Here is a 230,686-nt window from a genome sequence, read left to right as displayed (position 1 = left end):
TTAATCTGTGTCATGCTCGTTGTTCCAAAGGAAAGAAGTGCTGTAACAGCAGGTAAAATGGACTGGTGGGGTTCTGGGGTATTATCGATTGGATTAATTCTCTTAACCTACTTCGTTGATTCGGACTAGACGCTGCGATGTCAGGGTTGCTGTTCTTAACGCCCGCTGCTTTAATTGGAATATTCTCTGCTCCGATCTCGGGTTGGTTAGCAGGTAAATTTGGATGGATTCGTATGTTACGCCTTGGAATTTTGATTTCCCTTGTAGCTCTAGCCGCAATCTTGTTATTTACGGAAAGCAAGTGGATCGTGTTCTCTGCAGTTGCCCTATTGGGTATTACCTACAACGGATTGATACTTACCACCATCAATGGGCGAGGAGTTCTTCAATCCCCGGATGAAGCACCATCGGCATTGCCAGGGATTAACGGGGCTGGATTCGGTGTAGGTGCATCCCTAGGGACCGGGTTAGTTGCTCCTTTTGTTGCTCAAGGTACGCTAGGAGGATATACTACCGCCATGTGGGTATCTATTATCATCACAGTACTCGCATTAGTATCGAGCCTGTTAATTGTTCCAAAGAACGGGCAGAAGATCTAATCAGATAGTTATTGTTATCGTAAATGTTAAAATAAAATATGGTTTGGGGAGCTCCCCAAACCATATTTTTTATATTGACGGCTAGAACGCCGACATCTGCAAGCAATTGTTCCGCTCCGCTATAGTCCCCAATCGGATTGTAAAATTTTCTTCAGCTGAGTTGCTTGTTCGACCCCGATCGTCTCGATGATTTTGGCCTCAAGTGTTGCCTTAATGACCTCTCTTTTTTCAAAACATTCTTCGCCCAATTTTGTTAATCGTATGCATTTATCTTTATTGTTATGCTGTACCTTGCTAATTTCAACTAATCCCTTGGATTCCAGATTTTTAATCAATTTATGAGTAGCCTGCCGGGAAATGTCTACAAGTTTGGTGACATAGGCAATGGTTGGCTGCTTCTTGTAGATTCTCGCCATAATAAACCATTCTGAATTAGATATATGGAGGTCATGACTTTCATTCCACCATTGGCTATTCAAGTTGCGAAGCAGGACATGGCGTTCGCTAATCAAATCTATCAAGTTTAAGTTCTGTGATTCTGAACTCATTCTATTTCATTCCTTTCAATATATCCTCATCCAATATACAAAAGCATTTGTTCACTGTCAATTAGGTTGACAATAGGGTATAATAGAATTATATTGTCACCTTAGTTGACGATCTTGAGGGGGAAACTGCATTGTTTGAAGTGGGTGAATTGATTATATATTCAGGACATGGAATATGCCGAATCGATGGTATAAGTGAAAAAGAAATTTCCGGCGTTTCAAGGTATTATTATGATTTACATCCGCTGCATGCTGCTAGTTTAAAAATTAGTATTCCAGTAGATAATAAGTCCATACTTATGTTGGACCTTATTCAAAGAGATGAAGCAGAGAAAATTATTCAATCCTTTAGATTGCCGGGTATTCCTTGGATAGAGAAAATTACGGAACGGAATTATACCTATTCAAATATCGTAAATACAGGCAACAGGCAGGAAATAGCAAAAATTATTAATACTCTAATGCGGCAAAAGCTTAAGCTTGAACGAAACCATAAAAAGTTTAGCCAACAAGATCAGAGATTGTTAATCTCTACTCAGCAGATATTGTTTCATGAGATTGCGATCTCATTGGAAACTAGCTACGAAGCCATATTGGACGAGGTTAATCATATCATTCAAGCAGATTTCGACGGCGAGAATTACGATGAATCGAGGGAAAGCTGATCGATTTTAAACAAAAATACCGTACCATCTCTCAAGCACGAACGATCTTAACTCTGATCGTTCGTGCTTATTCTTTGTCTGTAAAAACAAGCTCCAATGGCAGGAAGGCATACTCTCCGTTGCGAATGATCTCACCTTTGCTCACGGAGATTGGCTTAGTGAATATAGGGCCATCGATGACGGCTGTATGGAACTCCCCGCCTTCTCCGCAGGGGTCGATTCCGCGAGCTTCAAGCTCCTTTACATAATCCAGAGTCAACACGCGTCCTAAATCTTCCTCTTTCATGCCTACCCTCCTAAATCTCCTTCCTCAGACGGAGGCCATTTCCATCTGAGGCCAGTTCAAGAAACTAATATACAAAAATACAATGAAGGTATCAATGGCATCACCTTTTTATTTCGTTCGGAGAGGATGGTTATGAGGTGGACAAAATGATTGAAGTGCGGGGCATCAATAAAGTATATGGACGAAGAAAAACAAAAGAGAAGATCCATGCGGTTCGTAATGTTTCTTTCACGGTGAACCGTGGAGAGGTTGTTGGTTTATTAGGACCCAATGGGGCCGGAAAGACATCAACGATCAAGATGCTCTGTGGTTTGCTGGAAGCGGACGCGGGTTCGATCTCCATTAATGGTCTGGATATTCGTAAGAAGAGACTTAAAGCTTTAGAGCATATTAGTGCCGTATTAGAGGGGAACCGAAATTTATATTGGCGCCTTACCGTCCGGGAAAATCTGGAGTATTTTGCGGGTAACCGCGGTTACTCTCGGAAGCAGATTGCCGATCAGGCGGATAAATTATTAATGCAATTCAACCTGAAGGAGAAGGAGAATGAGCTGGTCAATGGCTTGTCTCGAGGGATGCAACAAAAGCTGGCCATCGCAGTTGCGCTATTAGCGAATACGGATGTCATCTTGCTGGATGAGCCAACTCTCGGACTGGATGTTGAAGTTAGTTATGAATTGCGTGAAATTTTAAAGACGATCGTGGCGGAAGAACAACGTACAATTATCATTAGCTCCCATGATATGCCTGTTGTTCAGGAGCTGTGTGATCGGGCCATTATCATTAATAAAGGTGAAGTTGTCATCGACGACAGGGTGGAGAATTTGCTTAAGCTGTTTGAAACAAGGGCATATTCGATTAAGCTGGGCGAGCAATTAAGCCTGGAACAGGAGAACAAGCTGAGTAGCCGATTCCCTTTAAGTATATATAAAGCAAGCTCCCATGAGAGCATCGTGGAGGTCAATTTAGAGCAAAGTCAGGATATTTATGAGTTATTCGATCTTCTCAAAGGGGAAGGAACCATTGTGGAAAGTATTGATCGTATAACCATCGACTTTGAGCAGGTGTTTATTCAGATTGTTAAGGGGGGGAAGAACCATGAAATGGCTACACTTATTGAGTGCTAATTTTCGCAAGGAATATATCGAACTGAAACGTTATCTGCCGAACACCATTGCGTTAGTATTCACTTTTTATATTATTTTCTTAGCGGCATTCTTTGGAATTATGTTTATCGGTGACCCAGCCAGTTTTGATGCGAATGTGCAATATTCGATTGTAAGTGTAGCCTTCTGGAGCTTAACGATGATGACGATGAATTTCATTGGTTATTCGATCATCACGGAGGCCACGCGCGGAACGTTGGAGCAAATATATATGTCTCCTATGGGGGTATGGAAAATCATGCTTACACGCATCATCGGGCAATTTGGCTTACAGTCGGTTGTGATGGTGATCCTGCTGTTTGCTGCGATGCTTACCTCTGGGCAGTGGTTGAGTCTTAACCCTATGACGACGATCCCGATCATTATCATCACAATGATAAGTATGGTGGGGGTCAGCTTTATGATTGCTGGCCTGGCGGTTATCGTGAAACAAATTCAGGCATTTCTGCAGATTTTCCAATTTGTATTGATGGGGCTGGTCTTTGTTCCGCTAACAGCAGCTCCGTTTCTAGCCTTTGCTCCATTCGTCAAAGGAGTGAATATGGTCAGAACGGTGATGATGGAGGACCTGACGCTGACACAATTGCCACTAGCGGACTATGCAGTCTTAACCTTAAATTCGCTGGTATATCTATTTGCAGGGCTCTTTGTATTTCATCTCTGCGAAAAAGTAGCGATGAAGAAAGGTCTTCTTGGACAGTACTAATAGCACCAACAACTTACGACTTACTGATCCCCTGATGAGGGATAACAAATCATGAGGGCATCGGATCGGAGAGATATTTATTTATGGCCAATACGGATAAGTTTGAAATGATAGCTAACATGTATGATACACCTGAAAGAATTCAAACCGCAAAGGTACCCCGGACTTATATGATCAACGATCAATACATTCAAAATAATCGCAGCTCATGGATCTGGGCGACCGTATTGGCTTATTACCTTCGCAAGTATTTTGAGGCTGATATTTGGGTGGGAAAGGTTTTGATCGGGCCGAGTACGAGTTCTAAATGAAGGAGGACAAGCATCGGTGTCTGATTACCGCATTGGATTTGAAAATGGGGGGCTTACGGTGGAATCATCGAGAACGATATCCATACGAATTTTGCGCCAAAATGATTCTGTTCGAAAATTCATACTGAATCATCCTTGATGTAACTTTAAGTTTATATTATGATCCGGAATATGGAGATGAAAGAAAGGGGACTCGCAGGCTAATGTGGACATCCTTGTAATGGTTTGATTGAATCTGATCGCATGAATTCGGTAATGGCAAGGGCCATTGCTCTCGTTCATCATGCCGATCTTCAACCATTTCAAGGAACGCGAGCAACCGTTCGAACACCTGTTGCGCGGATACTTGAGGTATCCGTTTTTTTGTTTAGCGGCAGGATGAATCATCTCCAAGGGCGCTCTCGTCTCCTCTTAACGGGAGGTATATCGAAAATGACTAAATTGCAAAATAAAATAGCCATCGTTACGGGGGCGAGTCGCCCAGGCGGGATTGGGACTGCGATTTGCCGGGCATTAGCTAACGATGGTGCTAACGTGTTCTTTACACATCTGTATGATTACGATAAAGAATTTTATCCACAGGATGCTGATGAGCATTGGCCTGATTCTTTCGCAGGAGAACTGCGGCAGCTAGGTGTTCAAGCTTCACACATGAAATTGGATCTCGCCATATCGGGTTCGGCGTCCTATTTGTTGGAGGAGGTCCGGAAAAGGATGGGTCTTCCCACGATCCTCGTCAATAATGCGACGTATAGCGTTGATGCTGATTTTCGCCAATTAACCGAGTCTATTATCGACGCTCACTGTGCAGTAAACATGAGGGGGACCTTCATGTTATCCGCCGAATTCGCCCGCTTGCTAGAGGCCGAGAATAACGCTCGTGCCTCGAATCGTACACTTGGCGGCCGAATCATTAATCTCACATCTGGCCAAGGGAAGGGCCCGATGCCTGGTAATCTTGCCTATGCGGCGACCAAAGGGGCCATCTCCGTGTTTACCGAATCCCTCGCCGCAGAGCTAGCACCGCTTCACATTACGGTCAACGCGGTCGATCCGGGTCCTACCGACACCGGCTGGATGTCCGAAGAGGTGAAGAATGCACTGCTGCCGCAATTTCCGATGGGCCGGATTGGTCTTCCGGAGGATGCGGCCCGGCTGATCGCTTTTCTGGCCAGTGAAGATGCCCAATGGATTACGGGACAAATCATTCATTCCAGAGGCGGTTTCTAAGGGAAGCTTCTTAACGGTTAACTAGTATTCATAAAAAGCGAGCTCATAAAGGGTCATCCGCGAAGGGTGGCCCTAAGAGTTATGATATCTATTCATGGGCTAATGCGTTACCCTGCTCCAAGTTTAAGTTACCAGCTCCAATGGCAGAAAAGCATATTCTCCGTTGCGAATGATCCTGCCTTTACTTATGGAGATTGGCTTATTGAATATGGGGCCATCGATGACGGCCGTATGGAACTCTCCGCTTTCTCCGCAGGGGTCGATGATTCATTTCCCAAAGAGGCATGCCAAGCTTTCATCCAGCATTTGTTGTCACCTTGTCATGCCAGCAGCCGTGGGCAGGCATATCTAGATCTCCGGTTACCAGTTAGGGGCAAACCTATAGACTCCGCTTGCGCTTGCAAGAACGCTGGAGGCAAGCCATGGGACCGGGAGCGGTCCCCTTCTTCTAACATTACGATAAGTCCAACGGCCTCTCCAAGCTTCATTGCTTTGTACAAGGCGAGTGTGCTGTCCTTTTCTCCGCTAAAAGAAGCAATAAATTTATGTCCGTAAGCGCCTGTTATCCAATTTGAACCCTCGGCCATTCCTCTCGTTCTCCTTCAAAACTTGTTTAATTTGCGCCGAAAGTCGGGATGAACCATCCCGTTAATATTGGCTTCAGTTCCATCGGAAGTATACCAGCTTAAAAAGCCAATTCATCGATTAACGAAAAAACAAAGATATGCCTCATCTCCGCCTACAGCTTTAAGACTGTCTATCCCCACTCTTAAATTTGACCTGTCATGGTTACCATTGAAACCGCCTCCTCGATCATGGATGACCCTATTCTTCACTAATTAACGATGTAGGTCAATATCTACAGAAATGTGAATTAGAATGTATGTTTTTACTTGTGCAATTGCACAATTTTATTCATGAATCTATCAATAGATAAAAGCTAGCGATTTAAATATACTGAAAGCGTATTCAATAAAAGCGCTTTAAAAGATAATTTAGAAAGGAGCTTCAAATACTTCTGATCGAGCGTATAGAACAACTATTTTTTATCCATACTAAAAACAACCAGATCATGTTAGGAGGATTTGAAGGGAATGGAAATCAGCTGGATTGGCGCATTAATAGGTCTTGCACTAGCGATCATTTTAATATTATTTAGGCTTATACCCACTTACGCATTGATTTTAGGTGCTATTGTCGGTGGATTTATCGGTGGCGCGAGCTTTGCAGATGTCATAAATATTTTGATTACCGGAACTCAAAGTGTTCAAGGTACAGTTATTCGTATTATCGCCGCAGGTGTTTTTGCAGGAGTGATGATGGAATCAGGGGCTGCGGAGACCATTGCTAAATTTATAGTTGATAAACTCGGCGGAACAAAAGCTATGCTATCGCTTGCATTAGCAACTATGATTATTACAGCGGTGGGTGTCTTCATTCCGGTTGCGGTATTGATTGTAGCGCCAATTGCACTGTCTGTTGGCAACAAAATGGGTTATTCCAAGGTTGCTCTGCTTGTGGCATTGTCCGGTGGAGGTAAAGCGGGTAACATTATTTCACCAAACCCGAATACCATTGCGGCTGCAGGTGGGTTCAATCTCGACGTTAACCAGGTGATGATCGGCGGGCTTGTCCCAGCCATTTTCGGGTTAATTGTGGCAGTGGCCATCGCATCATTTATTAAGTTTAAGGGAACAAAAGTAACAGATGCAGAAGCTGCAGAATTAGAAAAGGCCAGCTCTGCGAATCTCCCCCCTTTATCTAAAGCCTTGGTAACACCGATTATCGCGGTTGTTCTCTTGATGATTAGTCCAGTCGGGTCGATGATCGGCGTGGATTTCCTTGCTAAATTGAAAATTGATTCCTTATTTATTTTACCATTTGCCGGTATAGTGGGTTCGATTGCGCTTGGAAAGAGCAAGAAAATAATGGAATACTGTACGTCAGGGCTAAATCGAATGACCCCCACCATTTTAATCATTATTGGAGCGGGGGCCATTGGCGGACTAATTACAGCGTCAACGCTGCCTGCAGAAGTTGTTGCTCTCGTGAATTCCTCGGGTATTTCGGGAATGTATCTTGCGCCAATTGCAGGGGTGTTAATGGCAGCAGCAACGGCGTCCACTTCAACAGGCGTTATTTTGGCTACGGGTTCATTTGCAGGTGCTATTTTAAATACGGGTGTATCGCCTCTATCGGCGGCAGTTATGACCCATACCGGAGCGACCGTTATAGATCACCTGCCACATGGCACCTATTTCCACGTTACGCGGAATGCTATGAGCATGAGTATGAAAGATAGAATGAAGGTCGTCCTCTTCGAAAGTATCGTCGGCTTAACGATGACCATCGTCGCAATCATTCTGTATGGTTATATTTTATAAGAGAGAAAGGAATGGAACCTACAATGGCAAAAAAGTTTGTGCTGGCTCCCGATTCTTTTAAAGAAAGCATGACAGCAAAAGAAGTTTGCGAGGCGATGGAATTGGGGATCAAAAGAGCCATTCCTGACGCGGAATGTATTCATGTGCCGATGGCTGATGGCGGGGAAGGTACCGTGCAGTCTTTGGTAGATGCTACAGGCGGTAAATTGATCCAAAAAGAAGTGACTGGCCCTCTGGGTACAAAGGTTGTTGCCCACTATGGTATTCTGGGTGACGGAAAAACAGGCGTTATTGAAATGGCATCAGCCAGCGGCATTCATCATGTAACTAAGGAAAGCAGAAATCCTCTGATTACAACGACCTATGGGACAGGTGAATTAATAAAGGATTGTATCGAAAGAGGCATAACAGATATCATCCTGGGCATAGGTGGAAGCGCTACGAATGACGCAGGTACGGGAATGGCTGCGGCGTTGGGGTATAAGTTCCTGAATAAGCAGGGGGAAGAGCTATTGCTTGGCGGGGGATATCTTGGCGATCTGGACAAGATTGATGTTACGGATGTGCTCCCGGAGTTGGAGCGTATAAATATTGTTGTGGCATCGGATGTCACCAATCCATTGTGTGGAGAGCGTGGGGCGTCGGTTGTTTTTGGTCCGCAGAAGGGCGCTACACCAGAAATGGTGCAAGTTTTGGATAAAAACTTAAGGCACTTCAGTGAAATCGTGAAACAGCAGCTTGGAATTGATATTGTAGACGTACCAGGGGCAGGGGGAGCAGGCGGCCTTGGCGGGGGATTGCTGGCCTTCACGAAAGCAACCATGAAAAAAGGGATTAATATCGTAGTAGAAAAGACCAATTTAAAAGAAGCACTGCAAAATGCCGATTACTGCTTTACAGGTGAAGGCGGCATCGATTTTCAAACGAAATTCGGTAAAGCGCCATTCGGTGTTGCGCAAGCAGCCAAAAGTGTTAACAGTAACATCAAAGTCATCGCCATGGCTGGACATGTAGGCGAGGATGTGGAGTCTTTGTACAATGAAGGATTTGATGCGATCTTTGGAATTGTGCCTGGCGCCGCGGATCTCGAAACTCTGCTGGCTAGTGGCAGAGAAAATATTGCTCGCACAGCTGAAAGTATCGCTAGATTATTGAAATAAATAGACAGGGTGTCCCAAAACGTAATGGGGCACCCTTCTTATTTCACCCGATGGATCAGCATAAAAATCAGTTCCACGAGTTCCATGATATGATGCGGATTTTTACCGGTCATTTTGTAAATCCGGTTTAATCTGTAGTTCAATGTATTTCTGTGAATAATAAGTTGACGGGCCGTATCATTGGCATTGAGGTTGCAGCTGAGGTAGACTTGGAGCGTTTTGATCAGCTCATCATTGTTTTCGAGCAAATGGGTTAACTGTTCTAATTTCCGGTCGTTTTTGTACAGCATCGACATATCGGCGATAAACGCACATTGCGAATAGCATATCGTTCTCTCGTTTGCAAAAACCCCCTTTAATACCTGTAAAGCGGATTTAGCTTGTATCAACCCTTCATGGATCGTGTCGTTCATTTCACTAAAGGAGATGAGAGCGTCTGGACTTAACTTCCGGATTTGGCTTTCAAGGCTTTTCTGCTGATTTGGTTCTTGAACAATCAGGCAAAGCAAATGAGTAGACAATTTGAAGGAAGGAAAGTCAGCTGCTGCATTCTCAGCAATTTCATGCGGAAACTCTACATAAGTGACAATGGATGGTTTTTTTAGATAAATACCGTAGGTCAATGCCTGTTCAATGAGTTCATTCGTATAAACGGTATCTGCATCTGCAACTAAACTGAAAAATTGTTGCTTTAAGTTATTTTTAGTGTTTTCCCTTTCCATAACCATACTTTGCTCGATTAATAAAATAACGGCCGATTTCACCAGATTTCCAAAAGGTCTTGTCTCTTCAATCTCTCCGCTGATGCCTACCACTCCGACAATGTAGCCATCCAATTCGATCGGCATGTTGATGCCTTTTTTCACCAATTCCTCATCTGTTGTGATTTCTACTATTTTCTTTTGTTTAATGGCCTCCACTGCGCCATGATGCAGGGTACCGATTCGTTCTTTATTTCCACTGCCGATAATCGTGCCAGCTTGATCCATAATATTAATATTGTAGGGGATATCTTTCATCATTTTATTCACAATGGCCTGGGCCTGTTTATGTGTCAAGTGATACATAGCGGTGACTCCTTTATCAACTGTTGTCTTATTCGAGCTAATATAAATCTGTATCGTATATTACAGATGATGCTGATTTTAGTCTGAAATTATGAATTATTTGAGGAAGGCAGCAGTTGTTAAAGTGAATCGGAATGAATGTTACGATTTCCGGGCATGTTAGGGGAAAAGCATAAGAGGTGTTCATCGAAATGGCAAGAAGAAGGAAATATGTCGTGCCAGGAGCGGAAGAAGGCATGCAGGCTTTTAAAGCAGAGGTGATGAGGCGCGAAGGATATACTGTGGACCCCAACCGGCCGGACGATGTCAAATATGAAGTAGCGGAGGAATTAGGGGTTCCTTTACAGCCTGATGGAAATGGTGATTTGACGACGGAATCGGTCGGCCAGGTTGGCGGTAAAATTGGCGGCTCCATGGTCCGGGAAATGGTTCGGCTTGCTGAGCAGCAGCTAGCGAAAAAGAATCAGCAGATTAATGAGTAACCGCGAATTGATGCTAAAGATACTCTAGTTTAGGACATATAAGACTGCCCCTGTAAATAACACAGCGATTATGGATAGGGTGAGGGCAACAAACTTAAAGAATTTCATCTGACACCTCAACATAATGTATATTTATAACAAATAGTCCAATTCACATTAAATCTTATCATTAGGATATCAATTGTTCAATGTAAAGATACATTAGATGGGTTAGGGAACGCAAATAAGGACATCCGCTAAGGATGTCCTTAAAATTTGCCATTCCGTAGGAGGCGTGTTAATCACCTTTTTCAGGAGAATATTCATCATTAACATGATATCGTCCTTTGGGTATTACCAAAGGTGAGCCTGAAACGGGGTCTTTGATCACCGTGCAATCCAGTCCAAAAATGTCTTTAACTAAAGTGCTTGTAATTACCTTGGATGGTTCACCCTCTGCCATAAGCTTTCCTTCTTGAAGCGCAAAAATATAGTCTGCATACCGCGCGGACAAGTTGATATCATGAAGAACCATAACAATCGTTGTTCCGTATTTCCGGTTAAGGTCTGTGAGCAGGTCAAGAATTTCGACTTGATAGGTGATGTCCAGAAAGGTTGTCGGTTCATCGAGAAATAAAATGTCGGTTTGCTGCGCCAGAGCCATGGCAATCCATACGCGCTGCCTTTGACCGCCTGACAGCTCGTCGATATGGTGATTGGCAAGCTCCGTTATGTCCATAATCCTCATCGCTTCGGCAACGGCCTCGGCATCCTTTTTGGTCCATCCGGTGTGCCAGGATTGGTGCGGGAACCTTCCTCGCCCCACCAAATCCGCGACTGAAATTCCCTCTGGAACGATAGGGGATTGCGGCAGCAGCCCGATGACCCTGGCCAATTTCTTTGGCGCAATTTTGCCGATAGGTTTTCCGTCAAGGGTGATGCTGCCGGATACAGGCTTGATCAGTCTCGCCAGTGTTTTCAGAAGCGTGGACTTCCCGCAGCCGTTTGCCCCAATAATAACGCTGATTTGATGGCTGGGAATACCAAGGCTTACTCCGTGGATCACTGTTTTATGATCATAGCCCGCTACGACCTGTTCCGCCTGAAAAATATGTGTCGGTTTCATTATAATTCTCCCTTTCGATTCATCCGGATGAGCAGGAAGATCAAATATGGCGCCCCGAGTAACCCGGTGATAATACCTACAGGGAATCTGTACTCAAAAGCAAATTGTCCAATCAGATCTGCTGCCAAAACCAAATTAACACCAACCAGGCCTGCCGGAATGACGTTGGAGAAGCCAACGCCGACCAGTCTTTTTGCGATCGGCCCTGAAAGGAAGGAGACAAAGGCTATTGGACCCGTGGTTGCGGTAGCCATCGCTATCATGCAGACGGAGCTCACAATGAGGGCGATTCTTGTCTTGTCGGTATCTACACCAAGAGAAGAAGCCGATTGCTCTCCTAGTTCCAATATATCCAGATGTTTTCCCAGCACAGTAATGATAGGTGCAGCAATAATAACGGTAATGACAAGAGGCGGGAGCTCGTGCATTTGAGAGCCATTCAGACTGCCGGTGAGCCACCTTAGTGCTGCGGGAATATCCTGTTGCGCGCTAACGAGCAGAAGATAGGATATCACCGCGTCAAGCATGGCCTGGATGCCTATTCCGACCAGGATCAATCGCCCGACCGAGAAGGATCTTCCTCTGGATAACATATAAATGAATAGGACGGTAGCAAGCCCGGCAATGACGGAGGCAGCGGAAACGACAGCTCTGCTTGAATGAAGCACGATGATGCAAAAAACAGCCGCCGCGCTTGAGCCGGAAGTAATCCCGATGACATTCGGATTCGCGAGGGGATTGCGCAGCATGGTCTGGAATGTATACCCGGCAATGCCGAAGGCAAATCCGGCAAAAAGACCTGCCAGCATTCTCGGCAAACGAATCGTATTCACCGCAAAAGACACGCCTTTGAGGTGTTCTCCCGAAAGTGCCCGAAGGACATCTTGCACCGGATAAATGGTGCTCCCCAGTAAAAGCATAGCGCAGCAAAGCATGCCTGCAAGTACAGCAAGAAGGCTAGTGACAAGAATCCAGCGGCGGCGTCTTTGACGTCTGCCTGCCATAATAAATTCGATCGATTGATTTCTCATAATGAACGCACTTTCGATTTCATCGCTAAAATGATGAGTATTGGAGCTCCTATGAACGCGGTTACGACGCCGACCTCAAGCTCTCCGGGACTGCCGATGAGCCTGCCGCATACATCAGATATCGTTAAAATAATGGCTCCCGACATCGCTGACATCGGGATAACAAACCGCAAGTCAGGGCCGAGAATCAGGCGAATGGCGTGAGTGGCCAACAGCCCGACAAAACCAATAGGGCCTGCCAGCGCGGTCGTTGCACCGCACAAGAGAACCCCTGCAAGAGCTGCAACAAGCCTTAGCATTCCTGTGCGAACGCCCTGGCCGGTTGCAACTTCGTCTCCCAGTGCCAGCGCATTCAATGCTGGGGCCGTAATTACAGCTATCAATATGCCAACAATCAGAAACGGGGCGAAGGTTGCAATCCCGCTCCAGGTTGCGGAACCGACGCTTCCTACTTGCCAAAACCTGAATTGATCCATGACATAAGAGCGTGGAATCATGATAGCTGTGACCAGAGAGGAAAGAGCGGCGCTTGTGGCGGCTCCCGCCAATACAAGCTTAATGGGCGTGGCGCCGCCACGCCCCATCGAGCCTATTCCGAATACGAAAACTGCCGTAATGGCAGCCCCGGCTAGAGCCAGCCAAATATATTGATTAGCGGTGCTGATATTCAGGAATGCAATCCCGCCAACTACAAACAAGGACGCGCCTGTGTTGACTCCGAGTATACTCGGGTCGGCAATCGGGTTGCGTGTGACCGATTGCATCAGCGCCCCGGAAATTCCCAGTGCCGCACCGCCAAGCAAACTGAATACGGTTCGGGAAATTCGCTTGCGAACGACGTTTGCCCCGTAGGAGTCGACGTCTCGGCAGAATAAACCGTCGATCAGTTCGTGGAAGCTGATCAGCCGAGAGCCTAAGACCAGAGAGGCAATCACGCATACCCCCAGCAGAATCAAACAAATCACCAGAACCATCGTGAAGTTCCTCGGGGTATGCGAGTTTGTGCGTTGTTTTTTTGGAATCGCAGAACTATTCATTGATCTTACGGATAGCTCCATCGATTAATCCGAGATATTCATCAATGGTATATGCGATTGAAAGCGGATTGGGGTTTCCGGAAGCTGCCAGAGGCGTACCGTCGCCGATAAACACGACAGAGCCTCTTTCGATCGCTGGAATTTTGCCCAGCAGGGGATCTGCTTTCACGGCATTATACAAGTCTTCGCCGCCATACCCGATCAAAATATCCGCATCGTTAAGCATGTCTGCATTCTCGGCGCTTAAATTCATGGAGTAGCTGGTCGGATCCGCAATCAGCTTCGTAACACTTTCAGGATAGACCAGTCCTAATTCCTCCAGAAAAGAGCCGCGAGGGTCTGCAGGCGTATAAATATGTAGTTTGGACATGTCTTTCGCCGAGAAGTTGACCCAGACTACTTTTTTGCCTTGGATCTGAGGATGCTCGCTGGCCTTTTCCTTGATCAGTTTCTCCGTGTCCTTAATGAGCTGTTCGCCTTCCGCTTTCATACCCATGCCTGTTGCATTTAGCAGGACTTGCTCACGCCAAGTGGTTAACCAAGGAGTGGTCGGATAGGCCACCACCGGAGCGATTTGGCTAAGAATATCATAGTCTTCCTGCGTAATACCGGAGTAAGCTGCAAGAATGACATCCGGGTCTGCGTCTGAAATCGCCTCAAAGTCAAGGCCGTCCGTATCTTGGAACACATTCGGGTCATTTACGCCAAGTTCCTTGAGCTTATCAGCTGTCCAAGGCAGCAGTCCGCTGTCATCCTGAACACCATAATTCGCAGCCGAGAAGCCTACAGGTACAACGCCAAGAGCGAGAACAACATCATGATTGGCCCATTGAATGGTAGCGACTCGTTCAGGCTTGCTGTCGATGGTGGTTTCTCCAAAAGCATGCTTGATTACAATCGGATATTCAGCATTTGTCTCCTGGGCAGCGGGAGCTTCCGTTTTGGGCGTTTCAGTATTTACCGAAGCACCTTCGCCTGGTGTTGAGCTGGATTGTTGTTGGCCTGAGCAACCCGCTAGCGCCAGTACAAGACCCAATGAGACAAGCCATGGTTTAAATGAGAACTTTCGTTTTGAATTCATGCAAGTCCCCTTCCTTTATAAAAAATGTAATTGTGGCCCGACATTATGATAATGATTATCATTGTCACTAAATATATATCCGCATTGGCGGGTTGTCAAGAAAATTTTGGCATCTGGGCATCCTAGCAGGAACAACCCTCCCGGCTGTTGAATATATTCGAAATCGAGTAATGAACAACAGGCGTATGCCAGGACGCCTTAACCGCAGGAGGAGAACATCATGAAAACGGTCACTGTTCAAAAACTGAAGGAAGCCTTCCATCTGGAAGTGCTTGCGGGAGACAGCCATATGGACCGTGTGATTACCCGTCCACGGACGCATAGACCTGGGCTGGAGTTTGTCGGGTATTTTGATTTTTTCCCTATGAACCGGGTTCAGGTGCTCGGCCGCAAGGAAATTAACTATTTATTGACCTTAACCGTTGAGGAACGCAAGCTGCATATCGGAAACGTCGTCAAATATCATCCGCCATGCTTCATTGTGACTTCAGGGCAGCAGGAGATTCCCTATTTAATTTTATTCTGCGAACAGGAAGGTATCCCGCTGCTGCGGACAACGGAGACGACAACGGAATTTATCGCCAAGCTGGACAGCTATCTGATTAAGGCGCTTGCGCCTGAAATATCAATCCATGGCGTGTGTGTAAATGTATCGGGTATAGGCGTTCTTCTTCGGGGCAAGTCGGGAATTGGCAAGAGCGAAACAGCGCATACGCTCATTCGGAGAGGCCACCGATTCGTGGCCGATGATATTGTGGTGCTTAAGAAGCTCGGCCCCGCAACTCTTCTCGGGACGCATAATGAGACCACGCGTGAATTCCTCGCGCTGCGCAGCGTTGGCCTGATTAATGTTGTACGGCAGTACGGACGCAGGGCCTTTCAGGACGAGACGCGAATCGTACTGGACATCGAGCTGGCCCCATGGGAGGAAAATTCTTTGAACAATGAACTGGAAGTAGAACCTCAGTTCACGGAATACCTAGGCGTTAAGATACCGCATATTGAAGTCCAGCTTCAACCAGGGCGTGATGTCGCTGGTCTGATCGAGGCTGCAGCGAACAACTGGTATCTCAAGCAGCTTGGCTACAGCGCCGCTGAGGAGTTCATGAAGCGGATTGAGAACGAGATGCAGGAGTGACTCTGAACTTTGGAACAGGAGTCGAAATAAATAGATTGAAATAAGATAGAATCCCTCTTCTAATAAGAGGGTTTTTATTTTGTCAAATTATGAAGGATTGCGAAGAAGAACATCATGAGTTTAAGGGAGATTGCTGTGGGAAAAAATCGTTGGTTAAAGATAGCTGGTGTCGTAAGCATTGCGGCAGCAGTGTGGATTGGAGTGCCTAAGGGGATTTGGGCTGCCCCGTCGATGTTTGCAGATGTGCCTAGCTCGCATTGGGCCTATGAGAAAATAATGTGGTCGAAGGATCAGGGGATAGCGAGTGGTTATCCGGATGGATCATTTAAGCCCTCCAAATCAGTTACTGAGGCTGAATTTTTAGTCATGCTTTTGCGTACATACCCTGAATTGCAAATAGAAGCTGCAAAGGCCGATGAGATATGGCATGCGCCTTACTATAGGTTGGCCAAAGAGTTGAATTTACAGGTAAAACAACAGCCCCATGAGTCAATTACACGTGGACATGCAGCACAATTGATGACGGGAATGATGGGTACAACTTTAACGGTGACAGAAGCCGTCCAATTCATGTTAGATGAGGGTTTTGCTGAAGGTAAAAATGGATCAGGCGTCGGGGGATTTGCTCCGAATGACACTTTAACTCGTGCAGAAGCGCAGACCTTTTTTTGCCCACACTAATCCTGATGGCAAATCACCTGGTGACCGAATGGCCGCTCAAGGCTTAACCAAATTTAAGGCAACAGGTGAAAATATTGCAGGCGGTCATATAAATGCCATCGATGCTCATTACAGCTGGCTAAATTCGCCCGGGCACCGGAATAATATGTTGACTAGTGGCTATACAACACTTGGAGTTGGAGTTAAATTCATAGATGAGGTTCCATATTATACTCAAAATTTCTACACGCCGCTGTAATTGTGCCAGCTTGTTTACCAATGTATAATTCCGGGACAATTCCCAATACTATGCCTGATAATTATGATCTCAATGGCAGAAGGGATGGTACATCATTGGCTAAGCATTCAGACACAAGCTGGAAACAGGATCATCCAAGCACGTTGCTGAGCAACTCTGTTCAAAAGGCGGATCGTTCAGTGAGGCAAGCGATGTCGCACCCAGGGGAACCTACGGTTGAGCATGCGGTTAATTCAATATCCCACGCAGAAAATGCACTCTTCAATGCAGAGCAGCACAATGAACACATGGACACCGTTCAGCAATATAAAGAAAGATTAGAGCTGGCGAAGCAGCAATTGCAAGAGGTGCAAGAGATTGTAGAGGACCAGACAACTTAAAATTGTCTAAGTTTTTGGCATACAGTTTAAATGACACTAGTTCAAAATGGCGACCAAATTGGTCGCCATTCCCCTTTTCACACGTATAATAATGGAAGTCGCTGATTGTTTATTTAGAGATAGTATTTGTCTAAATTGGAGGTAACTGATGTTCAATGTAACGTATAGGAAGTTAGTGGTCGAAGAGTGTGAATTAATAAATGATATGAATCCATCGCAATTCATAAAAAGAGCATGGAGAGAAGTAAATGGAAAACGCCAGTTAGTCGAAATTAATTATCAAGATTCTGATATTTGTGCGGGCTCTGCCGAGGAGACAATTGCATTTTATTTTGCGATTGGTTGTAAAGAGGCTGTAGAAATAAATAAGGAATTATATGAGAATGACCCAAGAGATTTTCAATTAGAGTTTCAGTTATAATTCATTTAATTGGGGCCTGAGTTTGCCCATTCATCTAATACATCCATAGCCCTTAACCGCAGAAGCCATGTTTGTTCCATAATATCCAGCATGTTGCGGCTTCTTGGGTGATCAGGGAACCGGGCAATATGCCAAGCTTCCCGAGGCAACCGGTACAAGGCAGAAATCAATTTTCGCTCGGCGTGGTTTAGAGGACGGAGTTCCTCGTACCCTTTTAACAACGAATGCATGAAAACAGGATTAAACTGAGTTGTGTTCATAAGGGTGATCGCTAGGTCGACATAGATAGAGCCTAACTTCATGTGATCCCAATCGATGATAAAAAGCTGGCCGTTATTGGAAATAATGACGTTATGTGCAGTAATATCGTTGTGTATCAGTGCGGGACGGACCATTTCCTTCTTCAAGAGGTTTGCAATCTCCGGGGTCTTTAATTCAGTCCAAGTCCGATCCGAAAATTGGATGCAGGATGCTCCGAACCTTTTGAACCATCGATGAGTCCATAGATTCGCTTGGTTTGCTATTGTCATTCGGCTACGAAAGAGACGATCCCGGTTTTTCCATAAGTGGATATGATCAAAAAAGGTGCTATTCATGGAAAGGAAACGGCTGGAATGCAAAGAGGCAAGAGCCCGGCCAAGTTTTTCGAAATCTGCTGGTGTCTCCAATTTCCTTCCATGTATCCATGCAGTTACGTAGAAGGGCCTCCCTTGGTTTAAAATCCATATCCTTCCGTCCTTACTCTTAAGCCATTTTGGCATATTATTGAAGCCGCTGTTCATCAAGAATTGTATATAATCTGCAGTTGTTTTTATTTGGTCAATTGTACCTGAACGAAGTAATAAACTTCGATAAAAGGGCTTCATCGCATAGGATCCACTTTCCGTCTGCACTCGGATGATGGCATTCTTCCGGTAAAAGGACGCAACTGACTCTGATCTTAATGGAATCAGGCCAAAACGGCGGACAATTTTGCGTATTCGTCTTTGGGAATAGGAATTTGCCATAGGCAGCCTCGTTTCATTTATTACGTTATTAGCCAGGTTATTCATTGAGGGGGAAGTGTGCATGGCCTAGCGTCTACGAGCGGATTAAATCTTGCAATTGATTTGATATCAAACTATAATACGATTATGGAAAGCAGAGACGTTATTTCGTTAATTTCTAAAATCAGAGAGAAAGTTAACCGGTTTATTGTATCAGAGATGGTGAAGTACGGGATCGAAGGTATTGCCACGTCGCATGGCGATATCATCTATGCCTTATTCAGGGCGCCCCGACTTACGATGGCGGACATTTCCAGGAGGATTAATAAAGATAAGTCAACAGTTACGGCGCTGGTTGATAAGCTGGTCCGGCTTGGATATGTGACAAAGGAAAGGGACACAGAGGATACAAGGGTTGTTTATGTTGCTTTAACCGAGAAGGGGAGAGAGCTGGAGCCGATCTTTGAATCCATTTCGCAGGAGTTGTTGGATGTGTTTTATTTGGACATTTCCGATAAAGAAAAAGAGGACCTGCTTCACATTTTAAAACGGATTTACGACAACTTCTAAATTTTTTTCAATAATTAGTTTGATATCAAATTAAATGAGACGAGGAGGAGATGACTATGAGAGATTTTACAAAAGAAGTGCCTGATCATGTGGAGAAATACATCGGAGAGAACGATTTATTTCTAGAGATATTCGAGGGGGAAAACCTCTCCAAAGCTGCGAAGAACAGTCCCCCATTGCTTTTTGTACATGGTGCCTTTACAGGCAGCTGGATGTGGAGCAAATACATTCCTCACTTTACCCGCGAAGGATGGACCTGCTATGTCATGAACTTGAGAAGCCACTACAAAAGCAGACTTATGGATATGACCAAGATTACTTTTGAGGATTATTTGGAGGATATCAGGGAGGTTATCCATGAGGTTGTCGCGGAGTGCTGCGCTGCGCCGATTCTTATCGGATTCAGTATGGGGGGAATTCTGGGACAGAAATTGGCTGAAACCGTTGAGCTTACCGGGCTGGTGCTGATCGATTCCGTCATAAGCCAGGAAGTTCACGAAGAAGTGCCCTACGAACACTTAGAGCCTTTGACAGCTGCTATCGTAATGCCAGCCCCAGCCCGTGAAGAACATACCAGCATAGATGAATCGGCAGAGGACATTGCATTCCAAAGGAAATACCTGGCGATGGAATCGTCCAGGGCATATAACGCTTTTGCTTTTTCGGCCGAATCAAAGGGCATATCTATAGACAGCAGCGCCATTTCTTGCCCATGCCTGGTTATCAAGGCTGTAAGCTGCGAAGATGACGACCGCCGGGGCAGGGTGACAGCGGAACATCTCCGCGCAGAATATAAGAGTCTCTGGGATACCACGCATACCGGCGTGCTTATAGGGCAGAGGTATATGGAATCAGTAGCTGCTATCATGGGCTGGTTGAAAGGACTTTAGAACAACATCATAAGTAAAATAGGCGAATAGAATAATATGAACTAAGGCGACCCAGAAGGTCGCCTTAGTTCATATTGAGTTCATAAAACCTCTTTATCATCCCGAATGTATTCAGCAATACACCAGGAAAGGGAGGATTCGCATTGAGTAATCATCAAGTTAAGAAACCCTTGGCAGTTAAGGGCGATGGAGCTCCTGACGATTATGTCCGACAGCTGATCAACTCGTTATTGGGATGGCTGAAGGAAACTTTAATATCGATCTTTCATATTATAGAAACACCAGGGACGAGGCGATCCTAATCCACGGCAAACTATCGATTAAAATTATCATATTTATACTAAATAAATATTTTAATCTATCAGTATTATTGATACACTAGGATCAGGTAAAGAAATTGTAAAAAATCGATCCAGAAAAGGTGTGTGACTAGTTTCCGCACTGGCATGCGGAACGCCTGCGCAGGAGCGCCTACATCCTTTCTGCAAATCTTAGGGTATAAGGACGGTAAAAATGAGTAACAGACAAACAAGTACAGATGTTATCTTAATTGGTGCCGGGATTATGAGTGCAACTTTGGGGACACTGCTAAAGGAATTAGTACCGGACTGGGAAATTACAGTGTTTGAGAAGCTTGCCAATGCAGGAGAGGAAAGCTCTAACGAATGGAATAATGCGGGGACAGGGCATGCGGCGCTGTGCGAGCTTAACTACACCACCGAGAGATCGGACGGATCTGTAGATATTAGCAAAGCTATCAAAATTAATGAACAGTTTCAAGTGTCCATGCAGTTTTGGTCTTACCTTGTAAACAGCAATCTAATCCGCAATCCGCGGGACTTTATCGCCCCGATCCCTCATATGAGTTTTGTGCAAGGGGAGAAGGATGTCTCGTTTTTGAAGAAGCGTTTTAAAGCGCTATCAACCAATCCTCTGTTTCGGGAAATGGAGTTCTCCGATGATCCCGAGAAATTGATGGAATGGATTCCGCTAATGATGAAGGACCGTCCAGTCAGCGAGCCTATAGCGGCGACAAGAATCGAGTCGGGGACGGATGTCAATTTTGGGGCTTTAACGCGCATATTGTTCGGGCACTTAAAGAGTCAGGGCGTTGATATAAAATATAAACATAGCGTAGACAATATTAAGCGTACTAGCGACGGCTTGTGGGAACTGAAGGTACGGAATGCCGATACCGGCAGCGTCGAGTGCCATGCTGCGAAATTTGTCTTTATTGGCGGCGGGGGAGGAAGCCTGCATCTGCTGCAGAAAACCGGCATTCCGGAAAGTAAACATATCGGAGGGTTCCCGGTAAGCGGACTATTTATGGTATGTAACGATCCGGATGTGGTCGAGCAGCATCATGCCAAGGTATACGGCAAGGCTAAGGTGGGCGCCCCTCCTATGTCCGTTCCGCATCTGGATACAAGATTTATCGACAATAAAAAATCGTTGTTGTTTGGACCGTTTGCCGGCTTCTCACCGAAATTCTTAAAATCCGGCTCCATGTTCGATTTGATTACGTCCGTAAAGCCGAATAATCTCTTAACGATGCTGGCAGCAGGGATCAAGAACGTTCCACTGACAAAATACCTGATTCAGCAAGTGATGTTATCCAAAGAAAAACGCATGGAAGAACTGCGGGAATTTATCCCGAACGCTAAAAGCGAGGATTGGGATTTAGTAATAGCGGGGCAGCGTGTACAGGTTATCAAGGATACGGATGCCGGCAAAGGAACGCTGCAATTTGGCACCGAAGTAGTCAGCGCTGCCGACGGCTCGATCGCCGCATTGCTTGGCGCTTCTCCGGGTGCCTCAACCGCGGTTTCCGTCATGCTTGAGGTCATCAGCAAGTGCTTCCCGCAATATATGGAGGCTTGGGAGCCGAAGATCAAAGAGATGATTCCTTCCTACGGAACATCGCTATTAGCAAACACAGAGCTTATTCAGGACATTCATACTTCAACAGCGCGGTCGCTTGGACTTGGCAGTGAAGACCTTCCTGTCGAAATGCATGCATAACAAAATAAGAGAGATCACCTGCGCTAAGGTGGTCTCTCTTTTGGTTTAGAACTTCAATTTAGGCCATGATTTATTTCGTAAAGTTATCGAAATAGCCCTGGATAAAGACGATTGGCGTGCCTTTGTCTCCGCTTCCCGAAGTCAAATCAGACAAAGAGCCGATAAGGTCAGTCAGCTTTCTAGGCGTAGTACCTTGGGCTTCCATCGATCCCACGAGATCGTCATTTTTATTGCTGATGTACTCGGAAATGGCTTGTGTAAGCTCGTCGCCGCTTAAATCTGCAAAGTTATTATCCGCAAGATACTTCAGTTTGATTTCATTGGGCGTTCCTTCAAGTCCAGACGTATAAGCGGGCGACACAACCGGATCCGCCAGCTCCCATATTTTCCCGACAGGGTCTTTGAATGCACCGTCTCCATAAATCATGACTTCCACATTTTTACCTGTCTTTTCTTTGAAAATTTGCTGGATTTTATCGACGGTTTGCTGGCAGTTGCGCGGGAAAAGCTTGATTTCGTCCTCTGTAGACTTATTCGATCCCAGAAGACCATAATGTTCATTATACCCGCTATGATCAATGGATTCCGCCAGGATGTTATCCAGGCTGTAGATTTTCTCTCCGCCACCCGCCTTCAGGATTCTTGCCGTTCTGAAACGGGAATGGATATCGCAAGTCAGAACATGTTTGGTATAGTTGAGGATCGTTTTTGGGTTATTGGAGAAAATAACCTCGCATTCCGTTCCCTGTTCTTCCACTAATGTTTTATAGTAATCAATGTAATCGATGCCTGTAAACGTATGCTTTTTATAGCCAAAGAGCTCGCGGAATTGGGCCTCCGTCAGTACATCCGTCCAAGGATTAACGCCCTTTTCATCGAGCAGGTCGAGATCGACCAAGTGGTTGCCCACCTCATCGGAGGGATAGCTCAGCATTAATACGATCTTTTTAACGCCTTTGGCAATACCGCGAAGGCAGACGGCAAACCGATTGCGGCTTAGAATCGGGAAGATCACGCCAACCGTTTCGTCACCGAACTTAGCATGAACATCTTTGGCGATATGATCCACTGTCGCATAATTGCCCTGGGCACGGGCGACGATGGACTCCGTAATGGACACAATATCTTGATCCCGGATTTGAAAGCCTTCAACTTCGGCAGCCTTTAACACGCTGTCTACCACGATATCCTCTATGTGATCCCCTCGTTTGATAATCGGGCAACGAAGGCCTCTAGCAACAGTTCCAACGACTCTTTCCAAATTACATTCAGCTCCTTAGGATGATAAAGTCTGTTTTACATTATCTAACCATCTACTTGTAATATACATCAGTCTAGTGGTATAAGTTAAATTAATATATCGAATAGAGGGTATAAGAGGTGTTTATGTGATAAGCAAGCTGGATCTCTACAAAATTTTTAGCAAGGTCGCGAAATGCAATAGCTTTTCCAAAGCAGCCAAAGAACTGTATATGACGCAGCCGGCGGTTAGCCAGGCGATCATGCAATTGGAGAAGGATTTGAACACGCGGCTTTTTAATCGAACGCCCAAAGGGGCATCATTGACCAATGAGGGCAGCCTTCTGTTTGAATACGTAAATTCGGCCATGAATCTGCTGCAAACAGGTGAAGAGAAGATATTGGAGTTTCAGAACCTGACGGCTGGGGAATTGAAAATCGGCGTAGGGGATACGATCTCCAGATATTTTTTGCTCCCCTACTTGGAAGCTTTCCACAATAAATATCCCAATATTAAATTTACTATTGTGAATGGTACGACTTTAGAACTTTGTTCGACTCTAAAATCGGGCGAAGTGGATATATCCATTTGCAACCTCCCGATCGAGGATTCCACATTAGAAGTGCGGCATTGCATTGATATCCAGGATACGTTTGTTTATGGGGAGAGATTTGCGGAAGTTTTATCACGGCCAGTCAGCCTTCATGAATTGGTGAAGCTTCCGCTCATATTTCTAGAACCGAAATCGAATTCCCGAAAATATGTGGAAGACTACATGATCTCTAAAGGGATCAAAATTGCGCCGGAGTTTGAATTGGGCTCGCATGATTTATTGCTGGAGTTTGCCAGAATTAATCTTGGAATCGCGTGCGTGACGAAAGAGTTCTCCCAGGAATATTTAGCGAAGGGATGGCTGACCGAGGTTCAATTGCTAGAGAAAATTCCAAGGAGAAGCATAGGCGTTTGCAATATAAAAAGCGTGCCATTATCCCCGGCGGCAACAAAGTTCGTAGAGCTTTTGGAAAATAAATAAGCTGGCCATTCCTTCGGGAACGGACAGCTTTTTATCTATTTTCGAAAAAACTAATGAATAATATTTTATACCATGATAGCATCCAAAATGTAGAAAACAACACATAAGAAAGGAAGATCAAGCTATGGATGTTAGAGTCGAGACTCTCCCTAGTTATCGCCTGGCGTATGTGCGGCAAATTGGCCCTTATGGTCCTGCCAACGTTCAGGCCATGGAAGAGCTAAAGAGTTGGGCAAGGGAGAAAGGATTACTCACTGAATCAGCCGTATTATTCGGAATTCCACAAGACAACCCTCAAATCACGCCTCCTGAGCAATGCAGATATGATGCATGTATTACCATTACAGAAGAGGACCAGATGGATGATTTTGTCTGCGAAAGTAAACTTGACGGCGGAGATTATGCGATATTTAGAATCAAACATACAGCAGAGGATATTCAAAGAGCATGGGCAGAAATTGTTCCAGCCATACACAGCATGGGACTTCAACTAGACAACAAACCGATTTTAGAAAAATACACAGGCGATTTGGTTAACAATCATTTTTGTGAAATATGTGTGCCCATAAAAAAGGAGCTCCAATCCTTGTAGAATGGCTCTCCTTAATTATCCTTATTTACAGTATAGGGATCTGTATTCATCCTCTAGAATGCTCATGAGAATGGAGTCATAATACTGATGGTTGTAAAATAAGGCTTCTCGCTGAACCCCTTCTTTCTTGAAGCCTACACTTTCATAGACCTGCATGGCACGCTCATTGTAAGAGAACACGTTCAACTCGATCCGGTGAAGGTTGAGGATACCGAAGCCGTAATCCAGCATGAGACGGAGGGCTTCGGTACCGTAACCTTTTCCTTGATTACTGCTGTCAGGGATAGCGATGCGGATGTTGGCATTGCGATTGATCGTATCTATATCTTGAATCGCAATATCTCCAATGGGAGTATCGTCACTAACGGCGGCAATGACCAGCAGTACGGACGAGCTGTCCTGGGCTTTTCCTTCGATGTAGCGGGCAATTTGATCCTGGGTATAGTGCTTCTGTGTCCCAGTGAGTTTCCTTGTCTCGTGATGGTACAGCGTAGTGAAGTACCAATTGGCATCGGATACCTCGATCGGCCGTAAATATACTTTTTTTCCTTCTAAAAAGCGTACGGGTTCCATGATTCATATCTCCTTCGTTTTCACTCTACCTCAATTTACCACCAATTTGTATACTTAAAAATATACAGATTGTATTTTTTTGAGAGGACAGGAGAGGCAGATGAGAAACCGTACAGATTCAACGCCTTTTTCTAAATCACCGGTTTATATGACCGTTTATGAAGCCATCAAGCAGGATATTGTAGCAGGAAGGCTTCAGGCCAACGATCGCCTGCCTTCCATCAGGGAACAAGCGAAGCAGCTATGCATTAGCACGACTCCTGTAGAAGCTGCTTACCAGCAGCTGATAGCGGAAGGATTCATGGTGAGCCGCCCCAGACGAGGGTTCTATGTTGCCGCTCTGCCCGATTCGTATGGAAGGTTTACAATGGCTGACCCTCATACCTCACCCGGACTTCCTGCGAAGGATCACACTACCACAGAGACGTATGCCTATGATTTTCATCTGGCTAAAAACGATTTCGCAAGCTTTCCAGTCTCCCATTGGAAGAGGCTCCTGATGCAGACGCTTCGAGAGGAATACGAGGAGCTGCTCTTCTACGGAGATCCGCAAGGCGAGGCTGGATTACGCGAGGAGCTTGCTGCTTACCTGTTCCGGATTCGCGGTGTCGTGTGCCGCAAGGAGCAGATTGTCATTGGCGCGGAGCAGCATCTGCTTCTCCATTATCTGGCCATCCTTCTTAAGGGAATCTCCCCGGCTGTAGCTGTAGAAGACCCGTGCTATCCGCTGATTGCCCGTACGTTCCAGGCTGAGGGCTTTGCTGTCTTGACTGCAACTGAAGCAGACAAGGGGATAGATATTTCCCGTTTGCTGCAGGCATCCGCTCGGATCGTGGCCGTCGCTCCTTCCCATCAGTTTCCCGGGGGCAGGGTAATGCCGATTAACGAAAGAATGGAACTGCTGAAGTGGGCCAAGGAGCAGGAGGGCTATATTATAGAGGACGATTACGGCGGAGAGCTTCGCTATATAGGGCAGCCGGTACCTGCGCTCCAAGGCTTGGCGCCTGATGCGAATGTGATCTATGTAGGGGGGTTCTCCCAAATACTTGCCCCTGACATGTGTATCCATTACATGGTGCTTCCTGAATCGTTGCTGGCTCCTTATCTGCAATTGAGAAGAACACTGCTGTTCGAGCAATCCTCTTCCCGGGTGTATCAGCGCACGCTGGAGAAGCTAATGAAGCAGGGGTATTTCGAGAGGCATGTTCGTAAAATGAGAAGTCTTTACCGCAAAAAGAACCAGGAGCTCGCCGACGCCCTCCAGAGACAGTTTCACGATTGCGGTGAGGTCCTTAATCCGCATGCCGGGTTTCACCTGATTTTGGCGCTCGTCGCCAAAGCTTCTGAGCAGGAAATGATTCAAGCGGCGAAGTATGGCGGCATCCGTGTGGCATCGGCATCCGCTTTCTATTCGGATCGGGCTGCCTGTGAACGTGAGAAGAGGAAATATTTTCTGATCGGCTTTGGAGGCATTGCAGGGCAGCGAATAGAGGAAGGGGTGGCCCAACTGAGGCAGCTGTGGGAGCCTTACCTTCAGATTTGATCCCCTATATAGTATCTTGGGCGATGATGATCCGATATTCCCTTTCACTTAAGAAACGACCATCCCTTAGGAGCAGGGGTGGTCGTTCTCTAGCGCAGAAGAAGATCGGAGTTTATCCTCGGCTCACGAATTTTTCGGGGTCCCGACAGGTAATGATGGAAACGGCGCTTGGTTGGCTGGAGATATCCAGTTTGGCCATTATGGAGCATCCCTTGGCGTGCGCTGCACGAACTTCTTGAAATTTTGGACATTGGGGACTCTTTTATGGTGAGAGAGAAGCTTTTTATCGCTGATGATCCAGGTATGGCCGGCCGAATTTTTTCGGCGTATGGCGACAAAATTATATCTTCCTGCGGAGTAGACCTTGTACCCCTGCTTTTTGCTCCTGAGGCAGAAAAGATCGTCCTCCCCTACGTTCTGATGAGGAAACCGCACCTTGTTCAACACGTTCCGTTTCATGAACAGCGTAGCGCCGGGAAGTTTAGCGACCGGTCTATTCTCATCCTGGTGAAAACGCAGAATCAAAGTTTTAGCACCGTTTAAGTACATATAGTGGGCACGTTTGCCTACAACATCCGCATTTGCCTTTTGCAAGGCCTGCAGGCTGTCTTTTAAATAGTAAGGTGCGTAATAGTCGTCATCATCGAACTTGGCGATGTAGCTGTACTTTGTTTTACTGAATGCATAGTTTAGGCAAGCGCCGAGGGATTCGCGGCCCGCCACACGGTAGACTTGAATGCCCCGGTTTTTCCTGGCTAAACGCTGATAAGGCTCAAGCGATATACTATCGTTGTTTACAATAATGATGAGTTCCTTTTTCGGATGGCGCTGCCGAATGTAATTTTGAAACAGGTTGTTTATAAAATTGTGGCGCTTTGTGCAGGTAATGATGGAAACCCCCCGCTGCTTTGCCTTGTTCTTCTGTTCAGATCCCATTACATCGCTCCTCCTATCCGTGTTGATTAATAGCAACTTACTCTACATTATGTATACGAATTAGAAGAGCAACGGCATATCCACCAAAGAGCGGCTATCCTATTAAAAATAGGGGAGTATCTGAGTTAATCGTCAAACGCCGTAGGAGGGTCGGCTTTACTTCCTAAATGACAATGCGGTATCCTCTTTTAAGATCCATCAGGAAAGGAGTTACTCGCTTTGGGTGACCAGCATTTTAAAGAAACGGTGGAGCTGACCTTGAAGGTGATCGGCGGGAAATGGAAGCCCGTGATTCTATGCCACCTGACGGAAGGCACGCACCGCTTTGGAGAATTGAGACGAGAAATGCCGCAAATTACACAAAAAATGTTGACGCAGCAGCTGCGTGAATTAGAGGAAGACGCCATCATCAACCGGAAAGTGTATGACCAGGTTCCGCCCAAGGTCGAGTATTCTTTGACCGAATACGGGTTAACCGTGAAGGAACTGCTGAATGTGATGTCTCGTTGGGGAGAGAGGCATTTAGAGAAGGAAAAAGAGCTGCGAAAATCGGACTAGACGGGCTTGGCATAGTTACCAAATGGGTACTAGTTACATGAAAGTGCGTACTTTTATTTATGGGTGAAATGCTTAGAATAAGGGGTGCCGTATTAAAACTTACCCTTAAAGGAGCAATCATAAATGAAATTACAACTAGCCTTGGACCTGGTCGGTATTTCAGGGGCCATCGAAGTCGTCAAGCAAGTGGAGCAGTATGTGGATATAGTGGAGATCGGAACCCCGATCATTATCAATGAAGGCCTGCATGCGGTAAAGGCGTTGAAAGAGGCTTTTCCTAACGTTACTGTGCTTGCGGATTTGAAGATCATGGATGCGGCAGGTTATGAAGTGATGAAGGCTGCTGAGGCGGGAGCAGATATCGTAACGATTCTGGGCGTTGCCGAGGATGCGAGTATCCAGGGAGCGGTTGCGGAAGCGAAGAAGCAGGGCAAGCAAATCCTGGTCGACATGATCGCTGTGAAGAATCTGGCGGAGCGGACCGCGCAAATTGATGCCTTCGGCGTAGATTATATTTGCGTCCACACGGGGTACGACCTTCAAGCGGAAGGACAGAACTCCTTCGAGGATCTTCGCACGATCAAGTCCGTAGAACGCCAAGGTCGCCGTTGCTGGCGGCATTAAGCTGGACACATTGCCAGAAGTCATCGCCGTTAAGCCTGACTTGGTCATTGTAGGCGGAGGAATTACTGGACAAGCCGACATAGCTGCCGCAGCCGCCGAGATGCAGAAATTGATTAAGCAGGGTTAGTGGTGAATATGGTCAGCAATGTTAGTAGCCATCGTCATCTGGCCGCGATCATGTCCGAATTGGAACAAGCTGCGAATGAAATCGCTGTAGAGCAGCTGGACCAGTTGGCCGCAGCTATTCTATCGGCGGGACGCATTTTTGTAGCCGGGGCAGGCCGTTCTGGGCTGATGATGCGGGCCTTCGCCATGCGGCTGATGCACCTTGGATTAGAGGTGTATGTCGTGGGAGAGACGGTTACCCGGAGCTTGGGTAAAGACGATCTGCTCTTGATCGGTTCAGGCTCGGGTGAGACGCGATCGCTCGTGCCTATGGCAGAAAAGGCGCGGAGCCTAGAAGCTGCGGTAGGAGCGCTGACGCTCTCTCCAGATTCAACCCTTGGCCGACTGGCAGACTTCATGGTGAAGCTGCCTGGGGCGCCGAAGGATCAAGCCGACAATGCAGAAACCAATGCACCAGCAACAGTAACGGTTCAGCCGATGGGTTCATTATTTGAACAGCTGCTGCTGCTGGCATGCGATGCCGTTATTTTGGCGCTGATGGACAAGCAGGAGCTTAGCGGCCGCACGATGTACGGGAATCATGCTAATTTGGAATAGTTACAAACAGAATAAAGACAGTCCCTTACACGATCAGGTAGAGGACTGTCCTTCTGTTTGGAGGTCAATAATTTTGCTAGCAGCTCATTTCATTATGCGGTTGCGGGGTCTTTTAAATTATGTAAGTTTTGATAGCATTTCACAAAGGTTTCTTGAACGGCATCCTGGGCTTCGTGGCAATCTCCCAATATGCTGTAGGCCACAGATAGAAGGACTTTGGAATAGCGGCCCACGATCGCCCGGAACGCTTCAAAATCACCTTCAACTGCGCTTGCTGCCAGCTGCTTATCGGATGGATAAATTTCTTCGGTCACGGGATCACCTTCCTTGCTTGATCATGGCCCCCCAATCTCCTGCAATATCCGCACTTCGTGGCGGAGGTGCTACAGCCATTCGCCTTTGGCGACAAAGAATACCCGCCCGCCGATATTGATGTCGTAAGCATCACCATTCTTAGAGGCATCTATGTGCAGGAGGGAAGGACGCCCAGCGGCGTACCCTTGCTCGATACGAAGCTGAATTTCGCTCTTTTGCAAACATTTGTGCTTTAACAGGTAACCTGCCAGATTCCCATTGGCACTGCCGGTAGCGGGATCTTCATAATACCCCGTGTCATTGACGAATACCCGCACATGCAAATCATTTTGCTCATGAAGGGTCTCCTCGGAGAACACGAGGAGATTCGCATCCGCTATATTTTCGAGGAAGGCTTTATACTTCCTAGGGTCAACCTCGCATTTTCGCACAGCATCCAGGGTCTCTAAAGGGACAATGACGGATGGAAGCCCTGTTGAGGATACGTGGATGGGGTAGGCGGTCTGGATGTCCTCGACAGAAATTTGGAGTATCTCTGCGATCACGGAAGGAACGATAGCCTCCCCGAATACAGGCTGCTGCTGCTTCATCCATAACTCGTTGTCTGATCCTTCGGCAAAGGAGACGGGAATTTGGCCCACGCCAAGATTCAGGAGAATATGCCTGCTCTTATCCGGATCAAGCCGGTGATGAATGACAAAGGCCGTTCCAAGCGAAGGATGTCCCGCAAAGGGTATTTCCACATCCGGGGTAAAAATGCGCACAGGGTATCCCCCGTCCCTCTGTTTGCCCGACATGATGAAGGTCGTTTCCGAGAAGTTGATCTCTTTGGCGATCTGCTGCATCTCTTCCGTGGTCAGTTCCCGGTCCGGCAGCAGCACGGCGAGCGGGTTGCCTTGATATTTTTGTTCTGCAAATACATCAACGATATAGAATTCCACAGTAAGCAACTCCTTGGCATTCAAAGTAAGATTGTACATTCAACAGGCTACATGAAATCAAAAAAGTAACGAATAACGTGGAAAATAACCGGTGAAGTATAAGCCAGACTATCAACCCGGCTGAGGTAGCTTTCTTTAAGCGCATCGAACTTGTTGTCGTCGCCGATGAGCAAATCCCGCTTCAGCACCGAAACCGTCAAGCTGCCGAAGAACCCGCTCAAGCTGATCAGCATGCCGGAGAACACTCCGAACACAGGACCGAGTGGCGTCAGGTAGGGGTGGATCAAATAGGCCGCTGCGGTCGTCACCAGGAATGCGAAGGCAAACCCTTCCCAGGTCAGGTAGGGATTGGCCGTCGGAACGACTTTGCGTTTGCCGAAATAAAGCGATGCCACATGATGGGCGACGTCATTCAACTGGGTCAGCACGACCAGGAACAATACAAGCCCTGCGCCATACTCCGGCGTGGCAAACTGGAAATAGGCGAGGTGGCTAAGCCCGAATACCATCAGCATGAGTCCCCACTGGGTGGAGCTGACACTGCGCAGGAAGCCGACCGTGCCTTTGTTGATCAGCCGCGGGAGCGGCAGGAATAGGAACACATAGATCGGGATAAAGATAATGAACATCCCATACCACTCGATGTAGATCCAGTAAAACTGTACCGGGATGGACAAGTAAGCCCAAAGATACAATCTGCGGTCGGCTTTTCTGGAGCGGATCATGGAGAAATACTCCTTCAGCGCGAAGAAGGTAAGCACCATGAGGGACAGCAGCGAAACGACCGGATTAAATAGAGTGGCCAGACAAAAAATAAAGAACATGCCCCACCAGGTCTTGATTTTGGTGCCGATAGCGGCGTAATCTTTGTCCGGCTGTATTTTGTTCAGGACATAATAGATAACCTGAATGACTAATAATGCAGTAAAAATCAGGGTTAAAGTTATGAGCGAGCTGTTCATTGCCCTTCACCATCCACCTTGTCATGACGTAAGACCCACCAGGGGGCGATCATATGTTATTATGAAGGAACAACTCATTTTTGATAAGGGGAATTTCGTAAATGGCAGATGATCGTTCGGTTTTTATTTTGCTTACGAATACCGGGACGCTTTTTACGAGGATGATCAAGGGGTATACGAGAGCCCCATACAATCATGCATCTATATCCTTCAACCGGGAGCTGTCTGAGCTGTACAGCTTTGGGCGAAAGAGCCCGAATAATCCGCTCAACGGGGGATTCGTGAAGGAGGATATCAAGACGGGCACGTTCAGCAAGTATCCAAATACGACGTGCGTTCTTTATGAGCTCAAGGTATCCGAGCGTGAAGTCGAGAAGATGAAGCGGGTCCTGCATATTTTCATCCGCAGCCGCAATAAGTATTTATATAACATTCTGGGCGTGGTCGGCATCGCGCTAAAGGAACCTGTCGAATTCAGCAACTCTTATTTCTGCTCGCAATTTGTTGCGGAAATTCTAGACAGATCCGGCATTAAGCTGTGGAACAAGCTGCCGGCGCTCGTAACACCGGACGATTTTCGGCAGAGCGACCGATTGCAGCTGATCTACGAAGGAAAGCTAAGCGATTATGAACCGGAATACCGTGAGGATTAACCACCAAGAAAATTTGCAGGGCTTCTTGAAGTAAATAGGCAATATGGACAAAGACACCCTAAAGGGTGTTTTTTTGTTTTGAGCAAGAGAAGCCTCAAATCAAGCAAAGTAAGTATGTAAAAATATGACAAAGCACATACTAGTCCAATTAATACTGAAATAGAGGGAGCAGCATGCAAAATACCGAGCGAAAGGCCCAGCCAGATGGTCATACCAAGTTATTTGTCCTGGCGGTTATCAGGGGGATATCTCAAGTCTTGTTAATCGAGAATGCGGCTACTGGACTGATCGTTCTGGCAGCTATTGTCATTTCCAGTTATCCGTTGGGATTGATCGCGCTGGCTTGTTCGGTGATAGGGACTTGGATCGGGTACAGCGGAGGGAAGAACAGGGCAACGGGTGCTAGAGGGGCTAAGATAGATGGAGCAATGGACGGGAGTGCTTCGGCTTGCGGTTCAGCGAAAACAGGAACGGACGGTACTGGCTGGAATATATAACCAGGGGTTCGGTCTCGGGACGATCGCTGGAATGTTGATTTTTACGACCAGGGATCCCCTTTGGATTAAGCGCGAACAACCGGAGCCTGAAAATGACTTTAACGCGAATTACCGGGGCGGTCAGCATGTTATTCGGCTTGTATTATATGTACAGCCTTGGGGTTATCGACGGCCTATTCTGGATGTGGTTGGGCTAGAATCGGGCCGAAATCTCTTTGGTTGGGTGGATTGGATAAGCCACTGATGGCAGCGGCTTATTTTGCGTTCTATCGACGGGTATTATTTGGGGTTATTTGGTGATGTATGATTTGAGCGTGCATGTTTTGAGGAATAAGAGTAAACTGTAATTTTAGGTGTAACAAAAGAGCTTGAGCATTGGAAGGAGTCAGAAAATGTCGCAGGAGAGGGTACAAGCTAACGAGCATGAACTGGAACAGGGGACACTGCACAAGAAACTGCGGCCTCGTCATATTACTTTTATGGCCATGGGCGGCGTTATCGGCACGGGAATATTCAAGGGAAGCTACGAGACGATCAGTATAGCGGGTCCGGGCATCGTCATTTCATATATTTTGGCAGGATTGCTGCTGCTCATCGTGATGGGAGCCATTGCTGAAATGGCGATGGTGTATCCAAACCGCAATATGAAGGACTTTATTCGGGAGGCGTTCGGTGAGCGGCTGTCATTTATTATTGGCTGGCTCTACTGCTTCATGTGGCTGACGGTATGTGTGATAGAGGTGCTTGCCGCAGGCAGCTTCTTGCAATACTGGCTTCCGGATGCCCCGTTATGGCTGTTAACCTTGGGGTGCGCGGCACTGGTTCTGGGGATAAATATGCTGAGCGTCAGCGGTTTTGGGGAAGCAGAGTTTTGGCTGGCAGGCATTAAGATTGGCATAATCATAGTATTTATTGTGCTGGGCGTATTATTTTTGTCCGGTGTATGGTCTGTGGAAGGCACGGGGGGATTGCACAATCTGGTGGATTACGGCGGATTTCTGCCAAACGGCTGGACGGCGATTATTGCTGCCCTGCTGGTGGTGATGTTCTCCTATGGCGGCTCGGAGCTGATCGGGCTGACCTTGACCGAAACACAAGACGTGGACAAAGTACTGCCTAAGGTAGTAAAAAGTTTTATTCTGCGGGTCATTCTTTTCTATACACTGCCGATTCTCGTGATTTGCAGCCTGATTCCCTGGAATCAGCTGAACAGTGAGAGCAGCCCCTTCGTCCAGGTGCTGGCCAGCACGGGAATGCAGGGATCAGCGCACGTGATGAATTTTATTCTCGTTACGGCGGTATTGTCTGCAGCCAACTCGGGGATTTACGGTGCCACCCGGATGCTCTATTCGATGGCGGCTAGCGGCGAAGCGTCGCCTTACTTGGCCCGCACAACGAAACGGGGAGTGCCGATGAACAGCCTGAAGCTGTGTGCGGCGGTATTAATCGGGGGCGCTATTCTGGCCTATCTCTTTCAAGACGGGTTATTCCGCTTCCTTATGGCGGTGCCGGGGTTTGTCGTGCTGCTGGTGTGGATCAGCATTTGCTTGTCCCAGCTGAAGCTGCGCCGCAGCTATCCCGTGCAGCCAAGCTTTCGCGTATGGGGGTTTCCTTATATTACGATCCTGGCTGTAGTGAGCCTGACGGTGATCGCCGTACTGTTTCTTTTTGATCGTCAAAATATGCTTAGTATCGGGGTGTGCCTGGTGTTCCTGCTCTTTTTGTATCTTTGGTCGCTGGTCAAGTTCAAGGGGCACGGCGGTAGGTGACGGTGGAGTGGAAAAAGCAGCGTGAAAAATGATGGCTGTTCTTCGATAAATTCGGAGGACGGTCATTTTTTGTTTCCCAGAATGCCATGTTCTAGTATTGACAAGGAAAAGAAGCTGATGTAGATTTGACCCATAAACACGTGTTCACAGCTTAAGCGTCTTCAACATGTGGCAATTGGCGTGGAATATAGCTAATGCCCTATGTTCACTTCATTAAGCATCATTTTTCCTTAAACACGTGTTAACGAAAGAATATATGGAGAAAGACAGATTATCATTAGTATTGAAATTAGAGGTAGAAGGAGGACGACGACGCATGCACATGGAGGAGCAAGGCAGCATAGCTGTGAATCAGCTAGGCTACCGCAGCACAGACGCAAAGATTGCCATGATTACAGGAGAAGCAGGCCGCTTTCGGCTTGTCGATCATGCCAGCGGCGCAGTGGTTTGGCAGGGGGACACGATGCCTGCGGTTGACGATCAGGCTAGCGGAATTAAGGTGAGCCGGGGCGATTTCTCCGTCTGGAGTCAGCCGGGCACGTATCGGATTGAGGCAGGAGAGGGGCACAGCTCGTACCCGTTTGTAATCTCGGACGCCGTTTATGAGGAAGCTCATCAGGCACTTTTGAAAGCGTTCTATTTCTTTCGCTGCGGCATGGAGCTGGAAGAGAAATATGCAGGTCCGTGGAAGCATGCGGCATGTCACCTCACGCCTGCCCTTGTTTATGGGGAGGAGCCACGGAGAATTGACGCCTGGGGAGGGTGGCATGATGCCGGGGATTATGGCAAATACGTGGTGCCTGGCGCTAAAGCGGTAGCGGATCTGCTGCTAGCTTATGAATGCTATCCCCAGGCCTTTGAAGGGGCCCTGCCGCTGCCGGAGAGCGATGGCGTTATGCCGGATGTATTGCACGAATGCCGGTATGAGCTGGAATGGCTGCTTCGCATGCAGGACGGTGAGAGCGGCGGCGCCTATCATAAACTCACGACCTTGCAGTTTCCGGGCCCGGCTGTCATGCCGGAGGCAGATACGGCGGAGCTGTACATATCGCCGATATCCGCCACGGCGACTGGATGCTTTGCCGGCGTTATGGCCATGGCGGCGCGGGTTTACGCTCCCCATGACGCCGCCTTCGCCACATCCTGCCTCAAGGCCGCAGAGCAGGCCTGGGCATGGCTGGAGCGCCATCCCGAATATCCAGGGTTCCGCAATCCGGCCGAGGTCTTCACCGGAGAGTATGGCGACGAGCAGGATCTGGATGAACGCTACTGGGCAGCGGCCGAATTGTACCGCACTACCGGAGAGGCGCGTTATCATGAGGCCTTCCGGGGCTTTGCCGGACAGGATGCGTTTGATAAATACGAGCTGGGCTGGGCAGACATGGGCGGATACGGCACGATTTCCTATCTGTTGTCGGAGCGGGAGAATGAGCCCCAATTAGCGGCTCGTCTATTGGCTGGTTTGCAGCAGCGGGCCGATGAGCTTGCGGCGGTAAGCCGCGAAGACGGGTTCGGTATTTCGCTTAGACCGGAGCAGTATATTTGGGGCAGCAACATGCTGGTAATGAATCATGCCATGCTGCTGCTAATCGCGGACCGCTTGTTAGGCTCTCAAACGTATGAGCGCTGCGCGCTAGAGCACGTTCATTACTTGTTTGGAGCTAATGTGGTGGGCATAAGCTATGTTACCGGACTTGGCAGCCGGCCGATCCTGCATCCGCATCATCGTCCTTCCGAAGGAGACGGCGTCGAAGCGCCTGTTCCCGGGTTAGTGTCGGGCGGCCCAAACTATGGCAAGCAGGATGAGTATGCACGCGAGCATTTGGCGGACAAAGCGCCGGCCGCCTCCTTTGCCGATGTCATGGAGAGCTATGCTACCAATGAGGTTACGATCTATTGGAATTCTCCTGCAGTATTCGTATTGTCCCATTTTGCATAAAAAGTAAAGCGAGCCAAAGAGCCCCGGCGACAGTGGGGCTTTTATATGCCACTATCTCTATAGTACATGCAAATGTTATTGACATGGCATGAAGACTGAGGTAAATTGTGCTTGTAAACACGTGTTCACAATCTATCGCTGGATATCCCTGCGGGCATGTGTTAAGTGGAGGGACATATGAGAAAGAATGAAATCAATAGTATTGAAATCGCCCGGATTGCAGGCGTGTCCCGAAGTACGGTAAGCAGGGTCATCAACAATTACCCGAATGTGCCGCAGGCAACGCGCGATAAGGTGATGCAGGTCATCGAGCAGTACAAGTATTCCCCGAATTTTTCGGCACGGATTATGTCCGGGATGAAGACTCGCACCATTGGTCTGTTTCTGATTTCGCCGGAAGAAGTATTTCATGATTCGCTCACGAACTCATTAATAACCGGCTTTATTGAAAGCGCATCCAACAAGGGTTATTATGTGCTAACCCATATTATAAGAAACACGAGGGACAGCCAGGTGCTGCGCAAAGTCAAGGAAACCTTCTACCAGCAGCGGATCGACGGAGGGGTCTTCATCGGGGCTGCGAATCATGAACCGTTGATTGAAGAGCTTATTGCCGAGGGTTATGTGGTCGGCATCATTGACCAGCATATCGAAGGGCGGAATGAGCCCAATCGGGTGATATGCAATTTCGGCAATGATCAGGGCATGAAGCAAGGCGTCGATTATCTTGCAAGCCTGAACCACCGCAGGATCGGGTTCATTGCCGGAGACCCGCTGCGCTGCTCGGGGCCCGAGAGGCTGGAGGGATTCAAGGCTGCTATGCGTTCTCACGGGCTTGCGGTGAACCCAGAGTGGATCATACCGGCTGATTTTAGTGAGAAAAGCGGATATAACTCCGTGAAGCAATGGTTAGGCCATGTGAAAGAGCTGCCTACAGCGATATTTGCCTGTAACGACAGTGTCGCCTTTGGCGCTTTGGCGGCCTTGCAGGAGGCTGGTCTCAGCGTACCGGAGGATATATCCTTAATGGGCTTTGATGATCACCTGCTCAGCTCGCGGATTCAGCCGGCACTCACGTCGATTCATGTTGATTTTGCCGAAATGGTGGATACGCTGGCCAGCAGGCTCATCAAGACGATCGAAGAGCCGGATAAGGAATTCAAGAAATATGTGGGCACGACGGAATTGGTCATTAGGGAATCCTGTAGGGCGATCTAAAGGCGGCAACACATACTAACCCCAATATAGACCCATCGAAAAGGAGCATGATCCCATGGAAAAAGGATTTTTAGGAACCAACGTCATTACGCAAATCGGAATCATTGTACGCGACATCGACAAAGTATCCCAGAGTTATGCGGATTTCTTCGGAATAGAGAAGCCGAGGTGGTTCTGGACGGACACTGTAGATGTCGCTCGAACCGAATTTAAGGGAGCGTCTTCGGAGGCCCGCGCCAAGCTCGCTTTTCTCGATTGCGGGCAGCTGCAGGTGGAGCTGATTGAACCGGACGAGCATCCTTCAACGTGGCGGGAGTTCCTGGACGAGCAGGGCGAAGGGGTACACCATATCGCCTTTGTCATCAAAGGGATGAAGGAGAAGATCGCGGTCTTGGAGGCGAATCAGATGCCGCTGATTCAGAGAGGCGAGTACACGGGCGGCCGTTACGCGTATATGGATACGTTCAAGGAATTGAAGGTGATGGTGGAACTGCTTGAGAACGATAACTGACAGAGCTGGACAGATTGCTGAAGAAGGTGGCGAGTGGGGATGAATATTCTAATTACGGGCGCGAGCAAAGGGCTGGGTTTCTCTACGGTCAGCGAAGCGCTTAAAGGCGGGCATCATGTCATTGCGGGTGTTCGGAATTTGCAGCAGAGCCATGAGCAGTTCGAGGCCATGCGGCAGGAGCATCCTGGACAGCTGGAGCTGATTCAGCTGGACGTGAATGTAGAAAGCGAAATTATTGCAGCGAAGAACGCCGTTGAACGACAAGGGGGCACGGTGGATGTGCTGATTAACAATGCGGGAATTCTTATCGCCCGCGATAAGAAGCTGGAGCAGCTCGATATGGCAGAGGTGGAGCGCTCGATGATGACTAATCTTTACGGGCCGATGAAAATGGTCAAGCACTTCCTGCCGCTGCTTCGCCGCAGTGAGAGGCCTTGCATTATCAATATCAGCTCGGAGGCGGGATGCTTTACGGCGGCGTATGGCCGGGATTACCCGTATGCGCTGTCCAAGAGCGCGCTGTCGTTCTTCTCGGCGCAGCTGCGCAAGGAGCTTGCGCCTCAAGGCTTCGCCGTGTATAACGTCCACCCGGGGTGGATTCGAACGCCGATGGGGGGAGAGCAAGCGCCAGGAGATCCTGGGGATACGGCCATTGGCCTGCTGAATCTGGCCGAGAGGAAGGTTGTGCCTGCGCAAGAGAGCTGGATGATTACTCATAAAGGAGAGCCTATGCCGTATTAAGCAGGGCGGATCGGAGATGATGACGGATGAAGCGTATACTCGTAGTCGTTGGCGATTATTATCATGATGGAGAACTGGCCAGGCAATCTTGGGAGCGGGCTATCGAGCCTTTTACGAGCAAGGCTCAAGCTCAGGTCACATATGCGGGTGTCGGGCAGTTGGAGCAAGAATTGGTCAAATCGCCCGATTTAGTTGTTTTGTTTGCCGGGAATTACATCGATCCGGAAGCGGAGCAGGTAAGGTACTGGATGACAGAACAGGCGGCCGGGCAGATCGAGAAATATGTGGCCAGCGGGGGAGCATGGCTGGCATGGCATTCGGGACTGGCATCTTATCCGGAAGACGGGGAATATGTGAGAATGCTTCGCGGCCGCTTCCTTATGCATCCAGAGCCCAGCGTTGTGACTTATACGCCGCTGGCCGGAACGGAGCTGGGCGACTTAGGAGAAGCTTTCAGCTTCCTGGACGAGCATTATTTTGTCGACTGTAAGGAGGAAGAGACGAATATATTTATGCGCTCGTCCTCCAAGGACGGGGAAGCCGTGGCCGGCTGGTATCACAGCTACGGGTCTGGCCGTGTCGGCTGCATCACGCCGGCTCATTTATCCGATGGCCTGCTGATGCCGTGGTTTATTAAGGTGATGAGAAGCCTGGTTACCTGGTGCGCCAAGCTCTGATTGGAGAGGGAACACCACCCTATACGGGCGGTGTTCCCCTTTGCTTTATGTACTGCTGAAGTGCGATACTTTAGAGAATGAGCATTTTTTTATTCAGTGAGGAGGGTTCCTATGAAATATGCAACAATACCGCATACCGAGCTGCATGCTTCCCGGATATGCTTCGGAACGGCAACGATCGGCGGTGCGATTGGCGAGGCCGATTCTTTTGCTCTGATGGACGCTTATTGCGGCCTCGGGGGTAATTTCATTGACACGGCGAGCGTGTACTCCGATTGGGAAAGCGAAGTAAAGAGCGTGAGCGAGAAGACGATTGGCAAATGGCTGAAGAGCAGGGGAAACCGGGACAAGATTATCCTTGCGACCAAGGGAGGGCATCCGCCTTTCGACAATCTCTTGGCAAGCAGGCTCTCGCCAGAAGATATTTCGTTGGATTTGGAGAAGAGCTTGACCCATCTGGGAACCGATGTGATCGATTTATATTGGCTGCATCGCGATGATCCCTCCCGCCCGGTTGAGGAAATTATCGATTCCCTGCATGCGCACGTTCAGGCGGGGCGCATTCGTTACTATGCTTGCTCCAATTGGACGACCGAGCGCATCGAGGCGGCTAGGCAGTATGCTGTCTCTACAGGAAAACAGCCCTTTGTAGCCAATCAGATGCAGTGGAGCTTGGCTGAGGTGAACCCGGGGAGCGTGGCGGATCCAACCACTGTCCAGATGGACGGGCAGATGCTGGATTATCATATCAAGACAGGGCTTGCGGCTATCCCGTATACGTCTCAGGCACAGGGATTTTTCAGCGGAAAATTCCGTCCTGAGGATCGTTCCAAGCCCAGTGTTGCCGCCATGTTCTACAATGAGGCCAACTTTGCGCGGCTGAACAGGGTTCAGGAGCTTGCGGGGCAGCTTGGCCGCTCTGGAACCGAAATAGCGCTTGCGTATTTGACGTCGCAGCCGTTTGCCACGTTTCCGATTGTCGGCTGCCGCACCAGGCAGCAGCTGGAGGAGAGCATAAGCGCAGGCGATCTTCAGCTCGATGCGGGTACGGTTCGTTATTTGCACGGCGGGGAGTAAACAGAATAGGCGGGCAATTGGAAGGTAAGGAAAATATTGCGGAGCAGAACACGTCTGCCGAGTACTCTCTAAAGAAAGAAATAAAGACCACCCGAAAGGGTGGTCTTTATAGTTATTGCAAATTGACAAGCTCCAGGTTCTGTTCCTTCAGGAACTGAATGATTCGCGGCAAAGCGTCAACCGTGGCCTGGGACTCATGGAGAAGAATAATCGATCCGTTAACTTTGGCCTTTGCCACGGAATTGTAAATTTTCTCGGCATCCCGGCTTTCCCAGTCCTTGGTATCGACGTTCCATAGCACCATCTTGTTATCGATTCCACGTACGATGTCGGTGATCGAATCATTGTGGGCTCCGTAAGGAGGCCGGAACAGCACGACAGGCTCGTTGGTGATTTTCTGAATCAGCTCATTGGGATGCGTGATTTCATATTTTTGTTTATCGCTAGACAGCTTGGGCAATTCCAAATGATTCATGCTATGGCTGCCAACTGTGTACCCGCTTGATTTTGCGTATTGCACCGATTCAGGGTACTTCTTAACGTTTTTCCCGATAAAAAAGAAGCTGCCCCCAACTTCATGCTCCGTCAGGATATCCGTAATCGCCTTAGTATACTTCGAGGGGCCGTCGTCAAAGGTCAGCGCCACCTTGCCTTTAGGAAGGTTGAAGGTAACGGCTTCCTCCAGGGCTACGGTCGGTAAAGTTGGTTGAACGGACTCCTGTAGAGGTTGTCTCGGTTCGCTGTTGGAGCTGGCTCTAAATTGTGCGCTAACGGTAACAGCTCTATGGCCTGCCACGTATCCGGCGAAATTTCTGTTGACTTCGCTCTCGCCGAAACTTGCGTTCGCCACTTCACCGCTGGCTGCCTTATAGATAAAGGTTGGCATAGAAGATCCCAGCAGAACCGTGAAAACCAGGCTCAATAACGCCACTGCCGCCCAGGTTAGCCTGCGCTGGAGCTTAGGCTGACGGACTTCCTTCGCTGCTTGGGACTCCTGTGGAGGCGACGCCTCGAATCCAGCTGACCGGGTTTGGATTTCGCTGACGGGATCATTGTTCTTGATCGCGTTTAATCCGCTTACATAGGCTTCCGAGCAGGAGAAATAGACTCTCTCGCTTTGATCGCGGTAGGTTTTGGTCAGGAAGCTTTCGTATTGGTTTTTGACGGAATTCCAAGAGCTATGGAAGGATAATCTATATTTGTAGACCCCTTCCGGTTCCAGGACGGCCAGCAGGCTTTCCGCTGTTTCCTCGTCGATATGCCACAGCAGCTCTAATTCCTGATCAGAGGTCAACTTGACTCGCAAATAGGATTGATCTAGCTCTTTATGGACGGAATGAAGCTCTAGCAGCTTCACCTGATAGACTTGCACGGACATAGATATCTCCTTTCTCTAGCAGTGACTAGAGAGCAGGTAGTCATTATTCGGAAGTGGAAGTGGATTTTGATGAGAAGGAGAACGACATCCGCTCTGTAAAATCGTTGATCGTCTGCATTAACTCGGCTTTTTCCGCCAAAATTTTTGCGTATTGTGCCTCGAACTTCGTGTTCTCAGCTTCCAGCTCTCGGATTCTCTCTTCCAGTTCTCTCATCGTTAGCATATTTTGATACTGGATATTCGCCGACTCTTCTTTGAGCAGGTTATACTTGTTGATTTCTTTCTCCAGCTGGCTGGACACCTTCTCGAAATCGTGGTTTGCCGTACTTTGATACTCTTTATAGTCTTCGAGAAGCTGGTCATAAGCCATTTGCTTGTTGGTCAGGCTAGTTTCCAGCGTGCGGATTTCCTTGCTTTTATCTTGAATAATCTGTTCCTTCTTGACCAGATCATACTTTAAACGGCTGATCGCTTCATTTGCCGTCTGCAGCTGCTGCTCGTAATCTTCGTTTTTGTATAGAATCAATTGTCGCTCATTCAGCATGTTCTCAAGAGAAACGACTAAATCCAGAGATACTTTATCAAGATTCTCTTTAGAAAGCATGTATTTCTTGCTAGAGCTTTCCGATGGACTGGGTACTTCCTTGTGGCTAACCGTATCTTCGACTAGCTCTAGAGGTTCTTCTACCCCTTCTTTGGCAGTTGGAACAGGTTCATTTGAATTAGAAAGAACGCCTTTCAACCAACCCATTGACTTATTTTTAGTATCCCTAGCCATAGCTTCGTCTCCTAAAATAAAATAGTTTAGACAGTTCTGACCTAAAAAATGTGAAAAACATTACTAAAGTAGTAGTTATGTATGAAATACGACGTATCAAAAATAAATCTATCTAATGACATTGTATAATTATGTGGAATAATGTCAATATAATGCCAATGGCCTACTACGTTTATCTTATTTTATTTAGTAGTTGATCCATGAAAATGATCAGAGGAATTTCCCCCTTTAGGCTATATTTTTTCTAGTATAGTAGGTAGTAAAGCGCTTTATATTCTGGATAGCGTGGAAAAAGCCTGTATATTAGGAGGGGGAAAATGAAGCTGCGCTTTGAAGGAAATGTGACGTCTCTGCGGCCTGGAATTCAGGCCTTGTCGCAGGAAATTGCCTTTACGGAAGATGAGGCCGGTCTTCCCGTTCAGGTAGAATTGTCTGCCGGCGATCTTGAAATCGGATTGAACGAAGGCGGGGCATACATCCGCTTCGCCAGGAAGCACCAATTCTTTCGGGGGTTGGGGCTGCTTGTGCAGTATGGCCGAAATGGCAGGCCTTTTACAATTCGGGAAACGGAGCAGTTTGACACGATCGGCCCGATGTTCGACTTGTCCCGCAATGGCGTCCTGACGTTGGACAGCTTCAAGTTTTTGCTGCGAAAAATGGCGTTGATGGGCCTAAACACGGTGATGCTGTATCTCGAGGATACCTATGAAATTAGCGGCGAGCCTTACTTCGGTTATATGCGGGGGCGTTATACGCAGGATGAGCTCCGGGAAATCGATGATTATGCGGATCAATTTGGAATAGAGGCATTCCCAAGCATCCAGACCCTTGCGCACCTGGAGGAGTTCCTAAAATGGGAACCGGTGTCCTTCTATAAAGACACGAAGGGAGCACTCCTGGTTGGAGACGAGAGAACTGAGGAGCTGGTCGACCGGATGATCGAAGCGGTCAGCGCCCCGTTCCGCAGCCGGAAGATCCATATTGGCATGGATGAAGCGGAAGAGCTTGGCCGGGGCAAATATTTGGATCGGAACGGATATGTAGATAGATTTGAAATCATGACCGGCCATTTGGAGAAGGTGCTCGAGATGGTGCGCCGCCGGGGACTGAAGCCGATGATGTGGAGCGACATGTTCTTGAAATTTGCCTCGAAGGACGGGGCGGAGCATTATGATACCGAGACACAGATCCCTGAGGAAATGGCGCGTAGAATTCCAAAGGATGTGGATATGGTGTACTGGGATTACGCGCACATCGACAAAGAGGATTATGTAAAGCTGATTGCGAAGCATCGGCCGCTGGGCTGCAATCTGGCATTTGCCGGGGGAATTTGGGTGTTCAACACCTTTGGCGTGAACTATGGGCTGTCCCTGAACGCTACGGATTCGGCGCTTCAGGTATGTAAGCAGGAGGGCATTCGTGAAGTCTACGCCACGATGTGGGGCGACGACGGCATGGAGGGGAATCCGTATGCGGCGCTGCTCGGCTTGCAGTTTTACGCGGAGCATGCCTACACGGAGGGAGAACTGGCCTGGTGCCAGGTGGCGGAACGGGTGAAGTTCTGTACAGGCATCGAGGCTGAGGCATTCCTGAAGTTCAAGGATCTGGATGAGACGCCCGGCTCGGAGCTCAATAACAGCAAGCAGAGCAACCCATCCAAATTTCTGCTGTATCAGGATGTGCTGCTGGGGCTGTTTGATAAGCAGATTGAGGGGCTGGCCATGGCGGATCATTATGCGCAGCTTGAGCAGGAAATTCGCCGGGTGCGCGTAAAGGATGCCGAGCTGGATTATTTGTTTGACGTGCCGGAGAAGCTGTGCGCGGTGTTGAAGCAAAAAAGCGAAATTGGCCTTGAACTGAAGCGGGCCTATGACTCTGGCGATCAAGCCGAGCTGCGGCGTATTGCGGAGGCGGTGCTGCCGTCTATTGCGGCCGCGGTCAAGGAGCTGAGAGCGGCGCATCGCTCTCAATGGCTGCGGATGTTCAAGCCGTTCGGCTGGGAGGTTATCGATATCCGTTATGGCGGAGTCTTGAATCGGCTGGACACGGCTGCAGTAAGGCTGCTTGACTACGTAGACGGCCGAATTCCGGCTATTGAAGAGCTGGAGCAGGATCGGCTGGTATACAGCTCGGTCAACCGTTTCAATCAGAAGGGGGCGGGCTGGTGCAGTTATTATTACCGCATGGCTTCGCCAAACGTCTTTTTCCATGTCATCAATCCATTTTAAATTTATAGGCCCGACGGTCGGCTGTTGGGCCGCGAAGAAGCGGGCCGTAGGTTATTGTAGTGTTGTTATGGCCTGAGGTTGTGCCTTCCAAAGTACCGTTTACATAGATATTGTGCTGGCCGTCCGCGGGCTCGAACCCCAGTTTAGCGTTACCGTATCTGCGGAGACATCGGTCACCTTCAGATAGCTTGGAGGCGCTAAAGGAGCCTCCTCATATAAGGTGTTATCGGCTGTAGTCGTGAATTCGAGAATATTGCTCTTGAATGCTTTATTAGGTTATCGACTCTCATGAAAGCGTTCACTATAATTGTTGCGGTGTTTCGTATCAGCCTCCCTTCAGGTTGCCCATTTGACGGAATCCCTTATAAATTCTCAGTCCTTTCCTTATGGATGCTCATAAATTGTTAACACCTTAATCATGGAATCTGATCCGTAAATTGGGAAGGGGGAAATATTCATAAAAGAGGGATACAACCTTATAATTCAAGCGATGTTTGCCAATATGGGCGGATTATGACACTATATAAGGCATAGGGCGCTCCTGTATGCTTGCTATGCGGGCGCGCAAATACTGAACATAATGAATGGAGGACATGGAAGTTATGCCGCTGCCGAATTGCCCAAAATGTAGTTCTGAATATACATATGAAGATAGAGACTTGCTAGTATGCCCGGAGTGCGGCCATGAATGGCCGGCAAATGGCGAAAGCGCGGAGGGTGAAGGGGCTCGAGTCGTCAAGGATGCCAATGGCAATATTCTAAACGACGGCGATTCTATTACCGTTATCAAGGATTTGAAGGTGAAAGGAAGTTCTTCGGTTATCAAAATTGGTACGAAGGTGAAGAACATCCGTCTCATTGACGGGGATCACGATATCGATTGCAAGATTGACGGTTTCGGAGCGATGAAGCTGAAGTCGGAGTTTGTGAAGAAGATATAGTTGCTAATCGGCAGCTCCTGCACACTTATCGTGTGAGGGGCTGTCTGTTGTTATTCGGAAAAGAGAAATAAATCAGGGCAATTTCGTGAACATCCTTTTAAATTTTAAATTAGAGTAAATAAACTGCCGATAATAGAGTTAGCAGCGTAGATAGTTACCTAAGAGGGGGCATTCCCAGTGAAGAAGTTGTTGAAGCCTTTTGTAGTCCTTGTTTCAAAAATGAAGTACAGCATGAAATTCGCCGTAGTCAGTTTTTTGTTCCTGATCCCCATAGCCATTTTGCTGTATACGTTTATTACAGCGAATATGGCCGAATTAAGGGAGAACGAGGACGATCATTACGGCATTGAACGGGTTACTGAAGTCATGCCGCTGATGTTACAGGTGCAGCAGCATCGAGGGTTAATGAACGGTTATCTGAATGGAAATGAGTCTGCTAAATCAAAAATCGAGGCGCGTCAGGCCGAAATTGCGGATACGATATCCCAGTTGAACCAGCAGCTGGAGGCTTCAAAGACGCCAGACAGCATGAAAAAATGGGAGGAAGTCCAGGAAGCGTGGGAAGCGCTGCGATCGTCCGGCGGGACGATGAAGCCCGATGAGAACTTCCAGCAGCATAGCCTGCTTATAGAGAATATCAGGCAGCTGATGATGAGTATTTCCGATGAGACCGGGCTATCTTTATCCAATGATATCAGCATCTATTATTTTATGAACATGCTGGTCGAGGAGCTTCCTCAGCTTATAGAAAATTCGGCGGTCATCCGTGGTCTAGGGAACGGTACACTCTCCTCAGGCCAACTGGCTGATGATACAAGAATCGAGCTGTTGCTGGCCGAGGCCCAGACGTATTCGGCGCTGGAAAGTTTGGAGAAATCTTTAGATAATATTATCCGTGAGACGGATTCTCTAGACGAGGAGTTAGCAGTCAAGGCGGAGGCAGCTGTGAAGTCCACGAAAAGTTATCTTAGTGTTTTGGATCAAGAAATTTTGGGCGCGGAATCTTTTACGGTGAAGCCAGAGGAATTTTTTGATTTCGGCACAGCGACAATACAGGTGGCTAATGAACTGTACGGCTTATCGTACAATGAGCTGAACCGTCTGTTGGATCAGCAGAGAAGCACGCTGCAAAGCTATATTTCCTTTATGATGATCATGACGGCCGCTGTTCTAATATTAGTGACTTTGTTTTATACCGCATTTTATAGCAATGTGATTGATACGGTAAGAACGTTAAAAATAAGAGCGGAAGAAATGGCCTCTGGCGATTTCTCCAAGGATATTCGGGTGAACACGAAGGACGAACTGAGTGATGTGAGCCAGGCGATGATTTTGATGCAGCAGGATATGAACCGCATCTTTGGACAGAATCAGCAGATTTCGGACCGGACGGCCGCTTCGTCGGAGGAATTGATGGCAATTTCCCAGGAATCTACGCAGGCCATGCAGCAAATTGCCGCATCGGTGCAGGATGTATCCGAGGGTACGGATTTGCAGCAGCGGACCATCGGTGAGGTTTCTACGGCGATGAACGAGATGTCGCTTGGGATCTCCCGTATTGCTGAGGCGGCCTCCGAGGTGTCCGATGTGGCCATCCAGGCTAGCGAAAGCGCCGCGCAAGGCGATGAGCAGCTTGCCGAGACGGTCCAGCAAATGAAGAGCATCAAGCAGACCCAGGAGCAATCCGCTCAGGTCATTGCCAAGCTTGATGATCATTCGGCGGAAATCGGCAAAATCATTCAAGCCGTTATGGCTATCACCCAGCAGACCAAGCTGCTGTCCTTGAATGCGAATATTGAGGCATCCCGGGCGGGGGAGGCTGGAAGGGGCTTTAGTGTCGTCGCGAAGGAGATCGGCAAACTGGCGGAAGAAACGGCGCAATCCGGCCAGGTGATATCGGGTCTGCTGAATGATATCCGGGGCCTGGTGGAAGAGGCGGTTGCAGCTATGCTGAAGATGCAGCAGGAGACAGATCAAGGCATAGATACGATTGATAAATCCAAGCGGATGATCGACCGCATTCTGGAGAATATTCAGGTTGTGAGCGAGCAAATTCAGGAGGTGTCCGCCTCTTCCGAAGAGCTGTCTGCTGAAATGGAAGAGGTAACGGCATCCATTGCTGAGGTGGCCCTGATTTCGGAGAAAACATCCGGCGAAGCGGGAACCATGGCTGCAGCTGCTCAGCAGCAGCTGGCCTCGATGGAGGAAATTCAGGCTTCATCGGAGGAGCTGCGCGACTTGTCGCAGCAGCTTCAAGAGGACTTGAGCAAATTTAAGCTGAAAGCTTGATACGGTAAATATTAGAGAGACAAGAGACCTTCTTCATCTGGAGGGATCTTGTCTTTCTTTGTGTTGAGAAGCTGTGTTTTGAGGAATTTTGATGCCATAAACTCCTTAAATGTAATAGAATAATAACGTTTATAGGAAGGAGAATGAGCATGTCTGATGGCGATCATAGACAAAGAAATTTTACAACATATGGGCATCATAACAATACAGCGGATTCATCTCCCACTGGCTTAGGACGGGAATCGAAGTTGCGGGCCGACTGCGAGAGCTGCTTCGGGCTATGCTGTGTCGCGCTTCCGTATGCGGCTTCGGTTGATTTTGCGATCGATAAAAATGCCGGGCAGCCTTGCCCGAATCTACAGACGGATTTCCGCTGCGGCATGCACCAGAATCTCAGACAGCACGGATTTCGGGGCTGTACAGTATACGACTGCTTCGGTGCGGGCCAACAGGTCTCGCAAGGAACCTTCGGGGGGCGCGACTGGCGGCGGTATCCGGATACGGCTCAGGCAATGTTCGAGGTATTTCCGGTAATGTGGCAGCTTCATGAGCTTTTATGGTATTTGGCCGAAGTGCTGACCATTCCATCTGCACGCTCCATTCATGAGGACGTTCGGATAGCGTTAGAAGAGACGGAACAATTGACATATCTTGACGCTGACATTCTCTTGAAACTGGATGTAGCTGCACACCGGGCTGAAATGAATAAGCTGCTGCTTCGAGCCAGCGAGCTTGTAAGATCGGCAGTATTGCAATCACTGAAGGGCTCGGCTGCTCGTCCAAAGTCCTTTAACCGGGGCGCGGATTTGATCGGGGCTAAGCTTAAAGGCGCTGACCTTCGAGCAGCCAATTTAAGAGGGGCATACCTGATTGCCGCCGACCTTCGGGGCGCAGATTTAAGAGGGGCAGATCTCATCGGCGCGGATTTGCGGGATGCAGATCTTCGGGGGGCTGATCTTACGGACAGTATTTTTCTCACTCAGGCCCAAATCAACTCTGCCAAGGGGGATGGCCACACCAAGCTGCCGCCGGCTCTGGAGTACCCGGCTCACTGGCTGTTGCCTGCCTAGCAGTGGATAATCCTGCCTGAGATCCAGCTATAGCCAGTTTTTGATCAGGATAGCCATTCCGCTAGAAATGGGATACAATGAGAGAAACAATAACTTACCGTTTGAATGGTTCTTACAATTAGAAAGTTAGTTAGGAAGCCGAAAATGAAGTGAAATGGATGGATACAGGAGGGGTTTGACAATGGAAATTGGCATAAGCACTTTTGTAGAGACGTCGCCAGATGTGCATACCGGTGAGGTCATGAGCCATGCCCAGCGGCTGCGCGAGGTCGTGGAGGAGATTGTACTGGCCGATAAGGTAGGCCTCGACGTATATGGGGTTGGCGAGCATCACCGCAAGGATTATGCTGCATCTTCCCCGGCCGTCGTACTGGCTGCGGCGGCAGCTCAGACGAAGCGGATTCGGCTGACGAGCGCGGTAACGGTGCTGTCCTCGGACGATCCGGTGCGGGTGTTCCAGGACTTCGCCACGCTTGACGGAATTTCGAACGGGCGCGCGGAGATCATGGCGGGCCGGGGGTCCTTCATCGAGTCCTTCCCGCTGTTCGGTTATGATCTGCAGGACTATGACGAATTATTCGAGGAGAAGCTGGAGCTGCTGCTCAAACTATGCGAGTCCGAGAAGGTGACCTGGAGCGGCAAACACCGTCCGGCGATCCATAATCTTGGCGTCTATCCGCGCCCGGTTCAGCAGCCGCTGCCTGTATGGATCGGCAGCGGGGGGAACCAGGAATCGGTAATCCGTGCCGGGCTGCTTGGGCTGCCGCTTGTACTCGCGATTATCGGCGGGCGCCCGATCCAATTCGCTCCGCTCGTGCAGCTGTATAAGCGGGCAGCAGCTAAGGCCGGGCATGATGTATCCAAGCTGCCAATTGCGTCGCACTCGCATGGCTTCGTCGGGGAGGATACGGAGGCAGCCGCGGACAAATTCTTCCCTTCCACGCAGGCGGTCATGAACGTGATCGGCCGCGAACGGGGCTGGGGCCATTATGATCGTTCAAGCTTCGACGCCGCGAGGAGCCCGGAAGGGGCGCTGTACGTTGGCGATCCGGAGACGGTGGCCCGGAAGATTATCAACCTGCGCAAGCATGTCGGGATTACCCGCTTCTTCCTGCACGTCCCGCTAGGTACGATGCCGCATGAGGATGTTATGCGCGCCATCGAGCTGCTGGGTACCGAGGTTGCCCCGCGGGTGCGTGAGGAAGTTGCCCGCTGGGAAGCGGAGAACGAGGGGAACATTTAAATAAGCTTGGGCACGAACATGTCCATTGACAAAACCCTAGTGAAGCCGTTATATTTTAAACAAATTGATATTCTTCCAAAAGGGGAGTAGCTAATACAGCAAAGTCGTCATTTCGAAGACTCCGTCTTCCGGCTTTGTTGGCAACGAATTCGTTGTTAGCAAGACCTTTGCCAATGTTTTTTTCGGCAAGGGTCTTTTTTGATGGAAACCTTTGCCGGCCCGGCAAAGGTTTTCGTTGTTTTATGGGCTCTTAAGGGGGGATCAGGCGTCCGAATTCATCCGCATGGATGATTTACAAGGTAAAAAGTCAACAATAGTAACAGTAAAACGAGTCAGGAGAGGGGATAGAAAATGGATTTCTCAATGTTGTTGGAATATGGTTGGGTTTTAGTATTATTGGTCGCTCTGGAGGGTCTTCTGGCCGCGGATAATGCGCTGGTGCTGGCGATTATGGTGAAGCATCTGCCTGAATCGGATAGAAAAAGAGCTTTGTTCTACGGGCTCGCGGGCGCTTTCGTTTTCCGTCTTGCTTCGTTGTTTATCATCTCTTACCTGGTTGATGTATGGCAGATTCAAGCCATCGGCGCGTTGTATCTGTTATTTATCGCAATCAATCACATTGTCAGAAAGGTATTCATTAAGAAGCCAGGGCCCAAGGTGGAAAAAGAGAAAAAGCAATCCGGCTTCTGGGCGACGGTTATCAAGGTCGAATTAGCGGATATTGCATTTGCGGTAGATTCAATTTTGGCAGCCGTCGCGATGGCGATGACGCTTCCGGATACGCCGCTTCCGGCGATTGGCGGCATGGACGGCGGGAAGTTTATCGTCGTGTTCGCGGGGGGGCTGATCGGGCTGATCATTATGCGGTTTGCCGCCAACCTGTTCGTAAAGTTGCTGCACTCCAGACCAGGCTTGGAAATTGCCGCCTTCGCCATCGTCGGTTGGGTCGGCGTCAAGCTTGCCGTTTTAACGCTGGGACATGAGGATGTAGGCATCATCTCGTCCGAGTTTGCGCACTCGACGCTTTGGAAGCTGATCTTTTATTTTGTTCTTATCGTCATCGGTGCGTCGGGCTGGTTCCTCTCCAAGGAGAAGAAGCCGTCCGTGGTCGGGTCATAACGCATAAGGGGCTGAGCCTAAGTTGAAGGACTTGGGCGCAGCCCCTGTTTAGTAAATTTAGGGACTGACCTTAAAGTAACTTTAAGGTCAGTCAAGGATTATGGAAACACAGTGTCGAAGTAAGAAACTACAAGGCATTCATGTGCCCCATCTGTAAAAATTGGAGTGAGTACTGAAGTGGCAACGATAGAGGATTTTTTGAAGTTGGATATTCGCATAGGGACTGTAATCAAAGCAGAACCTTTCCCGGAAGCGCGGAAACCTGCGATAAAGCTAGAGATTGATTTCGGCGAGCTCGGCATTAAGCGTTCTTCTGCTCAAATCACGAGAAGATATGAACCGGATCAGCTGATAGGCCGGCAGGTAGCGGCCGTAGTCAATTTTCCAGTAAGGCGGATTGCCGGTTTTGAATCGGAAGTGCTGGTCATCGGAGGCGTTCCCGAGGAAGGCGACGTTGTACTACTAATACCGGATCAGCCTGTTAAAAATGGTACACCCATTGCTTAAGCACATTGGGGCAGGGGGGTTCCATTCAACAAATGGATAGCTCCGCAACAAGGCCTTAATATGGCCTGAATTTAGAAGAGCCTAGCGGTATTGCCGCTGGGCTCAGTCTTTTTTTCTTCCTCAGTAAAAAACCTTGCTATGCAGTATATCCAGCGCCCGCTCGATTTCTTGCAGCTCCTCCTCGGAAATATGAGCGATTCGTTCCGCAAAACGGGACTCCACGCGACCGAAGGCCTCCGTCATCATCTTCTCCCCTTGCGGGGACAGTCGAATATACTGCTTTCGCCGATCCTCTTTATCCGTCACTTTATCGCATAATTGCTTATCGCTTAGTTTTCGGAGCTCCCGGCTCGTATTCGGCATGGAAATATGCATGCACTCGCTGATTTCGCTCAGCGTTACCGGCTGGGTGATCGCAATGTATTCGAGCATTTTATATTGAAGGGGCGTAATGTCTTCGGATCTGACATCTCTTGTCATATTACTCGTTATTTCATGCATGGCTGCTGTAAAGGCCACAAATTTCTGGAACAGTGCTTTCTTGTCCATAAAATCACCTCTACAAGAACGATAACAAAGTGATTATCATAAAACAATTATCATATAATAATTATCATTTGACAATAAAATGCAGTGTGTGCTACTCTTTGCTTATCAATTGATAAGTAAAGGGGCTTAGCGATGAAATTATTAGTTATATACACGCATCCGAATCATCAAAGCTTGAACTATGCGTTTTTGCAGGAAGTCATCCGCGGCAGCCAGGAGAATGCGGTGATTGGGGAGGTCAAGGTACTTGATTTATACGAAGAAGGCTTCAATCCGGTCTTGATGTTTAATGAGCACAAACGCAGGAGGGATATGCATACCGACCCCGATTTAGCCCTATACAGAGATCAGCTCACATGGGCGGATAAGATCGTGTTTATTTATCCGATCTGGTGGGGGCGGCCTCCAGCCATGCTGCTCGGTTACATCGACCAGATGTTTGCTTCGGGGTTTGCCTATAGAGATCAGGGCGGAATTTTTCCAGAGGGGCTGCTGAAAGGGAAATCTGTCGTTTGCATTTCCACGATGAAGGGACCGACCCATTATCCGCTGTTCTGGCTCAACAACGCCCATAAAACGCTAATGCGTAAAGCGCTGTTTAACTATGTTGGCATTAAGAAGGTGAAGTTTTTTGAGTTCGGTAATATGGAAAACCCGCGGGGGAAGCAAAAGGAGAAGCTGGAGAGGGTGTATCGGTATTTTAGGAATAGTGTAAACTAATAAAATGCCATTAAGTTTTATTCCTGAAAAACAGTAAATAAATTAGATTTTTGATCAATTTCACTTAAAAGGTAGAGTTTAATAAAATAAATTACTGAAAAACTGTACTTTATAATGTGGTTTGAATATAATATGGATAAGGATGGTGATAGTTATGGCATCTAATCCGCAAATGATTCTGGATCGTATTAATTTGTATCTGGACGGGGAAGGATTTAAGAAAGAGCGGTTGGCTAAAAGGCTTGGCAAATCTACTTCCGCTTTTTATGCGAACTTAAGTGGTAAGAATCAGAAGGTTGCTCAGTTTGCAGTTGAGTTGGCTGAAGTATTAGGCTTACCTCCTTCTTACTTTATTGAGGAGGATTTTAAGTATGTAAGAGAAGAAGCTGCGCAAATCGGGCTAGTCGCCAGTATCGCATTTTCGGCGGGAGAGCTATCAGAAGAGGGAAGACAGGGCCTCGAACAAATTGGGAAAATTTGTGACCTAGTCAATATCTATAGTTAAGGGGTTATTGTATGCCGGAATTGACTTTTGACCATTTACCCGATATTTTCGAGAAAAATAAAGAAATTTTTTATGAAGTAGATAATTATGTAAAGATGTACTTAAGGGATTATCATCTGAAAGGATGGCCCATCCTGGATGGAGTCAAGCACTGGATTAAAGAAAACCACGTTTTGATTCAAGCGCCAATTAAGGATCAGACACTTGGTGGCTTTATTTTATTAAAAAAGCCGAAGGTGTTGTGTTATCTGAACAGCTGGCAGCCTCGAATCTACCAAAATTTTATTTTGCTGCATGAGCTTTTTCATATTATATCCCGTGTTCAAAGTGAACCCGAAAAGCTGCACATTATTGAATCCGATTTAGATCGGGACTTGGATGAGCGAAAGGCTGATTACTTTGCTTCCTTGCTGTTGATGGATGCGGCAGAGTTAATTAGCTTCTATCAGAGTCTTCGGGAAGAGGTGTTACTGGATAAGATTATACAAACGATGTCTCGGTTCTCAGCACCGTATAAGGCTGTACTTATTCGACTGTATGAATTGCAGCTAATTAGCGTAGAGGATTTGAGCGTATGGTTTGATCAGAAGCTTCATTTTGAAGACGAGTTTGTACGTTTGGGACTAGACCCTTCACCGGTGCAGCGAAGCATGCTAATCAATTTCCAGGAAGTAGAGAAGCTTATGGAGCATGGGCGAGACCGTTTGCCTGAACTGGCCAATGAAAGCAACTGGGATACACTCAATGCGGTCAAAGCATATTTTAAAAATATAAAAAGGGCTTAGATGATATGTTCATTACGGATTTTGAAGAAATCATGGATATCCTCGATACCTCGCAAAGCGTATTCCTCTATGACACAGCGGCTATTTCAGTTCACGAGCTGGCTTTCTTTCGTTATGGCTATCAACTGCCTAATGAATTTATTCAGGGGCATCCAATTATTATCTCACAGACGATCGTAGACGAATTGAGGCTAAATGAAGATGCCGATTTAAGGTATGTTCACTTTTTCAGTCAGTTTAACAAATTAATTCTCATAGATGAAACGATGTTTGTTCAATACTTCCACGAAATGTACTCTCCGAAGCAGCATGCACTATCGAAATATCAAAGCTGTGCAATACGTTCCTTTCTAACCATCCAGTCATTGGCTGAAGCGATCAAATATACCCCCATCCATCAGGTCGAGACAAGAATTAATGTTTTGTTCAACACCTACTTCTACAGCGGTCGAAACAAAGGGGAGTATTCTTTATTATGGTTATCGAATCTTATACGTGACGTATTTCCAACGCTAGATATTAATTTCATCGGACTTGATCGTGACTTATATCGTATTGTTGATCACTGCTATTATAGATTTGATAATATCTCTTTAGAGATTAGAAATAGGGTTAAGGTTCGTATTATTAGTAACGATTTAATGCTTCAAGCACGTGTAAGAAAAGGATTGCCGATAGCAGAATTAGTTAGCAGTTATAGAGATCCGGCAAGAAAATTATTGTACAGGGAAATAAATAACGGGATTACAGAGCATACCATTATTGAGGGAGCGATGGATAACTCATTATTTATGGAGCTCTTGGAGCTGCGGCAAATTGAAATTGTTTATTAAAAAGGAGATATACAATTATTTACAAACGAAGTTTAAGACAGCAGTACCAATATTATGTAATATATAGTAGAGTTAAGGAAAACGGGATTTTTCCTAACACCCCAGAGGTAACTTAAATATACGGAGGAATGGCCTGTGTTTCAAGATGAGAAGGCTCTAGTACTACAGTTTGTGGATCAACTTAAAACGACGGATTCTCCTTGGGGGGAGGTTAAATACGGAACAGAATTTGATTATCAAAGAGGAAGAACAGATATTATTGTAGTTTCCCCAGAAGGAAAGGTAATTGCAATTGAGGCGAAATTAACCAAATGGAAGACTGCTCTTCAACAGGCTTATCGTAATCAGTGTTTTGCCGATTTATCATACGTGCTTCTTCCTGAAACTGAAATTAATAATGCTTCGAGGTATAGTCTAGAATTTAGAAAAAGAGGTGTAGGTTTATGTTATCTAGCAGATGGCGGTATTAACATTGCTCAAGATGCTTATGAGACAGAACCTTTGCAACCATGGCTTAGGGAGAAGGCGATGGGATTCGTTGAAAACTAGGAGGTGTTAATATGCCGACCATTTTAAACGAAGTAGCAAAATCAATTTGCTCGGACTTAAAATTGAATTTTATTGGGGGGAGTGGAGAAGGGGCATTTAAAGAGACTTACCACGTGGTTACAAAAGAAGGATTTGATATTGCTTTAAAGGTGTTTAAGTCCTCTAAAGTAAGTGAAAGAACCCAAAGAGAAATTGAAGCAATGTTAATTTGTGACCACCCAAATATCGGTAAGCTTAAGCAAGTAACATCTTATGAATATAAAGGTAATACTTTTTTGTATTCACTGGAGGAATTTCTTTCTGGTGGATCATTAAGTGAGAAGCTAAAAAAAGGAACAATATGTATTAAGCAATTTCATAGTATTGGCGATTGCTTAATCAGCGCGCTCTCCCATATCTCTTCCCACGGTCTTGTTCATAGGGATATTAAGCCAGACAATATAATGTTTAGGGATGACGAAAAAACCCCAGTAATAGTTGATTTTGGTTTAGTACGAGATTTGAACAGTGAATCCTTAACTCAAACATGGCTATTACATGGGCCAGGTTCACCTTATTATTCTGCCCCAGAACAATTAAATAATCAAAAGGAGCTAATTGATTGGAGGACTGATCAATTTTCACTAGGCGTGACGTTCTCCTTATGTTTATTTGGTATTCATCCTTATCATCGAAAAGGGGACAATCTGAGTGATGTTGTCACTAGAATAATAAGTCGTGAGGATTGTAGTCCTGACTTTGTTCAAAAATGTAAAGATAATGGATTAGAACTGCTGCAGAAAATGGTTTCTCCCTGGTCAGTTGGGCGCTTTAGAAAAACAGATCAATTAAAACAAGCTTGGAATAAAGTAATTGTATAGGGGGTATGGATAGATGAGTGTCTATCATCAAATGGGGCACGATACTATTAATCTTATACATGAAAAACATTTGTCCTCTTATAAAGGAGCTATACTAAGTCCGGTAAACTACGACGAAGAAAAGATTATTGCTCAAATTACCAAAATGAGAGATAAGGCGAATTTTGAGACGATATTTGATCCTCAGTTGTACTTCCCAAGAAGCGAAAGGGGAAAGTTACGCCAGTGGTCTTATTTTCCTTCTGATGTTGATACTGCAATTATAACTGAAGAGAAATGGTGGCAGAGCGTAGTTAGGAATATAGTGTCTACCTGTAAGAGAATTAATTGTCACTCGGCTTGTTCTCCAGTCTTTGCTCCTCGTAAATATACTAATGAATACTATTCTATGATGATAAATATAGGTAATTTCTTTGCGCAAGAGGCAAGAAATATTAACATTGAACCTTTGCAAACAGTATTGGTAGGTCTTAATGATTTATCTTCTGAGACTAGACCAAATCATATAGCTTCAATTATTAGCCAAGCTGATGCTGATCGTATATATTTGGTCTTCGTTAGTGAGGTTATTCCGCGTAAGGAACTATCTGATACTGAAGAGCTTGTAAATGCAATGAAATTAATTCATATTTTAGAGGAAGCAGGGCTGAATGTTCTTGTAGGATTTTGCTCCTCAGATTTTGTTCTCTGGAAAGCAGCGGGGGCAAGCTCATGTGCAACGGGGAAGTTCTTCAACCTTAGGAGATTCACTAGTTCTAGATTTGAGGAGCCAAAAGCTGGGGGAGGACAATTACCATACTGGTTTGAAGAAAATTTAATGGCATTCTTGCGAGAGTCAGATTTGATTCGTGTTCAAAGAAATAATTTAATTAGTAAAGAATTCTTAAGAAATCCGTATTCAGTCCAGATATTAAAACATATGGAGGATACACCAGATAAACCATGGTTAGCATTAAGCTGGCGCCAGTACATGTTTGCATTTGCAGACTTAGAAGCACGAATAAATAGTAGGGCAGTGGATGTAGGAAAACTTTTAAAAGAGGCTGAAAACAACTGGGTAACAGCAGAAGAAAAAAATATTCTCATGGAGGAAATAAAAAATAACGGTGAATGGATTAGAATTTGGCGAAGAGCCCTTATTGAGTATCTTCAATAGAAGCGATGTATTACCAGTTTAACAAAAATGATCTTTATAAACTTTTTTAAAACTAATTTAAATACATACTGTATAACTTCTTACAAGGGTAACATACGTAAAAAAGCCTTGCGATTAAGTGTCGCAAGGCCCTTTTTAATCACTCTTTTTTGTGATGTTTGTGTACTTCTCCATTTCAATTTCCACCAGCCGTAAGAAATCAGACGGCTTGATCTTCAACCCTGCACAAAGCTCAAATATTTTAGTTACCGAAGGCTCGTTTCGGCCTACCTCAATCATCGAAATATAGGATCGGTCAACTTGGCAAATTCCTGCCAAGTCTTCTTGGCTTAGATTTTGTTTTATTCGTAGCGACTTCAATACTTTTCCTATAGAAGCCTTAATCTTCCCGTTATTCAACCTGGAATATTCTCCTTTTAATACTAATTATCCCTCCGGTATAATGGAATCTACAGATAAAGTATTCAACAAAAAGGGTTTTAATGGTAATATAAAGGTGTTAATCAAATTACTTAATGAAGGGAGGTTTCTATACTAAAAAGCATTATTTCCTCTAAGAGAAATAAAATTCCCATCTTATCGAAAGGAGGTTCTATCCATGCAACCAGCCACCACGATCCGACAGCTTTTGGAGAATTATATTCAAGGGAAAGGCCTGACGCTTCATCAATTTGCGGATTTTTCAGGTGTGAATGCGGGGACGCTTAGCAGTCTGATTAATCACCGCAAGCCGATGTCGATGCTTCAGGTCGATCGGATTAGTGCGGGTATGGGGTTGGCGGAGGGCAGCTTATACGAGTTGTATGTTGAGGAGTGCCTGGTACAGTCGTCGCCGAATTGGCGCAGGCTGGGGGCACTGCTTCGGCGCTGTGCTGAATTGGACAAGCTAAGCTGCATCCAGCGAATCATCCATGCGATCATGGACAATTTAGCCTACGCCCCATATTTGTTTGAGCTGGCGGAGCAGTGGTATCAGGCAGGAAGGAAAGATGCGGCATCGTTGTTATACCAATGTGTCGCCGAGAGTGAGAAATACCAGCATTCCGAACGATTGGCCCTCTGTCAGTATCGTTTATTTACGATTCATCTGGGCGATGACCGGGAGGCCAATATGAATTTGGCGGCTTCTTTTGAGCCTTACGTAGAACGCTTGGAAGAACAGGATCAATTAGATGCCCTTAAAAGCCTGGCGGATATCTATGCTGCCAATCAACGCTGGGCTAAAGTTGGGGAACTCGCGGAGGAGCTGGGGCGTAAAGCGAGGTTTCAGTATGCAATGAGTTCCAGTGCGAATTCGCGAAGCGAGCTTCCTTCTGCACTCGTTCAAGAAGAAACGCGAAGGCCGCTGCTTTTCTACATTCTCTATGCCAATTTGCTGCAGGCTAACGTTTGTGAGGCGCGGGAAGATTACGAGCAGGCCCTTGACTTCGTTTCGTTATATACGGAGCCAGGCTGGGTGCAGAGCTGCAGTGAGACAGAGCGCATCATCATGAATCAGTTTAAGGAATGGGGCCGGGCCAATGCCTGTCTATACCGACTGATGGCCGGGCAACTGGAAGTATTGCCGGATTACGTAAAGTATGCGGCTGCTCATGATAGCGAGCGGGTGTCAGCCCTCCTGAAAATAACGGAGGCGGCGAACCGCCATCATTTTCAGGTGGATGATATTCTGGAGCGTTTCGGCCCGCATTTGAAGTTCGAGGGACGTGGGCATGCATTCGGGAGTTATCATGCGCAGATTGCAGCCGATCAGCATGCGCGATTGTTGGCGGAGCTGGCTGCCTACTATTTGTCTACAGAACGTGCTGAGACAGGAATGAATTATATACTGGCCTGCTTGGACTGCTGTGCTGATTTCTATAACGAATCGGTCGTTATTCGGTGTGTGGGGCTATTTGAGAAGTATCGGGCTTGGGCAACGCCGGAAATGAAGAACAGGTATGCAAAATTAATAAGCGAGGTGCAAGGAAACCATGAGAAAAGGTAAATCCGTGCTGTTGATTGTATGCAGTCTTGTATTAATTTTGGCTGTTTCTGAAGGGGTCGGAGGTCTGGCTGGCGTCATGTATAACGAACCTGGAATCAAGCCGCTGATTCATGGCCTGGGAGGATAGGCTGTAGGGCAATTGAATTATCGTGACATGCACCCTTGAAAGGTTTATTGGAGAATCTCCTTGGTTCTTCCGATAAAGTTCTAGAGGGTGTTTTTTTATTGTAAATTATGCTAGCGTCCGAATAGAAAGTGCTTCCTTTTTGGATGAAATTCGTATATATCTATTAAAAATGCATTTAGACCGGGTATCCGAGGAGTTATAGAGTACTACATAATCGAAGAACTGCAGTAAGGGGGGATGGTGTGAGTCAGAAATATACGAACCCAAGTCAGCCTTCAGGGATCGCGGCTAGCTGGTGGGTTGCGGCTACCTTTGTGCCTCTCGGGCTTACTAGTTTTGTGGCCTTTTTATACGCCGGGGTCAGAGTGAAGAATCACGTCTGGCGCAATTTCGGGTTTATGTATCTTGGGCTGCTTATAGGGGCGTTTATGATGTCCGGCTCTGGGGTCGGCGCAAGCATTGTATTTACGATGTGGATTGTATCTATTATCCATGCCTTCACCATTCGCCAGGATTATTTGGTTCAGCTTGCTGCAATCAAGGAAATGGAACAGCAGAGATCGCAGCAAATGTGGCAGGAGAGTCAGAGCCACTTCAATGCAGCGCCTTATGGCCGCGCGTTGCCGCATAATATGCCGCCAGTGCCAAGGACGGTAGAGCTGCCGCCTTACAATATGCCGGCACCAGAAGGTATGAGCTCACCACAGGGCACCGTGCCGCCTCCATTTGGAAGCGTGCCTCCGCCGGTGGGTCACGTGCCGCCTCCATTAGGCAGCATGCCTCCTCCGCTGGGTAATGTACCACCTCCATCAGGCGGTATGCCTCCGCCCCAGGGCGCCGTACCGCCTCCATTTGGAGGTATGCCCTCGTCAATGGATAACGAACCTCCTTCATCCGGCACTATGCCGCCGCCGCTGAAGAGGCCTCTGCTGGAGGGGGACATCATGGATATCAATACGGCATCTGAGGCTCAAATTGCCTCGCTTCCGGGAATCGGAACGATCCTCGCCAAACGTGTCATGATGAAGCGTGAAGAGCTGGGAGGGTTCAAGTCCTTAGAGCATTTCTCAGATGTCATGGGGCTGAAAAAGTATACCCTTGATCGGATCGCGCCCCTTGTTGTTTTCTCGCACAAGAGTAATGATCCGATAAATTCACCTACGTCAGGCAGGATCATCGACTATTAATTTGATTTGGAGGCAGGAACGCCAATGACTGTACCCGTATCAGGAACGCCATCGAAAATCAGAACCTTGCTGGCCAATCTGCTAAAGGCAAGGTTCCCTTACCTATATATCCAGACCTGGGAGGAAGACCGCGCCATGTCAGTCATTCGCTCCATTGCGCAGGATATTGCGCTGATCAAGACGCCAAGGGAAGTGCTGGTTTGGCGCATGACGACGGGGATCGTGGATGTGAGCGGCCATTCCCGCGATGACACCAAGCAGCCTTTGAAGGCGCTGGAGTTTATTGAGAAATACGATAGTCCCTGCATTGTCGTGCTGCAGGATTTCCATATTTATTTTGGGGGTCAAGGGAGAGCAGCGGATTACCAGGTTATCCGGAAGCTGCGTGACATATTGATCCGCATTAAGCAGAACCCGAATCCGATCAATGTCATTTTTACATCGCCCTTTCTAGTCCTGCCGGAGGAACTGCAGAAGGATATCACTATCGTTGATTTTGAACTGCCGTCCTTTAGCGAAATCAAAACCGTGCTGGATGAAATGATTGCCATTAACGAGAATAGAGGGCGCATTCAAATCGAAGTTACGGCCGAGGAGCGGGAGCGCATCGCCAAAGCGGCGCTTGGCTTGACGCTATCCGAGGCCGAGAATGCATTTGCCCGTGCGATGGTGGAAGACGGCCAGCTGGACATCCGGGATGTCGAGGTTATTCTCGAAGAGAAGGAGCAAATTATCAAGAAGACGGGCATTTTGGAGTTTATCCGCAGCGAACTGAGGATGGAGGATGTCGGCGGCTTAGAAAACCTGAAGCGCTGGCTGACGAGACGGAATAAATCCTGGCTGGATTCAGCCAGCAAATATGGCCTGCCTTCTCCTAAAGGGGTGCTGATCACAGGCGTACCGGGCTGCGGAAAAAGCCTGATCAGTAAATCCATCAGCTCCATGTGGCAGCTGCCTCTGCTGCGGCTCGATATTGGAAAAATTTTTAGCGGCCTCGTAGGCAGCAGCGAAGAGAATATGCGCAAGGCGATCAAGACCGCCGAAGCGATCTCGCCTTGCATTTTGTGGATCGACGAGATCGAGAAGGGCTTCAGTGCGACCTCCAGCGGCGGCGACGGCGGGACATCCGCCCGTGTGTTTGCCCAGTTCCTGACCTGGATGCAGGAGAAGACAAGCCAGGTGTTCGTGGTAGCTACGGCCAATAACATTGCCGGATTGCCTCCGGAGCTTATGCGGAAAGGCCGTTTTGATGAAATTTTCTTTGTTGACCTGCCGACCAAGCGGGAGCGGAAAGAAATTCTGAAGGTTCATATGGGCAGACGCCTGACGCACCCGGAGGTCATTGGGGATTTCCAGTTAACGGACGAGGTGCTGGACGATTTGGCGGAAAAATGCGAGGGCTTCGTCGGAGCGGAGATCGAACAATTGGTCATTGATGCTTTGTTTGAAGCTTATGCGGTGGACCGTTCGATTCGATTGGAGGATTTCGAGCGGGCCATCGTAAACACGGTGCCGCTGTCGATTACCCAAGCCGAGCAAATCCGGGCAATCCGCGAATGGGCCAACGTGCGCGCAGTGACCGCAACGCCGAAGGAAGACTTGGAGGACTATGTGAAGGAAGAGGCTGTGCTGGACGGCAGCAATTCGGCTCCGGGCAGCCCGGATCAAGGGGACGATGACGTGCGTTATAAACGGGGCGGAAGAACCATCGATTTCTAGGCGCGCCAAAATACAAAGAACCGAGCAGAATGCTGTATCTGCTCGGTTTTTTAACATACTGCCGGAGTCATGGTATGGGGTGCAAAGTTTACGGGCCGCCTTTGAAGTCATATTACTACCCTTATAAGTAAATTCAAGGGAACATGACTTCAACAGCGGTTGGAACCCCATACCATGACCCTCCTATAAAGACTCCCGAATCACGCGTTTGTAATACAGCACCGACAGAATGGCGAAGATGGAGTAGAGCGCCGTATACAGCAGCATGACCAGAATCATCGGCGTCCACAGCTCGGTGCCGAACAGGAACCAGCCCGATTTGACGGCGAAGTAGCTGTGCAGCAGTCCCACCAGCAGCGGAATGCCGAAGTTGAACAATTGTTTGGCTTGAATCCCTTTTAACAAATCTCCCGGGGTGAAGCCGAGCTTTCTTAATATCGTGTAATTCGGCTTCTCTTCCTCGCTTTCGTCCATTTGCTTGAAGTACAGTATGCAGCCGGAGGTCATTAGGAAGGTGAGGCCCAGGAAGCCGACCACGAACATGATCAGTCCCATCGTCTGTTTCTGGTTGCGTATAAGGGCCAGCTGCGATTCATGGATGCTGTCCGGACCTAATTCTAATTTTTCAAATATCGCGTTAGCCTCGTTCAGCTTGGCAGCATCGGTAATATCGACTCCGATATACGTGGAGTATTTCTTCTGAATCTCAGGGTCGGCATCCAGCTTCAATCGCTCGAATACGGTTTGATCTACAACAGCTATCGGAAAGCCGCTTCTGAAATACCAGGACACAAAATGCTCACGCTCTAAAGTCCGAATCTGTTGCGGAATTACTTCCTGCTGCCCCATGAATTGAATCTCTCCGCTATTATGAATTGCAAAAAAGGTTTGCATCAAGTCACTATATCCCGTCAGAAGCGTCTCCCCTTCGGGCAGATCGAGCTCATTGACGGAGGTATCGCTAATGACTCCGATGATCATCACCTTTGCATCTGGCGCATCATTGTCAAAGCGGTTATCCATCACCTGGTTGAAGTCCACTCTTACCTGAATCACATCAATGAACGTTTCTTGGTAGGGGATGCCGCCGGAGGTCAAAGCCGCTTTGAACTTGTCCGCGTCGGCCTGAAGCGTAAAGGCGAAGTCGTTCGGCACGTCATTCTTCCCTGACCGTTCGGCGGAGTAGTAGGCAATGTAGCTGAGCGACAACAGGCCGATGGCCAGCGCCGATACCGTCGTAATAATGGTCAGCAGCAGAGCGTTGGACTTCATGCGGAACATGATCGAAGACAGCGACAGAACCTCGTTGATGTTCAGGTATCCATCTTTTTGCCTGCGAATCAGATAGAAGATGAATCGTACCGACCCCTTATAGAACAGGTACGTACCCACAATGACCGAGCCGAGGATGCCAACCATCGCCAGAAACAGCTGTGTCATTTCAATAAAGTCCCCGCTGAACAGCCGTGTTGAAATGTAATAACCAAGCGCGATCAACGCTAAGCCGAAGACGCCGAGAATCATTTCCCACACGGATACCTTCTTCACCTTCTCCTCCGTCGAAGACAGCACCCGGAAGAGGGACAGAATGCTCTGCCGCTTCATGAACACGTAATTCATCAGCATGATGAGCACATAAATCGCTAGAAATACGATAACGGTCTGAATAAAGGCCTGAGTAGAGAACCTTAGCGCTGCCCCGGACTCCACACCGGTAATTTTGAACAAAATCATAATAATCAGCTTGGAAAAAGAAAACCCCACGAACATCCCGACCAGCATCGAACCGAAATACAGAATGAAGTTCTCCGCCGTCAGAATGCGGAAGATCCGGTTCTTGGTCAATCCAATCAATTGGAATAGACCGATCTCTTTACTGCGCCGCTTGATGAACAGATTGTTGGCGTACAGCAGGAACACCGACACGATGACGACCAGCAGGACGGCTCCAGCCCTCATCGCTGCACCGCCCTTGATGCTTCCTTTGATCTCGTCCATGGCAGGGTCGTACTGCAGCGTAACGAAAGCGAAATAGAGCGCAACGCTGAAGATGAGGGCGAAGATGTACAGGTAGTAGTTTTTGGCGTTCTTCTTCAGGTTGCGGAGAATGATGTAATTAATGCTCAACCTGCACCCCTCCTAGCAACCCCTGCGTCTTCATAATGTCTTTGAAGAACGTCTGTCTCGTCTCTTCCCCTTTATTTAGCTGCGTATAAACCTGTCCATCCTTGATAAAAATCACCCGGCTGCAGTAGCTCGCAGCAACGGGATCATGGGTCACCATGACAATCGTTGCTTGGCGCTTCTCGTTCAGCTCGCTCAGCTTGTTCAGCAAATCGGAAGCGGACTTGGAATCCAGCGCCCCCGTTGGCTCATCCGCAAAAATAATGCTCGGCTCGTGAATGAACGCCCGGGCGGCCGAGGTGCGCTGCTTCTGCCCGCCGGAAATTTCGTTCGGATATTTATCCTTCAGCTCATAAATGCCCAGCTCGGTTGCGACGGTCTGAAACTTACGGTCTGCTTCTTTCTTGGATACTTTGGAAATCGACAATGGAAGCAGAATGTTCTCCTTCACTGTGAGCGAGTCCAGCAGGTTATATTCCTGAAAAATAAACCCCAAATGCCGCTTGCGGAATTCTGCCAGCTCTTTCTCCTTCATGCCCGTCATTTCCTGGCCTTCAATGAGCACGATGCCGCCGCTCACCTGATCGATGGAAGAGAGGACGTTCAGCAGCGTTGTTTTTCCGGAGCCGGACGCTCCCATGATGCTTACGAACTCCCCTTGCTCGATGCTCAGATCAATCCCTTTTAAGACTTCTTGCTTATTGTATTTATTGCCGTAGCTTTTATGGATTTTCGTAGCTTCCAGTATCGCCATTTCTCCACACTCCTATTATTCGGTAGCTCCATTATAAAAGGGATCGCCAGCCTCGTTCCTTCGTTTCGCCGAACAAATGAACAAGGCATGTGACAATGCTGTCACATGCCTGTGCTATTCGCCCTGAATTTGCACGAACGCATTCCGCTGCGGGAATATAAGCCTCATCGTCGTGCCAACTCCCGGCCTGGACTCGGCCTCGATGCGAATATGGAGCGCTTGGGCAGCCTTATTGGCTAAGTATAATCCCATCCCCGTCGCTTTATCCTCATGATGCTTGGTCGTGGAAGTGAAGCCCTTATCGAAAATGCGCGGGAGATCGCGCGGATCAATCCCGCGCCCGTGATCCTGCACTTCCAGCACAGTAAGGTCGCCGCGGGTGCGGCTTTTTACGGAAATGTCTCCGGCTTCGCTGTACTTCACGGCATTGGTCAGCAGCTGGCGGAGAATGAAGGCGAGCCACTTGGTATCGCTAAGTATTCGGGTCATCTCCAAATCCACGTCAAAACCGATGCCCTTCTGCATGCACCATGACCGCAGCGTGCGAATTTCTGTGAAGAGCAGAGCCTTCAAATCGATTTCCTCAACATACAGATCATTTTCCATGGACGGCATCCGCTTCTGGTGCAGCTGCTGGTCGAGCAGAAGATGGATGCGCAGCCATTCATAGGTCAGCTGCGTCTTCAGGGGCTCTTCCTCCAGCCGCTCGAGCATGAGGTGCATGGCGCTCAGCGGTGTCTTCACTTCATGTATCCATGACAAGAGATAATCCTTCTCCTCTTCGAGTGCCGTGCGGTTATACGCGGCCTCCTGCCTGAGCCGTTCCGTCTGCTGCAGGAGCAGGGTGCGGGTGGCCGTCTCGAAAGGGCGGCGCCCTTCCGCTAAGCCGGTTACGTCGAGGTGCGGCTCCCATTGCTCCAGGTTTTTATAGAAGCGGGTCTCTTGGTGATAACGGACGACCAGGAAAATAACGAAGATCATCGTCGATAGAAAAACGATGTAGAGCAGCGAACTCATCGGAATCTCCGAATCCAGGTAGGCCACGGATAAGGTAAGCAGCTGCAGGACGATGATGAGCAGAATCCAGCTGCGGCGTTCGAGCAGGAATTTTCTAATCACGGCCTTCACCTTCCTGGATGGCGATGTAGCCTTGCCCGACCTTCGTTTCGATCATGCGGCCTAAATCAAGCTCGTCCAGCTTCTTGCGCAGCCGGTTCACGTTAACCGTCAGCGTATTGTCGCTGATGAATCGCTCGTCATCCCAGAGGCTCTTGATCAGCTCCTCCCGGGTGACGATCTTGTTTTTCTGCTCGATGAGCAGCTTTAAGATGTAAATTTCATTTTTGGTCAACTCGACCGTGCCGGCGGCATTCGTCACCGTGTTCTGCTCATAATCGACCGTCGCTCCGCACCAGGTGCGCAGCGAGACTGCTTCGGTGTTGTAATCGTAGACGCGGCGCAGCGTGGCCTGGATCTTCGCCACAAGCACCTCGAAATGGAAGGGCTTCTGAATGAAATCATCCGCCCCCAGCTGCATGGACATGACCATATCCGTAGGATGGTCGCGTGAAGACAGGAAGATGATCGGCACATGGGAATGGGCGCGAATCATCCGGCACCAGTGAAAGCCGTCGAACTTCGGCAGCTGGATATCGATGAGGACGAGATCGGGTTTTACCGCGGCGAACTCCTGCATTACGCTGCTGAAATCCTCAATTCCATATACGTCATAGCTCCATTGCTGCAGCCGTTCCCGGATTTCGCTGAACAGGCTGGCATCATCTTCAATCAGCATAATTTTGAACATGGCGTCACCACCATCAGATAATCTATAATTGTTGCATTTTTCCTATTCCTCACTTCATCTTACATGAAATGCGGCAGTTGTAAAATCGCTTGCGGTCGTACAAGCTGTTAAGCTCGGTAGTTATCGAACCACAACAGCAGGCTTGCTAATGATTATAGTTGATGTGGTGATCTGAACGGATAAATAAAAGGAGCAGCTCCATAGGAGCTGCCCCTTTCCGCTTAAAACACCCTGCGAGCCGTTACGAATCGTTCCTTCCAATGGCCGTCGAACTCTCCGATATGTACGCCCAGCTTCTTCGAATACGTATGCAGAATCTGGTTGTTCCCTGCGTAGATTCCGACATGTCCAATGTCCAGACCGCGTGAGCCGAAGAACAGCAGGTCTCCGGAGCGCAATTCGTCCATTCCGACTTCATGGCCGACCGTCGCCTGGTTATAGGAGACCCGGGGAAGCTCAATGCCCAGCGTATCCTGGAAGACGCGCTTCACAAACGAAGAGCAGTCGAATGTATTTGTCTGGTCGGGCGAAGCCCCGAATTCATACGGCGTGCCCCAGTATTGTTTGCCATAAGCAATCAGCGCCTCCCCTTGCCGTTCAATGAGCGAAGGGCTCGTATAATCGGTATATTTCGACTTGGCCGAAATGTAGCCGCGTTTTTGATCTTCGGTGCGCACCTCCAGCCAGAGGGCATCAACCTCGCGAATGACATGGACCCTCTTACCAGTAGGAATCAGTTCTCCCATAGCGGAGCCTTCACTGGTGTCTGGCCGGCTGCGCAGATTCACGCCCCAGAGAACCGTTGTCTCATAGTTCACCGGAGAGGAAATATGGACCGTCCGGGTCTCCGGAGTCCATTTCACCGCGCTGCCGAGCGTTTCGCTGACGAAACGCAGCGGCACCAAGGTATAGCCGTCGGCAATCCGTCCGGGCACGGACAGATTCACCGGTTTGCCGTTGAGATCGGCGGTGGTTTCTCCTATACGGTAAGTGAGCGTCAGATCATCTTTGGTTGCGATAAGGGTCTTACTGGCACCGTTCCAGGTCAGCTCGGCGCCCTGCGCTTCGAACAGCCCGCGCATGGGGACGAGCACCGTGCCGTCCACAATCAGCGGCTTCGTTTCAGGCTCAAGCTGGCGGTCGTCCAGGAAAATGGCGATCGGTTTAGACTCCGTCTGAGCCTGGGATTGAACTTGATCCTGCGTCCCGATAGCCGTCCGCGCGGACGTACCCCCCTCTGCCTGCGCAGGAGCGGCATACAGCAGAGAAGCTGCAAGCACGAGCAGCAGCAGGTTTTTATTTTTTTCCATATGTCATCACCTTGTTGTTTGGTATGTTCATATCATTGGACGAGGACAAGCTGGATTAGTTGTGTTCCATATATTTGCGATTCCTTTAATGGAACTATTCCGGTCTGTTTATAAGACTAAAGTCCCTATTTCAAAAAATTCCTCCGAAATATAGTTATTTCTTCCGATATTAAAATAAGACAACGGTTACAAATTCAGGATGAAACCGCCGGTTCCCCAAACCTAATTGATTCGTAAGGACTAGGAATCGCGGGTATTCGGTTGCGTACCCTGTTTTTTGCTGTGTCGGAAAAGAAAGATGAGGGAGATTTGAGCGATGAGGAAAAGGAAGGCATTGGAGAGATGGGGAGTTATTCCTCTCCTAGCAATCGCTGTTGCTGCAGGAGGCGGAAGCATGCAATTGTCCTCGGGGGAAGCTCGGGCTCAGGGGATGGAGGCGCAGGGGACGTCGGCAGCGGTAGCAAAGACAACAGCCGTGTCTACGGCCATGATGTCGGCGTCAGGAGGGATTAGCCAATCTCACTATAGTGTCTCCGGCGGCCATGTTGTCTGGTTGAATACGGGGAGCAATGGGGAGCGGCAAATTTATGCCCGAAACGAAGCTACAGGAGAAGAAAAGGCATTGACGAGCCGCAATTCGCCTAAGGATGTTCCTCTAATCAAGGGAACAACCGTGGTATGGGCGGACAAAGGAACTCAGGATCTTTCGTCGGAATATTGGGATATTTACAGCTATGACCTGCTGACCGGGGTCGAGAAGAAGCTTAATAATAACAAAGGAAAGTATGCCAATCCATCGGTGGACGGGAGGGCGGCTGTTTGGTCGGAGCAGCGCCAGTATGAGCAGATGGTCTACCACGACCTGATCACCGGGGCCGAAACCTCGCTGGGGGAAGGGCGTTATCCGGTGCTCAGCAATGGGTTTGTCATTTATAAAAATGCCCGCGACGGAGGCTTAAGCACGCTGGAGCTGAGCAGCGGGGTTAGGCGCTCGCTTATTGATCTTGGCGGGGACAGCTATGTCGATTGGTTCGTAACGAACGGGGAATATGTGCTGTGGAAACAGAAGAACGGCTCGAAGGAAAGCAAATTCGCCATGGCGGCATTGAATAATACAACTGTCGTACCCCAGGATCTCACTACGATGAGCGCTAAGGCGGAGGAGTATGCCTTCATGTCCATCGGCGATACCCAGGCGGTATTCCTGGAGAACGAAGGCGGCCGCGCCGTACTAAAGGGAGTCGGATTATCCACGGGCCGGGTATATTCGATTGGCGAAGCTGACACAGGCAAGAAATACATAGGTTTATCAGGGGATCGTCTGGTTTACCGCTCTGCAGATGGAACGCTCGGATCGGTGAACTTGGCTGGCGGCGCTCCATCGGAAGGAGGTTCGGGTTCTTCCAGTTCATCGTCATCAGGATTGCCATCATCGGGAACAGCAGGAAATCCGTCCGGTTCGCAAGGACAGACGTTCAGCAAGTTTACGACAGGCGTCGATGGCGGAAGTTTCAGCACCACAGATGGCCGGGTTCGGCTGGATGTTGCTGCAGGAACCTTTGCCTCATCAACCGAGCTCAGCGTAGGCGAATTGGATGCATCCCAATTCACCTTGAAGGATAAGTCCGGCCGTGCGTTGGAGGCGGCAGGAGCAGCTTGGCGCATACAAGCCTCGGCTGACTTTGGCAAGGCATCCCAGCTTACCTTAGCTTTTGGGGAAGGCGATTATTGGTTGAAGCATCGCGAGAAGCTGGGCATTTATCAGTACGATGAGACACTTGGATACTGGTCCTATGTCGGCGGAGTGACGAACAGCGGCCATGCAGATGAACGGTATGTCCGCGCTTCGATTACATCCTCCGGAATATATGCTGTATTGCTGCGCAATGTGAGTTTTGGAGATGTTGCTGCGGAGCATTGGTCCTCCAGGTCGGTCGAGGTTCTGGCAGCACGGGGTATTGTTGATGGCATAAGCGCCGATACGTTTGCGCCTAGGGCGACCTTGACGCGGGCTCAGTTCAGCAAAATGCTGGCAGGTGCGGTTGGCATTCCGCCGGTATTCCCCGAACAGCCGACATTCCAGGATGTTCAGGCAGAGAAATGGAGCTATGGCTGGGTAGAGGCTGCGGCTGCGGCAGGTCTTGTTAAGGGAGAGCAGGGCCGCTTTAGACCGGATGATGCGCTCACTCGCGAAGAGATGATGGCGATGCTGGTTCGTGCTATCGAGGCCCGGCAGAAAGGCGGAATGCTGCTGCAAGCAAAGCAGGGAACACAGCTGTCGCAGTTTGCAGACCATGCGGAGGTAAGCGGATGGGCGAAGCCGCATGTCGAGAAGGCGCTGACGATGCAGCTCGTAAAAGGCAGCGGGAATCAATTGCATCCGCAGCAGATTTCAACGCGGGCAGAGGCCGCAGCGGTGATTTATCGTCTTATGGAGCAATTGCAGCTTTTGTGATGATTCTATTACGAATTGAATGAATGGAGAGATATAAGTAAATGAATTTCAAGGACTTATATAGACTGCGGGGCAAGGCGGCAAGAGCCGTCGTGTCCTGCCTGCTCGTCATGGTATTATTGGTTACCTCCATGCCTGTTTTTCCAGGAATGGAGGTAAGGAAGGCGCAAGCGTCGACCAACCTGCGTATTGAGCCAAGCGAGATTAATATAGACAAGGGAGAAAAGACGGTCATCAGCTTCAGCTTCAGTGCGGCGGATAACGGTCAGGCACAGCATGCCACGAAAATCAATTTAAGTACGCCGAGCATCAACGGCGGTCCTCCCGTGCTCGGGGAACTCATTGCCAGCGGCGTGTACCCTACAAAGAATGCCCAAGGCGAGTACATTGTTCACGAAGTGGAATGGGACGGAAAAATCGGCGGCGTACCTCTGCCAGAGGGACGGTATTACATTGCCGTCTCTCCTGCCGACTATGATGGCAGAGGCGTATACTACGGGCAAATAGGCAGTTTTGAGATCATCAACAACACTCAGCCCAAGCCCCCTGCCTCGATCACTGTCGAGGCGGGGCCTTCCGGCAGCACGACGGTGAAAGGCACGTCCGAGACGGGAAGTACCGTTAGTGTGGAGCTGCGCGATGCTTCGGGAAGCTTGCTGCGGAAGCATGAGAATATTACAGTGAACCGGCAGGGACAATGGAGTCAGGCGATCACTCTAAATGCCGGACAACGGGTGCAAATTGCTGCTCGGGCTCATCAGGGCGGATTGGCTTCGAGCTATTCCGAGCTGCAGGAAGCTATGCGTTATTCAGTGCCAGGATTTCCGGTGACTTGGAGAGCGTTTGCCGCCTATTACTATAAACTCGATTCAGAGGAAGCGGTAACCGCCAAAATCGGGGAGATAGCTGCTTGGAACGGGCTTCAGGCGGCCAATGCAGATGCCAGCATCAGCGGAGCATCCTCACTATTGCTAGTCAATCCGGCGGTCAGCCGGCCACTAGAACAGAGCGATCTGTCACAATTTACGAAGGAGGCCATTCGCAAAAGGCTGCGGATCGTCAATCCGTCTTGGAGCGATCAAATTGAGCCGGCTCGGGGAGATTTTGCCTATGCTACGGATGAGCTGACCTTGCAGGCGCTGCTGCCCCTGAGCTTTGGGTTGACTTATTTGAGCCGTGACCCTTATATGGGAGCCTTAGGTTTGGGGTGGCACCATTCTTATGAATGGCGTCTTACTTCGATAGAGGGCAAGAGGGAGTTAATGCTGCCTGATGGATCGCGCTTCGAGTTTGTCCCGCTGTCCGGCGGAGCATATTTGACGCCGCGCGGCACGGATCTGACCCTGCAGCAGAACGGCGCAGGTCATGTAATGCAGACACTGCAGGGGACAAGCTATCATTTCAATGCGGGCGGTCTGTTGACTTCAATTCAGGATATAAATGGGAATCGAATCGACCTGTCGTACCAGGAAGAGCAGCTGCAGCAAGTAAGCACGGCTGGCGTTTCCTTCTCGCTGGCGTATGATTCTAACGGCAAGCTGGTCTCTGTAACGGATCATACCGGACGCGAATTAGGGTTCGGTTATGATGCGGCAGGGAATATGGTTTCTTTTACCGATGTGGATGGAGCAGTCACTCAATTTACTTATGATGGCAGTCATCACGTTATTTCAGTAACCGACCCGGCGCAAACAGCGGTCATGAGCGTTACTTATGACGAGCATCAACGGGTAACGGGCTTGACGGATTACTATGGCTCTACAGAAACGGTGAACTATAGCGGCAAAGTGGCTCCCGTAGAGCGCGGAGAAGAGGAAGGTGAGGGGCCGACAGGGCCGGTTGCGATTGATCCTCAGAATGGACGCGACATTCCTGAATCGGATGAGGTGATTCTGTCAGGTACGATGCACAATTTAAGGAATGCGCCTCCCTACAAAATCGTGCCTGGACTTCAGCCTGTCATCACGGCGTATTTATCGGGTCTCTCGGCAGGTATTGCTGCGAAGATCGAAGCATTCAAGGCTTCAGCAGGGAGCGGCAGCGTATCGGATGTGGCAGCGATTAATCAGCAAATTGCTAGCAGCAGCGGCAGCGGCCCCGTCATCATCCGGGCAGGATATTTGAATGTCGAGGATAGCGTGACGTTTGGCAGCAGCGGTAAGCCGGTCATTTTGATCGCGGAAGGCATAAATACGAATAAGGAAATTACGGTCAGCATTTACGGCAATCTGATTTTAGAGCAGGGTCTGAACGCCAACACGAAGCTGAATTTGAACGCTCATAAAGTTGGCGGAGAGTACGGAAACGTATGGGCAAAGGGCACGATTCACTTAAACAACGACTCTGCAGTTAAAGTGGATGACACCCTCTATGCAGGCAACCTGACTTATAACAGCGGCCAGCTTACGGTGGATGCACAGACCTTAATTGTGGAAGGCAATTTATCGATAAATACGAAGGTCATCATGAATATTGCCAAGGAGATGACGCTCGGCGGAATTATCTCTAATAATCAGATCGCCGAGCTTACGATTGCAGGCGGGGACCTGTTCGTACGTGACAATGTCAATGTGAATAATCAACTGTCCGTTACCACAGGCGGCGTATTTGCGATTGGCGGCGATATGACTCCAAACCAGACGCCAGGCGTCCTGACGGGTGTCGGGAACGGGAAAACGATTCTGATCTATCCAGAGAATGTCGTTAACACCGCTTCAGGTGCAGGAACACTTACTACGGCTTCGGCAGTGAATTATTCTTTGGCCGCGGTGATGCCGGGAGTTTCGGCTACACTGCAAACATCAGGCGAGACGAAGCGGAAGGATGCGCTGAACCATGAGACGACTTATGTCTGGGGCGACCGATTCTTGCTGTCGGAATTGCAGCAGCCTGACGGTTCATTGTGGAAATACGATTATGATGACGCAAATCGGTTAGTGGCCGTTACGGACGGCAATGGATATCGCAGCAAAGCTGCTTATGACCAGCGAGGCAACAAAGTACAAACCATAGACGGCAGCGGAGCATCTACGGTAATTCGCTATAACAGCCTGAACCGTCCGGTAGAGGTGGTTGATGCGCTCGGTCATGCGACAGCATACAATTATGATGCCGTCGGTAATCTGATCGGAGGTAAGGATGCTCTGGGGCAAACCTGGACGACCTTAAGGGATAGCCGAGGTATACCTATACAAACGACGGATGAGCGAGGAGAAACGACTTATTTTACAAATGATTCGGCAGGATTTCTACAAGCGATTAAAGACCCTGCCGGTTATGTAATGGAACTATCGCGGGATTCTTTAAACCGGGTAACGGTTACCCGTGACAGTGAAGGCATGATCAGCGAGATTACTTACGATGCCAAGGGCCGGGTACAAGTCCAAGCGGATGCCTTGCGGCAGACGATGGAAATGGCTTTTGATGGTAATGGGAATATGCTGACCTTCAAGGATGAAGCCGGATCCCAGACGTCCTACGGGTATGATGTGTTCCGCATAACGTCCATGACGGATGCTCTCGGCAATCGTAGTGCCATGGCTTATGATGCCGTTGGCAATCTGGTGGAGGAGACCGACGCTAACGGCGGTGTTACCCGCTACAAGTATGATGGTATGGGACGGATCATCGAGTCTACCGATCCAGAGGGTAATAGTACAAGCTATACCTATGACGCTAACGGTAATCTTGTGGCTTATAAAGATGCATTAGGCAACACGACTCGGTATACGTATAATCATTTGGGTCAGATTTTAACGATGACGGATTCACTTGGATCCGTTACCCAGTATCGCTATAACGCGAATGGGCTGCTGACCAAAGAGACGAACGCACTCGGCAATAGCACCTGGTATGACTACGATAAGCTGGGCAGATTGATCATTCAGACCGATGCCTTAGGCTATAAGACCAAATACAGCTACGATGCCACCGGAAACCTTGTGACGACCACACTGCCGAATGGCACCAATTGGATTACGAAGTATGATGCGCGAGGTTATGAAGCTGGCACGATTGATACCTTGCTGCGCGAGACTTTCCTGGTCAGGGACGGCCGGGGACGGATGACGGAATATAAAGATGCGGCAGGAAGCATTACCAGATACCAATATGATGCGTTAGATCGAACAACGGTAGTTCAGAATGCGCTTGGGCATAGTACAAGCTATTCGTATAATGCACTTGGTCAAGTGGCAGAAATAGTGGATGCTAACCAGCAGTCAACGAAGTTTGACTATGACGCGTTAGGACAGTTAATTGGCGTAACTGATGCAGCTGGTAACACTACGTCCTATAACTATGATGCGATGGGTAATTTGCTTACAAAAACAAATGCGCTCGGTGCAGTAACGAGCTATCGTTATAATCAACGGGGTCTCGTTGAGAGTACAGTCAATCCGCTCATGGAAACAACGGCGATGACTTATGACGGAAATGGCAATCTTAAAACGGTTGTCGCTCCGGACGGGTCAACAACGAATTACAGTTATGACCGTGTTGAACGATTGATTGGGGTTGCTTATAGTGACGGACAGCAAGCGAGATATAGTTATGATTTGATCGGACGCCGTATAACGATGGAGGATGGGAACGGTCAAACCCGTTATAACTATGACGCCTTGAACCGTCTGACTGAAGTCATTGACCCGAGGGGCCAGAACATTCGCTATGAATGGACGGTGATGGGGCAGCGCAGTCGGATCATTTATCCAGACAACACATCAGTAAATTACACGTATGACCGAGCAGGCCAAATCAATAAGCTGATTGACGGACAGCAGCAGACGACTGAATATTACTACGATGCAGCTGGCCGGGTTATCAAGAAATCACTGCCTTATGGTGCAGAAAGCAACTATACCTATGATGCGATCGGACAATTGTTAGCAATTGAACATCGAAATGGAAATGGACAATTGCTGGAGCAACTGCAGTATGCTTACGATCCGGCAGGTAATGTTGTTCGCAAGGAACGGCAGGAGCAGGGCAGTGATGAAGATCGGCCGTTTGATTCTGCGAAGCCGGCGGATATCGAGGATTATACGTATGATGCCTTAAACCGCTTGATTCAAGTGCAGCAAATGAATGGCTCCACGACACAATATTCGTATGATGCGGCGGGTAATCGTCTGAAGAAGACACAGACGGTTCAAGGTGTGCCGGAAATCGAAAACTATACCTATGACCTGGCGAATAAGTTAATCCGTTGGGAAAAGGGGACGGACTACAGAGACTACACATATGATTTACGTGGTAACTTGCTGCAAGTCGAAGGCGTGGATCAGGCTGCCACCAGCCTGAGAATCGGTATTCGTTCACTGATGATGAATAAAGGTGTAGCGGATGATGTATACGGAAGTGCCGACTTAATGGTGCCGGATTTATTCGGAGATTCGGCGGGCGTGCTGGGTACGCCAGATACAGCTGTTACACGGGGGGCGCTGGCGCAGAATAATTTTGCTCCTTCATCCTTACCGGGTTTTGACTTTGACCCTCTAGCGAATATTGCACCTGATCAGGTGGCAGTTACAGATCAAGTATACGAACCGGACCTGGACTTGCAGAGAAATCTGTTTGGTGCTTCGGCAGCCGCTTTAGCTGGACCAAGGGTATTAGAGACGTATAGCTGGGATGCGGCTAATCGGCTGGTCAGTCATATCAATCCATCCGGGGATAAGACGGTATACCGCTACGACGGGGATAATAACCGAGTCTATATGGGAGTTACGATAGGCAGCGGCAATATTCAGGATAGTTACTTGTTAGGGCATCCAGCAGGACCGCGTATTGGCTGGGAACCACAATACAAGAAGCAGCAAAGTGAAATCTATTTCACGAATGACATTACAACTTCCTTGCCTCAGCCATTGTTGGCAACGGATGCTAGCGGTACGAAATGGAAGCAATCCTACGTATACGGGGCAGGAGAAGAGCGAATCAGCATGAGCTATCTGCCAAGCGCAGATACCAGCAACAATTGGGAGCCAACACCGGGAGCCAGCGGAGCCGCAGGCAACACGGCGTCAGAGACGTTGTTCTACCTGGACGATGCTTTGGGCAGTCCGCTTGCACTGTTGAACAGAGACGGACAGGTAGCTGCACGTTATCATTACGATGCATTTGGCATTCCTGTTCAGCCGGAGAAGTTCGACCTGAACTATCCTGGACCGGACAACCTGTTTGGCTATACGGGACTGGGCTATGATTTCAACAGCGGCCTTTCCTACGCTCGTGCGCGGTATTTCGATTCGGGGATTGGGCGGTTCGTGAGTCAGGATACGTATGAAGGGAATATTAGTGATCCGCAGACTTTGAATTTGTATGCTTATGTAGTGAATAATCCGTTGAGGTATGTTGATCCGAGTGGGTATATGCATGTCCATGGTGCTGGTGGCGGAGGCGGGGCCATTACCAAGGACATTACCAAGCTAACATTAGCCGAAGTAAATCAATTATATTCTGAACGTTGGAAATGGTTCGACGCTGAGGCCCAAGGTTTTTATATAGCTCAAAATTATTATTTGTTGTGGTACTACGGAACAGAGGCATACGACAGACTTGATGATTCATATTTAAGTCATACAACTTATGTAATTAATGAACTAAACTCACTACGCAAAAAGGGTACAGATTTATCTAAACTAACAGTAGCTGAAATAGATAAAATGAGTTTTGACGTTTCAAGTACAGGATTTAAAGCGGATATGGTCGTGGTGGGTGCATTTGGCCTATCAAGCTATACTAGTTTGACTAAAGGGGCTAAAGGAACTACAGGAACTAAGGGCAAAGCGGCTATTGGTTGCAACTGCTTTATAGCGGGTACGAAGGTCCTCACAGACGAAGGGGAGAAGAATATCGAAGACATTGAAGTCGGGGATAAGGTTCTTGCTAAGTCTGAGTTTGATGAAAACGGTGAGCTTGCATACAAGGAAGTAACAGCACTTTATACAAATTACCGTAATGATATAATTAAGCTATACATTGGTGACTTGCTTATTGAGACAACAGATAACCATCCATTCTGGGTTGAAGGTAGAGGATGGGTCTTCGCAGATGAACTAAAAGCAGGAGACAAGCTACAAAAGGCAGATGGTAGTAACTTAACTATTGATAGAGTAGAGTTTACCTTACTAGATGAGCCAGTGATGGTTTATAACTTTACGGTTGAGGATTTTCATACGTATTATGTTACTGATTTAGGGATTTGGGTTCATAATACGAATTGTTGGGGTAAGTTTAGTGCGGATGACTTGAAGAAATTAGGACAGGCTGACCAAAAAGACATTAAGAGAATTACTGGAAATGCTGATGATGCTTTTGGTTTCTTTAAAGAGCAGGTTAGTAGCTACAAAGAGGTTTCACCGGGAGTTTTTGTTGGGAAGGATGCAAATGGTGTTACTTTTACCTATCGTGCATCTTCTAAATCCGGACCTCCGACAATCGATGTAAACGGAATTAGTGGAGTTCGGAAAATCAAGTTTTTGGAGGATTGATATGCAAAAGATTACTGAAGTTGAAGCTATAAAAAATCTTGAACGTAATTTCCATAAGGTGTTCAAGAATAAAGACCCCTTTGATAATTGCTTTACTGATAATATCCAAGCTAAGTTACTTTTGTTTCCTACTGATGGATATTACCTTCAAGAAGAGCAGTTTAATGTTCTTCGTCAAGCAATCAGCCATTTTGGGGAAGTTGACTTCTTTATTTCCGAAATTGAAGGTGACTGCTTTTCCAAGTCCTTATCCAGTGGGTCTTACGAACATAGCCACTGGATGGGCACGACTTCATCAACATTTGAGGATTATACAGATATCCCCATTGTAATCGAAAACGCAGTTTATTCGACTTGTGGCAATTGGGGAGTAATCATTTCTCACGAAGGGCATGCAGTGTTGGGTGGTAGTACAGAGTTGATAGAACTGGTTCAGAGTTTATACCCCCAGTACGTGACTTGCAAACAAGGATTTATTGAGTATTGGGAACATAATCAAAGGGAGTATAATTCCAACATTGACTGGGTGAATGAATTTCTAAAACAATTTTCATATTGACTTCTGACCTCAAGGATAAACACTCCTTGAGGTCTTTCTTTTACCCCACCCAGTGTCGAATGAATCGGGCGACTCGATTCAAAAGAACTTAAACCTTATAATCCCCATATGATATTCCGTTAATATGCCTGTACGCACATGCAATGCTTGAATTTATACCCTAAATAACGGTATTCCGTTACGTTGGACAGGTCGATTATGGTCAGATACCACCATGATTGACCTGTTTTTTGTTATCTTCGCTTTCTCACGGTTTTTTCAAAAATGAATCGCAACTGTACAATACCCTCTCACGATAGGGAGGATGAAAGGTCAGGAAGCGCATCTTTTACGATAGATACCGCCACTATTAAGAGTAGGGGGGCTAGACAAAGAGTTATTATTCTGTCCGCAACTGAAATGACCTTTACAGCGATTGTTACCGTGTAAGAAATAACTCTGCTGACGAGCAGTTAAACATATACAGGTAAGGATGCGTTTCAGCTAGCCGCCTTCCTGACTTCATAGCCGCCATGCGGCGGTGTAATCAAATACGCAGAAGGCAGGGATTTACATGACAACAAGGACGATGGCGAATATTACCTATCGATCCCCTAGACATGCTAGAATTAATACCGTGTATACCCCTGTAGAACATCGTAAAAAGGGTTGTGCCAGCGCGATTGTTGCTGAGGCGTGCTGCTTTCTTCATTCGGAAAATCTGGTGCCGATATTGAATGCGGACTTAAAAAATCCGAACTCCAATAAAGTTTATCGGAAGGTAGGTTTCATTGAAGCCGGGAAAATTGCTGAATTTAAATTTAAGGAACAATAAATTTTAAACCGCACTCTTCTCAACCGGGAAGATTGCGTTTTTTTTCTGCCTGAATCTGCTAGTTTTGTGGCGACAAATAGATGAAATTAGTATAGAATCATAAATTAGGTAGGAGAGGTAAATTTACTAAATTAGTTTATCAACGGAGGGTGAACCGCAGCTTGACCAAAATTTGAACAAAGGAGAGTATGGCGATTTGAGAAAACTACAACGGTATTTGGCTGTAATTGTATCATGTTTGCTGATTGTTTCTTCTTTTCCTTTGACGGTTGGTGCGGCACAGGGCAGCGATCCGTCTGCCGGTTTGATTCAAATTACGAGTGATTGGCGGGGCAGCATTTTTGGGGATGTAGGCGGAGCAGATAAGATTACGCCCGTGAATTTCGAAATTGCTGAAAATGACGGAGGCACGGTAACGCTTCGCAGCTCGAATGACAGAGGTAAAATTTCGAGCAGCACGGAAGGGATTGCTTATTACTTCAAGGAAGTGGCGCCGGATGCCAACTTTGAGCTGACAGCTACGGCGCAGGTGGACGCCTGGACGGCCCATAACCAGGTGTCGTTTGGCTTGATGCTTCGCGGTAATGTGCTGGACAACGAGCATAATGGAACATTTACCGGGGATTACGTCGCCGCAGGTGCTTTGGACCAGAAAATGAAAGCGCTTCATAAATTACAGGGGGGCAGTCTGCAGAAGATAGAGGCCTTTGCTTCAGCCGCTTCCCCGGCGCCAGGCGAGGATTATCGGCTGAGCATTAAGAAATCAGGCAGCCTGTACGTCGTAAAAATCGGCGATGAAACGGCAGCCATTACGGATTTCACCGGGGATATTCGTTACGCCGGATTGTTCACGGCACGAAATGCGGCGGTAACCTTCAAAGACGTGAAGCTAAGCGTGGAAGGATCTGTCGAGCTCGGCGATTGGCAGTTTAGCGCCTTCGGCGGTAATACGAGCGATGCCAAGAATCCGCGTCCCCTGGAGCAAAGCGAGACCTCGGTAACGCTGGCGACGTACGGCGGGAAAATAGCCAGCGGCGATGAGGGCATGTCCTTTTACTTTAAGGAGCTGCCGGCTGCGGCGAACTTCGAGCTCAGCGCGAAGGCCAGGGTAGTATCGTTCAACAGCGACAGTGGCATTAGTACGCCGAACCAGAAGTCGTTTGGCCTGATGCTTCGAGACAGCGTGGGCGCCCATGGGGATACCGGCACGATGACTTCCAATTATGTCGCCATCGGTGCATTGGATACGGTAATGAAAGGCTTCTACAAGAGTCAGGGGGCTCAAACGAAGCTGTCCCCGCTGTCTGGTGTTCCTGCGCCTGCCGCGGGAGAAGTATATGATCTACGCATCAAAAAATCGGGAGCGACCTACTTGCTAAGCGTTAATCAAGAGACCGAAACGTTGACGCTGCCGGATATGTTCATGGATACGCTTTTTGCGGGGGGATATGCGGCCAGGGATGCGACGGTCGCCTTCAGCGACATCCATTTTCGGGTGGAGAACAGAACGGTGAGTGCATTGCTCGCCGATGCGAGGGCAATGAGAACGTCGTATTTGGTGGGCGAGAGCCTCGATTTGACGGGGCTTGCGGTAACTGCGCAATATTCTGACGGCAGCGAGGAGATGCTGCCGCAAAGCGATTATATTGTTACGGGCTTTGACAGCGGCCAGGCCGGGACAAATGTGATTACGATCCACTATAACGGCGCTGCGGCGACGGTTCCGCTGGAGATCGTCCCGCTAACGGTCACTTCACTGGCGGTGAAATACTACCCAGCTAAAACGGTTTATTACTTGGGTGATGATTTTGACCCGGAAGGCCTTGTGGTTCGGGCGGAATATAATAACGGATTCAAGACGGCGGAGCTGACGAGCGACCAGTATTCTCTGTCCATTGAGGGACAGCAGGTTACCGAGCAGTCGCCGTACACGTTCACTCGGTCAGGGAGCATGGAGGTGGCAATCATGTCCGCGGAGACACCGGGAGTGGGGGCGGCTTTTGATGTGACGGTGAAGGCAGCGGCGCTGATAGAGCTGGAGGTCAGGCAGCAGCCGGAGCAAACGGTTTATTTTATCGGCGATGTCTTGGATTTGGATGGACTCCTGCTGTACGCCAAGTATAGCGACGGTTCGGAAGTGCGGCTGATGAGGGGCGAATATACGGCATCCTCCCTGGATACCGCTGCCCCGGGTCAGAAGCACGTTACTTTGCACCACAAGGGGCTAACGGCTTCTTTTCCGGTGACCGTGAAGGTGAAAGAACTGGTCGGGATCGAAGTGACGAATTATCCGAAGACCACTTTTGATCGTGGCGATGCTTTCGAACATGCGGGCTTACAGGTCTCGAAGGTGTTCGATAACGGCGACAGGGAGGAGCTTACGGATTTTACACTCGATACCTCCCGGTTTGACGGACAGACGGCGGGAACCTATGAGATTGGCGTGATTTCTGCTGACGCGTTGATCAGTCCGATCACATATCAGGTTACGGTGCGGGAGAAGCTGGCGCCTGAGTGGAAGTTCACTCATTTTGGCCAATCCACTTCGGCTAAGAACAACTATGTTACGATCCATGCTGACGGCTCGATTGAACTTGTGGCTTCGGACGGCGGTAAAGTGACCGGAGACCATGATGGAATTTCGTACTACTACACCGAACTGGATGCGGCTCAGGACAACTTCGTATTGTCAGCGGACATTCAGGTCGTATCCTATGCCAAAAATCCGCACGATGGCCAGGAGTCGTTTGGGCTGATGGCCAGGGACGCTATTGGGGTGCAAGGCAACACCAGCGTATTCGCTTCTAATATTGCAGCCATTGGTGGATATAGCGGCGGTACGCGGGATGATAACGGCACGCAGCTGTTCGTGCGCACAGGTGTTGAGACGCCTGATGGCGCAGGCAGCCAGGGCATTCAGAAGGTGATGCTGCACAATGAGCGCCCGGCGGCGGCCAATACTCATCCGGCAGCACCGTACCGCTTGACGCTGGCCAAGACGAATAGCGGTTTTACGGGCAAGCTGAACAATGGGCAAGAGGAGATTATTTTTACTCCGGATATTCTAAATGTGCAGGACTCCAAAATGTATGTAGGCTTCTATGTGGCACGGGTTGCGACGATCATCGTCAGCAATGTGGAGCTGACCGTTACCGCTGCGGATACGGATGCGCCAAAAGTGGTGCCGCCCGCAGAGCCAGTGGAGCCGCGGCTTGAGGTGCTGTCTCTGGAGAAAACGCCGGACACCGATTATGAGCTGGTGCTGCGGCCGAATGTAGACGGGACAGTGACGGTCAAGCAAGGACAGACGGTGATTTTGCAGGATGCTGCTGCAAACGCGCATCAGCACTTGACGGCTTCGGCCACACTCGCGGCGCAAAGCGATACGAATTTCAGCATCGTGTTTGTCCCGGATGATACACAGAAATTAACCTCTTATGACAAAATCGTCCGGAATTTCACGGTCGTGGTGAGGGAGTATGCCGCCGGCAAAGACATTATCGTCTCCCCGGCCGGTAAGACCAGCGGCGACGGCACAGCCGAGCGTCCGCTGGATATCGATACGGCGATCGATTTCGTGAAGGCGGGCCAGCGCATCGTGCTGCAGGATGGCCGATATGTGCGCAGCTCCAAAATCGAAGTCAAGAAGTATAACGACGGGAAACCTGGTGCGATGAAGTATTTGATGGCTGCGGACGGCGCAAGACCTGTCATCGATTTCGACAAGAAAACAGAAGGCGTTGTACTAAGCGGGAATTACTGGCATGTCCAAGGGCTGGACTTCACCCGTTCCGCAGGTAACACCAAAGGCTTCACCGTAGGGGGCAGCCACAATATCGTGGAAAACAGCAGGTTCTACGCGAACGGAGACACGGGGCTGCAAATCAGCCGCACGGATACAAGTGCTCAGGAGCTGGCGGACTGGCCGTCCTACAACCTGATTCTCAACAGCACGGCGTTTGATAACCGCGATCCGTCCGACAACAATGCCGACGGCTTTGCCGCGAAGCTGACATCAGGTGTCGGAAACGTGTTTAGGGGTTGCTTGTCCCATAACAATATTGACGATGGCTGGGATTTGTATGCGAAGGCGGGAACAGGCGCGATCGGGGCGGTGGTGATTGAGGACAGCGCTGCGTTCAACAACGGATTTTTGACCGATGGCACGGTAGGCGCGGGCGACAAGAACGGCTTCAAGCTGGGTGGGGAAGGCATTCATGTACCGCATGTGATCCGGAATTCCATTGCCTTCGGCAACGGGGCCTATGGTTTCACCAGCAACAGCAATCCTGGTGTCATTGCGATCAACAACATCGGCTTCAACAATGACGGAGGGAACTTAAGCTTTACGACGTATTCGCATATTACGCCGGACTTCACGATCGACGGCTTCCTGTCCTACCGGACGGTCGATATCGCGAAGGATAGCTATCCGGCAGCGCTTGCTGCGGATAACAACTATATGTTTGATGGCAAGGTCTCCAAGAACAAGTCGGGCCAGGAGTTGACCGCTGCCAACTTCGCCAGCCTTGACCCGGTCGTTACTTATGAGCGGGACGCTGAAGGCAATGTCATCTGGGGCGACTTCCTGAAATTCATCGGCTTTCAGGAGCCGGGCAAACCTGGAGAAGGCGGCCCTGGCGGCGGAGACACCGGAGGCGGAAACACCGGAGGCGAAGACTCTGGCGGTGGTACTCCAGGTGGAGGCAATTCAGGTGGTACTCCAGGAAGCAGTTCCGGCGGCAGTTCCGGCAGCAGCACAGGAACCGGCAGCACAGGGGATCCTGGAAGCACGCAGCCGGAGGAAGACTCTAGCAATTCCCCGCCAGAGCAAAATGGCGGATATGGGGATCCAACCAGCGATCCATCCAAGCCAGCCACCAATATCTTCGCTGATACGGAGGGACATTGGGCGGAATCCCGCATTCGGGAAGCTGTCGCCAGAGGCATTGTGAGCGGTTACCCTGATGGATCGTTCAAGCCGAATGGAGCGGTTACTCGTGCTGAATTCGCGGTTATGCTCACCAAGGGACTGAAGCTAAGCGGGAGTGAGGCGGCGGCTTCGGGGCTTCATTTCACCGATCGCGACAGCATCCGTCCATGGGCACAGAATGCTATCGTTCAAGCCCTGCAGGCAGGCATCATCAGCGGTTACGAGGACGGCAGCTTCCGGCCAAACAGGGGGGTCACCCGCGCCGAGATGATGTCGATGCTCGCCAGAGCGGCTGGACTGAAGCCGGCTGTGGAGGCTGTAACCGGCTTTGCTGACGATAAGGAAATTCCGGCATGGGCGAAAGGAGCTGTAGCCGAAATGCAGGAGCAGGGGCTGATCTCCGGCCGCGACGGCAATCGTTTTGCGCCGCTGGAGACGGTGACCCGTGCTGAAGCGGTAACGGTTATACTGCGGCTTCTGGATCGTAAATAGAATAGGGGCATAACCGGGGCGCTGCGTTGTATAATATGGGATATGCCATTGCGGCACGCAGCGCCGCTTAATGAGGAGGAATATCATTGTTAGCAGACATCCGGCAAGCCCCGCAGGGATATACCGCGTGTTTCGAACGTCGGCTCGCGTATTCCGTTCAGGAGGTCTGGTCCTGGTTGACGGAGAACGACAAGCTGGGCCAGTGGTTCCCGGAGCTGCGGATCGACGATCTCCGGGAAGGAGGAGCTGTCAAGTTCGATATGCAGGACGGAACATTCGAGGAGCTCAAGATTACCGAGTTCGAACCAGAATCTGTACTGGAATACGCATGGGGCGGCGAGGATCAGGTACGTTTCGAGCTATATCCGGAAACGGGCGGGTGCCGCCTCGTTCTTATCGAGAAGTTAAGCCAAATTACGGACCATACTCCGAAGGATCTGGCCGGATGGCATGTATGCCTGAACGTCATCCAGAAATTGATGGATGGACAGGCTGTAGAAGGACGCCATGAAGAATGGAAGACATGGTACGAGAAATATAAACAAATTCTTTTGAAGTAAGGAGGGGCTCGCCTCTCCTTTTTTTTGCGTATTCAACAACTTTTTGAAAGTTAATAAGGAATCGTTGCAAGTGAGAGGCAACACCCTACAAGGCACTAGATAGGTTGTTTCAAGTGTATAAACTGAATAAGACGGGCTGGGTTGTCGACTTCGGCTGCGGACGCGGGCGGGTGCCATTTTACATTCACAATAAGTTCCATATTCCCGTCACGGGCATCGAAGTACACGAGAAGACGTATGAGGAAGCCCTTCATAACAAGGGGAGCTACAGGTCGCAGGCCAGGCATATCAGCGCTCCAATCCGCTTGAAATATGGGCTCGCCGAGCAATATCGAAGTGAAAGGTACGGACAATATCTTTTACTTTTTCAACCCTTTTTCCATTGAGATCTTCAAGCAAGTAGTTTACAATATTTTACAATCAATCCAAGAGGAGCCTCGGATGGTCGACATTATCCTGTACTACCCCGTGGCGGAATACAAACAGTTCCTTCAGATGCATACCCCCTTTTCAATTGATCAATAAAGTAATCGTGCCCGGTGCGGCCCATAAGAAGGAGAAATTTTTAATTTATCGGTTGAAAAATAATGGCAAACCAGATTCAGCCGAATAAGTTGAAGAAGAAAGGGAGCTGCATGCTGCATGAGATGCGGCTCCCTTGTACAGGTTACACTTCCTTGGCCGGGGAGGATAGCTTGATTAATTCACTGACGGTGACCAATCGGTAACCCTCCGCAACCAGCTCTGCCACGAGGATCCGCACGGCTTCTACGGTGTGCGAGCGGTTTCCGAAGCCGTCGTGAAAGAGCAGCACGCTGCCCGGAGACAGACTATCCCTCGTCTTCTCGACGATATGGTCTACTCCCGGCTGCTCCCAATCCATGGCTTCGCCGTTTACCGCGCCAGCCAGCGTATAACCCCGGCTTCCAAGCAACCCCGCAGCTTGTTCGTTGTAATCAAAGTAAGGAGGCCTGAAGGTCAGCGGCTTGACGCCGATTATTTCCTGGATCAAACGCTCTGTCCGGATGATTTCTTCGGCACATTCCTCTGCGCTCAGCTTTGATAAATAAGGATGCGTGTAAGTATGATTGCCGATCTCATGGCCTTGGTTGTGCACGGTGCGTGCAAGTTCAGGATGCTGTTCAATCTGGCGGCCGATCATGAAGAAGGTCGCCTTGGCCTTGGCGCCTGCTTCCCGAAAAATATCCAGAATTTGCGGAGTGTACACAGGATTCGGACCGTCGTCAAAAGTAAACGCTACGACCTTCTCCTCGGTATCGAACTTATGAATCAATGCAGTGCTGAACATCATAGTTGCCCCTCCCTTTTAATTGGCCTATCCTTTAATTGATGATAATAGTATACCGGTAATCAATTCTGGATGTTTCTTTTTTTTTCCTCCTTTGATAGAATCAGCCTTACTTAAGTATCTTAGAACGCAGCCAAGACATTACTATTAGTGAATGCGCTTTCAATTCGCGTGGGAATTAACTGAGGAGGCGGATTTGTATGCTGAACGTATTGCTGGTAGACGATGAGCCCTTGGTTTTGGAAGGGCTAAAAACGATGATTGCCTGGGAACGATATGGCTTTCACATTTGCGGAGAAGCGCTAAGCGGCAGCGAGGCGCTCCGAATGATACAGGATCATCGCCCTGAGCTGGTGATCACGGACATCAATATGCCGAACCTGAGCGGCCTTGAGCTGATTGAGCAGTGTAACCGGCTGCTGCCGAAGCCCCCGAAATTCGTCGTGCTGAGCGGTTACGATGATTTTGACTATGCGCGCATCGCCATGAGGCAGAAGGTCGCGGAATATTTGCTCAAGCCGATCGATGATGAGGATATATATTGTCTGCTGGTCAAGCTGAATGCGAGTCTTCAGAAGGAACGGGCCACGGAGCAAAGTCAGAGGAAACAGCAGGCCTTCATCGTAAACAATATCATTAACCGTTTGATCCAGGGCGAGTCCGGCGAACGCCTGTGGCAGCAGGCGGCCAGTGCAATGAAAATCCAGGAGGACTCGGAATTGCAGTGTCTTCTGGTTGATGCCGTTCCGATGACTGTGGAGTTGAACGCCTGGGTCGCCTCGTCATTTCCTGACGATAGGGTTCATGCTTTTCAGGACTCCTCGGGCAGAGCAGGTCTGCTCGTTCCATCGGAATGCCTCCCCGGCCGGGTGGAGGAAGCCGCTATGGAGCTGCATAGGCACCTATCCGTCAGCTCCGGGGAACCCGTCCTGGTGGCGATCAGCGGCAAGGGCTGCGGCATCGGCTCGATCAGGGAACTGTACAGGCAGGCGGCTCAAGTGGTGCAGGTGAAGCGCGGCCAGGGCAGAGATGGCCTGTTTTATTTTTGCGGCGATTATCAGGGAGCAACGAAATATGAGGCCCATAAAGAGAAGCTCGATCAGCTGTTAGATGCTGTCATGGCTGGGCATGTGGAGAACATCGACAGCTGCGCCAGGGAATTCATCGCTTCTTTTGCCTGCCGTGTGCCAGATATTGAGCTGACTAAGGCCTACGTCGTGAATTTGGAATGGATCATTTTCGAGCGGATCGCTGAACTGGGCGGAGACCCGGATAGACTGATGGAAGAGCTGCAGAACGGGTATGGCTTCTTGGGAGAACTGGCGGATTATAGCATGATTGAGCGATACGTGCTGCAGTTATGTGTCCGCGGGGCCACCCGGTTAAACGAGCTTAAACGGGAGAATGAATCCAACACGATATTCCATGTCATTCAGTACGTGGACCGGGAGTTCCGCAGCAAGCTGCAGCTTCAGGAGCTGGCCCGGCAGTTTCATATGAATGCGACTTACTTGGGGCAATTGTTCAAGAAGAACACAGGGCAATCGTTTAATGCCTATTTGAACGAGAAGCGGATTGAAGAAGCCAAGCGCCTGCTGAAGCGAACACAGATGAAAATTTCCGATGTTGCGCTGCAGGTCGGTTACCCCAATACGGACTATTTTATTAATAAATTCAAGCTAAGTACGGGGATGCTGCCCTCAGCCTACAAGCAGGATGCCGGGACAAAGGCTGTTCCGGAACAAGGAGGAGCCGCAGATGCTTGAGAGAAAGTGGAAGCTTAGAAAAATCGTAAACGATATCCCGTTGAACTTTAAGTTTCTGCTCATTTTTTTTATTGGCGTGCTTCTGCCGATTATCCTCTTGAATCTTTTATTCATGGACCGCATGTCTCATCTGATTAAGTCAAGGGAGGAGCAGAACCTGGAGATTTCGCTAGAGCGGGCCCGAAAGGATATTCATGATTATCTTGATGGCGGCGTAGCTGTCAGTCATGCTTTGAGCAGGGACAAGACGCTGTACGAGATGCTGGATCAGACATACGAGGATCCGCTGGATTTCTATACGGCGTTTGACGAACAGCTTCGACACCGGGTAACGAGCTATATGCCGGTAAATAACCAGATTCAGCGCATTACGATTTTTACGGATAATAAGTCCATCGTAAGCGGAGGGAATTACCAGGTCATCGACGAGGAAGTGAAGAACAGCGACTGGTATAAGCTGTGGAAGAAGTCGAACGAGCGCGTGCTGGTTACGGCGTATCAGGCGACGGACAGCAGTGATAAGGCGTTAACGGCTCCCTATTTAAGCGTCATTGAGAAAATGGATTACATCGATCATTTCGATACGTACGACAAGCTGCTTCGCATCGATATCGATTTAAGCAAAATTTACGATGTGATCGTGCGGGAAAGGGACTATCTGAACCTCTACCTGGTCAATGAGCATAATCAGATCATTATGTCAGCTCAAAGCGGCTACCAGCGAAACAGCGTCGATCCCTACACCGTCTTCAAGCTTCCAGAGCAGTACAGCAACGAGGATGTGCATATGGTTTCGATCGGTACGGCCAAATATGTAAAGGGCTGGCGGCTGATCGGGATGGCGGAAGGCACGCGGATTACGAAGGCGATGATCGATATGCGATTATTCATCGGCGCGATAGCTGCTGCTGTCACCTTGATGGCCACCATGTTTATCTATGTCATGCTGCGGTCTTACAACTATCGGGTTAAGCGGCTGTCCCGGCATATGCAGAAGGTGTCCAATGAGAAATTCGATCTGATCCAGATCGACGAGGGGCGCGATGAAATCGGCGGGTTGATCCGCAATTTTAACGGGATGACCGCCAAGATCAACGCTCTGATCAACAACGTATACAAGCTGGAGATTCAGAAGAAGAATCTGGAGATGGAGCGTGTTCGCGCGGAGCTTAATTTTATGCAGAGCCAGATGAATCCTCATTTCTTGTTCAATACGCTTAACGCGATTTTGGTCGTCTGCACGAAGAACAACTACTCAGACGTGACTGATATTATTAAGAGTCTGTCAAAGCTGCTGCGGCGCCTGCTTAGCTGGAAGGAGGATCTCGTATCCCTGGAGGAAGAGCTGGTGTTCATTGAAATGTATTTGAAAATAGAGAAGTTCCGCTTCAGAGAGAAGTTTGATTACCAGTTCGAGATCGAGGAGGAAGCGCTGAACTATAAAATTCCGAAAATGAGCATACAGCCGCTCGTTGAAAACGCCTGCAAGCATGGTATCCAGACAATCGATGGGTTGGGCACAGTACGAATCAGCGCCACGGTGAAGGATGCCCGCCTGCGGGTTGTCATCGCGGATAACGGAAAGGGAATGGAGGCCGCCAAGCTGCGCGAGGTCATTCTTGCCGTGCGCAACGAGAACTCCTCGGGAACGAGCATCGGCATTCGCAACGTGTATCGCAGGCTGGAGCTGTATTACGACGATCAGGTTCGCTTCGACATCGTCAGCCGGCCTGATGAAGGAACTGAGGTAAGTTATGAAATTCCGCTCAAGCTTCTAGATCATACATAACCAAGGGGGAAGGGAACGATATGACTTTCAAGGTGCTCTTGATCGACGATGAACCCGGTGCGCTGGAAGGGATGCAGCTATGGATCGACTGGCCAGGCGTCGGGTTTGAGGTGTGCGGAACCGGGAGCAACGGGATTGAAGGCCTGCGGCTGATCCGGGAGCTGCAGCCGGATTTGGTCGTAACGGACGTCAATATGCCTCTTATGGATGGACTGGAAATGATTGCGGCCTGGCAAGCGGAGGGTGCGCGCAATGTCCGCTTCGTCATTCTCAGCGGATACAGTGATTTTGAATATGCTCAGAAGGCGCTCCGTTATGGCGTCAATCGCTACTTGCTGAAGCCGATCATTCCTGAAGAGGCTTTGGATGAATTGGCGGAAATCCATGAGGAGCTGGCACAGGAGAAGGAAAGGCAGAGTTTGAGCCAAATTGCGTCTTACGAGGAGATCGTATCCTGCATCAAGGATGTGCTGCAGGGGCAGGCGCAGGACCAGGCGTCATGCTCGGTACTAAACCGCGTATCGCAAGCACGGGAGATGTGGAATTTCTGCCTCGTGCAGACAGAAGGAGCCACGTTTGCCGAGCTGCGGAGCAGGGCGGCTGCCCTGTTGTATCAGGAAGAAGCGATGTATTTGATCGATTTGGACATGAACCGCTTCGGCATCGTATACGGCGAACGTTGTCACGCAGAGGCGCGTGCTGCAGACCGGCTGTTTCAGGAGCTGGTGCAGCTTTATGCCGGGCAGCGCGTCTTTATGGCCGCGGGCGAGGGCGGGAATACCTTGCTGCAGATCGGCCATAGCTACCGTACCGCAAAGGAAGCGATGATGTATAAATTTTATGACACAGGGTATGACCGCGTTCTGAGGTATGAGCAGATTGCCAAGCGTCCTTTGAATTACCACTATGACCAGCTGCAGCTGGCAGAAGGGATCATCGGCGCGGTTTCGCTTCTGGATCAGGATGCCTTCAGGGAAGCGGTAGATTCGGCAGCCAGTACCTTCCGGGAAATCTTCGTAGCTCCGGAAATTGTCAGGAAGATCGTAATCCACATCATGTGGAGAATTATGGAGTACTTGAAAGAGACGAGCGATCCGGAGACAGAGTTGCTGCTCGAGAAATACGGGCTTCCCGGTTTATCGGATTCGGTGCTTATTATGGACGATTTGCTCGAGCTGCTGCAAACCTTCGGAATGGATAGCATCGAGCTGCTCCTGCGGGAGCAATCCAAGCAATCGCAGGGTATCGTACAGGAAATCAACGATTACATTCGCGAGCATTATCGCGAGCGCCTCACGGTGAAGAAATTAGGCGAAATTTTCTACATGCATCCGGCATATCTGGGTCAGCTGCTGCTGAAGAGGAACGGAATCAGCTTTAATGAGCTTGTGCATAATCTGCGGATCGAGGAGGCGGTGCGCTTGCTCGAGCAGAGTGAGCTGAAGAACAGCGAAATTGCCGAACAAGTCGGATACAGCCATTATGGCCAGTTTTTCAAGCAATTCGAAATCCGGATGAGGATGTCGCCGAGCGAATATAAAAGCAGCAGGTTCTAATATTTTTAGGGTTAATCCTTTAATTGTGCTATAGTTCGGCTCTGACAGCGCTTCTAAAATAAAGATAGGTTACATGAAAGGGCTTACAAAAAAGTGGCTTGTGTAGCTAAAAAATTTGCGGAGGTGCTTTTTACATGGGGGGTACGTCTAAAACATTGTTTCGGCTCGGCACAATCCTGCTGTTGTCGCTCAGCGTCATTCTGTCAGGCTGCAGCGGCGGCACGAAGTTGAGTGGAAACAAAAATACTCCGGAGCAGTCAGCGGGCGAGAACAATGGCGGTAAGGTAGAACCATTTGAAATCAGCGTCTTTATTGGAGAGGCCGGTCAACAGCCAACACCGGACAACAAGATATACAAGATGATTAAAGAAGAGACCGGTGCTTCCTTCAAATTTGAATTTTTGGCGGGTGACATTGATCAGAAGCTGGGTGTTATGATTGCAGGCTCGGACTATCCTGATCTAATGACGGGAAATACAAAGCTGACTACAGCAGGGGCTTATATCCCTCTAGAGGATTTGATTGAGGAACACGCTCCAAACTTGAAAAAGCATTATGAAAGATACTGGAATATGATGAAGGATCCAAATGACGGTCATATTTATATTCTTCCGAACTATGGCGTTTTGAACGGTGACCCTGCCAGCAACTGGTATGCAGGACCGGCCTTCTGGATCCAAAAGGCGGTATTGGAGGATGCAGGTTATCCTCAAGTCAAAACGCTGGATGAATACTTTGATTTGATCGCCAAGTACAAGGAGAAATACCCAACGATCGACGGAACCCCGACCATTGGTTTCGAGATCCTGAACTATGACTGGAGAAACTGGGGATTGTTCAACGCTCCGCAGCATTTGATCGGTCATCCGAATAACGGCGGCGTCGTTGTAAAAGACGGCAAAGCGGAGATTTTTGCCGATAAGGATTACGCGAAGCGGTACTATCAGAAGCTGAATGAAATGAATGCGGCCGGATTGGTCGATAAAGAGGCATTTACGCAAAACTACGACCAGTATATGGCCAAAATTTCAAGCGGCGCCGTTCTCGGCATGTTTGACCAGCACTGGAATTTCCAAACGGCTGAGGAATCTTTGATTACACAGGAGAAGCTCGAAAGAACTTATATCGGTCTTCCTCTCGTATACGATACAAGCATAAGGGATCACTATAAGGATCGTCCGGCACTGAACCTCAACAACGGTTTTGGCATCAGTGTCAACGCGAAGGATCCTGTCAAGATTATTAAGTTAATGGATCGCTTGATAGAAGAGGATTGGCAGAAAATTCTCCTTTGGGGAATTCCAGACGAGGACTACTATGTCAATGAGGAAGGCCGCTTCATGAAAACGCAAGAGCAGCGCGATAATTTTAATGACGGTACCTGGAAATTGGGCAATAAAGCGGATGCATGGGTTAAATTTGCACCGAAAATGGAAGGCTACTTCTCCGATGGGAACTCCACGGATGCAGCCGCTCAACCTGAAGAATTCAAGGCTGGGTTGAAACCATATGATAGGCAGTTCCTTGAAGCTTACGGCTTTGACAGCCCCGTTGATTTCTTTAGTGAGGCACCGGAGAATGACATTGCTTATCCGGCTTGGTCCATAGACTTGGTGGATGGATCCGAAGCGAAAATTGTAAATACGAAGCAAAATGAATTGTCGACGAAGTATTTGCCGAAAGCCATTCTTGCCAAACCAAGCGATTTCGATAAAGTGTGGAACGAGTATGTGTCCGAAATCGGCAAGCTGAACATCAAGGCGTATGAAGATCGCATCAATGAAGTATTGCAGTGGAGAACGGAAACCTGGTCAGTGAAATAAGGCATGGGGGTTGAATCGGAAGGTGGAGGACGACTTGCTTTTGTCTCCCGCCTTCCGCAATTACAGGCTTTGGGGAGAAAACGCTTATGGATGAGACATTAACGAAAGACCGTACCGTCCGGAAGTCTAAAAATGAAAAGAAAATGACCTGGTCCCTCATTAAAAGCCAGAGTCAGCTGATCTACATGTCAGTGCCACTTCTGGCTTACATTGTTTTATTTGCCTATGTTCCAATATGGGGTTGGACCATGGCCTTCCAGGACTACAAACCGGCGCGCAGCTTCAGTGATCAGAAATGGGTAGGTTTTAAACACTTCGAATTTTTGTTTAAAGACGACAGTTTTTTGCAGGTGCTACGAAATACGCTTGCGATGAGTATTATTAATCTAATTCTTGGTTTTACAACCGCGATTATATTGGCTTTACTGCTGAATGAAATCAAGAAAGTATTTTGGAAAAGAACCGTGCAGACGATATCTTATCTGCCGCATTTCTTATCATGGATTATCGTAACTGGAATTGTAGCGACTTCGCTGGCTTCAGACGGAATTGTCAACGACGTCCTGCTTAAGCTGAATCTGATTAAAGAGCCCATTCAGTGGCTCAGCGAAGGAAAATATTTCTGGGGTATTGTCGGTGCATCGCATGTGTGGAAAGAAGTCGGCTGGAATACGATCATCTATTTGGCCGCCATGTCCGCGATCGATCCCGCGCTATACGAAGCTGCAGATATTGATGGAGCAAGCCGTTATAGGAAAATGCTCCATATTACACTGCCGGGCATAAAACCAACGATTATTATTCTGTTGATCATGTCGATCGGTCATATTCTCGAAGCAGGCTTTGAAGTTCAATATCTGCTGGGCAACGGCCTTGTCGTCGACTGGTCGCAGACCATAGATATTTTCGTGTTAAAATACGGGCTTGCTCAAGGCAATTACTCACTGGCTACTGCTGCTGGCATATTTAAAACGGTCGTTAGCGTGACCATGCTGCTCTTTGCAAACTGGATGGCTAAACGACTAGGGGAAGAGAGGCTGTTATAGTTATGGCAAATTATTCAACCACCCCAGGACCAGCAACTGCTGCGGCAGTCAATAGACGTATAAGAAGAGGACGGATAGAGCCGATCGTCTTCCATACATTCAACACGATATTCATGATCATCTTGGTTATCGTCACCTTGTATCCATTTCTGAACACGATCGTCGTATCCCTTAATGCTGGGAGCGATACGATCCGTGGCGGATTATATCTTTGGCCAAGGGAATTCACCTTGCAGAACTACAAGGCGGTTTTCGTTTCGGGAACGATATATAACGCATTTGTGGTTTCGGTAGCCAGAACGGTGCTTTCGACCTTGTTGAATTTGTTCCTGACCACGATGCTGGCTTACACGCTGAGCCGGCGGGAATATGTGTTCCGGAAGCCGATTACCTTTATTTTTATCCTGACGATGTACTTTAACGCCGGTCTGATTCCAGGCTACTTCCTGATGAAGGACCTGCACTTGATCAATACGTTCTGGGTGTACGTGATCCCTTCGATGATCAGCGCGTTTAACATGATCGTGATCCGTACCTATATCGGATCTATTTCCGAAAGCTTGGTCGAGTCGGCGAGGATCGATGGAGCCGGTGATTTTAAAATTTTCTGGCAGATCATCTTCCCGCTCTGCAAGCCGGTGTTGGCCACTATTGCATTGTTTGTTGCTGTCGGGGCGTGGAACTCCTGGTTTGACGCCTTCATCTACACCTCTTCTAGACAGGAACTGAGCACCTTGCAATACGAACTGATGAAGCTGTTATCCTCGAGTATGAATGCTAATAACAATCCTTCAGTAGCTGCAGGGGCAGGCATGACTCAGGGGGCGGCCGCGCAAATGGTGACGCCTTTATCGATTCGGGCTTCGGTGACGGTTGTGGCCTCCGTGCCTATTCTGCTGGTGTATCCATTCATGCAGAAATACTTCGTCGTCGGTTTGAACGTAGGAAGTGTTAAGGAGTAACGGAATTGGGGCATGCAGTGCCTGGACTAATCATCAGTCAGGAGGAAGCTATTTTGACGAATAGAACACGTACGGAAGCGGCATTGAAGGATATTTTTGCAGACGATTTTCGGATCGGTGCCGCCGTCAATCCGCTGACCATACGGACGCAGGAAGAACTGCTGGCTTATCATTTCAATAGCATTACGGCGGAGAATGAAATGAAATTCGCCAGCGTGCAGCCGGAAGAGGGGGCCTATACATTCGACGAGGCCGATCGAATAGCGGCGTTTGCCCGGAAGCACGGCATGGCTATGCGGGGACACACCTTGGTGTGGCATAACCAGTCCACTGGCTGGCTGTTTGAAGATAAGCAGGGGAACCCCGTAGATCGGGCAACTTTGCTCGAGAGGATGAAATCCCATATCCACACGGTGGTAGGCCGTTATAAAGGCGAGATTTACGCTTGGGATGTGGTGAACGAGGTTATAGCGGACGAAGGGGATGACCTGCTGCGCCGATCGAAATGGCTGGATATTGCCGGACCGGAATTCATTGCACGGGCGTTTGAATATGCGCATGAAGCCGACCCAGGCGCAGTCCTCTTCTATAACGACTACAACGAATCTCATCCAGGGAAGCGCGATAAGATCTATACTTTGGTGAAGTCGCTGCTGGATCAAGGTGTGCCTATTCACGGCATTGGACTGCAGGCCCACTGGAATCTGTACAGTCCTTCATTGGATAACATTCGCGCGGCAATGGACAAATACGCCAGCCTCGGTTTGCAGCTGCAGGTGACTGAACTGGATATGTCGATGTTCCGGTTTGATGACAAGCGTACGGATTTGGCGGAGCCCACGGCGGAGATGCTCGAGCTCCAGGCCGAGCGATATGAGGCTGTCTTCAAGCTGCTGAGGGAATACAGGGATGCGATAACTTCCGTGACCTTCTGGGGAGCGGCGGACGACTATACCTGGCTGAATGATTTTCCCGTGCGCGGGCGAAAAAATTGGCCATTCCTGTTTGATGAACAGCATCATCCAAAACCGGCTTTTCATCGGATCGCTGCGCTTAAAGGCCAATCTTCTTCGCTTTAGGATATTGGGGTCCTATGGAGTGAAGCATAGTGCCAGGGCAGAGTATACGGGGAAGTCGATATCTATATTCTATAAAGAAGGGAGTCCTCCGGACTCCCCTTTTTGCGCGTTACGGCTAAATGGTATATGGATTCGCTTCGATCTTCTCGGCTTTGGCTACCGCGTCTTCAAGCGTCATGCCGACGAAGTCCTGCGCAGGGAAGAAGCGCGCGCTTTTCTTATCGTCTACAAAGGCGCCTACCGCGATGCCGGGAACAACGCTCTCAACAGCGCATGGAGCCTGCGGCCCGCCTAGATCGGTTCGGCACCAGCCTGGATCGGTAATGTTGATCATTACATCGGTTCCCTCTAAACGGGAAGCCAGATCCTTCGTGAATTTGTCCAGAGCGGCTTTGCTTGCCGCATAACCGGCTTGCTCGGGCTCGTTCCGGATGCCGCTTGTCGTGTTGATGACCCGTCCGAAGCCGCGTTCAATCATTTTTGGAATCAGCCTGTTGCAGATGGTGACGATCGAAATGAAATTAATGCGGAAGCTCATTTCGAAGTCCTCGACGGGCGTGCTCCAATAATCAGTTCTATACGCAATTTGCACCGCCGCATTGTTGAAGACGATGTCGACCTCGGTCCCGTTTGCTTCAATCTCATCCAGCATGGCCACGACTTCCTCATGGTTAGCCAGCTCGGCTTGCACACCATAGGCTTCTACGCCCAATGCCTTAACCTCTTCTTCGACTTTCCGGGTATGCTCCAGACTTCTGCTGTGCAAAATCAGGTTGCAGCCCTGCTTGGCCATAAAAATAGCAATCTGATAACCGACGCCCCGGCTTGCGCCCGTAATCAGCGCCCATCTTCCTCTGACGTTTACCATCGTATCCTCTCCTTTAGCCCCATGATTATTCAGACGGAAATTTCTGTAACTCTGTAGTTTAATTATATTACTTTACGAAGGGATATCCTATCACTCGATCATTCTTTCTATTTGCTTGGGATGATTTTGATAACTCATCGACAAGTGCTATTATGAAGTATGCATGTGATTTGAATAAGTACACACTATAATGTGCTATAGATACTTGTTTTAATGTAGATGCTTTTTTGAACCTATGTGAAGGCTCAAATGTAAGGAGGAAGTGCACTTTGAAAAAGAAGAAATATAATATTTCCGTAGAAGCCACGCTGGAGGTCATTGGGGGCAAGTGGAAATGTGTGATTCTGTGCCATCTGACGCATGGCAAGAAGCGAACGAGCGAATTGAAGCGGCTTATGCCGGAAATTACCCAGAAAATGCTGACGCAGCAATTGCGCGAGCTGGAGGCAGACGGCGTAATTAATAGAATTATATATAATCAAGTGCCACCTAAGGTGGAGTATGAATTAAGCGAATACGGACAAAGCCTGCGAGGGATCCTGGATGCCTTATGCGCATGGGGGGATAAGCATATCACCAAGGTGTACGGCAATAAATTCGCCGTATTGGAAGAGAATGTTTTAAATGGACATTTGGAATGATCAAGTCATTGTCTGGTTGGACCATACATGATATCTTGAAAGTGGAATCAACCATGGATGGAGGTGTCCGAATGAAAGTATTATTTATCGGCGGAACGGGAACGATCAGCTCAGCGATCACGCAGCAGCTGGCCGAGACGGAGAATTGCGAGCTGTATTTGTTGAACCGGGGAACAAGAAATAGCGGATTGCCGGCCGGAGTCAATATTCTGCAAGCCGACATCAATGATGAAGCCGCCGTTGCTCGGCTTATCGAGAATATGAACTTTGATGTCGTGGCCGATTTTATCGCCTTCCACCCCGAGCAGCTGGAGAGGGATTATCGCCTGTTCAACGGGAGAACGAAGCAATTTATTTTCATCAGCTCGGCGTCAGCCTATCAGACCCCATTGTCGGATTATAGAGTTACTGAAGGAACGCCATTATCGAACCCTTATTGGGAGTATTCCAGAAATAAAATCGCCTGCGAAGAGTATCTGGTGAAGCAGTACCGGGAGAATAGCTTCCCGATAACGATTGTAAGGCCAAGCCATACGTATTGCGAGCGCTCCATCCCGTTGGGCGTGCATGGCAGCAAGGGAAGCTGGCAGGTCGCTAAGCGGATGCTTGAGAACAAGCCGGTCATTATTCATGGGGATGGAACCTCACTTTGGACAATGACACATAACAGCGATTTTGCCAAAGGCTTCATAGGCTTGATGGGCAACATTCATGCGATCGGCGAGTCCGTTCATATTACATCTGATGAGACGGTAACCTGGAACCAAATCTATGAGATGATTGCCGATGCTTTGGGCGTGAAGCTGAATGCGGTTCATGTGTCCTCCGAATTTCTGGCGGCGTGCAGCTCGGATGATTTACGGGGCAGTCTGCTGGGGGATAAAGCCAATTCAGTCGTGTTCGATAATTCTAAACTGAAACGCCTTGTTCCGGAATTCGTGGCAACGACTAGGCTTGATCAAGGCATCAAGCAGACTGTGCAGTACATACTGGCCCATCCGGAGCTTCAACTGGAGGATCCGGAATTCGATGCGTGGTGTGACAAGGTGATCGATGCCATGGACCGTGCTGTAAAGGCTGTAACTGAATAAGAAATTTAAGCAACTCTGAAATGTTCAAGCCCCTAAGGCAGCAGGCGGTAGCCGTGCGCTTTAGGGGCTTTCTGATGTTCAGGTTATTTTCTGAGCAGCAAATAGACAAAGTAGGGGGCGCCGATCAGGGCGACCATGATCCCTGCCGGAATGCCGTCTGGCTGAACGATGTTGCGGCCAATCGTATCGGCTGCGAGCAGCAGCCACCCGCCAATGAGTACCGCAATAGGGATGAACAGCTGGTTGCGCGGCCCGATAAGCGCCTTGGCTATGTGCGGAGCCATCAGGCCGATGAATGAAATTCCGCCCGTGACGGAGACGGCAGACGCCGCGAGGGCAACGGCAGTAAGCAGCAGCACGATTCGCTCTCTTTCAACGGGCACGCCTACACCGATCGTGACCGGTTCGCTCAGCTCCATCAAATTCAGGCGATGGGCCTTGTACAAGGTAAAGGGAATAAGCGCACCCAGCCAGGGCAGCATCGCCAAGATGAAGGGCCAATCGGAACCCCAGATGTTGCCGGCAATCCACTTGGCGATGAAGTCCACCTTGGCCCGCTCCGCGGAGGAGATGAGGACGATCATGACCCCGGACAGCGCCATGGAGAAGCCGATCCCGGTAAGCACCAAGCGCACAGGCTGCAGGCCAGCCGTCCGATGGTATGAGAATACATAGATGGCACACACCGTCAGAAAGGCCCCAATGAAGGCCACCAAAGGAAGCAAGTACACAAACGGTCCTGCCTTGATCGGAAAAAATAAAAAGAACACCGCAATTGCCACACCAGCCCCAGAGTTAATGCCTATAATCCCCGGGTCAGCCAAATCGTTGCGCGTAATCCCTTGCAGGATGGCCCCTGACAAGGCCAGCGCCATGCCGGCCAGCAGCGTAATGACGATTCGCGGCAGCCTGACGGAGAACAATACAAACTCCTCTTTGAATGTGCCCTGACCGACCAGAGTAGGGATTAACCGGTCATAGGATAAAGAAGAGTAGCCGATTCCCATGCCAATAACGACCGTGGCGATGATCAGCGCCAGCAGGATCAGCAGAATAAGGCGCTGTTTGCGTAGTAATGCCCGTTGTATCATGAGAATGCTTTGCCTCCTTTATGTACGATGAACAGGAAGAAAGGAAGACCCATCATCGCCACAATGGCGGCCACGGGCGTCTCGTAAGGAGCGTTGATAGTTCGGCCCAGCGTGTCGGCAAACAGCATGAACGCAGCTCCCGAAATCGCCGACATCGGGATAATGTACCTATAATCGGTACCTACGATGGCCCGGACGACGTGCGGAATCATCAGGCCGATGAACACCATATTCCCGACAAGCGCCACAGAAGCTCCGGCCAGCAGAATGATCACGATGAAGAGAACCGTCTTGATGACCGCGATATTCTGGCCTAGTCCCACGGCAACCTCTTCGCTTAAGCTGAGGATGGTCAGCTGGCGGGAGAGGAATAACGATACCAGGATGCCGAGCGCGATAAAGGGCACGATGATCAGGAGCTGCTTCCAGGTCGTGCCGATCATGCCGCCTGCCGTCCACATGGATACGTCCTTGGATATTTTGAAATAAATCCCGATCCCCTCAGCGATCGCATACAGGAATGCCGAGATGGCTGCCCCGGCCAGCACGATTCGGAAATGGGACAGGCCGCCCTTCCTAGCCGCGGCGATGCCGAAGACCAGCGCGGCCCCGACAGCCGCCCCAATAAAGCAGCCGATCATGATGCCGAAGTAGTTGGCCGCAGGAATGAAGGCGATCGTTACGGCCAGCGCCGCATTCGCCCCGGCTGTCAGGCCAAGCAGGCCGGGATCTGCGAGCGGGTTCTTCGTCATGCCCTGCATGATCGCCCCAGCCACAGCCAGGGCTGCTCCGACGAAAATAGCTGCAACTTCGCGAGGCAGGCGGATTTCGCGAATCATGGAAATTTTATCGCCTGCAGTATTAGAAGTTAGCGCCAGCCATACATCTTGGATCGACGTGTCTGCGGCTCCAAAAACCAGGGCAATGACGAACATGCCGATAAATGCAATGATCCCGGCCAGGAGCTTGTAAGGAAAGGGGATGGTCTTTCGTTTTTTTATAGTCATCAGTCACTCATCTTTTCTTAAAGTAGAATATAAAGAAGAGGAATTCTTACATCGTCATAAGAATCCCTGTTCTTTGTTTCAACGATAAAGGCAATCTGTAACTACTTGTTTAAGAAGTGATCGATAAAAAATTCCAGCTGGTAGTCCAAGGTGACCGGATCGTTGAAATAGAATTCCTTCGCATTGGCTTCGAATACATGTTTGTTTTTGACGGCCGGCATATTTTTATACGTATCGGTCTCCATGAAGGAGTTGTCCGTATCCGGGTTCTTGCTGACGATCAGGTAATCTCCGGCATATTCAGGCAGAACCTCCAGAGATAAGGCGTAGTATCCGTCTTTCAGCGCCATTTCCTTGACCTTCTCCGGCATGGCCAGCTTCATCTCCTGGTACAGGATTTCCGTGCCGCGTCCCCAGTTGTCGCCAAATACATAAATCTGCTTATCGAAGTTCTCAATGACCGAAACGGTGGCGTCCGCCCCGATCTTCGCCTTAATGTCTTCTCCGGCTTGCTGCGCTCTTTGTTTGAAATCGTCGACCCACGCTTGAGCTTCCTTCTCCTTGTTCAGCAGCTTGCCGATCTCCAGGTGCTGGGTCAAATAATCAACCTTCCCATAAGTAAACGTTACCGTAGGGGCAATCTCTTGCAGCTTGTTGACATTGTTAATATTGGACAGACCGATGATCAGGTCGGGGTCAAGCTCAATAATTTTCTCCAGACTTTCGTCGGAGACTTCTTCTACATCTTTAAGTTGATCGGCAAAGCGCGGGTTCATCTTCGACCATGAATCGACGCCAACCAGATTTACGTTCAGAGCCATGACATTACCGGCAAAAGAGGAAAGCACGATAACGCGCTGCGGATTTGCAGGCACTTCGATAGGTCCGTTCTCGGACTGGTAAGTGATCGTTCCAGCTTCGCTATTGCCGTCCGGCGCTCCCTTGTTCTCTGAAGCAGCGTCCGTATTTTGGCCGGTTCCCCCGCTGTTTCCTCTATGATCTGCGGCCTGGCTGCCGCATGCGCTAACCAGGAGTACAAATAATAGTATTATTGGAATCCATAGCCTCTTCACTTTGTTAATCCCCTTTTCTACTTGATAATGATTATCAATTTCAATATAATTACTATAAAATCACCATGTACTGTTGTCAATCATTTTCTAGGTCAACAAATATTGCTGAGGAGTGAATTGATGTGGAGGAGCAAGGGCAGGACATATTTGATGTAACGATCATTGGCGGGGGGCCTGCAGGGCTGTACTCCGCTTTTTACAGCGGGCTTCGGGAAATGAAGACCAAGCTGATAGAATATCAGCCAAGGCTGGGCGGCAAGGTTCATGTCTATCCCGAGAAGATGATTTGGGACGTTGGGGGATTGACGCCAGTTCCCGGTGCGAAATTGATCGAGCAGCTCGTTGAGCAGGGACTGACCTTTAATCCGGAGGTTGTATTGAATGAGAAGGTAGAGTCTATTTCTCGGGATGGGGAAGGCATCTTTGTTTTACAGGCTGCTTCAGGACGGAAGCACTACTCGCGCACGGTAATCGTCGCCGTGGGCGGCGGCATCCTGAATCCGCAGAAGCTGGAGATTGAAGGCGCGGAGAGATTCGAGGTGTCTAACCTGAACTACACGGTAAAATCGCTCCAGCGTTTCAAAGGGAAGACTGTCATTATATCCGGTGGCGGCAATTCTGCGATCGATTGGGCGAATGAACTGGAGCCGATTGCCGGCCAGGTCTATTTGACTTACCGCAAAGAGTCGTTGTCCGGGCATGAGGCGCAAGTGACCCAGCTGCTGAACAGCTCCGCTAAATGTTATTTTAATACGTCGATTACGAAGCTGATTGCTGGTGAGAACCACGAAGCGATAGAACGTGTAGAACTGACGAATCATGAGACGGGCGAGGTGATGTTCCTTGGCGTCGATGAAGTCATTATTAATCACGGCTATGAACGCGATACTACCCTGCTGGAGAATAGCGAACTGAACATAGACATTGCGGACAATTATTATATTGCCGGCAGTTCCGGCAGCGAGTCCTCTATCGGGGGATTGTATGCCGCCGGCGATATCTTGAAGCACGACGGGAAGCTGCATCTTATTGCCGGGGCTTTCCAGGATGCCGCCAATGCGGTCAATCGAGCCAAGCAATACATCCAGCCTGACGCTCACAAGAACGGGATGGTTTCTTCTCATAACGAGATCTTCAAGGCACGCAACCGGGAATTGATTAAGCAAATGATCAAATGAGTACAATTCAGTAAGAGGATACGCGGTGTTAAGGGCGCTGTATATAAGATCAACTGTGTTCAAGGCTGTAATCGCCTGCGATATAGTTGATTTTATTTTGCAAATTTAGCTAATTTCGCAACATTAGAAAGGAATATGGAGTTTATATACATAGAAAGAGGATGGAGGGATAAATAATGATGAGGAAAATAATGACCACTATGCTGTCCATCACGTCAGCGCTGACTCTAAGCATAAGTGCACTAGCTGCCCCTGTAATCGCTGCGCCGGATGCGGCCAGTGGCCCGGCGGGAGACATTGCGAAAATGTACCGGATCAAGCACGAATTGAAATTTAATTTGCAAGGCACTTCCGCGACATTAGACGGAAAGAGCATACGTGCAGATCAACCGATTCTAAAGAACGGCCGGGTCTTTGTGCCGCTGCGTACGCTCCAGGAGAGCGGTGCCGCCGCCTCTGTGACATGGGATGCCAAGAAAAGGGAGGCACGGGTTGTCATGAAGCCGCAAGTTGTCCCTAGCTGGCAGGAGCTATCCTTCCGCATTGGTTCGGATCAAATTTATTTGCCTGATGGGGACACGATACCAGGCGAGAAAATTCCAAAGCCATTCTTGGCGAACGGGCGTATATATATTCCCGTGAAGCCGCTGGCATGGCTCGGTGTTACTGCGTCGCTGAACCAGGGAACAGTTACCTGGAATTGGAGCGAGAAGATCATTGAAGTGCTGACTCCGAGCTGGGAGGTCGACGGAGAGACGGCCAAATTCTCGATGCTGTATCAGGAGGATATGTATGCCCCGCAATTTCTGTTCGCTTTTGGCAGCGGAGGTTGGGGTGGAGGAACTGGGCAAGTGACGGCCAAAGGCATATCGCAGGATGGCCGCCTTTACAACCGCATGGAGTTTGAGGCTGAACTGCGGCCCGGTATAAATCCTTTCAAGTTATATGCTATTTCCGCAGGCGAAGCCCATTTCACTGTTTTGCGCAAGGTTAGCGATTCTGCTGCGGTGCCTGTGAAATTGACGGAGGAAGGCCAGCAATACATTACAATTAATCAGCCTGCGTCCGGATATGTCAATGTGAAAAGCGGTGCCGAAATTGCAATTGAGGGGACGATGGTAAAGTCCCATCACTTATTCGACCAAGTTACTGTAGCAGTGCAGAAATATAATCCAAAGCCTGAAGATTCTTATAGCGTATACGAGACAGTCAGCACCAAGAGGCTCCCGATTCAGGCCGGCAAGTTTTCAGGAACCGTTCGAGTCGAGGCCCCGGGTAACTACCTAGTCAGAATCGACAGCCCGAACTACATCGCTGCTCCTGAACGAGGGCCGGTAGCGACGAAGTGGGCTGAGTTCATTGTCGAGGCGGAGTGATTGATTTAGTGCTTTTCTGAACCCTCTGTGATGTCTTATTTAAGCGAACTAAGGACTTGCACGCGACTGAAATGCTGAAGACGAGCCAAGCTATGGACAGCAGCGTCAACCCATTTACCGAATCGGGAGCCGTCGTAAGCCGATAGAGGGACGGAGCTCCGCTGGCAAAGGGAACGTATACGTAAATGTAATACTGGACTCCCACATTTATAATGATATTCAACACGAAGCAGATGAGTATGGTTGCGGTTGTGGGTTTGATCCAGAGACAGCCGCCTTGCTTGGTGAAACAACGAATGAGTGTGGGCAGCCACATTAATAATACGATGAAGATCAGTAGTCCGCTTATATATAGAAGACTCTTATTTATAGGCGAAATGGCGGGATAATCGGCTTTGGCCAAATGAATAGGCGAATCCCCCTCCAGGATCCGATAAATATTAAAGTTTGTTTCATCGGTTATATTTTGCTTGGAGTTGGCAAGCAGGGCAAAGCCGTAGGATTTACCTGGAACTATAATGAGGTTAGCAGTGAACCCGGGCAGACCTCCCTTTTTTTCAATCGTATTTCTGGTCATTTCCCAGCCGTATCCATACCCGATAGACGAATCATAAATGGCCGCCTTGCGCATTTCACGCAAACTGCTCGATTGAAGAACAGAATTGTTTGATGCTGCAGAGTCGCTTAAGAGAAAGGAAATGTAAATGCCCAGATCTGTAACGTTTGTCGATAAACCGGCAGAGCCCAATGTAGCATAGGCAAGATGCTCATGAAAAGGCCGGAGATTCCCCCAGAGGTATCGGTGCCCGGTGGCCGAATTAGGTTCAAGTTCGTTATCCTGGTTGAAGAATGTTCGCTTCATGCCGAGTGGTTGAAAAATCTGTTGACTCATGTAGTCAGGAAAAGAAAGAGCGCTGACTTCCTCTATAATAAGTTGGAGCAGATCATAGTTTATATTGGAATACTCATAGGTTGCACCTGGCTTGGCTACAAGAGAAACGTTCTGCAGTTTCCGACCGAGTTGCGGCTCAATCGTCTCCAGACTTGTTCCAGTTAGATCATGGGCATTCAGCCGCCCTGGCAGCCCGCTTGTATGATTTAGCAGATCCCGGATGGTTATGCGGCCGGATAGAATAGGATCTTTCGTGGTGAACCATGGCAAATACTTAGTGACAGGGTCATGGAGTTGGATCTGTCCTGCATCCCGGAGCTGCATAATCGCAAGTGAGGTAAAGACCTTAGAGATAGAACCAATATGAAAATTGGTCGATGTGTTAACCTTAAGGGTACTGTCTTGCTTCAGCACGCCATAACCTTTGGAATAGACAGTACCGTTCTCATCAGCCAGCACAAAAGCCATGCCCGGAATGTTGAACCGCTGCATGTTCTGCGTAATTTCTTCATCTATAAATTGAAAGCGATCTTGATGTATCGTCATGGCGAGGGTGTTAGAGGTGTTAACTGGGAGAGTCCCGAGGCAACAGATCACCAAAAGAAACAGCATGCTCATTTTAATTCGAATAAAATAACCTCCTAACCTAAAATCAACTAAAAAAGGACTAGCCCGCCGCAGTACCCACTCTGCATACGGGTAGTCCTCTTGTTGTTTGTGATGGGTTCTGCTCAATGGAAGGCCATACCTATGACCTTATTGAGTAACGGTCTCCAGGGCGACTTCAATCATGTCGTTGAACGTCGTTTGCCTCTCTTGAGCCGTGGTTTGCTCGCCGGTCAGGATGTGGTCGCTGACCGTAAGCAGACTTAAGCCTTTTACTCCAAATTTAGCCGTGAGGTAGTACAGTGCAGCTGTCTCCATTTCTACCGCCAATACGCCGTGTTTGCCAAGCTTGCTGAATTCATCGCTGCTATCTGTATAGAAAAGGTCGGAGGAAAGAACGTTGCCGACGCGCAGATTCAGCCCTTTGCTGACACCGATTTCATAAGCGGTTTTAATGGAGTCGAAATTCCCGATTTGCGGGAAGTCGTATCCAGGGAACTGGTTGCGAATGATCGCGGAATTGGTAGCAGCAGCTTGAGCGATAATGACGTCACGGATTTTGACATCCGGTTGAATCGCGCCGCAGGTGCCGATCCGCACAAGATGCTTGGCACCGTAGTCATTAATCAATTCGTGGATGTAGATAGAAGCGGAAGGCATCCCCATACCGGTTCCTTGAATCGACACGCGCTTGCCTTTGTAGGTTCCTGTAAAGCCCAGCATACCGCGGACCTGATTGTAGCAGACAGTATCCTCCAGGAAAGTCTCGGCAATATATTTCGCGCGCAGCGGATCTCCCGGCAGTAAGACGGATTCTGCGACTTCGCCAACTTTAGCTTCGATGTGAAAGCTCATGTAAAATCCCTCCAGCTTAGTTATATTGTGCCTGTTGCAACATTACACGAAAAGCATAGCACAATGCAAGCTGATGGAACTGTTAAGGGGTTAACCCCCGTTCTGTGAATTGGTTAACAAATTTATCGTTACGCCGTTAACGGAATTAAAGCGCTGTCATTTGTTATATTGAGAGCAATAGGCCGCCTAATTGTTATACCACTTGCGGAGCGTTGGCAACTCTTCCGTCACATGACACATGGATTCTAACAGTTTCATATCAAGGAGGTATAGATGCTTATCACGAATGTCGATGAGTCCTTCGGCTTGGAAGTCACCTAAGGTTTTGGAGATCGACTCTCGGGTGATTCCAATCATGTTGGCTAACAGGGATTGGTTAATTTTCAGGTCAATCTTGTAAACGTTTTCCTTGGTCGTCCCAAAATTATAGTATAGATCCATGATTAAGTTGGCGACTTTACCCCGGACGTCATAGAAGGTTAAGTAGCGAATCATGCGATTGAGCATCCGGGTACGCTCTACAAGGATCTTGTAAGCGTTTCTCAGAACGACAGGATATTTATCGACGATGTGCATGAAGTCATGGCCGGAGATCTGCCAGACAGAAACATTCTCCAACGCTTCAATCGATGAAATCCGGTGATAGTTATTCGACAGGGATTCAACTTCACCGATAATATCGCCGGGCATCGTAATGCTAAGGACCACTTCTTTGCCTTCGTACATGCGATAAATTTTAACCATGCCTGAGCGTAGAAGATAAATTTCATCGCTTTCGTCATTCTCAAACATTAGAATATGGTTTTTCTTAAATTGCCTTTCCTTGAGGAACGGGAATATATACTGCAAATCCTCTTCAGGTAGGCCGGAAAAAATATGAATGTCTGAGAGGTTATCGATCATGATTTCTACGTCCTTTCAGTTTCGTTATATGAAAAGCCTGGTTATGAGATTGTAAAGTAGTCCTATCTTTTATTGTATCATGATTTAACGAAAACTTAGCATAGTGTCACTTTTTGTTAGCATGCAGCCAAGAGTGAGTAAAGTGAAGCGTCAGCTTCCTTCTTATACTTACAGAATCGAGGTTAAATTATGAAATTCGAACGAATATGCGTCATCGTCATGGATAGCGTAGGTATTGGCGAATTGCCGGATGCTCCTGCCTTCGGAGACGAAGGGAGCCACACGCTCGGTCACATTTGCCAGCAGGTTCCTGCCATCCAGCTCCCCAATCTAGCCGCGCTTGGACTCGGGAACATCGCCCCGCTTTCTGCCGTTCCGCCGGCGGATAAGCCACAGGCCAGCTACGGTAAGATGGCAGAGGTCTCTGTAGGCAAGGATACAATGACCGGACATTGGGAGCTCATGGGGCTCAAGGTGGAGGTTCCATTTCAAGTCTATCCAAACGGGTTTCCAGCGGAACTGATCGGCAAATTCGAAGAGATGACCGGCCGTAAGGTTATCGGCAACAAGCCATCCTCGGGCACGGAAATTCTTGATGAATACGGAGAGGAGCAGATGCGGACAGGCTCCTGGATTGTATACACCTCGGCTGATAGCGTCTTTCAGATCGCGGCCCATGAAGATGTGATTCCTCTAGAGGAACTGTACCGTGCTTGCGAAATCGCCCGCGAATTGACGCTGCATGACCCTTACGTAGTGGGGCGGGTCATCGCAAGGCCGTATATAGGTGAACCCGGTGCTTTCGTGCGCACGCCGAACCGGCATGACTACGCTCTAGCCCCATTTGGAAGCACTGTGTTGGACCAGCTGGAAGCAGAAAATTATGATGTTATCTCCGTTGGTAAAATATATGATATATTTACAGGACAAGGAATAAACGAGTCATTTCCAACAAAGAATAATTTACACGGTATTGAAACAACAATCCAGCTAATGGAGCGTTCGTTCAAGGGCTTGTTGTTTACGAATTTGGTGGATTTCGATTCCTTATACGGCCATCGCCGTGATCCTGCAGGTTATGCAGCTTGCCTGGAAGAGTTCGACAGCTATATTCCGGAGTTAATGAAGCGGACGGGAGACCGTGATTTGCTCATCATTACGGCGGACCACGGGAATGACCCAACGAGTCCGGGTACCGACCATACCCGGGAATACGTCCCGATTCTAATCTATAATCCTGTGCTCGCAGATCAGGCCGTCTCGCTCGGGACGAGAACCACCTTCGCGGATTTGGCGGCCACGATTGCCGATAACTTCGGGGTGGACAAGCCGGGAATCGGGGAGAGCTTCTTAGGGCAGCTGACCCGCAGCTAAGCAATCATCTAGTAAGGTTTCAAGGGCAAATTAACATTAGGGAGGACAATAACAATGAAAAAGACAATGAAAATGGCATTACCTCTGCTGCTCGTATTTATGCTGGTACTTACGGCATGCGGACAAAAAGCGGGAAATCAGAACACGGGAGCCGGGAACGGCCCGGCCGGCAATGATCAAAATATCAAGAAGCTTAAAGTGGGCATGGTTACTGACCTAGGCAGCGTCAACGATAAGTCCTTTAACCAAAGCGCCTGGGAAGCCCTGCAGCAGCTGAAGAAGGATTACGGCTTCGAAGTTAAATACCTTGAGCCGAAATCCGATGCGGACGTCGTACCGAACTTGAATCAATTCGTTAAAGCAAACTATGACCTGACATGGGCTACTGCCTTTACGCTGGCTGATGCGGTAACTCAGCTCGCTAACGAGAACCCGAATTCGATGTTCGGAATCGTGGACTCCGACCTGACATTGCCTAACGTTGCTTCGGTATCCTTCAAAGAGCAAGAAGGCTCTTTCCTGGTAGGGGTAATCGCAGGACTTACGACAAAGACGAACAAAATCGGCTTTGTCGGCGGTATGGAGATTCCGGTTATCAAACGCTTTGAAGTGGGCTTCCGCGAAGGGATTAAAGCGGTTAATCCGGATGCAAAATTGATCGTTAACTACACAGGTTTGTTCAACCGGGTCGATATGGGGAAATCGGCAGCCTCCACGATTTATAACGACGGGGCGGATATTATTTTCCATGCTGCGGGCTTAACAGGCAACGGAGTATTTAACGAAGCGAAAGAGCGCAACAGCAAGGGCGATAAAGTATGGGTGATCGGGGTCGACAAAGACCAATCCCTGATCTTCGGTGATGATGTAACATTAACTTCGATGGTGAAAAAAGTAGACGAAGCCGTTTACCAAATTTCCAAGAGCTTAGCGGAAGGCAATTTCCCGGCAGGTCAAGTGACGCTGATGGGTCTGAAGGAGAACGGTGTTGATATTGCTCCGACCTCCGATAAGAATGTTGATCCTGATGTGCTGGCTAAAGTCGAAGAGTATCGTCAGAAGATTATTAACGGCGAAATTGTTGTACCTGTAGAATAATAAAATTCGTCCCCTGCCGCCTTGGTGTGGTAGGGGACGGAAACTTTGATGGAGGGGTCTACTTTGACTAAGGCGGATATTGCATTAGAGCTGAAAGGAATCACGAAGAGATTCCCCGGAGTAGTGGCCAACGATTCGATCAGCTTTCAATTGAAACGCGGCGAAATCCATGCTTTGCTCGGCGAGAATGGTGCCGGGAAATCGACGTTGATGAGCATCGTATTCGGACTATACCAGCCGGATGAAGGTGAAATTTATGTTAACGGGCAGAAGGAAGTAATCGACAGCCCGAACAAGGCGATTGATCTGGGCATCGGAATGGTGCATCAGCATTTTAAATTGGTCGAGCCTTTCACGGTCACGGAGAATATCATTCTCGGGATGGAACCGAAGAAGGGAATGAAGATCGATATTAAAGGGGCCAGCGCACAGGTTAAAAAGCTCTCTGAACAATATAAGCTGGATATCGATCCGATGGCTACGATCGAATCGATCAGCGTTGGCATGCAGCAGCGGGTAGAGATCATTAAGACGCTTTACCGTGGGGCTGACATTCTTATTTTCGATGAGCCGACCGCCGTGCTTACTCCTCAAGAGATTAGCGAGCTGCTAGAGATTATGAGACGTCTTGTTGCCGAAGGCAAATCTATCGTACTGATTACGCATAAGCTTAAAGAAATTATGGAAATTGCCGACACTTGCACGATTATCCGCCGGGGCAAGGTCATTGAGAGTGTGGAAGTCGCTAAGACCAATCCGCAGGAACTGGCGGAGAAAATGGTAGGGAAAGCGGTTAACTTCAAGACGGAGAAGCAGGCTGCGAAACCTGAAGATGTACTGCTTGAGGTTAAGGACTTAGTAGTAGAAAGCGGAAAAGGGAAAAATGCGGTCGACGGACTGTCTTTCTCCGTACGCGCAGGAGAGATCGTCGGGATTGCCGGGGTCGACGGCAACGGCCAGACCGAGCTGATCGAAGCAATTACAGGCATGCGCAACATTAGATCTGGGGAAGTTCTGCTTCACGGCCAAAGCGTCACGAACCAATCCCCGCGCGTCATCTCGGAAAGCGGACTGTCCCATATTCCGCAGGACCGGCATAAACATGGACTCGTTCTGGACTTTACAGTCAGTGAAAATATAATTTTACAAACATATAATCACCCGGAGCTTAGCCAACGCGGCTTCATCAACGAGAAGGCGAGAGATGAGATGGCCGAGCGCCTCGTCAAGGAGTTTGACGTACGGACGCCAAGCATCGATACGAAAGTTCGCTCCATGTCTGGGGGCAACCAGCAGAAAATCATCATCGCCCGTGAAATCGATAAAAAACCGGAAGTGCTCATAGCGGCGCAGCCTACGCGGGGACTAGACGTTGGAGCCATCGAGTTTGTCCATAAGCAGCTCATAGCTCAGCGTGATCAAGGAAAAGCCGTGTTGCTTATATCCTTTGAGCTGGAGGAAATTCTGAATGTAGCCGACCGCATCCTCGTTCTGTTCGGAGGACAGATCGTGGGCGAGACGACCCCGGAATCAACGAATGATCGGCAGCTTGGATTGATGATGGCAGGCAAGCATGAAGGAGATGGCACACATGAATAAATTAATGAGTATTTTTAGGCGTGAATCTGCTGTTATTCCTGTTGTCTCTATTATTATCGGTCTAGTATTGGGAGCGCTGATCATGCTGCTCGGCGGATATGACCCGTTGCTCGCTTATGATTCATTGGTAACCAAAATATTCGGCAGCAGCTATGACATTGGAGAGGCGCTGCGTACGATCGTGCCTCTTGTCATGTGCGGTCTGGCGGTTGGCATCGCTTTTCGCTCCGGCCTATTTAATATCGGGGTGGATGGACAGATCATCATGGGTTCCGTCGGTGCACTGATCGTAGGGACGAAGCTGAGCCTGCCGGCGCCGTTTCACGCCATCGTCGCTGTTATTTTTGGCGGAATTCTTGGAGGATTATGGGGTGCACTGATAGGGTATATTAAGGCGAAGCGGGGCATCAATGAGGTTATTACCAGTATTATGTTCAACTTTATTGCGCTGTATTTGAGTCATTATTTGATTCGGAACTTCATGCCGCAGGCAGGAACACAGCGCTCTGCGATGATCCAGGAGTCTGCGAGCATTCAGATTGGCTGGTTGTCCGAGCTTATGGGCGGCGCCCGTATTCACTGGGGATTCCTGCTCACGATTCTTGCCGTCATCTTCTACTCCATTTATCTGAACAAGACAAAATGGGGTTACGAGCTTCGTGCGGTCGGGCTTAATCCGGATGCAGCCGAATATGCAGGGATGAATGTATCGAAAGTTATGGTGCGCACGATGTTTATTTCCGGCGTATTCGGAGGGCTGGTCGGTACATTCGAGGTGCTCGGCGTATTCAAATACATCGCCATTAACTCGGTGACCTCAGGTCTCGGGTTTGACGGGATCGCGGTAGCCCTGCTTGGCGGCAATTCCGCTCTCGGCGTGCTTCTCTCCGGAATGCTGATCGGGGCGCTGACTTACGGCTCGCAAGGCATGAGCTTTGGCGCAGAGGTACCGGGCGAGATCATTCGGATGGTTATCGGCTTCATTATCTTTTTTGTTGCCGCACCAGGCATTGTGAAGCTCTTCTTCCGTCCGCTATTTAATAAAATGGAGAAGAAGGTGTAAGGGATGGACATTATCAGCAATCTCATTAATGGGACGCTCGTATTCTCTACGGCCTTGATCTTTGCCGCCCTCGGAGGGCTCATCTCTGAGCGTTCGGGCGTCATTAATATTGGTCTTGAGGGCTTCATGGTGTCCGGAGCTTTCTTCTCCGCGGTCATTGCTTATTATGCAGAGACGGCAGGGTTGGGCAAGCTGTCGCCATGGATGGGCATTATCGGAGCTTTTGTGTTTACGGCGATTTTCTCCAGCATACACGCCATCGCCACGATCAGGTTCAAGGCGAATCAGGTGGTCAGCGGGGTCGTTATTAACATTCTCGCGGCAAGCTCGACCTTCTTCCTGGTGAAGCTGATCTTTGAGGGCTCGGCGGAGAGTCCGTTGCTGTCAACGGTGTTCCATAAGTTTAAAATTCCGCTGCTTGGAGATATTCCGTTCCTCGGGAATGCATTCTTCAACAACTATCCGACGACGTATATTGCGATTGCGTTCGTGATCATTATTTACTATGTCATCTACAGAACCGCGACTGGCCTAAGACTGCGTGCCGTCGGAGAACATCCCGGCGCTGCAGATACGGTAGGAGTCAAGGTCAACCGGATGCGCTACATGGCCGTAATTCTCAGCGGCTCGATTGCGGCGCTTGGCGGGGCGACCATCGTATTAACCTCGAACGGAAACTTCGCGTTCAATACGATTTCCGGACAAGGTTATATCGCGCTCGCCGCGGTTATTTTCGGTAAATGGAATCCAATTGGCGCGATGCTGGCTTCCTTGTTCTTTGGCTTGGCTCAAGCCGTTAAGGATCAGCTGCAAATCTTCGACTTTGCCGCCAGCATTCCGAACGAGTTCTTCTACATGCTGCCGTATCTATTGACCATGCTGGTCTTGATTGGCGCAGTAGGCAAGGCTCGTGCGCCGAAGGCTTTAGGGGAACCTTATGAGGTTGGGAAGCGATAGCCGCCGCGGCTCATAGCCGGGCATATAGCTGAAGATGAGGGCTGGAGTCGGTGTAGACCTCCAGCCCTTTTTTAAATGAATGGCAGTGCTAAATAAAGAGGTGTTCTTATTGGGAAGTAGATTGGAAAGATGGTTTGACCTGCAAGAGGAGAAAACCACGATTCGTACTGAAATGGTGGCAGGACTAACTACCTTTATGACCGTCGCTTATATCATTGCCGTGAACGGTGCTATTTTGAGCATGGTGGGGATGCCGTATGAGGCGGCAACGATCGTAACGGTCATCTGCTCCTTCATCGGCTGCATGCTGATGGCGCTGTGGGCTAATTCTCCCCTCGTTCTTGTTCCTGGCATGGGGGATAATGCGTTTTTTGTATTTACGCTCGTCTTCTCGATGGGGTTAACTTGGCAGCAGGCGCTTGCCGCAGTATTCGTCGCCGGGCTTGTATTCATGGTCACAACGGTAACGAAGTGGGCGGATTACTTATCACGGTCGATTCCGAAGTCAATGATTCATGCGATGACGGCAGGGATCGGATTTTTTATTGCTTTCTTGGGTTTGAAGAACGGCGGACTGATCATTGCCAGCGAGGGCACCTTTGTAACCCTAGCCAATCTGAGCGAGCCGCACGCACTTACGACGATATTGACGCTGGTCATTGCGCTGCCGTTATTTTTGCGGAATGTGAAAGGGAACTTCCTGATTGCAATCCTGGCGGGAACCGGCATCGGCGCCGCGCTGGGGATTGTGGATTTCACAGTGCTGAGAGATTTCAGCATCTCTTTCGGCGGTTACGGAGAGCTGTTCCTGGCACTGGACTTTAGTGGTATTGGCACCTTCCAGTTTTGGACGGCGGTGTTCTCGCTGTCGATGGTCATTATTTTTCAGAATATGGGGGCCCAGCTCGGCATGCTTCCGAATAAGTCGAAATTCAGAAGATCGTTTCAAGCCAATTCCTTCTCGGTGATCAGCGCAGGATTGCTCGGCTGCAGTCCGATGACGACGGCGGCGGAAGGGGCGACCGGCATTGCCTCCGGCGGAAGAACCGGACTTACCTCTCTAACCGCAGGGCTGTTGTTCATCCCCGCGCTATTCCTGGTGCCTTTGTTCAAAGTCATCCCCAGCAGTGCGATTGCGCCGGTGCTGATTATCGTGGGCTGCCTGATGATTATGTCGATCAAGGAAGTTCCTTTTGACGATTTTACCGAAGCCTTCCCGGCTTACATGATGCTGGCCATCATGCCATTGTCTTTCAGTATCGCGAACGGGATCGCGTTTGGCTTCATCGCCTACCCGATCGTGAAGTGGGTGACGGGCCGCCGGTCGGAAGTGTCGATGGCAATGTACCTCATCGCCTTCTTCTTCCTGCTCTATTTTATTTTGGGCTCGATGTAGAAGCTGATGAAAAACATGAGGGGCTGTCCCATAAGTCATCGTAGATGACGGGGAACGCCCCCTCTTATTGAATCGCCACTTTCGCTCATACATATGTCATGAACCGCTCGTGCAGCTCATCCATGCTTAGCAAGCCAATGTGATCTGGGAAACGGTCATCCTGCGTGCAGACGGACAATTTGTAACCGGGGCCGATCGGGTACTGCCTGAAGGAGCAGCCTCTGAATTCATTCAGGGTAGTCAGCTCGATCCGGCCGTCATTCCCGGCGCGCACGGTGAAGGAATCGAGCGGCATGGAGAGGCCCATGCCTGCGGCTTTTATGTAGCTCTCTTTGAGCGTCCACAGGTCAAAGAAATAGTTTAATTTCGCTTCCCCCCGCCGCAAATCGAGGTCAAGACATTCTTGCTCCGAGAAAAAACGCCCGGCGATGCTGAAGTCGATCTCCTCTACCTTTTCTACATCGATGCCGACCGGGGAGCCGGCTATGGCAGAAACTACCCATTCCCCGGAGTGGGAGTTATTGAAATACAGCCCGGAATTCTCTTCGAGCAGCGGTTTGCCATAAGCATTTTGAGTCAGCCGGATATCTTTGTTCCGGATGTTCAGCCAGCTGCAGATGAGGAGCCTCGACAGGAGGTCCGCTGCTAACGTTCTTAGCGCATCTTCCTTACGCCTGAATCTATGAATCCGCTCCTGCCTCTCGGGTGGAAGCGCTTGAACCAGCCTCCAAATAGGGAGCGAGTCGATATTTGTTTCCAGCCGGACACCGTAGATTTCTATCATATGCTTGTCCCACCTATGTTCATTTCAATTTTCATACTCTTCCATTATAGCAACACCCAGTATTTTACTCCAAAGTCATTCCTCCCCTGAACGCTCCGTGATAAGATATAAATGAATCTAACAAGAGCTTATAGCTGGGAAGAGTGGGGAAACAGTTTGAAGAAGAGAATTCTGATCCGGGTTAGTGCCTTGGTGGTCATCATTTGTGCAATAAGCATGCTGGGCGCCTGTTCGACGGGTGTTTACAAAGAATCTATCCATTGGAAGGAAATGATAGCGAACAACACCAAGGGCTACCTCCTAGTCGATAAGGGAAGGTACGAGGAGGCGATCGAGTATTTGGAGGAGGCGGTAGAGCACGCTTATGAAATAGAGCCGGCTCTCGTTGATCTGGATCGCGAAATAAAGCTGGATGAGCCTATGGGAGCTCCATTCAATAATTTGAGCTGGGCCTACAATGAGCTGGAGGATTACGAGAAGAGCCTTGAATATATCGAGAAGTCGCTCCTTATCGTACCGAACAGAGACATGGAATACGTGAATAAGGGCAATGCTCTGTACGGCTTGTATCGGTATGAAGAGGCGCTTGAGAGCTTCAATCAGGCTCTTGAACTGGGCGATGAGAAATACGCTTATTACGGCAAAGGCAGAGTATTGTTCGATCTGGAGCGGTATGAAGAAGCGCTGGAGCAGTTCGACATATATATCGGCTTAGACGATACGGATATGGATGGGTACGAAATGAAGGCATACGCCCTTCTCTGGCTAGACCGGTATGAGGAGGCGAGCAAGCTTGTTGATGGTTTGATCCGGGAGGAGCCAGATAATTATGATGCGTACCGCATCAAAGCGGCCGTGCTCGAGGATTTGGACGATTTGGACATTCTTGCTGAGCATTATAACGGCATGATCGACAAGTTTCCCGATCATATGGACGTCTACGTACAAATGATAGAGTCCTATACCATGCTGGGCGATTTGGACCGGGCGAAGAACAGCTATGATGCGGCCGTCCAGAAGGATAAGAACTTTGCAGATATACATATAGCTATGGGGGATGTTTATATGGAGCAATCCATGTATGTCCAGGCTGCCAAATATTATGATCAGGCCGTCGAGCTCAATCCTCTGGATGAGGATAGCAGTATCAGCAAATTGAGGGCGCTGTACAACGGCCGCAGAAATTACCAGTGTATCGCCTTTGGCGATGAGGTTATGAAGCGCAAGGTCAATTCTTCGCTGATCCCCTGGTTTACGGGAGAGTGCCATTTCGACTTGGATCATTATGACGAAGCCATTCAGGCCATGGAGCAAGTGATCAAGCTTGATCCTGAGGATGACGAGGCTTATGCCATGATCGCCTACTCCTACTTTATGAAGGAGGACTATGATCTTGCGGAAGAGTTCTGCGAGAAGAGCCTGGAGATCTACTCCGGCAATTCGACGGCCCTGCATATCCAAGATGCAATACAAGATAGCCGCAGGCCGCTTGGGGAGCGGGTCAAAAGTTTTTTCAAGGATAATTATTTATACATAAGTAGTGTTCCGGACATGGATGAAATTTTATCCGAGCTGGATAAAGAACATATGACGCCGGCGGAAATCGCCAAGATTATTGGCCGAGCCCAGTATAAGAGTGATGCATTTACCGCCGTTATTTATGGGGAGGAATACGATCGGTTAACAGTACCTTACGGTCAGGACGTGATCTATGAAGATCAAGGGTCCATCGCCTATTTCCGTATTCATGAATTCAATCATAATACCGACGACCGTTTTATTGAAGAACTCGACCGCATTGCCGACCCCGAAACGAAGAAGCTGGTTATTGATTTGCGCGGGAATACGGGGGGGAATATGGATAGCGCGAATCATATTCTGGATGCGCTGCTGCCGGAATGCGTGACTAGCATGCTGATCGAGCGGGACGGCTATGCGGACAGCTATTATTCAAATCCCGATTATGTGCCTTTTAAGCAAATTTATGTGTTGGTCGATGGCAATACGGCGAGTGCCTCAGAGCTGCTGACCATGGGGCTGAGTACGTATTTGCCCAACGTGACCGTGGTAGGTCAGAAAACTTACGGTAAAGGAGTCGGGCAGCGCGTATTCGAGGACAAGCAGAACAAATTGATGATCCTTGCGGTAAATCACTACTGGAATGTCCGGCAGAACAATATTATGAACTCCTATATTTCTCCAGATATTTACGTAAAAGGCTCCGCGCTGGAAGAGTATATGAAGCCCGTTAGAGCAGGCCGTTAGAACGGGGGCCGGGCATCCGGGGAAACCGTGTCGCTGATATTGTGGTAAAGTTAAATGGAAGAACTGACGAGGAGGGCTACTACATGCAAAATCATGCAGATCATGAGGCATTGCCGCCGAAAACCTGTTCGATTGAACGGCTAGTGACTTTGCCGGAGGATGTGGAGAAAGTGCTGGCAGGCCGGAAGACGGCAACCCGCCGCAATGGCCGGTACGCCGATGTGGGGGAAGTGATGACGCTGAAGGGGCGGGATTTTGTAGTAGAGCAGGTCTATTCCCAGACCCTTGGCGATCTGACCGAAGAGCAAGCCCAGCAGGAAGGATACAACAATTTGGAGGAATACAAGCAGTCGATTTTGTCCATTCATCCCGGCATGCGCTGGGTACCGACGATGCGAGTATGGGTTCACGAGTTCAACCCTGTGCAGAAGTAAGTAAATGTAGATAGGCTGTATGCAGTACGCTAGAATGAAATCGCTCTTCATCGATGTGACAAGCAGATGGAGGGCGATTTTTTCTTGGCGGATAGAGGGGTTATAGCAGCAGAAAATGAAGCTGGAGGTCAGTAGGAAATGGTCAAGGTATATAAAAGCAAGCGTGCCGAGCAGCAGGTGCTTCAATCCTACCAAAGCATATTAGAAATGTGGCCTGTAGATTTCCAGGAGCAGCGCATCCCGACAAAGTATGGAATAACTCACTGCATTATTTCGGGTACTCCCGATCGTCCTCCGTTATTACTGTTTCATGGGGTAGGGGATAATTCGGCGGTGATGTGGGCTCTGAATATTGAAGAACTGTCCCGGCATTTTTATTGCATCGCGGTGGATACTCTAGGCGGCCCGGGCAAGAGCATACCGAACGAGTATTTTACTAGAAGCGGCTTCGATCAGGTGGATTGGATCAATCAAATTATCGATCATTTTCAGTATGAGCGCGTCCATTTGGCTGGGGTATCGAACGGGGCATATATGGCGTACAACTACACGGTTACTCATAGTCACAGAGTACATCGAACCGTCTGTATGGAAGGTGGTATGGTGACGAAGCCATTTAAGACGATGGTGCGAACGCTGTTGATGATGTTCCCGGAAATTTGCATTCCCACTCATCAAAATTTGCTTCGCATCTTGAAAAAGCTTAGTTCGCCCCATTCCGGGGTTTTCACGCAATATCCTTGGCTGGGGGATCATTTGGCACTGCTTATGAAGAGCCATAATCAGCAGGCGATGTTTGTGCATAAGGTAGAGAAATACAACCGGGAAGAGGGTTGCGCGGCGGGAAGCAAGCTATATTTTCTCGTGGCAGAACATCGGATTGAGCTGCAGCGGGATTTCCTGAGAATATTGGACGAAGGGAAATTTCAGTATAAGATCATTTCCAATGCGGGTCATGGAATTAACCATGAACAGCCCGAACGGGTAAATGAAGAAGTCGTAGGCTTCTTGTTAGAGGAGAGCAAGCGAATGAAAAGGGGCTGATCCCTCGGCTATACAGCCGGGAATTCAGCCCTGAAAAGCTTCTGTTGTTCATATTATGGAATTTCTACGATTAACACTTCATCACCGATCATATTCCTAGCGTAATCCCCGATTCCGTACAATGTAATCTCGAACTGATCGCCAGGCTGCAGAGGATAATATCTAAAAGCCTCGTCCTTTAAAATAATAACTACATTCCCATTATGAATACTTGGAGTGAAGTGTTCAAAAGGCATAAGATCATAGCTGCTGCCGCTGCTGTTCACCGGCACATGTGAAATGTTTATTTCGAAGCTGTCATACCAAACCAGTGGCTCGCTCGCGGTAATTGTAATTACTCCATCGCTGTAGACGCTGTCCGTGACCGTCGGCGGTGCTGCATCCATGATGACAGGCAGGATAGTGCTGCTGAGTTCGGTTTCATTTTCAAAGAGAGTGAGCTTTAAGGAAGCTGCAGTGTCCTCATCTGCGCCCGCTTTAAGAAGAATCTGCACTCCGCGCTCAGTCTCTTGAGCTTCAATAAGCTCAGACTCTGAGGAAATCTGAATATAGCCGACTGTTGTCCCATCTTCCAATATGAGGAAATGACCCTCCTGAGGGTTGTATTGCAGCGAGAGCGGTTCTTCTTCTCGTTGAACTTGGAAGAAGCTGTTGATATTGCGATCCGTGTAAGGGTCATTATCCTCTATCATAGAATCATCCACAATAGTTACGATGCCTTCATCGTAAACATAAGTGGGGTTAAGTACAAAGATGGCTCCCGGTGCTAGGGTTAAAGATAGAGGCTGCTTTAGTTCTATGTCCGAGCTAGCTCTGGATAGATTTCCGGCTCGATCCACGGCAAATACGTTGTAGATTCCAGCCTCTAACTGAGCCGTTTCAAGCGGTGTTGGGGTGTTGGCGGTAGTAACTTGTACCTTTTTCGCGAGGCCTTCAGCTACGAGTACTTCCAGTTCTGCTCGATCTGACGATGGATATCCTCTCGGAATAAGGTATAAATAGCCGATTTCATTGCTGGCTGCGATTAGGCTGCTGCCAATAAACACAGGTGTATCCGATAGAATACTCACAACAGGTGCAGTCGTATCTCTTTCACTTCCGCTGCCTCCGCTTCCGGAGCCTGATCCTGAGCTGCCGGTATTTCCTGATGGTGCTGGTTTCTCGGTCTCGGGTGTTGTAGGCGCTGAAGGTTCATTTGGCGAAGGAGGGGTATCCCCATCTGGCGGTGTGGTAGGATTTTGCTGGGAATGGCGCTGCTCTTCGATATTCCGTATGAACTTATTGGCTACGAGAGCCACGGATTGGCGGTCAGCACTCTGGAGCGGGCTAAAGCTGCCATCGGTGTTGCCCTTGATGAGTCCCAATTCGACAGCTGCGGCTACCGCATCTTTGGCATAGCTGGAGATATCGTCCTTATCGGTGAAGGTAAGTTTGTCCCCCTTACCGCTAACATCTACCCCGAGAGCCCGGGTGAAGATGACGGCCATATCCTGCCGTGATAAACTGTCGCCATTGCCGAATTGATGGTTGCCGTATCCGTGAATAAGTCCAGCTTGTACTGCGGCCTCGACGGCTGCAAAAGAATAATGGCCTGGAGGGACATCGCTAAATGTTGCTGCTGCTGGCGCACTGTTCACATCCAGCCCTAGAGACTTGGCGAGAATGATCGCGAAATCCTGCCTTTGGATACGTCCAGTTGGATCGAATCTTCCGTCACCATGGCCATTAATAATTCCTTTATCAACCAGCTCTTGAATGGCATCCTTCGCATAAGAGCCGTTGATATCCGTAATGAACGTTGTCGCGAACGCTGGTGACGCTAATGTGCCAAGCAATGCTGCCGCAGTGATGACTTTGGCAAAAAGCTTCTTGTTCAAATTCAAAACTCCTTTTGAAATTATGTATATTTTGTGTCTTTATTAACCATCATAGAGTAACCATCTATATCTGGCAATTATTTTATGCTAGTTTTGAGTTGTTTCTGTCTCGGAAAGTATACCTTTGGCTGTTCTACATATTGTGCGGTTTTTCCCTGTACAATTGCTCAATCCGGGCTTGTTGTTCCAGACAGGACAGGTATAATGGGGATGAATCATTCCATTACCAACAGTTGGAGGTTTATCATGCACACGAAGCAAAGTTTGATGGATCAGCTTGAAAGCGCTGGCATTGACCGGCATGGCACAGTGCTGATGCATTCATCCATGAAAAGTATCGGCGAAGTGGATGGAGGAGCGGACACGGTGCTGGATGCTCTTTCGGAATATATGAAAGACGGGCTGTTAGTTTTGCCTACCCACACCTGGTCTTATATTAATAAGGATAATCCCAAATTTTATGTCGAGACCTCAGAGGTCTGCGTCGGCATACTCCCTGAATTGTTCCGCAAGCGCCCGGGCGTGGTCCGTTCCTGGCATCCGACACATTCCGTGGCGGCGCTGGGCAAGGATGCGGCCGAGTTTACCGCCGGCGATGAACGCTGGGATACGCCATGTCACCGGGAGTCCGCCTGGGGCCGCCTGCTGGACCGCAAAGCGACGATTCTGCTCGTCGGGGTCGATCTGCGCAGAAATACGTTCATTCACGGCATTGAGGAATGGGTCGATATCCAAGGAAGGATGACGGACGACCATGAGCAGCTGTATACGGTGCTCCCGGACGGCAGAGAAATCTTAGTTCCATCCCGCCGACACTGCGGCCTGTCCTGGTCGGAGCATTTCTGGAAAGTTGAAGGTGTGCTCGAGGAACAGGGAGCGCTCTATCGGGCCCGTCTAGGCGATGCCGAGGTTTTAGTGTGCGATACGGTGAAAACAACGGATATCCTTTCGGATATGCTGCGGGAGAACCCGGATTTATTCTCGGATAACGAGCCTTTGGCAAAGTAAGGAGAAGAAGGGGATCTATCGTAAAAAGCCGGCTGCGTTTTGCAGTCGGCTTATTTCCGGTTATTTTCTGTTAATGGGAATCCAAATCTCGCAAAGATAATCTTCAGCCGAGATGTCTCCTGGCGAGTAGACTTCCAGCTCTGGCACATCACTTGCCACCTCATACCCGGTAGCTGGGAACCACTCCTGAAAAATCCGTTCAAACACGTGCTGAATGGCACCGGGGACCGGACCGACAGCATTGAAAACCGCCCATGTCGAACGGGGAATTGTCGCAAGGGAGAAGCCCTCCACAGAAGCATTTAAATCCGTTGGAACGGCAATCATATAAGTGAAATCGCCGGTTTCGGGCTGCATATTCATGCAGGCGCCGAGGAAATTGCCGCCGTTGCCCAACGAGCTGAGCTTCCCGATCGAACCATTCTGGTGGCACTCCTGCCAGAATCTACTGATCTGTCCCTTGTCATCACATTTCACTTCAATCGGCATGCCAATGACGTTAAAAGCCTCTTTATCGATCATTTTGTAATCCATGTCTTGATCTCCTTTCAGTGATAAGTGGAAGGAAATGCGTGGAAAGGCCTTTAGACGGATACCCGGACGGCGGGCCTCCGAAGGCGGGACACCATGAATTTTGCGAAAAGCTTTCGTAAAAGACTCCGGGGAATCGTAGCCGTACTTCAGCGCCACATCGATTACTTTAGAGGATGTCGTCGCGAGCTCCTGTGCAGCTAGCGTCAACTTTCGCTTACGCGTATACTCGGCTACCGTCATACCGGTCAATATAAGGAACATTCGTTGAAAATGAAATGGAGATACGCAGGCCGCCTTGGCTATTTCATCGATGCTCAACCGTCCCTCCAGCCTTTGCTCGATTAGCTCTAGTGCTTGCTTTATACGCAATAGCCCTTCCAAATACATGACCTCCTTATGCGTATCATCGTATCACCCTGGGCAGGGTTTTACCTGTCTTTTCATGCTATTAGTGAACAGATTCTATACAGAGTCATTTAGCTATATGGTAACTATTTATATAGTACTTTAATTTTATGGGGATGAGAATTCGGCTGGGGTATCTCTTCGACAAGAAACAACATATTTTGTATAAGCCATGTAGTAAAATACTACCCATTAAGCGACTGATCATTTCATGGATGGGGAGAGGTGGCAATGGAACAAGTAAATGAGGCGCTGGTTGTAACAAAGCAGGCTTTCAGCGCGATTGGGCTGCGTTGGGAGGGAACGTTTGCTGAGGCGGGAGAGGGCGGCATACGCGCAATTCATCAGGAACTGCAGCGGCGGCGCGGGGAGATCCGGGGAATCGTAGATCTTGAAAATTTCTACGGCTTATCTTATCATGCCTATCCGGGCGGAATTGGATTTGAGCACTGCGCGGTATTTGAGGTGGCTGATGCCGATGAACAGGTGCCGGAAGGCATGATTAAGGTTCACGTTCCGGCGATGAAATACGCGAAGTACGAGCACCGGGCCGAGCAGAATATCGGGGAATCGTACAGCAGCATATATGCTTGGATCGAGCAACAAGGATTTAAGTTGCTTCCGCAGGAAGGCGAGGAGCTGACGCATTTTGAAATATACCCGAGCGAGCAGGATCCTTACAGCACGAGCCCCCAATTTACAATCATGATCCCTGTGCTGGAGAAATAGCTTTATCTCATTTGCCCCCTTAATAGGATGAGCCTGTATAAAAACGCCGCGAGGCGTTTTTTTAAATATAAGAGGGGGAGTCTAGGCTTTGGAGTTTCCGGGCGGCCGTTAACGGACCGTGGTTCCGCTATTTTGTCGGAAATGGGGTAAAACATGGAGCTCACGGACCCTGGTTCCGCTATTCCGCTCAAGTAAAGGTCAAAGGCAGCGTATTTTCACAAATAAAGGATCCTAAGTCCTTTAGGATCCTAATTCATGGTGGGAGTTGGAAATAGCGGAACTCCTGTCCGTTAAGTATGATCACCTGACCTGCCGCCTGCCGCTCAGCGAACTAGCGATGAAACCTCCGTTTTACATACCGTTGATCATTTGGTGTAGAGGTTTCGGGGACAGTAATTTATAATAGGAGCTTGGGACGGGACACCAAGACTTAATTAGTGAGGTAGGTAAATATGAACGCGATAGAAGTGCAGGATTTGCGCAAAGCATTTAAAATACAAAAAAACCGCGAAGGCCTCAAAGGAGCTTTTGCGGACTTGTTTAAGCGGCAGTACCAGGAGGTCGTTGCCGTGAAAGACATTACGTTCGCCATTCCTCAAGGCGAAATATGCGGCTATATCGGAGAGAACGGCGCAGGCAAATCGACGACCATCAAGATGCTCACCGGCATACTGGTGCCGACCTCCGGCAGCCTCACCGTCGGCGGCTACGTTCCCTACGAAGAACGGGAGCGGTTCGTGCAAAATATCGGCGTCGTTTTCGGGCAGCGCAGCCAGCTGTGGTGGGACATCGGCGTCATCGAATCGTTCCAGCTGCTGCGGAAGGTGTACCGCGTATCCGAGCAGGATTTCAAAAAGCGGCTGGACGAGCTCGTGGAGCGCCTGAATCTCCAGGATCTGCTGAACCGTCCGGTGCGCAAGCTTAGCCTGGGGCAGCGCATGCGCTGCGAGCTGGTCGCCGCCCTGCTGCATAACCCGTCGATCCTGTTCCTCGACGAGCCGACGATTGGGCTCGATATTGTCGTGAAATCGGAAATTCGCGACTTCCTGAAGGATATGAACCGCGAGCACGGTACGACGATCCTGCTGACGACGCATGATTTGCAGGATATCGAGGCGCTTTGCTCCCGCGTCATCATGCTGGATGACGGGCGAATCATTTACGACGGCGGCCTGGAGGAGCTGAAGCAGCGCTGGGGAACGGGGCGCGAGGTGCTATTTCAATTCGGGAGAGCGACGAAGCTGGAGACGCTGCGGCAGTGGACCGCAGGGCTGGCCGTGGAATGGTCAGCCGAGAACGATCTCAATGCCAAGGTCTGGATTCCGCTGGAGCTTAATGTATCCGATGTGCTCGGACGGGTAGTGGGTCAGGCAGACATTACGGATATCAAAATCATTGAGACGAATACCGATGAAATCGTGCGCAGCATATATCAATCCGGTTCGGCGGAGAAGGCCGAAGAAGCGCTTGATTCCCTGGCGGATGGTACCAAAGAGGTCAGCCATGTCTAAGCGTTTAGCATCCGAGCAGTCTTCGTCCAGACCGACCCGCCCGGAAGAACGGAAGCCGCGTTATAGCGGAAAGCGTCTGCTGCTTGACGCATATTTGGATTTTATCCGCATCCGCTTCCTGACCATGCTTGCATACCGAATTAATTACTACACCGGTATTCTAATCTATACTCTCAATATCGGGGTCAACTATTTCACCTGGAAAGCCATCTATGGCGACGGTGATTCCTTGGGCGGCTTTACCGCCGTGCAGATGACGACGTATGTTGCAGTATCCTGGATGGCCAGGGCATTTTATTTCAACAATCTGGACCGGGAAATCTCGTCCGATATCCGCGACGGCAGCATTGCCATCCAGTTCATACGTCCCTATAACTATGTATTTGCCAAAATGATGCAGGGGCTTGGGGAAGGCATGTTCCGCTTCCTGCTGTTCATGATTCCCGGCATGGCCATCGCTATGCTCCTGTTCCCGGTGCAGCTGCCAACCGCCCCGTCGGCATGGGCTGGCTTTCTTGTCATGCTGATCTTCAGCTTCCTGATCAATTCGCAGATTAATGTCATAACAGGCCTCTCGGCCTTCTTTATCGAGAATAATGAAGGCGTTATGCGGATGAAGCGGGTCCTCGTCGATCTCTTCTCAGGGCTTATCGTACCGATCAGCCTGTTCCCTGGCTGGCTGTCCAAAGTGCTTGAGGTGCTGCCTTTTCAGGCGATCACCTATTTGCCGGGCTCCGTCTTTACGGGCCGAGTGCAGGGCGTAGGCATCTGGAACGTGCTGGGCATTCAGGTGTTCTGGTTCGCGGCTTTAATCATCCCGATGATTCTGTTATACCGGGCAGCGCGGCAGCGCCTGTTCGTGCAAGGAGGTTGACGAGAGGTATGACGAGGATGTTGTACTACCTAGGCTTGATTCTAGAATATTTTAAAAATTACATGAAAACCCGGCTTACTTATCGCGCCGATTTTTGGGTCGAGGTGATCTCGGATTTGCTGTTCCAGGCGACGAACTTTATTTTCATCCTGGTCGTGTTCATGCACACTGACAGCCTGGGCGGCTGGAGCCAAAACGAGGTGATATTCGTCTACGGCTTCTTTATGGTGCCATATGCCGTGTTCAGTTGCTTCGTCAATATGTGGAATTTCAGCGAACGCTATATCGTCAAAGGGGAGATGGACCGCGTGCTGACGCGTCCGGCGCATCATTTATTTCAAATTTTCCTTGAAAATATCGACCCGCCAGCTCTGATCGGCGGCCTCGTCGGCATCATCATTATGGTGATTAGCGGCGGGCAGCTCGGCCTTCCGCTGGAATGGTGGACCATTCCGGCGCTGATTATTCTGACGTTGAGCGCGGTCGCCATTTATGCAGGGATCTACACCGCGCTTACCTCATTGTCGTTCTATTCAGACGCACCAACTGGGATCCTGCCGCTGATGTTCAATATACAGAACTATGGGCGCTATCCCATAACGATTTATAACCGGGCGATCCAAATTTTACTGACATGGGTCATCCCGTTCGCCTTCGTCGGTATTTATCCGGCTGCTCTATTCTTGCAGCGGGAAGAGATGACGAGCATGGCCCTGCTTACTCCGGTGATGGGGGGAATCTTCCTCACAATCGGTCTGCTGGCATGGAACATGGGGGTCAGACGCTATAAAGGTGCAGGCTCTTAAGGCGTTGAATTTCGGGGGCGGCATGTGGTTGACCGCCCTCGAGGCCCCAGGAACTGGCGCGCTGCGGAAAGAAGCCGTCAGCCTGTACGCCGTTCCCAGCCGCCGGAGTAAATCCATTATGCATAAACACCCCGCTAAAGCAATTAGCGGGGTGTTTGCTATGTCGTCTTATCCTGCTTCATTTATTGTGCAGTAACGCCGGCGCAATCCGGTCAATCCTGTTCGTCCAGATCCCGCCGGTATAGCCTTTGGGAAGCCTTGTTAAATCCTCTACGGTATCAAATCCTTCCGACCACTCCCCGCTGCCTGCGACAACGATTACCCGCGTACCGGCGTCATCCATCCGGTTAAGAAATTTATTTGGCCACCCCCATAGCCACGGAGCGAACTTCAAGGGGATATGTAGCTGCGTGTTTCTGCAGGCCGAAGGCATATAACCGCTCCAACCGACCCCTTCGTACGCAAGCAGACAGCTTTTGAGTGTAGCCTTTGACATTACTCTCAGCCCGGGCAATTCCCCCTGCAAGGCAGCTATAGGTTCATCGCCTCCATAAACTGTCAGGTCATGCAAACGATCCTCTGGCAGATCCGCAAGATATTGCGCGAGCTGGCGGCCCTCCTCCGGGTCATTGCTTTTAATATGAAGCAGGAAAGTTCCTTTCGGAAAATGCTCCAGCACCTCATCCAGCGACGGCATCAACCCAATGCCTTTCCCGCGAAAAGGGTATGTCGCGCCGTTATCCGCCGTGTAGCCGTAGCCGATATCGATATCCTTCAGCTCATCCATCGTATAATCACCGACCATGCCCTGCACGTTCGTCCGGCATTCCAGTGTCCAGTCATGGAACACGGCGAATTGGCCATCCTTGGTCGGCTTAATATCCAGTTCCACCATGTCCGCTCCGGCATCGAAGGCAGCCTGCATGGAAGGGATGGTGTTCTCCAGGTAAGGGTGCTCCGGCTCGAAAATTCGGGTGGCCGTGCAAGTATCTCCCTCCATGCCCTCCATGCTGAACGTTTGACCAAGACCGCGGTGCGCCAGCAGGAAAGGTGACCCGCTGCGCTCCTTAGTCAGCAGGGAGGTATTGTTCAAATAGATCACTGCTGACAAAATAAGCACAACTACTAATATGCGTTGCCATCTTTTTGTGAGCCTCATCTTCCTATCTCCAATCTTCGGCTAAATGAAGAATGCTGCGCAACGTCTGATCCAGCCGGGGAAATTTGAACTCATAGCCTTCCTGCTCTAATCGCTCTGGAATCACCCAGCGGCTCTTTAGAATTAATTCGGTTTCCGTCTGAATCATGACGGCGCCAAGCTCCAGCAGCCATTTCGGCGAAGGCAGACCGAATTTGCGGTTCATCGCCCGCCGCATTTCGCTCATGAGCTCCCGGTTGGTGACAGGGTTCGGAGAGGCGCAATTGAACACGCCGCTCAAATCCTCCCTGGCCTGCAGAAACGAAATAATGCCGTAAATGTCCTCGATATGAATCCAGCTGAACCGCTGGGTTCCCGGGCCTTGGATGCCGCCAAGCCCGAAGCGGACGAGGTTTTTGTACGGCGTCATGACGCCCCCGCCTTCTCCAAGAACGATGGAAATCCGCAGCGCCGCTTGTCTGGTTGCCGGCAATTTAAAGGCAAAAAAGGTCTGCTCCCATGCTTGGGCCACCTCGACGGAGAAGCCAGTTCCGATCTCGCCGCCAGCTTCCGTCATGGGCCGATCCTCCGCATGTCTGTAGATCGTGGCCGTGCTGGAATTGATCCAGAGGGCAGGCGGCTGCTTGCAGGCAAGCACGGCAGCGCCGAGAAGCTGGGTCGTCTCCGTACGTGAGTCCATGATGGCCTTTTTATTCTTGTCGGTATAACGGCAGTCGACGGATTTTCCCGCCAGATTGATCAGCATGTCCGCCTGCTCCAACGCATGTACAATTCCCTTGTGGTCCCGCCATGATATATGGCCTGGCTGTCTAGAAATATGTATGATTTCATACCCCTGCTGCTGATACTTCTTACTGAGATAAGTTCCGATGAAGCCAGTTCCTCCAGCCAAGACGATTTTTCCGGTCATAAGCGCAAACAACTCCGTTTCTACCCTGAAGGGTTCCCTAGAAATTGACTAAATCGCCGTCCATTTAATTATGTAGACGTTAACAGGGTCACAAAGTTACACTTTCGGATATATTTCTCATGAAATAGAGCCTTGTTTTCATAAAAAAGATTTGGGACAATAATAATCAGAATTTGAAGTTCTGAAAAGAGGAAAATATGATGAATATATCATCCATTTATGGATTTACGTTAGATCAGCTGATCGCCTGGCTGGAGGAGCGGGGACACAAGAAATCACGCGCGCTCCAGGTATGGGATTGGCTTTACCGCAAACGGGTACACAGCTTCGCGGATATGAATGATGTCAAGCCTGAGGTTGTTGCGCTGCTGGAAGAGAATTTCGTGATGGAGACGCTGACAGAACAGGTAAAGCAGCAGTCTGCGGACGGAACGGTCAAGTTTCTCTTTAAACTGGCGGACGGGAATCTGATTGAGACGGTGTTGATGCGGCATAAGTTCGGTCTCTCTGTCTGCGTCACCACTCAGGTCGGCTGCAATATCGGCTGCAGTTTCTGCGCGAGCGGATTGCTGAAGAAGAGCCGTGATTTAACGAGCGCAGAAATCGTGGAACAAATCATGAAAGTACAGTTCCATTTGGATGAAGCTGGACAGGAGGAACGGGTAAGCCATATCGTCGTTATGGGCATCGGCGAGCCGTTTGATAACTTTACGAACGTATCCAACTTTATTCGCACGGTGAAGGACCACAAGGGTCTGGCCATCGGGCCTCGCCGCATTACCGTATCCACAAGCGGCCTCGCGGACAAAATCATTGAGTTTGCCGACTCCGATCTGAAGGTCAACCTGGCGATTTCACTGCATGCCCCCAACAATGAGCTGCGGACGCGCATCATGAAGATCAACAAGGCCATTCCGATCGAAAGGCTGATGGAGGCTATAGATTACTATTTGGCAAAATCGAACCGGAAGGTGACCTTGGAATACATTTTGCTAAGAGACGTAAACGACGGAACAGAGCATGCGCAGGAGCTCGCCGAGCTGATTGGCGACCGGCGAAACGGGGTTACAGTCAACCTCATTCCATATAACCCGGTCGATGAACACGGCCAATACCAGAGAAGCCGCAAGGAGTCGATCCTGGCCTTTTACGATGTGATGAAGAAGCAGGGAATCAACTGCAGCGTCCGCCTGGAGCACGGCACGGATATCGATGCCGCCTGCGGTCAACTGCGGAGCAAGCAAATTAAGAAGGACAGAAGAATATCTTAAGTAGACCTAAGCCGTTACCGTCCCTCATTCTCCTCATAAACTAATATGTGATCTAAAAAAGGAGGATGAGGGTTGTGGTTGAAGCCTATTATACTTGTTTGCACTGCAAAGATAAGAGGGTTCGCATTCTAACCATAGATGGACAGCAGTATACAGGGACGATAACGAATGTAGACTACCAAAATGTTTATTTGCGTCCCGATGGTAGGGGCGTCGTTAGAACCTCGGCCTTTCGCCCGGGATTTTTCGGCAATGAGATTCTGACGTTAAGCCTGTTCACGCTGCTCGCAATTGCACTAATTTAAATTTAACCCGCAAGACTCTCCTTTCCTAAAAGGAGAGTTTTTTGCCTTCTTTTACATATATGGAACCCTTCCGGGTTATAAATGAAATACTTACAGCGCGTTAAGAAAATATAGGATAAAATAATAATGGAAGTCCAAAGTTTGGGCCTTAGGTATCATGAAAATGGAACAAGAGGGGTTTAGACCCAAGTAGGAGAAGGTGAAAGTAATGACCGTATGGCACTATAGCTGGACAAAGCTGCTGATGGTATTCATGGTAGTTATTTTAGGATTATCCGCAGCTGTCACCGTGTATTCCAAGGGGGAGGCCGTGAAGAGTGTGGGCTCGTCCACAGAGGAATTTATTACGAAGCATATGACAAATGCAAATGGAACTTTAGCCACTTATTTGCAGCCGGGAGCCTCCACTGATCCGGATATCGTGGCTGGGCGCGAGGCGCTTTCCGAGTCATTGGGATTTTGGATGCAGTATGCCGTAAAGAAGCGGGATCAAGCGTTGTTTGAACGCAGCTATGAGGTGCTGAACAGCCGATTTTTGACGTCGGAGAAGTATATTGTCTGGAAGATAGAGTCGGATGGCCGGGTGAAGGTAAATACGAATGCGCTTGGTGACGATTTCCGTATTATCGGCAGTCTGCTAGAGGCATCACAGCTTTGGAAAAAAGACGAATATTTAGCTGCGGCAAGAGAAATATCGGACACACTGCAGATGCATGTGCAGAACAACGGCTATTTCGTCGATTTCCACGACTTTGCGAGGGATGAATCCCCTACAACGCTGAGCCTGGTTTATGTGAATATAGCGGTGCTTAAGCTGATGAAGGATCACCAGCTTATCGATTCGGGCACTTACGAGCAATACGTTCGCTTACTCTCCGAAATGCCGGATGACGGCGTGTTCTTTCCGGTCACCTACGATGTTCAGGAGCAGAAATATGCATACGGCGACGATGTTAATCTCATCGATCAATTAATGATAGGCATTCACCGTGCAGAGCTGGGCAAGAAGCCGACCCCCCTTATCTCATTCCTGAAGAAGGAGCTCAGCCAGCAGAAAAGCATTAAAGGACGCTATAACCGGGCAACCCGCACGGCGGAGGTCTCTTACGAATCGCCATCGGTGTATGGTCTTGCCATACTGCTAGCCTTGGAATGCGGGGATAAGGAATGGGCCAAGCAGTTGAGCAAACAAATGATATCCCTTAAAAATAAGGACACATCCTTTTCTGGCGGGTATGTTTTTAACAAGAACACCCATTTTTTTGATAATATTCTTCCTTTACTTGCCGAGACAGCTTTGCAAAATCCTTAATTTAGGGTAATTGTTCAGAAAGTGTATAGTTTGAATCTGTAGAATATAGTATTAAAAGATCGAAATATACGGCACTTCCCGTATGAGGCTTTATATGGGAATGCCTATTTTTTTACATCCATGGATTGTAAGCCAGAACTCTCCTTGGGCTGATGACGACATAGAAGGAAGGTTGATTATGAGGCGCAACATACCGGCATATCGCATGGCATCGGGCTATATCCTGCTTATTTTACTGGCGATCGTACAGCAGTTTTTCGTCTTTCTCAACGTTTATCTTGAGCAGAGCTATACCGGGGCGGAATTTGCGTTCAGCATCGCGGCCTTGGCGGCACTGCTGATCGGGCTGATACTTCCATTAGGGGTGTCCGTCGTCGGAGTATTCGTGTTCCTGGTCGGGTATTTTGTATGGTTGTCGACTTTTGCGCGTCTGGATGTTTTGGCTTTTTTGTGGATTTTGCTTGTACCGGCCAATGTTGGTATTGCCGCTGTAATCAAATCGGCGCTAATTCGTAGCAAGATCGTCATCCAGCGGCTGGCAGAACTGGAGCAGCGTACACCGCAGGTTGATCTCGATACGGCACTCGGCAACAAAGAGGCGCTGGCCGAAATTGTCGTCAAGCAGTCTAATTTGGCCAACAGGTACTCAGAACGCTACAGCTTCTGCATGGCGATGTTCAAAATCGATTTTCTACCGCTGGTGCAGGAATTGCTAGGTTCGCAGCGTTATGCCCTGCTTCTGCAGGAGCTATCGAGCATTATTCAGACTCAGATCCGTTATGAGGATTATAAATTTTCCCTGGAGCAGGGCAGGTTTATCATTCTGTGCCCGATGACCAACCATGACTTCCTGCAGGCGTTGGCGGATCGGATCAAGCTGGCCCTGATGGATATTCATTTCCTGGATAGAAATGGGCGCCCCCTTAAGCTCGTCATTCGCGCGGGAACGATCGTATTCCAGAAGGAGCAGTTCAGCAAGTATAAGGATATCGACGCAATTATCGCTGCACTGGAGAGATATTCCGAAACGGATTTGATAGGGGAGTACATTTAATTGCTAGAGGGATTGCCCTGGATTCGGGAGGGAGGTGCCGGATTTGCTTATGGCGTCGTACGTCGACTGGTTCATTCCATTATGTATTGGAGTCAGCTTCATATTTGCGGTGACTGTTGTCATTTTAACGGTTGCTACCCTTGTATTTCGGAACAGAGTAAATAAAAAATATGATCGGGGGAAATTCAGTGGCTGATGTATTGTTGATACTGTGCATGGTTAGCATCTGGATTGCCGTATTTCAATCGATCATCATCATGACCGGAGCCATTCGCTTTGTATGGCGGCAGAGTATAACGCCGTTGACAATGCCTGCCGATATGGAAGGCTTCCCCACGGTGACCGTGATCGTTCCAGCCCACAACGAAGAGCTTGTCATCACGGCTACGGCGAGGCATGTTCTCCATCTGAACTATCCCGAGCACAAAATTCAGTTTATCGTCGTGGCGGATAACTGCACGGATAATACAGCAGGGCGGCTAAAGGCGCTTAAGGCTCAGCCCATGTACCAGCATCGGGACTTCTTCATCATGGAGCGTAAAGGAACGGGCGGCAAATCAGGCGCCTTGAACGATGCATTGGAGCATGCCACCGGGGAGTGGATTTGCATTTTTGACGCGGACGCTGCGCCGGAGAAAAATTCGCTGCTCTTTCTCGTGCAGAAGGCGATGGAGGAGCCGGAATTGTACGGGGCGGTGTTTGGACGCAACAAGGCCCGGAACCGGGGGCAGAACTTCTTATCCAGGTGCATTAATTTGGAGCTGGTGACGATGCAGCGGGTGCTCCATACCGGCATGTGGGAGCTGTTCAAGCTGGGGACGATACCGGGCACGAACTTTATTATCAAAACGTCGCTGATCAAAGAAATCGGCGGTTGGGACGAGCAGGCGCTGACCGAGGATACGGCCATTTCGTTTGAAATTCTCTCCAGGGGCCAGCTTATTGCGCTGGCCCCGCAGGCCGAGGCTTACCAGCAGGAGCCGGAGCAGCTATCCGTATATATGAAGCAGCGCGAACGATGGGCCAAAGGGAACTACCAGGTCGTACTGGACAATTTTCACCACTTGTTCAAGCCTTCGAGCTGGCGCATCAAGCTGCATGTCCTTTATTATATGGCCAGCTATTTCTGGTTTCTGGTCACGATCGTGATTTCCGACCTGATCATTGTCGTCAACATCGCTTACTGGCTCATCGCTTTATTTAAACCGGAGGTGCTGTCTCCCTTTCAGTTTGAAGGCGATGTGTACATTTATCTGATCTTCGCCTGGGCGCTGATGTATTACTTGTACGTACTGCAGATCAACCTTGCCCTGGCTTCCGATATCGGGCAGAGCAACGTCCGGAACTTCGTACTGTCCTGTATTACGTATTTTACTTACGCACAGCTATTCCTTGTCATTTCACTCCGTGCCTCTTATAACATGATCATGGACAAAATCATGCATCGGGAAAGCAAGTGGTATAAGACGCAGCGGTTTGATTAGGCCGGGGAAGGCTAACGGGTTATTTGAAGAAAGCGGCCGGGCCAGAACAATTCTAGCGATGATTGGCCCAATTACCGTTATCGCGATAGCAATGCAGAAAAACCTTTGTCTAAACCCGTGAAATCTGATACAATAACCCGGAATCAAATCAATTTTATATTCTACTTATACGGTGCTGCCCATAATGTATTATGACGCAGCTTAATAGGGAAGTTCGATGAAAATTCGACGCGGTCCCGCCACTGTAACGCGGAGCTGACTATCATAAAACCACTGTTGATCATCAACGGGAAGGGGATAGTTGAAGCGATGATGCGAAGCCAGGAGACCTGCCGTGTAAGGGCTCTGTAATTTCTCACGAGGATGAGATGGAGATGTTTATTCGTGCTGCTGCCGTCGTGTTTAGTCATTGGAGCGGCCGAGTGTGTATAGTGCTACACGGACAAATCTTCGGAAACATCTTTCTCTATGGGAAAGGTGTTTTTTTTGTTGTCCACAAAAAAGGATGGTAAAGGAGAGCGGACGTTGAACAGTTGGAAGAATTGGATGAAGAGAAGCTTGCCTCTATGGATGAGCTTCATGCTGCTGTTGTCTCTAGTGAATCCTCAGCTCGCCAAGGCGGCGGGAGGAACCAGCAACACGCAGCTGAGCAGTATGATTGCGAGCACTGTGGATTACTATGCCAAGCAGTATAGTGATGCCGGCTCGACGAAACGAATCGAGTCCTGGTGGGAGCTGGTAGCTTTATGGGGCGCAGGAGAAGATTTGCAGGATGGAAGCTGGAGATTGCCTTCCTGGGAGACGACGGCGCCTAATTTAGCGGCCAATAACGGGGGAACCGAGCATATCAGATACATATTCGGGCTGCTGGCTATGGGGAAAGATCCGGCGCATGCTTGGGAGACCGATCGAAATTTATGGGCTGAGCTTGCAGCACAGCAGAATCCTGCTACAGGGGCGATCGGCGGCGTTAACAAGCATATTTGGGCTATGCTTGCTATGGATGCCGGGGTCAAACTCGGCGCGGACGTAGGCACATGGGATGCGGCGGCGGCGAAGAAAGCTTTGGACTATTTGCTATCTTGCCAATATGCGGATGGCGGATTCGGTTTAACACCGACTGGGTCGTCCGGCGATACGGACATGACCGGTATGGCGTTGCTGGCGCTTGGCAAATACCAGGGGCAGAGCGCGGTGGACAGCGCTATTCAGCGCGCAAAGGAGCTGTTGAAGCAGCGGCAGCTCGATCATGGCGGGTTTAACTCACCCGGGACATGGGGATCCGGAGACAATTCGAATAGTCTGTCGACTACAGTGTCCGGACTGGTGGCTGTAGGCGACGATGCATTATCCTCCGAGTGGATCAAGAACGGCCATTCGGTATTGGATGCCTATGCGCTGTTCCAGTTGGCTGACGGCTCCTTCAAATGGAAAGCTGCCGACACGAGAATGAACAGCATGTCTACGGAGCAGGCGCTTATTGCACTGCTCGACATCCAGCATGGGCAGTCGACCTGGTATCGTATCGCTGAAACGACGCCGGTTCAGCCGGGTATATCAGCACAGCTGCAAGTGACCGGAATGGACGGCGAGCTGTATGCGCCTCAGACTGTCACGGTAGCCTCGAACGGCGGAGAAATTACAGCGCTTGATGTGATGAAGCAGGGTCTTGATACCGCTGTGCCGCCGATCAGTTACAGCATTACGGGCAGCGGCAGCAATGCTTACGTCACGGCGATTGGCGGACAGGCCGCCGGAACTTTGGGCGGCTGGGACGGCTGGATGTACAACGTCAATGGTGTTGCTCCTTTAGTCGGAGCGGGCGATTATGTTATTCAGCCCGGCGATCAGGTACATTTCTATTACAGCCGCTGGGCGAGCATAACGCCAGCAGCATCTGAAATCAGTCATGGAGCCTTGAACCCGGCGATTGAAATCAAGCTGGTAGGAGATACATTTACGCCGGCTGCAGAGCAGGCAAATCACTGGCTTATTGACACTGGTACGACAGGGCTGCAGGTTGCGGGCGTAACCCTGCTCAATAACCAGCTGGCTAACATTGCCCTTACAGGCCAAGCAGCCGAAGGCACAATATCCGTGCAGGCATTGGCAGATGCCTTGGCCGGGCAAAGCGACAGCGAGGCAGTGAACGTAGTTGTTCCGGCTTCCTCCGGGCCGGTTCACGAACGGATCATTTCAATTCCAGATGGTGAGACTCATTTTGAGAACGGGTCATATGGAGATCCGTTGACAGAAGACAGGGTCATCCTAGAGTTTACTAAAGCGCAATTGCCGCAGGTCACTTCAGTTACAGACAGTACGTATTTTGATATTGCACCAAATACTGAGGTCATTACATCAGGCTGGAATCGCCAGATTCAACTGCCGAGCAAGCTGAGCTCCACGGATAACTCGTTGATTAATAAGGTAAACGCCGTATTGTCTTTAACGAACGAGGAACTTACTCAGATTGCGATTCGCGTGAAGATCGGCGGCAGTGATCGGATTGATTTCAGCCGTCATGTAACGTTGAAGCTGATTGGGCAGGGCAGCAGGCATGCCGGCTGGATCGGCAGCGATGGAAGCTTCCATCCGATTCCGAAATACAACGACTCCTCGCAAGGAACGGAAGATGTATATGCCTATGCAGACGATCGTGGGGATTTAGTCATCAAGACAACGCATTTCACGGAGTTCATCGCTTACGACCTGAAGACCAAGGATACTCCTGGACAAGGAGGTAGTCCGGGCAACGGCGGTACCACTCCTGGCAATGGCGGAGCTCCCGGCAATGGGGAAGGCACGCCTGGCAATGGCGGCAATCCGGGTACAGGAGGCGGCATAGTAACTCCTCCAGCTGTGCGTACAATTACTTTGTCTGTAGAGAAACACACGATTGGCGAAGGTGACATTATTGCGCCTGTCACGGTTACGCTCCAGGATGGAGATACCGCATTTACAGTCCTAAAGAGAGCGCTGCAAGGGCGCGGTATTTCTATGAATTACATCGGTTCAGATGCTACCCTTTATGTTCAAGCAATAAACGGTTTAGGCGAGTTTGACAAAGGGCCTGTGAGCGGCTGGATGTATCAGGTAAACGGGGTATTTCCAAATTACAGCGCAGGACTGTATACGCTGCAGAACGGCGATGTTCTCCGCTGGCGTTATACTACAAATCTCGGCAAAGATCTTGAAGACGAAGACGCCGGACAAGGAGCACCGGGCGCCGGAGCACCTGGAGCTGGCGGGCCTGCTGGCATTGGCGCTGCCGAAGGAGCCTTAGGACAAGCCGCAGCGGCAACGCCGGAGCAGCAAACGGCTTCTCTGGAGCGTATCAAGTCAGCAATTGCTAAGGCTTCGGCTTGGATTTTGAACAATCGCAGTTTCGCCAAGCACGATAATTTTAACGACTGGGACGCTTTGGCCTTAGCTCGCTCCGGCAAGCAAGTGCCTGCGGAGTATTACTCGGTGCTCGAGAGCCATGTTCGCGAGAACAACGGTGATTTCCGCTTAGTGACGGACTACGAGCGCATGGTGCTGGCTGTTGCCGCAATCGGCAAGGACCCGCGCAGCGTAGCGGGGACAGACTTGCTGGAGAAAATCTACAACAATGCGCGCATGATGAATCAGGGTACAAACGGACTCGTATTCGCTTTGCTGTCCCTAGATGCAGCCAAGGCGGATATTCCAAACGATGCGCTGTGGACACGGGACAAGCTGGTCGCTTCGCTGCTGCAGCAGCAGAACACCGATGGTGGATTCCCGATCAGCAAGTCGTCCAACGGCCAAAGCGATATCGATATGACAGCCATGGCGCTGCAAGCTCTGGCGAACTACCAGAACCGCAAAGAGGTCAAAGCGGCTGCGGATAACGCGCTGGCCTGGCTATCACAGCAGCAGCTCGCCAGTGGAGGCTTTAAAGCGTGGGGCGTCGAGACGAGCGAGAGCATTTCGCAAGTGATTATTGCCCTGTCCAGCCTTAATATTCCACTGGACGATCAGCGGTTCGTGAAGAGCGGCGGCGACCTGCTCACAGCGCTGCAGGCATTTGTGAACAAGGATGGCGGCTTCGCCCATACGGCAGGAGAAGCTAGCGATTATATGGCAACCCACCAGGGGCTAATGGCGCTTAGTGCGTATGAGCGGATGCTGAAGAAGCAAAGCCCGTTGTTCGATATGTCCGATATACAACCTGCCGTCTCCAAACCGGCTCCAGTTGTATATGGGGATCAAGCTTCCATATCTGCATGGGCCAAGGAAGCGGTTGAAAAAGCGACCGAGCTGGGCTTGATGGCAGGAACCGGAACGGCGACGCCGCAGTTTGAACCAAAACGTGGTTTGACCCGTGCGGAATTCGCGGTACTGGTCGTCAAGCTGGCAGGCGAACAGCCGTCTGCAAATACGGCGGGCTTCAAGGATGTCAGCCAAGGCTCCTGGTACGCCGGATATGTAGCTGCGGCTAAGGAGAGAGGTCTGATTTCCGGCTTGAGCGATCATCATTTCGGGCCGAATCAACAAATAACCAGACAGGAAATGGCTACGATTCTTGTGCGCATGCAAGGGCAAATGCTGCTGAATGCAGGGGAGGGCACAGCCCCGAACCGTACTCTCAAAGACCGTGAGCAAGTATCCGATTGGGCTGCCGCTTATGTGGATTCGGCTGTTCAATCCGGGCTCATGTCGGGAGACGGCGACGATTTCCGGCCGCACGAGCAAGTCACTAGAGAAATGGCTGCTGTCGTGATCGTGAAAATGCACGCCATGATCAATCCATAGCATTAACCGGGAGAAGGAGACTTAAGCCTCCTTCTTTCCCTATTTATACGATTATCATAGCTTGGGGTGGGCATATGCCGAAATGGAGCAGGACATTATGGCAGAATAGAAACAAATTTTTCGGGCTATTGGCCGTTATCGCTATCGTATTAGCTGCGGTATGGTTCTACGGAAGTGGCAACCCGGAGCGGACTGGTTCAGCCGGTGATGCATCTGGTAATGCATCTGTCGAGGCGTCCCGTAATGAGGCTCAGTCTGCCGAAACAGACTCCAGGAATTACTTTTCGGAGAACGGGGAGGCTTGCCCGATACAAGAGGCGGTACCGGACAAGGAAAAGCCGTCTTCAGCTTTACAGCCTGAGGGCAGAGGAGAGACATCACTCGCTGAATCCAGTGACAAGGGCGCTGTACAAGACACGGCCGGTGAGTCAGCAGCAAAGGCGGAAGAGCCAGCCACTGCTGTTTCCGGTGAGGTAGCCGGAAAGCAGTCGGGTGCAGGCAGTAAGACCGGTGAAGGGAAGCGAGCCGATGAGGATAAAATGGCTGACGCAGCAGAGGGTGCTACGCCTCAATCCGTTCCGAGCGGTTCGGAAACAGCTGCATCTTCTACGCCGCCAAGTACCGGGGCGAAGCCCAGCAAAGACAGTGCCAAGGAGACAGCAGCCGGCTCCAGTGATTCCGTTACGTTAACAATCGTTGGATCACCGGATATCGGAACAATTATGGGGACGATCGAGGTAGATATCGGCGATTCCAAGACTGTACTGGACGTACTGAAAAAGGCTACCCGCAGCCAGAAGCTGCAAATGGAGTATACCGGAAGCGGAGCGACAGCTTACGTGCAGGGCATTGACAATTTATATGAATTTGATAAAGGCTCGGGCAGCGGATGGATGTACAGCGTCAACGGCAAATTCCCGAACCGGAGTGCGGGAATATGGCCGCTGAGCCCCGGCGATGACATTCGGTGGCTGTACACGGAAGACTTAGGCAAAGATCTGGGCGCTGGCGCAGAGGACGGATTATGGGATGGGAAGAGCTGATATGGTCTATGGGTTTACAGGGCTGCATCCCCAATTAAGCATGCTGTATTTCCTCGTATTGCTGGGAGCCTGCATGATGTTCCAGCACCCTGTATATTCGCTGGTGTCTTTCATATGCGTTGTAGCGCTCCTCTTCTCTCTCGATGGGGGGAGGGCCTTGAAAAAAGTAATTAAAGGCTACTTGCTCATCGCCTTTGTCATATTTATTTCGAATCCGTTTTTCTCCAGCCGGGGTGCTACGATCCTGTTCTACATCTGGGATCGCCCTGTTACGATGGAAGCCATCGTGTATGGCGCGATATTTGCCCTATCACTGCTTAATATGCTGCTTGCCTTCGTGGCCTTTAATTTGGTCGTGACACCGGACAAGCTGTTGTATCTGCTTACACCGTACGCACCGCGGACGGCCTTTGTGATAACTGTAACGCTTCGCTTCGTCCCTCTGCTGACCCGCAGACTGCAGCAAATTATGACGATTCAAAGGGCCATGGGTTATTTACACGCGGGAGGAAGCAAGAAGCATCTGATGAGGGAGGGAATGGAGACGATGCATACGCTCGTCGGCTGGTCCTTGGAGGAAGCGCTGCAGACGGCCGGATCCATGAGGGCAAGAGGTTATGGGATCGGGCCAAGAAGCAGCGGCACAGTCTACCGGATGGATCGCCGGGACAAGCTCGTGCTGTGGATGATGATCATAACGGGGCTGAATATCGTGATCGGCGCTTTGTTTGGCGTAAATCATTATGAGGTATATCCCCGGCTGCAGACATGGCAGTGGTCGTCCCAGCTGGGAATTCATTTGCTTAGTTATGCTGTATTCCTGGCCATCCCCCTTGTGATGAATGGGAAGGAGTGGCTGCATTGGCGCTATATCAGATCGAACATGTAAGCTTCAAATATCCGGAAGCATCAGAAGCGATGCTGGCGGATATAAATATCACCGTTGAAGAGGGAGACTTCGTATTATTATGCGGGCCCTCGGGATCGGGAAAGACGACGCTGCTTCGCCAGCTGAAGCGGGAGATTAGGCCGGAAGGACATCGGCAGGGCGAAATACGGTACCGGGGAAACTTGCAGGACGATTTGGATGCAAGGCATTCCATCGAAGAAATCGGAATGGTCTTTCAGGATCCGGACAGTCAGATCGTCATGAATACGGTATGGCAGGAGCTTACCTTCGCGATGGAGAACCTGGGTTACGCTGCGGAGCAGATTCAGCGGAGAATCGGCGAGCTCGTTCAGTTCTTCGGCATGCAAGGCTGGCTGCAGCTGGGGGTGCATGAACTGTCCGGGGGCCAAAAGCAGATTCTGAACCTGGCTTCCGTGATGTCTTTACGGCCCAAAGTACTGCTGCTGGATGAGCCGACGGCACAGCTTGACCCGATTGCCGCCAAGGAGTTCATTCAATTACTCGCCCGGATCAACGAAGAGCTGTCCATTACGATCATTATTAGCGAGCATAGAGTTGAGGAGTTGTTCCCCCTTGCTACCCAAGTTGTCATGCTGAAGGCGGGGGAGGTGGCTTACGCTGGTGCTCCGCAGGAAGTCATCCGTAAAATTTGGAGCGATCGGGATGGATTTTTTATCCCTTATCTGCCCGCTGTCTGCCGATTATTTCTAGGAGCCGGCGGAGAGGCTGCCCGTAGGGGGACGGAGGCGCCCATTCCACTTACCGTCAAGGCGGGGCGGCAATGGATTAGCCAGCATGCTAAGGTGCCTGCAAACCAGGTTCAATCGTCGTCTGAGGCATCATCAGCTTCTGCTGATACGCCAAGCGAATCGCTAGCCGCAGCATTAACCGTCCCGTTAATCGCAGAGCAGACAGCGCAGCAGCAAGCGGAACAGCAGGCCGGAAGGCATGGAACGCCCTTGTTGGAATGCAGGGAGCTGTTTTTTACCTATGAAAAAAACGCGCCTCTCGTGCTGAAGGGCTGTTCGCTGCATATTCATCAAGGGGAATTCTTTACATTATTCGGCGGAAATGGCTCAGGCAAATCTACGCTTCTGCACCAAATTGCGGGCGCCAGGAAACCGCAGCGCGGGAACATTTTTTTGGCGGGAAAGTCTTTGCTGCGCAGCAGCACCGCTGAGAGAAGCCGATTAATTGGCTACGTGGCCCAGAATCCGCTGCTTTACTTCACGCGGGATACGGTGGGGGCACAGTTCAAGGATCGCATCGAACGGCTGGAGCAAGGCTCCGGCAAGGGACATCAGCAGGGCCAAACTTTTGCTATGAGCAGGCAGGAGCGGTTAGATGAGCTGCTGGAGCTGTTTGAGCTGAAGGGATCACTGGACAAGCATCCGTTAGACCTCAGCGGAGGGCAGCAGCAAAAGGCAGCGCTGATTCTCGTCCTGCTGGCAGAGCCGCGATTGCTGCTGCTCGACGAACCGACAAAGGGACTTGATCCCACCTCCAAAATGAAGCTGGCGGCACAGCTTGAATCCATCCGCGAGAAGGGCACAACCATATTGATGGTCAGTCATGACATCGAATTTGCGGCCAATTACGCGACCCGCTGCGGGCTGCTGTTTGACGGCAAGCTGGTTGCGGTAGAGGAGACGAGAAACTTTTTGCGGAACAATTACTTTTATACGACCATCATTCATCGTACGGCGGGCGACTTCTTCCCCGCAGCGATTACCATGAAGGATATAGGGATGCCATGGGAAAAATAAAACGTTTTGTCTATGCCGGCAGCATCATTGCCGTGATTGTTCTGCTGGCTGCCGTGTTATGGTTCGAGGAGTATTATCTCCCGCTCAGCTTCCTGATTATTGGGCTGGCAATCATCCCCTTTTTTATCCGCTTCGAGAGAAAAAGGCTGCGGACGGAGGAGATCCTGCTTGTCGCAATGCTGGGGGCCATCGCGGCTGTGAGCCGGGTACCGTTTGCGCCGCTCCCTAGTGTGCAGCCGACGTCCTTTGTCATTATTATGGCAGCGCTTGCCTTTGGAGCTGAGACGGGATTTCTGGTGGGCAGCATCGCCGCCGTCGTATCGAATATATTCCTGGGCCAAGGGCCATGGACACCGTGGCAGATGTTCTGCTGGGGAATGATCGGGTTTACGGCAGGGCTGCTTAAGGATACTTTATGGATGAAACGGATGTGGGGCAGAAATCTCTTCGGATTTCTCTGGGGATTTCTGTTTGGCTGGATCATGAATTTATGGTTCCTGATCGGTTTCTATGATCCATTGTCCTGGCCAGTATTCGTGTCGGCTTATGTCGCCAGCTTCTACTTCGATTTGGCCCACGCGTTGTCGAATGTTTTCTTTCTTACGCTATTCTCCGGGGTATGGATGCGAATCCTTACCCGGGTTAAGTCGAAGTATGGCTTGCTGAACCCGGAGGACCCGCCGGTTAAATTACCGAGATCGCTGTAATCACCCAGCCGATCAGGAAGGCCACGCCACCCAGCGGCGTAATCGCTCCTAGCTTGCGGATGCCGGTCAGGCTTAGCGCGTACAAGCTGCCTGAGAACAGGATGATTCCCGCGAACAGGAACCAGCCAGCCAGCACAATCAGTGACGCCGATTCGGTCTGCGCAGAAATCAGGCCTAACAGCAGCAAGCCGAGCGCATGAGCGATGTGGTACTGGATCCCGGTTTGATAAATTTTCATCATATCCTCGGACAGCTTCTTCTTCAATGCATGGGCTCCGAACGCCCCTAAAGCAACGGCCAGGAACATCATGACCGCTCCGAGCAGCAATAATGTCGTCATGGTTATAAACACCTCCCACTCCAAATAGTAGCTACTACAGGCAAAGGCGTCAATTCAGGAAGGGGGAGGTGTCACAAAATCGGGGGCTCCATTGTCTACTCTGTATCACATGATGAGGAGAGATGGATGAATGAGTCTAAGGTTGAATTTTCAGAAGGCTAACCCCCCAGCGTATCAAGCGATGTCCGCACTGGAGAAATACACCAGGGAGAGCAGTGTAGATCCCGTTACGAATGAGCTGATCAAGCTTCGCGCGTCTCAAATCAATGGATGCGCCTACTGCCTGGATATGCATGCTAAGGATTTGATGGCGATGGGGAATCATGCCGACCGGATTTTACTGCTCAGCGTATGGCGGGAAGTTCCGCATCTGTTCACGGATCAGGAGCGGGCCGCTCTGGAGCTGACGGAATGCGTGACGAATATTTCGGTTGAAGGAGTGCCGCAGCCGGTCTATGAGAAGGTGAGGCAGTATTTTACCGAGAGTGAGTACGTAGATTTATTGATTGCCATAAATACGATTAACAGCTGGAATCGCCTGGCCATCTCATCAGGGCTTTTCCCTGGCTGCTTCAAGTCATAAAATGGTAAAATAACATAGGAAATGCCGAAAGGAAGCCTTCCCGGGCTTCTTTTTGGCGTTGGGAGGAGGTGCAGGCTTGGTGCAACCATTGCAGAATAGGGCATATTATGCTTCCAATGGGCAAGCGGATCGAACCGCATCCAAAATTTATTTTTGCTGCTTAATCCCTATAAATTGAATCATGTCCAGCCTGCCTTGCATGAGTAAGATCCCTGGATCTTGCCCATGCTTTTTTTATGAGGCTATAAATTAAATAATATTATGCACTTTACAATAGTGTGTGACATACAGTATATTGGGAGCAGGAGTTGATAAGATGACTGACATTCAAGAGGTCGTGAATGGATTACTGCAGGAGCTGCGGCGGGGAACGATCATTATTGGCGTGCTCAGCCAGCTGTCAGAGCCCCAGTACGGATATTCGCTGGTGATGATCCTGGAAGAGAAGGGCATGTCTATTGACCCCGGCACGCTGTATCCCTTGCTAAGAAGACTGGAGAAGCAGGGGCTGCTGGACAGCGAGTGGGATACGACGGAGAGCCGGCCGCGGAAATATTACCGGCGGAGCGAATTCGGAACTGAGGTATACCGCAGGCTGAGCGCGGAATGGCGTGAATTGAATCACAGCGTGGAAGGCTTGCTTGATTTGAGTTGAATTTTGAGGAGGAGTGGCCCGTGGATTATGTTCAGAGGTATATTTATGCCGTAACACAGAAGCTGCCCGAAGGGCAGAGAGAGGACATTCATCAGGAGCTGCAGGGTCTGATTGAAGACATGCTGGATGAGCGCACGCAGGGCGGGCCGGTGACGGATGACGACATTGAGGCGGTGCTCCGGGAGCTGGGAAGTCCGCATAAGCTGGCGGATCAATACCGCGCCCGGCCAAGATATTTGATTGGCCCCGGATTTTTCGACGCTTATATCTCGGTACTGCGAATTGTCCTGATCTCCATTGGCATCGGGCTTTCGGTGAGCTTTGCTGTTCAAGCTCTCATTACGCCAACGGAGACGCCGCAGCATTTTATCTCATATATCGTATCGATCATAACCATCGGTGTACAAGGCTTCGCTTGGGTGACGGTTTCCTTTGCCATTATTGAGTACGCTGGCGTGAAGCCGGAGGATTTGAACAAAAGCAAGCGGGAATGGTCTCTTGCCGACTTGCCGGAGATCCCTGACCGCAGGCTGCTCATTAAGCGCAGTGAGCCTATCGTGGGGATTATTTTCTCCGTATTGTTCGCCGTATTGTTCACGTTCTCGGTAGAGCTGATCGGAGTGATTGTGTTTCGGGAGAACTTCAGGGAAGTCGTGCCCATTTTCAATGTAGAGAACTTTGCCCGGTATTTACCGCTCATCTGGGGGCTTACGGCGCTTAGCATACTGAAGGAATCGGTCAAGATGATTTTCGGCAAATGGACGCACGGTGTGATGCTGTCTCATGTGGCATTAAATGCGGTCACATTTATTTTGCTGGTGATTATGTTCAAAGATTCTGAGGTTTGGAACCCTTATTTTGTAGATCAACTTGTGCAGTTAAGTATTTTGACTCCGGGCAGCGAGGCATTTGAATGGGTTCAGACGATCTGGGGCGGGAGTCAGCACTGGCTGATATCTATCGTGGCCATTGTGACTGCGATTGATATAGTGTCGGTATGTTTGAAGGTGTATCCCCTTCATAAGGGTGCCGTGGGGAACGTTAAGAATCACTAACGGCCCAGCGCTTGTATCTGGAACAGCCATGAGCTGACAAGCTTGGCGTGCTCCACGGATCGGAGAATACGGAATGCGAGGTCGTGCATACGTTCCTGACCGCCGACTCCGTCTTGTTTGATGCGGTTTACGCACTTGGCGGAGAGCTCGCTTCTGCTGACGCGAATCGGAAGGCGGCTTTCTTGATTCAGGAGGCTTACTCGCATTATAAGCCGATTGGGGCAGCCGCGGGCGGCATGAAGTGGCTGGAGCCGCAAATGGAGAACAGCCCAGGTGTCGTTATGGGGGTGAGCGGCAGCAATTTTGCAGCCAGCTTCATTGAGGCCATCGCGGCTCATCGCCACTGGGATCGCGCCTGAGCAGAGGCAGCTTGCGGGCCAACCGCGGCAAAGGCCGCAGATGCATGCGGAGAACTGATAGAGATACGGCAAGACGCCCCGCAGTGGATAATGATTCCAACTGCGGGGCGTCTGTTATTCATTATGGCTGCTGCGGAAGCTCGGTTTCTACTACAATTTTAACCGCTTGGCTGATCGCGGGCAGGCTTTTCGTCATGACGGGCTGATAAAACCCGATGACCTTAGTACCTTGCTCGATGGAGCCCGGCTCTACAGGCTTGCCCTTTTTATCCACGATAGCCGTATCGTCGCTGAGCCGAAGAACGATGTCATTCTGGGACAGGTCAGTCAACCCTTGGCCCTTGACCAGATAACTGGCATGTCCTTGCTCATCCGTGCGGATTTCCTCGATCGTCCCTGCGGTTCCGAGCAGTTCGCCGGGCAATTCGGCGTCTAGTATGGTGAGGGTGTAGGCTCCCGTCTGAGGCGGCAGGCTGAGGGTCATGGCTAGCGAATGCTCCGCCTTCACGGTCATCCCGAGCCGCAGATCCGACCACTGGAGCTTCGTTCCATCAGCGCGTTGATATACGGTGTCCTCGCTGACTTTCAGAACAAGCCCGTCAGGCCAGGCTCCCTGGATATGAACCGAGGCGTATTTCCCGTCATCCTGAATGGCAGTAATAACGCCGGTGGTCTGGGCGGTTTGCTGCTGCAACGGCTGCTCTGGCTGCTGCGCCTGCGTTGTAATAGAGACGGAATCGGCGCTGATCGCTACGGAGGCATGCAGTGCATTCTCGACAAAGGCGGACGGCACATGCAGTTGTCCCCCCGTTAACTCAGGAGCGGCGGGAAGAGAGGCGCTGATCCCGTTAAGCCCATATTCCTTCGCTCCAGCCGTGACGGCTGCGCTCATATCGTCCTTGCTTATGATGGCGGAACGATCCGCTTGACTCCATTTCACGGTATAACCCAGCAGCTCCGCAACAGCGCGGAGCGGCAGCATTGTGGCTTCCCCGCCATGTGCTTGGTAGGCCGCCCCAGGCTGAAGCGCTCCGTCGATTTCAATAGCGATAGCTGATGCCTGCGGCGAGGAAACGATCGGCGCGATATTTGCTGAGGCCGATGGCTGGCTGGCTGCCGGCTCTGCCGCTGCAGCGCCAGAAGCTATGATCGCCGTGGACAAAGCCAGCATGGCCAGCGAAGTTCTCAAAGTAGTATTCATCATTGGCATTCCTCTCGACTTGGATTGTAAGTAATTCTACAAACCAAGACGGGAGTGTTTATGGAAATGTTGCACAAGGTGACGAATTATACCAGCTTTTTGCGGATTGAACCAGAGATCATGTCGATGATTGTAATCATGACGACGATGCCAAGCAGAATAATGCCGACCCTCTCCCAGTTTCGCGAGCTCAGGGCAAAAATGAGCGGCGTTCCGATTCCGCCCGCTCCAATGATCCCGAGAATGGTGGCGGAACGGACGTTAATTTCAAATCGGTATAAGGTATAGGACAGAAAACCTGGCAGCACCTGAGGGATCACGGCGAACCACATGATTTGCAGGCGGCTCGCTCCCGAAGCGATCAAGGCTTCGACGGGGCCTTTGTCCATACTTTCGACCTCGTCGGCAAACAGCTTGCCCAGCATGCCTACGGAATGCAGTCCAAGCGCCAGTACCCCGGCGAAAGAGCCCGGGCCGACGGCCTTGATGAACAGGATGGCCATAATAATCTCTGGAAAAGTACGGATGAAGCTCAGAATCATTTTTCCGGAGCCGGATACCCATCGGGATGAGCTCATATTGGTGGCTGCCCAGAAGGCAAAAGGAATGCAAATGACCGTCGATATAAAGGTGCCGAGCATGGAAATGGCCAGCGTATCCAGCAGCCCTCGCAGCAAATCTTCACCGTCGGGCAAATACACGTAATCCCAATCCGGCGAGAAGATCCCAGCTATGATCGCCTTCGTAATCTGCCCGGCCGTTTCTTTGATGCCGGTGTAAGGGATGCCGGCGAATGCCCATATATAAATAATGGCGAGCGCGGCATAAATGAGCCACCGATAGGCTCGTTTCTTCGGCTTGCGCCTGATTTCGTTTCCTGGTTTTTTCATAGCAGCTTCTCCCGCAGCTTCATGCTCACATAGTCGATCACAAGCACGATAGCTAATGTAAAAATAATGATGACACTGGTCTTGTCATATTCCAGAAAACCTAAAGTCACTTCGTAATAGTGCCCGATGCCTCCGGCGCCGACAAGGCCGAGGATGGCCGCCGCCCGCACATTAATCTCGAAGGTATAAAGCACGTAAGAAGCGAAATGCGCCTGAATTTGCGGAATGACGCCATAAGCGATTCGCTGCAGGGCGTTCGCGCCGACAGAGGTCATCGCCTCCAGCGGGCCGTTATCGATTGTCTCCAGCGCTTCATAGGTCAGCTTGGCGATGAGCCCCATCGAGAACACCGCCAGGGCGAATATGCCCGGCAGCGGACCGAGCCCGAATATGGCGACGAACAGGGCGGCCAGCAGCAAATCTGGGATCGTACGCACGAGATTAAGGAGGAAACGCACCGGATAATAAACCCAGCGGGGTTTGACCAAATTGCTGGCGCACAGCAGGGCGACGGGAATAGCGCCGATCGCTCCGAGCGTCGTTCCTACGAGGGCCATGCGAATCGTCTCGAGCATTGCCTCGGTAATATGGCTGAAATAGCTCCATTTCGGCGGAAACATTTCCCGCAGCAGATCAAGCATATTGGGCAGGCCAGCTACAAGCTCGCTGAGCGTCGAGTCCGTTTGCACCGCGCTTCCCCAGAGAAGAAGCAGGATAATAACCGCCGTCAGCACATGCTTTAACCGGCTAGGGGCCTTCGGGCGCGCGTGGATAGGGATGCTTGGCTTGGCGTTCATACGACCCGCTCCTCCAGCAGTTCGTCCTGTTGAATCGGACGACCGTAAATGGAAGCGAAGACCTCGTCCGTTGCCTCGGATACGGGGCCGTCAAAGACGACTTCTCCCGCTCTGAGCCCGATGATCCGAGTGGCGTAGGCTCTGGCCAAGTCGATGAAATGCAGATTGACGATCGTCGTAATGCCCAGCTCCTGGTTGATTCTTTTTAAATCGTCCATGACCTGCTTCGTCGTCAATGGATCAAGAGAGGCAACCGGCTCATCAGCGAGGATGATTTTAGCTTCCTGGGCGAGCACGCGGGCAATAGCGACCCTCTGCTGCTGTCCGCCGGACAGCTGGTCGGCCCGAACGTAGGCTTTCTCGGCGATGTTGACGCGGCTAAGCGCCTCAAAGGCGATATCGGTGTCTTCCTTCGGAAATAGCCCCAGCACGGTGCGCAGCGTAGAATGGTAGCCGACCCGTCCGGCCATCACGTTGCGCAGCACGGTAGAGCGCTTAACCAGATTGAAGCTTTGAAAAATCATCCCGATATCGCGGCGAATGCTGCGAAGCTGCTGTCCCGATGCGTTCGTAATCGACTTGCCGCCGATGCGGATGTCCCCCTCGGTAATGTCATGCAGCCGGTTCATCGCGCGCAGCAGCGTTGATTTGCCTGCCCCCGACAGTCCGACGATGACGACAAACTCGCCTTGGGAAATGGACAGGCTAATCTGGTTTAGCCCCTTTGTTCCGTTGGGATAAGTCTTGGATACATTTGTAAGCTCTATCACGTAAATGATCATTCCTTATAATAGTTTTATCGAACAATTCCGCTTGACAGCTCTAAGCCTCTCTAAGAACAAGCACAGCCAGTCACAGTGCGGCAGCACTCCAACTGGCTTGCTCATTTTGCGTACGGTGTTCCAGAGGTTCCCCATTCCAAATGGTCAGCTTACTCTGTCTTCACTTTCTCCCCGTATTCACGCACGATATCGAAGGTGCTGTCTTCCGATTTCACGTAACCCTCATGTGAGTATATTTCCTGAATGATCGCGCGTCCTGCTTCATCCTTGCCGATATCGATGAAGGCGTTAGCGATTTTCTCGCTCCACTCTGCGTTCATGTCCGTGCGGATGGAAACCGTATCGTTCGGAATCGGCTCGGTGAACGTCAGCACCCGCGTATCCTCAAATACCGTCGGATAGTCGCCCTTGACGACGTTTCTGGCATCCTGGAAGATCGCCGCGGCATCGACATCTCCGTTCAATACGGCGAGCACACCCTGGTCATGTCCTTTAACCGTAATGGCTTGCACGTCTTTAAGCGGATCGAGCCCCGATTCCATCAGCTTGCCGGCAGGCCATACGAAGCCCGCGGAGGATGTGACGTTCTGATAGGCGATGCGCTTGCCTTTCAAATCGCTTACGGACTGGATCGGGGAGTCTTTCTTGACAATAATCATCGCTTTATAGAAATCGACAAGCTCCTCAGTCGGAGCGCCCGTATCATCCTGTACCCCATAACGCTGGGCTTGCAGTATGACATCGGCAGCGCCTTTCTCTTTAGCCAGGACATAAGCGGTTGGCGGAAGGAAGCCGACATCGACTTTCTTGGAAGCCATCGCTTCAATAATGGTATTGTAATCGGTCGATACGCTGACTTTGACAGGGATGCCAAGGCGGTCGCTCAGCAGCTTTTCCAGCGGCTTCGCTTTAGCTTCAAGGGTATCGGCATTCTGGGATGGAACGAATTGCACGGTTAGGGTCTCCGGTACATAACCTTCGACTTTCGGCGCGTTCGCAGCCTGGTTCTGCTGATCGGCGGATGCGTTCGCCGCAGTATCTGTTCCGGTATTGCTGACAGCAGCATTGCTGCCGCAGCCGCTAAGGAAGGCGACGGACATAAAGAAAGGCAGAATAAATCGGGTGATCTTCTTCAAACGGTATGACCTCCACATAAATCTATTTTTTGGATTGCACCATTAACTATAAGAGAGGTTTATTAACGGCTTGTCAGCAGAATTATAGTATTATGTAAAAAAATGTGATTTTTAGGACCGCCCATTTAATATAAATCATGATTTCGCCTGATAGACTAAGATAGGAAAGGCGTTTGGAAATTAGCTATAGAAGGGACTAGAAGATGGCGATGAATAAAACGGCAGCCTGCGAAATTGAAATTCTCGTGACAAGCGATATTCACGGGCATATTTATCCTACAGATTATAGAACGGCAGAGGATAAGAACCTGGGCCTCGCAAAAATAGCTTCGCTAATTCAGGAGGAACGGCGGCAAGCTCCCGACCTGCTCTTGCTGGATAACGGCGATTTGATACAAGGGTCGCCGATGGCCTCTTATGATATAAAGAAGGGGACGGGGGCGTCCCATCCAGCGGCGGCTGTACTGAACCGTCTGTCCTATGACGCGGCTGTCCCAGGGAACCATGAGTTCAATTATGGGCAGGATGTGCTGCGCCGCGTTATGGAAATGTCGGAGTTCCCCTGGTTGTCGGCAAACATTGTCGATGCCAAGACAGGGGAGCCTGCCTTCGGCGTACCTTATATCATCAAACAGAGAGGCCCATCTGATGATCCGGTCAAAGTGGCGATTCTTGGCCTGACGACGCATTATATTCCCAACTGGGAGAATCCGCTTTATCTTGAGGGCCTGGAGTTTCGTGACGCGCTTGAGACGGCGAAGGCGTGGGTATCTTTGATCCGGGAGCGGGAGCGTCCCGATCTGCTTGTCGTCTGTTATCATGGCGGCTTCGAGCGGGATCTGGCCAGCGGGGAAGCCAGCGAGAAGCTGACCGGGGAAAATCAGGGCTATGCGCTTTGCCGGGAAGTAGAAGGCATAGATGTGCTGGTTACCGGACATCAGCATCGTTTCCTGGCGACGCAGCTTGGCGATGTTACCGTAGTCCAGCCAGGCAGCCTGGGACAGGCTTTGGGCAAGGTTGTGGTCTGTCTGGAGAAGCAGGAGGAAGGATGGATCATTTGCCGCAAAACGTCAGAGCTTCTCTTGGTCGATGATTCGGTAAATGCAGACAGGAGGATTCTGGAGATGTTCTCCAGTCTGGAGGGCGCAACACAGAGCTGGCTGGATCAGCCGATCGGGCAGGTGGCGGGAGATATGCGCATCCACAGTCCGTTAATCTGCCGGACGGCGGATCATCCTTTCATTGAGTTCGTAAATAAAGTGCAGATGGAGGCCGCTGGGGCCGCGGTATCGTGCGCCGCCTTGCTGAGTGAGGAGTCCCGCGGCTTTGGCGCAACCGTAACCATGCGCGATGTGCTGGGCAATTTCATGTACCCCAATACGTTGACGGTGCTCCGGCTGAAGGGGAAGGATATTCGGGATGCATTGGAGCAGACGGCCGCTTATTTCGTGGTCGGCCCGGATGGCAGGCCTATGGTCAGTTCAGCCTACTTGGAGCCGAAAGCCCAGCATTACAATTACGATATGTGGGAGGGCATCCGGTATGAGCTGGACCCTGCCAAGCCGCTCGGGCAGCGGGTTATGAAATTGACGGATCTCGCCGGCAGGGAAATTGAGGACGAGACGGAAATGGATGTGGTTATGAACAGCTACCGGGCCGGCGGCGGTGGAGATTATGAAATGTTCAAAGGAAGACCCGTCGTGCGGGAAATCGCGGCCGACATGGCTGAGCTGGTTGCGGAATACATCCGGAAGCACCGGATCATCCAGGCCAGCTGCGACCATAATTGGCGGGTTATTGCGCACAATCCTATGGTACAATGACAGATATCAGGGCAAGCTAGAAGCTGTATGAGAACTTCAGCTGATGCGCATAACTTATCGTGAAAGAGGAGCTGACCATTCATGAGCGAACAAATTAATGAGCAAGAGCTCGTTCAGTACATTGCTGAGCGCGCCGAAGCGAAACCGGAGGCGATCCGGGCTGTGCTGAAGCATGAGGAGGCGTTCATCAACAATGCCCATAAGGGCGCCAAAGGCGATGTCGATATCGATGGCGATGAGCTGGTGGATTACGTGCTGAGCCGACCGGACGTGAAGCTGGACGAGCTGACCGTGGAGACGATTCTGGAGCTGGAGATGGATTACTTGATGGACAAGGGCCTTGCCGGCTACGTGGATTAGAGCCTTTTGAGACCATTCAAATCCCCTTCTCTGCCTGAGCAGCTGAAGGGGATTTTTGCGCCGCGCCGGGTGATAATAAGCCTTGGCATAAAGCCGGTAAAGTGTGTTTCTTGTCGAAACACCTATTCCCCAGCTTGGCCCAATGTTATGATATGGCTATTGAAGTTCGTACATAACGAAATAAATCCAGGATTTACATAGGAGGAACAACCGTGAATGGCCCAATGATCATCACTCTTATCGTTCTGATAACAGCATCGGTGCTGTTTGTCTCGGGCAAAATCCGGTCTGATCTCGTGGCGGTCGGATCGTTGATCATTTTGATGCTGCTGAACATACTTACTCCGGCTGAGGCGCTATCTGGCTTCTCCAATTCGGTCGTCATCATGATGATCGGATTGTTCGTCGTAGGCGGAGGCATACTCCAGACCGGGCTGGCCAAGATGGCAAGCCGGGTACTGCTTCGCCTGGCGGGGACGAGCGAGACCCGGCTGCTGATTATGGTCATGCTCGTAACCTCGCTGATCGGCGCATTCGTCAGCAATACCGGCACAGTCGCCGTGATGATGCCGATCGTCGTGAGTCTGGCCATGAGTGCGGGAACTCATCCGGGTAAACTGCTGATGCCGCTCGCTTTTGCCAGCAGCCTTGGCGGTATGCTTACGCTGATCGGCACGCCGCCGAACCTGGTGATTCAGCAGACGCTTCAGGAGGCCGGGTACAAGGGGCTGTCCTTTTTCAGCTTTACGCCGATCGGCCTCGTCTGTTTGACTGCGGGCATCATCGGTCTGCTCTTTTTGCGCCGCTTCCTGCCTGATCATCAGAAGAAGGAGGGCAAGGGTAAGAAGAAGGGCCGCTCCTTGCAGGATCTCGCCAAGCAGTATCAGTTAACTCAAAATTTGTTCCGCGTTCAGGTAGGGAAGGGTTCGCCGCTTCAATCAAAAACGCTGCAGGAGCTCGACATTTCAGCCAGGTTCGGGGTCAACATCATTGAAATCCGCCGAAAAATCTCGGCGAAGAACCAATTTTTCAAGACGATTAACCAGGAAATTGCCGGACCGGATACCGTCGTTCAAGAGGATGACATCCTGTATGTCAACGGTACGTTTGAGCGGGCGGAGCAATTCGCCCGTCACTACGGGCTAGGCCTGCTCGATCATCAAGTTCCGGAAAGAAGCGAGCCGCTTCCCGCTCAGGATACACAGTATGCGACCAGCGAGGTGGGCATTGCCGAGGTGATGCTGACGCCGAACTCCAGCTTGATTGGCAGGCTGGTCAAGCATTCGGGATTCCGGGAGAAGTACCGGGTGAATATTCTCGGCATCCAGCGGAAGGAGCATTACCTGCTGCATAACTTGAAGGAGGAGCGGATGAAATTCGGCGATGCCCTGCTCATTCAAGGCACGTGGAAGGATATCGCGCTGCTGGCTGCGGATCAGGCTAACGTCGTTGTTGTCGGCCAGCCAATCGAAGAATCGCGCAAGGTAACAATGGACATCAAGGCCCCGATCGCTGCAGGCATTATGCTGCTCATGGTGATCCTGCTCATTACCGAGCTGGTGCCTGCTGTGGCGGCCGTCATGATCGCCGCCGTGCTGATGGTTGTCTTCGGCTGCGTCCGCAATATGGAGGAGGCGTATAAAAGCATCAACTGGGAGAGCATCGTCTTAATCGGCGGAATGATCCCAATGTCGATCGCCATTGAGAAGACCGGAGCAGCTGCGCTGCTGTCCGAGGGGTTGGTGAGCACGCTTGGCGGCTATGGTCCGATTGTACTGCTGACCGGGGTATATTTCACGACATCCCTGCTCACGATGTTCATCAGCAATACGGCTTGCGCGGTACTGTTTGCGCCCATCGCTCTTACCGCAGCGATTCAGCTTGGCGTAAGCCCGTATCCGTTTCTGTTTGCGGTTTCGATCGGGGCAAGTATGTGCTTTGCGTCTCCGTTCTCCACGCCGCCAAACGCACTTGTCATGTCGGCTGGACGATATAAATTCAGCCATTATATTAAGGTTGGCCTCCCGCTGCAAATCTTTATCGGTATAGTGATGGTGGCGGTGCTGCCGATATTTTTCCCTTTTTAATCAGGTACGTCCTCGTTTGCGGCTGCGGCTGCGATCGGGGGCGTTTTTTCTATGGGGAGGAATATAAATGACAATTATAATTATTTAAATGCAATATATATTTGACATAATGACGCTTATGTTGTAGATTTAGGGTGTGAAAAACGAGTGTTTATTATATCTACGCAGAGAGGGTGTACGGATATGAAATGGTTTCAATGGCTTTCAAGTCGGGGCAAGCAAGTGGACGAAAGAATCGTGAATATACAAAATAAAATTTACAAGGAAATATATATGCTGGTCATGTTGATCTCCTTGGCGTCGGTGATCGGCAAATTCACCATGCTGGGCACGGATACACCGGTAATCACAGAAGTCGCCATTTTGCTGGCTTCCAGCCTCTATTATCTGATTCGTTCGGCTTCCCTAGGTATTTATTCAGATGCTGCCGAGGTTCACGATCGCACGAGCAAATTCAAGATGAGCACCAAGAATATCATTACAGGCAGCGTTTTGGGTGTAGGACTGGCCTTGTTCTTTGGCTTCCGCAGCGCAGCTCTTTATGCTGACGGGGGATTACAGTCTCTCTGGTATTTCGTGCTTGTGGCTTTCGTCTCATTGATGATTTATGTTCCGCTGTTCCTGGCGTTAACCTTCGGCCTTCATACAGTGGCGAATAAAGCCAGTGCGCACGTGAACAAGGATGATTTGGAATGAAGAATCTCAGAATGAAGCTGGCGAGAGTCGAAAAGGACCTGTCCCAGGAGCAGCTGGCTCAAATCGTTGGCGTATCGAGACAGACCATCGGGTTAATCGAGCTTGGAAAGTACAATCCCAGCCTCAGCTTGTGCGTGGCGATCTGCAAAGCTTTGTCGAAGACGCTGAATGATCTTTTTTGGGAGGAATAGCGCAGGCAGCAGCATCTCGGTCAACAGAACCTAGAATTCTTTGGATATGGGCATATTGACTGCGCAAGAATGGTTGTTCTAGTAAAAAATCCCCACAGTTTAGCCGATAAATAATTCAGACGGGTAAATAGAATGGGGGCCTTCCAAACATGAGGAGTCGGATATATCTCATATTCTGCAGCGTATTGTTTTGCGTTCTGCTGACCTCCTGCAATTTGATCGATGAGCTGAAGGGAAGCTCAAGCGTCAATGGAGCAAGCATAGAAGAAGAGCATGCAGCCGCCAAGTACGGCGCTTATATTAATTTGAACAATATGATGACCGGCGGAGCGCTCGATAGAGCGATCGAGGGTTATATTAGCGAATTTGGCATGGATGAAAATATGTATATCAGCGAGGACTTCAGTGGCAGTGAACTCGCCTCTTTTCCCGGGTTGGACGGACTGGCGAAGACAGTGAACACTGCAGTGGACCGCGCAGCCGGCGAGCCGTCGTATGGCGCTGCGGACGAAGCGCTCATCCAACTAGGCCCGGTAATACTTGATCTGCTGGATACGATGGAGGTAATAACCGATTACTATAACGATGGGACATACGCCGACGACCAGTTTGCCAAAGGCAAGGAGCTGCATAGCCAATTTATTGCCCAATACCATACATACGAGCCATTGGCCAACCAGTTTTATAACGATTTCGACCAGATTGCGGCACAGCAGAAGCTCAGTGATCTGGATAAGCTCAAAGAGCAGGACTATTTAATCCGGTATCATGCCCTTAGCGTAGTGATGCGTGCGCAGGATATTGAAAAGGCCTTTTTTGAAGCCGAAATTTTTGATGAGAATATTTTGGACTGCAACCTGGAGGAATATAGAATCTTGTTTGACTTGCTGGTCCAGGATTCGAAGCAGTTTACGGAATATGCGAAGGATGCCAAACGGAGGAAGCAGGAATCCTGGACGACGGTCCCGGAATTGGACGCCGCTTTGCAGGAGGTCATCGGAACGGCAACCGATATTTTAACCATTCTAGAAACAAAGGATACGAGCAGCAACAGGGACAACAATCTTGTGAGCAGCTACTTCTCTAAGGTGTCGAACCTGATCGACGCTTATAACTACAATATTCGGATGGATAAGGCATAATAATTTTTGCAACAGAGGCAGGCGGATATCAGCCTGTCTTTTTTTGTGTTCAAGGAAGAACTGGCGCTAACCTATGTTGATCATGTTATACTGTAGGGAACAAACGTTCTTAATAGATCGGCAGGTGGACATCGTGAATTATGAGATAGAAATCGCCGTCCGTCATCTGGTCGAGTATGTGTTCCGAAGCGGAAGCCTGGAGGGCGGATTTCGGAGCGTCGCCACCTTGACGGAAGGCACGAAAGCACATCAGAGGATACAGCAGCAATACGGAGAATTGGATCAAAAGGAAGTATATTTGTCGTTGGAAGTGCCTTGCGGAGAGTTCGTCTTCGTCATTGACGGGCGTTGCGACGGCCTGCTGGTTGATGAGGACGGGCAGGTGACGATCGATGAAATCAAATCTACGGCGATGGAGCTGGACGAGATTGGATCAAATACCTTCCCCGTCCATTGGGCGCAGGCGAAGTGCTACGCTTATATGTATGCCGTGGCAAACGATGTCCCGAATATGAACATTCAGCTGACATATGTTCAGGTTGATACGGATGTACACAAGCGATTCGTACAGAGGATGACGCGCAAGCAATTGGAGGTGTTCGTGACTGATGTCATTCAGAGATACACCCCTTATGCGGAAATGCTGTATCGTCACCGGGCGAAGCGGGATGCAAGCATCGACGGATTAGCTTTTCCTTTTCCAGCGTATCGCCAAGGACAGCGCAAGCTTGCGGGCGCGGTATACACAAGCATTGCTGAGAAGGTCAAGCTGTTTGCCCAGGCGCCGACGGGAATCGGCAAGACGATGTCGACGATATTCCCGGCGGTTAAGGCGATTGGCACCGGGCTGCTGCAGCGTATTTTCTACCTTACAGCTAAGACGATTACGCGAACTGCGGCAGAGGAGGCCTTTGCGCGCCTTCAGGCCGCGGGACTGCATCTTCATGCGGTAACCATTACCGCGAAGGAGAAGATTTGCTTTCAGGAGCAGATCAGCTGCCGGAAAGAAGACTGTATGTATGCAGACGGTTACTATGATCGGGTGAACGGAGCCATCCTCGATATGCTTGGCCACGAGACCCTGATCGACCGAGGAGTCATCGAGGCTTACGCTCGCAAGCATCGTGTCTGTCCGTTCGAATTTTCGCTGGATGCCGCTTATGCCGCCGATGCGGTGATTTGTGACTATAATTATATTTTTGATCCGCGGGTTTCCTTGAAAAGGCAGCTTGCCGAGCATAAGCGGCATACCGCTTTGCTGGTGGACGAGGCCCATAACCTGGTGGACCGCTCCAGAGAGATGTTTTCGAGTACGCTCGGCAAGTCGTCGTTTCTCGCATTGCAGCGGGAATTCAAGGCGGCGAACAAGAGATTGTCCGCGGCGGCTAAAGCGGTAAACGCCTGCTTCATCCGGCGGAGAAAGCAGGCGGAGGAGAAGCGTATAATCGAGCACGAGGCTCCAGACGAGCTGCTCCTGCTGCTGGAGGATTTCGTCCAGCAAGCGGAACGCGAATTGGCTGGGGGGACAGGCGGCTATGTTCCGGCAACAGGGTCGCTGCTGCTTGAGACGTATTTTGAAGCCGTCCATTTTGTAAAAATCGGTAAGCTGTACGATGAACGCTATGTAACGTACGTGGATATTTCCAGCCAGGAGGTGCGGGTAAGAATGTTCTGCCTAGACCCCTCTCATCTGCTGCGGGAAATGGGAAAAGGCTACCGCTCGCATATTTATTTCTCGGCGACGCTGGCGCCGATCGGCTTTTACAGGGATATGCTAGGGGCGGAAGCCGATGATTATACACTATCTGTCCCGTCCCCTTTTTCTAGGGAGCAATTGGAGGTTGTCCTGCTGCCTCTATCGACGCGCTATCGTGACCGGGAAACAACGGTAGATCCGCTCGCCGCTTATTTGCGGCAATTGACGGAGCGGCGGACCGGGAACTATTTGTTCTTTTTTCCCTCCTATGCTTACATGAAGATGGTCTATGAACGCTTTATGGCAGGAGATCCTAAGGCGGATACGATGGTTCAGCATGGGGAAATGTCGGAGGCAGAGCGGGAGAATTTCTTAGCTGCATTTGAAGCTGGCCGATCCGGCAGATCATTGATAGGGTTTGCGGTCATGGGCGGCATTTTCTCCGAAGGCATCGATTTAGTGGGCAACCGCTTGACGGGTGTGGTCATTGTTGGCGTGGGCTTGCCGCAAATTGGCCTGGAGCGGAATATTATTCGCGATTATTTCAATCAGACGGGCAGGAACGGTTATGATTATGCCTATGTGTTTCCGGGTATGAACAAGGTTCTTCAGGCGGGAGGGCGGCTTATCCGTTCCGAGCAGGACACGGGATTGCTGGTGCTGGTCGATGACCGGTACCTTCAGCCGCATTACGCCAGGCTGCTTCCAGTGGAGTGGAGCGACCACGCTGTAATCACATTGTAGCCCGTGCCGTCCCCATAGGATGTTATGTATCCAAGAGCACTTTTGAGGCTTGCCTAGGCCTCGAAGGTGCTTTTTTTCTGCCGGGACAATTTGACTCCTCATCGTCTAAGATTTTATATAAAAATATAATAGTTAAGACCTTTAAACTATTATAATGGATTAATTAAAATTTTAGATAAAAGGAACAGAGGTGATGGGCGCTGAATAAGCAGGAACGCTTGTCAGCTATGATATCTGGCTATATGAACCGGTTCGTCGTCGGCTATGCCAAATTGCTTGACCACGATTTGACGGCACCTCAGTATTTGATCATTCAAATTCTGGCTGAGGACGAGCCGAAGAGCTGCTCAGAGCTGGCAGAGGTATTGGATGTCACGCTGCCGGCCATAACAAATCTGTCCAACAAGCTGGCAGCCAAAGGCTATATTGAACGCATAACCCCGGATACCGACCGTCGCAGCGTCTATCTGCGGCTTACGGAGCAAGGACATGAAGTAATGGCAAGCATGCTTGAAAGATACCAGGAGCTGACCAAACCGATGTGGGACAGTCTTACGGAGCAAGAAATCGATACATTGATAAGTGCTTACGAAAAAATGGGGAGCTTGCTGCCAGTCGGCAAGATCCAGAAATGACAACGGGAGGATACCATCATGGGTAGATTAGACCATAAAGTTGCTATCATTACAGGTGCAGCCGGAGGGATGGGGAAGGCGGACGCTCTCCTTTTTGCCAAAGAAGGAGCCAGGTGGCCATTTCCGACATCCAGGAGGATAAAGTTCAGGAGGTTGTCCGGGAAATTGAGCTGAACGGCGGGGAGGCGATCGGCTTCACGCATGACGTAGCCTCCGAAGAGGATTGGGCTCGCGTGGTCGAAGGTACGATCGCAAAATTCGGCAAAATCGATATCCTGGTCAACAATGCCGGGGTATCGAACGCGACACCATTTCTGGAGCTTACAATCGAGCAGTGGGAGAAGACGATGTCCATCAACGTAACTAGCGTATTTCTCGGACAGAAGCATGTCATCCCGCACATGATTAATAATGGCGGGGGGTGAGTCCTCCTATATTACGGGGATCGAGCTGCCGATCGACGGCGGGTATGCTGCGAAGTAAAAAATTCGTGACACGTCGTTCATGCTGAATATGAAGTTGACAAGACAAGCTCATAATATCCAAGACTACAATCATCAAGGAGAGTGTCGTTTCATGTCAAAATTGGAGCCGGCAGCGGAATCGGCCGTGTCACCAGCTTGAAGCTGGCGGCGAACTACAAGGTGGTTCTCGTGGATTTCAATGCGGAGACAGGGGAAGAAACACTGCAGCTCGTCAAGTCGCAGGGCGGGGAAGGGATATTCGTCCAAGCCAACGTGGCTCAAAGCGAGGATGTTCAGAACTTCGTAAATAAGGCTGTGGAAGCTTACGGACGGATCGACTTCTTTTTCAACAATGCCGGGGTTGTGCAGAAATTCGCGAAGACCGCGGACGTGGAGGAAGCGGAATTCGACCGTCTGGTGGCCGTCAACTTGAAAGGCGTCTTCCTCGGCATGAAATATGTGCTGAAGGTGATGGAGCAGCAGGGAGGCGGTCATATTCTGAATACTGCGTCAACGGCAGGCATCCGCAGCGAACACAGCGCCGGCATCTATTCGGCTACGAAGCATGCGGTTGTCGGATTAACCAAGTCGGCAGCCATGGAATATGTGAAGCAGGGTATCCGCGTTAACGCGATTTGTCCTGGAGGCGTAAAAACCCCATTGACTCAAAACGTGGCGAAGTCCTTCCAAGAGGGTGGCTATGTACCTGAGGAAATCTCGAATATGCGCATGGGGCGTCCGGCTGAACCTGAGGAAATCGCCGGGGTGGTCGCCTTTATGGCTTCTTCCGCCTCCAGTTACATGACGGGATCGCTGGTTACGGTCGACGGCGGGTTAACGCTGTAAGCCTAATCTACGGCTCCCATTGAGCATGGCTTCGATGAAATGCATAAAGCGAAGAGACCCGTTCCCCGTATCGCTTGATACGAACAGGAACGGGTCTTTCGTGTTTTTAAGGGAAAATACAAAGATCGTTATTATAGCGGCAGCAATGCTACTTCGGTTTGACCTTCCAAACGCTCCACCATGGCATACCAGGACTGTGGCCGGTTAGGCAGCACAGCGTAATAACGCTTGAGGAAGCTGACGATCAGCTCGGCCGACAGCCGGTCCTGCTCGTCGTCGGTAGGCAGGAAGCACAGATCGAGCCCCGTCACGGCTTCCCCGTCATTGTTCCAGGACGGATGCACGTATTCGAAGTCGAGGCGCTTGTAGCCCAGATGCGAAAGTACCTCGCGGCGCACGAAAGGGTCCATCGGCTTCACGCCGCCGAACTCATGCTCTTCTACCCGGTAAGGGTCGTAAATCTCCGCGAACATGCCATGCAGCTTGACGCCGTTCTCGGCAGCCAGCTTCTCCAAGTCTTTGCTCCGCTGCTTCGCCAGGAATGGTCCAATCCCAAGCCCGGAGCGTCCGATAATCGTAAAGTCCGTCATGGCCACGTTAAAATCCTCATAATAACGGTATTCCGTAGCGCCCACCACTTTGCCTTCATGCACGGCGACAAAGACGCGAATGCCCGGGTCTTCCAGCGGCTCTTTCCATAGGTCGAATTCCAGTACTTCCTCTGGCGGGAACACTTCCTGCATTAGCTCGTGCATGCTGCGGAACAGGGGATCTTCAATGTTCGTAATGCGATGATATTCCATGTGTGAACCTCCTAATCGGCTTCTATTATTCTAGATTATTTATCTTTTAAAAGGATTGCGCCATTCCATCAAAGCACCGTAATGGCAGGATTCCTCGTCTTCCAAATAGTTCGGGACGACACCAACCGGCGTGCGGCCGCAACGAAGCATGAAGGTGATGATTGGATCTTTCAGCTTGCCGCTGACAACGGCTTCGAGATATTCCTCTGCCGTCATATCCCCGGCATGCAAGTGATATCCGGGCATTCGCCCGCCGCCAAGCAGTCTGTCGAGCCCGAGCTGGACAACGACGTCGTACATGGACAGCATCAGCCACTTGCCCAGTCCCAGCTTCCGGTACGTGGGACGAACGCTAATATCCGCCACGTACAGCGTACCTCCATGAGGATCATGGTTACGGATATAACCGCCGTCCGTTACCTCTTCCCACGTATGGGCATGACCCGGCTGGACGCTTTCGTTTGTTACAAGAAGTCCCGTCATCGACCCGGCGATTTCTCCGTCGATTTCAATGCACAGCGCCCCCTCCGGGAACAGTCTGACGTGATTGCTGAGCTGCTCCGTATTCCACCAAAGTTCCGGCGGGAAGGGAGGCGGAAAGCTTTCCTGCTGCACCGCAATCAGGCCGGGAAAATCCTCTGGGCCATAATTCCGGATGACGGCCGGGACAGGGCGATTCCCGTCAAATACATACAGCTCCTTACGATACATATACAGCCCTCCTTAATACGCAAAGCAATCGGTTATGTCCAATCCGTGTATAAATCGGTGCGCCGATCCCGCCAGGTTGTGACCGATCCGCTTTCGCGCACTTGATAGAGCAGCTCCAGATCCAGGTCGGCGGTCACGATCATGTCATGGTTGATCTCGCCTTCGGCCAGCAGCCCCTGCGGCGGGAACGGAATATCGTTCGGCGTAATGACCGCGGCCTGTCCGAAGTTGGCACGCATGAAGTCGACCGTCGGCAGCGCACCGACCGTACCGGTAAGGACAACATAGATTTGGTTCTCAATCGTTCGGGCATGGCTCGTGTAGCGAACACGGTGGAAGCCGTGGCGATCGTCGGTGCACGACGGACAGAAAATGACGTCCGCACCCTTGGCTTTGGCCATCCGCACGATTTCCGGGAACTCGATGTCGTAGCAGGTGAGCATGGCGATTGTTCCTTTGTCCGTCTCGAACACCTGCAGCCCCTCGCCTGCGCTCATATTCCATTCCTTCACTTCCGTTGGGGTGATATGCAGCTTGGGCTGCTCCCCGATCCTGCCGTCAGGATAGAACAAATGCGCTGTATTGTACAGCTTGCCGCCTTTGCGTACGACATGGGTTCCTCCGATAATATGGGTGCCGCTCTCTTTGGCCAGTGCCGTGAAGAGCTCCAAATATTGCTCCGTAAAATCGGGAAGTTTGTCTATGGTCAACGCCTGGCCGTGCTCGTTCCCGATCGACATTAATTGCGTGGTGAAAAATTCGGGAAACAGAATGAACTCGGCGTCGTATTCTGCGGCCGTTCTTACGTAATGCCGGCATTGGTCGGCAAACTCCTCGAAGGAGCGGATCGTATGAAGATGATATTGTACTGCAGATACCCTGATTTTCATGGAGTACCTCCCCATATAAGTAATAAATGGCAGCCTAGGCTGTTGAACATTTAGAATAGCTCTTTTTACACAAAATTTAAAGTGTTATCGTACATTGTGCGTACAGCGATGTACAAACGGCAGGATAAATCCGCCGCGCAAAAGCGCAGCCCATTAAGACTGCGCTCTTTCCTCGAACCGCCGGATAATTCCGATGATGACCTCGGTGGCTTTAACCATATTGTCGACCGAGATGTATTCGAATCTGCCGTGGTAGTTTTCGCCCCCGGTAAACAGGTTGGGCGTGGGCAATCCCATGTAGGACAGCTGGGAGCCGTCGGTGCCGCCCCGGATCGGGGTCATGACAGGTTCAATCCCGAGATTTCTCATGACCTCGGCAGCGACATTCACGATTTCCATGTTTGGCTCGATTTTCTCGCGCATATTGTAATATTGATCGCGGATATCCAGGACAAGCTTGTCATGGCCATACTTGGCCCTCAGTTCATCGGCGATGCTCTCCATTCTGGCCTTGCGGGCTTCGAATTGCTGGCGGTCAAAATCGCGAATGAGATACTGCATCCGTGTTTCCTCTACGTCCCCCTTGATTGAAGAGAGATGGTAGAAGCCTTCGTAGCCTTCGGTATGCTCAGGCGCTTCCCCGGCTGGAAGCTGGGCGTGAAATTCCATGGCGATTTTGGCCGAGTTGATCATTTTTCCTTTGGCCGTGCCCGGATGTACATTAACTCCTTTGCACGTTATTTTCGCCATAGCGGCGTTGAAGCTTTCGAATTCCAGCTCGCCCAAGGGCCCGCCGTCCACCGTATAAGCGAACTCCGCGCCGAACGCCGCTACGTCGAAGCGCTCCGGCCCTCTTCCGATTTCCTCATCGGGCGTAAAGGCGACGCGGATTTTGCCATGCTTGATTTCAGGATGCTGGATCAGATAAGCCATCGCGGTCATAATTTCGGCAATCCCCGCTTTATCGTCCGCGCCCAGCAGAGTGTTGCCGTCTGTCGTAATCAAAGTATGGCCTTTGTATTTGTGCAGCTCTGGAAAATCCCGGGGGGATAATACGATATTTCCGGCTTCATTTAAAGGAATGTCTCCACCGCTGTAATTCTCTACGATTTGCGGCTGTACGTTGGCGCCAGAGAAGTCGGTTGCCGTATCCAGGTGGGCTAGAAAGCCGATGGTAGGCACGTCTTTAACCGTGTTACCCGGCAGGGTGGCCATAACATAGCCGTTGTCGTCCATGCTGACATCCTCCACGCCGATCTCCTGCAGTTCCTGTACCAGCTGTCTGGCCAAAGTAAGTTGACCGGGAGTAGACGGGCAAATCTCATTGTCTTCATTGGATTGCGTGTCGATTCGGGCATAGGAAGTAAAGCGGTTGATGATTTCGTCTCTCACGGGAATCAGCCTCTCTTCATTGTGATGATCTTTCCTTGAATTGTATCAAACCGGATGCCTGCGTGAAAGCGGCCTAGTATGAGGATGAGAACTAGCAAACTAACTAAAGAGCCATACGCTATAAAATATCTCAAAAATCCCGCCGATATACTGGCTAGGATCTTTTTTTCGAAACTTTATAGCTGGAAGCAGGAAAAAAGAAGAGCGCCGGGCATGCGGATCAAAACCGCAGGCCCGGCGCTCTTTTATGAATGCTTAACCTTTCACCGCACCGGCAACAACGCCCTTCACAATGTGCTTCTGCAGGAACATGAACACGATAATGGATGGCAGTACGGCCATCACCATCGCCGTCATGGCATATTGCCAGTCCGAGGTGTACTGCCCTACGAAGGTATAGGCGGCCAGTGTCAATGTCTTCGTGGTTGGAGAGCCGTTGACCATCAGGAGCGGGAGCAGGAAGTCATTCCAGATCCACATGACGTCGATAATGATGATCGTGGTCGTTACCGATTTCAGCAGCGGGAAGATCACCCGGAAGAACAGGCGGAAACCGGAAGCGCCATCGATCGTTGCGCTCTCGTCAATCTCATTGGGAATCCCCTTCACGAAGCCGTGGTAAATGAACATGGCCAGCGGTGCGCCGAACCCCCAATACAGGATGCCGAGGCCCCAGGTGCTGTCCGAAAGATGGAAGTTCTTCGCCATTTGCAGCACGGAGAGCATGATCGATTGGAACGGAATCAGCATCGGCATGATCACGATGAAATAAATCAGGTTGCTCATCTTGGATTTTGTTCTGGCCAGCTTATACGCCGCGATGGAAGAGATCAGGACGATCCCGGCCAGGCCAAGCACCGTGATGACAGTATTGTTCAGGAACAATCTTGGATAGTTAATGTATTTCCACACATAGCTGTAGTTCTCGAAGGCCAAACTTTTTGGAAGAGCGATCACGTCCGTCATGACTTCGGAGAAGCTCTTCAAAGAGTTGATGATGGTCAAGAACAAAGGATACAAGAACAGCAGCGAGAGAATGACCATGAATATTTCAAAGACGATGCGGCCTGCCTTCTTGCTCTTCATTATGCCTCAACCTCCCTGCGTTTGAAGATCGTCAATTGAATCATAGTGATAATAAGTACGGCTACGAACAGAATAAGCGCTTTGGCCGTACCGTATCCATACAGGTTATTCTGGAACGTATCCCGGTATATATCGTAAGCGACGCTGTAGGTCGTACCGCCAGGACCGCCGCCCGTGAGGGACAGGATGACGTCGAATACTTTGATGGAGTTCGTCAGCGCCATAAACACGGAGATCGTGATGGAAGGCGCCAGCAAAGGCAGCGTAATGCTGAAGAAGCGGCGGACTGGACCAGCGCCATCTACTGTAGCTGCTTCCTTCATATCATCCGGCACCGATTGCAGACCGGCGATGTAAATCACGAGATAGAAACCGACCGACTGCCAGATCGAGACCAGCAGGACGGAGATGAAGGCCAGATTTGGTTCCCCGAGCCAGCTCAGCTTGAATATGCCCCAGCCTGTGCTTGCCCCGAGTGATTCGAAGCCTTGCATGAAGATAAACTTCCAAATGAAACCAACGATAACCAAGCTGAGAATATAAGGAATGAAGAATGCGGCTCTGAGCCAGGTTGTTGATTTCATCTTCATATCCAGAACAAGCGCCAGCAGAATGGCCAGCACGTTCACGATCACGATGTACAAAATCGCATATTTAATCGTGAACCAGCTTGCATTCATGAAGTTGGCATCGCCGCTAAAGATTTGCTTGAAATTGTCCAAGCCTATGAATTTAGGGTTTTTGGATATTCCATTCCACTTCGTTAAGGAATAGCGAATCGTCATCATAAACGGGTAATAGAACACGGCTATTACGCTTATTAGAACAGGCAGTGTGAAAACGCCAAATTCCAACCGTTCAGCCCATTTTCTCCCCAATTTGAACATAGTCGCACCTCTTTTTCGCAACGTATTTTATACAGACAAGAGAGCAGACATTTCTATACACTCTGTCGTTTTCGGCTATAATAATTATAATTCAGGGGCGGACGCGTCTAAATGGACATAAGAAAACAGTTAAGGGTAAAAAGGTAAACTGTAGCACGTGTAGGGGGACGGGACAGCGATGATCAAAAGTTTAACCGCAGCTATGAAATCGCTTATTGAGCGAATGTCTCGCAAATTAGTCAATAAGCTAAACTTGCTTTTTACATCCATTATTATACTTATCGTGGGATCGCTTACGGTCATTTCCTATCAAATGCTCCAGAAGGAATCGGTCAGCAACAGCATGGCCAGTACGACGAACAACCTGATGCTGGTAAATCAGAAGCTGGAGGATTACCTGGACGGGATCGAGCAGTTCTCGCTGCCCCACAACAAATATGACGAGATTATTCGGGCTGTCATGCAAGAGGGCAATGATTATGCGGCCAGAATGTATCTCGAAGATTATTTAAGGGATTTGTTCTACAGCCGCAAGGACCTGGAGAGCATTTATTTGTATTTGATCGATCAGCAAAAATATTATTCGATTAGCCGCGAGGCCTACAATATAACGGTCAGATCCGGTTATCAGGGCGGCATCGATGAGCAGCCGTGGTACAAGGAGGCGATGAACAGTCCGCAGAACCGTTCGTTCCAATCCTTCGTCCTGCCGGATGCGACTAGCGGATATACGATGATTACCGAGCCGGAATTCATGGGCTACCACCGCGTGCTGCGCTCAATTGCCTCGCGGGAGCCGCGGGCGGTGTTATCGTTCTACCTGAAGCCGACAGTGAAGGACAGCATTATAAGCGACATTCCGTTCGAAGAGGGAGAACATCTCATGTACCTCGATCCGGACAACGTTCCATTTCACATGGATGATTTGGAGGTTTATGAGGCGATCAGCTCGGCCGACTGGTTCCAGAACATTGGCGATGATTCGGGAAGCCCTGTCACTTGGTCGGATGGGGACAAGCGGTACCTCGTCGTGTATGACGTGGGGCAGCAGGACGGCTGGAAGCTGATCAAGCCGATCCCATACAGCAGCATTTATGAAGCAGCTACGAAAGCACGGAATTTGAGTTATTTGATCGGCTTTATTTTTCTGGTCATATCGGTCATTCTCGTTACTTTGACTTCAAATGCCATTACCAGGCCGCTAAATCGGCTCTCGCGCCATATGCGGCGGTTCAGCGAAGGGACGTTTGATGCGGAGGCCCCCGTGCAGGGCAATGATGAGATAGCTTACCTGACGATGCATTTCAATCAGATGGTGCGGCGGACAAATGATCTGATCAATGAACGCTATCGCATGAAGCTGGTCGAGAAAAATGCGATCCTGAAGGCGCTGGAGGCGGAAATTAACCCTCATTTCCTCTACAATGCGCTTCAGGCGATATCTACGAAGGCCTTGAAGAGCGGAAACGACGACGTGGCCGATATGGTGGACGCTTTGGCGCTGACGCTGCGGTACTGCATAAGCGGCAAAGATATCGTATACGCTAGGGAAGAGCTCAAGCATATCGAGAGATATCTGGCGCTCCAAAGCGCTAGATTCGGCAGCCGCCTTCGGGTAAATATCGAGTGGGACGAATCGCTAATGGAGCTGCAAATTCCCAAGCTGTCCATCCAGTCCCTGGTCGAGAATTCGATTAAGCATGCGGTGGAGAAGGTGTCCACGCCGGTTACGATTGTCGTTCGGGCCACGGTGAGCGAGAGCCATGCCATTATATCGGTGTATGACGATGGTCCAGGCATATCTCCGGACAGGCTGGAGCAAATATTGCATACATTTGAAGTAGAGTGGGAAGAGCAAGAAGGGGAGAATATCGGCCTGAAAAATTTGAATACCCGTTTGAAGCTGCTGTATGGCGATCCATCGGGACTTGCCATCCACAGCGATGGATCAGGAACGGAAATGACGATGAGGATACCGCGGGGAGGCGTAGGACATGTATAAAGTACTCATCATTGACGACGAGGAGCCGCTGCGCGAGGCCATTAAAATATTGGGCGATTGGGAAGGACTGCAGGTCGGGGAGATTTGGGAGGCTACGAATGGTGTTGCCGGGCTGGACATGTTAAAGAAGCATCAGCCCGATCTCGTGATGGTAGATATGAAGATGCCGGAGATGAACGGGGTGGAGTTCCTGCGCATTGTGGAGCAGGATTATCCCGAACTGCTGACGATCGTCATTAGCGGCTACAATGATTTCGAATTTACAAGGCAGGCGATCCATTCCAAGGTCGCTGATTATTTGCTGAAGCCGATTAACCGCCAGGATCTGAATCAAGCGCTGCGCAAGGCGATTGATGTGCTGCAGGCGAAGCGGCAGACGCATAGCGAGCTAATTACGCGGAATATCGCCTTTAATATGTCCCTACCTAAATTGAAGGAGAAAATTTATTTGTCCATCCTCGGGCGGGGCTTCAAGAAGCAGAGCAACCAAGCGTTCCTTCCGCTCATCGGTGCCGATAAGGAGGATAACCGTTTTGGCGCGCTCGTATTGCAGCTTCTGAATATGCAGCATGTCCGCGACAAGCGCTTTAACCGGGACACGGAGCTGCTCTATTTCGCCGTGGCGAATGTAATTAACGAGGTAGCGACGGAGGATGACATGTGCTTCAGCTTCCCTAATCCGAAGCAGGACAGGGAAATCATCGCGATTTTTACGATGCAAGGAGGATATCCGGAGGACCTTGCTTTCCGTGCCGACTATTTGATGAAGAAGGTTGGGCATACGCTAAGCGACTTGTTCGGGATCGTATCAGCGGCAGGGATTGGGCGTGTGTACGAAGAGGTTACGCAGTTAGCCGATTCTTACGGTGAAGCGCGCTCCTCGATTATGGCTATCGACCTTCATAGGCTCAAAGGGACAACCGTGTTTGGCGCCAAGGAGAGAGCAGGAACGCCAGAGCCGATGTCTTTGACTAGCCGGATGCCTATTCTAAGAACTGCCCTGGAATCCGGAAATATGAATCATGCCAGGATCGTTTTCGCAGACTTTACGAAGAAAATCAAAGAGGCCGACAGCTTCACACTGGGAGAAGCCGAGCGGATGATTCGCGATATTATCGTCCTGTTCAACGATATGGCGCTGGATTTGGGTGTTTCCTCCGCCAAGCTCCCCGCGACCGGATCCCGCAGCTCGCTTGATGCGGTGGGATTAAGCGGGGATTTCAGCACAACAGACGAATACGAGCAGCTGCTTCATCGCATTCTGGACTATTACAGTGAGCAGATCCGGGAGTCGATGACCGTTAACCGGCCCTTCCATATCGAGGATATTAAGGAATACATCGACCAGCATTATTTCGAGGATATTAAAATTTCCATGTTTACCGAGAAATATTTCCTGAGCCGGGAGTACTTAATGAAGCTCTTCAAGCAGCAGTTCGGGTTCGGAATTCATGAGTATATGCAGAAGGTAAGAATGGAGAAGGCCTGTGTGCTTCTGGACGATCCTTCCCTGAAAATCCAGGAGATTTCGGAGATGCTGGGTTATAAGGACAAGAATTATTTCAGTAAGGCATTTCGCAACTACTACGGCGTGTCGCCTTCTGAATACCGGACCAGGCAGGAAGGGGGGAAAAAGTGAACAGGGGGAGGACTACACTTTTTTACCCTCAAGTTGCCACTTATCTACATTTTCATCAAGAGCCCATTTCATTAGAATAGTCTCATAGACATACTAACCAATGAAAGTGGGGGCAAAAAACTTATGAAGAAGAAATTTTTGGCCATGTCATTCAGTCTGGTGCTGTTGATGGGGCTTCTATCGGCTTGCGGCGGCGACAAGGCAGCCAACAATGGAGCGAACAGCGCGGCAGGGGAAGGCGGAAATGGCGATTCTTCCAACCCGGTAACGATTAATATGTTTACGGCTTCTCCAGAATATACAGATGCATTTAATGCTTATATCGAAGAGTACAAAAAAGTGAAGCCTAACGTAACGATCAACCTCGAAATCATGCAGGCTGACTATAACACGGTTCTTAAGTCCAGAATCGCGGCAGGCAGCACGCCGGACGTATTCCAGACGACAGCCGGCGGAGATATCGATACTTTTGCAGAGTACAGTGCAGATTTGACGGGTGAGCCGCTAGCTGCAGCAATGACGGATGCTGTTCGTTCGAACATGTCTTCCTCCGACGGCAGAGTGCTGGGCCTTCCGGTCAAAGGCAACCTGTTCACCCTGATCTACAACAAGGATCTGCTTGAGCAAGCCGGCATTACGGAAGTGCCTGCAACTACAGCGGAATTGCAAGATGCGATTGCCAAGCTGGAAGCGCAAGGCATCACTCCTTTTGCCAACGCTTATAAAGAGTGGTGGGTATGGAAGCATATCTTCCAGCATTTCGTGGATGCGGCAGCTCAGGATGCCAGCATGAGCGCGAAGGATTTGGTCGACAGCTTCATCGCCGGCAAAACAACGTTCGCGGAGCATCCGGTTCTGGCCGACAACTTCTTCGAGTTCATCGATACGACAATCAAACATGGAACGGACAAGCCGCTTGAGCGCGACAGCAACGCCCAAGTTAGCGACTTTGCTTCCGGCAAAGCAGCGTTCATGACAGGTAAAGGCGCATGGGACGAAGAAGCGATCAAGAAAATCAATCCGGACATCAAAATTGGAATCGCAGGTTATCCTGTAAGCGATAAAGCGGAGCAAGCTACAATTATTACCGGTGCTGATCAAGCTCTGCGCATTAACAAGGATTCTAAAGTCGTTAAAGAAACGGTTGAATTCTTCAACTGGCTGTATACTTCCGATTACGGTAAGAACTGGTTCTCCAGCGTAGCGAAGGTTATCCCTCCAATCAAGGATGCTCCGCTGCCAGACCTGGATATGCCTAAACAAATGGATGAAATACTGCAAGTACAGCCATCTGGAGACTTGGCCGTCAACTACTCGCTGGATACGTTCCATCAAAAATTCGGTGAACTAATGCAGGCATACATTGGCGGAAATCAGTCCAAAGAGAAAATCATCGACGAAATTCAAAAAGCTTGGATCCAACTTGGATCTGCAGAATAACTTGGCGTACCCTAATATTCCCTTTCTTAACTCAGCACTCCCCGGTGCTGAGTTAAGTTTTATCTAGGAGATGAACGGAGAACAAATGAAAGGAAGTGTTACGGTGAGTCAGATCATTACGATTGAAGAAAACGGGCTGCAACTGGTATTCGAGTTAACGGACGAGCGGGATGTGTTATTCCTTCACTTTGGTGCTGCGCCTTGGCCGGCTGTAGAGGGCAGCATTAGCGGATTAAGCGATGCGCATAAGAAAGGTTTCCGGCTGCTCGAGCTGCAGTTGACGGGTGAAGACCGGGATGAATATCACGGGAGAACGCACCGGGCCAGTTATCCTGGATTGCGCCTGCAATATGAGACACATCGGGACGAGCGGACGATTCACGGTCGCAAGCTGGAAGTGGTCTTGAACGACCCGGCCACTTCATTGCAGGCCGTTCAGCATTTCCAATTCTATGACGGGACGGCCGTTGTCCGCTGCTGGGTTGAGCTGATCAATCAGGGCTTACAGCCCGTAGGCGTGGAATACGTCTCCAGCTTCGCGCTGACCGGCGTGGATAAGGAAGGCGCAGGGGCTCGGGACGATAAGATGCGCCTATCGATTCCGCACCACGGCTGGCAGAGTGAATTGCAATGGCGGACATACAGCTTGCCGGAGCTGGGCATGTCGCATTTGATCGACAGGGGCTCCAAGCGGGTGTCCTGCAGCAATACCGGCTCCTGGTCCGCAGCGGAGCATGTTCCGATGGCGATCCTGGAAAATGGCGAGGCGGGAACAGCCTTGTTCTGGCAAATCGAGCATAACGGCTCGTGGCACTGGGAAATTATCGAGCAGTCCGATTTGCTGACGCTATTGATCAGCGGACCGACTGAACACGACAACCATTGGTGGATTTCGCTGAAACCGGGCGAAACCTTCAGTTCGGTTCCGGTTGCGGTTGGGGCCGTGCAAGGTTCCGTCGACGAGGCGGTCGGGCAATTGACGCATTACCGCCGATTGATTCGACGGCCAAATGAAGACAACCGCCAGCTGCAGGTTATTTTCAATGATTACATGAATTGCCTTTGGGGCGATCCGACGACCGAGAAGCTGCTGCCATTGATCGATGCGGCAGCGGACGTAGGCTGCGAATATTTCTGTATTGATGCCGGCTGGTACGCCTCCGGCGAATGGTGGGACGGCGTAGGCGAGTGGCTCCCATCTGCAGAACGGTTCCCGGAAGGGATTAAATACGTGCTCGATTATATCCGCGGCAAGGGAATGGTTCCCGGCTTATGGCTCGAGCTTGAAGTTATGGGAATCAACAGTCCGAAGCTCAAGGATACGAACGACGGCTGGTTCTTCCAGCGTCATGGGAAGCGGGTGAAGGATCGGAGCCGCTACCAGCTGGATTACCGGAATCCCGAGGTCATCGCCCATGCGGATGAAGTGATCCGCCGGCTCGTAGAGGATTACGGCGTAGGGTACATCAAGATGGACTATAACATCAATGCGGGGATCGGCACCGAGAAGGATGCCGATAGCTTCGGCGATGGACTGCTTCAGCACAATCGGGCATATTTGGCCTGGCTGGACCGGATCTTTGCAAGGTATCCCGATCTGGTCATCGAAAATTGCTCCAGCGGCGGCATGCGGATGGATTACGCCATGCTAAGCCGCCACAGCATCCAGTCGACGAGCGATCAGGAGAATTACGTAAATTACGCGGCTATTGCGGCAGCGTCGCCTTCGGCACTTACACCGGAGCAATCGGCGATCTGGTCTTACCCGCTGCGCGAGGGCGACGATGAGGAAGTCGTGTTCAATATGGTGAATGCTCTGCTGCTGCGGGTGCACCAAAGCGGACATCTCGCCGAACTAAGCCCGCGCCGCCGCGAGCTGGTCAAAGAGGCGCTCGATTACTATAAGTCGATCCGCCATCATATCCCGCGGGCGCTGCCTTTCTGGCCGTTAGGGCTGCCGAAGCAGCAGGATGAGTGGATCTGCCTGGGGATGCGCCATGAGGACAGCGTTTATCTGGCCATCTGGCGCGTTCGCGGCGAATCCGCCGAAATCAGCCTGCCTCTGGCGCAGCTGCAGGGCCAGGCGCTGGAGATTCACTGCGCTTATCCGCAGGGATTTGATTGCAGCTGGCAGTGGAACGAAGCGGAGGGCGTCCTCCAGGTCGCTCTGCCGCAGCCGGAGACGGCAAGGCTGCTGGAAATCAAGGTGAAGTAACTGTCATATTTGTAATGTGCCTGAGTGCCGCATCTGCTTTCATAGTAGGTGCGGCCTTTTTTATTTTCGGCTTCGAACCGGAGAATGACCAAGAGTACAGCAGGGGTGACTTTTTGCGGGACGGGCATGATAAGGTGTAAAATCTGGCGCTTGACACGAAACCTTTGGGTGTCATACCATTGAATTGGAAACCAAAAGGTTTCATATTATGCGCAGAGATAAATTCAACAATCGATAAGGAGCAGTGTGGATATGAACAAAGACCAACAAACAAACGGCGGATCGCTTCCGGATATACGGCGCACGATTGTAGTGAACGCACCCATCGGCAAAGTGTGGGAGGCTGTGGCCACATCGGAGGGAATCGCTGCTTGGTTTATGCCAAACAATTTTGAACCGAAGGAGGGGTTCGAATTCGTGCTGAATGCCGGACCATTTGGCAACTCGCCCTGCAAGGTGACGGAGATTCAGCCGCCGCATCGGCTTTCTTTTACATGGGGGAAAGATTGGACGTTGTCCTTTGAGCTGGTAGAAGCAGGCGGGCAAACGGAGTTCACGCTGATTCATAGCGGCTGGAGCGCCGATCAGGTTACGGAGTTCGGAGAGGCTCATTCCATTGTGCGTCCCCGTATGGACCAAGGCTGGGGCGGACTGGTGCAGAAGCTGGCCTCTTACGTGGAAGGCTGAGCATGTCGGAAGCCCCGAAGTACGATGTGTTCCAGGCCATAGCCGACCCGACCCGCCGGCAATTGCTGAGTTTGCTCAGCAGGCAGGAAATGCCCGTCAAGGAGATCAGCGGACACTTTCCGATGAGCCGTACCGCCGTATCCAAGCATCTGCATGTCCTGTCCTCAGCCGGGCTGGTCCGGGAACGGAAGGTAGGCCGGGAGACCAGGTACCGTCTTGACCCGGAGCCGCTGCAGGAGCTGCAGTATTGGTTGAATTACTTTGAGCAATTTTGGGACAACAAGCTGTCCATGCTCAAATACTACGTGGAGAACGAGGGGAACAGGACAGCGGAGTAGGGGCCAGTCCTCAAGGAGGCTTCCTGCGCCCGCTGGCAACCTGGCGTATGCCTTGAGCTTAGAGATGGTCGGCCAGTTTGGGTAAATCGCAGGTCCATTCCGCCGCCTGTTGCCGCTCCTGTACCTCCCGCTGGAACATCTCCGCCGCCAAGGTGAGGGAGCCTTGTCTGTTGCGAATGACGGACAGCTCCCGCTTCATGGCCGGTCCGTTTACCGCCAGCTCGCAGAGCTCACCGTTCCCCAGCTCCTTGCGGACGGCCAGGCGCGAGAGTACGGCAATCCCCAGGCCTGCCGATACCGCCTCTTTCACGCCCTGGCTGCTATTGAATACATAGGACCGCTTGGCGGTCAATCCGTTCGCCTGCAGGAAATGATCGCTAAAGGCGCGGGTGCCCGAACCGATTTCGCGGATGATCCAATTTTGATTGGCCAGGTCAGCCGGCTCCAATGCCGCTGCCGCAGCTAACGGGTGATTCCTCGCCGCCACAACGATCATTTCATCCTGCATGTAAGGAGTGATGATCAAATCAGGATGTTCTTCCACAGTGCCCTCTACGAGCGCAAGATCGAGATCGTTGGAGCGGATTCCCGCCACGATTTCCTCCGTATTGCCGATCGTCAGTTGAAGATCGACCTCCGGATACTGTCCGGCAAATTTAGCGAGAAGCCGAGGCAGAATATATTCCCCGATCGTGAAGCTGGCGCCGATTTGAATCGAGCCGGTTACCACTTCATGCAGCAAATGGATTTGCTGCTTCGCTTCCTCGTACAGGCTTAAAATCTGTTTGGCTTTCCGGTACAGGATGGTTCCTTCCTCTGTCAATTTCACCTGCTTGGGTGAGCGCAGCATCAGTTTCGTGCCGAGCTCGTTCTCCATATTGCGAATATGCTGGCTTACGCCAGGCTGGGACATGTTCAGAAGTTCTGCGGCCTTTGAGAAATGACGTTGTTCTGCAACCGTAACAAAGACACGCAGGGTGTCGACGATCATATTCACTTCCCCTTTCGATAATCCCATTGTAGCCTTCTTCGAGATGAGTCTCAATCTATCCGGTACCATGATCCTTTCGTTTTGAACCAGGGAAATAGGATAGCGCCCGAATCATCAGTCCTGCTTATGGTTCAGATAGCAGATTCGTATTTCACATCCGGTGTACATGGATTTATAGTAAACATGAATCAGCGCTGTTTCGACAATACGAGTCTTGGAGTGATTTTCATGGCACAAACTGTACAGTCACAGACGAAAGTTGTACCGTTCAAACGGAGACAGGGCATCGGTTTTGTGCAGGGCATCGGATTAACCGTGCTGCTGGCTGTGGCGGCGAAGTATTTATCCTGCTTGCCGCTGCTAGGCGTAATGGGACATCTCGTGATCGCCATTATGCTTGGACTGGTTTGGCGGGCGGCCGTCGGCGTTCCCGAGCGGATCGCGGGCGGCGTCTCCTTTTCCAGCAAAAAATTGCTTCGTCTCGGGATTATTATGCTCGGGATGAGGCTTAACTTACAAAGTATTATTCAAGCAGGTCCAAAAGTGCTTGTTATGGCGGTGCTCCATATTGCATTTACGATCGCCGTTGTGGCCAGCCTGGCGAAATGGATGAAGATTTCCGGCCAGCTTGGGCTTTTGACCGCCTGCGGAACCGCGATATGCGGAGCTGCCGCGGTCGTCGCCATAGCGCCGCAGGTACAGGCCAAAGACGAAGAGACTGCGATCGGAGCGGCTGTCGTTGCTATTCTGGGCACCTTGTTCACTTTAATTTATAGCCTTCTATATCCGCTGTTGGGTCTGTCCGCTCACGGCTACGGGGTATTCGCAGGAGCTACGCTGCACGAAATAGCTCATGTCATCGCCGCAGCAGCGCCTGGAGGAAGAGAAGCCGAGGATATCGCTGTTGTCGTGAAGCTGGCGCGGGTAGCCATGCTTGTGCCGGTATCGCTTGGGCTGGGCATGTGGATGCGCCGCAAGGAACGGCAGACTCGGCAATCGGCAAGCTGTGATGCCCAGCCAGAGGCGGAGGAGACCCAACAGAAGATTCAAATTCCCTGGTTTATCCTTGGATTTCTTCTCATGAGCGGAGGGAATACGCTGGGGGTTATTCCCGGCAATGTAGCCAGCTTGACCGTTGCGGCCGCTTATTTGCTGATTGCCGTAGCCATGGCCGGGCTGGGGCTCGGGGTCGATCTGGCTGTATTCCGGCGGCTGGGGATTAAGCCTTTCTGGGCAGGGCTGCTCGGGTCGGTCGGTTTGACGGTGCTCGGTTATGGAACATTGTTTCTATTTGGGCTGAACTAACGGTTATCTTATTTTGAAAAATGAAATCGGCCTGTGCAATGTCCACTCCAGTCGAACAAACCCGGATCATGTCTTCTCCTCTCCCTCTTTTTCTGCAAAAATAAACGGTCTCGACAAAAAATCGGGTAACATCTCTCGATCGCGATGTACCCGATTTTGGATTGATCTATAACCCGAACCTGCAATAAGCTCGGCATGAATGTCGTATTACCCGTTCATCACGCTGCCTCCGTTAGCACCCAGCACCTGCCCGGTGTATATGTTGGCATCGTCCGAAGCGAGAAACATCACCGATCTCGCAATCTCCTGAGGGAACGCCAACCGGCCTAGCAGATGACGGGAATCCCCGCTTTGCGTTCCTTCCTCGAGCGATGATCGGACATCGGAGAAGGTACCGCCCGGCGCCACGGCATTCACGAGCACAAAAGGAGCAAGCTCTTTTGCCAGCGATTTCGTCAGTGAAGTGACGCCGCCCTTTGCGGCCGAGTAATGCGCTAGCTCCGCACTTCCTTGCCTGGCCAGGTCGGAAGTGACGTTAATGATTTTTCCGGCCTTCTGGGCCAGCATGCGGGACGCTGCTTCGCGGGAAGTATAGAAGGCGCCGTAAAGATGAATTTTGAGCATGCGATCCCACTGTTCATCGGTCATCTCGGTTACTTTTACCGCCTGGGCAATGCCTGCGTTGTTCACCAGAATATCGAGCCTTCCGAAATGTTCGTCAACCGCCGCGAACATCTCCTTGACCTGGGCCGAGTTGCTAACATCCGCATGGAACACCTCTGCCCGCACGCCATAGGACTCAGCTTGCCGCTTTACATCGGCTGCTTCCTTGTCATCGCCATAATAATTGATCATGACATGAATGCCGGATTTGGCGAACTCCAGCGTAATCGCTTTGCCGATGCCTCGGCTGCCCCCCGTAATTAGGGCGAATTTCTGCTGCTTACCGTTACTAGTCATCATAGTTGGGCTCCTTTTAACTTAACTTCGTATGTCTGTTCGGTGATAATAGGGTTCGTTCGTGTCTATAGTTCGAACGGCCTATTAAATCTCGTTAATGAGATTATACTATATTAGTTGTGAATTTGAGAACAATCCTTTGGATAACGTGAGGATCAGGCTTGACTAACAAGCGCGATCACTGGAAAATAAGGGAGGTTCAAAATGGTTAATACTAATACATAACGCCTTTTTGACAGAAGGGAGAACTATGATTGATATGAACAAGGCTCTGAATAAATATTTTAAGCTGGAGCAGCACGGAACGAACATCAAGACCGAGGTGCTGGCCGGCATCACGACATTTCTGGCTATGGCGTATATCCTGGTCGTCAACCCGGCTATTCTCTCTGCGGCAGGGATTCCATTCAAGCAAGTCTTCATGGCTACCGTCATTTCTGCGGTCGTCGGTACTCTCTTTATGCGCTGTTCGCCAAACACCCGATTGCGATTGCACCGGGTATGGGTCTTAATGCTTATTTTACGAGCGTAGTTGCTTCTACTGGGCTAACGTATCAGACGGTGCTTGGTACGGTATTTATCGCCGGGATTCTGTTTCTGCTGCTCAGCCTGACGCCGCTGCGGGAAGCGCTGATCCGCGCCATTCCCGATTCGCTCAAATTCGGGATTACGGCAGGAATCGGTTTGTTCATTGCTTTTCTTGGGTTGCGGATGTCCGGTATCGTTGTAGCGAATCCGGATAATTTGGTGACCTTTGGGGATTTGCACCGCTCCGTCACGCTGCTGACGATCTTCGGCCTGTTTGTTACCTTGATCCTGCTGGCACGGCGAATTACGGGAGCGCTGTTCATCGGGATGGCTCTTACTGCGCTGGTTGGTTATTTTACGCATCAGCTGACCTTTGACGGCTTTGTCTCTTCCCCGCCGGCTCCCGTGTTCTTTGACATGGATGTGCCCGGCGTATTCAGCCAGGGGTTGTATGCGACGGTGTTCGCCTTCCTGCTTGTCACGCTCTTTGATACGACCGGTACGTTGATCGGAGTAGCCGAGCAGACGGGAGCGATGAAGAACGGCGAGTTTCCGCGAGCCAAGTCCGCTCTGCTTGCCGACGCGACTGCAACGACCGTAGGCTCGTTGTTCGGGACGAGCCCGACGACGGCCTACATCGAATCGACCACGGGCGTGGCCGCAGGCGGGCGAACCGGGTTGACCTCGCTCGTTGTGGCAGTTTTGCTGGCGCTGTCCATGTTTATTTCCCCGCTTGTTGGGGCGATATCCTCGCTTCCGGCAATAACGGCGCCGGCGCTTATTATCGTGGGCTGCTTCATGATGGAAGGGCTGGCAAGAATTCAATGGAAAAAATTCGACGAGGCTTTCCCGGCCTTCGCCATTCTGTTAATGATGCCGCTCACGGCCAGCATCGCCACGGGAATTGCGGTCGGCTTCATTACCTACCCGGTTCTGAAGCTCGTTAGCGGGAAGGGCAGAGAGGTTCACCCGCTGCTCTACATTTTCGGGTTCATCTTCATCGTCCAGCTGGCGTTTTTTCCGGCGCATTGATGAATGAAATAAATAAAATATTGTCATCCCTTTTAACATAATTGAGACCCTTTTGCTCCCGCCAAAACATATAATTAGGATGAAATCATTTCATTTTAGTTTGAACGACCTGAAAATGGTTATAAAAGGGTATAGACTTTGAACTATATATGTCTCGAAGACTTGAAAGGCGGGAGAACGCAATGTTGAAAAAATGGCTGGCTGTAATGATCCCTTTAGTCCTTATCGTCGTGATGTCTTCGTTTAGTACGTCCAGTTCGGGGGCAGCGGAGCCGCGATATGCGCCGGTCGAGCAGACGCCTGACACCAAGGTCGTGTATATTGAGCAGTTGAACACTGTGGCGAACGGCAAACATGAGCTGGTTGCGGATGAAATCCAGTGGTACGAAGGGGAGGCCGCTGAACAGGCCTTTCTGGAGCATGAACCGGACGCAGGAATTGATGGGCCGCCGGACGGATACTATATCGTAAATGAGGATCATGAGCTGACTAGCTACAAGGTGGCGCAGGATGTCAAAATCCTCATGCAGATCTATGACCGTACGGGGGATGTGGAGGACATGGATATTCGTTGGGGCGAGTTGGTTTCTTTGGAGCAATTCAAGAACATTCTCCAGAATACCGAATGGATCGATGTCCGCGACTTTCCTTTCCATATTACGGTGAAGGACGGCCTTATCGTCGAAATGGTGCAGCAATATATACCGTAAGATGCATATCCTCAGCAGCAAGCTAAGCCCAAATAGATAGAAGGTAGACACAGCGCCCCATCCAGCCGAAGAAGCGGGATGGGGCGCTGTCCGTTGTCAATGATGTCCATTTCTTAAGATGCGTCTAGCAAAAAAATGCTGATCAGGTATACTATAATTTAACACGTAGTTCATTATGCCTATTCAAGGAAAGAGTGAAATGAATGCATAAAGAAGCTGAACTCATCCATCAAAAAAACATGCTGATGCTGAAAATATTATGGGGATTTTTTGCCATTGCCAATATCATTAACCTGATTGTCGAAGGGAAGCTGGCTCCCGTATATCCTCTGGTCGGACTGATTCTGCTTGCGCTCCTGACAGGGGTAGTGCTGCAGAAACGCTGGGCCTCTTTCACCATGCTGCTGACTGTGTGTTTCCTCTTTGTGTTCTTCTACTTTTTGATCACAGGCGATCCTTATCTGCCGAATTTTATATTCATGGCCCTTGCACCTCTTCTGAGCTTATTTTATCATGACTTTCGGGCGGTGCTCCTCTCCGGGATTCTATTTATCCTCTCTTCGGTGTATTTTTTCTTTGCCTACTCGGAGGTGCTTTTTCCTGGTCTGCAGGGCAGGGAAGTGTCTTATTTAATCTCTTACGGCGTGTTTATTACAGCCTTTTCGGTGATTCATACGAAGCTTACGCGCAATCTTTGGCGCCGGGCGGGACAAAGCGAAGAACGGCTGAGAACGATTCTGGACAGCGTCTCTATCGGCATTTGGACGCTTGATTTAAGCACGATGAAGGCCGATGTGTCGGATGGCTTCGAGCAATTGACTGGCTTCTCCGCCAAGTCGTTCAGAAGCAATTCCAATCAGTTCGATGAATTGGTATACCCCGAGGATGAGGAGCAGTTTCATAAGTTTCAGCAGGAGATGATTATCGGCCGGCGCAGCGCGGTAAGCGAATACCGCATTATCTGCCGCAACGGCACGGTAAAATGGGTGCAAAACCGCGGCACGCCGTATTTTAACCATTTGAACCATATGGTACGTCTTGAAGGCGTCATGATCGATATTACCGACCGGAAGCAGATGGAGGAGAAGATTGAGCATCTGGCTTACCATGACGAGCTGACGGGGCTGCCAAACCGTACGCTGTTCAGCAAGCGGTTCGAAGAATATGCAAGTCAGGGAAAGTTTTCGCTGGCGGTTCTATTTATCGATCTGAATGATTTCAAGGAAGTGAACGACACTTTTGGCCATGATGCAGGGGATTTGCTGTTAAAGGACATTGCGAATAGACTGACCGGCATTGTGCGTGAGCAGGATATGGTATGCCGCCTCGGCGGCGACGAGTTTCTCGTGCTGCTGGTAGACATAGACGAAACCCGGGTGGTTAAGGTGGCTGACCGCATTAAAGCGAGCCTGTCCGAAGGGTATTTGTATCAGGGTTATCGGCTGACCGCCGGTGCGAGTATCGGTTTCAGTGTGGCGCCAAGCGGCACCGGGGACCTGGAGGAAATGATCCGGCAGGCGGATGAAGCGATGTACGGGGCGAAGAAGAGCCGGGTGCGGCAGTATTTATCGCAGCAGGAAGGCGTGGCTTCGCATGAAGCATAAACGCGGAATTATAAGTTAAAACCTCGCCGAGCGGCGAGGTTTTGTTTGTTTTGCTTTTGCGGGTCACCCGATCCATTTGCTTCCGTTCCATTGCTTCACGAACCGGGCAAACTCCTTCTCCCGCAGTGGGCCGCTGAACAGATAGCCTTGGAATTGATCGCATTTCAGGTTCCGCAGGTAGTGAAGCTCCTCCTGCGATTCGATTCCTTCGGCCACAATATTCAGCTCCATATGATGGCCGAGCTCGATGACGGCGCGCACAATGGCCGATTTCTTCGGATCATGGGCGAGCCCCTGGATGAACGAGCGGTCGAGCTTCATCTCGTGGATCGGCAGACGCTGGAGCTGGCTCAGGGAGGAGTAGCCGGTGCCAAAGTCGTCCAGGGAAATGGTGATACCCATTGCCCGCAAATCCGCCATGACCTTGATGACATATTCCGCGCTTTTGATCAGCGAGCCTTCGGTGATTTCGAGGATGAGATCCCGTGGATCCAGCCGGGTCTTCTTCAGTACGCGGGAAATCATTCCGATCAAATTGCCTTGATAGAAATGCCGTGCAGAAAGGTTGACCGCGATCGGGAACCGCGGGAGTCCTTGCTCCTGCCAGACTTTATTCTGGCGGCATGCCTCAGTGACGACCCACTCATCGATATCCATAATAATGCCCGACGTTTCGGCCAGGGGTATGAATTTGTCTGGAGGAACGAATCCGTATGCCGGATGAACCCAGCGAATCAATGCCTCGGCACCGCTGATGCGGCCTGTATGAGCGTCGATTTTCGGCTGATAATTCAGGGAGAACTGACCCGTCAGAAGGGCGCTGCGCAAGCTGTTCTCCAGCTTCATGTTCTCGGAGCGCTGGTTCTCGATCATTTGATCATAGAAATGATAACTGCTGTCCCCTTGCTCTTTGGCTACGTACATAGCGATATCCGCATTGCGCATAATTAAGTCCAGATTATCGCCATCGTAAGGATAGATGCTAATCCCAATACTTACGGAGACGTACAGGACGATGTCGTTGATCGTAACGGGCTCGTTAAGCGCATCGCAGATTGCTTGAGCGGCCTGCTGAACGGAAGCGGTATCATGAAAATGATAGACAAAGACGAACTCATCCCCGCTAAGCCTGAACACGCGGAGCTGGTCGCTAACCAGCAGCGAGAAGCGGGAGGCTACCTTTTGCAGGAGAATATCTCCCGTCTCATGGCCTAAAGTATCGTTGATCTGCTTAAAGCGGTTTAAATCGGCAAACATGACGGCAAAGGAATGCTCTGGACCGTAATGAATGCCAAGGGAACCGATATACTCCGTAAAATGCAGACGGTTGGGCAGTCCGGTCAGGCCATCGTAATAGGCCAGCTCCTGCAGCTTCTTCTCGGATTGCTGCAGCTGGAAGGTCTGTTCCTGGAGAAGCTGGTTGCTCGTGAGCGACTCCTGGAACATGCTCAGCAATTTATTGGTCATCTGCCGGAAGTTCACGGTCAGCGAACGGATCTCATAAATCCGGCTCTCTGGCCATTCGAGGCTGCGCGAATGATACACCTTGCTAGGCAGTCCAGTCGTAATGTCGGCAAGCTCTGACAGTCCCCGAACCAGGCGGCGGGTAACCCATCTGCTGGCCACCGCGGCCGCGATCATGAACAGCAGAAAATAAATGAACTGCGTCAAGTACTGGCTGTAGATTTGCTCCTGATACGGCTGCAGAGGAACCATCACGTACAGAATGAAGGGTACGCGCTTTAGGGTCGTTCCGTAAATGTAGCTGGCTTCCTGCCATTCCTGATTCGGCAGCAATCGCAGCCGCTTCTCAGGCATATGCAGGTATAAATCTCCCTGGATCACCGAGTTGGTCGGCAAAGGCAGCAGCTGGGTTACCGAGTGCTGAGGGGAATCATTTCCGCTATCTGCAACGATTTGTTCATGCCGCGGATCGAGCACCATAATATGATAGCTCCGATCGGCCGAGAAGAATTCAATCACACGCTGTAGTTCCTCGAGACCGCCTTTGCCAGGATGTTCGAGCCTGCGGATGTCATCCGGGCTCCAGCGATCGAGCTCGCTAGAAATGCTGCTTGACGTATGCAGAGCCACCTGCAGTGAGTTATAGCGAACGGAATCATATGTATTTCTGCTGTTCATGAGCAGGTAGAACACAAATGGCAGGGCAATAGCAAGAAATAAGATATGGTACAGCAGCTTGTTCAGATATATGGGCTTGTCCCTGTCCGCCCGGTGGATGTAAAAATACTTACTCGGGAGGTATTCCCAAATCGCATCTGCGACCAGTACGTTGAACAATCCATTCGAGATGTAGATGGCCGCTATTAGCCATGTCTCGATCGAAAGGCTGCGGTAGGATAAATAATATAGTAGGAAGAAAAGCGGGATACCCGCCGCGACCCAGAAAATGAAGTCCGCTCCGATGGTCGTTCGAATGCGTTTCCCCCAATGTGTTGAAAGGCACAAAAAGACAATCTCTAACCATAGAACCCCTTGAAACAGCGGATTGCCCCACACGAAAATGGAAGCGGCATAGACAAGCGTAGCAGTGAACAGCCCCCAGCCTGCGCCATACAGACGGGTGAGCAGAAGCAGCACCAAATTCGTAAATACGAGCGAAATACCGAAGATCAAGTGAAGAGGATGATACTCACTGAGCAGTGCCAGCCCGAGTCCCGCTAGAAAGATGATGCCTGTTGTATAAGAGAAATGTCTTCTTATGGTCATCATGTGGTCCTCCCCCGGAGGAAATAATAATCCGTAATACCTACATTTCGGCATAGTTCGGGGAAAACCCTTTTTTTACGCGGAAAACAGCGGTCATAACGGTCAGGATAATGGGACTATGGAATGAAAAATGGATGCGTGTCAATGACTTATGAAACAGAAAATATTTAAAATATGAGATATCCTCTTTTTAAAGATCAGACTAATTTGGAAACAAAACTATAGATGGTCTAAAAGGGGGGTACTATGGCGATTCAAAAGTTTTTGAAGCTGGTGGAAATTCAAACGAAAGCCGCCAGTATGATTCCATTCTTGCTTGGCACGGTGTATGCTTTGTTCCGGTTTCAGCAGTTCAATGCCTCCCATTTTGGATTGATGCTGGTTTCCCTGCTGAGCTTCGATATGGCAACGACGGCGATCAACAATTATTACGATTACCGCAAGGCGGTTAAGAAGCACGGCTACGGCTATGAAGTTCATAATGCGATTGTACAGTACAACATCAAACCGTCCGCCGTGGTTGCGGTCATCGCGATTCTGCTGACGCTGGCCGTAGGTGCAGGCATCTTGTTGTTTCTGAAGGTCGGACTACTGCTGCTCTTGCTCGGAGGTTTGTCATTTGCCGTAGGTATTCTGTATTCCTTTGGCCCGATTCCCATTTCGCGCATGCCGCTAGGGGAAATTTTCTCGGGACTGTTCATGGGGTTTGTCATCATCTTCATCTCGGCTTACATTCATGTCGGAGAACGCTTTGCTTCCTTAACGCTGACTGGAGGGACTGCTGTGCTGCAGGTTCAGCTTGTGGAGGTTATATTGGTCTTCTTCGTGTCCATCCCGGCGATTCTTGGCATTGCCAACATTATGCTGGCGAACAATATTTGCGATATGGAGGATGATATCGAGAACAAACGGTACACGCTTCCCGTCTACATCGGCCGTCCGAATGCGATGATCCTGTTCAAAATGCTCTACTACGCTGCCTATCTGGATCTGATCGTGCTGTGCGCGCTTCGCGTCCATCCGGTTATTGTGGCATTTGTGCTCTTTACGTTCCTGCCGGTCCGCAAAAATATAAAACGGTTCGCCGATCAGCCGACCAAGCAGTTTACTTTCGGTCTGTCGGTGCAGAACTTTATGCTGACCAATGCCGCCCGCATCGTCGCCCTCGGCCTTGCCGCGATCATGATGTTGTAGTGGAGAGGCGTTAGTACCGCGGGCGGCGATGGGACCAGCATGCTGTTTAAATACCTAGCTAGGATGGGCTGCCGCCTGACATTGTTGCTGCCGAGTTCCGGCGTGCCGGCGCTTCGTTATCCCAGCGGAAGGTCAGAACGGCAGCTCCGAGGCAGATGACAGTGAAGACGGCCAGGATCAGCATAGAGATGCCGAATTCCGGCAGTGAACCTATTGGATCAAGGGCTAGATTCATCGCTTGGACGAAATAGTGAAAAGGCTGAAGCGAACCGAAGATCTGAATCCATGCCGGAGCCTGCTGCAGGCTGTAAAAGGCTTCGCTGGTGAAGAGCATCGGGAAGCTGATCAGATTCGAGATCATGTTGACGTTGCTCTCATCCCTGGACAGATTGGCTGCGATGAAGCCGATCGCCGTGAAACAGACGGTCCCGGCAAGCAGAACGACAAGCATAAGCAGCGGGCTCAAGGGGCTCAGGCTAACATCGAGAACCAGCCCTGCAGCAGCGATAATCACAGCGCTGACGATCAGGGATAGCGCGGTTCTCGCAGCGGTCATGGCGGCAACAAAGGCCGAGGTTGAGAAAGGGGTAGCGCGCAGCAGTTTATATGCGCCGCGATTACGATGCGACATAACGTTGAAGGCAGTCACCATCGTCGCGCCGAACAGTACATTCATCGCCAGTATGCCGCCGAGCAATTTGACCGAATAGGCCGGCTGCTGAAAGTACAGGCCCAGGCCGAGCAGCAGTAAAACCGGAAAGGCGATCGTCCAGAATAAAGTGTGCATGTCGCGCAGCATTCCCCGCAGCATTGTTGTAAATACGGTTATCATGCCCCTTCCTCCTTGCGGATGGGTTCTGTTAGTTGGACGTATAGCTCCTCCAAACCAGAAGCTCCATATTCATTCAATAAATCCTCCGGGCGGCCATCTGCCCGCAGAATACCACCGTCGATCATCACAATTCGCGTAGCCAGCTTGTATACTTCCTCCATGTCATGCGAGGTGAATACGACGGATGTTCCGCTCTTGGCAAGCAGCGCAATAAGCTCCCTGATTTCTCGGCGTGCCCGCGGATCGAGGGCAGCGGTCGGCTCATCGAGAAACACGAGGCTGGGATCATGGACAAGGGTCATGGCAATAGCAAGCCTTTTCTGCTGTCCGCCGGACAGGCGGAGGGCATCGGTTCTGGCAGCTTCCTCAAGGCCGCATTGAGCGAGAAGGCCCATGATGGCGTCCGTTTTCAGCCTGACTCCGTAGAAGGCGGCGAACAGGCGCATATTTTCAAGGGCGCTGTAGCCGGGGAAGAACGGAGTCGACTGCAGCTGGACGCCGATCCGGCGATACAGCTCAGGATGCCCGTATGTCACCGTGCCTTGGTCTGGGCGGCGCAGCCCGAGCAGCAAATCGAGCATCGTCGACTTGCCCGCTCCGTTTGGCCCGATGATCCCGATGACTTCGCCGGGATAAATGGTCAGGCTGATGTTTTGGATAACGTGTCTTTTCTTATACACTTTGGTCAGTCCATCTGCTTGAATCAAGTAGTTCATCGACATATCCACTTCCTTTGCTCAACGTTATATATCCAACGTTGGATAATATGGTGAAAAAATCGCCTGCAAAACATGGCACTTACTGTGCCGTGAGCAGGCTTCTTGCCGATGCAGCTGCAGGCGGCTAGGCATCTGCTGCCTTTCTTTGTTCTACAAGCCGGATAATGCGCTCCACGTATTGGATATCCAGTTCCAGCAGCGCCATGGCGTTGTCAAAGGAGGCCTCGGCAAAAGGCGAAAGGCCGTATTGCCCTTTAATCTCTCTGCCGACGCGCCACAGGTCGAGTGTCTCTTCCAGCTGGCGCAAGTTTTGCTGCAGCAGGCCCAGGGCCTCCTCCGGCGGCAGATGCTCGATCCATAACAAGCCAAGGGAGAAATCGGATTTGACGGAGTGTGGGGTTATGGTCAGCGATTGGCGCAGCATCTGTTGGAACATTTCTTCTCCGGCTTCGGTAATCGCATATATTTTGCGCAAGCGCGCGCCCGTCCGTTCCTCCGCTTCCGTACGCAGGAGACCGTCCTGTTCCATTTTGTTGAGGGCGTAGTAAATCGAGCCTGACAGCAGATTCGTCCAGGTATCCATACGGCTCGTCTGGATGAGCTGCTGGAGCTCGTAGCCGTGCATAGGCCGTTCCCGCAGCAGGGCCAGCAAGATCAGGTTAGTCACCTTATTATCATCCTTTGCGATCTAGAGATGGAATCGAATATCCAACGTTGGATATATTTGAAATGATTATATAGAGGAGACTAACCTGTTGTCAAACCATTTTAAAATTTGTTTCTTTTTGGGGCAAACATGATTCCTGCGCCGATGGCGATCAAGGCAACCGCAAGCACGGGCTGTCCGAATACTACACGGTTGTACAGTGTGCCGAACGCAATGACCGCGAAGAAGAGCAAAGACATCACCCCAAGGATGTTGATGGGGATCAACAGCCATTTGTTCCGGTTTCCGAACCAGTAGAATTCAAACAGGCCGACCGCCGGAGCGAGAATGAACCCGGGCCACAGATATCCCCAGCTGTCGAACAGAGTAGAGAGCTGGCAGACGATACCGACCGTAAACAGAATGCCCCCGGGAATGAGCAGGCCTGCACCGCGGCGTTCGGTAAGGGAGAAGTACATCCAGTGGAAGAAAAGGCCTAGCGGAATGACGAACAGGGTAGGCCAGAAATTGCCGAACAGGCTGCCCATTGATATCGCTTCTTTTTGGAAGAAAAACAAGTAAACGCCCGCTAAAATCATTAACGGTCCAAGCCAAGACATTCGATTCATATTGAATCTCCTTTGCATATGTATTGAATTTACGATAAGCATACTACATTAATTGAACACCATCTTCGGTCTCTGGGGAAGAAAAAAACTGGACTTTGGTCTAGCAAAACAGTTCATGTATAATCAATATGTACAGTTTGGTTGATCATTTTATCTGGAGGAGCGTGAGGCGGAGGATGAATAAATGGACATTGTTCAGAAAGGCATCCCGGTTTCAGGTCATTCCCGTCATGCTGATTCCGGTTTTTCTTGGAGCGCTGGGCGCTTATGTATGGAAAGGGGAATTTCATCCGGTACTCTTCATCATCACACTGGTCGGCGCGGGAGCGGCGCATCTGTTCTCGAACATGATTAATGATCTGTGGGATTTCCGGAGCGGTGCGGATACGGCGGCGAAAAATACACCGGAGGTGATTTCCACCAATTCCGGATTCCTGGCTGGAGGCATGATGTCCGAGAAGACCTTTGCACGGCTGACCTGGTCTTTGCTGGGACTCGGGGTGCTGTGCGGCATCGTGCTCAGTCTCTACAGCGGCTGGCCGGTACTTGTATTCGGCGGCCTTGGCGGGCTGATCGCTTATTATTATGTGGCGCCTCCGATTCAGTTCGGATACCGCGGCAAAGGATTAAGTGAAGTGGCAATCCTGCTGTCCTTCGGCGTCCTGCCCATTATGGGCTCTTATTATGTGCAGACCGGAGATTTGAGTCTGCGTTCTGCGCTATTGTCACTGCCGATCGGGCTGTTGACTACGCTGCTATTGTTCAATCATCATTTCCTGCACTGGCAGGCGGACAAGCAGGCAGGCAAAAATACGCTGGTCGTCGTGTGGGGCGAGAAGCGGGCGCTGCGTTTTTCCAAACTGCTGCTCATACTGGCTTTTGTTTGTTTATTGCTTTGCATCGCAATGGGCATACTGCCGATATATGCGCTGGTTGGGATATTGACAGCAATTCCGCTCTACCGGGTCTATGGAAGGTTGAAGGAGCACAACGCTCCGGCAGCCTATTTGCCGCTGATGGGGGCTTCTTTGCAGGCTTCCGTGCGGTGCGGCATCGTGATGATGGCGGCGCTTTTGCTGCAAGGGATTTTGCAATAATCAGAACATCAAGAAAGCGAGACGATACAAGTGGACAAGCAACGGGTGATTGGCGACTTTCATACGATACTGAATGAAGGACAGGTGTGGAAAATCGGCGGGTTCCCCCTGCCGGACGGCACGTTCTGGGAATACCGCGAGCCGGACGCGGTCGTCATTGTGCGCAATGGCATACTATATGTCCGCGCCCCGCTCAGCCGGAAGCATGACCATGTGCAAATATTGGACAATGCCAAGCACATGTATTATTCCGTCGAGGAGTTTGCAGTGCCGGAGAACGGGGAAATCAGCTTCGAGCTGGATATTCGGGCTCGTACACAGAACACGGTACCGGGCGACCTCTATGACGGCTACGTGTCCTTGAACCTCCTGGATTTCACGACAGGGGCGGCACTGGATTTCTTTGCCGGCAACGATAAGTACGCCAGCGTGTACGCGGTGCTTCCTTTCCCCGGCGTAGAGGTGCCGCCGAGCGATAAGACGCGGTTCTTCTGTGTGTTCAAGGAGGATACCGACTTCAAGGCACGGGAGTTTAATAACTATAAAATCACGTATAACCGGGCCGAGGACGAGGTCACTTTTTACGTGAACGGCAATGAGATCCGGCGGGAAAAGAATGTTCCGGTCAAGTTCAACAAATTTACGATTGCGCTCGGCATCATGACGGAGAAGGACTTAACGCCGGAAGGCAGCGTGTCCGTGCATGGGCAGACCGTGATTGGCGAATACTCGCCGGTGAAAGTGACGATCAAGGAATAGTCCCGGCCCCGACGCATAAAACGTTCCTCAATGACGAACCCTACCGGGAGACAGCTGATTTTAGTTTCCAATAGCAGTCTTCAGTCGGTTAGACATTTCGCATAGGAGGCGTTTGATGATGACGGATCCCAATTTGGAAATTCAAAAGCCCAAAGGGAATGGCAGCAGCAATGGGCAGAACCGGACCATGGGCAACGGCGGAGAGGGCGGGAACGGTCGCCTGAGCCAGTTCAAGAACCACAACACGCACGGCGGCGATGTTCCGAATGAATATATTGCCAGCGAGAAGCGGCAGTAGCCCGTCAGGCTGAAATAGGCTAGACCATAACAGACCTTAAGGGGCCCTTCCTTAAATACCGAGGAGAGGCCCCTTAAGCCTGTTGGCGGTTTATTTTTGCGTGCCGTGCTGCTTGGTAGGCAGTTGGCCCGCAGGATTGCCTTTGCCATGGTTCTCTTTGTTGCGGCGATCCTTCTCCTGCTTGTCATGCAGTTTTTCCACGAATTCATGCGTACTGTCCATCCTGGCTTTAGCCTCCTTTGCTGCAAGGTCATGCTGCCCTCATTACTATGTCCAATTAGGGGGATTCCCATGATGGAGGAAGGCATTTGCCTGGCTGCTCGTTGTACTCGTGTATAGGGGATTGTACAATGGAGACAGTTAAGCGCTTACAAGAAAGGGGAAGAGGATGATGGATAAGAAGCTTCGATTTGGAATACTCGAATGTGCAGGTATAGCGATTAAAGATGTTATGCCGGCGATTCAAAAGTCAGAGTAAGGCGTTTTGGCTGCGGTCGCGAGCCGGAATTTGGAGAAAAGCCAGTCGGTAGGCGAGCAATTCGGCATGGTGTGGATATGATGGCTGTGGGCATATTGGAATTTGCCGATGGCCTGGCGCTGACCTTTGATTGCGGTATGTGGACGGAGCATCGCCAGCTGCTGGAAATTGTGGGCAGCGAAGGGCGCATTGACATCCCGCATGCTTTTACGGTCGGAGATGAGGAGGATGCTTCCTATACAGTAACGATCCGCGGCCAGAGCCGGCTGGAAGGTCGTGAAGACAAGACTGATCCTTACGCTATGGAGGTCGATGATCTGGCCAAGGCCGTATTCGGAATACAGCCGCAGCGCTTCACGCCTGAGGATGCTGTTCAAGGCATGCGCGTCCTGGAAGCGGCGCTGGCATCGGCGCGCGAGCATCGCCGGATCAGTTTGAAATAGGAGGGGCAGGGCCTATCATCTAGAGCCTAGAGCCCGCCTTTAATCGTAAGGCAGCTTGCAGGTTCGTCCCTAGAGGCAGAGGACGCAGCCTGCAAGTTTTTTTCTGCTATTGTACCTGAGAATGCAATTGAGAATGACATGTATTTTTATGCAATATTGTGAGTTAAGGCAGGCGAAGAAAAACTGGAAAGCGGCGGCAGATCAGCCTGCAGCAACGTTAAGAATCCGCTTCAGACCTTGTCCTGCCTGAAGTTTCAAAATTTAAATGGTTGACAAGGCTGGAAGCGCCTATGTATAATTTAAACTAATTGATAATGAATATCATTATTAACAATGGTCTTGCCGGCAATGACATTAAGTTCCTCTGATCAGGGGGACGAGACTAAGGACTTGAAATGAAGAAGACATATCTGATAACAGCGCTAATCGTATTATCCGTCGTTTCGCTCTTGATCGGAGCCAAGACGACTTCATTGATGGACTTGCTTCGCCTAGATCCGGAACAGTGGGAAATCATGCGAATTAGCCGGTTTCCTAGACTGATCAGCATTATTATCGCCGGGGTAAGCATGAGCATCGTCGGTTTAATTATGCAGCAGCTGACGCGCAACAAGTTCGTCTCGCCTACGACGGCGGGAACAATGGATTCCGCAGGGTTCGGCATCATGGTATCGATGCTTCTGTTCTCTTCTGCGGGACCGCTTGGCAAAATCGCTGTTGCCTTCGTGTTTGCGATGCTTGGTACCCTCATTTTCATGAAAATACTCGACAAAGTGAAATACAAGGATTCGATCTTCATTCCGCTGGTCGGGTTGATGTTCGGCGGAATTGTCAGCTCGGCGACGACATTTTTCGCATACAAGTATGATCTGATTCAGAGCATGAATGCATGGCTGTTTGGTGATTTCTCCATGGTCATGCAGGGACGGTACGAGCTTCTTTACATAAGCGTCCCTCTTGTAGCCGCGGCTTATTTTTATGCGAATAAATTTACGGTTGCGGGCATGGGCGAAGAGTTCTCCGTCAATCTTGGCCTGAATTATAAGCAGGTCGTCAATATAGGGCTCTTTATCGTGGCGCTGGTCACCTCGGTTGTTGTGCTGACGGTAGGTTCGATTCCTTTCATCGGCCTCATCGTGCCGAATCTGGTGACGATCTTCCAAGGGGACAACCTGAAGAAGAACCTGTCGGGTACGGCGCTGCTAGGAGCTGTATTCGTTCTGGCGTGCGACATTCTGGGAAGGGTCATCATTTACCCGTATGAGGTGCCCATCGGCCTGACCGTGGGTGTTATCGGCAGCGGCGTTTTCCTGTACTTGCTAATGAGGAGAAAGACATATGAGCATTAGAACAAAAATAGCAGCCTTGGCCATTCTCGCAATCGTGCTTGCCGTGTTGTTCATGACGATTGATGCAGGAGGCCATTGGGACTATATCCTCCCTAAACGAGGCAAGAAGCTGATCGCCATCCTCCTCACAGGAACGGCCATAGCGTTTTCCACCGTTGTGTTCCAGACGATTACGAACAACCGCATCCTTACGCCGAGCATTATCGGCCTGGATTCATTGTATATGCTCCTGCAGACCATTATCGTGTTTGTATTCGGCTCTACGGCGCTGACGCTGATGAGCAAGAACATGCAGTTCGTTCTGGCGGTAGGATTCATGGTGCTGTTCGCGCTGCTCTTGTACCAGATGCTCTTCCGAAGGGAAGGCCGGAACATTTATTATTTGCTGCTGATCGGTTTGATCTTTGGCACGTTTTTCTCCAGCTTGTCGTCTTTTATGCAGAAGCTGATTGATCCTAACGAATTTTTGATCGTTAAGGATAAAATGTTCGCCAGCTTCAACAACATCAATTCGGACATTTTACTGATCGCTTTGGCTGGAGTGTTCCTGACCGGGATTTATTTTGCCAGATTCAATAAATATCTGGACGTTCTGGCCTTGGGCCGGGATCACGCCGTCAACTTGGGAATCAGCTACGATGATGTTGTGAAGCGGATGCTGATTGTTGTGGCGATTCTCATCTCCATTTCGACGGCGCTGGTTGGACCGATTACCTTCCTTGGGCTGCTCGTGGCCAACGTGGCGTATCAATTTCTGAACACTTACCGTCACAGGCAGTTGATTGCCGGGGCATCCTTAATTAGCATTATCGCCCTTGTCGGTGGGCAGCTGGTTGTGGAAAGAGTGTTTACTTTCTCCACCTCACTAAGCGTCATCATTAACTTTATTGGTGGGGTGTACTTTATCTATCTACTGCTGAAGGAGAACAAATCGTGGTAAAGGTCAGGGGAGTATCAAAGAAATACGGCGGCAAAAAGGTGGTCGACAACGTATCCGTCGACATCGCCCCAGGGAAAATCACTTCGTTTATCGGCCCGAACGGAGCCGGCAAGAGCACGCTGATGTCGATGATCAGCCGGTTAATTACGAAGGATGAGGGTGAGGTCGTCATCGACGGCCAGGAAATCGGCAGCTGGAAAAGCAATGAGCTGGCGAAGAAAATTTCGATTTTGAAGCAATCGAACCATATCAACATTCGGCTTACGGTCAAGGATTTGGTCAGCTTCGGACGGTTCCCTTATTCGCAAGGGAAGCTGACGAAGGAGGACGTGAAATACGTCGATGAGGCTATAGCCTACATGGATCTTGAACCGATGAGAGACAAATACCTGGATGAGCTCAGCGGCGGTCAGAAGCAGCGGGCGTTCATCGCCATGGTTATCGCCCAGAATACCGAATACGTTCTGCTGGACGAACCGCTCAATAATTTGGACATGAAGCATTCCGTGCAGATCATGAAGGTGCTGCGCCGGCTCGTGGATGAACTGGGCAAGACGGTTGTGCTTGTGATCCATGATATCAACTTTGCGTCCTGTTATTCGGATTATATCGTGGCTCTGAAGGACGGAAGAATCGTCAAAGAGGGGACGACCGACGAAATCATGGATCAAGATGTGCTTAGGGAAGTATATGACATGGACATTCCGATCGAAACGATCGGGGGCAATAAGATTTGCGTCTATTTCACATAACAGATGGGCAGCCATCGCGAAAATAATAATGAGGTGAATTGTAGTGAACAAGAAATTATCCTTACTGGTTATGTCTTTGTTTTTAGTATTCGTACTGGCAGCTTGTGGCGCGAATAAAGGAAATACTGCGGGGAATGCCGGCAATGCGCCTGAAACATCGGCTCCTGCGGCGGAAGCTCCCGCCGATAATGAAGAGCTGTCGATTACACATCAGCTTGGAACGACAACGCTGAAGAAGAATCCGGGCAGTATCGCTGTGTTCGACTACGGTACGCTGGAATCACTCGACAAGCTGGGTGTAGAAGTGACAGGAGTGCCGCAATCCAATCTGCCGCCTCACCTGAAGAAATATGAAGACTCCAAATATACCAATGTCGGCACGCTGAAAGAGCCGGATTTCGAGAAGCTGAATGCGATGAAGCCGGGAGTGATCTTTATTTCCGGGCGTACGGGGGAAGCCTACGATGAATTGAGTCAAATTGCTCCAACGATTTATTTGGGCGTAGACAATTCAAAGTATTTGGAATCCATGAAGGAGAACCTGGATATCCTGGGACAAATATTCGGCAAAGAAGCTGAAGTGGGTCAGGAATGGGGAGCCATCGAGGATTCCGTTAAGGCCATCAACGAGCAAGCGGCTGCAAGTGAAGGCAAGGGACTTGTTATTTTGACGACGGGTGGCAAAGTGAGCGCGTATGGCCCGGGCTCCCGCTTCGGCATTATTCACGATGAGTTCGGCATCGCGCCTGCAGACGATACGATTGAAGTATCTACGCATGGACAAAGCATCTCTTTCGAGTTTGTAGCGGAGAAGAATCCGGACTATCTGTTCGTCATTGATCGCGACGCTGTAGTTAGCGAAGGAGGCCAGGAGGCAGAGCCGGCATCCAAGCTGGTGGAGAACGATCTGGTGAAGAAAACAAATGCCTACAAGAACGGCAAAATCATCTATCTTGATGCCAGCTACTGGTACCTGTCCGGCGGCGGGTTGATCTCCGTACCGGAAATGGCCAAAGAAGTGCAAGAAGGCATCAAATAGACTGAGTAGGTAGCGCAGGTTTTGAGCAGGACTGAATGGAAATAACATGAGTGAAGTTTGAAGGTGAAGATAATGCAGAGCCCTCCAGGTATGTGGAGGGTTTTTGCTTTTTGACGAGGCTATACGCCTTCTAGAAGCTCATGTAACTTAAAAACTAAGTGTATTTTATACATCTAGCTAAGCAATTTTATAAGAAAATACATGTGCTAAATGTAAAACATGCAGTTAGTTCCCTCTAACACAGCCAGGGGCGTTGAACTAACTGCATGAAATACATCTAGTTACCTGACCCTAGTCATAAATCAGCAGTTTAGGGGGCCGTGAAGAAAGCGCAAAGGGTTAACTAAATTCGTCTTGGCCAGCACCAGTACCCGGGGAGTACCGCATAACAACCGCGACCCGGTTTACAACAAGCCTTCGCCGCAGTGCTCTGCAGCGAAGGCTCTTTTGTCTGCCTATATTTTGAACAAATCATCGATCTTCACCGGTTGACCGGTGCGGATCGAGCGGTTGGCGGCAATGCCCGTCATGATGGACATGGCGCCGTCGATATGGGAGGCAGCGCGGTTGAAGCGGTCCTCCTGTTTTTTGTCGAAGATGTCGCGCAGCATGACCGGATCGCCGCCGCCGTGGCCGCCGGAGGCCTGTTCGACCTGGACTTTGTAAGGCTCGGCAAAGTGAGGATAGATCGTGATGTCCATGCCCTCCAGCGCGCCTTCGTTTTCTTTCTTGCCGCCGGAATTGACGTAGGATTGCTCGGTAACCCGTACCTCCATGCGTCCTTTCGTGCCGTTGAACACGATAATGAAGCCTTCCCACGGCAAGTAGGCGTTCAGGGAATAGTTCATGACGGTTTTATTTTTGTATTTCACCATGACGCTCATCGTATCTTCGATGCTGATGTTATCCCCGAACACGCTTTGGTCGCGCTGATACCCGTCCTCATGTTCGGCATCGAGGTACAAGCTCTTTAAGTGCTCATTACGGTCGAGGTGCAGGGCAAAAGGATCGTTCTCAGCCGCTTTGCTGCCATAGGCGCGCTGATAGAATTCGGTCACTCCGCGTTTCTCGGCATTTTCCTTGCCGTAGAAGCGCAGGTCGCCCATGGCGAATACGGTATCCGGCTTGGAATCCAGCCAGAAATTCATCAGGTCGAAATGGTGCGTAGATTTATGCACGAGCAGTCCGCCGCTGTTGCGTTTGTCGCGATGCCATCTGCGGAAATAGTCGGCCCCGTGCTGGGTGTTCAGCAGCCATTCGAAATTGACGGAGAGAATTTCGCCCAGCGTTCCGTCCATAATGACTTCGCGGATTTTCGTATTATGAGGAGCATAGCGGTAGTTGAACGTCACGCGCAGATCACGGCCCGTCCGTTCGATGGCGTCGAAGATTTCCTGGCATTTCTCCTCGTCCACGGTCATCGGCTTCTCGGAAATGACGTCACAGCCCAGTTCCATGGCCCGAACGATGTATTTATGGTGCGTGCGGTCGATCGTGCATACCAGTACGTAATCCGGCTTCGTTTCCTCGATCATCCGGTCAAAGTCTTCCGCTTTGTATGTTGGTACTTCATGATAGTTGTATTTGTCCTTCAACAGTTTGTTCGTGTAGTTCATTCTCGTCTGGTTGACGTCGCAAATGGCTACCAGCTCCGAGGTTTCCTTATACGTAGTAATCAGCTCACTATAGAAAAATTCAGCCCGGCCTCCGACACCTACGATGACATATTTCTTCTTGGACAAGGTGATCACTCCATTTACATTGGTTTGAATCTATCTTATAGTATATGAAATGCAAAAATCTAAGCTTTTCTTAGTCATTTCACTAAAAAGTATGCATATATTATCCTAAATTTGCGGCGAGGGATGTTCTATGAATATCGTACCTTTTTTTGATGTCGAGCAGATCAAACGAACGGGAACATTCAATATGGATTCCGACCATTTTCATGAAAGCTACGAAATCTATTATTTGCTGGCCGGGGAACGATATTACTATGTCAACGACCGGATATATGCCCTGCAGGTCGGCGATCTGCTGTTCATTAACAAGAACCAGCTGCACCGGACAACGAGCAAAGGCCGCTCCACGCATGAGCGGATATTGATCAACTTTGAGGACTCATTCCTGGAGCCGCTGCTGGGGTTAGGCGTCGGCGATCTGCCGCTGTTTCAGGGAGAGAGCTTCCTGCTGCGGCCGGACGTGCACGAGCAAGGACGAATCGTCGATATTCTCCAGGATATGCTGCGAGAGCAAAGGGAAGCTGCCACAGGTTATACGCCGTATTTGCAGGCGCTGCTGCTTCAGCTGCTTATTCTGATCGGCCGCATGCGGGAGGAGGCTACAGAGCCTGTTCTTCCGGAGTCTAGCGAGAAGCAGCGCAGGGTCTACCGCATTCTCGAATATTTGAATGCACATTACGCCGAGAGGCTGACCTTGGAAGGCATCGCAGAACATTTTTACATTAGCGAGACGTATTTATGCCGCATTTTCAAGCAAACGACAGGGTTCACGGTGATCGAATATTTGAACTACGTGCGAATCCGCGAAGCCCAGACGCTGCTGAAGGAAACGGAGGATAAAATAACGGCCATCGCCGAGCAGACCGGCTTTGACAGCATCGCTCATTTCGGCAGGGTGTTCAAGCAGATTGCCAAGCGTTCCCCGCTGCAGTACCGCAAGCAGAACAAAGTGTAAGGCCTTGGGAACGAACTTACGCCCCAATATGTGTAAACAGTGTGCAAATAAAGTCAACAACAAAGCGACGCCCCAGTTAAATTCAAAGTGCGGCATGATCAGTCATGCCGCACTTCCTGTACAGGGAGAATCATCTCAACCATGGTGCCAAGGCCCGGCTTGCTGCGAATCTGGAAGCTGTACATATGGTTGTACATCAGCTTCAGCCTCTTGTTCGTATTAAACATGCCGACATGCTTCGTCCGCTCCTCGTCCGAATCGAGCCGGCTCCGGATTTCTGCCAGCGTTCCAGGTTCGATGCCAATGCCGTTGTCGATAACAGTGATGCGCAGCCGCTCTTCCTGTCGGACAAGCTTCACCTTGATCAATCCGGGACCTTCCTTCTCTTTAATGCCGTGGTAGATGCTGTTCTCAAGAAGCGGCTGCAGGAGCAGCTTCATCGTAAACAGCTGTGTAATCTCCTCCTCATACTCGAAGATGACGTCGAACTTATCTTTATATCGCTTCTTCTGAATGTTGACATAGCTGACGGCATTGGCGATTTCCTCCTTCCAGGTGACTGATTTTGTCGGTTCGCTGAAGGAGTAGGAGAGGATATCGGACAGATCCTCGATCATTTCGCTGGCTTTGTTAGGTTTGCCCGTCAAGGCGACCGATTCCCAATACACCGAGTGCAGGGTGTTATAAAGGAAATGCGGGTTGATTTGCGACTGCAGGGCGAGCAGCTCCATGAACTGCAGCCGGTATTTTTTCTCCAGAAGCTGGGTTCGGATATACCGGTGCTCAATAAAATGCGTAATCATATTGTGCAGAATATAGGAGTACTCGTCCCTCACTTTCCCCGGCGGCTTCAAGGGCACATGGCGATCCTCAGCCGATTTGATCAGCATCCGAATCATTCTCAGCTGCTTGTAATTGCGGCTAACGACGTAATATGTAAGAATCAGTCCGCACACCACCGCTATCGCCACAAAGAGCACCGTGTATTTGAAAATGCGCGTCGGGGTCTTGTACAGCTCGGAATGGGGAATGGCCGATACATATTTCCACTTGTAGCGCTCCGACTCGACTTTGGTGATATTGACCAGCCCCTGCGAGGTCTTCATATCGAAGAACGCCGAGGATTGCCCTGCGATCCACTCGATGTCCTTATCCTGAAACAAGTCCCCGTGGTGGTTGGAGAAGATGACGTTGTTCTCTTCATCGAGCACAAGCAGCTGCTGCCCCTCATAAGTTGTAATGTCATCGAGAATGCTCTCGATGTATTTCGGGCGGATGTTTAGAATAATCCCGATCTTCTGCGGCACCAGTACGTTATAGAACGTCACGATCGCCGTAGGATTCGTCTCGAAATCATAGAAGCGGATATTCCTCCGCACAGTCCACTTAGTAGGCGGTCCACTGTAGGCCATGAACTGCTCATACCAGGCCGTATCGTAATAATGATCCAGCGTCACCAGACCGTCGACAGAGGAGAGGAAGCGCTGGTTCGGATTATCGACATATAGATAGAAGGATTGAATATAAGGCTTGGAGCTGGTAAAAGCATTCAAGAAGCTGGAGATAATCCGGTTGGACGTTGAGCTCTCGTAGGTATAGTACGGATTGACCAGCACAGCCGACAACTCGTTAAAAATATCTTTATTGTCATAGAGTGCCAAATATAGCGTATCCAGCTCATTCAGAATCATCTCCAGCTGGGTCTGCGACTGCTGCAGCAGAAAGCTGCTGTTCTGATTTATATCGGCCTTGATGTCATGCTGCGACGTCACCGTTGACAAGGCGCCGAAAATGACGATCGGAACAAGCAGCGGTATGAGGAAGGTTGCCAGATGCTTGATGAAATACTTCTCCCTCATGGTGCGACCGGGCCATTTCTATACTCGCTTGGCGTTTTGCCATAATAGCTTTTGAAGGTGCGTGTGAAATTTTTGGCATTGCTGTATCCGACCATTTCGCTAATTTCATACGTCTTGTAGCTGACGTCCTGCAGCAAATGAACAGCGACCTCCATTTTGGTTCTTATCAAATAATCAGAGAAGTTCTGTCCCGTCTTTTGCTTGAAAAAGAAGCTGAGATAGTTGGCGTTCATATGGACAAGCCGCGCTACCTCTTCCAGGGAAGCGTCCTTATAGTTTTCTTTGACATAGGATTTTATTTTATGAATGATCAGGCTTTCGTCGTTTCTGGGCTGCTCCTCGGCCGGCTGGGTCTCCAGCCTTGCTTGTTCAGCTTCGAGCTCCGCTTTGATTTCGAGGAATACCTCCATAAGCACATTGTATTTGGCGGGCTTGAGCACATAGTTTTTCACACGGTAGTGCAGCGCCTTTTGAGCGTACTCAAAGTCCCGGTAACCGCTGATAAAGACAATCTTGATGTGCCGATGGTTGATGTACAGCTGCTCCGCCAATTCAACGCCAGACATGACTGGCATTTTGATATCGGTAAGGACCACCTCGACGTGATCATTTTCCGAGATGAACTGTAGCGCTTCTTGTCCGTTATTGACTTGGCCGATGACCTCGAATCCAACCTCACCCCATGGAAAATAGCTCGACAAGGCTTCACGCGTCTCGGCCTCATCATCAACAATCAACAGATTATACATGTTCCACCCCACACGCATGTTGTTATCGCTTCCATTTGCATTATAGCAGATTGGAAGGTTTGCGATGTAAGCGATTTAACAAGCGGGGGCCATGATCTGTAAAAATGATACATTTCATAACAAGAGGATACCTTTGTCGGCAAAGAACGCATTTAATGATACCTTTTTCTAAGATCAGCTACCTTAAAAAAGCATGGCGGGAGCTCTATAATTAAAAGCGCTTACATCAATTACTCAAAGGAGAATGCATGATGAAGAGAAATAAAGTAGGGGCGTTATTTATTGCTGTTGCACTCATCTTGTCTATGCTGAGCGGATGCTCCTCGGGGAATGGTGATTCCGCAAATCAAGGAAACACTTCCGAGGGGAAACAAGCCTCCGCTGATGAGAAAGTCACCTTGCGCTTTAGCTGGTGGGGCGGGGAGGATCGCCATGCGGCTACGCTGGCAGCGATCGAGGCGTATAAGCAGGTTGCGCCAAACGTAACGATCGAAGCGGAATACCAGGGCTTCGACGGTTATGAACAGAAGATCAAAACCCAGCTGTCGGGCGGAACGTCTGCGGACATTATGCAGCTTGACCTTCCGTGGCTGCAGGAGCTGACAAGTAAAGGTGACTTCTTTATCGATTTGAAGGAGCATTCCGATTTTGATGCTTCCGGCTTCGACCAGAATTTCCTCAGCAATTTCGGGGTATACGGCGACAAGCTGGTGGCGGTTCCGACTGGCGTCAATGCTTACTGCATGATCATCAATAAGACGCTTGCGGACAAGCTCGGTATTCCGACCGATGCGCAGTGGGATTGGGAAACTATTTATGAAGCAGGGAAGAAGCTGCATGCCGAAGACAGCTCCAAATATCTTCTGCTTGCTGACCATGCGGCTCTGCGTCAGGATATCGTCACGATGCTGAAGCAGCGTACAGGCAACCAATGGGTCAATGAAGATTATACGGTCGGCTTCAGCAAAGAAGACGCGGTAGCCAGCTTTGACTGGCTCCATAGAGCGATGGAAGCTGGCGTATACCAGCCGATCGGGGAGAGCGATCTCTTCTTTGGCAAGATCGATCAGAATCCGAAATGGATCAACCAGGAAATTCCGCTGGCTCCTTCGATGAGCAGTACGCTGCTGTCGCTGAAGAACGTGCTGCCTGAGGATGTTGAAATCGTAACGGGCCTGCCGGTCATCGCCAAGGATGCCAAGGATACGGGCGTGCTGGTAAGACCTTCGCAGCTGTTCGCTATTAGCAACAAGAGCAAGCATCAGGATGAGGCCGTCAAATTCCTGAACTGGTTCATGAATGATCCGGAGGCTGCCGCGATTCTCGGTGACGTGCGTTCCGTTCCGCCGGTGAAGTCTTCGCAGGAGGCGGCCGTCGCAGCAGGCAAAATTGATGCGGCCATCACAAATGCAGTTGAGCTCGGACTGAGCCATGCCGGCATCGTAGATAACAGCGTCGCGAACAACTCTGAGGTGCAGAAGGTGCTTGAGGACGTCATTCAAAAGGTCAGCTATGGTAAAGCAACGCCGGAGCAAGCCGCAGATGAGCTCATCGCCAGTCTGACATCCAAGCTGAACGAGATCAAAGCCAGACAATAAAACAAAATAGAGCTTTAAAGGATAGGAAGGGAGAGAGTCCGCTATGTCTGCATCACATTCGGTATTGGCCAAGGCTCAGAAGAAAACGCGACAGAAGGTAAAAGCCAAGAAAAACTATCAGTACATCGGACTGTTATACATCGCACCATGGATTATCGGTTTGCTCATCTTTCAGTTTTATCCGTTTTTGTCATCCCTGTACTATTCGTTTACGGATTATAACATGGTCAGCACGCCTAAATTTATCGGCTTAGATAACTATAAAAAAATCTTTACGGCCGACCCTGACTTTTACCAGTCTCTCAAGGTTACGGGGATTTACGTACTGCTCGCGGTGCCAGTTAAATTGGCCTTCGCGCTATTCATTGCGATGCTGCTCAGCGCTAAGCTGAAAGGGATTAATTTCTTCAGAACCGTCTATTATTTACCCTCGATTCTGGGCGGGAGCGTAGCGATTTCCGTACTGTGGCGCTTCCTCTTTATGAAAGAAGGGGTCATCAACAATATGCTGGGCTATCTCCATATCGGTCCGGTTGACTGGCTCGGAAGCCCGGATATAGCTCTTTATACGCTAGGGCTGCTGACCGTTTGGCAATTCGGTTCGTCAATGGTGCTGTTCCTGGCAGGAATTCAGCAAATTCCGGGCGATTTGTACGAGGCGGGAGCGATCGACGGAGCGTCGAAGCCGCGTATGTTCTTCAAAATCACGGTGCCGCTGCTTACGCCAATCGTATTGTTCAACCTGGTCATGCAGATGGTCAATGCCTTTCAGGAGTTTACCGGAGCCTTCGTCATTACAAACGGCGGGCCAATGAAATCGACCTTCCTGTACGCTCTGAAGCTCTATGAAGAAGCCTTTAGCTTCTTCAAGATGGGGTACGCCTCGGCTTTATCCTGGATTTTGTTCATTATTATCATGACGGTTACCGCCGTGATCTTCAAAACATCCAATAGCTGGGTATATTACGAGGACGGGAGAGGATAAATCATGAGAGAAACCAGCAGCAAGACAAACACCATGCTTAATTATAGTTTTCTGATCGTCCTCGGCTTCATTATGGTATACCCGCTCATTTGGCTGTTTACCTCTTCGTTCAAGACGAACGCGGATATATTCGGCTCCAGCAAGCTGCTGCCGACGACCTATGTGTGGGATTCCTACGCTCTCGGCTGGCAGGGAACGGGGCAGTATGGCTTTCAGGATTTCTTCATCAACACTTTGATTCTGGTTGTGCCAACGGTCATATTTACGATTATATCCAGTGTGATCGTTGCTTACGGGTTTGCCAGATTCGAGTTTCCGCTGAAAACAATGCTGTTCTCGATCATGATCGCGACCTTGATGCTCCCAAATGCCTCGATCATGATCCCGCGGTATATCTTGTTTAACAAAATGAACTGGCTCGATACGTACTTGCCGTTTATCATTCCAGCGGCATTCGCTACAGGCGCTTTCTTCGTCTACATGATGATCCAGTTTCTGCGCGGCCTGCCCCGGGATCTGGACGAGGCGGCCACCATCGACGGCTGCAACTCGTTTACCGTGCTGACCCGGGTGCTGCTGCCACTGTGCAAGCCAGCGATTTTCTCGGTAGGCATATTCCAGTTCATGTGGACGTGGAACGACTTCTTCAACTCGATCATCTACATCAGCAGCGTCAAGAAGTTTACCGTATCGCTGGGGCTCCGGCTGTCGCTGGACGCTTCGTCGGCCGTGTCCTGGAACCAGGTGCTGGCCATGTCCGTCGTAAGTATCGTGCCATGCATCCTGCTGTTCTTCTTCGCTCAGAAATATTTCGTGGAAGGTATTTCGACCACGGGCTTAAAGGGCTAACGCCTGCCAAATGGATTTCAAGAACCCCAATTCTATAAATCCAACAGAAGAACCTCGCCATTAGGCGAGGTTCTTCTTGTTTATGATGGGTTGCATTTATCGAGGAATTGCTGAATCAGCCTGTTTCATATTCCTGCTTCTTTAGTTGGGATTTGATGACTTACTTGTGGAATGACAACGAGCTCATTGGTGGGCAATTGCTGATGGAAGAGCCAGGCATACCGGTAGAAATGCTTGTCCTTCTTTCCGCAAATCAACAAACCGGGCGGCATACATTATAGCTGTGTTTGTTGTGCTTAAATTAAGCTGTCCATGGCGATATGTACAATTAACTGGATTCTCTGCAGGTAAAGAAAGAGATTAAGGGAGTTATGGGAAAAAGTGGTGATCTAGGCACACGGAATCCATTTAATTGGGAAAAGTCCGCAACTGAACTACAAATAGCTACATGAAATCCATTTGAAAATAATAGCGAGAGTCTATCCCAATCTACTCAGTTATGGCACCGAAGGGCGTCTGTATAATGGCAATGAAGAGAAGATGAAGATGTTGCTGATGTTCCACATGGCTTCTTCATAAATCCCTCATTCAAACTTCATGCAAACCGGAGTGAGAACATGGTAATATCTATTACAGAACTTAGATTAAGTCTAAATACAATAACAAATTGAAGGGTGATATAGATGACGAATTGGATGACAACGAATCACGGTGCTCCTGTAGGAGATAACCAGAACTCAAGAACGGCCGGACAGAACGGGCCTACACTGCTGGAAGATTATCATTTGCTTGAGAAGCTGGCGCATTTCGACCGCGAGCGCATCCCTGAGCGAGTCGTTCACGCCCGGGGTGCTGGGGCGCACGGGGTGTTCGTGACGGAGAGCAGTATGGCCCCGTATACGCGAGCTCATTTCCTGCAGGAGGCCGGTAGACAGACTCCGGTGTTCGTCCGGTTCTCGACGGTTATTCATGGTCAGGGATCGCCGGAGACGGCCCGCGACCCAAGGGGGTTTGCCGTAAAGTTCTATACTGAGGAAGGAAACTATGATCTCGTGGGCAACCATTTGCCGGTATTCTTTATTCGCGATGCGATCAAGTTCCCGGATATGGTTCATTCCCTGAAGCCTGCGCCGGATACGAATATTCAGGATCCCGCCCGTTACTGGGATTTCATGACGCTGTCTACGGAATCTACGCATATGATGACCTGGCTGTTCTCTGATCACGGGACCCCGGCCAACTATCGCCAAATGGACGGCTTCGGTGTGCACGCCTTCAAATGGGTGAATGCCGCGGGCAAAGTGACTTACGTAAAATATACATGGAAGTCGAAACAGGGCGTCGCTACCTTCTCCGCTGCCGAAGTCGGTGAAGTGCAAGGCCGGGATTTCAACCATGCGACCCGCGACCTGTACGACCATATTCAACGGGGCCAATTCCCGCAGTGGGAGCTGCATGTGCAATTAATGCCTGTAGAGGATCTGGACCGTTGGAGCTTCGACCCGCTCGATCCTACGAAAGTATGGCCGGAGGACAGCTATCCGCTGGTAAAGGTCGGTACAATGACGCTGAACCGGAATCCGGAAAACTTCTTCGCCGAGGTAGAGCAGTCCGCCTTCTCGCCGAGCGTACTTGTTCCCGGCATTGAGCCGTCCGAGGATAAGCTGCTGCAGGGCAGACTGTTCTCCTACCCGGATACCCAGCGTTACCGCTTGGGGGCCAATTATCTGCAAATTCCGGTCAACTGCCCTTATGCTCCGGTGCGCAATCACCAAAGAGACGGGCTTATGAACGTGAAGCAGGATCCTTCCCCGATCAACTACGAGCCGAACAGCTTCGATGATAGTCCGAAGGAAGCGCCGGCTTACCGCGAGAGCGTAATGCCGGTATCCGGTCAAGCAGGCCGTGAGCGCATCGCCAAGACGGACGATTTCACGCAAGCCGGAGAACTGTACCGCAGCTTCACGGCGGAGGAGAAGAACAATCTGATTCTGAATCTGGTTAATGATCTGAGCCAGACCCCAGAGCAGACTCAGCTTCGCGCTGTATGCAACTTCTTCCGCGCTGATGCGGAGTACGGCATGCGCGTGGCCCAGGGGCTTGGTGTAGATATTAGCGGTTTTCTGCCGAAAGAGTCCTAATTCCATCTTCATGCCTTCATAAATATACTGAGACTGATTCCCATGCCGCGGCTTGGGGCCAGTCTCTTTTTGTTAGTCGTATCATTGAGAAAACTATACATATCCTGGATAATATGAATTAGGAATATTGCTGAAGAAGGGACTGAGGGAATGAACGAACCAAGGCAACCTCTAATTTCGATCCGGGATTTACGCATGAAGTTCGAGGACAAGTATGTGCTTAACGGGATTGATCTGGAGGTTTATCCGGGACAAATTATCGGATACATCGGACCTAACGGGGCAGGCAAGAGCACCACGGTGAAAATCATGCTTGGCCTGGTGGACGGCTATGACGGGGAAGTGCGCGTGCTTGGCCAAAGTCCGAAGGACGGGGATGTGGAATATAAGCGCAAAATCGGCTATGTGCCCGAAATTGCCGAAATGTACGACACGCTGACAGCCCGGGAATATTTAACGTTTATTGGGGAGTTGTACGGGCTGACGGCGGAGGACGCGGAGAGGAAAGGGCGGCGACTGCTGGAGCAGCTCGGCCTCGGCCATGTGCTGGATACGCGAATCGCGACATACTCCAAGGGGATGAAGCAGAAGGTGCTCATCACCTCCAGTCTGCTGCACAACCCGGACATTCTGTTTCTGGACGAGCCGCTGAGCGGCCTGGATGCAAACAGCGTAATGGTGATTAAGGAGCTGCTGGCGATTCTAGCTGCCAACGGCAAGACGATTTTCTACTCCTCGCATATTATGGAGGTCGTTGAGAAGATCAGCAGCCGGATCATTCTGCTCGACGGGGGGCGTATCGTGGCCGACGGCACGTTTGAAGAGCTGAAGGAGCGCAGCCAGGAGGGCTCGCTGGAGCAAATATTCAACCAGCTGACTGGATTCAATGAGCATCGGGCGATCGCGGAACAGTTTGTGAGCATCGTTCAAGAGGTGTAGCGGATGAAAAATTACAAATCCTTGCTCATATTGGACCGCTTTCGAGGCCTGTTTGAGAAGGCCGGTGTAGATTATGCTGTTATGCGGCATATTCTGCAGGCGAAGCTGATGATGGACGCCCGCCGAGTGCCTTCTTTCATGAACAATAGAAAAGGGAAGAAATCCGCCGACCGGGAGGACGCGAAGGACAGCAACAATTTTCTCGGCTCCCTGTGGATTTACGGCGTATTTGGTGCGTTCAGCACACCGTTCATTCTGCTTGGCCATAATTATATTTTTCAAATGAGCCTGCTGTTCGGCATTTTTATGTTTATGACGCTTACGGCGCTGATTTCTGATTTCTCCTCCGTGCTGCTCGATGTCCGGGACCGGAATATTCTTGGCACGAAACCGATCAGCAGGAAGACGATATCGATGGCGAAGACCGTTCATGTGTTCATTTATATGGTGTTTTTGACCGGGGCTCTCGGAATCATTCCGCTCGTTGTCGGCCTGGTGAAGCATGGTGTGCTGTTCTTTATTGTCTTTCTGCTGGCTTTAATCCTGATGGATCTGTTTGTCGTCGTACTCACCGCGATGCTATATGTTGTGGTTCTGCGGTTCTTCGACGGCGAGAAGCTGAAGGACATGATCAATTATGTGCAAATCGGCCTTACGATTGCGATTACGATCGGCTATCAGCTGCTCATCCGGCTGTTTAATATCGTAAATCTCGATGTGGTGTTCCAGCCGAAATGGTGGCAGATTTTTATCGTGCCGGTCTGGTTTGGCGCTCCGTTTGAGGTGCTTCTGCAAGGGAATCGCGATCCGCTGTTTATTTTCTTTACGCTGCTTGGCCTGCTGGTGCCGATCCTGGCCATTGCCATGTATATTAAGCTGATGCCACTGCTGGAGCGAAATCTTCAGAAGCTGGCCGATCCAGGCGAGCGCAGCGATAAGGCCGGAGCCGGGTGGAGCAGATTCATCGCAAGGCTCCTTCCCGTAGGCCCGCAGGAGAAAGCCTTCTTTCGTTTTGCGTGGACGATGATCGGCAATGAGCGTGAATTTAAGCTGAAGGTGTATCCTTCTTTAGGCTTCTCGCTTATCTTCCCGTTTATATTCATATTTACGCAGTTGAAGGATATCGGCTTGCGTGGACTCCCTGGCACGAAGCTGCACCTGTTCATTTATTCCTGCGCGCTGCTTGTCCCGACGGTGATTATGATGCTGCGTTATTCGGGCAAGTATAAGGCAGCCTGGATTTACCATACCGTTCCGGTTGCCGAACGGTCCGCCATCCATAGAGGAACGGTTTTGGCGGCGCTGATTCGTCTGGTTCTTCCCGTCTATGTGCTGGAAAGCGTCATTTTTGTCTTCTTGTTTGGCCCAGCCATCATTCTGGATTTGATCGTGTTCGGCTTTGTCATTATGCTCTTCTCGGTCGTTTCGTTCGCCTTTCTATCCAAGGTGCTGCCTTTCTCCCAGCCCTTCGAGGCTGCCCAGCAAAGCGAAGGCCTGCGTGTATTCATGCTGATGCTGCTGATCGCCGTGCTCGCTGGCCTTCACCTGGCAGCTGCTTCCGTAAGTTATGGCGTTTATATTTATTTGGTTGTTTTGCTTATACTAAATGTTGTGACCTGGAGCCGGGTATTCTCATCATCGAACGCTAAATAGGAGGCTTGTATTTAACCATGGTATCTGAAGCGAAAGCAGCAAGGCAGGAAGGGCCGAGAATCCGCCGTGAGAAGGAGACTGTCGCCCATATGATGCTTATATATTGCCAAGGTGTGCATCTGGAAGCGGAGAAGCGCCACTCGGTTATAGACAGGGGAAAGAAACGGACGAAGGATGCGGAAAAAAACAACTCTGCCAAACGCACCCTCTTATGCGAGGATTGCTATGCCTTGTACAATTACAGTCAAAAGCGTCTGACATACTGCCGCTTTGGCGAGGAGAAGACGACCTGTGCCAACTGTCCGGTTCACTGCTACGCACCGCAAGAGCAGGAGGAGATCAGGCGGGTGATGCGCTATGCCGGGGCTCGAATGCTGTTCAGGCATCCCTGGCTCGCTTTCCGCCATGTCCTCGACGGCAGAACCAGCCGCAGCATCTAGACCGCCGTCATGTATTGCAGCACCGCGTGGCCCGAACTGTACAGCGGCTTCCCGGCATGACGCGGATGCACTGGCTCGCAAAAGGAACAGCCACCCCAATATGCAGCAATGCTGCGAGGGGTGGCTGTTGATATTTATAGGTATGAGTTTATTAGTGCTTAATTTCAGGAAGAGGCATGAACAGAATGGAAAATGGCAAGTTGCTTCCTGCGGACGGTGTCGTCCAAATTTCTACGATTTCTTCGGAATCTCCGGTACGGTGCAGCACGCTGGTCTGGCTGGAAACATTGTCTTTGCCTGTATGGGAGAAGCTGACCAGGTTGCCGTTGATCAGGGCAGCTCCCATGTACAATCCTCCGCGCGGATTAAACGTGATTAGCGTGCGAGGAGCTACGCGCAGCTTGATTTTATAGATAACGCCGTAGTTGCCCGCATTGACGCTGGATACGCCCAGCACCGTGTCCGTCCCGATCTGGAAAGGATCGGCGGAATTATCCGTCAGGGACAGGCGGTAGTTCTTGCCGCCGCCGATCGTTTCGTAATGCTCGAATATCCGCGTGGAATCCGTAAATGTGCCGCGCATGACCGATTGAATCGGGTCGAGCACCGGCAGCGTGTCTACAACTTCGAGCGGGTCTTGACCGTCTTTGACGAAGACACTGGTGTATTCAATCGGCGAGTCACTATAAAGATCGCCCAGGAAAGAGATCGTCTCCTGCGGCTTCAGGGCTAGCTTAATCATGTCATCGAAGATGATTTTGCTCTCGCCGGGAGCCAGCGTGATCGTTTGCTTCTTGCTGTCATTCTTGTAATTCTCAAAATAACGGGCGACGGATTTCGTCCCGGTAATTTCGGCATAAATATCCGGGCCGGCCATGCCTGAGGTGATGACCTCCAAATTGGCCGGTACCTCGTTGATATTTTTGGCGATAATGTAGACTTTGCCCTTCTCCTCGGTTTTATTGACATGGTGCGTCATGAACCGTGTCAGGCCGCTAATCGTATCCCGGTACAGCATGCCTTCGGAGTACACAGGCTCAGGGCCATTATCCTTGAACAGCGTGTACGGCTCCGTCGAATAGGTGTAGGTGAGCCGTTCGTAGCCAAGGGCTTCTCCGCCGTTGATCGTAAAGTTGCTGCCGATCGGGGTGAAGAGCTTGGAGAACTCATCCTTCGTATACAGCGTCTCCGTCGTAATATTGATCGTATGCTCAATTTTTGAGGATGCCCCGTCGTTGTCCGTAACGATCAATTGGATAATGACGGGCCCCGGCGTAAAGAAAGCCGGATAGTTGTTCATCCATTGCCGGTCGACGATCTCGCCGTCTTCGTCATAGCTCAGGTCGGTAATCGTAATCGGTTCGCCCATCTTGTATTGGTCCTTGTCCGTCTTGAACTGGGCTACAGGAGGAACGTTCGGATTGGCGACGACGATCGTCCGGACATAAGGATCGCTCCACTCTCCATTGGCATCCTGGACGGAATAGGAAACCGTGTAAGTGCCCGCCGATGCAAAGATGTCCTGCCGTCCTTCCCATCTCTCATCGACGATGGGCACGCCTTTAGGGGAGGAGGACTTCGTTTGATAGAGCACCGTCGTTTCACCGGCTATAATTTTGTCGTTCAGCACCGTGAAGGAAGCAACGGGTTTGGTGGACAACTGCATGATGACCTTTTTGCCCTCTACTTTATAAGAAATGTTGAGGGCCTGGGTGATGGAGGTGAGCGGCACCATGAACACGTTATTGTCCTGGTAGCTGGCGCCCTTCATCGTCATCGTTTTGCCGTTCACACGGTAAGTCTTGCTGTCGGTCTTGAAGCGGAGCTCATCGTCCCCGTATTTGATAATCGTCTCCTTCGTCTTCGCGTCATAGGCGATTTGGTAACCGACCCGGTCGACCAGGGAGCGAATGCTGACATAGGATACGCCGTCCTTCACGGTCATGGGCTGGGAAGAGGTATACTCCTGGCCGTCCTGCTCCATGCGCGTGCTGTTCATATAAAGAATCAGCTGGCCTCCTCCGCTTGGCGGGGCAGCTGGGTTATCGGCCGCAGTGTCGGATGGACTACCCGGTACGGAAGTATCTGGCGTAGAATGGTCTGATGCTGAATCGCCTGCCGGCTGCTCCGATGCGGGAGCTTCAGGAGCTTGCGGCTTGGTTGAACCTTCGCTAGTATTGCCGGCTTCAGCGTTGCCGGATTCGGTATTGCCCGGTACAGTCGCGTCTGCCGGACTTTGTGCCGGAACGCCGTTCGAATCTGTAGTGCCAGCGGCTACCGCATTTGTTAAAGTATGTACCTGATGGCCTGGCAGGTTCTCCTCCTGGACGACTGAACCATAAACGGGTGCCTGCGCCATAGCGGCAGGTACAGCCAGTGCGGCCTGTAAGACGAGGAGCGCAGCTGCTAGAGAAATGCTTTTCAATTTCATCTTGATATAATGACTCCTTCTATTAAATATTTGACAATTAGAATAAATGAGTACGTAGCCACTTCCAGTTTTCTGTACCTCATGTTTAGACGCTGCATAGGGATGAAAAGTTACGGTCAAAGGCAAAAGATGCAGGTTGCCGTTTTGCTCAAGAGGCCCATTCACAATATCTCCACAAATGCAAATGTCTCGAAAAAACCTTGTCGCGATGCGGGTTTCCGGCGTTGTCAACACGCTGAACACCGCATTATGTGATTCTTGTCACAAAACGATTACTTTTTACCCGTTTATTTTCATAAATCCGTGATAGAATTCACAATAGTGAAACCAAAGATGAAAGAAGGGTGTATTTTTATGGATCCGGTAATGCTTGCGCGTATCCAATTTGCAGCAACAACAATCTTTCACTTCTTCTTTGTGCCGTTGTCCATAGGTCTGGTGCTGCTCATCGCGATCATGGAAACCATGTATGTGGCCAAAGGGAAAGAAATCTACAAGCGCATGGCCAAGTTCTGGGGGAAATTATTCCTCATTAACTTCGCCGTGGGGGTCGTAACCGGGATTCTGCAGGAATTTCAGTTCGGCATGAACTGGTCGGACTACTCGCGCTTTGTGGGCGACGTCTTCGGTGCTCCACTGGCCGTTGAAGCGCTATTCGCCTTTTTTATGGAATCAACGTTTATCGGGTTGTGGATTTTCGGATGGGACCGACTGTCCAAGCGAGTGCACTTGCTTAGCATTTGGCTCGTATCTCTCGGTACGATTGCATCCGCCTTCTGGATTTTGGCGGCCAACTCGTTTATGCAGCGTCCTGTCGGTTTTACGATCAATAACGGCCGGGCGGAAATGAATGACTTCTTCGCACTGATCAGCAACGGTCAGCTGTGGGTGGAATTCCCGCATACGGTGCTCGGCGCATTTGCGACAGGAGCGTTCCTCATTACGGGCATCAGCGCCTATAAATTGATGAAACGCCAGGATGTGGAGCTCTTCAAAAAATCGTTCACCATCGCGATTATTATCGGTTTGATTACTTCGTTTGCCACGGCATTGTACGGTCACCAGCAGGCGCAGTATTTGGTAAAGACCCAGCCGATGAAAATGGCAGCCGCTGAGAGCTTATGGGGCAAGAGCGGCGATCCGGCACCTTGGACGGTATATGCGCATATCGATCCGAAGACCGGAGAAAACACGTTTGAAATCAAAATTCCGTATCTGCTCAGCTTCTTGTCCTATAGCGAATTCTCCGGCGAGGTGAAAGGGATGAACGAGCTGCAGGCCGAATACGAGCAAACTTACGGTCCCGGCGACTACGTTCCGCCCGTGCGGACCACCTTCTGGAGCTTCCGGGTCATGGTTGCGGCAGGATCATTGATGATCGTGCTCGGGATGTACGGCACCTATCTGGCATGGCGCAAAAAGCTGGACCGTCCGAACAAATGGTACTACCGCATCATGCTGTGGGCGATTTCCTTGCCGTTCATTGCGAATACGTCAGGCTGGATCATGACGGAAATCGGACGTCAGCCGTGGACGGTGTTCGGCTACATGCGGACCGAGGACAGCATATCGCCGAGCGTCACCTCCGGCCAGATCCTATTCTCGCTTATCGCATTTACGGCAATTTATGCGGTATTGGCTGCAGTGATGGTGTATTTATTCGTTAAAGTGATTAAGAAAGGCCCTTATGCCGACAATGCGAATGATGATGAGCAATCGGCAGATCCATATGGTAAGGAGGGATACCATGCTATCTCTTAATGAGCTCTGGTTCATCCTCGTTGCAGTTCTGTTTATCGGTTTCTTCTTCCTCGAGGGCTTTGATTTCGGGGTAGGGATGAGTACGCGGTTTCTAGCTAAGAATGATATGGAAAGAAGGGTGCTGATTAACTCGATCGGTCCCTTCTGGGATGCGAACGAAGTCTGGCTGCTGACGGCGGGCGGCGCGATGTTTGCGGCCTTCCCGAACTGGTATGCCACGCTGTTCAGCGGCTACTACACACCGCTTGTCGTATTGCTGCTGGCCTTGATCGGCCGCGGGGTCGCCTTTGAATTCCGCGGCAAGGGGAAGAGCCAGCGCTGGAAGAACACTTGGGATCTGGCCATTTTCCTTGGAAGTCTGCTGCCTCCGTTTCTGCTCGGCGTGGTGTTCTCCGGGCTGCTCAAAGGACTGCCAATCGACAGCGATATGGAGATGAAGGCCGGATTGTTCGATATGGTCAATCTATACACTCTTATCGGCGGGATTACCGTTGTTGTTCTGTGTCTCGTCCACGGTTTGCTGTTCACGACCTTGCGGACGACGGGCAGTTTGCAGGAACGTGCCCGCAAGCTGGCGCATAAGCTGCTTATTCCGCTAGCGGCATTGTTCGTTATCTTTGGAGTGATGACGTACTTCCAAACGGATGTATTCGAGGTCCGTGCCTTGCCGCTGACGCTGATCGCAGTGGTTGGCCTGGGGGCCTTCCTACTTGCCGGACGGTTCATCAGCAAGAAAAGAGACGGCTGGGCTTTTGGGATGACGGGTACGTTGATCGCCCTTTCAATCTCTTCCGTATTTATTGGGTTGTTCCCGCGCGTCATGGTCAGCTCGATCAGCGAAGCTTACTCGCTGACGATTCACAATGCGGCGTCTGGTCCATATTCATTAAAGATCATGACGATTGTTGCGCTGACCTTGCTGCCATTTGTACTTGGCTACCAAATTTGGAGTTACTTCGTCTTTCATAAACGCATTAATGAGAAGGAGCATTTAGAGTACTAATGGGACGCGATTTAATGAAGTTTAAAGGGATCAAGCCGGTTCTTGCCGGGATCGGCGTTCTGACCCTCATTCAGAGCATCGCTATCATATTGCAGGCCAAATGGCTGGCGGAGGTTGTCTCCGTCCTGTTTGCCGGCGCTAAGCTGCAGGAGCAATTCGGCGGGGCCGTCTTGTTCCTGCTTGCTTTTATCGTCCGGCAAATTTCCTCGCTTCTGCAGCAGCGGATAGCTCACCGCTTCGCTGAGCGGACAGGCAAGGAGCTGCGCAAGCAGGTAATGGAGAAGCTGTTCGAGCTGGGCCCCCGGTTTGCGAAAAGAGAGGGCACCGGCAATCTGGTGACACTTGTCCTGGACGGCGTAACGAAGTTCCGCAACTATCTGGAGCTGTTCCTTCCCCGAATGCTGGCAACTGGGATGACACCAGCGTTGATTCTGCTGTATGTATTTACCCTGGATGTTACGGCGGCTGTCATTTTGGTCATCACTTTGCCGATTCTCATCGCTTTCTTGATTCTAGTAGGATTGGCTGCGCGCAAGCAGATGGATCGCCAGTGGAAATCGTACCGCACCTTGTCGAATCATTTCGTGGATTCGCTGCGCGGGCTGGAGACTTTGAAATTTCTCGGGCACAGCAAGCGGCATAGCAAGTCGATCGAGAAAGTGAGCGATTCTTACCGCTCCGCGACGATGCGGACGCTGCGCGTAGCGTTCCTGTCCTCGTTTGCCCTTGACTTCTTCACGATGCTGTCGGTCGCATCCGTAGCGGTCAGCCTTGGCCTGCGCTTGATCGACGGCAACATGACGCTGTTGACGGGACTGACGATCCTCATTCTGGCCCCGGAGTACTTCCTGCCTGTCCGGATGGTCGGGGCAGATTATCATGCGACTCTTGATGGCAAGGAGGCCGGCGAAGCGATGAATGCGATCATCGCCGAAGGAGAGGCGGAGAAAGCCGCCTTGGCGCAGCTGCCCGAAGGGGCATCGCTGGTGTGGCACGCGAACAGTGTCATGAAGCTGTCATCGCTGAAGGTACGGCATGAGGAGGAGGGTCAGACTTCGCTGCCTTCGTTGGATCTGTCCGAGCTTGAGTTGGGCGGTATGGGCAAAATCGGCATTATCGGCGAGAGCGGAGCCGGCAAATCGACCCTGATCGATGTGCTGGGCGGCTTCCTGCGCCCGACGGAGGGTGAAATCGAACTGAACGGCGTGAAGCTGGGGGATTTGGCGAGCGCGGAGTGGCGAAAGCAGATTACGTACATCCCGCAAAATCCTTATATATTCAGCGGTACGCTGGCAGAGAATATTGCTTTCTATTCGCCGGGCGCTTCCCGTACTGCAATCGAGCAGGCCGCTGCCGCCGCGGGGCTAGGCGCTTTAGCGGCTTCGCTGCCCGCCGGGTATGATGAGCCTATCGGCGGGGGCGGGCGCGCCTTGAGCGGCGGCCAGGAGCAGCGTGTGGCGCTGGCTCGAGCTTTGCTCAGCGAGCGGCCGGTCCTGCTGCTGGATGAGCCGACAGCTCATTTGGACATCGAGACGGAATATGAATTGAAGGCGACGATGCTGCCTTTGTTCGAAGGCAAGCTTGTGCTGCTGGCGACCCACCGCCTGCACTGGATGCGGGACATGGACTGCATTATCGTTATGGAGCAGGGCCGGATTGCCGAGATGGGTACCCATGACGAGCTGGTCGCAAGAAAGGGCGCATATTATCGCTTGTTAACATTACACCGGGAGGGGATATTGTGAGCATGAGGGAGGACGCCATGAACTGGAACCGCGAAAAGAGCCCTGCCGGGCACTCGGCCGGGCAGGGGCAGCAGGGGCAGCAGGGGCAGTGGATTACTCCATATTTCCGTGCTTACAGCGGACGCTTCGCCTTGTATTTAATTCTCGGTACGCTGACAATCCTAGCGGCCAGTATGCTGATGTTCACTTCCGGGTTCCTGATTTCCAAATCGTCGCTGCAGCCCTACAATATTCTGCTCGTGTACGTACCGATTGTCGGCATTCGGGCGTTCGGGATCGGCCGGGCGGTCATTCATTACGTGGAGCGGCTGGTTGGACATGATGCGGTGCTGCGGATTTTATCGAAAATGCGGGTTCGTTTGTACAACATATTGGAGCCCCAGGCGCTGTTTATCCGCTCCCGCTACCGGGCGGGGGATATTCTCGGCGTGCTGGCGGACGACATCGAGCAGCTGCAGAACGTGTATATCCGTACGGTTTTCCCTAGTCTCGTTGCCGTGATTATCTATGGGATTGCTGTCATCGCTTTAGGGCAGTTTGACTGGCTGTTTGCCCTGCTGGTAGCGGGATATATTTTCATTCTCGTTGCCGTGCTGCCTTATATTTCGCTGATGCTGACCAGACGCACGAATGCCGAGGTGAAGCGGGAGCGTAACGGGTTATATCAGAAGCTGACGGATGCGGTCATGGGCATCGGAGATTGGGTGGTTAGCGGCCGTCCGGCAGAGTTTCTGGAGTCTTACGAGCATGACGAGGATGTTGTAGCCCGCAAGGAACGCAAGCTGCGTGCCTGGGCAAGATGGAGAAGCCTGATCGGGCAGCTTGTCGTTGGAATTGCCGTCTTATCGATGATTTATTGGTCGGGCGGCCAGGCGGCGGCTGGACAGATTGACCCTGTGCTGATCGCGGCCTTCGTGCTTGTCGTATTCCCGCTGGCCGATGCATTCCTGCCTCTGTCTGAAGCGATTGAGCGCACGCCGCAGTACCAGGAATCGCTGCGCCGCTTGGACCGGATAACGCAGCCCGCATTGGTAAGGTCCATGGACACTGTGGTGGACGGGACACATGCGGAGTTGGCTTTACACCAGCAACGCGTGGCCGCTGTGCTTGCGGCTGCCCAGGCCATGGACGTGCATTTGGAGCTGCAGGGCGTCTCCTTCGCCTATGAGGCTGAGCGGAATACGCAGAAGGAACGCGAGCAGAAGGTGGCGCAAACGGCTGAGCGGGCCAAGGAGAATGGCCGTGAGCAGAAGAACCATAACCAGAAGGTGGCGCAAACGGCTGCTGAGGGTATCCTGTATTCCGTCCGCGATGTGTCGCTTAATCTTCCGCAAGGCAAGCGGGTCATGGTGATCGGCCGCAGCGGTGCTGGCAAATCAACGCTGCTGAAGCTCATCCAGGGCGCCATCTCGCCGGTTGAAGGCAGCGTGCTGATTAACGGCGTTCCCGCGGCGCATCTTGGGGATGACATCTCCAAGGTCATCTCCGTATTAAACCAAAGCCCGCATCTGTTCGATACGACGGTAGCGAACAACATCCGGCTTGGGCGTCAAAGCGCCACGGAGGAGGAGCTTGGCCTAGCTGTGCAGCAAGCGCAGCTTGACGGGCTGATCGCCACGCTGCCGGCGGGCCTGGACACGCCGATGCGCGAGACCGGGCAGCGCTTCTCCGGCGGAGAGCGGCAGCGCGTGGCGCTTGCGCGCATCCTGCTGCAGGATGCGCCGGTGCTCGTCCTAGACGAGCCGACCGTGGGGCTGGATCCGCGCACCGAGCGCGAGCTGCTGTCGACCATCTTCCGGTCGACGGAGGGCAAGACGCTCGTATGGGTCACACACCATTTGGTCGGCGCGGAGATGATGGACGAGATCGTCTTTATGGAGCACGGCGAGATCCTAATGCGCGGTACGCACGAGGAGCTGCTGGCACGGGAGCCGCGGTACCGCAGCCTTTATGCGCTGGATCGGCCGGAGGATATAGGGCAGATATGTACTGTTGCCACCATTGAAGATGAATCCTGCTAGGATGCAGGATTTTTCTCCTTTCAGGTAACAGATAGGGCAAATGGATGCGAAAGTGCAGAATGCCCAGGAGGAAAAAGACGGTCACACCCCGGCAGAATGTAACCTTCATTGATAATTCAAAACTAAATGTATTTTATACAGCTAGTTAAGCTGTTTTATAAAAAAACTATGCGCTAAATGTAAAGCATACAGTTAGTTTGCTTGAATGGAGCGAATTCGTCGAAATAGCTTAAAACTAAATGCAGGTTTTGCAGTTAGTTCCCTCTAACCATGGCCAAAACCGATGAACTAACTGCATGAAATACATCTAGTTACCGGATCCTGACCATCTAGCCATAAATCAATAGTTTTTAATTGATTGGAGGGAAACACTTCAACCAGGCAGAACCTCACTGGAATGACAGTGCCCCTATGCTAGGTCTAACCTAACATAGGGGCACTTCACAGGTAAGGTTCTTTTCGCTACCGCGCAGAAATCGCCACTGCCTGCCGCACCGCCCGCCGCCCACGGCACCGCCCGTCGCCCACGGCACTGCACACTGCTTACGGTGTTCAGCAAAAGGCCGCGCGCATCATGGCATCCACCAGTTTGATCATGGCGCCCGGCAGCTTAACCCCGACACCGTGTTACGGCTCGACTCCCCACTGCAGACTGCCCGCTACGTAGCCAGTGACACGCAGGGCATCCTGATAGGAAGTCGAAGCAGGGTCGAAGGAGTAATCATCGCTTTGCGAATAGTTGCTCCAGTCGTTCTTGGAGATGCGAATTTGCAGGTCGATGCTTTGGCCTGCCGCCAAGCTGCCCGCCCCGCTAGTAAAGCCGATCTCCGCATAGTAATCCGCCCCGCTTGCCGCAGTCGGCAGCTTGACAAAGGTGCCTGTCACATTGGAGCTGCCGACCTGCGTCCAGTCGCAGAACAGGGTCTGGGGCTTCTCTCCGTCAATGGTATAGTAGTAACGCAGCTTGACGTCGGAGAGGCTGATGGCCTGGCTGCCGATATTCGTTAGCTTAATCCGCGGATTAAGGGTGTTCGTTACGTTTGTTACGGATCCATTGTACATTTGCACCTTAATGCCTCCGGCAGGTGTCGTCACGGTCGAGTCCTTCACCGTAATGTTCAGCACCGAAGCAGCCCCAGCGCTGAACTGAAACGTCAAGCTGAGCTGGCCGAGCGGCTGTGAAGCCAAATAGCTGCCGAGAATCGTGACGGTGGAGCCGGAAACCGTATAATGGCTGCCCTGCGTCAATGCGGTGGACCCGTTGCGAATAGCGGTTAATGTATTCCCGTTAAGCGTCATGGTTACCGTCACGTTGGCCTGATTGCTGGCGTTCTTGTCGAAGGCGGCTGTCGTAGGCGAGATCGTAGAGTCAGGTGTCGTCGGCTGCTCCGGTTCTGGCGGATTCGCCAGCGCGTCCCCGTATACGATTCCAAGTCCGTTCGTACCGATATATACGCGGCCATAAATTCTCGGATCCCCGGTTATGGCCGAGTTGGTAGAGGCATATTGATGCTTGTCATCATTGATTCTTATCCAGGTAGCCCCCGCATCATTGGAGCGGAAAATGCCCCGCACACCGTCAATCTTGGCGCTGGTGTAGAGTGCCATATAGCTCTGGTCAGGCGCAGCTTTGCCGAATCCGATCACGTTAGCCTCCTGAACGTTGGCGAGCTTCGTAAAGGATGCCCCGGAATCGGTAGAATGCCACAGGCCGTATTTGCCGCCCGTTGCGTGACCTCCCGCGAGCCAGATATCACCCTCAATGCCAGGCACCGCTTTAAAGTCCAGGTCTCCTTCGGCAGGAAGTCCTGTCGCCGCGGTTTTGGTAAACGCGGCTCCGCCGTTGGTGCTTACATAGAAATTCCCTGCCGCCCAAGCGTAGAATTTATTGGAGTTGACGCGGTCAGAGGCGATTTTTGCTCCCTTTGGCACGCCAGTGCTTGCCGCCCAGGAATTCCCTCCATTACTGGAATAGAAGACGCCCACGTCCGGAGTACTCCACAGAATAGCATTCCCATTAGCGGAAAGCGCAACCTGGCCCCCGCCCGCGGTTCCGGCAGGCTCGCCGTTTCCGGCGTACCAGTTCGAGCCGCCGTCCCGGGAGAAGCCGATGGATTTGGCATTCGGGTTAGCGGATTTGTCCGCCTGTCCTACGCGCACGATAAAGCTTGGATCCAGCTCGGCGTAGTCGATGCCCGTCGTGCTGTTCGGGTTGGTCATCATTTTGGCTGGAGGCTGGGTCAGGTCATCGTGCCGGAATCCGGTCACATCCAGCAGTCCGCTAATCAAATGCGCGCCTGACGGCGGGCTGATCAGAGCGCTGACCGCAGTCTCTTCAATGCCTTTGGCCATTACGCTAATGTTGACTTTGCCGCCTGTATCCCAAGCGGTAAGGTTGTTCGTCCCGTAAATCGTAGCTCCGGTTCCGTACATCATCCGGTCGGAGTTAAAGGGATCGATCTCCAGATCGCCGATCATCCAGCCGAGCTTCGGCGTAACCTCCGGCGGGGAAGGGTTGTTTCCGAAATCGAGCCATGGGGCGCCGGAGATATCCTGGGTATAACGGAACGTCCGGTTCGGATACCCGTCCCAATCCCAAATGCGGCTCCAGGTAGCTCCGCCGTCCGTACTGCGGAACAGGATGGCATCCGGCCACCAGGAATTGAGCGTAGCGACGACAAGGGTGTTCGGATGATGGGCATCCACGGCCAATCCTCCGTAGCCAAAGTAGCTGTCACTGCTGCTGGACGGAATCGGACTGATGTTACTCCAGGCTCCTGTAGCCGTGTCAAATTTCCAGACATCGCCCTTCGTTCCGTCGTAAGGGCCTACGCCATCGCTGTACGGAATGTACAGCTGTCCATTGGAGGCTAGGACGCCGTGATGTGGAAGATACCCTGTCGGCTGACCCGGAACGGCAGACCAGGTCGCCCCGCCATCCGTACTTCGGTATACGCTTTCATTTTTGTCCGCGACGCCTACATAAATCGTTTGTGTAGCTTGTCCGGGCGAGCCGGTCGAAGGATCGAACGTAATCCAGGCCAGCCCCACGATGTCGCTCTGGTACTCGTAATCGGGATTTTCGACATAGGTGCCGGGATTCGGGAAGCTCGTTACCTTGCTCCAGGTGGCCCCGTAATCGGTACTCTTCCATAGTCCGTTGCCACTGCGCGCTCCGAAATAAAGAATGTTATTTTTGTTCGGATCAATGACGAGCCGTTCGCCCATCGAACGCCCAGGCATGTTCCCGCCTACCTTGAAGGGCAGATTGGATACTTGCCAGGTGTTTCCTTTGTCTGTAGAGCGCAGAATGCTGCCGTTATTGGGATCCCAGCTGTTCGTATAAGTGCCGACGGCGAGGTACAGGCGGTTCGGGTCGACTGGATCCGTAGCCAAGGCATCAACCCCGGTCTTGCCCCATTCATCCATGCCTACCCAGTCCAGCAGCTGAACCCAGCTGTTATCGGCCGGGTTCCAGCGGTAAGCTCCGCCGATATCGGTCCGGGCGTAAATGAGATTGCGTTCGGTCGGATTGAAAATAATCCCCGGCACAAAGCCGCCGCCCCCGCCGGTCATCACTTTGCGCCACTGGTAGCTTTCGCTTGCCGCAGCATGCGCGCGGTCTGCGCCCAACAAGCCTGTATACACAGATCCTGCAATAAAGATAGATAATAGCACGAGATGGAATCTTTTATAAGGAATTCTCTTGAAAATAGATGTTTTTGGCACTTAATAAACCTCCTCACAATGGAATGATTTTAAATGATAGAACAGGGCTCCTTTCTATGCACACGTTAACAATTTAAAGATCGGGAATTTCAAATGGCCATGAGTTGGTTGCTTTGCAGAGTGGTATCTGGGTGGTCGCAGGTAATGATCTGCAGTTAGTATACAAAGGCGCGCGGCATCACATCAGATATGTGCAGGAACACCTCCTTTTTCTAAGCCATTTCAGATTGTGGTATTAGACAGCAGATTTTACTATGAAAAGTAGTGAAAATAATAGGATAGGCAGATTAATATTACCTTATAATTGTAAATTATTCAATAAATAGAATAATTACTGTGACATAAGGGGAACGTTTTCATCCCCTGCTTTTGTTCTGTCAGCTTAACTTATATAATAAGGGCTATACTATAGGGAACCCGGAGGTGAAGCGGCGGAATGGAATTGAGGCAAATTTTATATTTCATCGAGGTGGCGAAGCTGGAGCATGTGACGGAAGCTTCTTATGCGCTTCATGTCTCGCAGTCCGCTGTCAGCAGGCAGATTTTCAAACTGGAGTCCGAGTTAGGCGTCGATTTATTCATCCATGAAGGCCGGAAGGTAAAGCTGACCCCCATCGGCAAATTATTTCTCGCTCATATGGAGCAGTTGACCAAAGTACTAGATAACGCGCGTCAGGAGATCAGCGAGTTTCTGGACCCCGAGCGGGGAACGGTGCGGATCGGATTTCCAAGCAGCCTGGCGTCCCAGATGATCCCCGGCGTCGTGTCCGCCTTTCGGGAGCGCTACCCTGCCGTACATTTTCAGCTGCAGCATGGTTCGTACCGCGAGCTCGTCGATTCCGTAATCAAAGGGGATATGAACCTGGCTATTATGGGCCCTGTGCCAAAAAACGAGTCGCAAATCAAAGTCGAGGTGCTGTTCCGGGAAAAGTTCAAGGCGCTGCTTCCTGCCAAGCATTCATTGGCGGGCCGGCCCTCGGTCAAGCTCAGCGATTTGAAGGACGATTTGTTCGTGTTGTTCCCTGAAGGCTTTGTGCTGCGGGAAATCGTCGTGAACGCCTGCGGCGATCTCGGCTTCAAGCCGAAGGTGACGTTCGAGGGGGACGATCTGGATGCGATCAAGGGCCTTGTCTCTGCAGGTCTTGGCCTGACGGTGCTGCCGGAAATCGCGCTTGGCGAATATCTTCCCGATTCTATAGCCGCCTTGCCAATCACGGAGCCGCTGGTTACGCGTGATGTCGGTGTGATCATTCCGGCGAACCGGGAGCTGCCGCCTACGGAGAAGCTGTTCTATGACTTCCTGAAAGAAATGGCGCCTAAATTCGGATCTTAGCTGCTTTTATTTAGAAAAGGAAGACAAAAAGGAGCCGCCCTGGCAGAGAAATCTGCTTTAGGGACAGCTCCTATTTAGTTAGCTCTAATTGTTTGTGCTGATTTAAATGTCTTCCTTCATCCTTATACGACGCCGTGAACAATCATCGTGTCAGCGACTTTCAGGAAGCCGGCAATGTTCGAGCCTACCAGAAGGTTGCCGGAATATCCATATTCCTCGGCGGCATTTACGCTGTTTCTGTAGATATTCTTCATGATATCTTTCAGCTTTTTATCCACTTTCTCGAACGACCAGGCCAGTCTCGCGCTGTTTTGGGCCATTTCCAGTGCGGATACGGCAACCCCGCCGGCATTGGCGGCCTTGGCTGGGCCAAAGTATACTCCGTTGTTCAAATATACTTCGATCGCTTCCAGCGTGGAAGGCATGTTGGCGCCTTCAGCAACGTACTTCACGCCGTTAGCCACAAGCAGTTTTGCCGACTCTTCGTTAATTTCGTTTTGCGTCGCGCATGGCAGGGCAATATCGCAAGGAATGCTCCAGATGTTCTCGCAGCCTTCGACATAGATGGCTGAAGGATGATCGTTGACATACTCTTTGATCCGTTTTCTTTCCACTTCTTTGATGCGTTTCACCGTCGCCAGATCGATGCCGTTCTCATCATAAATATAGCCGTTGGAATCGCTGCATGCGACGACTTTGGCGCCGAACTCTTGCGCCTTCTCAATGGCGTAGATCGAGACATTGCCGGAGCCGGAGACGACAACGGTTTTGCCTTCGAGGCGCTCGCCCTTCGTTTTCAGCATTTCTCTCGTAAAGTAGACCAGGCCATATCCCGTCGCTTCGGTTCTTCCCAGGCTGCCGCCATACAGCAAGCCTTTACCGGTCAATACGCCGGCTTCGTTGCCACCGACTAGGCGTTTGTACTGCCCGAACATATAGCCGATCTCTCTGGCGCCAACACCGATATCGCCAGCAGGTACGTCCGTATCCGGTCCGACGTATCTGGACAATTCGGTCATGAAGCTTTGTGTAAAGCGCATGATTTCGTTATCAGATTTGCCTTTAGGATCGAAGTCCGAGCCGCCTTTACCGCCGCCAATCGGTTGTCCTGTCAGGGAATTTTTGAAGATTTGCTCGAAGCCCAGGAATTTGATGATGCTGGCATTGACGGAAGGATGGAAACGGATGCCGCCTTTGTACGGTCCGATTGCGCTGTTGAATTGAACACGGAAGCCGCGGTTTACTTGCACTTTTCCGTTGTCATCGACCCAAGGCACGCGGAAAGTAATCAGCCGTTCCGGTTCGACGATTCTTTCGAGAATCGCATTGTCCCGGTATTTGGAATGTTTGGCGAATACGGGTACTAGGGAGTCCAAAATTTCTTTAACTGCTTGATGGAATTCCGTTTCTCCAGGGTTTCGCTTCTTGACCGTCTCGTACACCTCGTTGACGTATTGCTTAGCCTCGTCAAGGCTGCTGGATTGTTGTTGCATGATAGCCATCGCTATCCCACCTTTCACACAAAATCAAACGTGTTCTCTTTTTCACGATTTGTCTGAATCAATTGTAATATGTAATCCATTTCTAAACAAAACTTTATTTAGATGAACTTCATGCCATACTGAGATGAACTTCGGGGTACTGGCAGGATACTTCATTACTTTATTATATGAAAAATGACATAGTTTTAATGAAAAAGATGATCGAAATTGTGACAGGGATGTGCCAAATGTCCGGCATTCTAAACGGTTGGGTTTTATTCTTGTGATTTATTGGTAGAGCGGTTACGCTTAAATTTAAAGCGGCAATGGGCCGGATATCGTCTATACCAGAGCAGATAAAGGAGAGAATAGCAATGACTTTGAATATCGGAATTGTGGGTACAGGCTGGTTCAGCAAGGTGCATGGGGACATTCTAGCGGAAACCGAGGGCGTGCGTGTAGCGGCAGCCTGCGGGACAAGCATGGAAAAAGCGAATGCGCTTGCTTCCCGCTATCCCGGCGCAAAGGGCTATGACAGCTTGACGGCCATGCTGGACAGCGAGCGGCTGGATGCCGTGTATTTATGCATCCCGCCAATGTCGCATGAGGGCGTGGAGACGGAACTGATCGCCCGGGGAATTCCTTTTCTTGTAGAAAAACCGCTAGGCGTCAACTTGGATGGTCCCCGCCGCATTCTGGAGCAGCTCCGCCAGAGTCCCGTCATGACGTCGGTCGGATACCATTTTCGTTACAAACAGTCGGTTGCGCAGCTTAAGGAGCTGCTGCAAGGACAAACGATCGGCATGGCTCTTGGCGCCTGGATGGGCAGCATGCCTGGCGTAGGCTGGTGGAGAAAACAGGAAGGCTCGGGCGGACAGTTCATCGAGCAGACAACGCATTTGGTCGACTTGCTGCGCTATACCGCCGGCGAGGTGGAGGAAGTCTATGCGGCCTACGGCGATCGAATCGTGAAGGGGCAGCATGAAGGAGTGACGGTTCCGGATGTCGGTACGGTCACGTTAAAGCTCTCTAGCGGAGCCATAGCCAATATCTCGAATACCTGCGTGCTGCCGGGGGCGGTAGGAGAAATCGGCCTGAGCTTCTATACCGAGCAGGGCATCCTGGCATGGGACCCCGATAAGCTGGAGGTCAAAAACAACGG

General features: G+C 50.3%; 198 protein-coding genes, 5 pseudogenes and 1 riboswitch (2 of these 204 only partly in view). Of the genes and pseudogenes, 140 read left to right on the top strand and 63 right to left on the bottom strand.

Translation table 11 applies throughout. From position 1 onward, the window contains the following. Together QNH46_RS23855 and QNH46_RS23850 are read left to right on the top strand one after the other, a co-directional pair. Positions 1-129: the 3' portion of a hypothetical protein gene (locus QNH46_RS23855; RefSeq protein ID WP_283926332.1), read on the top strand. 66 nt of this gene lie to the left of the window's left edge; only the last 129 of its 195 coding nucleotides appear in the window; the start codon falls outside the window, past its left edge; the stop codon is at positions 127-129. 8 nt (positions 130-137) lie between these two features. Next, positions 138-599, top strand: coding sequence for an MFS transporter (locus tag QNH46_RS23850; protein WP_283926331.1), 462 nt, complete (start codon positions 138-140; stop codon positions 597-599). Positions 600-718: 119 nt separating this feature from the next. Here the strand turns inward: QNH46_RS23850 and QNH46_RS23845 are convergent, their stop codons facing one another. After that, entirely contained in the window at positions 719-1,147 is a 429-nt protein-coding gene (locus QNH46_RS23845; protein ID WP_283926330.1) for a MarR family winged helix-turn-helix transcriptional regulator, read from the bottom strand. Positions 1,148-1,287: 140 nt separating this feature from the next. Here QNH46_RS23845 and QNH46_RS23840 point away from each other — a divergent pair, with 140 nt between their 5' ends. After that, positions 1,288-1,812, top strand: a complete 525-nt coding sequence (locus QNH46_RS23840) for a CarD family transcriptional regulator (RefSeq protein ID WP_283928538.1) — start codon at positions 1,288-1,290, stop codon at positions 1,810-1,812. Positions 1,813-1,879: 67 nt separating this feature from the next. On the opposite strand, the pseudogene QNH46_RS23835 reads toward QNH46_RS23840, so the two are convergent. After that, positions 1,880-2,104, bottom strand: a pseudogene (locus tag QNH46_RS23835) (Dph6-related ATP pyrophosphatase); the annotation flags it as partial. A 131-nt stretch (positions 2,105-2,235) separates the two neighbouring features. Here QNH46_RS23835 and QNH46_RS23830 point away from each other — a divergent pair. The 3 genes from QNH46_RS23830 to QNH46_RS23820 all read left to right on the top strand — a co-directional run bounded on the left by QNH46_RS23830 (position 2,236) and on the right by QNH46_RS23820 (position 5,511). Then, positions 2,236-3,225 carry an ABC transporter ATP-binding protein gene (locus QNH46_RS23830; RefSeq protein ID WP_283926329.1) on the top strand — a complete coding sequence of 330 codons (990 nt, stop codon included), beginning with the start codon at positions 2,236-2,238 and terminating at the stop codon, positions 3,223-3,225. After that, complete coding sequence (locus QNH46_RS23825; RefSeq protein WP_283926328.1) at positions 3,197-3,970, top strand: ABC transporter permease; 774 nt, start codon at positions 3,197-3,199, stop codon at positions 3,968-3,970. Before QNH46_RS23830 ends, QNH46_RS23825 begins: the two co-directional genes overlap by 29 nt. Before the next feature lie 743 nt (positions 3,971-4,713). Beyond that, positions 4,714-5,511: an SDR family oxidoreductase gene (locus QNH46_RS23820; RefSeq protein WP_283926327.1), complete on the top strand. Its 798-nt coding sequence runs from the start codon at positions 4,714-4,716 to the stop codon at positions 5,509-5,511. Between the two features lie 123 nt (positions 5,512-5,634). Here the strand turns inward: QNH46_RS23820 and QNH46_RS23815 are convergent. Beyond that, positions 5,635-6,098: pseudogene (locus tag QNH46_RS23815) on the bottom strand (Dph6-related ATP pyrophosphatase). Between the two features lie 498 nt (positions 6,099-6,596). Here QNH46_RS23815 and QNH46_RS23810 point away from each other — a divergent pair. Beyond that, on the top strand, positions 6,597-7,895 hold the full coding sequence (locus QNH46_RS23810) for a GntP family permease (protein ID WP_283926326.1): 1,299 nt from the start codon (positions 6,597-6,599) through the stop codon (positions 7,893-7,895). A 23-nt stretch (positions 7,896-7,918) separates the two neighbouring features. Next, a complete protein-coding gene (locus QNH46_RS23805) occupies positions 7,919-9,055 on the top strand; it encodes a glycerate kinase family protein (RefSeq protein ID WP_283926325.1) in 1,137 nt (378 codons plus the stop codon). Positions 9,056-9,093: 38 nt separating this feature from the next. Here QNH46_RS23805 and QNH46_RS23800 read toward each other — a convergent pair whose 3' ends face one another. Continuing rightward, positions 9,094-10,122, bottom strand: coding sequence for a sugar diacid recognition domain-containing protein (locus tag QNH46_RS23800; protein ID WP_283926324.1), 1,029 nt, complete (start codon positions 10,120-10,122; stop codon positions 9,094-9,096). 191 nt (positions 10,123-10,313) lie between these two features. Here QNH46_RS23800 and QNH46_RS23795 point away from each other — a divergent pair, with 191 nt between their 5' ends. Further along, entirely contained in the window at positions 10,314-10,604 is a 291-nt protein-coding gene (locus tag QNH46_RS23795; protein WP_283926323.1) for an alpha/beta-type small acid-soluble spore protein, read from the top strand. A 277-nt stretch (positions 10,605-10,881) separates the two neighbouring features. Here the strand turns inward: QNH46_RS23795 and QNH46_RS23790 are convergent, their stop codons facing one another. From QNH46_RS23790 to QNH46_RS23775, 4 genes are read right to left on the bottom strand one after another with little or no spacing between them, the layout of a single operon-like run. Further along, entirely contained in the window at positions 10,882-11,709 is an 828-nt protein-coding gene (locus QNH46_RS23790; RefSeq protein ID WP_283926322.1) for an ABC transporter ATP-binding protein, read from the bottom strand. Further along, positions 11,709-12,740, bottom strand: a complete 1,032-nt coding sequence (locus QNH46_RS23785; RefSeq protein ID WP_283926321.1) for a FecCD family ABC transporter permease — start codon at positions 12,738-12,740, stop codon at positions 11,709-11,711. Before QNH46_RS23785 ends, QNH46_RS23790 begins: the two co-directional genes overlap by 1 nt. After that, positions 12,737-13,777, bottom strand: coding sequence for a FecCD family ABC transporter permease (locus QNH46_RS23780; RefSeq protein WP_283926320.1), 1,041 nt, complete (start codon positions 13,775-13,777; stop codon positions 12,737-12,739). The genes QNH46_RS23785 and QNH46_RS23780 overlap by 4 nt, the downstream gene beginning before the upstream one ends. After that, on the bottom strand, positions 13,770-14,858 hold the full coding sequence (locus tag QNH46_RS23775; RefSeq protein ID WP_283926319.1) for an iron-siderophore ABC transporter substrate-binding protein: 1,089 nt from the start codon (positions 14,856-14,858) through the stop codon (positions 13,770-13,772). The genes QNH46_RS23780 and QNH46_RS23775 overlap by 8 nt, the downstream gene beginning before the upstream one ends. A gap of 220 nt (positions 14,859-15,078) precedes the next feature. On the opposite strand from QNH46_RS23775, the gene hprK reads away from it, so the two are divergent. From hprK to QNH46_RS23750, 5 genes are all read left to right on the top strand, one after another. Continuing rightward, positions 15,079-15,996 (top strand): HPr(Ser) kinase/phosphatase, encoded by a 918-nt coding sequence (hprK, locus tag QNH46_RS23770; protein WP_283926318.1) that lies wholly within the window; start codon positions 15,079-15,081, stop codon positions 15,994-15,996. 114 nt (positions 15,997-16,110) lie between these two features. Continuing rightward, positions 16,111-16,677: an S-layer homology domain-containing protein gene (locus QNH46_RS23765; protein WP_283926317.1), complete on the top strand. Its 567-nt coding sequence runs from the start codon at positions 16,111-16,113 to the stop codon at positions 16,675-16,677. Beyond that, a complete protein-coding gene (locus QNH46_RS23760) occupies positions 16,643-16,915 on the top strand; it encodes a CAP domain-containing protein (RefSeq protein WP_283926316.1) in 273 nt (90 codons plus the stop codon). The genes QNH46_RS23765 and QNH46_RS23760 overlap by 35 nt, the downstream gene beginning before the upstream one ends. A gap of 95 nt (positions 16,916-17,010) precedes the next feature. Continuing rightward, positions 17,011-17,295: a hypothetical protein gene (locus QNH46_RS23755; RefSeq protein ID WP_283926315.1), complete on the top strand. Its 285-nt coding sequence runs from the start codon at positions 17,011-17,013 to the stop codon at positions 17,293-17,295. A gap of 148 nt (positions 17,296-17,443) precedes the next feature. Further along, positions 17,444-17,716, top strand: coding sequence for a hypothetical protein (locus QNH46_RS23750; protein WP_283926314.1), 273 nt, complete (start codon positions 17,444-17,446; stop codon positions 17,714-17,716). 5 nt (positions 17,717-17,721) lie between these two features. On the opposite strand, the gene QNH46_RS23745 is transcribed toward QNH46_RS23750, so the two are convergent. Continuing rightward, on the bottom strand, positions 17,722-18,723 hold the full coding sequence (locus QNH46_RS23745) for a phosphotransferase (RefSeq protein WP_283926313.1): 1,002 nt from the start codon (positions 18,721-18,723) through the stop codon (positions 17,722-17,724). A gap of 126 nt (positions 18,724-18,849) precedes the next feature. Here QNH46_RS23745 and QNH46_RS23740 point away from each other — a divergent pair, with 126 nt between their 5' ends. The 4 genes from QNH46_RS23740 (at position 18,850) to QNH46_RS23725 (ending at position 22,184) form a co-directional block, all read left to right on the top strand. After that, positions 18,850-19,272: a MarR family winged helix-turn-helix transcriptional regulator gene (locus tag QNH46_RS23740; protein ID WP_283926312.1), complete on the top strand. Its 423-nt coding sequence runs from the start codon at positions 18,850-18,852 to the stop codon at positions 19,270-19,272. Positions 19,273-19,328: 56 nt separating this feature from the next. Next, a complete protein-coding gene (locus tag QNH46_RS23735; protein ID WP_283926310.1) occupies positions 19,329-20,162 on the top strand; it encodes an alpha/beta hydrolase in 834 nt (277 codons plus the stop codon). Positions 20,163-20,305: 143 nt separating this feature from the next. Continuing rightward, complete coding sequence (locus tag QNH46_RS23730; RefSeq protein ID WP_283926309.1) at positions 20,306-20,464, top strand: hypothetical protein; 159 nt, start codon at positions 20,306-20,308, stop codon at positions 20,462-20,464. 211 nt (positions 20,465-20,675) lie between these two features. Then, positions 20,676-22,184 (top strand): malate:quinone oxidoreductase, encoded by a 1,509-nt coding sequence (locus QNH46_RS23725; RefSeq protein WP_283926308.1) that lies wholly within the window; start codon positions 20,676-20,678, stop codon positions 22,182-22,184. A 70-nt stretch (positions 22,185-22,254) separates the two neighbouring features. Here the strand turns inward: QNH46_RS23725 and QNH46_RS23720 are convergent, their stop codons facing one another. Then, positions 22,255-23,445 carry a coenzyme F420-0:L-glutamate ligase gene (locus QNH46_RS23720; RefSeq protein ID WP_283926307.1) on the bottom strand — a complete coding sequence of 397 codons (1,191 nt, stop codon included), beginning with the start codon at positions 23,443-23,445 and terminating at the stop codon, positions 22,255-22,257. 127 nt (positions 23,446-23,572) lie between these two features. On the opposite strand from QNH46_RS23720, the gene QNH46_RS23715 reads away from it, so the two are divergent. Next, on the top strand, positions 23,573-24,457 hold the full coding sequence (locus QNH46_RS23715) for a LysR family transcriptional regulator (protein WP_283926306.1): 885 nt from the start codon (positions 23,573-23,575) through the stop codon (positions 24,455-24,457). 124 nt (positions 24,458-24,581) lie between these two features. Next, positions 24,582-25,049, top strand: coding sequence for an AraC family transcriptional regulator (locus tag QNH46_RS23710; RefSeq protein ID WP_283926305.1), 468 nt, complete (start codon positions 24,582-24,584; stop codon positions 25,047-25,049). Between the two features lie 21 nt (positions 25,050-25,070). On the opposite strand, the gene QNH46_RS23705 is transcribed toward QNH46_RS23710, so the two are convergent. Continuing rightward, entirely contained in the window at positions 25,071-25,622 is a 552-nt protein-coding gene (locus tag QNH46_RS23705) for a GNAT family N-acetyltransferase (protein WP_283926304.1), read from the bottom strand. Between the two features lie 100 nt (positions 25,623-25,722). On the opposite strand from QNH46_RS23705, the gene pdxR reads away from it, so the two are divergent. Next, a complete protein-coding gene (pdxR, locus tag QNH46_RS23700; RefSeq protein ID WP_283926303.1) occupies positions 25,723-27,165 on the top strand; it encodes a MocR-like pyridoxine biosynthesis transcription factor PdxR in 1,443 nt (480 codons plus the stop codon). A 198-nt stretch (positions 27,166-27,363) separates the two neighbouring features. On the opposite strand, the gene QNH46_RS23695 is transcribed toward pdxR, so the two are convergent. Then, the gene (locus QNH46_RS23695; protein WP_283926302.1) at positions 27,364-28,101 is read right to left on the bottom strand and encodes a glycosyltransferase family 2 protein; all 738 of its coding nucleotides are present in this window, start codon (positions 28,099-28,101) and stop codon (positions 27,364-27,366) included. 219 nt (positions 28,102-28,320) lie between these two features. Between QNH46_RS23695 and QNH46_RS23690 the strand changes: the two genes are divergently transcribed. From QNH46_RS23690 to hxlB, 3 genes and pseudogenes are all read left to right on the top strand, one after another. Then, on the top strand, positions 28,321-28,659 hold the full coding sequence (locus QNH46_RS23690) for a winged helix-turn-helix transcriptional regulator (RefSeq protein WP_283926301.1): 339 nt from the start codon (positions 28,321-28,323) through the stop codon (positions 28,657-28,659). Positions 28,660-28,782: 123 nt separating this feature from the next. Next, a pseudogene (hxlA, locus tag QNH46_RS23685) lies at positions 28,783-29,410 on the top strand (3-hexulose-6-phosphate synthase). 8 nt (positions 29,411-29,418) lie between these two features. Continuing rightward, entirely contained in the window at positions 29,419-30,006 is a 588-nt protein-coding gene (gene hxlB / locus QNH46_RS23680) for a 6-phospho-3-hexuloisomerase (RefSeq protein ID WP_283926300.1), read from the top strand. A gap of 92 nt (positions 30,007-30,098) precedes the next feature. On the opposite strand, the gene QNH46_RS23675 is transcribed toward hxlB, so the two are convergent. From QNH46_RS23675 to QNH46_RS23665, 3 genes are all read right to left on the bottom strand, one after another. Beyond that, entirely contained in the window at positions 30,099-30,320 is a 222-nt protein-coding gene (locus QNH46_RS23675; RefSeq protein WP_283926299.1) for an RNA polymerase sigma factor, read from the bottom strand. 69 nt (positions 30,321-30,389) lie between these two features. Further along, the gene (locus QNH46_RS23670) at positions 30,390-31,262 is read right to left on the bottom strand and encodes a PhzF family phenazine biosynthesis protein (RefSeq protein ID WP_283926298.1); all 873 of its coding nucleotides are present in this window, start codon (positions 31,260-31,262) and stop codon (positions 30,390-30,392) included. Between the two features lie 47 nt (positions 31,263-31,309). Further along, positions 31,310-32,224 carry a phosphatidate cytidylyltransferase gene (locus QNH46_RS23665; protein WP_283926297.1) on the bottom strand — a complete coding sequence of 305 codons (915 nt, stop codon included), beginning with the start codon at positions 32,222-32,224 and terminating at the stop codon, positions 31,310-31,312. Positions 32,225-32,325: 101 nt separating this feature from the next. On the opposite strand from QNH46_RS23665, the gene QNH46_RS23660 reads away from it, so the two are divergent. The 9 genes from QNH46_RS23660 to QNH46_RS23615 all read left to right on the top strand — a co-directional run bounded on the left by QNH46_RS23660 (position 32,326) and on the right by QNH46_RS23615 (position 41,306). After that, positions 32,326-32,877: a hypothetical protein gene (locus tag QNH46_RS23660; RefSeq protein WP_283926296.1), complete on the top strand. Its 552-nt coding sequence runs from the start codon at positions 32,326-32,328 to the stop codon at positions 32,875-32,877. Between the two features lie 257 nt (positions 32,878-33,134). Continuing rightward, complete coding sequence (locus QNH46_RS23655; protein ID WP_283926295.1) at positions 33,135-33,374, top strand: urea transporter; 240 nt, start codon at positions 33,135-33,137, stop codon at positions 33,372-33,374. 392 nt (positions 33,375-33,766) lie between these two features. Further along, positions 33,767-35,143, top strand: a complete 1,377-nt coding sequence (locus QNH46_RS23645) for an amino acid permease (protein WP_283926294.1) — start codon at positions 33,767-33,769, stop codon at positions 35,141-35,143. Between the two features lie 316 nt (positions 35,144-35,459). After that, positions 35,460-37,082 (top strand): glycoside hydrolase family 9 protein, encoded by a 1,623-nt coding sequence (locus tag QNH46_RS23640; RefSeq protein WP_283926293.1) that lies wholly within the window; start codon positions 35,460-35,462, stop codon positions 37,080-37,082. A gap of 177 nt (positions 37,083-37,259) precedes the next feature. Next, the gene (locus QNH46_RS23635) at positions 37,260-38,300 is read left to right on the top strand and encodes a LacI family DNA-binding transcriptional regulator (RefSeq protein WP_283926292.1); all 1,041 of its coding nucleotides are present in this window, start codon (positions 37,260-37,262) and stop codon (positions 38,298-38,300) included. Positions 38,301-38,355: 55 nt separating this feature from the next. After that, complete coding sequence (locus tag QNH46_RS23630; protein WP_283926291.1) at positions 38,356-38,811, top strand: VOC family protein; 456 nt, start codon at positions 38,356-38,358, stop codon at positions 38,809-38,811. A 39-nt stretch (positions 38,812-38,850) separates the two neighbouring features. Beyond that, positions 38,851-39,552 carry an SDR family NAD(P)-dependent oxidoreductase gene (locus QNH46_RS23625; RefSeq protein WP_283926290.1) on the top strand — a complete coding sequence of 234 codons (702 nt, stop codon included), beginning with the start codon at positions 38,851-38,853 and terminating at the stop codon, positions 39,550-39,552. Positions 39,553-39,578: 26 nt separating this feature from the next. Beyond that, on the top strand, positions 39,579-40,229 hold the full coding sequence (locus tag QNH46_RS23620; protein WP_283926289.1) for a ThuA domain-containing protein: 651 nt from the start codon (positions 39,579-39,581) through the stop codon (positions 40,227-40,229). Positions 40,230-40,340: 111 nt separating this feature from the next. Next, the gene (locus QNH46_RS23615) at positions 40,341-41,306 is read left to right on the top strand and encodes an aldo/keto reductase (protein ID WP_283926288.1); all 966 of its coding nucleotides are present in this window, start codon (positions 40,341-40,343) and stop codon (positions 41,304-41,306) included. Positions 41,307-41,418: 112 nt separating this feature from the next. Here the strand turns inward: QNH46_RS23615 and QNH46_RS23610 are convergent, their stop codons facing one another. Together QNH46_RS23610 and QNH46_RS23605 are read right to left on the bottom strand one after the other, a co-directional pair. Continuing rightward, entirely contained in the window at positions 41,419-42,684 is a 1,266-nt protein-coding gene (locus tag QNH46_RS23610) for a polysaccharide deacetylase family protein (RefSeq protein ID WP_283926287.1), read from the bottom strand. Between the two features lie 43 nt (positions 42,685-42,727). Beyond that, positions 42,728-43,435 carry a hypothetical protein gene (locus QNH46_RS23605; protein WP_230873991.1) on the bottom strand — a complete coding sequence of 236 codons (708 nt, stop codon included), beginning with the start codon at positions 43,433-43,435 and terminating at the stop codon, positions 42,728-42,730. 344 nt (positions 43,436-43,779) lie between these two features. Here QNH46_RS23605 and QNH46_RS23600 point away from each other — a divergent pair, with 344 nt between their 5' ends. The 7 genes from QNH46_RS23600 (at position 43,780) to csaA (ending at position 52,859) form a co-directional block, all read left to right on the top strand. After that, positions 43,780-45,690, top strand: a complete 1,911-nt coding sequence (locus QNH46_RS23600; protein ID WP_283926286.1) for a beta-N-acetylhexosaminidase — start codon at positions 43,780-43,782, stop codon at positions 45,688-45,690. 602 nt (positions 45,691-46,292) lie between these two features. Further along, the gene (locus tag QNH46_RS23595; RefSeq protein ID WP_280530418.1) at positions 46,293-46,631 is read left to right on the top strand and encodes a zinc ribbon domain-containing protein YjdM; all 339 of its coding nucleotides are present in this window, start codon (positions 46,293-46,295) and stop codon (positions 46,629-46,631) included. 177 nt (positions 46,632-46,808) lie between these two features. Next, complete coding sequence (locus tag QNH46_RS23590; RefSeq protein ID WP_283926285.1) at positions 46,809-48,920, top strand: methyl-accepting chemotaxis protein; 2,112 nt, start codon at positions 46,809-46,811, stop codon at positions 48,918-48,920. Positions 48,921-49,069: 149 nt separating this feature from the next. Next, on the top strand, positions 49,070-49,990 hold the full coding sequence (locus QNH46_RS23585; protein WP_283926284.1) for a pentapeptide repeat-containing protein: 921 nt from the start codon (positions 49,070-49,072) through the stop codon (positions 49,988-49,990). 181 nt (positions 49,991-50,171) lie between these two features. Continuing rightward, a complete protein-coding gene (locus QNH46_RS23580; RefSeq protein WP_283926283.1) occupies positions 50,172-51,233 on the top strand; it encodes an LLM class flavin-dependent oxidoreductase in 1,062 nt (353 codons plus the stop codon). Positions 51,234-51,584: 351 nt separating this feature from the next. Then, positions 51,585-52,352, top strand: coding sequence for a TerC family protein (locus tag QNH46_RS23575; RefSeq protein ID WP_283926282.1), 768 nt, complete (start codon positions 51,585-51,587; stop codon positions 52,350-52,352). Positions 52,353-52,529: 177 nt separating this feature from the next. Further along, positions 52,530-52,859 carry a chaperone CsaA gene (gene csaA / locus QNH46_RS23570; RefSeq protein ID WP_283928537.1) on the top strand — a complete coding sequence of 110 codons (330 nt, stop codon included), beginning with the start codon at positions 52,530-52,532 and terminating at the stop codon, positions 52,857-52,859. A 120-nt stretch (positions 52,860-52,979) separates the two neighbouring features. Here csaA and QNH46_RS23565 read toward each other — a convergent pair whose 3' ends face one another. After that, positions 52,980-53,408 carry a MarR family winged helix-turn-helix transcriptional regulator gene (locus tag QNH46_RS23565; RefSeq protein ID WP_283926281.1) on the bottom strand — a complete coding sequence of 143 codons (429 nt, stop codon included), beginning with the start codon at positions 53,406-53,408 and terminating at the stop codon, positions 52,980-52,982. A 132-nt stretch (positions 53,409-53,540) separates the two neighbouring features. Here QNH46_RS23565 and QNH46_RS23560 point away from each other — a divergent pair, with 132 nt between their 5' ends. The 7 genes from QNH46_RS23560 to QNH46_RS23530 all read left to right on the top strand — a co-directional run bounded on the left by QNH46_RS23560 (position 53,541) and on the right by QNH46_RS23530 (position 58,816). After that, on the top strand, positions 53,541-54,128 hold the full coding sequence (locus tag QNH46_RS23560) for an NAD(P)H-dependent oxidoreductase (protein ID WP_283926280.1): 588 nt from the start codon (positions 53,541-53,543) through the stop codon (positions 54,126-54,128). 154 nt (positions 54,129-54,282) lie between these two features. Further along, positions 54,283-54,633 (top strand): XRE family transcriptional regulator, encoded by a 351-nt coding sequence (locus tag QNH46_RS23555; RefSeq protein WP_283926279.1) that lies wholly within the window; start codon positions 54,283-54,285, stop codon positions 54,631-54,633. A gap of 11 nt (positions 54,634-54,644) precedes the next feature. Further along, entirely contained in the window at positions 54,645-55,418 is a 774-nt protein-coding gene (locus tag QNH46_RS23550; protein ID WP_283926278.1) for an ImmA/IrrE family metallo-endopeptidase, read from the top strand. Between the two features lie 5 nt (positions 55,419-55,423). Beyond that, a complete protein-coding gene (locus QNH46_RS23545) occupies positions 55,424-56,251 on the top strand; it encodes a hypothetical protein (protein ID WP_283926277.1) in 828 nt (275 codons plus the stop codon). Positions 56,252-56,386: 135 nt separating this feature from the next. After that, the gene (locus QNH46_RS23540) at positions 56,387-56,800 is read left to right on the top strand and encodes a hypothetical protein (protein ID WP_283926276.1); all 414 of its coding nucleotides are present in this window, start codon (positions 56,387-56,389) and stop codon (positions 56,798-56,800) included. A gap of 11 nt (positions 56,801-56,811) precedes the next feature. Further along, positions 56,812-57,660 carry a serine/threonine protein kinase gene (locus tag QNH46_RS23535; protein ID WP_283926275.1) on the top strand — a complete coding sequence of 283 codons (849 nt, stop codon included), beginning with the start codon at positions 56,812-56,814 and terminating at the stop codon, positions 57,658-57,660. A gap of 13 nt (positions 57,661-57,673) precedes the next feature. Next, positions 57,674-58,816 (top strand): hypothetical protein, encoded by a 1,143-nt coding sequence (locus tag QNH46_RS23530; RefSeq protein ID WP_283926274.1) that lies wholly within the window; start codon positions 57,674-57,676, stop codon positions 58,814-58,816. Between the two features lie 135 nt (positions 58,817-58,951). Here the strand turns inward: QNH46_RS23530 and QNH46_RS23525 are convergent, their stop codons facing one another. Continuing rightward, entirely contained in the window at positions 58,952-59,215 is a 264-nt protein-coding gene (locus QNH46_RS23525; protein WP_283926273.1) for a helix-turn-helix domain-containing protein, read from the bottom strand. A gap of 199 nt (positions 59,216-59,414) precedes the next feature. Here QNH46_RS23525 and QNH46_RS23520 point away from each other — a divergent pair, with 199 nt between their 5' ends. The 4 genes from QNH46_RS23520 to QNH46_RS23505 all read left to right on the top strand — a co-directional run bounded on the left by QNH46_RS23520 (position 59,415) and on the right by QNH46_RS23505 (position 63,836). Then, positions 59,415-60,803, top strand: a complete 1,389-nt coding sequence (locus QNH46_RS23520; protein WP_283926272.1) for a transcriptional regulator — start codon at positions 59,415-59,417, stop codon at positions 60,801-60,803. Continuing rightward, the gene (locus tag QNH46_RS23515) at positions 60,790-60,930 is read left to right on the top strand and encodes a hypothetical protein (protein ID WP_155613418.1); all 141 of its coding nucleotides are present in this window, start codon (positions 60,790-60,792) and stop codon (positions 60,928-60,930) included. The genes QNH46_RS23520 and QNH46_RS23515 overlap by 14 nt, the downstream gene beginning before the upstream one ends. 242 nt (positions 60,931-61,172) lie before the next feature. Continuing rightward, complete coding sequence (locus QNH46_RS23510) at positions 61,173-62,117, top strand: ComEA family DNA-binding protein (protein WP_283926271.1); 945 nt, start codon at positions 61,173-61,175, stop codon at positions 62,115-62,117. Between the two features lie 24 nt (positions 62,118-62,141). Continuing rightward, positions 62,142-63,836 (top strand): AAA family ATPase, encoded by a 1,695-nt coding sequence (locus QNH46_RS23505; RefSeq protein WP_283926270.1) that lies wholly within the window; start codon positions 62,142-62,144, stop codon positions 63,834-63,836. Positions 63,837-64,019: 183 nt separating this feature from the next. Here QNH46_RS23505 and QNH46_RS23500 read toward each other — a convergent pair whose 3' ends face one another. The 5 genes from QNH46_RS23500 to QNH46_RS23480 all read right to left on the bottom strand — a co-directional run bounded on the left by QNH46_RS23500 (position 64,020) and on the right by QNH46_RS23480 (position 69,831). Then, positions 64,020-65,963 carry an FtsX-like permease family protein gene (locus QNH46_RS23500; RefSeq protein WP_283926269.1) on the bottom strand — a complete coding sequence of 648 codons (1,944 nt, stop codon included), beginning with the start codon at positions 65,961-65,963 and terminating at the stop codon, positions 64,020-64,022. Beyond that, positions 65,953-66,714 carry an ABC transporter ATP-binding protein gene (locus tag QNH46_RS23495; protein ID WP_283926268.1) on the bottom strand — a complete coding sequence of 254 codons (762 nt, stop codon included), beginning with the start codon at positions 66,712-66,714 and terminating at the stop codon, positions 65,953-65,955. The genes QNH46_RS23500 and QNH46_RS23495 overlap by 11 nt, the downstream gene beginning before the upstream one ends. Before the next feature lie 114 nt (positions 66,715-66,828). After that, positions 66,829-67,833: a sensor histidine kinase gene (locus QNH46_RS23490; protein WP_283926267.1), complete on the bottom strand. Its 1,005-nt coding sequence runs from the start codon at positions 67,831-67,833 to the stop codon at positions 66,829-66,831. Continuing rightward, complete coding sequence (locus tag QNH46_RS23485) at positions 67,826-68,521, bottom strand: response regulator transcription factor (RefSeq protein ID WP_283926266.1); 696 nt, start codon at positions 68,519-68,521, stop codon at positions 67,826-67,828. The genes QNH46_RS23490 and QNH46_RS23485 overlap by 8 nt, the downstream gene beginning before the upstream one ends. 221 nt (positions 68,522-68,742) lie before the next feature. Beyond that, complete coding sequence (locus tag QNH46_RS23480) at positions 68,743-69,831, bottom strand: stalk domain-containing protein (protein WP_283926265.1); 1,089 nt, start codon at positions 69,829-69,831, stop codon at positions 68,743-68,745. A 316-nt stretch (positions 69,832-70,147) separates the two neighbouring features. Between QNH46_RS23480 and QNH46_RS23475 the strand changes: the two genes are divergently transcribed. The 7 genes from QNH46_RS23475 (at position 70,148) to QNH46_RS23445 (ending at position 87,523) form a co-directional block, all read left to right on the top strand. Beyond that, entirely contained in the window at positions 70,148-72,286 is a 2,139-nt protein-coding gene (locus QNH46_RS23475; protein WP_283926264.1) for an S-layer homology domain-containing protein, read from the top strand. A 41-nt stretch (positions 72,287-72,327) separates the two neighbouring features. Further along, entirely contained in the window at positions 72,328-79,779 is a 7,452-nt protein-coding gene (locus tag QNH46_RS23470) for a polymorphic toxin-type HINT domain-containing protein (protein ID WP_283926263.1), read from the top strand. A gap of 1 nt (position 79,780) precedes the next feature. Continuing rightward, positions 79,781-80,338, top strand: a complete 558-nt coding sequence (locus tag QNH46_RS23465) for a hypothetical protein (protein ID WP_283926262.1) — start codon at positions 79,781-79,783, stop codon at positions 80,336-80,338. Between the two features lie 568 nt (positions 80,339-80,906). Further along, on the top strand, positions 80,907-81,152 hold the full coding sequence (locus QNH46_RS23460; RefSeq protein ID WP_283926261.1) for a GNAT family N-acetyltransferase: 246 nt from the start codon (positions 80,907-80,909) through the stop codon (positions 81,150-81,152). A gap of 196 nt (positions 81,153-81,348) precedes the next feature. After that, a complete protein-coding gene (locus tag QNH46_RS23455) occupies positions 81,349-86,577 on the top strand; it encodes a right-handed parallel beta-helix repeat-containing protein (RefSeq protein ID WP_283926260.1) in 5,229 nt (1,742 codons plus the stop codon). A gap of 86 nt (positions 86,578-86,663) precedes the next feature. Then, on the top strand, positions 86,664-87,137 hold the full coding sequence (locus QNH46_RS23450; protein WP_283926259.1) for an SRPBCC family protein: 474 nt from the start codon (positions 86,664-86,666) through the stop codon (positions 87,135-87,137). A gap of 113 nt (positions 87,138-87,250) precedes the next feature. Next, on the top strand, positions 87,251-87,523 hold the full coding sequence (locus QNH46_RS23445; protein ID WP_283926258.1) for a hypothetical protein: 273 nt from the start codon (positions 87,251-87,253) through the stop codon (positions 87,521-87,523). 281 nt (positions 87,524-87,804) lie between these two features. Here the strand turns inward: QNH46_RS23445 and QNH46_RS23440 are convergent, their stop codons facing one another. Further along, positions 87,805-88,446 (bottom strand): polysaccharide deacetylase family protein, encoded by a 642-nt coding sequence (locus tag QNH46_RS23440; protein WP_283928536.1) that lies wholly within the window; start codon positions 88,444-88,446, stop codon positions 87,805-87,807. 200 nt (positions 88,447-88,646) lie between these two features. Between QNH46_RS23440 and QNH46_RS23435 the strand changes: the two genes are divergently transcribed. The 7 genes from QNH46_RS23435 (at position 88,647) to QNH46_RS23405 (ending at position 98,467) form a co-directional block, all read left to right on the top strand. After that, positions 88,647-90,212 (top strand): response regulator transcription factor, encoded by a 1,566-nt coding sequence (locus tag QNH46_RS23435; protein ID WP_283926257.1) that lies wholly within the window; start codon positions 88,647-88,649, stop codon positions 90,210-90,212. Continuing rightward, the gene (locus tag QNH46_RS23430) at positions 90,205-92,001 is read left to right on the top strand and encodes a sensor histidine kinase (RefSeq protein ID WP_283926256.1); all 1,797 of its coding nucleotides are present in this window, start codon (positions 90,205-90,207) and stop codon (positions 91,999-92,001) included. Before QNH46_RS23435 ends, QNH46_RS23430 begins: the two co-directional genes overlap by 8 nt. Before the next feature lie 20 nt (positions 92,002-92,021). Continuing rightward, on the top strand, positions 92,022-93,557 hold the full coding sequence (locus QNH46_RS23425) for a response regulator transcription factor (protein WP_283926255.1): 1,536 nt from the start codon (positions 92,022-92,024) through the stop codon (positions 93,555-93,557). 134 nt (positions 93,558-93,691) lie between these two features. Beyond that, positions 93,692-95,380 carry an extracellular solute-binding protein gene (locus tag QNH46_RS23420; RefSeq protein WP_283926254.1) on the top strand — a complete coding sequence of 563 codons (1,689 nt, stop codon included), beginning with the start codon at positions 93,692-93,694 and terminating at the stop codon, positions 95,378-95,380. Between the two features lie 86 nt (positions 95,381-95,466). Then, the gene (locus tag QNH46_RS23415) at positions 95,467-96,426 is read left to right on the top strand and encodes an ABC transporter permease (RefSeq protein WP_283926253.1); all 960 of its coding nucleotides are present in this window, start codon (positions 95,467-95,469) and stop codon (positions 96,424-96,426) included. A gap of 2 nt (positions 96,427-96,428) precedes the next feature. Next, the gene (locus tag QNH46_RS23410; protein ID WP_283926252.1) at positions 96,429-97,388 is read left to right on the top strand and encodes a carbohydrate ABC transporter permease; all 960 of its coding nucleotides are present in this window, start codon (positions 96,429-96,431) and stop codon (positions 97,386-97,388) included. Between the two features lie 53 nt (positions 97,389-97,441). After that, positions 97,442-98,467, top strand: coding sequence for an endo-1,4-beta-xylanase (locus tag QNH46_RS23405; RefSeq protein WP_283926251.1), 1,026 nt, complete (start codon positions 97,442-97,444; stop codon positions 98,465-98,467). A gap of 115 nt (positions 98,468-98,582) precedes the next feature. Here QNH46_RS23405 and QNH46_RS23400 read toward each other — a convergent pair whose 3' ends face one another. Further along, entirely contained in the window at positions 98,583-99,335 is a 753-nt protein-coding gene (locus tag QNH46_RS23400; RefSeq protein WP_283926250.1) for an SDR family NAD(P)-dependent oxidoreductase, read from the bottom strand. A 269-nt stretch (positions 99,336-99,604) separates the two neighbouring features. Between QNH46_RS23400 and QNH46_RS23395 the strand changes: the two genes are divergently transcribed. Together QNH46_RS23395 and QNH46_RS23390 are read left to right on the top strand one after the other, a co-directional pair. Further along, the gene (locus QNH46_RS23395) at positions 99,605-99,976 is read left to right on the top strand and encodes a winged helix-turn-helix transcriptional regulator (RefSeq protein ID WP_155612325.1); all 372 of its coding nucleotides are present in this window, start codon (positions 99,605-99,607) and stop codon (positions 99,974-99,976) included. A gap of 71 nt (positions 99,977-100,047) precedes the next feature. Beyond that, on the top strand, positions 100,048-101,067 hold the full coding sequence (locus QNH46_RS23390) for an SDR family oxidoreductase (protein WP_283926249.1): 1,020 nt from the start codon (positions 100,048-100,050) through the stop codon (positions 101,065-101,067). An 83-nt stretch (positions 101,068-101,150) separates the two neighbouring features. Here the strand turns inward: QNH46_RS23390 and QNH46_RS23385 are convergent, their stop codons facing one another. From QNH46_RS23385 to QNH46_RS23375, 3 genes are all read right to left on the bottom strand, one after another. Then, positions 101,151-102,158, bottom strand: a complete 1,008-nt coding sequence (locus QNH46_RS23385; RefSeq protein WP_283926248.1) for a FecCD family ABC transporter permease — start codon at positions 102,156-102,158, stop codon at positions 101,151-101,153. Beyond that, the gene (locus QNH46_RS23380; protein WP_283926247.1) at positions 102,155-103,165 is read right to left on the bottom strand and encodes a FecCD family ABC transporter permease; all 1,011 of its coding nucleotides are present in this window, start codon (positions 103,163-103,165) and stop codon (positions 102,155-102,157) included. Before QNH46_RS23380 ends, QNH46_RS23385 begins: the two co-directional genes overlap by 4 nt. Positions 103,166-103,266: 101 nt before the next feature. Further along, entirely contained in the window at positions 103,267-104,238 is a 972-nt protein-coding gene (locus tag QNH46_RS23375; protein ID WP_283926246.1) for an iron-hydroxamate ABC transporter substrate-binding protein, read from the bottom strand. A 122-nt stretch (positions 104,239-104,360) separates the two neighbouring features. On the opposite strand from QNH46_RS23375, the gene QNH46_RS23370 reads away from it, so the two are divergent. Both QNH46_RS23370 and QNH46_RS23365 read left to right on the top strand, forming a co-directional pair. Continuing rightward, on the top strand, positions 104,361-105,416 hold the full coding sequence (locus QNH46_RS23370; protein WP_283926245.1) for an NAD(P)/FAD-dependent oxidoreductase: 1,056 nt from the start codon (positions 104,361-104,363) through the stop codon (positions 105,414-105,416). Positions 105,417-105,592: 176 nt separating this feature from the next. After that, entirely contained in the window at positions 105,593-106,792 is a 1,200-nt protein-coding gene (locus QNH46_RS23365) for a stalk domain-containing protein (RefSeq protein ID WP_283926244.1), read from the top strand. Here QNH46_RS23365 and QNH46_RS23360 read toward each other — a convergent pair. From QNH46_RS23360 to QNH46_RS23350, 3 genes are all read right to left on the bottom strand, one after another. Next, positions 106,773-108,302: a serine hydrolase domain-containing protein gene (locus QNH46_RS23360; protein ID WP_283926243.1), complete on the bottom strand. Its 1,530-nt coding sequence runs from the start codon at positions 108,300-108,302 to the stop codon at positions 106,773-106,775. The genes QNH46_RS23365 and QNH46_RS23360 overlap by 20 nt on opposite strands. Before the next feature lie 138 nt (positions 108,303-108,440). Next, entirely contained in the window at positions 108,441-109,145 is a 705-nt protein-coding gene (deoD, locus tag QNH46_RS23355) for a purine-nucleoside phosphorylase (RefSeq protein ID WP_283926242.1), read from the bottom strand. A gap of 186 nt (positions 109,146-109,331) precedes the next feature. Further along, a complete protein-coding gene (locus tag QNH46_RS23350; RefSeq protein WP_283928535.1) occupies positions 109,332-109,937 on the bottom strand; it encodes a Crp/Fnr family transcriptional regulator in 606 nt (201 codons plus the stop codon). 300 nt (positions 109,938-110,237) lie between these two features. Between QNH46_RS23350 and QNH46_RS23345 the strand changes: the two genes are divergently transcribed. The 6 genes from QNH46_RS23345 to QNH46_RS23320 all read left to right on the top strand — a co-directional run bounded on the left by QNH46_RS23345 (position 110,238) and on the right by QNH46_RS23320 (position 117,535). Further along, positions 110,238-111,422: a phosphopentomutase gene (locus QNH46_RS23345; RefSeq protein ID WP_283926241.1), complete on the top strand. Its 1,185-nt coding sequence runs from the start codon at positions 110,238-110,240 to the stop codon at positions 111,420-111,422. Between the two features lie 54 nt (positions 111,423-111,476). Beyond that, positions 111,477-112,520, top strand: a complete 1,044-nt coding sequence (locus tag QNH46_RS23340; protein WP_283926240.1) for a BMP family lipoprotein — start codon at positions 111,477-111,479, stop codon at positions 112,518-112,520. A 63-nt stretch (positions 112,521-112,583) separates the two neighbouring features. After that, complete coding sequence (locus QNH46_RS23335; RefSeq protein ID WP_283926239.1) at positions 112,584-114,119, top strand: ABC transporter ATP-binding protein; 1,536 nt, start codon at positions 112,584-112,586, stop codon at positions 114,117-114,119. Then, on the top strand, positions 114,112-115,182 hold the full coding sequence (locus QNH46_RS23330) for an ABC transporter permease (protein WP_283926238.1): 1,071 nt from the start codon (positions 114,112-114,114) through the stop codon (positions 115,180-115,182). Before QNH46_RS23335 ends, QNH46_RS23330 begins: the two co-directional genes overlap by 8 nt. Before the next feature lie 3 nt (positions 115,183-115,185). Beyond that, positions 115,186-116,139: an ABC transporter permease gene (locus tag QNH46_RS23325; RefSeq protein ID WP_283926237.1), complete on the top strand. Its 954-nt coding sequence runs from the start codon at positions 115,186-115,188 to the stop codon at positions 116,137-116,139. A gap of 109 nt (positions 116,140-116,248) precedes the next feature. Further along, positions 116,249-117,535, top strand: coding sequence for an NCS2 family permease (locus tag QNH46_RS23320; protein WP_283926236.1), 1,287 nt, complete (start codon positions 116,249-116,251; stop codon positions 117,533-117,535). A gap of 85 nt (positions 117,536-117,620) precedes the next feature. Here the strand turns inward: QNH46_RS23320 and QNH46_RS23315 are convergent, their stop codons facing one another. Further along, positions 117,621-118,319 (bottom strand): 4'-phosphopantetheinyl transferase family protein, encoded by a 699-nt coding sequence (locus QNH46_RS23315; protein ID WP_283926235.1) that lies wholly within the window; start codon positions 118,317-118,319, stop codon positions 117,621-117,623. A 156-nt stretch (positions 118,320-118,475) separates the two neighbouring features. Here QNH46_RS23315 and QNH46_RS23310 point away from each other — a divergent pair, with 156 nt between their 5' ends. The 3 genes from QNH46_RS23310 (at position 118,476) to QNH46_RS23300 (ending at position 122,062) form a co-directional block, all read left to right on the top strand. Next, positions 118,476-120,584 (top strand): tetratricopeptide repeat protein, encoded by a 2,109-nt coding sequence (locus tag QNH46_RS23310; RefSeq protein ID WP_283926234.1) that lies wholly within the window; start codon positions 118,476-118,478, stop codon positions 120,582-120,584. An 83-nt stretch (positions 120,585-120,667) separates the two neighbouring features. Next, positions 120,668-121,018 carry an ASCH domain-containing protein gene (locus QNH46_RS23305; protein ID WP_283926233.1) on the top strand — a complete coding sequence of 117 codons (351 nt, stop codon included), beginning with the start codon at positions 120,668-120,670 and terminating at the stop codon, positions 121,016-121,018. Between the two features lie 138 nt (positions 121,019-121,156). Beyond that, entirely contained in the window at positions 121,157-122,062 is a 906-nt protein-coding gene (locus QNH46_RS23300) for an alpha/beta fold hydrolase (RefSeq protein ID WP_283926232.1), read from the top strand. A gap of 53 nt (positions 122,063-122,115) precedes the next feature. Here the strand turns inward: QNH46_RS23300 and QNH46_RS23295 are convergent, their stop codons facing one another. Continuing rightward, positions 122,116-123,939 (bottom strand): S-layer homology domain-containing protein, encoded by a 1,824-nt coding sequence (locus tag QNH46_RS23295; protein ID WP_283926231.1) that lies wholly within the window; start codon positions 123,937-123,939, stop codon positions 122,116-122,118. A gap of 246 nt (positions 123,940-124,185) precedes the next feature. On the opposite strand from QNH46_RS23295, the gene QNH46_RS23290 reads away from it, so the two are divergent. Further along, complete coding sequence (locus QNH46_RS23290) at positions 124,186-124,947, top strand: AAC(3) family N-acetyltransferase (protein WP_283926230.1); 762 nt, start codon at positions 124,186-124,188, stop codon at positions 124,945-124,947. Between the two features lie 60 nt (positions 124,948-125,007). Here the strand turns inward: QNH46_RS23290 and QNH46_RS23285 are convergent, their stop codons facing one another. Then, on the bottom strand, positions 125,008-125,868 hold the full coding sequence (locus QNH46_RS23285) for an AraC family transcriptional regulator (RefSeq protein ID WP_283926229.1): 861 nt from the start codon (positions 125,866-125,868) through the stop codon (positions 125,008-125,010). A 249-nt stretch (positions 125,869-126,117) separates the two neighbouring features. Here QNH46_RS23285 and QNH46_RS23280 point away from each other — a divergent pair, with 249 nt between their 5' ends. The 4 genes from QNH46_RS23280 (at position 126,118) to QNH46_RS23265 (ending at position 129,806) form a co-directional block, all read left to right on the top strand. Continuing rightward, positions 126,118-126,615, top strand: a complete 498-nt coding sequence (locus QNH46_RS23280) for a GyrI-like domain-containing protein (protein WP_283926228.1) — start codon at positions 126,118-126,120, stop codon at positions 126,613-126,615. A gap of 452 nt (positions 126,616-127,067) precedes the next feature. After that, positions 127,068-128,126 carry an ABC transporter ATP-binding protein gene (locus QNH46_RS23275; protein WP_283926227.1) on the top strand — a complete coding sequence of 353 codons (1,059 nt, stop codon included), beginning with the start codon at positions 127,068-127,070 and terminating at the stop codon, positions 128,124-128,126. 79 nt (positions 128,127-128,205) lie between these two features. After that, a complete protein-coding gene (locus tag QNH46_RS23270; protein ID WP_155612348.1) occupies positions 128,206-129,000 on the top strand; it encodes an ABC transporter permease in 795 nt (264 codons plus the stop codon). A 17-nt stretch (positions 129,001-129,017) separates the two neighbouring features. Continuing rightward, a complete protein-coding gene (locus tag QNH46_RS23265) occupies positions 129,018-129,806 on the top strand; it encodes an ABC transporter permease (protein ID WP_283928534.1) in 789 nt (262 codons plus the stop codon). Positions 129,807-129,984: 178 nt separating this feature from the next. On the opposite strand, the gene QNH46_RS23260 is transcribed toward QNH46_RS23265, so the two are convergent. Further along, complete coding sequence (locus QNH46_RS23260; protein WP_283926226.1) at positions 129,985-130,965, bottom strand: glycerophosphodiester phosphodiesterase family protein; 981 nt, start codon at positions 130,963-130,965, stop codon at positions 129,985-129,987. A gap of 4 nt (positions 130,966-130,969) precedes the next feature. Then, positions 130,970-131,875, bottom strand: a complete 906-nt coding sequence (locus tag QNH46_RS23255; protein ID WP_283926225.1) for a TIGR01777 family oxidoreductase — start codon at positions 131,873-131,875, stop codon at positions 130,970-130,972. Between the two features lie 200 nt (positions 131,876-132,075). Here QNH46_RS23255 and rlmN point away from each other — a divergent pair, with 200 nt between their 5' ends. The 10 genes from rlmN to QNH46_RS23205 all read left to right on the top strand — a co-directional run bounded on the left by rlmN (position 132,076) and on the right by QNH46_RS23205 (position 146,503). Next, positions 132,076-133,146 (top strand): dual-specificity RNA methyltransferase RlmN, encoded by a 1,071-nt coding sequence (gene rlmN / locus QNH46_RS23250; protein WP_283926224.1) that lies wholly within the window; start codon positions 132,076-132,078, stop codon positions 133,144-133,146. 74 nt (positions 133,147-133,220) lie between these two features. After that, a complete protein-coding gene (locus tag QNH46_RS23245) occupies positions 133,221-133,451 on the top strand; it encodes a hypothetical protein (protein WP_283926223.1) in 231 nt (76 codons plus the stop codon). Between the two features lie 208 nt (positions 133,452-133,659). Beyond that, the gene (locus QNH46_RS23240) at positions 133,660-134,763 is read left to right on the top strand and encodes a glycosyl hydrolase family 8 (protein ID WP_283926222.1); all 1,104 of its coding nucleotides are present in this window, start codon (positions 133,660-133,662) and stop codon (positions 134,761-134,763) included. 178 nt (positions 134,764-134,941) lie between these two features. Beyond that, the gene (locus tag QNH46_RS23235) at positions 134,942-135,817 is read left to right on the top strand and encodes a diguanylate cyclase domain-containing protein (protein WP_283926221.1); all 876 of its coding nucleotides are present in this window, start codon (positions 134,942-134,944) and stop codon (positions 135,815-135,817) included. 188 nt (positions 135,818-136,005) lie between these two features. After that, positions 136,006-137,301 carry a glycosyltransferase family 2 protein gene (locus tag QNH46_RS23230; RefSeq protein WP_283926220.1) on the top strand — a complete coding sequence of 432 codons (1,296 nt, stop codon included), beginning with the start codon at positions 136,006-136,008 and terminating at the stop codon, positions 137,299-137,301. Between the two features lie 153 nt (positions 137,302-137,454). Next, positions 137,455-137,652: riboswitch (cobalamin riboswitch) on the top strand. 174 nt (positions 137,653-137,826) lie between these two features. Next, positions 137,827-142,077 (top strand): S-layer homology domain-containing protein, encoded by a 4,251-nt coding sequence (locus tag QNH46_RS23225; RefSeq protein ID WP_283926219.1) that lies wholly within the window; start codon positions 137,827-137,829, stop codon positions 142,075-142,077. Positions 142,078-142,151: 74 nt separating this feature from the next. Beyond that, entirely contained in the window at positions 142,152-143,120 is a 969-nt protein-coding gene (locus QNH46_RS23220; RefSeq protein WP_283926218.1) for a DUF4430 domain-containing protein, read from the top strand. Further along, the gene (locus tag QNH46_RS23215) at positions 143,107-144,009 is read left to right on the top strand and encodes an energy-coupling factor transporter transmembrane component T (protein WP_283926217.1); all 903 of its coding nucleotides are present in this window, start codon (positions 143,107-143,109) and stop codon (positions 144,007-144,009) included. The genes QNH46_RS23220 and QNH46_RS23215 overlap by 14 nt, the downstream gene beginning before the upstream one ends. Next, entirely contained in the window at positions 143,982-145,796 is a 1,815-nt protein-coding gene (locus tag QNH46_RS23210; protein ID WP_283926216.1) for an ABC transporter ATP-binding protein, read from the top strand. The genes QNH46_RS23215 and QNH46_RS23210 overlap by 28 nt, the downstream gene beginning before the upstream one ends. After that, on the top strand, positions 145,784-146,503 hold the full coding sequence (locus QNH46_RS23205; protein WP_283926215.1) for an ECF transporter S component: 720 nt from the start codon (positions 145,784-145,786) through the stop codon (positions 146,501-146,503). The genes QNH46_RS23210 and QNH46_RS23205 overlap by 13 nt, the downstream gene beginning before the upstream one ends. On the opposite strand, the gene QNH46_RS23200 is transcribed toward QNH46_RS23205, so the two are convergent. Beyond that, the gene (locus tag QNH46_RS23200; protein WP_283926214.1) at positions 146,481-146,843 is read right to left on the bottom strand and encodes a DUF423 domain-containing protein; all 363 of its coding nucleotides are present in this window, start codon (positions 146,841-146,843) and stop codon (positions 146,481-146,483) included. The genes QNH46_RS23205 and QNH46_RS23200 overlap by 23 nt on opposite strands. 130 nt (positions 146,844-146,973) lie before the next feature. On the opposite strand from QNH46_RS23200, the gene QNH46_RS23195 reads away from it, so the two are divergent. From QNH46_RS23195 to QNH46_RS23180, 4 genes are all read left to right on the top strand, one after another. After that, entirely contained in the window at positions 146,974-147,426 is a 453-nt protein-coding gene (locus QNH46_RS23195) for a carboxymuconolactone decarboxylase family protein (RefSeq protein ID WP_283926213.1), read from the top strand. Positions 147,427-147,742: 316 nt separating this feature from the next. Further along, positions 147,743-148,081, top strand: a complete 339-nt coding sequence (locus tag QNH46_RS23190; protein ID WP_283926212.1) for a PadR family transcriptional regulator — start codon at positions 147,743-147,745, stop codon at positions 148,079-148,081. 20 nt (positions 148,082-148,101) lie between these two features. After that, positions 148,102-149,136: an HAAS signaling domain-containing protein gene (locus tag QNH46_RS23185; protein WP_283926211.1), complete on the top strand. Its 1,035-nt coding sequence runs from the start codon at positions 148,102-148,104 to the stop codon at positions 149,134-149,136. 47 nt (positions 149,137-149,183) lie between these two features. Continuing rightward, a complete protein-coding gene (locus QNH46_RS23180) occupies positions 149,184-149,495 on the top strand; it encodes a type 1 glutamine amidotransferase family protein (protein ID WP_283926210.1) in 312 nt (103 codons plus the stop codon). A 121-nt stretch (positions 149,496-149,616) separates the two neighbouring features. Here the strand turns inward: QNH46_RS23180 and QNH46_RS23175 are convergent, their stop codons facing one another. The 5 genes from QNH46_RS23175 to QNH46_RS23155 form a co-directional block, all read right to left on the bottom strand. Beyond that, positions 149,617-150,696, bottom strand: coding sequence for a copper amine oxidase N-terminal domain-containing protein (locus QNH46_RS23175; protein WP_283926209.1), 1,080 nt, complete (start codon positions 150,694-150,696; stop codon positions 149,617-149,619). An 86-nt stretch (positions 150,697-150,782) separates the two neighbouring features. Beyond that, positions 150,783-151,586 carry a phosphonate ABC transporter, permease protein PhnE gene (phnE, locus tag QNH46_RS23170; protein WP_283926208.1) on the bottom strand — a complete coding sequence of 268 codons (804 nt, stop codon included), beginning with the start codon at positions 151,584-151,586 and terminating at the stop codon, positions 150,783-150,785. Continuing rightward, positions 151,583-152,383 (bottom strand): phosphonate ABC transporter, permease protein PhnE, encoded by an 801-nt coding sequence (gene phnE / locus QNH46_RS23165; RefSeq protein ID WP_283926207.1) that lies wholly within the window; start codon positions 152,381-152,383, stop codon positions 151,583-151,585. Before phnE (QNH46_RS23165) ends, phnE (QNH46_RS23170) begins: the two co-directional genes overlap by 4 nt. Continuing rightward, complete coding sequence (gene phnC, locus QNH46_RS23160; protein WP_283926206.1) at positions 152,380-153,153, bottom strand: phosphonate ABC transporter ATP-binding protein; 774 nt, start codon at positions 153,151-153,153, stop codon at positions 152,380-152,382. The genes phnE (QNH46_RS23165) and phnC overlap by 4 nt, the downstream gene beginning before the upstream one ends. Before the next feature lie 161 nt (positions 153,154-153,314). Next, complete coding sequence (locus QNH46_RS23155; protein ID WP_283926205.1) at positions 153,315-154,301, bottom strand: phosphate/phosphite/phosphonate ABC transporter substrate-binding protein; 987 nt, start codon at positions 154,299-154,301, stop codon at positions 153,315-153,317. A gap of 209 nt (positions 154,302-154,510) precedes the next feature. On the opposite strand from QNH46_RS23155, the gene QNH46_RS23150 reads away from it, so the two are divergent. From QNH46_RS23150 to QNH46_RS23105, 10 genes and pseudogenes are all read left to right on the top strand, one after another. Further along, complete coding sequence (locus QNH46_RS23150) at positions 154,511-156,124, top strand: bifunctional metallophosphatase/5'-nucleotidase (RefSeq protein WP_283928533.1); 1,614 nt, start codon at positions 154,511-154,513, stop codon at positions 156,122-156,124. A gap of 81 nt (positions 156,125-156,205) precedes the next feature. Next, positions 156,206-156,484, top strand: coding sequence for a hypothetical protein (locus QNH46_RS23145; RefSeq protein WP_283926204.1), 279 nt, complete (start codon positions 156,206-156,208; stop codon positions 156,482-156,484). A gap of 212 nt (positions 156,485-156,696) precedes the next feature. After that, positions 156,697-158,571, top strand: a complete 1,875-nt coding sequence (locus QNH46_RS23140) for an SLC13 family permease (protein WP_283926203.1) — start codon at positions 156,697-156,699, stop codon at positions 158,569-158,571. A gap of 183 nt (positions 158,572-158,754) precedes the next feature. After that, on the top strand, positions 158,755-159,267 hold the full coding sequence (locus QNH46_RS23135) for a DUF6773 family protein (protein ID WP_283926202.1): 513 nt from the start codon (positions 158,755-158,757) through the stop codon (positions 159,265-159,267). Then, positions 159,264-159,458: a helix-turn-helix transcriptional regulator gene (locus QNH46_RS23130; protein ID WP_155612277.1), complete on the top strand. Its 195-nt coding sequence runs from the start codon at positions 159,264-159,266 to the stop codon at positions 159,456-159,458. The genes QNH46_RS23135 and QNH46_RS23130 overlap by 4 nt, the downstream gene beginning before the upstream one ends. Before the next feature lie 149 nt (positions 159,459-159,607). Then, positions 159,608-160,600, top strand: a complete 993-nt coding sequence (locus tag QNH46_RS23125; RefSeq protein ID WP_283926201.1) for a DUF3829 domain-containing protein — start codon at positions 159,608-159,610, stop codon at positions 160,598-160,600. A gap of 133 nt (positions 160,601-160,733) precedes the next feature. After that, complete coding sequence (locus QNH46_RS23120) at positions 160,734-163,040, top strand: ATP-dependent DNA helicase (protein ID WP_283926200.1); 2,307 nt, start codon at positions 160,734-160,736, stop codon at positions 163,038-163,040. Positions 163,041-163,267: 227 nt separating this feature from the next. Continuing rightward, positions 163,268-163,675 (top strand): MarR family transcriptional regulator, encoded by a 408-nt coding sequence (locus QNH46_RS23115; RefSeq protein WP_213591293.1) that lies wholly within the window; start codon positions 163,268-163,270, stop codon positions 163,673-163,675. Positions 163,676-163,693: 18 nt separating this feature from the next. After that, positions 163,694-164,097 (top strand): annotated as a pseudogene (locus tag QNH46_RS23110) (SDR family NAD(P)-dependent oxidoreductase); the annotation flags it as partial. Between the two features lie 144 nt (positions 164,098-164,241). Continuing rightward, entirely contained in the window at positions 164,242-164,985 is a 744-nt protein-coding gene (locus tag QNH46_RS23105; RefSeq protein ID WP_283926198.1) for an SDR family NAD(P)-dependent oxidoreductase, read from the top strand. 131 nt (positions 164,986-165,116) lie between these two features. On the opposite strand, the gene QNH46_RS23100 is transcribed toward QNH46_RS23105, so the two are convergent. From QNH46_RS23100 to QNH46_RS23075, 6 genes are all read right to left on the bottom strand, one after another. Then, on the bottom strand, positions 165,117-165,788 hold the full coding sequence (locus QNH46_RS23100; protein ID WP_283926197.1) for a GNAT family N-acetyltransferase: 672 nt from the start codon (positions 165,786-165,788) through the stop codon (positions 165,117-165,119). Between the two features lie 39 nt (positions 165,789-165,827). Next, positions 165,828-166,499, bottom strand: a complete 672-nt coding sequence (locus QNH46_RS23095; protein WP_283926196.1) for a GNAT family N-acetyltransferase — start codon at positions 166,497-166,499, stop codon at positions 165,828-165,830. 32 nt (positions 166,500-166,531) lie between these two features. Then, a complete protein-coding gene (locus QNH46_RS23090) occupies positions 166,532-167,389 on the bottom strand; it encodes a carbon-nitrogen hydrolase family protein (RefSeq protein ID WP_283926195.1) in 858 nt (285 codons plus the stop codon). 153 nt (positions 167,390-167,542) lie between these two features. After that, a complete protein-coding gene (gene pepT, locus QNH46_RS23085; protein WP_283926194.1) occupies positions 167,543-168,781 on the bottom strand; it encodes a peptidase T in 1,239 nt (412 codons plus the stop codon). 255 nt (positions 168,782-169,036) lie between these two features. Continuing rightward, positions 169,037-169,867 carry a carbohydrate ABC transporter permease gene (locus QNH46_RS23080; RefSeq protein ID WP_155612269.1) on the bottom strand — a complete coding sequence of 277 codons (831 nt, stop codon included), beginning with the start codon at positions 169,865-169,867 and terminating at the stop codon, positions 169,037-169,039. Then, positions 169,867-170,754, bottom strand: a complete 888-nt coding sequence (locus QNH46_RS23075) for a carbohydrate ABC transporter permease (RefSeq protein WP_283926193.1) — start codon at positions 170,752-170,754, stop codon at positions 169,867-169,869. Before QNH46_RS23075 ends, QNH46_RS23080 begins: the two co-directional genes overlap by 1 nt. A 178-nt stretch (positions 170,755-170,932) precedes the next feature. On the opposite strand from QNH46_RS23075, the gene QNH46_RS23070 reads away from it, so the two are divergent. The 6 genes from QNH46_RS23070 to QNH46_RS23045 all read left to right on the top strand — a co-directional run bounded on the left by QNH46_RS23070 (position 170,933) and on the right by QNH46_RS23045 (position 179,075). Next, on the top strand, positions 170,933-172,756 hold the full coding sequence (locus QNH46_RS23070; RefSeq protein ID WP_283926192.1) for a sensor histidine kinase: 1,824 nt from the start codon (positions 170,933-170,935) through the stop codon (positions 172,754-172,756). Continuing rightward, positions 172,749-174,395, top strand: a complete 1,647-nt coding sequence (locus tag QNH46_RS23065; RefSeq protein ID WP_283926191.1) for a response regulator transcription factor — start codon at positions 172,749-172,751, stop codon at positions 174,393-174,395. The genes QNH46_RS23070 and QNH46_RS23065 overlap by 8 nt, the downstream gene beginning before the upstream one ends. A 123-nt stretch (positions 174,396-174,518) precedes the next feature. Next, on the top strand, positions 174,519-175,835 hold the full coding sequence (locus QNH46_RS23060) for an ABC transporter substrate-binding protein (RefSeq protein ID WP_283926190.1): 1,317 nt from the start codon (positions 174,519-174,521) through the stop codon (positions 175,833-175,835). A gap of 103 nt (positions 175,836-175,938) precedes the next feature. Beyond that, the gene (locus tag QNH46_RS23055) at positions 175,939-178,050 is read left to right on the top strand and encodes an alpha-galactosidase (RefSeq protein WP_430691859.1); all 2,112 of its coding nucleotides are present in this window, start codon (positions 175,939-175,941) and stop codon (positions 178,048-178,050) included. Between the two features lie 252 nt (positions 178,051-178,302). After that, positions 178,303-178,737 (top strand): SRPBCC family protein, encoded by a 435-nt coding sequence (locus QNH46_RS23050; protein WP_283926188.1) that lies wholly within the window; start codon positions 178,303-178,305, stop codon positions 178,735-178,737. Between the two features lie 2 nt (positions 178,738-178,739). Then, positions 178,740-179,075 carry an ArsR/SmtB family transcription factor gene (locus QNH46_RS23045; RefSeq protein WP_213591270.1) on the top strand — a complete coding sequence of 112 codons (336 nt, stop codon included), beginning with the start codon at positions 178,740-178,742 and terminating at the stop codon, positions 179,073-179,075. Between the two features lie 58 nt (positions 179,076-179,133). On the opposite strand, the gene QNH46_RS23040 is transcribed toward QNH46_RS23045, so the two are convergent. Continuing rightward, positions 179,134-180,066, bottom strand: coding sequence for a LysR family transcriptional regulator (locus QNH46_RS23040; RefSeq protein ID WP_283928532.1), 933 nt, complete (start codon positions 180,064-180,066; stop codon positions 179,134-179,136). 228 nt (positions 180,067-180,294) lie between these two features. On the opposite strand from QNH46_RS23040, the gene QNH46_RS23035 reads away from it, so the two are divergent. Beyond that, complete coding sequence (locus tag QNH46_RS23035) at positions 180,295-181,371, top strand: YeiH family protein (RefSeq protein ID WP_283926187.1); 1,077 nt, start codon at positions 180,295-180,297, stop codon at positions 181,369-181,371. A gap of 207 nt (positions 181,372-181,578) precedes the next feature. Here QNH46_RS23035 and QNH46_RS23030 read toward each other — a convergent pair whose 3' ends face one another. Continuing rightward, positions 181,579-182,331: an SDR family NAD(P)-dependent oxidoreductase gene (locus QNH46_RS23030; protein WP_283926186.1), complete on the bottom strand. Its 753-nt coding sequence runs from the start codon at positions 182,329-182,331 to the stop codon at positions 181,579-181,581. Positions 182,332-182,590: 259 nt separating this feature from the next. Here QNH46_RS23030 and QNH46_RS23025 point away from each other — a divergent pair. The 3 genes and pseudogenes from QNH46_RS23025 (at position 182,591) to QNH46_RS23015 (ending at position 186,205) form a co-directional block, all read left to right on the top strand. Then, positions 182,591-183,891: pseudogene (locus QNH46_RS23025) on the top strand (NCS2 family permease). A 182-nt stretch (positions 183,892-184,073) separates the two neighbouring features. Continuing rightward, positions 184,074-184,601, top strand: coding sequence for a hypothetical protein (locus QNH46_RS23020; protein WP_283926185.1), 528 nt, complete (start codon positions 184,074-184,076; stop codon positions 184,599-184,601). A gap of 203 nt (positions 184,602-184,804) precedes the next feature. Further along, entirely contained in the window at positions 184,805-186,205 is a 1,401-nt protein-coding gene (locus QNH46_RS23015; RefSeq protein ID WP_283926184.1) for a sensor domain-containing diguanylate cyclase, read from the top strand. A gap of 63 nt (positions 186,206-186,268) precedes the next feature. Here QNH46_RS23015 and QNH46_RS23010 read toward each other — a convergent pair whose 3' ends face one another. Next, positions 186,269-188,935: a putative bifunctional diguanylate cyclase/phosphodiesterase gene (locus tag QNH46_RS23010; protein WP_283926183.1), complete on the bottom strand. Its 2,667-nt coding sequence runs from the start codon at positions 188,933-188,935 to the stop codon at positions 186,269-186,271. Positions 188,936-189,181: 246 nt separating this feature from the next. On the opposite strand from QNH46_RS23010, the gene QNH46_RS23005 reads away from it, so the two are divergent. Further along, positions 189,182-190,129: a 1,4-dihydroxy-2-naphthoate polyprenyltransferase gene (locus QNH46_RS23005; RefSeq protein WP_283926182.1), complete on the top strand. Its 948-nt coding sequence runs from the start codon at positions 189,182-189,184 to the stop codon at positions 190,127-190,129. Positions 190,130-190,187: 58 nt separating this feature from the next. Here the strand turns inward: QNH46_RS23005 and QNH46_RS23000 are convergent, their stop codons facing one another. The 4 genes from QNH46_RS23000 to QNH46_RS22985 form a co-directional block, all read right to left on the bottom strand. After that, a complete protein-coding gene (locus QNH46_RS23000; RefSeq protein ID WP_283926181.1) occupies positions 190,188-190,961 on the bottom strand; it encodes an ABC transporter permease in 774 nt (257 codons plus the stop codon). Further along, positions 190,958-191,677: an ABC transporter ATP-binding protein gene (locus QNH46_RS22995; protein WP_283926180.1), complete on the bottom strand. Its 720-nt coding sequence runs from the start codon at positions 191,675-191,677 to the stop codon at positions 190,958-190,960. The genes QNH46_RS23000 and QNH46_RS22995 overlap by 4 nt, the downstream gene beginning before the upstream one ends. 127 nt (positions 191,678-191,804) lie before the next feature. Next, a complete protein-coding gene (locus QNH46_RS22990) occupies positions 191,805-192,347 on the bottom strand; it encodes a PadR family transcriptional regulator (protein ID WP_283926179.1) in 543 nt (180 codons plus the stop codon). Between the two features lie 101 nt (positions 192,348-192,448). Beyond that, positions 192,449-192,955, bottom strand: coding sequence for a hypothetical protein (locus QNH46_RS22985; protein ID WP_213591257.1), 507 nt, complete (start codon positions 192,953-192,955; stop codon positions 192,449-192,451). Between the two features lie 176 nt (positions 192,956-193,131). On the opposite strand from QNH46_RS22985, the gene QNH46_RS22980 reads away from it, so the two are divergent. The 3 genes from QNH46_RS22980 (at position 193,132) to QNH46_RS22970 (ending at position 195,109) form a co-directional block, all read left to right on the top strand. Continuing rightward, entirely contained in the window at positions 193,132-194,052 is a 921-nt protein-coding gene (locus QNH46_RS22980; protein ID WP_283926178.1) for a prenyltransferase, read from the top strand. Positions 194,053-194,082: 30 nt separating this feature from the next. Further along, on the top strand, positions 194,083-194,811 hold the full coding sequence (locus QNH46_RS22975; RefSeq protein ID WP_283926177.1) for a DUF6081 family protein: 729 nt from the start codon (positions 194,083-194,085) through the stop codon (positions 194,809-194,811). Between the two features lie 118 nt (positions 194,812-194,929). Then, positions 194,930-195,109, top strand: a complete 180-nt coding sequence (locus tag QNH46_RS22970; RefSeq protein ID WP_155612251.1) for a hypothetical protein — start codon at positions 194,930-194,932, stop codon at positions 195,107-195,109. 90 nt (positions 195,110-195,199) lie between these two features. Here QNH46_RS22970 and QNH46_RS22965 read toward each other — a convergent pair whose 3' ends face one another. Beyond that, positions 195,200-195,331, bottom strand: coding sequence for a DUF4023 domain-containing protein (locus tag QNH46_RS22965; RefSeq protein ID WP_283926176.1), 132 nt, complete (start codon positions 195,329-195,331; stop codon positions 195,200-195,202). A 336-nt stretch (positions 195,332-195,667) separates the two neighbouring features. Between QNH46_RS22965 and QNH46_RS22960 the strand changes: the two genes are divergently transcribed. From QNH46_RS22960 to QNH46_RS22940, 5 genes are all read left to right on the top strand, one after another. After that, positions 195,668-196,030 carry a Gfo/Idh/MocA family oxidoreductase gene (locus QNH46_RS22960; RefSeq protein ID WP_283926175.1) on the top strand — a complete coding sequence of 121 codons (363 nt, stop codon included), beginning with the start codon at positions 195,668-195,670 and terminating at the stop codon, positions 196,028-196,030. Between the two features lie 395 nt (positions 196,031-196,425). Beyond that, positions 196,426-197,379 carry an ABC transporter permease gene (locus QNH46_RS22955; protein ID WP_283926174.1) on the top strand — a complete coding sequence of 318 codons (954 nt, stop codon included), beginning with the start codon at positions 196,426-196,428 and terminating at the stop codon, positions 197,377-197,379. Further along, positions 197,369-198,319, top strand: a complete 951-nt coding sequence (locus tag QNH46_RS22950; RefSeq protein ID WP_283926173.1) for an iron chelate uptake ABC transporter family permease subunit — start codon at positions 197,369-197,371, stop codon at positions 198,317-198,319. The genes QNH46_RS22955 and QNH46_RS22950 overlap by 11 nt, the downstream gene beginning before the upstream one ends. Next, positions 198,313-199,071, top strand: a complete 759-nt coding sequence (locus QNH46_RS22945; RefSeq protein ID WP_283926172.1) for an iron ABC transporter ATP-binding protein — start codon at positions 198,313-198,315, stop codon at positions 199,069-199,071. Before QNH46_RS22950 ends, QNH46_RS22945 begins: the two co-directional genes overlap by 7 nt. A gap of 43 nt (positions 199,072-199,114) precedes the next feature. Next, on the top strand, positions 199,115-200,110 hold the full coding sequence (locus QNH46_RS22940; protein WP_283926171.1) for a siderophore ABC transporter substrate-binding protein: 996 nt from the start codon (positions 199,115-199,117) through the stop codon (positions 200,108-200,110). 455 nt (positions 200,111-200,565) lie between these two features. On the opposite strand, the gene QNH46_RS22935 is transcribed toward QNH46_RS22940, so the two are convergent. Beyond that, positions 200,566-201,852, bottom strand: coding sequence for a Gfo/Idh/MocA family protein (locus QNH46_RS22935; protein WP_283926170.1), 1,287 nt, complete (start codon positions 201,850-201,852; stop codon positions 200,566-200,568). Positions 201,853-201,982: 130 nt separating this feature from the next. Between QNH46_RS22935 and QNH46_RS22930 the strand changes: the two genes are divergently transcribed. Continuing rightward, positions 201,983-202,807: a helix-turn-helix transcriptional regulator gene (locus tag QNH46_RS22930; RefSeq protein WP_283926169.1), complete on the top strand. Its 825-nt coding sequence runs from the start codon at positions 201,983-201,985 to the stop codon at positions 202,805-202,807. 98 nt (positions 202,808-202,905) lie between these two features. Here the strand turns inward: QNH46_RS22930 and QNH46_RS22925 are convergent, their stop codons facing one another. Both QNH46_RS22925 and QNH46_RS22920 read right to left on the bottom strand, forming a co-directional pair. Continuing rightward, positions 202,906-204,666, bottom strand: coding sequence for a cache domain-containing sensor histidine kinase (locus tag QNH46_RS22925; RefSeq protein ID WP_283926168.1), 1,761 nt, complete (start codon positions 204,664-204,666; stop codon positions 202,906-202,908). Further along, positions 204,663-205,415 carry a response regulator transcription factor gene (locus QNH46_RS22920; RefSeq protein WP_283926167.1) on the bottom strand — a complete coding sequence of 251 codons (753 nt, stop codon included), beginning with the start codon at positions 205,413-205,415 and terminating at the stop codon, positions 204,663-204,665. Before QNH46_RS22920 ends, QNH46_RS22925 begins: the two co-directional genes overlap by 4 nt. Positions 205,416-205,666: 251 nt before the next feature. Between QNH46_RS22920 and QNH46_RS22915 the strand changes: the two genes are divergently transcribed. The 7 genes from QNH46_RS22915 (at position 205,667) to QNH46_RS22885 (ending at position 214,020) form a co-directional block, all read left to right on the top strand. Continuing rightward, complete coding sequence (locus QNH46_RS22915) at positions 205,667-207,013, top strand: ABC transporter substrate-binding protein (RefSeq protein ID WP_283926166.1); 1,347 nt, start codon at positions 205,667-205,669, stop codon at positions 207,011-207,013. A 43-nt stretch (positions 207,014-207,056) separates the two neighbouring features. Next, positions 207,057-207,998 (top strand): carbohydrate ABC transporter permease, encoded by a 942-nt coding sequence (locus QNH46_RS22910; protein WP_155612242.1) that lies wholly within the window; start codon positions 207,057-207,059, stop codon positions 207,996-207,998. Between the two features lie 3 nt (positions 207,999-208,001). Continuing rightward, positions 208,002-208,847 (top strand): carbohydrate ABC transporter permease, encoded by an 846-nt coding sequence (locus QNH46_RS22905; RefSeq protein WP_283926165.1) that lies wholly within the window; start codon positions 208,002-208,004, stop codon positions 208,845-208,847. A gap of 683 nt (positions 208,848-209,530) precedes the next feature. Then, complete coding sequence (locus tag QNH46_RS22900) at positions 209,531-210,988, top strand: catalase (RefSeq protein ID WP_283926164.1); 1,458 nt, start codon at positions 209,531-209,533, stop codon at positions 210,986-210,988. 150 nt (positions 210,989-211,138) lie between these two features. Then, a complete protein-coding gene (locus tag QNH46_RS22895; protein ID WP_283926163.1) occupies positions 211,139-211,927 on the top strand; it encodes an ABC transporter ATP-binding protein in 789 nt (262 codons plus the stop codon). A 3-nt stretch (positions 211,928-211,930) separates the two neighbouring features. Then, on the top strand, positions 211,931-213,580 hold the full coding sequence (locus QNH46_RS22890; RefSeq protein WP_283926162.1) for a hypothetical protein: 1,650 nt from the start codon (positions 211,931-211,933) through the stop codon (positions 213,578-213,580). Positions 213,581-213,597: 17 nt separating this feature from the next. Further along, positions 213,598-214,020, top strand: coding sequence for a nitrous oxide-stimulated promoter family protein (locus QNH46_RS22885; RefSeq protein ID WP_283926161.1), 423 nt, complete (start codon positions 213,598-213,600; stop codon positions 214,018-214,020). A gap of 151 nt (positions 214,021-214,171) precedes the next feature. On the opposite strand, the gene QNH46_RS22880 is transcribed toward QNH46_RS22885, so the two are convergent. Beyond that, complete coding sequence (locus tag QNH46_RS22880; protein ID WP_283926160.1) at positions 214,172-216,451, bottom strand: stalk domain-containing protein; 2,280 nt, start codon at positions 216,449-216,451, stop codon at positions 214,172-214,174. Positions 216,452-216,805: 354 nt separating this feature from the next. On the opposite strand from QNH46_RS22880, the gene QNH46_RS22875 reads away from it, so the two are divergent. The 4 genes from QNH46_RS22875 to QNH46_RS22860 are packed head-to-tail and all read left to right on the top strand — an operon-like array spanning position 216,806 to position 222,981. Further along, positions 216,806-218,212: a cytochrome ubiquinol oxidase subunit I gene (locus QNH46_RS22875; RefSeq protein ID WP_283926159.1), complete on the top strand. Its 1,407-nt coding sequence runs from the start codon at positions 216,806-216,808 to the stop codon at positions 218,210-218,212. Then, a complete protein-coding gene (gene cydB, locus QNH46_RS22870; protein WP_283926158.1) occupies positions 218,199-219,215 on the top strand; it encodes a cytochrome d ubiquinol oxidase subunit II in 1,017 nt (338 codons plus the stop codon). Before QNH46_RS22875 ends, cydB begins: the two co-directional genes overlap by 14 nt. Continuing rightward, a complete protein-coding gene (gene cydD, locus QNH46_RS22865) occupies positions 219,215-220,960 on the top strand; it encodes a thiol reductant ABC exporter subunit CydD (protein ID WP_283926157.1) in 1,746 nt (581 codons plus the stop codon). The genes cydB and cydD overlap by 1 nt, the downstream gene beginning before the upstream one ends. A gap of 17 nt (positions 220,961-220,977) precedes the next feature. Next, positions 220,978-222,981 (top strand): amino acid ABC transporter ATP-binding/permease protein, encoded by a 2,004-nt coding sequence (locus QNH46_RS22860; protein WP_430691955.1) that lies wholly within the window; start codon positions 220,978-220,980, stop codon positions 222,979-222,981. A gap of 627 nt (positions 222,982-223,608) precedes the next feature. Here the strand turns inward: QNH46_RS22860 and QNH46_RS22855 are convergent. Beyond that, the gene (locus QNH46_RS22855; protein WP_430691954.1) at positions 223,609-226,629 is read right to left on the bottom strand and encodes a cellulose binding domain-containing protein; all 3,021 of its coding nucleotides are present in this window, start codon (positions 226,627-226,629) and stop codon (positions 223,609-223,611) included. Positions 226,630-227,146: 517 nt separating this feature from the next. Here QNH46_RS22855 and gltC point away from each other — a divergent pair. Beyond that, entirely contained in the window at positions 227,147-228,043 is an 897-nt protein-coding gene (gene gltC, locus QNH46_RS22850; protein ID WP_283926156.1) for a glutamate biosynthesis transcriptional regulator GltC, read from the top strand. A gap of 122 nt (positions 228,044-228,165) precedes the next feature. On the opposite strand, the gene gdhA is transcribed toward gltC, so the two are convergent. After that, complete coding sequence (gdhA, locus tag QNH46_RS22845) at positions 228,166-229,545, bottom strand: NADP-specific glutamate dehydrogenase (RefSeq protein WP_283926155.1); 1,380 nt, start codon at positions 229,543-229,545, stop codon at positions 228,166-228,168. 353 nt (positions 229,546-229,898) lie between these two features. On the opposite strand from gdhA, the gene QNH46_RS22840 reads away from it, so the two are divergent. Then, positions 229,899-230,686 carry the 5' portion of a Gfo/Idh/MocA family protein gene (locus QNH46_RS22840; RefSeq protein WP_213591211.1) on the top strand. It continues 193 nt past the right edge of the window, so only the first 788 of its 981 coding nucleotides appear in the window; its start codon is at positions 229,899-229,901; its stop codon lies beyond the right edge, outside the window.

It is taken from the genome of Paenibacillus woosongensis, from assembly GCF_030122845.1.
Lineage (GTDB): Bacteria > Bacillota > Bacilli > Paenibacillales > Paenibacillaceae > Fontibacillus > Fontibacillus woosongensis_A.
The sequence above is the reverse complement of the archived record's forward strand: the minus strand, read 5'-3'. Positions and strand labels throughout refer to the sequence as shown.

Excerpts from the sequence above, each read along its gene's own strand:
- QNH46_RS23850 (WP_283926331.1), top strand. The coding sequence starts at position 138 with ATGTCAGGGTTGCTGTTCTTAACGCCCGCTGCTTTAATTGGAATATTC.
- QNH46_RS23845 (WP_283926330.1), bottom strand. The coding sequence starts at position 1,147 with ATGAGTTCAGAATCACAGAACTTAAACTTGATAGATTTGATTAGCGAA.
- QNH46_RS23825 (WP_283926328.1), top strand. The coding sequence starts at position 3,197 with ATGAAATGGCTACACTTATTGAGTGCTAATTTTCGCAAGGAATATATC.
- QNH46_RS23820 (WP_283926327.1), top strand. The coding sequence starts at position 4,714 with ATGACTAAATTGCAAAATAAAATAGCCATCGTTACGGGGGCGAGTCGC.
- QNH46_RS23805 (WP_283926325.1), top strand. The coding sequence starts at position 7,919 with ATGGCAAAAAAGTTTGTGCTGGCTCCCGATTCTTTTAAAGAAAGCATG.
- QNH46_RS23800 (WP_283926324.1), bottom strand. The coding sequence starts at position 10,122 with ATGTATCACTTGACACATAAACAGGCCCAGGCCATTGTGAATAAAATG.
- QNH46_RS23795 (WP_283926323.1), top strand. The coding sequence starts at position 10,314 with ATGGCAAGAAGAAGGAAATATGTCGTGCCAGGAGCGGAAGAAGGCATG.
- QNH46_RS23790 (WP_283926322.1), bottom strand. The coding sequence starts at position 11,709 with ATGAAACCGACACATATTTTTCAGGCGGAACAGGTCGTAGCGGGCTAT.
- QNH46_RS23785 (WP_283926321.1), bottom strand. The coding sequence starts at position 12,740 with ATGAGAAATCAATCGATCGAATTTATTATGGCAGGCAGACGTCAAAGA.
- QNH46_RS23780 (WP_283926320.1), bottom strand. The coding sequence starts at position 13,777 with ATGAATAGTTCTGCGATTCCAAAAAAACAACGCACAAACTCGCATACC.
- QNH46_RS23775 (WP_283926319.1), bottom strand. The coding sequence starts at position 14,858 with ATGAATTCAAAACGAAAGTTCTCATTTAAACCATGGCTTGTCTCATTG.
- hprK (WP_283926318.1), top strand. The coding sequence starts at position 15,079 with ATGAAAACGGTCACTGTTCAAAAACTGAAGGAAGCCTTCCATCTGGAA.
- QNH46_RS23765 (WP_283926317.1), top strand. The coding sequence starts at position 16,111 with ATGAGTTTAAGGGAGATTGCTGTGGGAAAAAATCGTTGGTTAAAGATA.
- QNH46_RS23750 (WP_283926314.1), top strand. The coding sequence starts at position 17,444 with ATGTTCAATGTAACGTATAGGAAGTTAGTGGTCGAAGAGTGTGAATTA.
- QNH46_RS23745 (WP_283926313.1), bottom strand. The coding sequence starts at position 18,723 with ATGGCAAATTCCTATTCCCAAAGACGAATACGCAAAATTGTCCGCCGT.
- QNH46_RS23740 (WP_283926312.1), top strand. The coding sequence starts at position 18,850 with ATGGAAAGCAGAGACGTTATTTCGTTAATTTCTAAAATCAGAGAGAAA.
- QNH46_RS23735 (WP_283926310.1), top strand. The coding sequence starts at position 19,329 with ATGAGAGATTTTACAAAAGAAGTGCCTGATCATGTGGAGAAATACATC.
- QNH46_RS23725 (WP_283926308.1), top strand. The coding sequence starts at position 20,676 with ATGAGTAACAGACAAACAAGTACAGATGTTATCTTAATTGGTGCCGGG.
- QNH46_RS23710 (WP_283926305.1), top strand. The coding sequence starts at position 24,582 with ATGGATGTTAGAGTCGAGACTCTCCCTAGTTATCGCCTGGCGTATGTG.
- QNH46_RS23705 (WP_283926304.1), bottom strand. The coding sequence starts at position 25,622 with ATGGAACCCGTACGCTTTTTAGAAGGAAAAAAAGTATATTTACGGCCG.
- pdxR (WP_283926303.1), top strand. The coding sequence starts at position 25,723 with ATGAGAAACCGTACAGATTCAACGCCTTTTTCTAAATCACCGGTTTAT.
- QNH46_RS23695 (WP_283926302.1), bottom strand. The coding sequence starts at position 28,101 with ATGGGATCTGAACAGAAGAACAAGGCAAAGCAGCGGGGGGTTTCCATC.
- hxlB (WP_283926300.1), top strand. The coding sequence starts at position 29,419 with ATGGTCAGCAATGTTAGTAGCCATCGTCATCTGGCCGCGATCATGTCC.
- QNH46_RS23665 (WP_283926297.1), bottom strand. The coding sequence starts at position 32,224 with ATGAACAGCTCGCTCATAACTTTAACCCTGATTTTTACTGCATTATTA.
- QNH46_RS23660 (WP_283926296.1), top strand. The coding sequence starts at position 32,326 with ATGGCAGATGATCGTTCGGTTTTTATTTTGCTTACGAATACCGGGACG.
- QNH46_RS23645 (WP_283926294.1), top strand. The coding sequence starts at position 33,767 with ATGTCGCAGGAGAGGGTACAAGCTAACGAGCATGAACTGGAACAGGGG.
- QNH46_RS23640 (WP_283926293.1), top strand. The coding sequence starts at position 35,460 with ATGCACATGGAGGAGCAAGGCAGCATAGCTGTGAATCAGCTAGGCTAC.
- QNH46_RS23635 (WP_283926292.1), top strand. The coding sequence starts at position 37,260 with ATGAGAAAGAATGAAATCAATAGTATTGAAATCGCCCGGATTGCAGGC.
- QNH46_RS23630 (WP_283926291.1), top strand. The coding sequence starts at position 38,356 with ATGGAAAAAGGATTTTTAGGAACCAACGTCATTACGCAAATCGGAATC.
- QNH46_RS23625 (WP_283926290.1), top strand. The coding sequence starts at position 38,851 with ATGAATATTCTAATTACGGGCGCGAGCAAAGGGCTGGGTTTCTCTACG.
- QNH46_RS23620 (WP_283926289.1), top strand. The coding sequence starts at position 39,579 with ATGAAGCGTATACTCGTAGTCGTTGGCGATTATTATCATGATGGAGAA.
- QNH46_RS23615 (WP_283926288.1), top strand. The coding sequence starts at position 40,341 with ATGAAATATGCAACAATACCGCATACCGAGCTGCATGCTTCCCGGATA.
- QNH46_RS23610 (WP_283926287.1), bottom strand. The coding sequence starts at position 42,684 with ATGTCCGTGCAAGTCTATCAGGTGAAGCTGCTAGAGCTTCATTCCGTC.
- QNH46_RS23605 (WP_230873991.1), bottom strand. The coding sequence starts at position 43,435 with ATGGGTTGGTTGAAAGGCGTTCTTTCTAATTCAAATGAACCTGTTCCA.
- QNH46_RS23600 (WP_283926286.1), top strand. The coding sequence starts at position 43,780 with ATGAAGCTGCGCTTTGAAGGAAATGTGACGTCTCTGCGGCCTGGAATT.
- QNH46_RS23595 (WP_280530418.1), top strand. The coding sequence starts at position 46,293 with ATGCCGCTGCCGAATTGCCCAAAATGTAGTTCTGAATATACATATGAA.
- QNH46_RS23585 (WP_283926284.1), top strand. The coding sequence starts at position 49,070 with ATGTCTGATGGCGATCATAGACAAAGAAATTTTACAACATATGGGCAT.
- QNH46_RS23580 (WP_283926283.1), top strand. The coding sequence starts at position 50,172 with ATGGAAATTGGCATAAGCACTTTTGTAGAGACGTCGCCAGATGTGCAT.
- QNH46_RS23575 (WP_283926282.1), top strand. The coding sequence starts at position 51,585 with ATGGATTTCTCAATGTTGTTGGAATATGGTTGGGTTTTAGTATTATTG.
- QNH46_RS23565 (WP_283926281.1), bottom strand. The coding sequence starts at position 53,408 with ATGGACAAGAAAGCACTGTTCCAGAAATTTGTGGCCTTTACAGCAGCC.
- QNH46_RS23560 (WP_283926280.1), top strand. The coding sequence starts at position 53,541 with ATGAAATTATTAGTTATATACACGCATCCGAATCATCAAAGCTTGAAC.
- QNH46_RS23555 (WP_283926279.1), top strand. The coding sequence starts at position 54,283 with ATGGCATCTAATCCGCAAATGATTCTGGATCGTATTAATTTGTATCTG.
- QNH46_RS23550 (WP_283926278.1), top strand. The coding sequence starts at position 54,645 with ATGCCGGAATTGACTTTTGACCATTTACCCGATATTTTCGAGAAAAAT.
- QNH46_RS23545 (WP_283926277.1), top strand. The coding sequence starts at position 55,424 with ATGTTCATTACGGATTTTGAAGAAATCATGGATATCCTCGATACCTCG.
- QNH46_RS23535 (WP_283926275.1), top strand. The coding sequence starts at position 56,812 with ATGCCGACCATTTTAAACGAAGTAGCAAAATCAATTTGCTCGGACTTA.
- QNH46_RS23530 (WP_283926274.1), top strand. The coding sequence starts at position 57,674 with ATGAGTGTCTATCATCAAATGGGGCACGATACTATTAATCTTATACAT.
- QNH46_RS23520 (WP_283926272.1), top strand. The coding sequence starts at position 59,415 with ATGCAACCAGCCACCACGATCCGACAGCTTTTGGAGAATTATATTCAA.
- QNH46_RS23515 (WP_155613418.1), top strand. The coding sequence starts at position 60,790 with ATGAGAAAAGGTAAATCCGTGCTGTTGATTGTATGCAGTCTTGTATTA.
- QNH46_RS23505 (WP_283926270.1), top strand. The coding sequence starts at position 62,142 with ATGACTGTACCCGTATCAGGAACGCCATCGAAAATCAGAACCTTGCTG.
- QNH46_RS23495 (WP_283926268.1), bottom strand. The coding sequence starts at position 66,714 with ATGGCGATACTGGAAGCTACGAAAATCCATAAAAGCTACGGCAATAAA.
- QNH46_RS23485 (WP_283926266.1), bottom strand. The coding sequence starts at position 68,521 with ATGTTCAAAATTATGCTGATTGAAGATGATGCCAGCCTGTTCAGCGAA.
- QNH46_RS23480 (WP_283926265.1), bottom strand. The coding sequence starts at position 69,831 with ATGGAAAAAAATAAAAACCTGCTGCTGCTCGTGCTTGCAGCTTCTCTG.
- QNH46_RS23475 (WP_283926264.1), top strand. The coding sequence starts at position 70,148 with ATGAGGAAAAGGAAGGCATTGGAGAGATGGGGAGTTATTCCTCTCCTA.
- QNH46_RS23470 (WP_283926263.1), top strand. The coding sequence starts at position 72,328 with ATGAATTTCAAGGACTTATATAGACTGCGGGGCAAGGCGGCAAGAGCC.
- QNH46_RS23465 (WP_283926262.1), top strand. The coding sequence starts at position 79,781 with ATGCAAAAGATTACTGAAGTTGAAGCTATAAAAAATCTTGAACGTAAT.
- QNH46_RS23460 (WP_283926261.1), top strand. The coding sequence starts at position 80,907 with ATGGCGAATATTACCTATCGATCCCCTAGACATGCTAGAATTAATACC.
- QNH46_RS23440 (WP_283928536.1), bottom strand. The coding sequence starts at position 88,446 with ATGTTCAGCACTGCATTGATTCATAAGTTCGATACCGAGGAGAAGGTC.
- QNH46_RS23435 (WP_283926257.1), top strand. The coding sequence starts at position 88,647 with ATGCTGAACGTATTGCTGGTAGACGATGAGCCCTTGGTTTTGGAAGGG.
- QNH46_RS23430 (WP_283926256.1), top strand. The coding sequence starts at position 90,205 with ATGCTTGAGAGAAAGTGGAAGCTTAGAAAAATCGTAAACGATATCCCG.
- QNH46_RS23425 (WP_283926255.1), top strand. The coding sequence starts at position 92,022 with ATGACTTTCAAGGTGCTCTTGATCGACGATGAACCCGGTGCGCTGGAA.
- QNH46_RS23420 (WP_283926254.1), top strand. The coding sequence starts at position 93,692 with ATGGGGGGTACGTCTAAAACATTGTTTCGGCTCGGCACAATCCTGCTG.
- QNH46_RS23415 (WP_283926253.1), top strand. The coding sequence starts at position 95,467 with ATGGATGAGACATTAACGAAAGACCGTACCGTCCGGAAGTCTAAAAAT.
- QNH46_RS23410 (WP_283926252.1), top strand. The coding sequence starts at position 96,429 with ATGGCAAATTATTCAACCACCCCAGGACCAGCAACTGCTGCGGCAGTC.
- QNH46_RS23400 (WP_283926250.1), bottom strand. The coding sequence starts at position 99,335 with ATGGTAAACGTCAGAGGAAGATGGGCGCTGATTACGGGCGCAAGCCGG.
- QNH46_RS23390 (WP_283926249.1), top strand. The coding sequence starts at position 100,048 with ATGAAAGTATTATTTATCGGCGGAACGGGAACGATCAGCTCAGCGATC.
- QNH46_RS23385 (WP_283926248.1), bottom strand. The coding sequence starts at position 102,158 with ATGATACAACGGGCATTACTACGCAAACAGCGCCTTATTCTGCTGATC.
- QNH46_RS23380 (WP_283926247.1), bottom strand. The coding sequence starts at position 103,165 with ATGACTATAAAAAAACGAAAGACCATCCCCTTTCCTTACAAGCTCCTG.
- QNH46_RS23365 (WP_283926244.1), top strand. The coding sequence starts at position 105,593 with ATGATGAGGAAAATAATGACCACTATGCTGTCCATCACGTCAGCGCTG.
- QNH46_RS23360 (WP_283926243.1), bottom strand. The coding sequence starts at position 108,302 with ATGAGCATGCTGTTTCTTTTGGTGATCTGTTGCCTCGGGACTCTCCCA.
- deoD (WP_283926242.1), bottom strand. The coding sequence starts at position 109,145 with ATGAGCTTTCACATCGAAGCTAAAGTTGGCGAAGTCGCAGAATCCGTC.
- QNH46_RS23350 (WP_283928535.1), bottom strand. The coding sequence starts at position 109,937 with ATGTTTGAGAATGACGAAAGCGATGAAATTTATCTTCTACGCTCAGGC.
- QNH46_RS23345 (WP_283926241.1), top strand. The coding sequence starts at position 110,238 with ATGAAATTCGAACGAATATGCGTCATCGTCATGGATAGCGTAGGTATT.
- QNH46_RS23340 (WP_283926240.1), top strand. The coding sequence starts at position 111,477 with ATGAAAAAGACAATGAAAATGGCATTACCTCTGCTGCTCGTATTTATG.
- QNH46_RS23330 (WP_283926238.1), top strand. The coding sequence starts at position 114,112 with ATGAATAAATTAATGAGTATTTTTAGGCGTGAATCTGCTGTTATTCCT.
- QNH46_RS23325 (WP_283926237.1), top strand. The coding sequence starts at position 115,186 with ATGGACATTATCAGCAATCTCATTAATGGGACGCTCGTATTCTCTACG.
- QNH46_RS23315 (WP_283926235.1), bottom strand. The coding sequence starts at position 118,319 with ATGATAGAAATCTACGGTGTCCGGCTGGAAACAAATATCGACTCGCTC.
- QNH46_RS23305 (WP_283926233.1), top strand. The coding sequence starts at position 120,668 with ATGCAAAATCATGCAGATCATGAGGCATTGCCGCCGAAAACCTGTTCG.
- QNH46_RS23300 (WP_283926232.1), top strand. The coding sequence starts at position 121,157 with ATGGTCAAGGTATATAAAAGCAAGCGTGCCGAGCAGCAGGTGCTTCAA.
- QNH46_RS23290 (WP_283926230.1), top strand. The coding sequence starts at position 124,186 with ATGCACACGAAGCAAAGTTTGATGGATCAGCTTGAAAGCGCTGGCATT.
- QNH46_RS23285 (WP_283926229.1), bottom strand. The coding sequence starts at position 125,868 with ATGTATTTGGAAGGGCTATTGCGTATAAAGCAAGCACTAGAGCTAATC.
- QNH46_RS23280 (WP_283926228.1), top strand. The coding sequence starts at position 126,118 with ATGGAACAAGTAAATGAGGCGCTGGTTGTAACAAAGCAGGCTTTCAGC.
- QNH46_RS23275 (WP_283926227.1), top strand. The coding sequence starts at position 127,068 with ATGAACGCGATAGAAGTGCAGGATTTGCGCAAAGCATTTAAAATACAA.
- QNH46_RS23265 (WP_283928534.1), top strand. The coding sequence starts at position 129,018 with ATGTTGTACTACCTAGGCTTGATTCTAGAATATTTTAAAAATTACATG.
- QNH46_RS23260 (WP_283926226.1), bottom strand. The coding sequence starts at position 130,965 with ATGAGGCTCACAAAAAGATGGCAACGCATATTAGTAGTTGTGCTTATT.
- QNH46_RS23255 (WP_283926225.1), bottom strand. The coding sequence starts at position 131,875 with ATGACCGGAAAAATCGTCTTGGCTGGAGGAACTGGCTTCATCGGAACT.
- rlmN (WP_283926224.1), top strand. The coding sequence starts at position 132,076 with ATGAATATATCATCCATTTATGGATTTACGTTAGATCAGCTGATCGCC.
- QNH46_RS23240 (WP_283926222.1), top strand. The coding sequence starts at position 133,660 with ATGACCGTATGGCACTATAGCTGGACAAAGCTGCTGATGGTATTCATG.
- QNH46_RS23235 (WP_283926221.1), top strand. The coding sequence starts at position 134,942 with ATGAGGCGCAACATACCGGCATATCGCATGGCATCGGGCTATATCCTG.
- QNH46_RS23220 (WP_283926218.1), top strand. The coding sequence starts at position 142,152 with ATGCCGAAATGGAGCAGGACATTATGGCAGAATAGAAACAAATTTTTC.
- QNH46_RS23215 (WP_283926217.1), top strand. The coding sequence starts at position 143,107 with ATGGGAAGAGCTGATATGGTCTATGGGTTTACAGGGCTGCATCCCCAA.
- QNH46_RS23205 (WP_283926215.1), top strand. The coding sequence starts at position 145,784 with ATGGGAAAAATAAAACGTTTTGTCTATGCCGGCAGCATCATTGCCGTG.
- QNH46_RS23200 (WP_283926214.1), bottom strand. The coding sequence starts at position 146,843 with ATGACGACATTATTGCTGCTCGGAGCGGTCATGATGTTCCTGGCCGTT.
- QNH46_RS23195 (WP_283926213.1), top strand. The coding sequence starts at position 146,974 with ATGAGTCTAAGGTTGAATTTTCAGAAGGCTAACCCCCCAGCGTATCAA.
- QNH46_RS23190 (WP_283926212.1), top strand. The coding sequence starts at position 147,743 with ATGACTGACATTCAAGAGGTCGTGAATGGATTACTGCAGGAGCTGCGG.
- QNH46_RS23175 (WP_283926209.1), bottom strand. The coding sequence starts at position 150,696 with ATGAATACTACTTTGAGAACTTCGCTGGCCATGCTGGCTTTGTCCACG.
- phnE (WP_283926208.1), bottom strand. The coding sequence starts at position 151,586 with ATGAAAAAACCAGGAAACGAAATCAGGCGCAAGCCGAAGAAACGAGCC.
- phnE (WP_283926207.1), bottom strand. The coding sequence starts at position 152,383 with ATGAACGCCAAGCCAAGCATCCCTATCCACGCGCGCCCGAAGGCCCCT.
- QNH46_RS23150 (WP_283928533.1), top strand. The coding sequence starts at position 154,511 with ATGAATAAAACGGCAGCCTGCGAAATTGAAATTCTCGTGACAAGCGAT.
- QNH46_RS23145 (WP_283926204.1), top strand. The coding sequence starts at position 156,206 with ATGAGCGAACAAATTAATGAGCAAGAGCTCGTTCAGTACATTGCTGAG.
- QNH46_RS23135 (WP_283926202.1), top strand. The coding sequence starts at position 158,755 with ATGAAATGGTTTCAATGGCTTTCAAGTCGGGGCAAGCAAGTGGACGAA.
- QNH46_RS23130 (WP_155612277.1), top strand. The coding sequence starts at position 159,264 with ATGAAGAATCTCAGAATGAAGCTGGCGAGAGTCGAAAAGGACCTGTCC.
- QNH46_RS23125 (WP_283926201.1), top strand. The coding sequence starts at position 159,608 with ATGAGGAGTCGGATATATCTCATATTCTGCAGCGTATTGTTTTGCGTT.
- QNH46_RS23115 (WP_213591293.1), top strand. The coding sequence starts at position 163,268 with ATGATATCTGGCTATATGAACCGGTTCGTCGTCGGCTATGCCAAATTG.
- QNH46_RS23100 (WP_283926197.1), bottom strand. The coding sequence starts at position 165,788 with ATGGAATATCATCGCATTACGAACATTGAAGATCCCCTGTTCCGCAGC.
- QNH46_RS23095 (WP_283926196.1), bottom strand. The coding sequence starts at position 166,499 with ATGTATCGTAAGGAGCTGTATGTATTTGACGGGAATCGCCCTGTCCCG.
- QNH46_RS23090 (WP_283926195.1), bottom strand. The coding sequence starts at position 167,389 with ATGAAAATCAGGGTATCTGCAGTACAATATCATCTTCATACGATCCGC.
- QNH46_RS23080 (WP_155612269.1), bottom strand. The coding sequence starts at position 169,867 with ATGAAGAGCAAGAAGGCAGGCCGCATCGTCTTTGAAATATTCATGGTC.
- QNH46_RS23075 (WP_283926193.1), bottom strand. The coding sequence starts at position 170,754 with ATGTTCAAATTGGGGAGAAAATGGGCTGAACGGTTGGAATTTGGCGTT.
- QNH46_RS23070 (WP_283926192.1), top strand. The coding sequence starts at position 170,933 with ATGATCAAAAGTTTAACCGCAGCTATGAAATCGCTTATTGAGCGAATG.
- QNH46_RS23065 (WP_283926191.1), top strand. The coding sequence starts at position 172,749 with ATGTATAAAGTACTCATCATTGACGACGAGGAGCCGCTGCGCGAGGCC.
- QNH46_RS23060 (WP_283926190.1), top strand. The coding sequence starts at position 174,519 with ATGAAGAAGAAATTTTTGGCCATGTCATTCAGTCTGGTGCTGTTGATG.
- QNH46_RS23050 (WP_283926188.1), top strand. The coding sequence starts at position 178,303 with ATGAACAAAGACCAACAAACAAACGGCGGATCGCTTCCGGATATACGG.
- QNH46_RS23045 (WP_213591270.1), top strand. The coding sequence starts at position 178,740 with ATGTCGGAAGCCCCGAAGTACGATGTGTTCCAGGCCATAGCCGACCCG.
- QNH46_RS23040 (WP_283928532.1), bottom strand. The coding sequence starts at position 180,066 with ATGATCGTCGACACCCTGCGTGTCTTTGTTACGGTTGCAGAACAACGT.
- QNH46_RS23035 (WP_283926187.1), top strand. The coding sequence starts at position 180,295 with ATGGCACAAACTGTACAGTCACAGACGAAAGTTGTACCGTTCAAACGG.
- QNH46_RS23030 (WP_283926186.1), bottom strand. The coding sequence starts at position 182,331 with ATGACTAGTAACGGTAAGCAGCAGAAATTCGCCCTAATTACGGGGGGC.
- QNH46_RS23020 (WP_283926185.1), top strand. The coding sequence starts at position 184,074 with ATGTTGAAAAAATGGCTGGCTGTAATGATCCCTTTAGTCCTTATCGTC.
- QNH46_RS23015 (WP_283926184.1), top strand. The coding sequence starts at position 184,805 with ATGCATAAAGAAGCTGAACTCATCCATCAAAAAAACATGCTGATGCTG.
- QNH46_RS23010 (WP_283926183.1), bottom strand. The coding sequence starts at position 188,935 with ATGACCATAAGAAGACATTTCTCTTATACAACAGGCATCATCTTTCTA.
- QNH46_RS23005 (WP_283926182.1), top strand. The coding sequence starts at position 189,182 with ATGGCGATTCAAAAGTTTTTGAAGCTGGTGGAAATTCAAACGAAAGCC.
- QNH46_RS23000 (WP_283926181.1), bottom strand. The coding sequence starts at position 190,961 with ATGATAACCGTATTTACAACAATGCTGCGGGGAATGCTGCGCGACATG.
- QNH46_RS22995 (WP_283926180.1), bottom strand. The coding sequence starts at position 191,677 with ATGAACTACTTGATTCAAGCAGATGGACTGACCAAAGTGTATAAGAAA.
- QNH46_RS22985 (WP_213591257.1), bottom strand. The coding sequence starts at position 192,955 with ATGAATCGAATGTCTTGGCTTGGACCGTTAATGATTTTAGCGGGCGTT.
- QNH46_RS22980 (WP_283926178.1), top strand. The coding sequence starts at position 193,132 with ATGAATAAATGGACATTGTTCAGAAAGGCATCCCGGTTTCAGGTCATT.
- QNH46_RS22970 (WP_155612251.1), top strand. The coding sequence starts at position 194,930 with ATGACGGATCCCAATTTGGAAATTCAAAAGCCCAAAGGGAATGGCAGC.
- QNH46_RS22965 (WP_283926176.1), bottom strand. The coding sequence starts at position 195,331 with ATGGACAGTACGCATGAATTCGTGGAAAAACTGCATGACAAGCAGGAG.
- QNH46_RS22960 (WP_283926175.1), top strand. The coding sequence starts at position 195,668 with ATGGCTGTGGGCATATTGGAATTTGCCGATGGCCTGGCGCTGACCTTT.
- QNH46_RS22955 (WP_283926174.1), top strand. The coding sequence starts at position 196,426 with ATGAAGAAGACATATCTGATAACAGCGCTAATCGTATTATCCGTCGTT.
- QNH46_RS22950 (WP_283926173.1), top strand. The coding sequence starts at position 197,369 with ATGAGCATTAGAACAAAAATAGCAGCCTTGGCCATTCTCGCAATCGTG.
- QNH46_RS22930 (WP_283926169.1), top strand. The coding sequence starts at position 201,983 with ATGAATATCGTACCTTTTTTTGATGTCGAGCAGATCAAACGAACGGGA.
- QNH46_RS22925 (WP_283926168.1), bottom strand. The coding sequence starts at position 204,666 with ATGAGGGAGAAGTATTTCATCAAGCATCTGGCAACCTTCCTCATACCG.
- QNH46_RS22920 (WP_283926167.1), bottom strand. The coding sequence starts at position 205,415 with ATGTATAATCTGTTGATTGTTGATGATGAGGCCGAGACGCGTGAAGCC.
- QNH46_RS22915 (WP_283926166.1), top strand. The coding sequence starts at position 205,667 with ATGAAGAGAAATAAAGTAGGGGCGTTATTTATTGCTGTTGCACTCATC.
- QNH46_RS22910 (WP_155612242.1), top strand. The coding sequence starts at position 207,057 with ATGTCTGCATCACATTCGGTATTGGCCAAGGCTCAGAAGAAAACGCGA.
- QNH46_RS22905 (WP_283926165.1), top strand. The coding sequence starts at position 208,002 with ATGAGAGAAACCAGCAGCAAGACAAACACCATGCTTAATTATAGTTTT.
- QNH46_RS22900 (WP_283926164.1), top strand. The coding sequence starts at position 209,531 with ATGACGAATTGGATGACAACGAATCACGGTGCTCCTGTAGGAGATAAC.
- QNH46_RS22895 (WP_283926163.1), top strand. The coding sequence starts at position 211,139 with ATGAACGAACCAAGGCAACCTCTAATTTCGATCCGGGATTTACGCATG.
- QNH46_RS22890 (WP_283926162.1), top strand. The coding sequence starts at position 211,931 with ATGAAAAATTACAAATCCTTGCTCATATTGGACCGCTTTCGAGGCCTG.
- QNH46_RS22885 (WP_283926161.1), top strand. The coding sequence starts at position 213,598 with ATGGTATCTGAAGCGAAAGCAGCAAGGCAGGAAGGGCCGAGAATCCGC.
- QNH46_RS22880 (WP_283926160.1), bottom strand. The coding sequence starts at position 216,451 with ATGAAATTGAAAAGCATTTCTCTAGCAGCTGCGCTCCTCGTCTTACAG.
- QNH46_RS22875 (WP_283926159.1), top strand. The coding sequence starts at position 216,806 with ATGGATCCGGTAATGCTTGCGCGTATCCAATTTGCAGCAACAACAATC.
- cydB (WP_283926158.1), top strand. The coding sequence starts at position 218,199 with ATGCTATCTCTTAATGAGCTCTGGTTCATCCTCGTTGCAGTTCTGTTT.
- cydD (WP_283926157.1), top strand. The coding sequence starts at position 219,215 with ATGGGACGCGATTTAATGAAGTTTAAAGGGATCAAGCCGGTTCTTGCC.
- QNH46_RS22860 (WP_430691955.1), top strand. The coding sequence starts at position 220,978 with ATGAACTGGAACCGCGAAAAGAGCCCTGCCGGGCACTCGGCCGGGCAG.
- gltC (WP_283926156.1), top strand. The coding sequence starts at position 227,147 with ATGGAATTGAGGCAAATTTTATATTTCATCGAGGTGGCGAAGCTGGAG.
- gdhA (WP_283926155.1), bottom strand. The coding sequence starts at position 229,545 with ATGGCTATCATGCAACAACAATCCAGCAGCCTTGACGAGGCTAAGCAA.